Genomic DNA, 230,686 nt, shown 5'->3' on the forward strand with positions numbered 1-230,686 from the left:
CTCCCTCGCCCCTCCGGGGAGAGGGCTGGGGTGAGGGGTCACGCTGGCGACGAGGGAACTACGAAGCGTGCTTTCGTTGCGCGTCATCGCGAGCACCCGCCCCTCACCTCAATCCTCTCCGCGACGGGGAGAGGAGGCGAAGGCCTGCAAGTTCGAGAGGACGGTGCCGAAGAGGCACTCCCTCGCCCCTCCGGGGAGAGGGCTGGGGTGAGGGGACACGCTGGCGACGAGAGAGCTACGAAGCGTGCTTTCGTTGCAGGCTACCGCGAGCACCCACCCCTCACCTCAATCCTCTCCCCAAAGGGGAGAGGAGGCGAAGGCGGTGGGCGGGTTCGCCTGCCGAGCGTTACTGGGTGAAGTAGCGCCCGGCTTCGAAACCAACTTCATTTTTTTGCGCGCGCTATGCGCGCGCGGCGCGGATCTGCGCATCCACGGCGGCGATGGCGGTCATGTTGACCACGCGTCGCACGCTGGATGCCGAGGTGATGATGTGCGCGGGTTTGTCCACGCCCATCAGGATCGGCCCGATCGCCACGCCGTCGGTCATCACGCGCACCATGTTGTAGGTGATGTTGGCGGCGTCCAGGTTGGGCATCACGAACAGGTTCGCGCGACCGGTCAAGGTGGTGTTGGGGAAGATGCGCCGACGCAACACTTCGTCCCACGCGGTATCGGCCTGCATCTCGCCGCCCATGTCCAGCTTGGGTGCGCGCTGGCGCAGGATTTCCCACACCTTGCGCATCTTCGCCGCGCTGGGGTTGTCGTGGCTGCCGAAGTTGGAGTGCGACAGCAAGGCCACCTTCGGTTCGATGCCGAACAGCTTGAGGCGGTACGACGCCTGCATGGTGGCCTCGGCGATCTGCTCGGCGCTGGGATCGGCTTGCACATGGGTGTCGAGGAAGAACCAGGCGCCCTTGTCATTGATCACGCCAGTCATCGCCGAGGTGCACGACACGCCCGGGTCCAGCCCGAACACGCTGCGCACGTAGCCCAGTTTCTTGTGGTAGCGACCGACCATGCCGCAGATCATCGCGTCGGCTTCACCGCGCTTGACCATCATCGCGGCGATCAGCGTGTGCCGCGATCGCATCAGGTTCTTGGCCGCGTCCGGGGTAACGCCGCGACGTTCGGTCATGGCGTGGTACTGCTGCCAGTAGTCGTTAAAGCGGGGATCGTCGTTGATGTTGGTCAACTCGAAATCCACGCCCTGGCGCATGCGCAGGCCCAGGCGCTCGATACGCATGTCGATGATGTCGGGACGGCCGATCAGGATCGGATAGGCCAGCTTGTAGTCGATCACCGACTGCACCGCACGCAGCACGGTTTCCTCTTCGCCCTCGGCGTAGACCACGCGCTTGCGGTCACTGCGGGCGCGGTCGTACACCGGCTTCATGATCAGGCCGGTGCGGTAGATGAACTGGCCGAGTTTCTCCTTGTACGCGTCCATGTCGGTGATCGGCCGCATGGCCACACCGGAATCCATCGCCGCCTGCGCCACCGCCGGCGCCAGCATCACCAGCAGGCGCGGGTCGAATGGCCGCGGGATCAGGTATTCGGGGCCGAACGAAGGCACCTCGCCACCATAGGCGCTGCCCAGGTCGGAGGCTTCCATCCGCGCCAGCTCGGCGATGGCCCGCACGCAGGCAGTCTTCATCGCCTCGTTGATGCCGGTGGCGCCCACGTCCAGCGCGCCACGGAAGATGTACGGGAAGCACACCGCGTTGTTGACCTGGTTCGGATAGTCCGAACGGCCGGTGGCGATGATGCAGTCCGGGCGCACTTTCTTCGCGTCTTCGGGCAGGATCTCCGGGTTCGGGTTGGCCAGCGCCATGATCACCGGCTTGTCGGCCATGGTGGCGACCATTTCCGGCTTCAGGATGCCGCCGGCCGACAGGCCCAGGAACACGTCCGCGCCGTCGACGATCTCGGCCAGCGTGCGCATCTTGGTATCGCGCGCGTAACGCGCCTTGTCCGGGTCCAGGCCCGCGCGGTCCTTGTAAATCACGCCGTCGCGGTCGAACGCAATGATGTGCTCGGGCTTCACGCCCAGCGCCACCAGCATGTCCAGGCAGGCGATGCCCGCCGCGCCGGCACCGGTGGTGGCGATCTTCACGTCCTCGATCTTCTTGCCCACCACTTCCAGCGCGTTGAGCACGGCGGCACCGACGATGATCGCGGTACCGTGCTGGTCGTCGTGGAACACCGGGATCTTCATCCGCTCACGCAACTTGCGCTCGACGATGAAGCATTCCGGCGCCTTGATGTCTTCGAGGTTGATGCCGCCGAAGGTCGGCTCCATCGCGGCGATGATGTCGACCAGCTTGTCCGGGTCGCGCTCGTTGAGTTCGATGTCGAACACGTCGATGCCGGCGAACTTCTGGAACAGCACGCCCTTGCCTTCCATGACCGGTTTGCCGGCGAGCGGACCGATGTCGCCCAGGCCCAGCACCGCGGTGCCGTTGGTGATGACCGCCACCAGGTTCGAGCGCGCGGTCATTTCGCTGGCCGCGTTCGGGTCGTCCACGATGGCTTCACAGGCGTAGGCCACGCCCGGCGAATAGGCCAGCGACAGATCACGCTGGGTCAGCAGCGCGGTGGTCGGCGTGACCTTGATCTTGCCCGGGTGCGGGTGACGGTGATACTCGAGCGCGGCTTGGCGCAGGTCTTCGGAGTGAGCCATCAGAAGTGTCGGAATCTATGCGGTAATGAAGGGAGCCACCGGCACGGTGGTGCGGCTCATGGTAGCACCGGGCCACGTCGGACCGAACGCATCGCCTGGCATGGACATGTCGCCGAAACAGCCCACCGTCTGCCGTTTCAAGCCTGGAACGTTTCGCGCCTGAAACGTGCGCCGCGGCCATCCTCGCAGGCGCTGCGCGAGGCGCGATCAGACACTCGCCGACAGCGCATCCGGTTCGACCCGCCCCATGCGGATGCCGTTGATGAACACCGAGAACGCCAGCTTGCCGGCCAGCCCGTGCGCGTGGCGCATCCACGGCGGCAGCCAGCGTGGCGACGCCAGGGTTCCATCGGCGAAATGCGGCTCCAGGCTGAGCACGTCCGCCAGCGCCAGCTTGCCGGCGAACAGGTAGCGCAGCAGGTCCATGCGCTGCTCGCGGAAGGCCCAGCGGAAGAAGGTGTGCACGGCAAGCAGGCCGGACAGGTACACGTTGTCCTTGGCGAAGGCCGCGCCGCCGGTGACCGGCACGCCGCGGAACACGCGCTGGGCGGAGTGGAAACTGTCTTCCACGCCCTGCCCGCGTTCGTGGAAGAAGCGGTACACCTCGACGAAATCCGCGCCATTCAATGCCATGTCGATGGCCAGGATGCGCAGGCTGATGCGCTTGAGCCGGGCGATATCGATGGCGCCGGACATCAGCTCGGCAAACACCGCCAAGCCCTCCTGCGTGGCGGTGACGCGCGGCGAGGTGCGCGCCAGCGAGGCCAGCAACGGCTGCTCGCGGCCGTTCAGCGCGGTCAGCGAGTGCACGTAGGCCTCGTGTGCCAGCAACTGGTGGCGGTCGTATTCGCTGAAGCAGGTGCCATCACGCAGACGGATGCGGGTGGCGCCCGCGGCGGCCTTGGCGGTGAGTTCGGCATCCAGTTCCACGGCAATGACGCCGGCGCCGAAGAAACCGTCCAGCGTGCTGGCCAGTTCGTCGCGCAAGGTGGCGGACGGGATGTCCACGCGAATGTCGTCCGCCAACAGGTCGGCGCCCAATTCGTCGGACAGCTCCACGAAATAGCGTGCCGCGTCGAGGTTGCTGCGATGGCTGCCGGGGATCACGTCACCCGGCTTGCCGTAGAGTGCGATCGACGGCGCGGTGACACCGGTGCTGCCCACCGCCTCCAACATCTCCGCTGCGATGCGCCAGGACTCGGCGGTACGGCGCAGGTAATCGCCTAGCGCATCGGTTTGCGCGGCACCGCCGGCTTCGCGCTCGATCGCCGCCAGTTCGGCGCGCGCTTCGGCCAGCTCAGGCCGACGATAGCTCACGTCCGGCAAGGCGAACCGCGCATGTGCAAAGTCGTCGATCATCCGGCGCTCCAGCGACGCCGGCCACGCCACCGCACCGAGGATATGGATGCCGCGCACCGCGGCGAGCAGGCGACGATCGAGGTCGGCGTAGCGTTGCAGGGCGCAGGCCATCGAGCCGGTCATGGCCCGTTCTTGCGCGCTGATCTTCTCGCCAGAAGCGAAGCCAGAAGCGGCATCACCGCGGCCGGTGCGATCACCAGCAGGAGACCGTCATGATGCGTGATCTCTCGCCACGCGCCAAACAGAACCAGCAGCCCTAGTGCAACGGAGGCCAATCCAATCCAAAGGTCGTGGCGACCTTTGATGGTCGATTTCGCGCAAGCGTCTTTCGCATTCATCGGGGTCACTCTTGTCTTTCTTCATTCCCGCTCGCGCTTGCCGCGCGGCGAGTGTGGACGGTCGATCGGGCGGCCGCCGCGTTGTCGGCGCAGGCGTGCTTCCAGGGTGGCGGCCTGGTCCTCGCGTTCGTCGCGCAGTTTGAGGTAGTTGCGCCAGCGCTCGGGCGTCAGTTCGCCGCTGTCCAGCGCCGCCTGCACCGCGCAGCCGGGCTCGCTGCCATGGCCGCAGTCGGCGAAGCGGCACTGTTCGGCCAACGCCTCGATATCGGCGAACAGGTCGAGGTTTTCCTCGCCGGTGAGCTTCAGTTCGCGCATGCCGGGGGTGTCGATCAGGCAACCGCCGCTGGGCAACTGCAGCAGCGCGCGATGCGTGGTGGTGTGGCGGCCGCGGCTGTCGTGCAAGCGCACCGTGTTGGTGGCCATCTTGTCCACCCCGAGCAAGGTGTTGGTCAGGGTGGATTTGCCTGCGCCGGACGAGCCGACCAGCACCGCGCTGTCGCCGAGCTGCAGGTACTTCGTCAGCAATTCGGCGCTGGCCGCTTCCTTGCCGTTGATGGCATGGATCGGCGTGCCGTCGGGCAGGCGCGCGCGCAAGGCGGCCAGCAATTCCTCGGCATCATCTCGGGTGTCCAGCTTGCTCAGCAATACCACCGGCTGCGCGCCGGAATCCTCGGTCAGCGAGAGATAGCGTTCGATCCGCGCCGGATTGAAGTCGCCATCCAGGCCGGTCAGCACCAGCACGTAGTCGATGTTGGCGGCGATCAGCTGGCGCTCATAGCGCTCGCCGGCGGCGGCGCGCGACAACACCGTGCGTCGTGGCAGCACGCGCACGATGTGCGGTGGCTTGCCCGCCTCGACCTCCACGAAATCGCCCACGGCGGGGCGTTCGGAAGGGTCCAGGCCACGCTTCAGGAAATGGCCGGCCGGCTGCGCGCTGAAGGCCTGCTCGCCGTCGTGCAGCTCGTAACCGGTGCGGTGCTGGGCCACCACGCGAGCCAGTCGCAGGTCGCCGCTGGGCAGGTGTTCGCCACGCCAGCCGATACGGCGAAGGCGCTCGATGTTCTGGACGTCCGTCATGGGGGGCGATGATGCCAGTCCGGGGGTTGTCCGAGAATAGCCCGGAATCGGCCCCGTGCGCGCCACCCCGGACGCTCGCGCTGCAGTGCATCACGCTGCTAGCATCGGCCCACCGGCGGTGGCGCCGGGCCTGATATCGAGGAATGCCGGTGGTGGCTTCGATCAAACCCAGTGCGCATCTGGCGGACGTGCGCTACGAAATCCGCGGTGCACTGACCCGTCGCGCACGCGAACTGGAGGCGGCCGGACGGCCGATCATCAAGCTCAACATCGGCAATCCGGGCCGCTACGGCTTCGAGGCACCGGCCCATTTGCGCGAAGCCATCGCCGCACATCTGCGCGACAGCGAAGCCTATGGCCACGAACAAGGCCTGGACGAGGCACGCGAGGCGATTGCCGCACAGCAACGCGCTCGCGGCGCACGCCATGTGGAGGTGGAGCGCATCTTCGTCGGCAACGGCGTCAGCGAGCTGATCGATCTTTCCCTGCGCGCCTTGCTGCAACCCGGCGACGAAGTACTGCTGCCTAGTCCGGACTATCCGCTGTGGAGCGCTGCCACCATTCTCAACGGCGGCACCCCGCGCCATTACCGCTGCCTGGCGGAGAACGGCCACCTGCCCGATCCGGCCGAAGTCGAGGCACTGGTCACCCCGCGCACCCGCGCGCTGGTGCTGATCAATCCGAACAACCCCACCGGCGCGGTCTACCCGCGGGCGCTGCTGGAACAACTGGTCGCCATCGCCGCGCGCCATCACCTGCTGTTGCTGTGCGACGAGATCTACGACGACATCCTGTATGACGACACGCCGTTCCAGCCACTGGCCGAAGTGGCCGGCGAGCTGCCCTGCATCAGCTTCGGCGGTCTCAGCAAGGTGCATCGCGGCTGCGGCTACCGCATCGGCTGGCTGAGCCTGTCCGGCAACCCGGCCCGCACGGCCGAGTACCGTGACGCGCTGCAGCTGCTGGCCGCGTTGCGCTTGTGCGCCAATGTCACCGCGCAATGGGCAATTCCCGCAGCACTGCAGGGCGCGCCCACCATTCACGCGCTGACCGCGCCGGGCGGCCGGCTGCACGAGGCGCGCCGGGTGATTCTCGAAGGCGTCGCCTCCAGCAACTATCTGGACCTGGTTGCCCCGGCCGGTGCGCTGTACGCCTTCCCGCAAGTGCGTACCGACCGTATCGCCACGTTTGACGACAACGCGTTCGCGCTGCGCCTGCTGGATGAGGAATCCGTGCTCGTGGTGCCCGGCACCAGCTTCAACGCACCGGCCAGTCGCCACCTGCGCCTGACCTTGTTGCCGCAGCCGGCGGACCTGGCCGAAGTGTTCGTGCGCATGGAACGCGTGCTGGCGCGAATGGCCACCGAGCAGCCGGAGCGCACCGTCGCTGCGGCGTAATCACCCCCTCCCTGCCTCCTCCTGCACGCAGCGGGAGGAGCCAAGAGCCCGGAACCCGGCATGCCCCTGAGTTATCTCGCCCTGGGCGACTCCTACACCATCGGCGAAGGCGTCGAGGCCACCGGACGCTGGCCCGTGCAACTGGCGGCCCGACTGCGCAACGAAGGCGTGCCGCTGGCCGAACCGCAGATCCTCGCCACCACCGGCTGGACCACCGACAAATTGGCCGCGGCGATGGATGGCGAACGCTTCGACCCGCCCTACGCCCTGGTCAGCCTGCTGATCGGCGTCAACAACCAGTACCGCGAACGCAGCGCCGAGGCGTACCGCGGCGAATTCGTGGCACTGCTGGGACGCGCCATTTCGCTGGCCGGCGAACGTTCGTCACGCGTGCTGGTGCTGTCGATTCCCGATTGGGGTGTGACTTCCTTCGCCCGCGACAGTGGTCGCGACTGCGCGAAGATCGGCGCCGAGCTGGACAGCTACAACGCCATCGCCCGCGACGAAACCCTGCACCGCGGCGCCCACTGGGTCGACATCACCGGGCTCTCACGCCAGCATTCCGCGCTGCTCGCCGATGACGGCCTGCATCCGTCCGCGGCGCAGTACACGCTGTGGGCCGAAGCGACGGTGCCGGTGGCACGCCAGGCGCTGCGATAGTCCTGCGGCAACGCCTGCGCCATCGCGGCTACCCTTCGACTTCGGCCCGCAGTGCCTGCGCTCGGGGCGAACGGGGGGACGGTTCACAACCGGGCTTTCTCGCTAATCAGCGCCCGCTACACACGCCTGCCCCATGCCGTCGCCGACAGCCCGATGGTCGATGCCGACCATGCGGTCAGCTACTTCGCTTCGCTGTCCTACGTCTTCTAAAGCCATGGACAGCGGAATCATCCGATGCATCGTGACCCTGGCCGAACGCCTGGAACCGGACCGCCAGGCCGTATGGAACTGGCTGTTCAACACGAAAATCGAGTCACTGGACCACCATGCCGCGATCGAACTGGCCTTCACCGGCCAGGGCGAAAAGGTGGTAACGATGCTCGAAACGGCACTGCACGACGAGACCGCAGGCCGCGCCACCGCCTGAGATCCGGGCAAGCCGCAGGGGGCGGGCTACCTTGAACCTGTCCCCTCCAGCAACATATCAGGGGTACCATTCCCTTTTAGCCAGCTTGCCGGAAGCCTTTCCATGTCCCTCGACGCCTCTACCCGCGAACGTATCGAAACCCTGCTCAAGGACCACCGTGTGGTGCTGTTCATGAAGGGCAACCGCCAGCAGCCGATGTGCGGCTTCTCCGCCGCCGCGACCAACACGCTCAACGAACTGCTGCCGGACTATCACACCGTCAACGTGCTGGACGACCCGGAAATCCGCGAGGGCATCAAGGAATTCGGCAGTTGGCCGACCATTCCGCAGCTCTACGTGGAAGGCGAGCTGGTCGGCGGCGCCGACATCATCCGCCAGATGTACGGCAGCGGCGAACTGCACCAGCTGTTCGGCATGCCCCAGCCGGACCGCACCCCGCCCGAGATCACCATCACCGACAAGGCCGCCGAGGCGATCCGCCAGGGCACGGCCAATGCCGAGGGCCTGGCGCTGCATCTGGAGATCGGCCCCGACCACAGCGCCGGCTTCCAGTTGGCCCCGGCCGGCGACGGCGACATCGTGGCGCACGCCAACGGCCTGGAAGTGCACTTCGACCCCGCCAGCGCGCAGCGCGCCAAGGGCATCGTGATCGACTGGGTCTCCACCGTACAGGGCGAAGGCCTCAGCCTGAAGTTCCCCGGCGCACAGGAGATCAAATCGCTCAGCGTGCAGGAACTGCAGCAGCGCCTGGCCGACGGCAGCATCACCCTGGTCGACGTGCGCCCCGCCGCGGTTCGCGCCCAGCTCGCCCCGCTGCCGCAGGCGCGCATCCTGGAAGAGGAAGGCTACGACGCCCTCGCCGCCCTGCCCAAGGACACCGCACTCGCCTTTATCTGCATGCATGGCATCTCCAGCCTCGACGTCGCCAGGCGCTTCGCGGCCCACGGCTTCGCCGACGTGCACAGCGTGGAAGGCGGAATGGAAGCCTGGAACGCCGCCGGCACTGCACGGCACTGAGCGTCGGCGCCGCCGCTGCCCCGTGCACGTGAAACGCCCGCAACCGGTATCGACATGACGGTGCCCCAACTCCTCCGCGAGGCTGGCGGAGCCTTGGGTTCCGGCCAGATCGACCTTGCCGAGCAACGGTTGGAGAAAGTACTGGCGCTGGCCCCCGGCAACACGGAGGCCCGCCGCCTGCTGGGCATTGCCGCCCTGATGAAGGGCGACCACCCTCGCGCCATCTCGCACCTGCGCAGCGTTCTCGCCACCAGGCCCGATGACGCCGTCGTCACCATGACGCTGGGCAACGCACTGTTCGAGGCCGGCGAAAGCGAAGCCGGACTGACGGCACTGCGACGTGCCAGCGAGCTAGCCCCGGGGATGGCTGCGGCCTGGTACAACCTGGGCCGCGCACTGCAGGTATCCACTCGCCCGGCAGAAGCGTGCGAGGCACTGCGGCACGCTGTGGCGATCGACCCGGACCATGCCAGGGCGCGCAACGCCCTGGCCACCGTGCTGACCAACCTGGGCGAGATCCCCGCTGCCGTGACGATGCTGCGCGAAACCTTGCGCAGGCAACCCGGGGACGTCGATGCGTGGCTTGCGCTTGGCAACATCAAGACCGAGGTCCTGGGCAACGACGACGTGGCGCAATTGCGCCAATTGTTCCGTCACCCCGGCGGCTCCGACGATGCCCGTATCGCGCTGGGCTTCACCCTCGCCAAGGCACTGGAAGACCAGGCCGACTATGCCGCCGCATTTGATGTAGTGAGCCAGGCCAACACACTCAAGCGCCAGACGTTGTACTGGAGCCGGGACGAGGAGCGCGCGCGCGTCGATGCCATTGCCGCGGCGTTTTCCCATCCGCTTCCCGCGCCACAAGACCCCTCACTGGGCCACGAAGTCATTTTCGTGACGTGCCTGCCACGTTCCGGTTCCACCCTGGTCGAGCAGGTCCTCGCTTCGCACCCGGAGGTCGCCGGTGGCGACGAGATCCCGGTGCTACCAGAGCTGCTCGACGAGGAATCTGCGCGCCGCGGCCAACCCTTCCCCCAATGGGTGCCGGCCGCAAGTGCCAGCGACTGGCATCGTCTGGGCGAAGCCTACCTGGCGCGCAGCCGTGACTGGCATGCACCGGATCTGCGCTTCACCGACAAGAACGTCAGCAACTGGGCCTTCGTCGGCGCAGCCCTGGCCATGCTGCCCGGGGCCCGGGTCGTGAATGCACGCCGCGACCCGCTGGAAACCTGCTTCGCCGCCTACCGGCAGTTGTTCACTACCGGCGTCCACTTCAGCTACGACCTGGACGACATGGTGGACTACTGCGCCGGTTACGAGCGCCTGAGCCGGCTCTGGCAGCAGCGATTCCCGCGGCAATGCTTCGACCACCGCTACGAGGCGCTGCAGCGCGACCCGGAAGGGCAGATCCGTCGCCTGCTGGATTTCTGCGGGCTGCCGTTCGACCCTGCCTGCCTCGCTTTCCACCGGACACCGCGCACCGTGCTCACCTTCAGCTCGGCCCAGGTGCGCCAGCCGCTGCGCCGGGATACCGCACGCGACTCGCTCTACGGCGACAAGCTGGCACCGCTGCGCAGTCGTCTTCAGCAAGCCGGCCTGCTGTCGACGGACAGGTAGTTCGCCACTCGAACCTGCACTGGCCGCCGGTTTCCTGTCCTCCGCCTTCCGGCAAGACAAAAAAAACCACCGGCCATGCAGGCCGGTGGTTCAAGGTTGACGCGAAATATCCGCTTATCAGTAGTCGTACGTGACCGAGAACCGCATGGTGCGCGGCGGCGTGGTGAACAACGGCTGGCCGTAGTAGCTGTTCACGTAGATCGTGTCGGACTTGCTGCTGTACGAGGCCGGGAACGACGGGTCGACCTGCGTGGCGCGCTGCTGGTTCAATGCGTTGAACACGTCCAGGTTGAAGCCCAACTTGCCGTCGGCAAACGACGGCCGGTAGTGCACGCCCACGTTGAGCAGCTCGGTCCACGGCGTGTGGCCGTTCGAGCCCGGCGACACGCGCTTGCCGTTGCACCAGTGGTAATTGCCGGTGCCGCCGCCGTTGTAGCCGGTCGGGTCGCCATTACCGTCGGGTCCGAAGTAGCCCAGGCACTCCTTCGGGGCACCGGACTGTGCCAGCAGGGTGGCCGAGAGCAGCCACTCCGGGGTGATCTGGTAGTCGCCGCGGAAGCGCAACTGATGCGTGCGCACGTTGATGAGATCGCCGTACTGGCCGTCCATCAGCTGCCAGCTATCCCAGTCCTCGGTCTTGGAAACGTCGCCCTGGCCGAAGTCGGAACGCACCTGGCCCTCGGTGTTGCCGAAGCCGCGGCTGAAGGTGTAGTCGATGCGACCGTACCACTTGCCGTCGAACGGATGCTCCAGGTACAGGTTCAGCGAGCCGTACTTGCGCACCGCGCCGCGTTTGAAGCCCCAGTCCTTCGTGGTCATCGATACCGTCACGTCCGGATGGCTGCCGTCGCTGGAGGCGACCAGCATCTGGTTGGTCATGCCGGGGTTGAACAGGCGGCAGTACGAAGCGCCGTACAGCGAGTCGTAGTAGGCCCCACCCGGTGCCGTCAGTGAGGGATCCACACCCATGGCCTGCATCTTGGCGTCGATCTGGCCCGGCGAGCATTCATCGTCGATGGCTGCCTTCAGGTCGCGCCACATGGCCTTGGCACCATACACCCAGTTGTCGCCCAGCTTCTTGTCGAAACCGACGATGAACTCGTCCTCGTACTCTGGCTTCAGATTGCGCGCGGCGACCTGTCGCGGATCCTTGGGAGCACCGCTTTCGCCATCAGGCGACGCGTATGGCGTGCAGTTGTATGCGTCCGTCGGTACGCCGGTGGCGGGATCGATCGTTTTGTACTGGCAGTGCGAGACCAAGTAGGTCGAGATGTTGGCCGCGCGCTCCGCCGCATTGTTGGGCAACGCGAGGTAGTAGCGGCCGGCGTTGCCGTAGACCTTGAACGAGGAATCGCCGAACACGTCCCAGCTGGCGCCGATACGCGGTTCCCACTGGTTCTTCTCGTCGACGAAGGCCTTCCCCAGGTTGTTGTTGTTGGTGAAGTGGTCGTTGCGCACGCCGATGCTCACGAGAAGGTTGGAAGCCACCTTCCAGTTATCCTGCAGGTACCAGGCCTTCTGCGACGTCGTCATGCTGGTGGCCCAGCCGATATTGCGCTTGTCCACCCGGTGGCTGCCATCGGCGTACTTGTCCGGGTAATAGCGCCAGTAATAGTCCAACGACGGATTGAACGGGTTGAACTGGCTCGGACCCTGGTCCGTGGCCTTCAGGTACATGTTGTCCATGCCCACCATCAGGTCGTGGTCACCCAGCCGGTAGTCAAAGTCCACGCGCAAACCGCGGCTGGCATTCTTGGCGCCGGCCAGGGTCCAGGTGGTGTTGGTCTGGGCGTTGTGCGGATGGCTGCCATCAGGCAGCGTCGCATTGGAGGCCCGCGAGATGAAGGGCAGCGGGCTGTTGTTGCCGTAGATCACCGGATCCTGGAAATGGGCCTTGCCGGCCAGGATGCTCAGCGTGGCCGCGTCGGTGATGTAGCTGGTGAAATGGGCAATGTAGAACTGCGCGTTGTCCTTGGTGACGTCGCCCTTGCTGGAGTACGCGCCCTTCTTCAGCGTGTCGTAGTCGAAGTCGTAGTACGTGCCGCCGCCATTGGAGACGTTGTTGCGCAACGTGGTCAGTTCCAGCACGTTGTTGTCGGTGATGTTCCAGTCCAGTTTGGCGTAGACCTTGGTCTGCTTGTCCTCGTATTCCCATACGTTGCCGCTGTCGACGCTGCCGACGCTGGTGCCCTTGGTCTTGGTGGATTCGGCAGCCAGGAAGAGGAACAGCTTGTCCTTGATCAGCGGACCGCCCAAGTAGGCCGAATACACGGTTTCCCAGGTCTTGTTGTCGTTGCGGTACCGGTACAGCGAGCCCGGCTTGGAGGAATCGTCCGGCTGATAGGTGAGCGTGCCCAGCGGCCCCGGGATCGTCGGATGGCCGTAGTGGTAGTTGACCGGATTGCCTTCCAGCGAACGCGGCTGCCACAGCACCTGTCCACCGAAGTGCCATTCGTTGGTGCCGCGCTTGCCCACCTGGTTGATCACGCCGCCGTCGGAACGGCCGTACTTGGCGTCGTAGCCGCCGGTCAGGGTTTCCTGCTGCTCGATGGCGCCGTAAGGCAACTGGAAGCCGCCGAGGTTCTTGTACGGCTCGCCGACGTTGTAGCCGTTCACGTAGTAGGCGTTCTCGGACACGCTGGAGCCGCCGAAGGACACCAGCGAACCACCGGACGGGCCGGTGAAGTAGCTGCTGCCCCCCGTGGTGTTGGGCGCCAGCAACGCGATGGCCTCGGCGCTGTGCGCCACCGGCAGGCGTTTCAGGTCGGCCGAGGTGATGACGGTGCTGGAATTGACGCTGCTGACGTCGATGGACGGCAACGCGTTGGCTGTCACCGTCACTGCCGACAGCTGGGTGGCGTTGCTGCTGCCGCCAGCCGCGGCACCGCTGGTGAAGTCGACGCCGGCGGCACCGCCAGTGGAGACATAGGTGCCTTTATGCGTGCTGACGACCGTGCCGTTCTGCTTGAGGGTCACCGTATAGGTGCCCACCGGCAGATGATCGACGCGGAAACGGCCGGCGCTGTCCACCGGCACTTCACGCGAGATGCCCGAACTGTTGCTTACCACCACGGTCTCGCCCGATCCGGCGGGCGCCTGTCCGAAGATGCTGCCGACCGTGCTCTGCGCCAGCGCGGCGCCAGCAAAACTGAGACCCAGCGCCACCGCCAGGGCAGTGCGGCGCCAACGGAAATTACCGGCGACGGTTCCGGCCCCATTAAAAGTAGTCATGTATTTCTCCCCAATAGAGATTGTCGCGAAGGGCGACGAAAAAACGAGGCAGACACTCAAAAACCCGAGTTCGCAATTACTTACCGTAAATACTTGCGAACTCCCCCATGGCTTGATCTACCGCTTCGCAAAATACCTCCGCAAAAACGCATGAGTCAACAAAATTTTTATGTTTGGCCCGGCATGTCGCGATAACACAATGCTATTCATTGCGTAATATCGGCCAGTCTCCGCCATTTGTTGCATATTGCTGCCGGATCTTCGCTATTCGTTACGCATTCCCCCGATCGCTCATCATTCACTCGTTCATGTCCGCAGGTATTTGAGCGCACGCACCAACCGCTCTACCATCCGGCAATGACTGCTTCCACAGACTCATCCGAATATGCGCCCGCCTCCGACACCACCCGGCTCGCCGAGATCCAGGCCATGCTGGAGGCCCGGCTGGTGCGGATTCCCGATGATGTCGCAAGCCTGGTCGAGCTATCGCGCACCCGCTTTCATCGAGGTCATTTCCGCGCAGCAAGTGCCCCTCTGCTGCGCGCCGCCGGCCATTTGCCACACGACGCACCGCAGATTGTTGCGCTGGTTCAGCGATTGATCGCTCAAGGCGAGATCGCCGTTGCCCGGCGCTGCCTGCAACTGCTGGCACAGGCCCCCCAGCCACCCGCTGACATGCTGGCCACCCAAGCCCACCTGCAATTCATGCTGGGCGATCACGACTGGGCCCTGCGCACGATGGCGGCGGCCGTCGACGCCGGCGTTGACGGCCCCGGCGACCTGTTCATGCACGCCATACTGCTGCAGTTCAGCGGCCAGGCGGACGCTACCCATGCCGTGCTGGAACGCTGTCTGGCCCGCTGGCCCGGCTTCGGCGACGCGCTGACGGTCCTCGTCAACCTGCGCAAACAGCGTCCCGAGACCCAGCGTCTGGATTGGATCGCCGCCCGGCTGTGCGAACTGCCCTTGGCCGGCACGCCGGAACAGCGCTTCGTGCGCGCCGAGTTCGAATACGCCCGCTTCAAGACCCTCGACGACCTCGACCGGCGCGACGAGGCCTGGGCGGCGCTGGAGAGCTGCAACGCACTGATGCGGGCGCTCAACCCCTACGACGCAGCGGCCGAGGAACGCGTCACCACGGCGCTGATCGGCATGCCCGTGTCACCATCCGGGCCCGTGCATGCGTGCTCGCCGGGTCCGCTGCCGATCTTCATCGTGGGCATGCCGCGCACGGGCACCACGCTGCTTGATCGCATCCTCTCCAGTCACTCGCAGGTGACCTCAGCCGGCGAGATCATCGACTTCTGGCGCCAGTTGCACTGGGTGGCGGACGTGCCTCCCGCGCGCAACGCGGGCCTGCTGGAAATCGTCCGCCGCAGCGCACGGATCGACTACCGGGAGCTGGGCGAGCGCTATCTTGCCCAGACCCGCTGGCGCGCGCAGGGCAAGGCCTGGTACGTGGACAAGCTACCGGCGAACATCCAACTGGTGGGGTTCATCCGGCGCGCGCTGCCGCAGGCGCCGATCCTGCACCTGGTGCGCGACCCCATGGATGTGTGCTTCTCCAACTACAAGGCGCTGTTCGGCAACATCTCCGCCTACAGCTACGGATTGGACTCCGTCGCGCACTACCACAGCCAGTATGCGCGGCTCGCGCGGCATTGGCGCAAGGCGCTGCCGGGCACCATGCTCGACGTGCCCTATGCCGACCTGGTGCAGCGCACCGAAGACACGGTAAGCAAAGTGCTGCAGCATTGCGGACTCACGCTCGAGAACGCCTGCCTGCACCCGGAACACAATGCCGCGCCGGTCGCCACGCCCAGCAGTGCCCAGGTCCGCGAAGCCATCCACCGCCGCGGCCTGGGGCAATGGCAGCGCTACGCCCGCGAACTGGAACCTCTGCGCCAGGCGCTGGCCGAACAGGAAAACGGAGCAGACTGACCACTGCGCGACTCGCCACAGCCCGCGCCGACATGACTACGTATCCGGCAAGGTTCCGCATCGGTGATGCCAGCCGGGCCGCTGCGCACAAAGGAAAGCCGCCGGACGAATCCGGCGGCTTTCCAATACGCCACGATGCCCGGTCGGGACCGGGCATGCTGCCTGTGCTTACCAGTCGTAAGTCACGCCAAACTGCACGTAGCGAGGCAGCTCGCTGCCCGCCGTGAGCATGTACGTGGACTCCGGTGCGGACGTCAGGCCATAGCCGTAGTCGTACTGGGTCGCGTTCTGCTCGTTGAACACGTTGAAGACCTGCACCTGGAAGCCCAGTTTCTTGCCGGCCCAGAGTGGGCGGTACGCCACTTGCAGGTCGAGCTGGTGCGTCCACGGGGTCCGACCGTTCGCGGCCGGCGGCATCGGCTTGCCACCGCAATAGTGGTAGTCGGTATTGCCGTAGTTGTTGAACTTCGATATCTCGTCCACACCGTAAGCCCCCAGGCAGAACTTCGGATAACCCGAGGCGATCCGCAGCTGTGCCCCCACGCTCCACTCCGGCGCCAACTGGTAATAGCCGTAGGCGCGCAGCTGATGCTTCTGGTCGTTGGCCTGCACGCCGCCCGCGTATTCCATGAGCTGGCTGAAGTCCCACTGCTCGGTCGAGGACTGCGAGCTGCCGCCCTGGCCGATGCTCGACTGCACCGGTCCCTCGGTATTGCCGTAGCTGCGCGAGAAGGTGTAATCCACCTTGCCGTACCACTTGCCGTCGAACGGGTGCTCCAGATACATGTCCAGCGCGTAGTACTTGCGCTTGAGCTTCTGGAAACCCATCTGCTCCCGCGTAATGGTCGCCTCGTCGTAGCCGCCCGCTTCGTTCGCCACGCGAATGACGTTGGTCGCGCCCGGATTGATCAGGTAGCCCCCGTTGAGATCGGAGACCTTCAAGGTCGCCGGGTTGGCGCCCTGGGCGATCAACTGGTTGTAGATGACCTGCTGGTCGCCCCAGTCGTCGATCGCACGACCCATGCGGTTGACGATGCCGGTAACGCCATAGACCCAGGACGAATTGATCTGCTGCTGCATGCCGAGGACGAACTGGTCCTGGTACTCGGGCTTGAGATTGGTGGCAGCCACGGTCTTGGGATCGATCGGGGTGCCGTCCGAGTTGTTGCTCGGCACCGCGCCGCCCGGGGCGTTGGTGGCGAGCGGATGGATATTCAGCGGCGCACCGGTTTCCGGGTCGATACCCTGGTAGGTGTAGTACTGATTCGTGTAGAGCGGCGCACCGGCGGCGCGCAAGGCAACGCTGGAGGGCATGGCGATGTAGTAGCGGCCCACGTTGCCGAACACCTTCAGGCTCGAATCGCCCAGCACATCCCAGCTGAAACCGAGCCGCGGCGCCCACTGCGGGCTGGTTTCTCTCAGGTAGGCCACGCCGGCCGGGTTGTAGTTGGTGAACTGGTCGTTGCGCAGGCCCAGGTTCAGCAGCAGATTGGGTGTGACCTGCCAGTTGTCCTGGATGTATTGCGCGCGCTGCGCCACCTTGACGGTGGCGCTGGTGACGAAGACGTACTTGGAGACGATATATCCCTGCTCGCCACCCGGCTGGGTATTGGGCGGCGCCACGTTGTAGACGCCAGAGGTTACAGGTTTGCCAGGATCGACCTTGCCGTAATCCCAGGCGAATCCCGGACCTGTCATCGCCTTGCCATCGTTGATGTCGACGTCATTGTCGTTGTCGATGCCGAACTGCAAATCGTGGTCGCCCAGCCTCCAGTCCAGGTCCAGGCGGTAATTGGTGACGCTGGATTTGTGCCTGGGGTTGCTGATGTTGGTACTGGTATTCAGGCTGGTGATGCCGGGACCGCCGTAAAGCGGGTTTTCGTTGCCCGAGCCGAGCACATTCGCAACGTCGGGAGTCAGCCCGGCGATAGGCGGCTGCTCGACGTAGTAGCTGTTGTGCATCTTGCCGACCATCGCGCTCATGGTCAGGTTGTCGGTGATGTACGAGGTGTACTTCGCGATCCAGATCTTGGCCGTGTCCTTGCTGTACTGGCCGTAGCTCTGCAGCGCGCCCAGCTTCTTGGTGCCGTAGTCGAAACCGTAGATTTCCGGCGCACTGGTCTGGTACGAATTCTGGATACCGGTCAGCGAGAGGATGTTGTTCGCGTTGATGTTCCAGTCGAGCTTGGCGTAATACTTCGGCGCCTTGGTCGTGGAGAAATCCTCTTGGCCACCGCCGGAAGTGATCGGCTGCACGTTGCTGTTGCTGGTCTTGTTCGCCTCGGCGGACAGGAACACGTACAGCTTGTCCTTGATCAGCGGGCCACCCACGTAGGCGTCGTAGACCGTGTTCCAGGTGCTGCTGGCCTGGCGATAGCGGTAGAGATCCCCGGGCTCCTGGCCCGGCGTGGTCGAGCGCGGATTCGCATAGTGGTAATTCACATAGTTTGCTTGCGCAAACGCCGGTTGCCACAGCACCTGGCCGCCGAAATGCCACTGGTTGGTACCGCTCTTGCCGACCTGGCTGATCACGCCGCCAGCGGAACGGCCGTATTTCGCGCCATAGCCGCTGGTCAATGTCTGCTGCTGATCGATGGAGCCGTAGGGCAAGGTGATGCCGCCCGTATCCGAAAGCGGATCGGTCGTATTGAACCCGTTGATGTAGTAGGCGTTTTCGACCACCGTCGAACCGCTGAAGGAGACCAGCGGATCGCCCATCGGACCGCTGCCCAGCCGCGCCGCGCCCGGGGTTGTTCCCGGGGCCAGCAGCGCAATGGAGCCTGCCGAACGCGCCACCGGCAGCCGCGCGAGTTGCTCGGAGGTGATGGTGGTGTTCTGGGTGGTCGAGGTGACGTCGATCGCCGGCAAGGCATTGGCCTGAACCGTCACCGCCGCAAAATTCTTGGCGTTGACGCCCTCGGCGCTGGCGCCGGCGCCGGTGAAGTCGGCTTCCAGCGCGCTGCCCGCCTGCGGGCTGACGTGTTCATGCGTCTGCACGACCTGGCCGCCCTGCAGCAGGTTCACCGTATACGTGCCCACCGGGACGGTAAGGGAGTAATGGCCCGACGCCCCGACCGGCACGGTGCGGCTGAAGCCCGCGCCACCCGTGACCTGGACTTCGGCGCCGGCGGTGGCCGTGCCGAAAATGGTGCCGGTCGTGGCTTGCGCGAGTACCTGCCCCGACAAGCCGAAACCCGTGGCAATGGCCAAGGCCAGTGCCGTGCGCTGCACATGTTTCCCCCCGGACATGCGCGTGACTTTTTTGATATTCATGAAATTGATCCCACCGGTTGAAGGAACACCATCCGGAACCCGGAGGCGCGATTGCGGTGTACGTCATGACAGGCCGGACAGACCGGCCATGCGTCATGGCCGCGGTACGACCTCGTACTTCCCCCGGTCGCGTGAGCGATGGAAGGCGTACGGACAGATCGATGGATCGGGCCCGTCAGGCGCCCGATGCAAATTTCAATCGATCTAATTCGAGACTAGGCCATCCCGTAACAAAATTTCAACGATACAAGTCTCGTTTTGTCACACTTCCGCGAAAACCTGCGTCTTCGACGCATCAGACGCCATTGCGGCGTCCGGAACACGGCCGGGCTTCACCCGTCACGAAAGGCCGGCGGATACCCGGCTCATTCGCCCTCGATATCTTCCTCGAAGCGCAGATGCTTCACGCTGCGCCCGTTGCGGCGCACCAGCTTCAGCGCCTCGATGCCGATGCGGATATGCGATTCGACGAACTGCGTGGTCACGCTGCGGTCGCTGGCCTCGGTCTTCACGCCTTCGGGGATCATCGGCTGGTCGGAGACCAGCAGCAGCGCGCCGCAGGGAATGCCGTTGGCAAAGCCGGCGGCGAAGATGGTGGCGGTTTCCATGTCCACCGCCATGCAGCGGGTGCGGCGCAGGTAATCCTTGAACTGGTCGTCGTGCTCCCACACGCGGCGGTTGGTGGTGTAGACGGTGCCGGTCCAGTAGTCGTGGCCGAGGTCGCGGATCATGGTGGAAACGCCGCGCTGCAGCTGGAACGCGGGCAGCGCCGGCACTTCCGGCGGCAGGTAATCGTTACTGGTGCCTTCGCCGCGGATCGCCGCGATCGGCAGCACCAGGTCGCCGATCTGGTTCTTCTTCTTCAGGCCGCCGCACTTGCCCAGGAACAAGGCCGCCTTCGGCCGGATCGCGCCGAGCAGGTCCATCACGGTGGCCGCGTTCGGGCTGCCCATGCCGAAATTGATCAGGGTGATGCCGTCGGCGGTGGCGTTGGGCATGGGGCGATCGCGCCCCTGCACTTCCACCCCGTGCCACTCGGCGAACAGGTCCACGTAATGGCCGAAGTTGGTGAGCAGGATGTGCTCGCCGAACTGTTCCAGCGGCGTGCCGGTATAACGCGGCAGCCAGTTGGAAACGATCTCTTGCTTGTCTTTCATGCGCAGGCTCTGGAGGCGACGCAACGGTCTTCCGTTGCGCGTTACCGGCGACGCCACGCCGGCGAGATGCCAAAAGATGGTACTCATCATAGGCGGTGACCCTGCGGCCTCGCCAGCCCCGGCGACAACCGTCCGGCGCGGGCACCCTTCCATTTTTCCGAGTTCCCCGCGCGACACCCCATGCTATGTTCGGCCTGCCGATCAACGGAGACCGAATCATGCGCATGGGGTTGGCGATCGACGCATCCTGCGATTTGCCGCAGGCGTTCCTGCAGAAGCACGACATCGCGATCATGCCCATCGCGGTACGCGTGGACAACGACACGTTCAAGGACGACCGCGCGCCGGCCGAGGTCCAGCGTTTTCTCGACCTCAAGCTGGGCAGCCGCAGCCACTCCGCCGAAACCGAGCCCTGTTCGGTCGAGGACGTGCAGAAGCTGTTCCTGGAGAAGCTGGTGCTGGAGCGGGACTGCGTGTTCTGCCTCACCATCACCGCCACGCGCAGCCCGATCAACGAGCACGTGAACAAGGCCAGCTTCGGGGTGTTGAAGAACTATCGCAGCGTGCGCGAACCGGCCGGCATCAGTGGCCCCTTCCTGATGCGGATCATCGACACGCGCACCATCTTCGCCGGCTCCGCCCCGGCCGTGTACGAAGCCACCCGCCTGATCGCTGCCAATGAACAACCCGCGGCGATCCGCGAGCGACTGGCCCACGTCGCCAACAATTCCTACGGCTACATGCTGCCGCGCGACCTGTACTACCTGCGCGCCCGCGCCAAGAAGAAGGGCGACAGCAGCGTGGGCCTGTTCAGCGCCGTGCTCGGCTCCACCCTGGACATCAAGCCGATCCTGCGCGGCTATCGCGGCGAAACCGGGCCGGTCGGCAAGGTCCGCGGCTTCGAGCACGGCACCGAAGTGCTGTTCGGCTACGCCGCCAAGCGCGTGCATGCCGGCCTGATGGTGCCGATGGTCTGCGTGAGCTATGGCGGCGATCTCGCCGAACTGCCGAAACTGCCCGGTTACGAACGCCTGCGCGCGGCCTGCGCGGAATGCAACGTCGAGCTGATGGAGGCTCCGATGAGCATCACCGGCATGGTCAACGTCGGCGAAGGCGCGGTGACGCTGGGTTTCGCCGCCGAGGAACACGTGGCCGAATTCTGAGTCCGGCGCCCGATTGCCCTGCAGGTTCGCCGCCGGCTTAGAATCAGCGGCATGACACGTCGTGGCCTGCTGTTCCTGCTGCTCCTGTCCGTCGCCCCGGCTGCGGCGGGCACCACGGTCTACAAGTGCACCGGCCATGACGGCAAGGTGAGTTACCAGGGCATGCCCTGCTCCGCCATGCAGCGGCAGAAGACCCTGACGCTCCGCGACCGGCAGCCCACTCCAGCGCCTGCTCCGGCGGCACCCGTGGCCGACACGCCGGCACCGGCCATCGCCGCACCGCCACCACCACCCTCTCGCCCGGCCGCGCCACTGCCGTTGATGTACCGCTGCGTGCGCGCCACCGACGGCACCACCTACCTCAGCTCCGGCCAGCCCGCGCCCTACCTCGCCCCGCTGGGCATGCTCGGCATCGTGCCCACGTCGCTGGCGCAAACCTACAGCGGCGCCAACCACATGGGCCACGGCAAGGTCACGGCAGGCCTGGTCGCCAACAACTACACCTGGGTGCAGGACCGTTGTCGCGAGCTCAGCCCAAGCGAAACCTGCCAGGCCCTGCACGACGACTGGGATGCCAACGAAGACAAGCTGCGCCGCGCCTTCAAGAGCGATCAGCCGCCCTTGCTCAAACGCGAGGCCGAACTGCGCGCGCAACTCACCAACTGCTGAAACCGGCCGCCACTTCGGCCGCCCGGCACACGCCTGGTCAATGTTTGCGCAATGCGTGGCAAGTAACCGTTCGGCAACGCCATTGGCGAGTTGTCCACAGGCTTGCCACCAGGCTTTCCCCAGCGCCTGTGGAAAACACCGCGTCCTCGTTTCTAGAAACCGAAATTGAGAAAGCCGCCATCCACCGCCAGCACCTGGCCGGTGATGTAGCTGGCCGCGGGCAGGCACAGGAAGGCAATCGCCGACGCCACTTCCTCCGGCTCGCCGATGCGCTTGAGCGGCGTGCGCTCCAGCACTTCTTCCAGGTAATCCTCGTCGGCCAGCGCGGGGTCGGTGCGCTGGGTACGGATGTACCATGGTGCCACCGCATTGACGCGAATGCCGTCCACCGCCCATTCGGCGGCGAGATTGCGGGTGAGCTGATGCAGCGCGGCCTTGGTCATGCCATACGGTGAACCGGTACGCACATGGGTGAAGCCCGATACCGAGCCCACGTTGACGATGGCTGCATTGGCATGCTGCACCAGTTGCGGATGCGCCAACCGGCACATCTCGTAGGCGGAGAACAGGTTCTGCTCGAAGATCTCGCGATAGTCGTTCGCGGCGTAATCAAGCGTCGCCATCGACCGATTGCCACCGGCATTGTTGACCAGCAGCGACAGCGGCGCGCCCAGGTCGGCCACCCAGTCGAACACCGCCAGCCGGTCTTCCGCCTCGGCCAGGTCGGCGCCGAAAGCGAAGACGTCGATGCCGGGGAAATCATCGGCCAGGTCCAGCCGCACCTGTTCGAGATAGTCCTCGTCGCGCGCCACCAGCAACAGGTTCGCGCCCAGTGCCGCCAGTTCGCGCGCGGCGGCGTAACCGATACCCTTGCTGGCACCGGTGATCAATGCGGTGTGGCCGTGCAACTGCCACGCGTTGATGCGGCTGTTCATGCGCCGAAGCTTACACGATGACTTGCCCGGTGCATCGCATGGCGCAACACTGCCGCCATCATCCAGCGGGGAGTTCATCATGAAGGTCGTGTTGCCATTGCTGTGCCTGTGCCTGCTGGCCGCCTGCTCGGACAAACCGCCCGTGCCGCAGGCTGCCACGGCCAGTCAGGCCCATGCCGCCTCCGTCGCCACACCATGGGATGCGATGAAGCAGGACGAACAGCGCGCGAAGGATGTGCAGAAGATCGTCAACAAGCAGGCCGAACAGCAGCGCAAGCAGATCGAGGCACAATCGCAGTAACGCACCATTTGGACGTCTTGACGTCCATCGTCTTGCCAGTCGGCACGTTTGCGGGCATCGTGCCGGAATGAACGCCCACCCTTCCGCACACGCCATCACCCCCGACACGCCACTGCTGGACATCGACGCAGCCAGCGTGTTGCGCGGTGAACGCCTGATCCTCGACCACCTGAGCCTGCGCATTGCCCCTGGCCAGCACACCGCGATCCTTGGTCCCAACGGCTCGGGCAAGTCCACCCTGGTCAAGCTGATCGCACGCCAGATCTATCCGCTGGCGCGCCAGGATGGCCGCGGACAGGTCCGCGTGTTCGGCCGCGAGCGCTGGAACGTGGCCGAGCTGCGCGGTTTGCTCGGCATCGTCTCGCCGGCGGTGCAGCTCGATTACACCAGCGACACGCCAGTGGAAGTGTTCGACGCGGTGGTCTCCGGCTTCTTCGCCGCGCGCGGACTGGGTCTGGACCATCGCGTCACCGAAGCCATGCGCGAGCGCGCGCATGAAGCATTGGAGCAACTCGATGCCAGCCACCTGACCGGCCGCGAGATGGCTAGCCTGTCCACCGGCGAGGCGCGCCGCGTGCTGATCGCCCGCGCACTGGTGCATCGCCCGCGCGCACTGCTGCTGGACGAACCCTGCGCCGGCCTCGACCTGGCCAGCCGCCGCCGTTTCCTGGAAAGCCTGCGCACGCTGGCCCGCGGCGGCACCACGCTGCTGCTGGTCACCCACCACATCGAGGAAATCCTGCCGGAAATCGACCATGTGGTGCTGCTGAACGACGGCCGCGCGCTGCAGCAAGGCAACAAGGCCGCCACCCTCACCGACACCGCCCTCACCGCCACCTTCGGCATGCCGGTCCACGTGCACCGTCGTGGCGACTGGCATGCCGCCACGCTCGATTGACTGTTCAGCCACTCAACGGTCAACCCACCGCTTTTGCTCGTTACTCTTGCGCGGACCGAGACATTCTTCGAAAGAAATGTCGTCTTGATTGAAGTGCCTCGGATGCATGCCGCCACCTATGGTGACGGGGTTCCGTCCGCCTGCCGGCAGCCGGGTTCATTTTCTCGCTTGTCCGAGAAAACGGAACCAAAAGAGGGACACCCTGCGTTCGCGCCCACCGGCTCTGCGAGCCGGCGGGTCCGCGCCCGGCTACGGGGGTTCGCCGACAGGGCATCCTGCCCTGGCGTCGAACTGGCTGGCATCCATGCCAGCCACCCTGCGGGCCTTGTCCTTCGCCGCGCGCCGCTTCTCGAAGGGATGGAAAACGGTGAAGCCTTGCGACAATGACATGGCAACGTTGAATCGTACGAAGCGCATGGGATCAGCCCGGCTGACGAGCCGCTTTGCAGCCACCCCCTGCCGCCACAAGCAAGTGAGCCATCCCGCAATCCCCAACCGGCACACGCCGCTTAATGCGGCGTGCAAAAACAATACGCATACACATTCGGCTTGCCCGGCTCGGCCCGCCGCAGCAGCGCCAGGTCCGGCGCCATGGCATTCACCTGCGCCACCCATCGCGGCAGATGGATGCCATAACCCTGCAGTGTGGTCACCATCGCGTTCTGCTTCATGCTGATCAGGAAACGCTCGAACGTGCTCAGCGGCGCCTCTTCGTAACGCACCGGGTAACCCGACGCGAGCTTGGCCAGCTTGGCCGCTTCGCCAATTGCATCATCGAGACCACCGAGCTGATCGACCAGACCGCGTTGCAACGCCTGCCGACCCGTCCACACGCGGCCTTGGGCGATCGCGTCGATGGCATCGAAACTCTTGCCGCGCGCCTTGGCCACGCCGCCGACGAAATCGCGGTAGCCCTTGTTGATGATCGCCTGGATCACCGCGCCGACCTTGGGATCGAGCGGCCGGGTGATGTCGAACGCGCCGGCCATCGGACCGGTGGCGACGCCGTCGCTGGCGATGCCGAGCTTGGCCAGCGTACCGGGCACCGAGTAGTACATGCCGAAGATGCCGATCGAGCCGGTGATGGTGTTCGGCTCGGCCATGATGCGGTTGGCGTTCATCGAGATCCAGTAGCCGCCGCTGGCGGCCACGTCACCCATCGACACCACCACCGGAATGCCGGCGGCGCGGGTCAGTGCCACTTCACGGCGGATCTGCTCGGCGGCATACACCTCGCCACCGGGCGAGTCCACGCGCAGCACCAGCGCACGGGTGTGCTTGTCCTCGCGCGCGGCGCGGATCAAGGCCGCGGTGGATTCGCCGCCGATCGATCCCGGCGGACGCCGACCGGCACCGATATCGCCTTCGGCCACCACCACCGTCACGCCCGGCGCGAAGGCATTGCCCTGGTGCGGCAGGTCGGCGACGTAACGTGCCAGGCCCACCTCGCGAATGCCGAAACCCTTCTTGCCGGCGGGCACGCCCTGCTTGCGCAACATCTCGATCAGCTGAGCACGGGTGGCGGTGCCGTCGATCAGGTGTTCGTCCAGCGCAAGTTGGGCAAGGTCGCCGTTAGTGCTGGCGATCTTGGCCGGCAAGTCGTCGATGTCGGCGCGCAGCGCGGCCGGATCGATCTTGCGCAGCTTCGCCACCTCGTCGATGTACTCGTCCCACAGGCCGCCCATCCAGAAACTGTCGGCTTCCTTCGCGGCCGGTGACGCGTGGTCGAGGATGTAAGGCTCGGCCGCACTCTTGAACTGGCCGACGCGGAACAGGTGCACCTGCACGCCCAGCTTGTCGAGCAGGTCCTTGTAGAACAGCCGGTAATTCGCCAGCCCGGTGATCATCAGCTCGCCCTTCGGATCGAGCAGCACGCGGTCGGCATGCGCGGCCAGGTAATACTGGTATTGGTCGAGGCTGGGCGACCAGGCGATCACCGGCTTGCCGCTGGCACGGAAGCGATCCAGCGCCGCGCCCACTTCGCGCAAGGCGGCAAAACCGCCGCTGTGCAACTGGCTGGCGTCCAGCACGATGCGGGTGATGCGCGAGTCTTTCGCCGCCGCGTCGATCGCACCGACCAGGTCACGCAACTGCACCTGTTTCGGAGCCTCGCCGGACAGGCCGGCCAACGCCCGCTGCAACGGCTCGACGCTGTATTGCTCCACCAGTTGCCCGCGCGGTTGCAGCACCAGCACGCTGTGATCGACCACCTCCTGCCCCGCATGCCGCCCCGCATACAGGCCGAGCATCAGCAACAGCAGCAAGCCGAGCAGGCCGAAGAACACCACGTTGATGATGACCAGCCGCACCCCATTGATGCCGCGCCCGAACACGCGCAGGAAAGCCCAGAATCCATTCGGCTGGCGCGGTTGGCGCAGCGGCGGTGGTGATGTCATGCCGGTAGTCCCTGTGGTTTGCCGGCCAGCGTAGCGGTTCGTGCGGCGGCCGTCATGGGGCTGCCGGGAAACCGGCGTACCGGCGACATGCCGAGCTTCGGCTCATGCGTGGATGCGCCAGCTCAAAGGCTCGGCGCGATATACGGCAAGTCATCCAGCCGGCTCTCGCCGACGAAGTGCGGATGCCGCGAACTGCGCCAGAAGCGCACGAACAGCAACACCGCCGCCACGCTCAAGCCTGCGATCAGGCCCATCCACATGCCGCGCGCGCCCAGCCCATGGTGGAACGCCAGCCACCAGCCCGTGGGCATGCCCACCACCCAGTAGGCGAACAGGGTGATCGCCATCGGCACGCGGGTGTCTTTCAACCCGCGCAAGGCCCCGTTGGAGACCACCTGGATGCCATCGGAAAGCTGGAACAGTCCGGCCAGCACCAGCAGTTGCGCGGCCAGGCCGATCACCCTGGGGTCATGCGTGTACAGCGAGGCGATGAAATGCGGCACGCTGAGCATCACCCCGGCCGACACCAGTTGCGTAACCAGGGTCAGGCCGATGCCGCAGAAACCCGCATAGCGCACGCCGGCCGGATCGCCACGGCCCACCGCATTGCCCACCCGCACGGTGATCGCCATCGCCAGCCCCAGCGGGATCATGAAAAACAGCGAGGCCACGTTCAGCGCCACCTGATGGCTGGCCGCCACGTCTTCGCCCAGTGTGCCCATCAGCAGCGCCGCACCCACGAACAAACCGGCCTCGGCCAGCAGCGTCACCGCCATCGGCAAGCCGATGTGCAACAGGTGCCCGATGCGTTCCCACTTCGGCCATTCGAAGCCGTCCAGCAGGCCCAGCCCGTGATAGTCGGAATGTCGCAGCACATACGTGGCAAAGCCCAGCATTTCCAGCCACAGCACCGTGGCGGTGGCGATGCCGCAACCGCGCGCGCCCTGCGGCGGCAGGCCCAGCTTGCCGAACATGAACACGTAACCCAGCGGCACCAGCAGCACCAGCCCGCCGAGGCTGAAATACATCGACGGTCGCGTCAGCGACAGGCCTTCGGACAATCCCCGAAACGCGAAGTAGCAGGTCAGCGCCGGCGCGCCCCAGCTGATCGCGTGCAGGAATTCGCCCACCGAGCGATACAGGGTCGGGGTCACGCCGATCAGCTGGATCAGCGGTTCCGCATGGCGTACCGCAAACCACAGCAGCACGCCCAGGATCAACGCCAGCCACAACGACTGGCGAAACACCGCGCCGACCTCGCTGCGCCGCCCCGCACCATCAAGCTGCGACACCGACGGCGGCACCGACATCATCACGCCGATGCCGCTGACGATCGCCAGCGACCAGATGCTGGCGCCCACCGCCACCGCGGCCATCACGTGCGCGCTGTAATGCCCGGACAGCATGGTGTCGATCACGTTGCTGCCGATGGCGGCGAGCTGGGCCAGGATCAGCGGCAAGGCCAGGCGCACGGTGGCGCCGATCTCGCGCGCGATGCGGGCACGATCGGGACGGAAGGGCTTCATGGACAAGGTATACCTCGGTGGGCGGGCATTGTACCCGAGCCATCGGTCATGGCTGTCCCGCACGTCGGCTTGTGCCAAGATCCCGCGCTGAGCCGCATGGGGATGGGGAATGAAGGAACTGACGTCGTTCGAAGGCCTGCACTGCGCCAATTGCGGCGAGCCGCTGCAGGGCGAGTTCTGCCATCACTGCGGCCAGTCGGTGCACAGCGTGCTGAAGCCGATGCACCACATGGTCGAGGAAACCGTCGAGACGGTGCTGCACATCGACAGCCGCATCCTGCACACGTTGCCCGCGCTGTTCCTGAAGCCGGGCTTCCTGACACTGGAATATTTCGCCGGCCGCCGCGTGCGCTACATCGCGCCGTTCCGGCTGATGTTCGTGTTGTGCCTGCTGGTGTTCTTCGTGCTGCACCTGGCTACCACGGAATTCGTCTCGCACACGCTCGGTCAATACCAGTCCGAGGTATTGCACGACGGCAGCAAGGACTTTGCGCACGCCAACAGTGCCACCGCCGTGCGCGACAGGCTCGATGACCAGTTGAATGCCCTCAACGCCGTGCAAATCTACGGCGACAGCGACATGGCCGCCCAGGCCGTCCAAGCCAAGCAACGCCTGCGTGAGGCCGCCAACCGGCGGCTGGCCGAATTGCACGCCCCACCGTTGGCCGTGCCGTCCAGCGCGCCGAAAGCCGCGGATGAATCCGCGCGTCTCAAACCGATACAACCGATCCGGCTCGGCTGGCTGCCCGACTTCGCCAACCGGCGCCTGACGGCCATGGCGCAGCACGTCGTCGACAACTTGCATCTCTACAAGCACGTCGATGCGGTCAGCCGGGAAGCGGCCAGGCAGCGCATGCTCAATGGCATCTTCGGCAAGCTGCCGGGAGCGATGCTGGTTCTGGTGCCGATCTTCGCGTTGCTGCTGAAGCTGTTCTACGTGTTCAAGCGACGGCTCTACATGGAGCACCTGATCGTGGCCCTGCACAGCCAGGCCTTCCTGTTCCTGTGGCTGCTGCTGTGCATCTTGCTCACCGTGTTCGCCCACTGGCTGGAGCCGCACGCGCTGTGGACCACCTGGCCGCTGAACTGGCTGGGACGGATTCTGCTGCTGTGGGCGCCCGTTTACCTGTTTCTGATGCAGAAGCGCCTGTACCGGCAAGGCTGGCTGATGACATGGCTGAAATATTGGTGCATCGGGTGGTGCTACCTCTTGCTGCTGGGTCTGGTGCTGACCATGGCGGCGATACTCGGCGCGGCCCAGTGAGTGAGGCTCTTCCCAATGGCTGTCGCGCGGGGTTTTGCACAGCAGCAATGTCTTGACATCCACGCTTGTCAAGTCTTGCTGCAGCCTGAATCCATGCTCGGGCGCATTTTTCAAAGCATTGAAAATAAACACTATTTATTCGTGACTAAAACTTGTCCACGCCGTCCAAAGGTCCGTAGCCACGCGCTTCGAGGCATGCTCTCCACGTTGCATCCACAGACTTATCCACAGCAGCTGTGGATAAGCGGAAAACCTGTAAGAGGTTAGTCACTTACCCGCCTTTCCTGGAGTTTTCGGCAACAGGCCCCGGCAAGCGCCCGCCGGATCGATCTTCAGCTGCAGGATCGGGCTGCAGCCGTCAGTGGCTGTCCACGCGATACACTGGACCGCCACGAGGTTCGCATGCCAGCCGTACTCCGCGTCGCCCTGCCGGTTCCCCTGCCCAGCCTGTTCGACTACCTGCCGCCCGCCACGGGCCAGGCGGTGCCGGGCAGCCGCGTGCTGGTGCCGTTCGGGCGGGGCAAGGCGGTGGGCGTGGTGGTCGACGTGGCGGCGGACAGCGCGATCGGCAAATCGCGGCTCAAGCCTGCGATCCAGGCGCTGGACGACGCGCCACTGCTCGATGCCGAACTGATGCGCAGCCTGGCCTGGGCCGCCGACTACTGGCTCGGCGCCCCCGGCGAGGCCTACGCCAACGCGCTGCCGCTGGCCTTGCGCGAACCTCGCCCACTCCCCGATACCCGCGACGAAACCTGGGCACTGACCGTGTCCGGTCAGAGCGCACTGGACGCCGGCAGTCGCCGCGGTGGCAGTCGCGACCTGTTGCAGGCGCTGGTCGCCATGCCGCTGGCGGCCACCGAATTGAGCGAGCGCCTGCCCGGTTGGCGCACCGCCGCTCGCCGACTGGCACCGGCCGGGCTGATCGAACGCGTCGCTGCACGTTCCGTCGCCACCACCGTCACCACCGCCCCCGCCCTGAACGACGAACAGCAGGCCGCAGTCGCCGCCGTGGCCAGCATGCTCGGCCAGTTCCAGCCTTTCCTGCTCGACGGCGTCACCGGCAGCGGCAAGACCGAGGTCTATCTGGCGCTGATCGCCCAGGCATTGGCGCAAGGCCGGCAGGCGTTGCTGCTGGTGCCCGAGATCGGGCTGGCGCCGCAAACCGTGCGCCGCCTGCGCGAACGGCTGGGCGTACCGGTGGAAGTGCTGCATTCCAACCTGTCCGAGGGCGACCGCGCGCGCGCCTGGCTGCGCGCGCGCAACGGCGAAGCGCGGGTCATCCTCGGTACCCGCTCGGCGGTGTTCACGCCATTGCCGCAGGCCGGCATCCTGATCGTGGACGAGGAACACGACGGCGCCTACAAACAGCAGGACGGCTTCCGCTACCACGCGCGCGACCTCGCCGTGGTGCGCGCCCGCGCACTGGGCGTGCCGGTGCTGCTGGGCTCGGGCACGCCGTCGCTGGAATCGCTGGCCAACGTCGTCGCCGGTCGCTATCGGGGATTGCACCTGCGTGCACGCCCAGGCGCGGTCCGGCCGCCGCAGGTGCAGATCGTGGACATGCGCGCACAGCGTCTCGAACATGGCTTGTCGCCCACCCTGCTCAGCGCGGTGGCGGACACGGTGGCGCGCGGCGAACAGGTGCTGGTGTTCAAGAACCGGCGCGGTTACGCCCCGGTACTGCTGTGCTACCAGTGCAGTTGGCACGCCGACTGCCCGCGCTGCGAACGGCCGATGACTTTGCATGTCGGCCGGCGCCAGCTGATCTGCCATCACTGCGACCGCCGCGCACCGGTACCGACGGTCTGCCCGTCCTGCGGCGCGACGGAGCTGAAGCCGCAAGGCCAGGGCACCGAGCGGCTGGAAGAAGCGCTGACCACGCAATTCCCCACCGTGCCGGTGCTGCGCATCGATCGCGAAACCACCCGCCGTCGCGACACCTTCGAACAGTTGCTCGACGGCCTGCGCAACGATGCGCCCGCCATCCTGGTCGGCACCCAGATGCTGGCCAAGGGCCACGACCTGCCCAACCTCACCCTGGTCGCCATCGTCGGCGTGGACGAAGGCCTGCTCAGCGTGGATTTTCGCGCTGGCGAACGGCTGGCGCAGACCGTGGTGCAGGTGGCCGGACGCGCCGGACGCGCGGCGAAACCCGGTCGCGTGCTGTTGCAAACCCATCATCCCGATCATCCGCTGCTGCGCCAGTTGCTGGCCCAGGGCTACGCCGCCGCTGCGCAGGAACTGCTGGCCGAGCGCCGGCTGGCCCTGCTGCCGCCGTTCAGTCATCAGGCGCTGCTGCGGGCCGAGGCGCACCAGCGCGGCCACGTCGATGCGTTCCTGCATGCGGCCAACGCCGCATTGCCGGCAGGTCACCCGCTGCAGGTCGCCGGCCCGATGCCGGCGCCGATGCCGCTGCGCGCCGGTCGTCATCGCGGCCAATTGCTGCTGGAGGGCGACAGTCGCAGTGCCCTGCACGAGGTATTGCGCGCCTGGCAATCCACGTTGTTCGCGCTGCCCGCGGCGCGACGGGTCCGCTGGTCGCTGGACGTCGATCCGGTCGATCTTTACTGAGCGACGCCATCGACCCGCTTTGCACGCCAGCCCGGGCAAACTGTAACGACTGCCCTTTTTGCGAGAGGCCGATGACGATGCCTACTGACTCCACGGACCCGGCGACGTGGCCCCACGTACTCATCCTCGGCGGTGGTTTCGGTGGCATGAGTACGGCGCAAAGTCTCGCCGGCGCTCCGGTGCGGGTCACGCTGGTGGATCGGCACAACCATCATCTGTTCCAGCCGCTGCTTTACCAGGTCGCGACCGCCAGCCTCGCCGCGCCCTCGATCTCCGCCCCGTTGCGGCAGATCCTGCGACGCCAGCGCCACCTCACCGTCTTGCTGGACGAGGTGACCGGCATCGACCTGGCCGCGCGTCGGGTGACATGCGACCACGGCACGCTGGACTATGACCTGCTGGTCGTCGCCACCGGAGCCACCCATGCCTATTTCGGCCACGACGATTGGGCGCCGTTCGCGCCGGGGCTGAAGACCCTGGACGACGCCTTCCTGATTCGTCGGCGCGTGCTGATGGCATTCGAACAGGCCGAGCGCGAAGACGACCCGGCGCTGCGCCAGGCGTGGCTCAATTTCGTCGTGGTCGGTGGCGGCTCGACCGGCGTGGAACTGGCCGGCACCCTGATCGAACTGGCCCGCCACACCTTGCCGCGCGAGTTCCGCCGCAGCGACCCGCGCCAGGCCACGGTGCGCCTGATCGAATCCGGCCCACGGCTGTTGCCGGCCTTCGATCCGGTGTTGTCGGACAAGGCCCGCAAGCAACTCGAGCAACTCGGCGTGGAGGTGCGCACCGGCGATGCCGTTACCGCGATCGATGCCGAGGGGGTGAACATCGGCGAGCAACGGCTGGCCGCACGCACCGTATTGTGGGCCGCCGGCGTGGCAGCCTCGCCCATCGGCCGCCTGCTGGGCGCGCCGCTGGATCGCGCCGGACGCGTGCAGGTACAGCCCGATCTGACCCTGCCCGACCACCCGGAGGTTTTCGTCATCGGCGACCTGGCCGGTCTCAGGCAGACCCATGGCAAGCCGGTACCCGGCGTGGCCCCGGCGGCCAAGCAGATGGGCCAATACGTGGCGGCGGCGATCCGTTCCCACCTGAAAGGCAAACACGACGCCAAACCGTTTCGCTATCGTGACGACGGCTCGCTGGCGACCATCGGGCGCATGGCGGCCGTGGCGCAGTTCGGCCGGCTGAAGCTGTCCGGCCTGGCCGCCTGGACCGTGTGGCTGCTCGCCCACATGGCATTCCTGATCGGCTTCCGCAACCGGCTGGTGGTGATGCTGGACTGGGCCTGGGCTTACTGGACGCACCAGCGGCATGCGCGAATCATCGTGGGCGAGGACCAGCGCACAGACGCGGACTGATTGATTCCGGGGGCCCTCAGCGCAAGCAGCGCCACGGAATCCACACCATGAAAAGCAAACGGCCCGCACAGGCGGGCCGTTGCAGTCACTTGTGGTGATGTCGACACTCAGGCCGCGAACAAGCCACGCATCTTCTTCATCGCATTGGCCTCGACCTGACGGATGCGTTCGGCGGAAACGCCGTACTCGTCAGCCAGATCCTGCAGCGTGGCCTTGTTGTCTTCGTTCAACCAGCGTCGCTGGATGATGTCGCGCGAGCGGTCGTCCAGCTTCTGCAGCGCGTTCGACAGCGTTTCCATGCGGTTGTCGACCTGGTCGGCATCGGCCACGTTGTCGTACGGGTCGGCGCCGTCGTCGATCAGGAACGCCGCCGGCGCCGGCTTGGCGTCGTCGTCGGCATCCACCGGCGCTTCGAAGCCGATGTCACGGCCCGACAGGCGCGATTCCATCTCGCGCACGGTCGCTTCCGGCACGCCCAGATCCTTCGCCACCACGCGCACTTCCTCGGCGTTCATCCAGCCCAGGCGCTTCTTGCTCTTGCGCAGGTTGAAGAACAGCTTGCGCTGCGCCTTGGTGGTGGCCACCTTGACGATGCGCCAGTTGCGCAGGATGAATTCGTGCATCTCGGCGCGGATCCAGTGCACCGCGAAGCTGACCAGGCGCACGCCCTGATCCGGGTCGAAACGCTTCACCGCCTTCATCAGGCCAATGTTGCCTTCCTGGATCAGGTCGGCCAACTGCAGGCCGTAGCCCGAATAGCCACGTGCCACGTGGACCACGAAACGCAGGTGCGACATCACCAGCTTCTTTGCCGAAGCCAGGTCTTCGTCCTCGTTGTAGCGACGCGACAGCGACTGCTCCTCGTCCTGACTGAGCACAGGGATGCGATGGACCGCCGAAATATAGGCATCCAGACTGCCGACGACGCTGGGCACCGGCAGATTGGCGGTCACCAAGGCTTGAGACATGTTGGAACCTCCTGAATGAGGGATCAGCTTAGCACTCTGGTACTTGGAGTGCTAAAGATGCCATAGGTTCCGTGGGGAACCCGTCAAATTTAATAAACCGTATAGTACAGAAATAATCCCGGCTTGTCCATACTGGCGGGACTCCCGGCGGCCGGCATGGCCCGTTTGGCAGGGTGGCGCACCACAGGCTCGTCCTCAATCATGCAGTTCGCTGCCCCGGGCGCCGCGGTTACAGCTGACCACGGCGGAACATGCCAAGCAACGTGCCCACGTTTCCCCGTACAAGTCCGGCTGACTACAATGCCTCGACACATTTCATTCATAGCCTGAACTGCCGGGGGAATTCTCTTGATCATCTGTGTCCCCAACGTGTTGGCCGCCGACGAGCTCGGCACGATACGCAAGGAACTGGAGCACGCACCGTTCGTCGACGGCGCCACTACCGCCGGCTGGTCGGCCCGCGAGGTGAAAAGAAACCAGCAGGTCGATCCCCGCAGCGATAGCCATGGCCGGATGGCCGACATCATGCGCAACGCCTTCCTGCGCAACGGACTGCTGCAGGCAGCCCTGTTGCCGGCGGCAACCACCATGGCGATGTTCAACCGCTACGGCACGGGCATGCAGTACGGGCCGCATGTCGACACCGCCGTGATGGGTGGCATGGGCAGCGCCGTACGCAGCGACATCGCGATCACGCTGTTCCTGTCCGACCCGGAAAGCTACGACGGTGGCGAACTGGTGGTGCACACCAGCGGCATGGAATACGAGTTCAAGCTGAAAGCCGGCGAGGCCATCGCCTACCCCGCCAATACGCTGCATCACGTCAAGCCGGTGACCCGGGGCGTGCGCCAGGCCGGCATCATGTGGGTACAGAGCCTGGTGCGCGATCCGGCCCGGCGCGAACTGCTGTGGGATCTGGAAAGCGCCAAGCGCCAGATCTTCGGCAAGGAAGGCAAGACCGAGACCTTCGATGCCATCAGCCGCTCGCACGCGAACCTGCTGCGCATGTGGGCCGACGTCATCTAGTTCGCCTCGAAACGAGCTTTACCCCAACGCCGCGCGCGGCGGCAGCGACCAGTCAATGGGCGCCAGCCCGCGGCTTTCGAGGTACTGGTTGGCGGCGGAGAAATGGCCGCAGCCGATGAAGCCGCGATGGGCAGACAGCGGCGAGGGATGAACGGACGTCAGCACGCAATGGCGCTGGCGATCGATCAGCTGGCCCTTGCGCTGTGCGTAGCTGCCCCAGAGCAGGAACACGATGCCTTCGCGCTCGCGATTGAGCGCATCGATGGCGGCGTCGGTGAAACCCTCCCAGCCCTTGCCCTGGTGTGCGGCAGCGCGGCCCTGCTCCACCGTCAGCACGCTGTTGAGCAGCAGCACGCCGCGCTCGGCCCACGGCGTCAGGCAGCCATGGTCGGGCGGGGGCAGGCCGGGATCGCGGGCGATTTCCTTGAAGATGTTCTGCAGCGACGGTGGCTGCCGCACGCCCGGACGCACCGAAAAGCACAGGCCGTGGGCCTGGCCCGGGCCGTGGTACGGGTCCTGGCCCAGGATCACCACGCGCACCGCGTCGAACGGGGTGTGCGCGAAGGCCGCGAAGATTTCCGGGCCGGGTGGATAGATCACCTTGCCGGCGCGTTTCTCCGCGCGCAGGAAATCGGCCAGCGCGCGCATCTCGGGACGTTCCAGGTAAGCACCGATGCGCGCCTTCCACGACGATTCCAACTGGATGTGCTCGCCGCTCATGCCGCCGCGTCGTGACCGCGCAGGTGTTGCGCCACGCGCAACTGGAACAACAGCTTGGTGATCAGCAGTTTTTCTTCCACCGGCTTCTCCACCAGATCGTTGGCGCCCGCTCTGAGCAGAGCGGCCTGGTTGGCCGGGTTCTCGTCGCCGGTCATCACCAGCACCGGCAGCTTGCCCTTGCCATAGTGGAACTGGTTGCGTATCTGATCGAGCAGGTCGCCGCCGGTCAGCTCACCCTTCAGGCTGACATCGGTGAGCACCACGTCGGCGCCCACCTGGCCTTGCGCGCGCTCGGTTTCCAGCAGCGCCAACGCGTCTTCCACGCTGACCACGTGGCGCACGGTGAGGCCGATCTTCTCCAGCATGCGACGGGTCGCCAGCGCCACCACGCGGCTGTCCTCGACGTACAGCACGGTGCCCTCGGCGGCGCTTTCCGGACGCACGTAGCCGCGGATGAACTCGGCCAGCGCCTTGAAGCCCAGCGACTTGTCGAAATAGTCGGTGACGTCCTCACCCAGCGAACGCTGGTGCAGGCGCGCATCGACATCGCCGGATACCACCACGATCGGCACGTAGATCTGCGGCGCCGATTCGCGCACGTAATGGGCCAGCTCCAGCCCGTCCATGTCGGGCAGGCGCAGTGCAATGGTGATGAAATCGAACACCCCGCCTTCGAGCAGGCGCTGTGCCTCGGCCCCGGTGCCGCAGTCGACGACTTCGGCCTCCGGCAGCTCGGCGCGCAACACGCGTGCAATCAACTGGCGCACCACCTTGGAGCCATCGACCACCAGCACGCGCGGCGCGGCGCTGGCGAGGCGATTGCTGATACTTCCACTCATCCCCTGTCCACCTGCTTGTACGGACGTCCGTGACGGTACGTCGTGTGGCGCCCTCCCGGCGCCACGGGCCCATGGGCTGCAAACCCGGGGGCCGTGAAGATGCCGCGCGTCGATCCCACGGCGCGGCGGCTTGTGTTCATGCCGCCCGGCGCAATTGCCATGCGCTGACCAGGCGCGCACCGAGCCAACCCAGTACGGCAGCGGCCAGCGGCACGGCCAGCAGCAGCGATGGCGGCAACCCGCCAATGCGCAGTTTGCCAGCATAGGCCTGGCTCAACTGTGCCACCGGTCCGAGCAGCGACCATTCGACCAGCAACGCCAGCAGTACTGCCAGCACGCCGCTGAACAAACCGTACCAGATGCCGGCATACAGATAGGGCCGGCGCACGAAGGCGCGGCTGGCGCCGACCAGCATCAGCACGCCGATTTCCTCGGCGCGGCTGGCGATGTCCACCCGCACCGTATTGCCCACCACCAGCAGCGCGGCCAGTGCAAGCAAACCGGCCAGCAGCAGCACGATGCGATCGCCCACGCCAAGCAGGGCATCGAGCCGCTGTCGCCAGCTGCCGCTGTCCTGCACCGTGTCCACGCCATGCAGACCGCGCAGGTCGGTCGCCAGGCGGTCGATCGTGGCCGCGTCGAGGCCATCTTTCGGTTGCACCTGCAGCACGTAGGGCAGCGGATTGTCATCCAGCACATGCAGCGCGTCGGAGAAGCCCTGCATCTTGGCCAGTTCGTCCATGCCCTGCTGCGGTGTCTTCAGCGTCACCGTGGCGACGTCGTTGCGCTCGCCGACCTGTTTGGCCAGCAGCTGCGCCACGCTGCCGGGTTGCCCCGGCTGCAGGAACACACTGATCGCGGGATTGCGCCCCAACGCGTCACCAAGATGCTGCACGTTGCCCAGCAGCAGGTAGAAAGTCAGCGGCAAGGCCAGCGCCAGACCCATCACCGCCACGGTCAGCAAGGTGCCGAACGGACGCGAGCCCAATCGGCGCAGGCTGGCCACGGCGCTCCAGACATGGTGTTCGCGCCAGCTGGCGAAAGGTCGCGCACGAGTATGGTGGCTGCGCTCGACCGCCTCGGACGATTCGGCCTCGGGTTTTTCGATGGGCGCGTTCACAGCACCTCCTCGGCGGCAACGTCCGCCACCAGCCGGCCGTGATCGAGCACCACCACGCGCTTCCGGATGCGCTTGATCAGCGGCAAGTCGTGGCTGGCGACCAGCACGGTGGTGCCGACCTGCTGGAACTCGGCGAACAATTCCATGATTTCCACCGCCAGTTGCGGATCAAGGTTGCCGGTCGGCTCGTCGGCGATCAGCAATGTCGGCCGACCGACGATGGCGCGGGCAATGCCGACGCGTTGCTGTTCACCAGTGGACAGCGAATCGGGCAACTGGCGCTCGTAATCGAGCAGGCCCACCTTCTCCAGCGCGGCGCGCACGCGGCGGCGGCGCTCGACCGGCGCCACGCCGCCGATCACCAGCGGCAACTCGACATTGGCGAATACGGTGCGATCCATCAGCAGGCGATGATCCTGGAAGACCATGCCGATGCGCCGACGCAATTTCGGGATCCCGCCGCGATGGATCTTCGCCAGCGGCTGGCCATCCAGCACGATATGCCCATGCGAAGGGCGCTCGATCAACGCCAGCAGCTTGAGCAGGGTGCTCTTGCCGGCGCCGGAATGGCCGGTGACGAAGGCCATCTCGCCTTCCTTCACCTCGAAGGAAAGTTGCGACAGCGCCTCGTGGCCGTTCTCGTACCGCTTGCTTACCTGATCGAAGCGAATCACCGCGTGCCCCCGAAGCTCAGTCCACACCGGCGCCAAGGATACGGGAGCGCGCATGAAACAAGAACCGATATGCGTCGCTTCGGTCGTGTGGAGTCAGCCGGCGTGCACCTTCTTCCGGATCGGGAAGAAGGTGCCAACCGCTCAGCGGCCGGTAAACAGGCGGCTGAGGCGACGGAACAGGCTTGGCTTCTTCGGTGCTGCCGCGACGGCGGCCTGCGTGGCTACCTGCCGCGACGGACGATGGCCGGCTTCGCCATTCGTCCGCTCGCGCGGCGGCCGCTCGGTCCGGGCAGGGCGATTGCCACTGCGCTCGGTTTTGGAGGCCGACTCGCTGGTGACGGCATTCTCGGCACCATTCGCCGGTGCACCTTCGCCGTTGCGACGGCGACCGCGACCACCACGACGGCGGCGCCGCTTCGGCGCCCCTTCCGCGGCAGGCGTTTCGCCACCGGCCGGCGTCGCGGCAGCAGCGGGCGCGGCCACCGCCACTTCGGCCGCCTCGACCGATGCGACCGGGCGCGGCTTGCGTTCGGAGGACGGACGCGGACCGCGTTCGCCATTGCGGCCACCGCTGCTGCGACTGTCGCCACGACCGCCGCTGCGACGCTCGCCATGGCGCGACGGCTTCTTCTCGTCGCCACGTGCTTCCACCTTGTCGCCGAACGCGGCGCTGTCGGCCGCGGCGGCGGCGACGAACTCCGGGTCGATCGCGTGCGGCTTCGGCATCACCAGCATGTCCGGCTCGATCGTGGCGACCGGGATCTTCTGGCCGATGTATTCCTCGATCTCGGGCAGGCTCATCGCGTACAGGTCGCAGGCGAAGCTGATCGCATCACCCTCGGCGCCCAGCCGCGCGGTACGGCCGATGCGGTGCACGTAGTCTTCGGCGTCCTGCGGCAGGTCGTAGTTGAAGACATGGCTGACCGCGGGAATGTGCAGGCCGCGCGCGGCCACGTCGGTGCAGACCAGCATCTCGAGCTGGCTGTCCTGGAAGCGCTGCAGCAACTTCTGGCGCTTGAGCTGCGGCACGTCGCCGGACAGCGCGCCGGCGCGGTAGCCCTGCCGCTTGACGCGATCGGTAATGCGCTCGGCGGCGGCCTTGGTGTTGACGAAAACGATGCTGCGGCTGGGCTTTTCGCGCTCCAGCAGGTTCATCAGCAGCGGCATCTTCTCTTCCTTGGCCGGGAAGTAGACCACCTGGCGCACCTTGTCGGCGGTGACGTTGTCGGTCTCCACCACCAGCTTCTCGGCCTCGTGCATGTGCTCGTAGGCCAGTTCCAGCACGCGATGGCTCAGCGTGGCGGAGAACAGCAGCACCTGGCGCTGCTCGCGCGCCGGCAGGCGACGGAAGATGAAGCGCACGTCCTTGATGAAGCCGAGGTCGAACATGCGGTCGGCCTCGTCGACCACCATCACCTCGACGCCGTTGAAGCCGAACACGTCCTGCTTGTGGTAATCGAGCAGGCGGCCCGGGGTGGCGATGATGATGTCGCAGCCGTCCTTGAGCTGCTGGCGCTGCTTGTCGTAATCGACGCCGCCGTAGATCAGCGCGGTGCGCAGGCCGGTATGGGCGCCGATGGCACGGGCATCCTTGTCGATCTGGATGGCCAGCTCGCGGGTCGGCGCGATCACCAGCGCACGCGGATCGGAATCCCGGCGCTCGGCCACGGCCGGCGTGGTCAGCAGGCGGTTCATCAGCGCGACCAGGAAGGCGCAGGTCTTGCCGGTGCCGGTCTGGGCCTGGCCAGCGACGTCACGACCGGCCAGCGCCACCGGCAGGGTCAGTTCCTGGATGGGCGTGCAGCGGGTGAAGCCGGCTTCGTCCAGGCCTTGCTGCAGCAGCGGATGAAGGTTGAAGTTGGCGAAAAAGGTATCGGTGAGTACGGTTTGTGACATTTAAGTAGGCATGCGTAAGGCGGGGGGCCGCCAAGGCGGCCGGCCCGGTTCGCGGGTCGGATGATCCGGAACGGGTGGATGGATGCAACACGGCGCGGCGCGGGCCCCCCCGGCCCTCGAAAGGCTCTGGTGGAGGTGTCCGCTACGACCGCAGGCGGTGTCGCACGACGAAGGCAGATCCCGCGTCGGTCCCGCTGGCATTGGCGAAGGGGCTCAAGCCCAGCCGCCTCGCCAATGTCAACGGAACCTTCCGCTGCTGCCCAGGGAACTTGCCGGGTTTTGACTGGCAGGCTCCTTGAATCTCTTGAATCGCGCCCCGAGTTACGCTGGAATGGAAACCTGCCGCAAGGGCAATCCCATGTACGAGAATACGGCTCGTCCGGCGCAACTTGGGCGCCTGAGTGTAGCCGATGCCGGCCGCGCGGTCGTCATTTACCCCCTACGCCATCCACGGAGACCCCGATGAGCGACCTGATTACCCATGTGAGCGACGACGCCTTCGAGGCCGAAGTGCTGCAGTCCGACACCCCCGTGCTGCTCGATTTCTGGGCCGAATGGTGCGGCCCGTGCAAGGCCATCGCGCCGATCCTCGACGAGCTGGCCACCCAGTACCAGGGCAAGCTGCGCATCGCCAAGATCAACATCGACGACAACCAGAAGACGCCCCGCACCTACGGCGTGCGCGGCATTCCCACCCTGATGGTGTTCAAGAACGGCAAGGTCGAGGCCACCCAGATCGGTGCCGTCAGCAAGGGCCAACTGGCCCAGATGATCGACAAAACGCTCTGATCCATCCGCTGAAATAGCCGCACCTCCCCGCCGCCGCGCTTTACGGCGCCGCGCGGCGGGTGTTAGATTCGTCCAGACCGTCGGGACTGTCCTGTCCCCCGCGCGACCCGCGCGACGCTCAACACCCTCCTTCCTGTACCAACGGCGCCCCACGAGGTTTGCCCGTGTCCGATATCGAAAGCAAAGACCCGACCGACGCCAAGCGCGCCGATACCAAGCCGGCCGCCGAGCCGCGAGCCCGCGCACCACGCAAGAAAGTCGACAAGTCGGCCGACAAGCCTGTGCAGGCCAGCCTGCCGGTGGACGCACCCGCTCCCGCACCCGCCGCGCCCGCACCGACGCCGGCCCCAGCGCCGACGCCTGCACCCGCGCCAGCTCCGGCTGCCGACAGCCCGTCGCCCGCCAGTGGCGAGGCGAATGCACCGCGCCAGAGCGAAGGCAGCCCGTCCGCGCCCGCCCAGGGCAACGGCAATAACGGCAATAACGGCGGCAACGGTGGCGGCAACAACAATCGCAACGAACGTGACGGCCGCGGTCGCCGCCGCCGCCATGAGCGCGGCCAGCGCCCCGGTGGCCAAGGTGGCGGTCAGGGCAACAACCATCCGCGCAACAATCCCAACGGCTTGCCGATGGACGACGACGAGAATGCCGATGCCGGCAGCAACGATCGTCTGATCAACCTCACCGAGCTCAAGCGCATGAAGGCGCCGCAGCTGCTGGAGTTCGCCGAGTCGCTGGGTATCCGCGAAGGCGTCGCCCGCCAGCGCAAGCAGGATGTGGTGTTCAACATCCTCAAGGCGCACGCCCGCTCCGGCGGCGGCATCTGGGCCGAGGGCGTGCTGGAAATCCTGCAGGATGGCTTCGGCTTCCTGCGCTCCGCCGACGAGTCCTACCTGGCCGGCCCGGACGACATCTACGTCTCGCCCAGCCAGATTCGCCGTTTCAACCTGCGCACCGGCGACTACATCACCGGCCGCGTGCGCCATCCGAAGGAAGGCGAGCGCTACTTCGCCATGCTCCGCGTCGACGACATCAACGGCGATCCGCCGGAGGCGTCGAAGAACAAGATGCTGTTCGAGAACCTCACCCCGCTGTTCCCGCGCACGGCTTTCAAGCTGGAGCGCGGCAACGGTTCGAGCGAGGACATCACCGGCCGCATCCTCGACCTGGTCGCGCCGATCGGCCGCGGCCAGCGCGGCCTGATCGTCTCCCAGCCGAAGTCCGGCAAGACGATGATGCTGCAGAACATCGCCCAGGCGATCAGCTACAACCACCCCGACGCGCACCTGATCATGCTGTTGATCGACGAGCGCCCGGAGGAAGTGACCGAAATCGCCCGCAGCGTGCGCGCCGAGGTCATCAGTTCCACCTTCGACGAGCCGGCCGTGCGCCACGTGCAGGTCGCCGAAATGGTGATCGAGCGCGCCAAGCGCCTGGTCGAGCACAAGAAGGACGTGGTGATCCTGCTCGACTCGATCACCCGCCTGGCGCGCGCCTACAACACCGTGGTGCCCAGCTCCGGCAAGGTGCTCACCGGTGGTGTCGACGCCAACGCACTGCAGCGTCCGAAGCGCTTCTTCGGCGCCGCCCGCAACGTCGAGGAAGGCGGCAGCCTGACCATCGTCGCCACCGCGCTGACCGACACCGGCAGCAAGATGGACGAGGTGATCTACGAAGAGTTCAAGGGCACCGGCAACATGGAAGTGCACCTGAGCCGCCGCATCTCCGAGAAGCGCGTCTACCCGGCGATCGACATCAACCGCTCCGGCACCCGCCGCGAGGACCTGCTGATCGAGCCGGACATGCTGGCCAAGATCTGGATCCTGCGCAAACTGCTGCACCCGATGGACGAGCTGGCGGCGATGGAGTTCATGCTCGACAAGATGAAGAACACCAAGTCCAACGACGAGTTCTTCAATTCGATGAAGCGCTGAGCGCAAGCTCCCGTTTCGCCACACAAGGCCGGCATCCCGCCGGCCTTGTCGTTTCCGGGGCATGGAATCGTCGGCCGCAAGCCGCTGGCAGGTTGTCGGACTTTGGCTGGTTGGGCTGCTAGCATTTCCATCCCCGGCCCACGACGGTTCCCCCATGCGCATCCTGCTTGTCGAAGACGACTCACTGGTGTCCGATGCCATCACCCGCGGCCTCTCGGTCGAGGGTTACGTGGTCGACGCGGTCGCCACGGCCGAGGCGGCGCCAGCCCGACTGGCGGCGGCGCACTACGACCTGGCCATCGTCGATCTCGGTCTGCCCGGCATGGACGGTTTCGACCTGGTGCGACGCCTGCGCAGCGAGGGCAATCCGTTGCCATTGCTGATCGTCACCGCCCGCGACGGCCTGGACGATCGCGTCAGCGCGCTCGACCTCGGCGCCGACGACTACCTGACCAAACCGTTCGCCCTGCCCGAATTGGCTGCGCGTTGCCGCGCGCTGATCCGCCGCGCCGGCGTGGCCGGTTCGAACGAATTGAACGTGGGCGCGCTGCGCATCGACCTGGCCGGCAAGCGCGTGCTTGGCGCCGGCGGCAAGACCCTGGACCTGACCCGGCGCGAATGGTCGATCCTCGAATGCCTGAGCCTGCATAGCGGCCGCGTGGTGAGCAAGGATCGCCTGATGCAGGCCATCGTCGGCTGGGAAGAGGAAATCTCCGGCAACGCGATCGAGGTGCATGTCTCGCGACTGCGTTCCAAGCTCGGCGCGGATGCCACGGTGCGCAGCATCCGCGGCCTCGGCTATCGCCTTGAAGACGCCTGAGCCACGCCGCGCGCACAGCATTCGCGGCCGCCTGCTCGGCTATCTGCTGCTGCCCTTGCTGCTGCTGGTGGCGGCCGGCTTCTGGATCGACCACCACACCCTGGTGATGCCGGTCTATGCCGCGTTCGATCGTTCGCTGTCGCGCACCGCCACCGAGATCGCCGCCCACATCGAGCAACAACCGGATGGCCAGCTGAAAGTCCGTTGGCCGGAGCCGCCGGGAGCTTCACGCGGCTTCGGAAGGCACCCGCCGCCGCGACTCACTTGGCACGGTCCATCGCACCGACCACCATCTCCGGGCTTTGCCGCCCCCTCGTTCGCGCACCACGCCCCACCGCCGCACTTCCGCCCACACGAAACCTTCCTGTTCCGGGTCAGTCGTGCCGATGGCAGCACCATCGCCGGCAATGCCGACCTGGTGGCCGCCCCGATCGAACACAACAACCTCGGCTATCGCAACGCCGACTATCACGGTACGCCGGTGCGCGCAGTCAGCTTGCGCACCACGGTGGCCGGCGAGGCGCTTCTGGTCACGGCCGCCGAAACCATGCACTGGCGCGACCGCGTGGTGCATCGACTGGACACCATCATCGGCCTCGGCGACAGCCTGCAACTGCTGCTGGTGCTGGCCATTTCCATGCTCGGCATCACCGTGGCACTGCGACCGCTGCGCCGGCTGCGCGAGCAGATCGCCAGCCAGTCGCCGGAAAAACTCAAACCGCTGCCAACCGCCCCGATACCCGGCGAAGTGCGCCCGCTGGTCGACTCGCTCAACACCTTGCTGATGACGGTGCGCGACTCGGCGCAATCGCAGCAGCACTTCCTGACCAATGCCGCACACCAGCTGCGCACGCCGCTGACCGGGCTCAAGGCCCAGCTCGAAGTGCTGGCCCGCGAGAATGCCGGCGGCCCGCAACAAGCCCGCATTGCCGCACTGCAGGGCGGCATCGATCGCCTTGCGCATACCGCCAACCAGTTGCTGGCACTGGCCCGCGCCGAACCCTCCGCACACCGCGCCAGCGACTTCACACCGCTGGCGCTGCCCGAACTGGTCGGCGCCGTGGTGTCGACGTTGCTCGACCGGTCACTGGTGGCCGATGTCGATCTGGGCGCCGACTGCCAGCCGGCCGAGGTCGAGGGCATTCACTGGCTGCTGCACGAATTACTGGTGAACCTGGTCGACAATGCGATCCGGCACACGCCGCCCGGCGGCCAGGTCACGGTGCGCTGCGGCACCACCGAGGGGCTGGCCTATCTGGAAGTGGAGGACGACGGCCCCGGGATCCCGCCGGACCTGCGCCAGCGGGTGCGCGAGCGCTTCTACCACGCCGGCGGCAATGGCCAGGGCAGCGGCCTGGGACTGTCCATCGTCGAGGAGATTGCCCGCACCCATCGAGGTCGGCTGCTGATCCTGGACGGCTCGACCGGCGGCGCACGCATGCGCGTCGAATTCCCGGCCGCCGGCTGATCCCGGTCAGGGGAGACGACGGCCCGCCAGTGGTACTTTGAATCGATCCTGACCGCCCCCACAGTGTCAGCCTCCCCGACGAGGATTCCCCGTGTCCATACCCAGTGCCGTCAAGCGCACCCCGATCAGCAGCCGCCAGCAACTCGTCGACTACATCGCCGCGGGCGAGAAGCCGCGCGAGGCGTGGCGTATCGGCACCGAGCACGAAAAGTTCGGCTTCCGCACCGACGACTTGCGGCCGCCCACCTTCGAGGGCGAGCGCGGCATCAAGGTGCTGCTGGAAACACTGGCCAGCCGCTACGGCTGGGACGTGGCGCGCGAAGGCGAGAATCCGGTCGCGCTGTCGCGCAATGGCGCCTCGATCACGCTGGAACCGGCCGGCCAGTTGGAGCTGTCCGGCGCGATGCTGGAAACGATCCACCAGACCTGTTGCGAAGTGAACTCGCACCTCAGGGACGTGCGCTCGGTCGCCGATGAACTCGGCCTCGGCTTCCTCGGCATGGGCTTCCAGCCGAAATGGCGCCGCGACGAAATGCCGTGGATGCCCAAGGGCCGCTACAAGATCATGCGCGAATACATGCCCAAGGTCGGCTCGCTCGGCCTGGACATGATGACGCGCACCTGCACCGTGCAGGTGAACCTGGACTTCGAAAGCGAAGCGGACATGGTGAAGAAATTCCGCACCAGCCTCGCCTTGCAGCCGATCGCCACCGCGCTGTTCGCCGACTCGCCGTTCACCGAAGGCAAGCCCAACGGTTACCAGTCGTACCGCTCGCACATCTGGGAAGACACCGACGCCGACCGCACCGGCATGCTCGATTTCGTGTTCGACGACGGCTTCGGCTACGAGCGCTATATCGACTACATCCTCGACGTGCCGATGTACTTCAGCCTGCAGAACGGCCAGTACCTCGACCTGGCCGGACAGGATTTCAAGAAGTTCATGGCCGGCGAGTTGCCTGCCCTGCCCGGCACCCACGCCACCATGACGGATTTCGCCGATCACCTCACCACCGCGTTTCCCGAGGTGCGCCTGAAGCAGTACCTGGAAATGCGCGGTGCCGACGGCGGCCCGTGGAACCGTTTGTGCGCGTTGCCCGCGCTGTGGGTCGGCCTGCTCTACGACGACGAGGCACTGGATGCCGCCTGGAACCTGGTCAAGGACTTCACCCGCACCGAACGCCACGCCCTGCGCGACGGTGTGCCGAAACAGGCGCTGAAACTGCCGTTCCGCCACGGCAGCGTGCGCGACCTGGCCCGCGAAACATTGAAGATTGCCGCGCACGGGCTGAAGCGCCGCGCCCGCCTCAACCAGCACGGCGCCGACGAGAGCATCTTCCTCGAACCGCTGATCGAAATCGTCGAAGCCAACCAGACCCCGGCCGAACGCAAGCTGGAACTGTTCCACGGCGCCTGGGGCGGCAGCGTGGATCCGGTGTTCAAAAAGTTCGCGTACTAGCGAGCGCGCAGGAGCGCACCCTGTGCGCGATGCTCTTGGCGGCGTAACGAAGAGCATCGCGCACAGGGTGCGCTCCTACAGAAATTCCTGGCAGACCCAAGAAAAAGGCCGGCAATGCCGGCCTTCTTCTTGTCATCGGGCGGAACGCCTTATTTCTTCGGCGCAGCCTTCAAGCCACGATCGATCAGCATCGGCTGGATGCTCGGTTCCTGGCCGCGCCAGTCCTTGTACATCTTGGCCAGGTCTTCGGTGTTGCCGCGCGAGAGGACCATGTTGCGGAAGCGGTCGCCGTTGGCGCGGGTCAGGCCGCCGTTGTCCTTGAAGTCCTCGAAGGCATCGTCGGCGAGCATCTCGGTCCACAGGTAGGCGTAGTAACCGGCGGCGTAGCCGTTGCCCCAGATGTGCTGGAAATAGCTGGAGCGATAGCGCGGCGGCACGTAGCTGAGGTCCACGCCATCCTTCTTCAGCGACTCGGCCTCGAACTTGTCGGCATCCTGCTTCGGCGCGCTGGCCGGCAGCATGTGCCAGTTCATGTCCAGCAGGGCGGCCGAGACCAGCTCGGTCATGTCGTAGCCCTTGTTGAACATGCCGGCCTTCTTCATCTTCTCGACCAGTTCCTTGGGCATCGGCTTGCCGGTCTTGTAGTTCTTGGCGTAGTTGGCGAACACCTTCGGGTTGGTCGCCCAGTGCTCGTTGAACTGCGAGGGGAACTCGACGAAGTCGCGCGCCGTGTTGGTACCGGACAGGGTCGGGTATTCCTCGTCGGCGAACATGCCGTTCAGGGCGTGGCCGAACTCGTGGAACATGGTGATCACGTCATCCATCGACAGCAGCGCGGGCTGGCCCGGTGCCGGCTTGGTGAAGTTGGCGACGTTGTAGATGACCGGCTTGGTGCCGAGCAGCTTGGACTGGCCGACGAAGTTGTCCATCCAGGCGCCGCCGCCCTTGTTGTCGCGCTTGAAGTAGTCGCAATAGAACAGCGCCAGCGGCTTGCCGTCCTTGTCGTCCACCTCGAACACGCGCACGTCCGGCTGGTACACCGGGATGTCCTTGCGCTCCTTGAAGGTCAACCCGTAGAGCTGGTTGGCGGCGTAGAACACGCCGTTCTGGAGCACGTTGTTCAGCTCGAAATACGGCTTGATCTGGTTCTCGTCCAGGTCGTACTTCGCCTTGCGCACCTGCTCGGCGTAGAACTCCCAATCCCACGGCTGCAGCTTGAAGGTCGGCTGGTGCAGCTTGGCCTGGTCCTGGTCGATCTGCTTCTGGATGTCGGCCGCCTCGGTCTTGGCACGCGCCACTGCGGCGGGCGTGAGCTGGGCCATGAACTTCATCACCGTGGCGGGGTTCTTCGCCATCTGGTCGTCGAGCTTCCACGCGGCATAGTTCGGATAGCCGAGCAGTTGGGCTTCCTGCGCGCGGATCTGGGCGAGGCGCTCGATGGTGTCGCGGGTGTCGTCGGCACCGCCCTTCTCGGCACGGTTCCACGAGGCTTCGTACAACGCCTTGCGGGTGTCGCGATCGCTGAGGTCACGCAACTCCGGCTGCTGCGTGGTGTTCTGCAGCGGGATCACCCATTTGCCGTCCAGCCCGCGCGCCTTGGCGGCCTGCGCCGCGGCGTCGATCTCGGCATCGGACAGGCCGGCCAGCTTGGACTTGTCGTCCACCACCAGCGCGCCGTCCTTGGTGGCGGCCAGCAGCTTGTTGGTGAACTGGGTGCTGAGCGTGGAGGCTTCCTGGTTCATCGCCTTGAGCTTGGCCTTGTCCGCGTCGGACAGCTTGGCGCCGGCATGCACGAAGTTCTTGTAGACCACTTCGACCAGCCGCTGCGATTCCGGATCGAGCTTGAGCGAATCGCGCTCGTCGTAGACCTTCTGGATGCGCTGGAACAGCTTGTCGTTGAGGTAGATCGCGTCTTCGTGCGCGGCCAGCTTCGGCGCTTCGGTTTCCTGCACCTTCTGCAGCGCGTCGTCGGTGTTGGCGCCGGTGACGCCGTTGAACACCGCCATCACGCGAGTGAGCATCACGCCGGTCTTCTCCAGCGCCACATAGGTGTTCTCGAAGGTGGCCGGCTCGGGATTGTTGGCGATCTTGTCCACTTCGGCGAGCTGGCGCTTCATGCCTTCCTCGATCGCCGGCTGGTAGTCGCCATCCTTGATCTTGTCGAACGGCGGCGCCTGGAACGGCAGCGTGCTGGCGGTGAAGAACGGGTTGGTGGCACTCACATCGGCCACCGGCGCAGCCGCCGTGGCGGCTTTGGCCGGCGCTGTGGCGGCCGGAGCCGGCGCGGTCTTCCCGGCGTCGTTGGTCGGCTGCGAACAGGCAGCAAGGGCGATCGAAGTGGCAATTACAAGCAGGCGCATGCGCGGCATGGACATTCCCCGGAATGGATGCGGCCGCGACATGCGGCCACGTAAGTCATGGCCGCCGACTGTACCCACAGCTGCCACATCTTCCAAGGGCGATTGCGCAAAAGCACGCCGCGGCAAAGGTCAGGCGTTGCGCACGTCCCGCAGCTGCCAATTCGCTCCGATCAGCCAGTTCAGGCGTTGGCGCAACAGGCTCATCGGCAGGCTGGTGAGCACTTCCACATCCACGTGCAGATCGGCCACATTCGCGCTGACCTGGGCTTGCGCGTCGGTCGCACCCAGCGTCGGATCGACGTCGTCCGGGTCGGCCTGCAGCGCGCGCCAGTGCTCGAACAGCACCGGACTGCGCAACGCCTCCTGCAGTGCCGCGGCGAAATCGCCGGGACCGGCACCGTCATAGCTCAGCGCCGGCTCGCTGCCGCGCGCGTGCGCCAGGTCATCGATGGAAAGGTAGTAACGGTTGCGACTGGCCATGGATCCTCCTTGTGATCGCCCCAGAATGCGTATATCCCGGCATGCTCCGCGTGAAATTCACCCCGCCAACGCCGTCAGGTCCAGGCTCGATGCCGCCTGCGCCGGCGCCACGCCATGCGGCAGGATGCCCAGGCACGGCGCAGGCAGCAGTTCGCGCAAGGTGGCGATGTTTTCATCCGGCGCATCCATCGACGGATCGATACGGTTGCCGACCCAGCCCAGCAGCGGACGCCCATCGGCCACGATCGCCTCGGCCGTCAGCAACGCATGGCTGAGGCAACCCAGCCGCAAACCCACCACCAGGATCACCGGCAATTGCCATGCCCTGGCGATATCCGAGGCGAACAGCCCCGGCGCCAGCGGCACGCGCCAGCCACCGACACCTTCCACCACTACTGCATCATGCTCGGCGCACAAGGCGTCGAAGGCCGCACGCAGCGGTGGCAGCGCGATGGTCACGCCTTCGTGCGCCGCTGCCAGGTGCGGCGACAACGGATCGCGTAGCGCCATCGGATTGACCCGCGCATATGGCAGCGGCGCGCTGCCGGCCGCCAGCAACGCCAGTGCATCTTCGTTGCGCAAGCCATCGGCCGTTTCCATGCAACCACTGGCCACCGGCTTCATGCCACAGGCCACCTGGCCGGCGGCGCGCAGTGCATGCAGCAGCGTGCAGGACGCATGGGTCTTGCCGATGCCGGTGTCGGTACCGGCGATGAAAAACGCGTGGGTCATCTCAACTCATTCCATGCTTGCGCTGGAAGCGCCTGGTCAACGGACCGATCAGAAACATCAGCACATACAGCCAGCCCGGCAACGACCACCACAGCGACGGAACCGTCAATGGCAGAGCCAGCGCCAGCAGCGCCGACAGCAGGCCCAGCACCGTCGGCACCATCCAGGTCAATTGCTCGCGCTGCGCGACCAGCGGGCTCAGGCCGTCGCGTCGTTCGCAACGCGCGGCATGCCGGAACAGCAACGCCAGCGTGCCGGCCATGCAGGTGAACACCAGGCCATAGCAGACATACAGGACGCGCATCTTGGCCGACGTGTCGAGGACGAATTCGCTCGGCAGCGCACCCATGCTGAAGGCGTTGAACAAGCCCGCAAACATCATGTGCAGCGGATAGACGAAGATCAGCGCGAAGAACACCAGCAGCAGTGACAGGAACAATCCGCGTCCATCGGCTCGCAGGCAATGCTGGCGCCAGCGCACGTGACCATGCCAGAAGAACGCGATCATCGAAAAGCTCGCCGCGAACGCGGGAATGCCGCCGAGCATGTGCAGCAACTCCGCGGCACTGGCCGGAATCGAATCACGGCCGATCACCAGCAAGGTCAGGGTGAACGCGAACGCGCCATCCACGAACATGTCCAGTCGTCCCGCCTCGATGCCTTCGCGATGTTCGACCAGGCTCATGCCGCCCTCCCTCCCGTGGTGACGAGCGCATAATAAGGCCTTTGCCGCCGGACCCGAATCCATGTTCGAACTGAAACCGCACGTTCACGCCAGCAAGCGCGAGCATTACGAGGAACTCGTGCAGCAGGCGCGCGGCCTGCTGGCCGGCGAACGCAACCTGATCGCCAACGCCGCCAACTTCAGCGCGCTGGTGTTCAACAGCCTGCCCCAGCTCAACTGGTCCGGCTTCTATCTGTACGACGGCACCGAGCTGGTGGTCGGTCCGTTCCAGGGCAAACCGGCGTGCATCCGCATCGCGCTGGGCAAGGGCGTGTGCGGCACCGCCGCGCAGACGCGCCAGACGCAGATGGTGCGCGACGTCAACGCACACGCCAACCACATCGCCTGCGACGCCGCCTCGCAATCGGAGATCGTGGTGCCGCTGGTGAAAGTCGACGGTTCGCTGCTCGGCGTGTGGGATGTCGACAGCCCGGTCACCGACCGGTTCGACGACGAGGACCGCGCCGGCATGGAAGCACTGTGCGCCGTGTTCATGGATGCCGTGCGCGCCTGACCGCTTTTGCGCGTAGCAGCCCGCTCGCGGGCAATGCTCCTGCTCTGAATCTTGCCGAAGAAAAAAGCATCACCCGCAAGCGGGCTCCTGCTCACCTGCAGCCAGGCATGACTCGACTCAGCGGTCGCGTGGCGTATGCAGCAACGCCATCACCGCCGCACGCGCTTCGTCCACGCCGGTACCGGCGCTGGACGAGAACATCTGCGCCGCCTGCCCTTCGCCGAGCGTCTTGCGCACCGCCGCCCAGGCCTGTGTCGCCTGGCTGCGCGACAGTTTGTCGGCCTTGGTCAGCAGCAGGTGGCAAGGCAGGTGGGTGGCCGCGCAAAAATCCAGCATCATCCGGTCGAACTCCTTCAGCGGGTGGCGGATGTCGGCGATCAGCACCACGCCACGCAAGCTCTGGCGTCGATGCAGGTAGAGATCGATCTCTCGCTTCCAGTGCTCGCGCAGTTCCTCCGGCACCTTGGCGTAGCCGTAGCCGGGAAGGTCGATCAGGCGGGCTTCGGTGCCATCGCCCAGCGGCGGCAGCGCGAACGACACCATCTGCTGGGTCCGCCCCGGCGTCTTGGAGGTGCGTGCCAGTCCCTTATGGTTGGTCAGCGTGTTGAGCGCGCTGGACTTGCCGGCATTGGAACGGCCGGCAAATGCCACTTCGGCGCCCTGGTCGGCGGGAAGCTGGTTGATGCGATGGGCGGCCAGCGTGAACTGTGCGCCTTGGAGTGGATTGGACATGGTTTGACCGGTTGCGGTGGCACGGAGATAATCCGGGGGTTTCTGCCAGTCATGGGTGCGCGCGACATTTCGAGCGCGCCGTGCAGCCACAAGCAGTTTTCCTGGAGACAAGTGTATGAGTTTTCGGCCTGTCGGTTCTCGACCTGCTGTAGTCAGCGCAGTCGCTCTCGCCCTTGCACTGTCCGCAGGCATGGTTTCGGCACATGCTGCCACCACCCAGGCCAAGGCTCCCGCTACCGCCAGCAGCACCGCCAAACCAGCCGCTGCCAGCACCTCCACGGCGCCCGCTGCCGCCGCCAGCGCCGCCCCTGCGGCCACGCCCGTCGCCATGGCCGCGGTGAAACCCGGCGATCCCAAGGCTGGCCAGACCAAGGCGGCCGCCTGCGGCGCCTGTCACGGCATGGATGGCAATTCCACCGATCCGCAATACCCGAAGCTGGCCGGCCAGAGCGAGCAGTACATCGTCCACCAGTTGCAGAATTTCAAGAGCGGCAAGCGCCAGAACCCGATCATGCTGGGCATGGCCACCCCGCTGTCCGAGCAGGACATGCATGACATCGCCGCCTGGTTCGCCAGTCAGAAGGTCCTGCCCGGCGTGGCCGACCAGGCGCTGGTCGAAGCCGGCGAAAAGCTCTATCGCGAAGGCGATGCCAAGCGCGGCATTCCCGCCTGCATGGCGTGCCACAGCATCGACGGCAGCGGCAACCCCGGCGCGATGTATCCGCACCTCGGCGGCCAGCACGCGCAGTACATCGAGGCCCAGCTGAAGGGCTGGCACGATGGCGACAGCTGGGGTACCGATGCCCATTCGCAGATCATGCCGGCGATCGCCAAGAAGCTCGACGCGCAGGACATCAGCGCCGTGGCCAGCTACATCGAAGGCCTGCATGCGGCCGATGCCGCCGGTGCAGCCGCGCCGGCAGCCACCGCGCAATAAGGCTCCTGTTCCCGACCCCGGTGCGGGCAGCCGGGGCCGCGAGCACGCATTCCGCCCGCGACCGCCATGGCGGTCGACACTGTTGCCCCCAGAGGTCAAGTCATGCTGAAGCGTTTGCCGTTCCTTTGCGCCGCCCTGTTCGCGCTCGCTGCCTGCAGCAGTTCCAACAGTGACAACGCCGCCACGCCGGCGCCCGCCGCGCCTGCCACCACCACGACAGCCCCGGCCGCCAGCGCACCGGCGACACCGGCGCCCGCCAGTACCGCGACCGCTCCCGCAGCCAGCAGCACCGCCGCTGCCGCGTCGACGGACACCAGCACACCGCCGCCCGCTCCTGCCGCGGCACCCGCCGAACCGTTCGTGGACAACGGCAAGTGGGTCGAGGGCAAGAACTACTTCCTGATCCAGCCAGCGCAGCCGACCGACCAGCCCGGCAAGGTGGTCGTCACCGAAGTGTTCTCCTACGCCTGCCCGGCCTGCGACCACTTCCACCCGATCTGGGACCGCCTGGTGCGCAGCATGCCCGCCAACGTGGTGGTGGAATACCTGCCCGCCGCGTTCCGCCCGGACGAAAACTGGCCGCTGTTCCAGCGCGCCTACTTCGCCGCCAAGGCGCTGGGCGTGGCCGACAAGACCTACGACGCGATGTTCGATGCCGCCTGGAAGACCGGCGAACTGGCCACCTACGACCTCGCCGCCGGCCGGCCCAAGCCGAAGTCGGCCTGGCCCACCCTGGACGACGTGGCCAAGTTCTACGCCAAGTACGGCGTCGATCCGAAGCAGTTCATCGGCGTGGCCAACTCCTTCAGCGTGAACACGCAGATGAAGCGCGCCGACGATCAGCTCAAGGCCTTCGGCGTCGCCGAAACGCCGACCATCGTGGTCAACGGCAAGTACCGTCTGACCCCGATCAGCGCCGGCAAGAACTACGACGACACCATCGCGCTGACCAAGTGGCTGGTCGCCAAGGAAACCGCCGGCAAGTAAGCCGCATCCGCCACGCCCGGCCATGCCGGGCGTGGCCGTCGCTCCATTCGCAACCCAGCGGCGCGCGACTGCCGCGCCCGCGGAGAAACTCCATGTCCAAGCGATTCGTCTCGATGCGCATGCTCGCCCTGCTCGGCGGACTGGTGCTCGCCAGCGCCTGCAGCGCGGCCAGCAACAGTGCCACGGCGCCTTACACGAATGGCGACGAGTACGTGACCTTGCCCGGCCCGCACCAGCGCTACAGCAATGACGGCAAGGTGGAAGTGGTGGAGGTGTTTTCCTACGCGTGCATCCACTGCGCGGAATTCGCACCGGATGCGGAAAAGCTGCGCAAGGCGCTTCCGCCGGGTGTGAAGTTCAAGCTGTTGCCGGCACCGTTCAACCAGGCCTGGCTGCCGTACGCACGCGCCTTTTATGCCGCCAAGCAGTTGGGCGTGGTGCAGCAGACCCACCTGAAGCTGTTCGTGGAAAAGTTCGCCCAGCACTATCCGCTCAACTCGCTGGATGACCTGGCCGATTTCTACGCGCGCCAGGGCGTCAACCGCGCCAAGTTCATGCAAATCGCTACCTCGCCAGAGGCCACCACGGCACTCAAGGCCGATTTGGCGCTGATCCAGAAATGGGGCGTGGACGCCACGCCGACCATCGTGGTCGACGGCAAGTACCGCAGCAACAACATCACCAGCTACAGCCAGCTGGTCGCGCTGACCCAGTGGCTGGTCAAGCGTGAACTGGCCGAAAAGGGTGGCAAGTAAACACCCTCCGGCATGCCGGGCGTTCACGCCCGGCACCGTTTTCGCGGTGTAACGTGATCCGATGACCCGCAACGCTCCCGACACCGCCGGACGCCGCCTGCGCCTGCTGAGCTGCAACATCCTCGCCGGCGGCAGCGTGCAGCGTTACAGCGAATACGTCACCCGCAGCCTCAGCGCCGTACTGCCGGGACGCAGCAAGCTGGACAACCTCGACCGCCTCGCCGACCTGCTGCCGCAGTTCGACGTGATCGGCCTGCAGGAAGCCGACGCCGGCAGCCTGCGCTCGGGTTTCCTCAACCAGACCCGCTACCTCGCCGAAACCTCCGGCATGCCGTTCTGGAGCCACCAGCCAAACCGGCCGATGGCGCGACTGGCGCACTCGGCCAACGGGCTGATCAGCCGGCTCGAACCGCAGGCGGTGATCGACTACCCGCTGCCCAGCCGCATCCCGGGCCGTGGTGCGCTGCTGGCCCGCTTCGGCGACGGTGACGATGCATTGGCGGTGATGATTGCCCATCTCTCGCTGAGCGCACAGGCCCGCGCGCGCCAGCTCGCCTACATCGCCGAAGTGCTGCAAGACTATCGCCACGTGGTGTTGATGGGCGATCTCAACACCGATGCGCGCAGCACCGAGATGAATCACCTGTTCTCACGCAGCAACCTGCAACCACCGGTGCAACCCACGCCCACATTCCCCAGTTGGAAGCCACGCAAGGCGCTGGACCATATCCTCATTTCGCCATCGATCACGCTGGAGAAAGTCTGGACGCTGCCGCAGGCGTTCTCCGACCACCTGCCGATCGCTGCCGAAGTGCGCCTGCCCGCGCTTGCCGTCGGGAAAAAACGTTGAGCTCACGTCGACTGCTGTCGCTGGCGCTCCCTTGGCTGCTGGTCATCGTGGCGGCCCTGCTGGCAGCGTGGCTGCGTTTTGACCTGGTGCAACCGCCCGCACTGGCGCACCAGTGCAGCGCCGGCAACGGCCCGGCGTGGTGCCCGTTGCGCACGCTCGCCGTGCAGGCCTTCCTCAGCTATGCCTATGGCTACGCCGCACTGGCCGCCGCCGTGCTGGCACTGCTGTGGAAACACATCTTCCCCGCATGGCTGGCCGCTGCCTTGGGCGCATTCGCGTTGATGATGTATTGCCCCGACGCCGGTGCGCTCGCGCTGCTGGTCGGCAGCCTGCGCCTGCTACGGCTGCAGGCGACGAACACGGCGCCACTCGGCGAACACCGGCACGGCGATCGCCAGGCACAGCCCCAGCCATAGCCACGCCGCCACGTTCTGCCCGCATTCCTGCACCACGATCACCACACCGAGCAGCGGTGCCGCCACGGCGAGAAAGCGCTGTTCCAGCGACGGCATCGGCATGGCACGTTGCAGCAACGCCAATACCGCGTAGCCGATGCACGGCAGCGCAAACAGGCCCAGCGGGAAGTCGCGGTAGCGCCCGTCGAATACCTGCAGCAATCCGTACAGCGCCAGCGCAAACAGCCAGGTGAAACGCCAGCCCTGCCACGGCACCGTCGCGAACTCATCGCGATCCAGCCCGGCGGCGATCGCCCGCGCCAGGCGCAAGGCCACCCCCAACGCCAGCACGCAGGCGGCGATCGAGATCGACCAGTCCCAACCGTTCGTGCAGGCATACATCATCTGCCGCGCCTGCCACGCCAGCGCGGCACCTGCCGCCACGCCCGCCAGCGCTGCGGCGAGCCAGCCACGTGCGCCGCGGCGCCAGCCAGCCAGCAGCGCGAACAGCAAGCCGCCTGCCGCAGCTGCCAGCCAGCCCAGCCACCAGCGCGGCACTTCGGTGACCGGGCCTCGCATCGGAAACTTCGGTTTCGCGTGCGCATCGAAGATGCCCCAGTAGCCACCCACGGTGCCTTCCTGGCTCCGTTTCCACGGCTGGTCGAACGCCTCGATCACGTTGTACGGCATCTTCACCGTGGCCGCGTAGGCAAGGAATTCGCGCAGGTAGCGCGCCTCGTTCACCACGCTGGGCACGGCGGCCCGGCGCGGGCGACCTTCGCTGGGCCAGCCGGTTTCGCCGATCATCACCCGCTTGCCGGGAAATGCCCGCTGCATCTGCGCATATACCCGGGCGACATGGCGCACGGCGTGTTCAGGCGACACCGGCGCGTCTTCCCAGTACGGCAGGATATGGATGGTGAGGTAATCCACCGCCGCGGCCATGTGCGGATAACGCAGCCAGTTCTCCCAAACGTCGGCGTAACTCACCGGCACCGACGCGGGAATCGCCGCGCGCACTTGTCGTATATCGGCCGTCAGCGCCTTGGGCGAAAGCTCGCCACGCAGCAACACCTCGTTGCCCACGATCACCCCGCGCAATGCCTGCGGGTGCGCACGCGCGTTGGCGATGCCCTGCGCGATTTCGCGGGCATTCGCCCTGGCGTCGCGGTCCAGCCAGATGCCCATCAACACCTTCATGCCGTAGCGCTGCGCGATCGCCGGTACCGCCGACAGGCCCTGCCCCTGCGAATACGTGCGCACGCAATCGAAGCGCTGCGACAACGCGCGCAAGTCCTCATCGATACGGGCCGGGCTGATGAAGGCATGCGGATCGAACGGTGTCTCGCCCGACAACCGGTATGGCGCATAGGACACGCAGGCGATGCGCGTGGATGGTGCATCCGGCAGATTCACCGGTCGTCCCGCCGACCACCACCACCCCAGGCCGGCCACAGCCGCCAGCACCAACAGCAGCCAGGCCGGCCAGGTCGATCGTGATGGAAGCGCGGGCGATGATGACATGCCGTTCCTTGGTGCGATGCAGGCAGTGACGATGAAGGCGAGCCAGCTTAACAGTCCGCTTCACGCCGGCCCGATACGGCGCATGAATTACACTCGCCAAGGAATGCATGCAGGAGCTCCCATGTCCCCCCACGTCCCCGCCCCTCGCCGCTTCCGCCATCGACTGCTCACACTGCTGGGCGGCGTGTTGCTGGCCGGCTCGGCCACCGCGCAGGCGCCCGCCACCGCCACCCTGACCGCGCAACGCACCGCGTTCCGCCAGGCCTGGGCTTCCGCCACCCAGCAGGGCGGCAACGGCTGGCGCGCGCTGGCCACGAACCTGCGCGACTATCCGCTGTACCCGTACCTGCCTGCCGCCGCACTGGAACACGACATCCGGCAGGCTGACCTGCCTACCGTGCAGGCCTACCTGAAGCAGTATCCCGAGCTGATTCCGGCCCAGGACCTGCGCCGCAACTTCCTCGAAGAACTGGCGCGCCGCAAGGACTGGCAGGGTTTCCGCACGCTGTACCAGCCCGGCATCAACCTCACCCTGACCTGCGATGCCCTGCAGGCGAAACTGGCCGACGGCACGGCACTGAATTTCCAGCAGGATCTGGCCGCCCTGTGGCAGCACGCCAGCCTGCCGAACGCCTGCGATCCGGTGCTGCAGGCCGCCCACGACCAGGGATTGCTTACCGACGCACGGCTGTGGGCGCGCATCGATCGCGCTTTCGATGCCGACAAGGGCGGCACCGTCGCCGCGCTGGCGGGCTGGCTTCCCGATGACCAGAGGCAGACCGCGCTGAAACTGGCGCAAGCACTGCGCGACCCCGCCGCCGCGGCCACCGCCGCGGCCCAATGGCCCGACACCGTGCGGCTGCGCCAGGCCGCCGCCACGGCGCTGCAACGGCTGGCCCGGCGCGCACCGGACACGGCCAACACCGACTGGCAAACCCTGCAACACCATTTCCACTTCAGCAGCGCCCAGCGCAATGCCATACGCCACGCGGTGGTGCTGTTCCGCGCCACCGATTTCGAACCGGATTCGCTGAGCCAGCTGATCGCACTGCCGGCCGCGGCCCAAAGCGACGCCACCCGCGAATGGCGCGTGCGCGTGGCGCTGGCACAACAGGACTGGCGCGCAGTGCTGGCTGGCATCGAAGCGATGCCGGCCGAGCAGCAGAACGACGACGAATGGCGCTACTTCCGTGCTCGCGCCCTGACCGAACTGGGGCATGCGGATACTGCACAACCGCTGTTCCAGTCGCTGGCCGGACAAGCCACCTATTTCGGCTTCCTGGCAGCCGACCGCATCGGCGCCCCCTACGCCATCTGCCCGCTGCAGCCGACCATCGACCCGCAACGCGAGCCGGCCCTGCTGGCCATGCCCGGTCTGCAGCGTGCGTTCGAACTGTACGCGGTGGACCTGCCGCGACGGGCCCGCCGCGAATGGTCGCGCGCGCTGGCCGGTGCCGACGCGGCCACCCGTGCGCTGGCCGCCGACCTCGCCAACCGGCGCGGCTGGTACGACCGCGCGGTGTTCACCTTCAGCCACGGCGACATGCTGCACTACTACGACCTGCGCTTCCCGCTGGCGCGCCAGGACGGCCTGGTGGCGCAGGCCGACGAAGCCGGCATCGACCCGGCCTGGGCCTACGGCATCCTGCGCGCGGAAAGCGCGTGGATGACCGACGCCCACTCCGGCGCCGACGCGCGTGGCCTGATGCAATTGCTGCCCGGCACGGCCGCCAGCGTCGCCCAACGCAACGGACTGGCCTGGGGCGGCGGCGACACGCTGTACGACCCGGCCGTGAACATTGCACTGGGCACGCGCCACCTGGCCGAACTGGCCACGCGTTTCGGCGACGCGCCATGGCTGGCCAGCGCCGCCTACAACGCCGGCTCGGCCAAGGTGAAGCAGTGGCTGGACGCGCGCAGCAGCCTGCCGCCCGACGTGTTCGTTGCCACCATCCCGTACAAGGAAACCCGCGAATACGTGGCGCGGGTGATGGCCTTCAGCGTGATCTACGACTGGCGCCTGCACGGCAAGGTGCTGCCGATGAGCGCGCGCATGCCGGCCTTCGTCGATCCAGCCGCCGGACAGGCGCAGCCCGCCGCACGTCCCACTGCCCACGCCGCACGCAAGGCCGTCGACTGCCCGGCCAGCGAGACACCCGCGCCAGCTACTTCCGCGCCGGCCGGCGCGACAAGTGCGCGCCAGGAGCAGCCATGAGCGCACAAAACCTTGTCGTCCTCGGCGGTACCGGCTTCGTCGGCAGCCGCCTGCTGTCGCGACTGTCGACCGACGGCCACCGCATCGCCGTGCTGTCACGCAACCGCGAGCAGCGCCGCGCGCTGGGCGTGCTGCCCGGCGTGCACGTGCGCAGCGTCGACATCTACGACGACGAGGCCCTGCGCCGCGCACTGGATGGCGCCGACGCGGCCATCAACCTCGTCGGCATCCTCAACCCGCATGGCGCGCACACGTTCCGTCGCGCGCACGTGGAATTGACCCGTCGCCTGATCGCCGCCTGCAGCGCCGCCGGCGTACCGCGACTGCACCAGATGAGCTCGCTGAAGGCCGGCCAGGGCCTGTCGCAATACCTCAAGACGCGCGGCGACGCGGAGGCGCTGGTGAAAGCCTCGGCGCTGCACTGGACGATCTACCAGCCCAGCGTGATCTTCGGCGAAGGCGACGGCCTGGTCCGCCGCTTCGCCACCTTGCTGCGACGCCTGCCCGTGTTGCCGCTGGCCCGCGCCAACGCCCGCCTTGCGCCCACCTGGGTCGGCGACGTGGCCGAAGCCATCGCCCGCTGTGTCCACGACGACCACCCGGCCCGCGGCCGCAGCTTCGAACTGTACGGCCCCGAAGTGCTGACCCTCGGCGAGATCGTGCGCGCCATCCGCGCCACCGCCGGCCTGCGCACTCCGATCATCCCGCTACCCGACGGCCTCGGCCGCCTGCAGGCGCAACTCGCCGGCCTGCTGCCGGGCACGCCCTTCTCGCTCGACAACTTCCGCAGCCTGCGCACCGACTCCGTCGGCAAGAACGATGGCTACGCCATGCTCGGCATCGCACCGCAGCCCTTTACCCCGTGGCTGCCGACGTTGCTTCACGGCCCCGCACGACAGCGCCGGCTGGATGGGGCGCGCAAGCTGCAACGCTGAACGGCCGGACACCCGGCGACAACGCCGGGATACCGCACAAGGTGCCGCCCGTGCACGCAACACCTCGCGCGATACTCAGGCGGAAAACGTCACCGGCGTGGCGGCGGCACCGGCCGCGGCGCGGGCGGGTTGCTGGCGGGCCGCATGGTTTCATCCATCCTGGGACGCCAGTTCATGCGCGGCGGCGGCACCGGCCGAGGCCGCCACATGCGCTGACGCAATCCCGCATCGGAATCGCTGACCAGGGCCAACTGATCGCCATCCTTCCAGACCCAGTGCGCGGCCGAGCCATAGGGTGACGGCAACATCGACACATAGGCGAAATTCACGTCGTAATTGCCGTCCTTGCGCGGTTCGGCGCGCAAGGCCACGCTGACGATCACCTGGCTGCCCACGGCATGTCCCTTGGCCATCGCCGGCTTGGCAATCCACTCGTCGAGGTTTTCCGCCAGCAGCCGCTGCAACTTCGGCGAAAGCGGGGTCGAGGGCAACACCTTGGTGACATGCCCCTTGGCATTCACCGCCACCAGCACCGGCATCACCTTGGGCTTGAAGTGCGTAAGCGACATGGACGACGCCACCGCCGCGCCTCCAGACAGCGCCATGCCCACGCCAGCCAACACCATGCAAAGTCGTTTCACGGGAACCTCCTGGCTCGGGTCCGGGGAAGCCGCCTCTTCCGATGGAAACGCGCCGCCATGCGAGTGGCACGCGCCCCGGAACAGCGGGCGCCCTAAGGTCATCCTACTCCTTCTGCGATCGGCTCATGGCCAAGCCGGGCCGGGCCCGCGTGATGCCAGGCTTTCTCAGTCCAGCAACGGCACCAGGTCCGGATCGCTCCTGGCCATGGCACGGCCATAGGCAGGCCGACTGCCGATGCGTTGCAGATACGCCAGCATGCTCGGGTAGGGCGACAGGTCGACCGGCAGGAATCGACGCATCGTGGTGAGCGAAAAAACGCTCATGACGTCAGCCGCAGCGAATTCGCTGCCGGCAAGGTAGTCGCTCTGCGCCAGCCGTGCCTCGACCAGCGCCAGCAAGCTGTCCAGGCGATGCTGCACCGATTTTCGCACCGGATGATCTGCGGCCAGTTCGCAGCGCGCGATCATCATCGAGATGCCGTGCCTTCAGCGACGGTGGCGACAGACGGGTGACCGGATCACGCGTGTATTTTTCCAGCGCATAGGGAACACCAGGTTCCTCGCACAACCACACGATTCGCTCCGATTGCGAGTGGCCGAGGTGATGGATTTTCAACATGGCGATGTCCTGAAAGAGAGCGATCGACCGAACGGCACCCATCCGGCCAAAGGGCACTATCGGTGCCGGTGCCCGCGGTTCTGTCCGCGGATATCGGTAGGCAGGTAGCCGAAGCGCGCACGAAAGCGCGCGGAAAAACGCGACGCGGAGGCGTAGCCCGTGGCCAACGCGACGTGCAGCACCGGCGCATCGGTGTTCTCCAGCAGCGCCAGCGCATGCGACATGCGTACGTCGTGGACCAGCTCGCGAAAGGCCACGCCCTCCGCCGCCAGCTTCCGCCGCAAGGTCGGGACGCTGGTCGCGGTTTCGTGCGCGACCTGCGCCATCGACCACTCGGCCGACGGATCCGCCGAAAGCAGGCGGCGCACCCGCTGACCGAGCGAGCATGGCCCCGGCGGCGGAAACCGGAAACCCCGCTCGCCAAGCCACAGCAGCACTTCCTGCAGGCGGTGAATGGCGACACTCGCCGGCAGGCCCCCAGTCTCGTCCATGCCATCGAAGGCGCGATGGAACGACGCACGAAACGCCTCATCCAGCGCCGCGTGCCGCGCCACCCGCGGCTGCGACGGTTGGCGCACCACACTCATCGCCGCCAGCAGTTCGGGCTGCCAGCAAATCCACAAGGCCCGATACGCGCCACTGCGGCCCGGCGTATTGGCAAAATCCACCACCTCGCCTGCCTGCACCGACAAGGCCTCGCCGCCGCGTGCAACACACTCGCCGCCGGACCAGCGAACGCGCTTGCGCCCGTCCTCGACCAGGATCAGCGACGCCTGTTCGATCACAACGCGATGCGTGGCCAGGTCGGAACGCTGCACGACGTGCCCGGCTGCGCCCACACCGGGGCGAACCAGCATCGCGCGCGGACCGGCGTCGAGCCGGGTCGTGCGGGTATCGCTGCCTGTCATGCCGGATTCCATGTCGCCTCAAATGCCGTACGTTACCGTGAAGCTGGCCGCGCCGATCGCGTCCATGCGGGTGAAGAACCCCACCAGCGCACCACTCGCATCATCCGGTACCGGCAACGTGTCGGCCGCTACCGCGTGCAGGGTGAAGACATACCGGTGCGGTGCCCCGGGCGGCGGTGCGGCACCGGCGTAGCCATGGATGCCGAGGTCCGTGCGTGTCTGCCGTGCGCCGGCAGGAAGCGGTATCAAGCCGCTCCCTGCACCAGCCGGGAGCTCGGTGGCCTGCGGCGAGATGTCGACCACCACCCAGTGCCAGAAACCGGAGCCGGTCGGCGCATCGGGATCGTACATCGTGAGTACCAGGCTCCCAGTACCTTCGGGTACATCTTCCCAGGCCAACCGGGGCGAGCGATTCCCGCCCTGGTAGCCCGTAGCATCGGATACCTGCGCCAACGGAAGAACACCGCCCTCGTGAAGCTCGTCGCTGAACAATCGGAAAGTCATGCCTGCCTCGCACCTGTTGGAATGAGGCTTCACTGTGCCACCCGCAACACGTGCACTCGCGCCGAGAGCGCTCGATCTCCGCGCCAATTCGCTCACGCTGTTTCGACCTTCAAGGCCGGCCTCGGGAATTTGTCCACATCCTCGAAAACCATCCTGACCACCGGTGCCCGCAGCGACATCGGCGAAGCCACCTCGGCGCGCTGCACTCGCTGCAGCGCCTACCGGGGCCGCCTCACCCTCGGCGGGGAGCACATCGGATACGTCGACGACACCGGCTTCGCCGTCGACGACGATTTCGTCGACGGCGTGCTCCACCGCGACGGCATGATGTCGTACCGCGAGTGGTGACGAAAGAAAGGCGGAGATCGAGGTTTCCCCGCCTCACTCCCCCCACCCGGTTTTCCGGGACCGGACGCGCGAACCGGTTCACACCTGCGGCGTGCTCGGCTTGGGCAGGTCCACCCGCACCAGCAAGCCATGCGGCACGACGGGCAACAGGCGGATCTTGCCGCCGTGGCCATGGACCACATCGCGCGCAATCGCCAGGCCCAGGCCGGTACCGCCAGTCGTGCGGTTGCGCGATCCCTCCAGCCGCTGGAAGGGAGCAAAGGCGCGCTCGACCTGCTCGGGAGCAATGCCCGGCCCGTCGTCGCTGATGGCGATGACGACGGCGTCGACGTCGTCGCTCAACGCAACCGTGACATGCCCGGCATACTTGCAGCCATTCTCGATGAGATTGGCAAGCGCCCGGCGCATGGCCACCGGCTGGCAGGGAAGCGGCGCGTGGTCGGGCCCGTGATAGTCGACCCACCCTCCCGCATCGCAGGCGTTGTCGCACAGGCTGATCAGCAACGCGGCCATGTCCACCCGGCTGTGCGGCTCCGACTTGGCCTCGCCACTGGCGAAGGCCAGGGTGCTGTTGATCATCGCTTCCATCTCGGCGACGTCGGAAAGCAGCTGCCGCTGCTGCGCCTTGTCGCCCACGTATTCGGCAAACAGGCGCAGCCGCGTGAGCGGCGTGCGCAGGTCGTGCGCGATCGCCGCCAGCATGTGGGTGCGCTCGTCGACGAACTGCTTCAGGCGCAGCTGCATTTCGTTGAAAGTCCGCGCAATCGCGGCGTACTCGGGGATCGCGATCTCGGCGATCAGGGTGGGTTCCCGCTCGCGCCCCAGACGTTCGGCGGCCTCGCTCAACCGCGTCAGCGGTCGCACCAGCCGACGCGCCACCCACAGCGAGAGGCTGCCGATGAACAGCAGGGACACCAGGATGATCGCGATGTTGCGGAAGCGGCGGGTGGTCCCTTTCTCGTCCAGGTTCTGCGAGACCACCAGCCAGCGCGACCCGCCCAGGCCGATCGCAATGCGGAAACTTCGCAGTATCGCGATGTCCGACTGCATGCGGTTGCGCGCCACGTTGACCAGGCGCGTCGGCAGGCTGGCCGCCAGCACGACCAGGGTGCCGGTCTCGAGATCGATGTCGGTGGACGTGGTTTCCGCGCTTGCCCGGATGTCGGCCGGATCGACCCCGAGCTGCTGCGCGATGCTCCGCGCGACCGACGTCAGCAGTTGCGACGGCCTTCCGGGCATCGGCACCGAGACATGCCGGCGCGTCAACGAGAACATGGTGTCGGCACCTCCATGCACGATGGCGGGCGTTTCCGTGGCGGGACGCGACTCGATGCGAAAGCTCAACCACCTCGACGACGCCAGCGAGTCGAGTTTCTGCTGTTGTTCTTCGGCCGGCGTGGCGCGCGCCGCGCGAACGGCCTCCACCGTGCGCTCGGACAACCAGCCCTGGTCGATGAGAATGAAGCTGGGCGGCGGCACCAGCCGCGTCAGCATGCCCTGGAACAATTCGATCGACACCTGGGACAGCACGATCACGATCACGATGCGCGATGCCAGCCCGAACCTGCGACGCCAGCGGAACCTCATGCCGTCTGACGATGGTCTTCGGCGCAAACATCGGCGGCAAAGAAATAGCCGCCGTTGCGAACCGTCTTGATCAGCACCGGGTCGAGCGGACGGGCTTCGATCTTCCGGCGCAACCGGCTGATCTGCACGTCGATGCTGCGATCGAACGGGTTGCTGTTGCGTCCGCGCGCCAGGTCCAGCAGCCGGTCGCGGCTCAGTATTTCCTGCGGATGCTCGACGAAGGCCAGCAGCAGATCGAACTCGCCGCTGGTCAGGTCGGTAAGCATGCCGGTGGGCGAAGTCAGGCTGCGATGGCTGACATTGAGCATCCAGCCGGCGAACCGGTACACCGGCCGCTTGCCCTGCGCCTGGTCCGGCTTGACATAGGTCCGGCGCAACACCGCGCGGATACGGGCGATCAGCTCGCTCGGATTGAACGGCTTGACGATGTAGTCGTCGGCACCCAGCTCCAGGCCGACCACGCGGTCGGCCTCCCCGTCCATGGCCGTCAGCAGGATGACCGGAACCGGCCGCTCCGCATCCTGCAATTGCCGGCACAGGGACAAGCCGCTTTCGCCGGGCAGCATCACGTCCAGCACGATGAGGTCGACGGGCATGCGGCCCAGGGCATCGCGCATTTGCACGCCATTGCCGGCGGTGGTGACGCACAGGCCGTGGTCATTGAGGAAGCGGGCCAGCATGGCACGTATCTGCTGGTCGTCGTCGACGATCAGTACATGCGGCTGGCGCGTGGATGGCGTGCTGAATTTCATGGCCGGACGATAACCCAGTCCAGCGGCCCGCGGCACGGCTGAAACAAACTGAAACGATCTGCAAGACCCATGCAATCGCCCATGGCCGGCGACCTCCTAGAGTCCGTGGCTCCCCTACCCAGGATGCCCGCCCGTGATGAAGCTGATGACCTTGTTCCCGCGCGCAACCCCCAGGATCGGTGCCATGGCAGTGACGATGCTGATGATGACCACCCCGACGCTGGCCCAGTCGGCCGCGCAAGCCACGCAGGAAAGCGACTGGAAAGTGGCCGCCGGGCTCGGCGTCCTGCGCACGCCGATTTTCCCGGGCGCGCGCAAGAGTGAAGCCTTTGCCGCTCCGTACTTTTCCGCCAGCTATCGCGACCGTTTCTTCGTGCGCGGCCCCGCCGTCGGAGTGAACCTGCTCCGTTTCGGCGAACATGACCGCTTTCGGCTGGGCGTGGTGGCACGCTACACGCTGGAGGCCGAATGGGACGAGTCGGACGATCGCGCGTTGCGCCGCCTCGGCCGGATCGACGGCGGCCTCGACGCAGGCGTGTTCGGCAGCTACCGGGGCGAATCCTGGTTTGCCGAGCTGGCGGCAACCCGCGGCGCCGTGCTCAGGAAGGAGCACGGTGAAAAGAGCACGCGCGGCAGCGGTACGGCAATCCAGTTCGGATTCGGCTACACCACGCGCCTTGCCACCCACCTCCGCTGGACGACGCAAGCCAGCACCCAGTGGTCGGACGCCACCCGCGCGCGTACCTATTTCGGCATCTCCGATGCGCAATCGCTGGCCACGGGGTTGCGGCCCCATCAGCCCAAGGCCGGCATCACCAGCTACGGCATCACGACGACGCTGGACTATGCCTTCGCCAGGCACTGGACGCTGATTGGCCTGGTCAAGTTCGAGCGGCTGGCCGGCGACGCCAAGAGCAGCCCCATCGTCACGGCCAACGGCAAGGCGAACCAGCTTTCCACTGGCCTATTCCTCGGGTACCGCTTCTGATGCCGGGCCCGAAGCGGAGAGGCGGCGGACACCCGGGCTGGATGCAACGGCTGAAATGGCTGCATGCAAGTCGCGCCAGGCTACCCGGCAGGCAGGCCCCGGAAAGAACCATGGCCGAATGGGATGACCTGGCATCGTTCATGCTGCTGGCAAAACTCACCCTTGACAGTCGCGCCACGGAACCGACCCGCATCATGTGCGAGGAACGCATCCTGCGTGATGCGCGGCGGCTTGCCGCCATCGGATTCTTCGAGCTGTTTGCGGTACGCCCCACGCCCTTGCGCACCATGCTCGAAGGCGAAGGCGTGATCGACCGACGATGACCCGGGTCGACACGCCATCGCCGGGGAGCGGACAGACACCACCGGGCCAACCATCCCGGGCGCCGGACGCCGCCTGCATGGCAGAATCCGCCCATGCGCATCTATCTCGTCGGCGGCGCGGTCCGCGACAACTTGCTGGGTCGGCCAGTGGTCGATCGCGACCACGTAATCGTCGGCGCGCGGCCGGAGGAGTTGCTGGCACAGGGCTACAAGCCGGTCGGCAAGGATTTCCCGGTGTTCCTGCACCCTGACACCGGCGAGGAATACGCGCTGGCGCGCACCGAGCGCAAGACCGGGCACGGTTACCATGGCTTCGCCTTCCACGCCGATCCGACGGTGACGCTGGAACAGGATCTGGCCCGGCGCGACCTCACCATCAATGCGATTGCCGCCGATGAACACGGCAACCTGATCGACCCTTACGGCGGCGTGCACGACATCGAGGCGCGCGTGCTGCGCCATGTGTCACCCGCGTTCGTGGAAGACCCGGTCCGACTGTTGCGGGTGGCGCGCTTCGCCGCGCGCTTCGCGCCACTGGGTTTCACCGTGGCGGACGAAACCATGGCATTGCTGCAGCAGATGGTGCACGACGGCGAGGTGGATCATCTCGTGCCGGAGCGGGTCTGGGCAGAAACACGCAAGGCACTGGGCGAGGCACAGCCATCGGCATTCCTGCGCGTGCTGCGCGCATGCGGTGCGCTGGCCGTGCTGTTTCCTGAAGTGGATGCGTTGTACGGCGTCCCGCAACGCGCGGAATTCCATCCCGAGATCGACACCGGCATCCACGTGGAAATGGTGCTGGACGCGGCCGCGGCGATAGCGCCGGGCGACGACCTGGTCGGCTTCTGCGCGTTGGCCCACGATCTCGGCAAGGCGTTGACGCCGCCCGACATGCTGCCGCGCCACATCGGCCACGAGCAGCGCGGTGTGGCTGCAGTGCAGGCGCTGGCCACCCGATTGAAGGTGCCGACCGAACATGCCGCGCTGGCCGAACTGGTGTGCCGCGAACACCTCAACGCACACCGTGCGTTCGAGCTGAAGCCTGCCACCGTGCTGAAGCTGCTGGTCGCGCTGGATGGGTTGCGCCGGCCCGAACGGCTGGACGTTTTCCTGGCGGCCTGTGTTGCCGACAAGCGCGGCCGGCCGGGCCACGAACACGACGACTACCCGCAAGCCGACTGGCTACGCCGCGCCCGCGACGCCGCGGCGGCCGTCGTGGCCGCACCGTTCGTGACGCAAGGCCTGCAGGGTCCCGCCATTGGCGCGGCGATGGAGCGCGCGCGGATCGATGCGATTGCGGTGGCCAAGGCCGCGCTCTGAACCTTTGCTGTCGTCCGCCGATTCAATGCCACAATGACACGTTGCAATTCATCGCCCAGACCTTGCGACGGTTGAGTCGCCCCCTCTCCGGAATACGCCTCATGCAGGTTCAAGGAAGACTGACCGCATTGCGCCGCAAACACCCGTTTCTCGCCCTGTCCGTTGTCCTTGTTGCACTGTGGCTGCTGCTCTATGCGCCATTGCTGCTCGGCTCCCATGTACTGCCATGGGATGCGATCGACGAGTTCTATCCCACCGCATATTTCAACGCGCACAGTCTTCGCATGGGACTTGCCCCTTGGTGGAATCCCTATATCTATTCAGGCTTTCCGCAGATTGCGGACCCTCAGGGCATGCTGTTCTCGCCACTGTTGATGGCCTGGATGCTGCTGCGGCAAGCGCCTGGCGCTCACTGGTTCGCGTGGGCCGTACTTTTGCATCTGCTGATGGGCGGCATCGCCATGTTGGCCCTGCTGCGTCGAAGCAGCGCACGCGACTTCGGTGCTCTGATCGGGGCTCTGGTGTTCATGGCTGGCGGTGTCGCCGCATCGCGCCTCGAACACGTTCCCATCGTGCTCGCTTACGCCTACGCACCCGTGGTGCTGCTTGCGCTGCGCCACTTCCTCACCGGGCCGGGCCTGCTGCGGGGGCTGCTGCTTGGGCTGGCCGCCGGTGCATTGGCTACGAACCTGGTGCAGGTTGCCTATCTGTTCGCGTTGATGATCATCGGCTATGCGGTCATCGCAACCGGGTGGCATTGGCGTCACTACGATAGCCGGACCCGATGGCGTTACGGCTTCGGTGTGGTTGCAGCCGTGCTGCTGGCCACCTGCATTGCCCTGCCGCAATTACTGTTCAGTTGGGCCTTCATCAGCCTGTCCAACCGCACCGCCATGTCTCTGGCGGATTCAGCGACTGCATCCCTGCCCTTGCGAAGCCTCGTCAGCCTGCTTGATCCCAATGCATGGCATGCACTGAGCGGTTCTTACACGGGACCAGCTTCCAGGGTCGAGGCCTACTTCTACATTGGCATCATGCCGCTGCTGATGCTGTGTGGATTGGGCGCCGCGTGGCGATGCCCCATACAACGACGACAGGTGCTGTTTTTCGGCGTCGTGGCCGGCGTAGCGATTCTCTACATGCTCGGCCTGCATGCACCGCTATATGGCTGGCTGTACGGCTGGATGCCCGGCATCCAGCACTTCCGCAGACCATCGGATGCGGCCTATCTCCTGAACTTTGCCCTGGCGATATTCACTGGCCTGTCGGCCAGTCATTTCAGGCTGGATTCGAAGCGGCACATCAGCATCCTGCTGATCGCCACCGCCGTCGGGCTTGCATGGGCCAGCTCGCAACTGCATGGTGTCGAATCGCCGTGGCGAGTACGTTCACTGGTGGCGGCACTCTTTGCCGTACTCGCCTTATGGCGACTGCAACGCCCCGGAAGCCGCGCACGTACGGCGACATGGATGCTGCTGTTGCTGGTCGCCGACTACAGCTGTTTCAACCTCAATGGCAGTTTCGATCGCGGCCACGACATGGCCCGCTGGTTCATGCACGACAATACGGCAACCTTCCTGGCGCACCAATTGCACGATGGCCACGGCGCCCTGAAGCCCCGCATCGAGACCATCGACGCTCATGTCTCTTGGGACAATAACGTCGTATTGCGTGACATCCCTTCCACGCAAGGCTACAACCCGCTTCGCTATGCCCTGTACAACCAATGGTACGGCGCCCGCGACAACGGCAACCTGCCTCGCGTCGACACAACCTACAACCCTTCCCCCGCCAGCACGCTCAGCGATCTGTTGAGCGTGACCTATCTGGTCAGGGGCAACACAACATATCAGACTGCAGCCTGGTCGCCTCCACCCGGTTACGTGCCGGCTTTCTCGGGGAAAACCACCGACGTGTGGCGCAATACCCGTGCCTATCCGCGGCTGCTCACACCGACCCAGGCTCTGCTCGTTTCTCCGGGCAAGGTACCGCCGCCCCAGGTCTTCGCCGACACGAACTTCCACGACAGCCTGTGGCTTACACCCCGTGATCGCATGGACGCCCAAACCGCCCGCGTGGCGGCAACCATTTGCACGGGCCGTACACGAGTGATCTCCGTGCAAACCGTGCCCACCCGCACCATCATCCGAACGCAAGGCGACGCCCCCGGCTGGCTCGTGCTGAGCGACCTTGATTTTCCCGGATGGCAGGCTGATGTCGATGGCGCCACGATCCCGATCCACCGCGCCAACATCATGTTCCGGGCCTTATGCATTCCGGCGGGAAATCATGTGGTCACCGTTGCATTCCACCCTTGGAGCATGGTCGCCACAGCGATGCGCCAATCTCGCCATCGGGGCAGCCAGCCCGAATAACCAGCAGGTTCAGGGCTGTCGCTTGCCCAGTGTGCGCTCCACCCATGCCAACACATCCGCCAATGGCGTCTTCAACAGCAGCCATGCCAACGCGATGCCCACGCTGTCGGCCAGTACGTCGAGCGCATCGGCATAGCGCGGTGGGTCCAGCCACTGCGCGAACTCGATGAAGATGCCGAAGCCGAGGCACAGCAGCGCGCTGCCGATGCGGCCGCGGCGGGAGTGGTGGATGTTGCCCCACCAGCCCATCAGGCAGGTGAAGGTGAAGGCGTGCAGCAGCTTGTCGCCTTGGGGGAAGTCGAGCGCAATGTCGGGATCGGGCGTCAATGCCATCCACAGCGTCCATGCCATCACCAGCACGCCGATAACCGTCCAGGCGCGATGCCAGCGCAACCGCACCGGCGTTTCCCTCACAAGCGGCCGCCCTGGTCGGCGTCGAGCAGTTCGGCGGGCAGCGGCAGGGCGTCGAGGCCACGCGCCAGCAGCATGGCCTGGAAGCTTTCACCCATCTGCTCCGGCAGGGTCAGCCGCTTCACCTGCTGCGCCAGGCGATAGCGCGTGGCCTCGTCGGCAGCCTGCAAATAGGCATCTTCGAACACCTGCTGCAAGCCGCTGCCGATCAGGAATTGCGCCTGCGGCAGGTAGGCAGCCACGCCGAAGCCGGCCTGGTTGCAGGCCTCGGCCAGCGCGGTGAAATCGACCGAAGCGGTAAGGTCGTTCAACCCGGGCCACCACAGCGGATCGGCGTGCGCGTGGTGGCGGTAATGCGCCATCAGCGTGCCGTCACTGCGCTCGGGCAAGTAGAACTCGCGGCGCACGTAGCCGTAGTCGACGAACAGCATCACGCCGGCGTCGAGCGTGCCGGCCACGGCCTGCATCCAGTACGGCAACTGCGGCAGGACTTCCGAACGATAGCCATCCGCGAAGGCCTCGCCGAGATCGCGCTCGACATGTCGCACCGCGCCGGCCACCAGGGCATCGGCGGGACGATCGGTGCGCGCGAGGCGGCCCTCGCCATCCAGCGCCACGTGTTCCTCATACACCTCGCCTTCGCGTATCGCGAAGCGCGTGGTGGGCAGTGCATCGATCACCTCGTTGGCGAACAGCACGCCACGCCATGCCTGCTCGGGTGGGCGGTCAAGCCATTGCACGCGCGCGGCCAGCGCCGCCGGCAACGCCGCGGCGAGGCGCTCGTGCTGGCGCTCGCGCAGGTCGGCGCTGGGTTCAAGGATGAGATAATGCCGCGGCACCGTACCGCTCTCGGCAAAGGCTTTCAGCGCTACTTCAGCGAAGGCGCCACTGCCGCCGCCCAGCTCCAGGAAATCCGCCTCGTCACCCAGCTCGGCCAGCACCGGTCGCACCGTGTTCACCACGCAACGCGCAAACAATTCGCCCAGCTCGGGCGCGGTGATGAAATCGCCGGCTTCGCCGAACTTGGCCTTGCCGGCGCTGTAATAACCCAGCCCCGGTGCGTACAGGCAGCGCTCCATGTACTGCGAGAACGGCAACGGCCCCTGCGCGACAATCAATTCGCGCAGATGCTGCAGCAGTTGATCGGAATGCGCGCGCTCATCGGCGCCAGGTTCGGGGAGACGGGAAGACATGCGGGCGACTGGTTCGGCAAAGGGGTAAGGATAGCCGATGCGCCAGCCGGGGCCGTTCGTCTTCCCCCACTCCGTTCACCCTCAACGTAGGCCCGCAAGAGCCGGAGTCGAAGGGCGTTTCGACTTCCTCGCTCCTCAAAGCCGTGGCCATCCATGGCCACTCTCCGCGTGCGCTCGCTGGCGCGAGCTACGCTCAACGCGAACGGTTGAGGTTGGATCAGGTTTTCGCCAGATTGCCCCTCACCCCACCCCTCTCCCCGGCGGGGAGGGGGAGAAACGGCACGGCCTCCCCGGCGGGGAGAGGGAGCAAAGCCGCGATCAGAAGTCCTTCTGCAGGCTCAGGTACACGCCGCGGCGCGGGCCGAACTGCGGCGCGCCGACGCCGATGCCGCTGCCGTCGCGCAGCTCGTACGTGCGATCCAGCGCATTGATCAGCGCCAGTTGCGTGTGCAGCTTGCCGGTGCTCTGGAAATTGAAATCGTGTGACAGGCTCAGGTTGAGCTGGAAGTAGGACGGCATCGAAGCGCCGTTCGGTACCGCGCCATCCTTGCGCAAACCGCTGCCGAACAGGTAGTCCGCGCCGATGCGGGTGGCGTCGGCAAAGCTGTAGCTGATGCCGCCCGACGAGGAATAGGCCTGGTCGTGGTCGAGGAAGATGTAGTGATCGGCGATGTAGGCCAGGTCGTCCGGGCTGAAGTTGTACTGGCTGGTGATCACCTGGCTGCCCATGGCGCGGCTGGCAGCGAGGTTGAAGTAGGCGTTGAACGGTCCGTCGTTGTAGTTGGCGGTGAATTCCACGCCCTTGATGCGGCCCTTGGCGTAGTTGAAGGTGGAATACACCAGCGCGGCGCCGAACTGGCCTTCGTCCTGCAAACGCTGCACCTTGCGATAGTAGGTATCCAGGCCCAGCGTGAGGTGGGGACCCACGTTCTGCTGGATGCCGGCGTCGAAGTAGTCCGAGCGCTCGGACAACGGCGTGTTGTTGCCGTTGTCCGGCAGCGCATTGGTGGTGCCGTTGAACTTGGCGATGTTCGCGGCGGTAATCGCTTCGGTGGCTGGCGGCGTGAAGTAGCGCGAGTACCCTGCGTGCAGCGTGGCGCTGCTGCCGGCCTGGTAGACCAGACCCAGGCGCGGGCTGAGCTGGCTCTCGGTACGGAATGCCTTGTACACGTCGCCACGCAGGCCGTAGTTCACGGTCAGGTTCTGGCCGATGCTCCACTCGTCCTGCACGTAGGCCGACCAGGTCCTGGCGGTGACACGGTTGGCGTCGATGATGTCGATCGGCGTGGTGCTGCTCTGGTTGCCGTTGGCATCGGCCGGGAATACCCAGGCATTGTTCGTGCTCGGCGCGCTTTCATAACTGCCGTAGAGGCCGTAGCGCAGGGTGTGGTCGTCACCCAGCGGGGTGGCGAAATCGGCCTGCAACGTGCTGGCGCGGTTGCTGCGCGAAATGCCGGACGCCACGCCGTTGAACATCAGGTCGCCGATCCTGTCCGGGGTGAAATCGAGGCTGGAATAACGCTGGCCAAGCGATACCTGGTAATCGGTGCTGCCGAGCTTGCCCTGCAGCGAAAGCACGCCGAAACGGGTCTGTTCGCGCTGCTGCTCGTTGAGGTCGGCCGAGTTGAAATCGGTCTGGTCGAGATAACCGAACGCGGGCTGCTGGTTCGGGTTGTTCGGGATCTGGAAGCGGCTGTTGGCCGCGCCGAACATGAAGCTCAGGCGCGTATCGTTGTTGATCAGGTAGGAGATGTCGCCGAACGCCTTCACCTGATTGGTGTGATCGTGGATCGGCTTGCGGCTGGAGGTGGGATTCTCGACACCCACGTCGTTCTCCAGGTAGTTCGCCGTGAGGAAGTAGCTCCAGCGATCGTTGCTGCCCCAGATCGAGGCATTGGGGTTGATCGAGCCGAACGAACCGCCGGTGATTCCCACGCTGCCGCCGTTGCCCAGGTCGTGGCCGCTCTTGGTGGTGATGTCCACCACGGCCGCGGTGCGCAGGCCGTATTGCGCCGGCAACGCGCCGTCGAGCAGCTTCACGTTCTGGATGGTGCGCGAGTCCAGCGTCTGGCCGAAGCCGGAGATCGATTCGGGAATGATCACGCCATTGATGCGGTATTGCAGATTGGCATGGTCGCCGCGCACATGCAGGCCGCCGTACGAATCCTGCACCACGCCCGGCGCCTGCAGCAGCACCTGGTTCACCGGCGTGGCGGCGCCCAGCGGCAGTTGCGCGATCGCCTTCTGGTCGATCACGTACTGGCTGGAGCCGGTGTCCGGCGACAACGCGTTGCGCGCCTGATCCAGCGCGGCCGACACATGCACCGCATCGAGCTGCTTCACCGACAGCGGCGGAGAAGCCGGCGCGAGATCGTCCGTGGCGGAAGCCGCTGTCGATGACACAGCGGCCGCACTGACGGGGCCCGCAACCAGGGCAAAGGCGAGGCTCAGGGCAAGTGGGGTGAACTTCACGGGCAACTCCAGAAGGGGGATGAGCTTGAAATGTAATGTTATAACGTTACCATCACTTCATCCAAGTGCTCTGGCCCAGAAGTCATGCCCGCGGTTTCGTGCAGGCGAATCGTCAGCGCCAGCGGCGGATCCGATGCCGGAACCGGAATGTCCCGAGCCGTCGCCCAAGGCGTGTCGAACTGGCGCATGCGGCTTGCGCCCCGATCGCCGCGACCCGGGTGTGCGTGGCCGCTGGCTCGTATCAGGGTGATCCCGCTCCCCGTTCGACCGTTCTTCACGCAACAGGCCCTAGCATCGGCACCTGTCTTTCACCCGCAACGGTGATGCGCCATGAGCAAATCCAGGCCAACCGGCTCCGGCGACGCACTGCCGGCCGTGATCGATCCGGACGACGCCGGCGGCAGGGTTTCGCGCGCCATCCTCGATTTCGTCAGCCACATCCCGGCCAGCCGCGTGGACAACCACGCGCAGCCGGAAGCCGAGGCGCGTCGGCTGGCCAACCGTGCCGCGCAACGCGCCGCGCTCACCGCCGGTTCGCTGGCGTTGCCGCCGGGTCCGTTGGGCTGGCTCACGGTGCTGCCGGAGCTGTTGGCGATCTGGAAAATCCAGGCGCAGCTGGTTAGCGACATCGCCGCCGCCTACGGCCGCCATGCCGAACTCGGCCGCGAGCAGATGCTGTGGTGCCTGTTCCGCCACACCACCGCACAGGCATTCCGCGACGTGGCGATACGCATGGGCGACCGGCTGCTGTTCCGCCGCTTGTCGCACGGCATGATCGAACGCATCGCCAAGCAGGTGGGCGTCAAGCTCAGCCGCCGCGCGCTGGGCGAAGGCTTGTCGCGCTGGATGCCGGTGATCGGCGCACTCGGCGTGGGCGCCTACGCCTATTACGACACCGGCCAGGTGGCCGCCACCACCATCGCCATGATGGAGCAGGGTTTCGGCACCGCCGATGAGGGCGACGCCGCCGAACCGGCCGCCACGCCACGCAAGCCATCGACGACGAAACATGTCGTCGCCCGACTTGTGCGTCGACGCGGCAAATCCGATACCGAGTGAGTGCCACGGATGACGCCCCGGCCGCTTTGCGGCAAGCTGGCCGCATGAATCGATGCCGCGCAGGAGCCCCCGCATGAAAGCACGCCACGAGCGCCCCATCGTCCTTGTCACCGGCGGTGCGCGACGCGTCGGCGCGGTGATCGCCCGCACGCTGCACGCGGCCGGTTACGATCTGGCCCTGCACTGTCGCCATTCGGTGGCTGAAGCCGAGACGCTGGCCGCCGAACTGGAACAATTACGCGCCGACAGCACGCTGGTGCTGCAGGCCGATCTGGCTGACCCGGAGGCACCGGCGGCGCTGATCGACACCTTGCTGGCGCAGACCGGCCGCCTCGATGCACTGGTCAACAACGCCTCGGCGTTCTTTCCCACGCCGGTAGGCAGCGCCACGCTGGCGCAGTGGGATGACTTGTTCGCATCGAACGCGCGCGCGCCATTCTTCCTGGCCCAGGCCGCCACGCCCGCCCTGCGTGCGGCACGCGGTGCGATCGTGAACCTGGTGGACATCTACGCCGAGCGTCCGCTCGCCGACCACCCGCTGTACTGCATGGCCAAGGCCGCACTGGCGACGATGACGCGCTCGCTGGCACTGGACCTGGCCCCGGAAGTCCGCGTCAACGGCGTGGCGCCAGGCGCGGTGCTGTGGCCGAACAACGGCATGGCTTATACCGACCAGCAGGCGTTGCTGGCGCGCACGCCGCTGGAGCGCGCCGGCTCGCCCGAGGACGTGGCCGGCGCCGTGCGCTGGCTGTTGCATGACGCGCCGTTCGTCACCGGCCAGATCATCGCGGTGGACGGCGGCCGCACCTTGTCGGTGTAAGCGCCGGGCCCGATTCGCGGTTGCGACGCGGCTACTTGTCGTTCGCCTTGGCGACGTCGTGCACATCGTCGACCAGCGCCACGATTCCGCGATGCGCATCGCTGTCGACATCGTCATCGAACAACACGCTGTCGATGGTGCGTTTGGCCGTATGCACGCTCAACGTCACACGTCTGGCCGCGATGACTTGGCGCAACACGTCCAGCGAGGTCTGGAATCCGCGCGTGGACGTTTCGCCAGCCAGTTGCCTGGCCACGCTGTAGTCGCGGTGATCCTGGTGAGCCATTTCGCTGTAGCGCGTCGGCAGCGGCGCTTCGGTCAGCGGCACCTGGCGGCCATCGATATCCAGCACGGCATCATGGATCGCCGCGTAACCACCCCGGGTCTGCACCACCAGCACGGCATGCTCCGGCGCGTTGGAGGTCCAGCCTCCGCCCAGCGCACTGCAGATCGCGCTCTTGCCGCAATTCGTCATGCGGGGAGTGATCCACACCTGCTGCATGCCATCGGCATGGCTGGTTTGCGCACGGATCTTCGGGTGGTGATGGAAAACGGCGCAGCCGTTCAGCAACAGGGCGATTCCCAGGGCGACGACAAGCTTGCTATGCATGGTTCCTCCTTGATGATTTCGGTCGCAATGCTGGACCCATCCGGGTTCCGGCAGCCGCGGCGACCCTGTCGCCCGGCAGGTGAATCAGGTCATGTCGGCGGGGGTTTCCAGCGACACGACCTCGAGCGGCTCGCGCTCATGCGGAAACGCGGCCCACATGGCCGCCATCGTGCGGCCATCGCGTGGATGGCGCAAGTCGGGTGCGATGTCCGCCAGCGGCTTCAGCACGAAGGCGTACTTCAATTCCTTGCGCGGTATCTGCAAATGTCCGGGGCCATCGATCACGCGGTCGTCGTACAGCACGATGTCCACGTCCAATGTGCGGCTGGCATAGCGCGGTTGGTCGCGACGACGGCCATGCCGATCTTCCAGCGCATGCAGCCAGTCGTTCAGCGCTTGCGGTTCGAGATCGGTCTCCAGCGCCACCGCCAGGTTGACGAAGTCGGGACCGTCGAAACCCACCGCCTTGCTGCGGTAGGCCGGCGACACGTCCAGCGCACCGAAGCGCGCGCGCAGTTCGTCCAGCGCGACGGGAAGGTAACGGTAGGGCTCCAGGTTGGAGCCCAGGCTGAGGTAGGCGCGAGCCATCATTGCCCTGGGGAAGAGGGAGACCGTGATTCTGCCTGCCTGTCGCCCACGTGCGCCAGTCCGGCTTGCATGTCGTATCCGGTGGGCTGCTGGTACAGGCGCAGACCGAATTCCGGCAGGATAGCGAGCAGGTGGTCGAAAATATCCGACTGCACGTTCTCGTGCGGCACGAAATCGGTGACGGACGTATAGCAGTAGATTTGCAACGGAATGCCCGCAGCACCCGGCTCGAGCTGGCGCACGGCGCACAACATGTCGTGATTGATCTGCGGATGCGCGTCGATGTAGGCCTGCATGTAGGCACGCAGGCTGCCCAGGTTGCTGAGGCGGCGCTGGTTGACGGCCAGCTTGCCCTGCTCGCCCAGCGCCTCGTTCCATTCACCCACTTCCTTCTGCTTGCGCGCGAAGTAGTCGCCCAGCAGCCGGAACTGGCGCAAGTGATCGATCTCGTCGCCCGCCAGGAAACGCACGCTGGTGACATCGATGTTGATCGCGCGGCAGATGCGCCGCCCGCCACTTTCGTACATGCCGCGCCAGTTGCGGTAGGACTGCGAAATGAGGTGCCAGGTGGGAATGGTGCTGACGGTCTTGTCCCAGTTCTGCACCTTGACGGTATGCAGGGCCACGTCGATCACGAAACCGTCGGCGCCGTCATCGGGCATCGAGATCCAGTCGCCCACGCGCAGCATGTCGTTGGAGCCCAGCTGCACGCTGGCCACCACCGACAGGATAGTGTCCTTGAAGATCAGCAGCAGCACCGCCGAAATCGCCCCGAGGCCGGCCAGCAGCGACAGCGGCGAACTGCCGATCAGGCAGGCGATGATGATGATGGCGCCAACCATCCAGACGAGGATCTTGCCCAGCTGCACGTAGCCCTTGATCGAGCGTTCGCGCCCCCGCGGCGTGGCCACGTACAAGTCTTCCAGCGCTGACAGCGCGGCATTTGCCGCCATCACCGCGAACAACGCGATCAGCGACAACACGATGCCCGACACCACGCTCTCGACGCCGGCCGGCACCCCCGGCACCGCCTTGATGCCGTATTTCACGATCAGCATCGGCACCATCCGCGCCAGCCACAGGAAGGTGCGCCGCTTGAACAGGGCGTCGTCCCACTGCCACGCGGTACGCCGGGTGACGCTGCTGACCACGCGTAACAGGATGCGGCGCACCAGTTGGCCGGCCAGCCAGGCCAGCGCCAGCAGGGCCAGCACGCCCAGCAGCGTGCGCATCCAGGGCATGTCCAGCAGGTGTTGCAAGGTAGCCATCCGATTGCTCCTGTGTCGGCTCGGGACCCGCGCGACGAAACACGGCGGATCGGGGCGGCAAGGGCCGCGGAGAGGCCACGCGGGCCTCGCGTACAAATCTGGCGATGCCGGGGGCGTCAACCCAGCCCGTGCCGGCGTACTACTGCGGTCGCGTACCGCGCTCGATGCGCACGCCCACCGATTTCGCCCCGCGCACCGCGCCGGGCTTGGACAGCTTCAGCCGCACCCAGCCCACGCCGAACTCCTCGCGGATGATCGCGGCGCAGCGCTCGGCCAGGGTTTCCACCAGGCCGAAACTGGAGCCGCCCACGTAGTCGATCAGGCGCTTGGACACATCCTTGTAGTTCAGCGTCAGCGCGATGTCGTCGCTGGCGGCCGGTTTAGTGTTGTCGAACGCCATCTCGATATCGAACGACAAGGTCTGGCGCACGCGCCGTTCCCAGTCGTAGATGCCGATCACGGCCTCGATGCGCAAGTCTTCGATGAAAACGATATCCATCGCTACAGGGTCGATGATGACGGCACGGGGATCAAGCCGCCGGCGGCAAGGTTTCCAGATTCCAGCGCGGAAACACCTGCACGGTTTCGTCCTGCTGCTGCCCGGCGGCGAGGCGGATGGCCCCGGCCAGCGCGATCATCGCGCCGTTGTCGGTGCAGAACTGCAGGCGCGGGAAATAGGTGCGGAAACCGTCGCGTTCGCCAGCCGCCGCCAGTTCCGCGCGCAGGCGTCGGTTGGCGCCCACGCCGCCGGCGATCACCAGCCGCTCGGCACCGGCCGCGTCCAGCGCACGCCGGCACTTGACCACCAGCGTGTCCACGATCGCTTCCTCGAAGCCGCGGGCGATATCGGCCCGGGTCTGCTCGGACTGGTCGGATTTCTGCCAGGCCAGCAACACCTGGGTCTTCAGCCCGGAAAAGCTGAAATCCAGCCCCGGTCGGTCGGTCATCGGGCGCGAGAACCGGTAGGCCCCGGAGGTGCCCTGCTCGGCCAGCTTGGCCAGCGCCGGACCGCCGGGATAGGGCAGACCCATCAGCTTGGCGGTCTTGTCGAAGGCTTCGCCGGCGGCATCGTCCAGGGTGTCGCCAAGGATGTGGTATTGCCCGATCGCCTTCACCTCGACCAGCATCGAATGCCCGCCGGAGACCAGCAGCGCCACGAAAGGCGGCTTCGGCGGGTCGTCTTCCAGCAACGGCGCCAGCAGGTGGCCTTCCATGTGGTGCACGGCGATCGCCGGCACACCCAGCGCCCAGGCCATTGCCCGGGCCGCGGAAGCCCCGACCAGCAAGGCGCCGACCAGCCCCGGCCCGGCCGTATAGGCCACGCCGCCCAGGTCGGCCGGGGTCAGTCCGGCCTCGGTCAGCGCCTCGCGCACCAGCGGCAGCAGCTTGCGCACGTGGTCGCGGCTGGCCAGTTCGGGCACCACGCCCCCGTAGTTGGCGTGCAGCTTGACCTGGCTGTACAGCGCGTGTGCCAGCAGGCCGCGACCGGGCGCGTCGGGCTCCCAGCGCAACACCGCCACGCCGGTTTCGTCACAGGAGGATTCGATGCCCAGCACGGGCTTTGAAAAAGTCTTGGTATCCACGTTATACTTCGCGGCTCGCCCTATTCCACAGGCTCGTAATGTACGGGCCAGTCTAACACCGGAGTCTCCATGCCCAGCGTAAAAGTCCGCGAGAACGAGCCGTTCGAGCTTGCCCTGCGCCGCTTCAAGCGCACTTGCGAAAAGGCCGGCGTCCTCGCCGAAACCCGCAAGCGCGAGTTCTACGAGAAGCCGACCCAGGAGCGCAAGCGCAAGCGCGCCGCCGCGGTGAAGCGCCACATGCGCCGCCTCTCGCGTGACGTCACGCGCAAGACGCGCCTGTACTGAGCCTTGCCGTCCGCCTTGTGCGGACACCGGTTTCGCGACCGGGCTGGCCCAGGCTGATGGCGCGTCCAATCGCAGCCACTGCCACAAAGCCTCTAGCACTGGCCGGCGTTGCCCACGGGTGACGCCGGCTTTGTGCGTTTGCGGAGAAAAACCATGACGCTCAAGCAGCAACTCACCGATGACATGAAGGCTGCCATGCGCAGCGGCGACAAGCACAAGCTCGGCGTGGTCCGGCTGATGCTGGCCGCGATCAAGCAGCGCGAGGTGGACGAGCGGATCGAGCTGGATGATGCCCAGGTCCTCGCCGTGCTGGAAAAGATGCTCAAGCAGCGCAAGGATTCGATCAGCCAGTACGACGCTGCCAACCGCAAGGACCTGGCCGACGTCGAGCGCGCCGAAATGACGGTGATCGAGGTCTACCTGCCGGCCAAGCTGAACGAGGCCGAGCTGGACGCGCTGATCGCCGCCGCCATCGCCGACACCGGCGCCAGCAGCCCGCGCGACATGGGCAAGGTGGTCGCCGCGGTGAAGGAAAAGGCCGCCGGCCGCGCCGACATGGGCGTGGTTTCCGGCAAGATCAAGGCGCGCCTCGCCGGCTGAACCGCGGGCTGTGTGAAGACGGCCCTCATTGCGCAGTCTTCACGCCGCCCGCCCGACACTGCCCCGTACCGCCGCGCCCGCGGCTTTTAGGGAAACGGGAGCCGTCATGCTCAAGTGGGCCATCATCTTCGCCATCATTTCACTGGTCACCGGCCTGCTCGGTTTCCGCGGCATCTCCGGCGTCGCCGGCACCATCGCCAAGATCTTCTTCGCGATCTTCCTGATCCTGTTCCTGATCGCCATCCTGGCGGTAATCGGCGTGTTCCACATTCTGTAGACGCCCGAAGCACCACAGCCCCCAAGCTCGCCACAGCACTCACCGCGCGAACCCGCACGGCACCTTCGCCTCCTCTCCCCTCCGGGGAGAGGATTGAGGTGAGGGGTGGGTGCTCGCGACGGCCCCGCCCTGAAACAAGGCTTCCGCGAGCCTGGCCCCTCACCCCGTCCCTCTCTCCCCGGAGGGGAGAGTGAGAAAAGCTCAAATCACTACGCGCTCCATCCGTCGATGCCCCGGCACCACGCCCTGCGCGTTCGTCAGCGAAGATGCACGCTCCCGAGTCACCTCGAACCCCAGCCGCTCATACAGCGCCTGCGCCCGCGGGTTGCTGGTGGCCACGTCCAGCACCATGCGTCGGCGGCCAGCCTGTACGCCACGCCGAACCAGTTCGTCGATCAAGGCCCGCCCGATGCCTTCTCCACGCAACACCGGCGTCACGCCCAGGTGGGCGAGGTAGTGCATGCCGCGGGCCGGCGGCGGAATCACCCGCTCCACGCGCAATCCGCGCACGATCACCCCCGGCGCATGACGTGGCCCGTAGTGCGCAAGGATCTGCCGCGCTGCCGCCAACGTGAATGCCAGTGACGATTCACCGCCAAAGCCGGCGCCCACAGCCACCACCGCACCCTCCAGCTCGCCGACCAGGTGATTGCGCCAGCCGAATTCGCCGGCACCGTCGATGAAGGCCCGACGCAGGAAAGCCTGCGCGTCACTGCGCCCCGGTACCGCGAACACGTAATCGAACGCGGCCGGACCGGAACTGTGGATCAGTGAAACGACGGCCTCCACATCCCCTGCAGTGGCTTGGCGAAAGCGTGGAACGGCGGACTTCGCGTCAGGCATCAGCTCTCTCGCCGGGATCGGGATCGATGCGTGCATGCTAGCCGGCTGTGCGCGTGGATCGGCGCCAGCGCCACGAATCTGGCCGGAACGCCCACCCGGGATGGCCGGACCCACCCCGCACCCGCGCGGAACCCGCCTGACGGCGGGTGGCCTGCGCCCGAATCGTAGCCAACAGGCTCTAAACTAGGGTGCTTATGCGTGGCCTGATCCCCGACAGCTTCATCGATGAACTGCTTGCCCGCGTCGACATCGTCGACGTGATCGAGCGGCGCGTGCCGCTGAAGAAAGCCGGGCGCGAATGGACCGCCTGCTGCCCGTTCCACGACGAGCGCACGCCTTCGTTCTACGTCAGCCCGGTCAAGCAGTTCTTCCACTGCTTCGGCTGCGGCGCGCACGGCAGCGCAATCAAGTTCCTGATGGACTACGAGCGGCTGGAATTTCCCGACGCAGTGGAGGAACTGGCGCAATCGGTGGGCCTGACCGTGCCACGCGAAGGCGGCCGCGACGAGCGCCCGCGCGAGGACAAGACCGACCTTTACGCCCTGCTCGATGCCAGCGCGCGCTGGTATCAGGAGCAGTTGCCGAAAAGCGCCGAGGCGCAGGCCTATTGCGGCAAGCGCGGACTGCACGCGGAGACCGTCGCACGCTTTCGCCTCGGCTGGGCGCCTGCCGGCTTCGATGGCGTGATCAAGGCCCTGGGCAACAACGAACGACGGCTGCAATTGCTCACCGAAGCGGGCATGGTGGCCAGCAACGAGCGCGGCAACAAATACGACCGCTTCCGCGAACGGTTGATGTTCCCCATCCTCGACCGTCGCGGCCGCGTGATCGCTTTTGGCGGAAGAATCATCCAGAAACCGGCCGAGGGGACGCCGGCCGACGCCCGCAAGGGCGACGGCCCGAAATACCTCAATTCCCCCGAAACCACGCTGTTCCACAAGGGCCGCGAGCTGTTCGCGTTGTGGCAGGTGAAGCAGGCCAACGCAAACCTGCAACGCATCGTGGTGGTGGAGGGCTACATGGACGTGATCGCGCTGCACCAGGCCGGGCTGCCGATCGCGGTGGCCACGCTGGGTACCGCGACCACGCCCGAACATACCGAAGTGTTGTTCCGCGCCGCGCCCGACGTGGTGTTCTGCTTCGACGGCGACCGCGCCGGCCGCGCCGCCGCGTGGAAGGCGCTGGATGCCGCGCTGCCGCGGCTGCGCGACGGTCGGCAGGCCTATTTCCTGTTCCTGCCCGACGGCGAGGACCCGGACACGCTGGTACGCAAGGAAGGCAGGGAAGGCTTCGAGCAACGGCTGAAGAACGCCACGCCGCTATCCGAATACTTCTTTACCGAGCTGTCGCATGAAGTGGACATGGCCAGCCTCGATGGCCGCGCGCGCCTGGCCGAGCGCGCCCGCCCGCTGATCGGCCGGCTGCCCGACGGCGCGTTCCGCGACCTGATGGCCGACGAGCTCGAAAAGCGCACCGGCGCGCGCGCCATGCTGCAGCCACAGGCTTCCGCCCATCGCACCGTGCAGCGTCCGACCACCGTGCAGCGCTCGCTGGTACGCAGCGCCATCGCCCTGCTGCTGGCACAGCCGGGACTGGCCGACGAAGTGGAGAAGCCTTATCGCTTCCTGCGCCTGGACAAGCCCGGCATCGACCTGCTCGCCGAGCTGCTCGACACAGCCCGGGCACGTCCCGGCATCAACCCCGCCAGCCTGGTGGAACATTTCGCCGAACGGCCGGAATATGCCGCCCTGCAAAAGCTGATCGCCGCCGTCGTGGTCGGCGAGCCGGAACTGCAGCGCGTCGAATTCCACGACGCCTTGCTGCGCATGGAGCAGCAGGCCGTGGCACTGCGTCGCACCGCACTGCAGGCGAAGATGCGGGAAGGCACACTGGACCATGCCGAAAAAGGCGAACTGCGCGAATTGCTGGCCGCGCGCGTGCCCCCCGCGGCGGCGCCATGAAGCCGCTCGCCCTCATCATGCGAGCCGGTGCCATCGCGCCCCCGGCCGCCCATCCGACAACCTGGAGCGTCGATGGACCTGCTTGAACGACTCATCACGATCTTCGCCCAGAACGGCTATCTCGCCGTATTCACCGCGCTGATGATCTGCGGCGCCGGGCTGCCGCTGCCCGAGGACGTGACCCTGGTCGCCGGAGGCGTGATCGCCGGGCTGGGCTACGCCAACGTGCACGCGATGTTCGGCCTGTGCATGTTCGGCGTGCTGCTGGGCGACAGCGCGATCTTCCTGCTCGGCCACCATTACGGCGCACGCATGATGCGCTGGCGGCTGGTGGCCAAGGTGCTGACCCCGAAGCGCTACGCCATGGTGCAGGAAAAGTTCGACCGTTACGGCAACCGCATGCTGTTCTTCGCGCGCTTCCTGCCCGGCATGCGCACCACCGTCTATGTCACCGCCGGCGCCACCCATCGCGTATCCACCGTGCGCTTCCTGCTGATCGACACGCTGGCCGCATTGATCAGCGTGCCCTTCTGGGTCTACCTGGGCTATCTGGGCGCGAACAACCACCAGTGGCTGATGAAGTGGATGCATCGCGGCCAGAACAGCCTGTGGCTGCTGGTGGCCCTGGTGTTGCTGGTCCTGCTGGTGCTGTGGTGGCGGCAGCGACGCCAACGTACCAACGACTGCTGAACTTCCCGCAAGCAAGACTCAACCATCGTCGCCCGGCGACCAGTTGAAGCCCAGCGTCACCCAGTGGCCATGGCGATCGCCCCCGCCCAGCAGATCCATGCTGACGGCATTGGGCAGGCGCAAACGAAGACCGCCCTGCGCTGCGCGATAGCCATCGCCCTCGACGTACGCCTCGGCCAGCCATGACCAGTGCGCTGCCGCCCGGTATTCCAGACCCACGCCGCCGGTCAGCCATCCATGCGCGAGATGTGGCGCGTGCCAGCCCAGGTCGACCTGCAGCGTCAAACGGGGCTCAAGCGGCACACTGGCGGCCAGGTTCGCCGTAGCGGCGTCGAAACCACCGGCGCCGTGATGCCAGTCACCACCCAGCGCCAGGGCCAGGCCCGGCGTGTGCTCGCCCATGTCGACCAGCGTGTGCTTGATTCCGGCATACAGCGTCGGCCCAGGGGAGGCTGCCAGGTTCTCGCTGGCACCCACGCTGTACTCCAGCCCGCCCACTGCGCAGGCTGGCATGGCCGTGATTCCAGACGCACCCGGGCGCGCGCTCAGCCATGACTCGAGCTGGCAGTGCCCATCCGCCGTGGTGCCGGCATCGTCTACCAGCAGGCTGGCGCCAGCCCGCACCCCACACGGAGCCAGCACCAGCGCCGCCAGCAAGGCAGCACTGAACTTGTGCATGACACGCCCTCCATGGCTACAGCCAGCGCCCGCTGTAGCGACGCATGTACAGCACCTTCACCACCTGGGTAAGCGCGCAATACGCAAGCACCGTCAACACCAGCCAGCCGAAATAGGCCAGCGGCAATTCCACCATGCCCAGCTTGGTGCCGATCACGGTGTAGGGGATCACCATGCCGATCGCGATGATCGCCGTGGTCAACCCGAGCACGGGAGCTGCGGCGATGCTTTGCAGGAACGGAATCTTGCGGGTGCGGATCATGTGCACCACCAGCGTCTGCGTGAGCAGGCTTTCGACGAACCAGCCGGACTGGAAGAATGCCTGGTGTTCCGGGCTGTTGGCGCCGAACACGAACCACAGCAACGCGAACGTGGTGATGTCGAACACCGAGCTGGACGGCCCGATGCAAAGCATGAAGCGCCCGATATCGCTGGCATTCCATTTGCGCGGCTTGCGCAGGTAATCGTCATCCATGCGATCGAACGGAATCGACAGCTGCGAGATGTCGTACAGGAGGTTCAACACCAGGATCTGCAACGGCAGCAACGGCACGAATGGCAGGAACAGGCTGGCGATCAGCATGCTGAGCACGTTGCCGAAGTTGGAGCTGGCCGTCATCTTGATGTACTTGATGATGTTGCCGAAGGTGATGCGCCCCTCGATGACGCCCTCCTCCAGCACCATCAGGTTCTTTTCCAGCAGGATGATGTCGGCCGACTCCTTGGCGATATCGGTGGCGGTATCCACCGAGATGCCCACGTCGGCCTCGCGCAACGCCGGCGCGTCATTGATGCCGTCGCCGAGGAAGCCGACGGTATGGCCCTGGCGTTGCAGCGACTTCACCACGCGCGCCTTCTGCAACGGCGACATCTTGGCGAACACCGTGGTGCGTGCCACCAGCGCATCCAGTTCGGCATCATCCAGCGACTCGACGTCACGCCCCTGCGCGGAGTGCTCGACATCCAGACCCACCTCGCGGCAGATCTTGCGGGTCACGGCCTCGTTGTCGCCGGTGATGACCTTCACCGCAACCCCGTGATGATGCAGCGCCGCGATGGCGGTGCCGGCGCTGTCCTTCGGCGGATCGAGGAAGGCCAGGCAGCCCACCGCGACCAATTCGGACTCGTCGGCAATACCGTAGGCACGATCCGACGGCGCTTGCCGCTTCACCGCCACCACCAGCACGCGCAGGCCATCCTCGTTGAGCCGGTGCGTCATCGTGCGGATCTGGGCGCGCAACTCGTCGGTCATCGACAAGGTCTGCTCGCCGATGCGCACGGACGCGCAGATCGCCAGCATTTCCTCGACCGCGCCCTTGCACACCAGCAGATGCTGACCTTCGTGGTCGCCCAGCACCACCGACATGCGCCGGCGCTGGAAGTCGAACGGAATCTCGTCCACCACGCGGTAGCTCGCGGCCATGGGTTCGAGATCGCGATGGGCCAGCACGGCCTTGTCCATCAGGTTTTTCAGGCCGGTCTGGAAGTGGCTGTTGAGATAGCCGTACTCCAGCGCGTCATCGGACTCTTCGCCGGCCAGGTCGAGATGACGCTCCAGCACGATCTTGTCCAGTGTCAGCGTGCCGGTCTTGTCGGTGCACAGCACGTCCATCGCACCGAAGTTCTGGATCGCGTTGAGCCGCTTCACCACCACCTTGCGCTTGGACATCGCCATCGCGCCCTTGCCCAGGTTGGCGGTGACGATCAGCGGCAGCATCTCCGGCGTCAGGCCGACGGCCACCGATAGCGCGAACAGCAACGCCTCCCAGAAGCCCTGCTTGTACCACTGGATGCCCAGCACGATCGGCACCATCACCAGCATGAAGCGGATCAGCAGCCAGCTCACGCTCTTCACGCCACGATCGAAGCTGGTCTGCACGCGTTCGCCGGCCAGGCTGCGTGCCAGCGAACCCAGGTAGGTCCGCGCACCCGTCGCCACCACCACGGCAGTGGCGGTACCGCTGACCACGTTGGTCCCCATGTAACAAACGGAACCCAGGTCGAGCGGATTGGAAGGCAACGATGCCTCGTCGTCGTGCAGGACTGGCGCGGCCTTCTCCACCGGCAGCGATTCGCCGGTGAGAATCGCCTGGCTGATGAACAGGTCCTTGGCATGCAGCAGGCGCAGGTCGGCGGGCACCATGTCACCCGCAGCCAGGTGCACGATGTCACCGACCACCAGTTCGCCCACCGGCACTTCGATGCGTTCGCTGTGGCCATCGGAGGCACGCCGCGTGGCGGTGGCGGTGTTGCGCACCATCGCCTTCAACTGCTCCGCTGCGCGCGTGGAGCGGTACTCCTGGGTAAAGCTCAGCACGGCGCTGATACCCACCATCACCATGATGATCAGCGGTCCGGCCAGGTCTTCCGGATCGGTGGCCAGCTGCACCCCGACCAGCACCAGCAACACGATGATGAAAGGGTTCTTGAACGCATGCAGCAGCTGCGCCGACCAATGCGGCGGCTTCTCGTGCGATACCTCGTTGACGCCGTCGCGGTCCAGCCGCTCGCCAATCTCCGTCTCGTCAAGGCCGCTCAGGCGGGTATCCAGCGCCTCAAGCAATTCATCGTTGTGGCGATAGGCCGCCTGTGCCGCCAGCACCTGTGCCGCCGCACTCTTGCTGACCGCCTTGGCAGCCGCATTCTGGAGGGTTTTCCTGATCATGCCCGCTTCCGTCTGTCACTCGTTTCCGTCACCGGCGCGGGCGGCGGAATCAGTCCGCCAGCCACCCGCCCATGGGTGTGTTCGGCCGTCTGGACGGCCGTTTGAGGGGCGCGGATGGCGGAGGCCATCCCTTGCGTGGAGCGGCAAACATCACTGATTCGCCGCCATCGCGTATCGCGGAGGCTCGTCGCTGGCACGCGCCAGCGGCTGCATTTCCGTCTCGACACGGCGCAGTTCGACCACATTGCCGGCATGCGCCAGCGGGGCGGGGACAGTGACCGTGCGACGCACGGTCTCGCGACGACCGGACAGGGACAGACGCCCTGCGGCACGCAGATGAAAAAGTTCGCGAAGGAGCTTCATGGCCCATCTCCTCGTAACGGTGTCACGGCACCGTCAGGAGGTAGGCCGGACTTCCCTAGTCGAGGAAAGCGCCGGCCGACCGCAGGCGGTCGCCGCAGACGATCAGCTTGTTATGCAATGCCGGCATCCGATGCTCGCGGATGTCGACGTTGCGACTAGGGTAAACGTCCATATGCCTTGTTCAGTAAGGACTGGAAAGCCGCTGGCAAACGCGCCAGCGGGCGCGCGCATTGTCGTGCTGCAGTGCGAAAGTGTCAAGCCTTGGAAGCCCGCATACGGAAGTTCGCTCAGCGAGATGCTGCAAGGCGTCATCTGATTCCCCTTGCGCATCCGAAGGTTGAAAGCAGCAGCAAAGTGTCGGGGTTCAAGGGCGATGAGAATCAGGCGCGGGACAAGCGCGTCCAGATCGAAGCGGCGATTGAAGCGATTGGATAAAAGCGTTGCAGGTACTTCGGACCAAGGGCGGAATATGTACCGTGGAGGGCGCTCTTGACGCTTTCCAGCAAGGCATTGACCCACCAGAAGATGAGATACCCCTCACTGGGAGGGGGCCCTCGCCGATGACAAGGGGAGTGTAGGCACTTTCGACGAGCACGCCCGGGAAGCCGTTTAAGCCGTCGGGTACCACCGCCATGACGTTCGCCCCAATAGACGTCATCCACCTGCACAATGGTCCCAGCACCAGTCGCTGCGGTACTCGGCCATGGCATGCACCAACCCGCGCTTGAGCAGCCAGGCCACGACACCTGCGCCGCTCTACCGTTTCGGGTGGCGCTCTTCAGAATTGAATTCCCCTTCACCACCGCCAAGTCTGCGAAGCGCCTTTGTAAAGGCCAGCTTATTTATTTGAAACCTCTCCCCACCATGTCGAACCACGCCATTGTAATCAACGTAATATATGTCTTTCACCGATAGACATACCTTGGCTCGCACGTTACCTCCCATATAGAACGTTGCAGGGGGCATGGGTGTAAGCAAAGAAAAAAACTTTTTCCGATCTATCGTATATTTGCAATATTTTCCATTTCCTATATCGGCCTCGCTTTTCCCTACTACCAACCCTATTCGGAAATCAACGAAGCATACGATAGCTTCCTTGGCAAGAAGATTTCTTCCTTTGACTACATGAGTCGCTCTCACTTGACCAAAAGCGACAACAGAGAACATTACAACAGCCATGCAAGTCATTTTTTTCACGGCACCCCCCCGCTGCTAGTAGCGCGTTCGCAGTGGCAACCCCAGTTCCTTGCGAATTGGGTTTTCGACCATCCTCACGTTATCGCCCAAGGGGTCAGTCGCGGTGACGTTGTCCTCGTAACCCCATGCATGCCCGAGTTCATGGCCAATTAAAACTGGCAAAGTGATTGGCTGTGAACCATCCGTTGTAGGTATCGGCGGAAAGTCGCAAGTATCGACAAATACCGTATGGTCATGCCCCTCACAGCCAAGATAGTCGGACGAGGGACAGTACTCATCATCCCCCATATCATTCGTCGGTTCTATTTTGTAAACCGTCGATGAGTTTTCCAAATCAGCATCGATACCACGCGCGGTTTGGGAATGGGTATTCAAATATGCGTAAGCATTCATCAGCTTTCGAGCAACCGCCGGGTCGCTTGCCACAACCACCACTTTTAACCCATCCAAATCGATGTTATCAACTGGGTCGTTGCCACCATAGCCATAGAGATTCTCACCTCCAAGCTCCCCCAGTGGATCTCGGCTAAGCCAGCGTCCGACCATCGGATCGTAGGCGCGGAACAGCGTCAGCGACAGCGGCGAACCCGGGTCCTGCAGCATCCCCGCGTAGCCGAAAGCCGGCTGCAAACCACGTGATGCCTCCACCGCGCCATAGGCGCCGTAGCGGATGGCACCAAGCACCTTGCCGGCGGCGTCTGTCACGCCGATCACACTGCCCAACTGGTCACGTACGTAATACAGGGCGGTGGTTCCACGCATCTCACCTTGGTTGAAGTAGTCAACCGTTACCGTATCACTGCCATCATGCGCCTGGCAGACCGTCGACCCGCACCAAAGGTATCGCGTGTCCATCGAGGCGCCGCTCGTACCCTGACGCGTAATCTCCAGACGTCGGCCAAGACCGTCGTATCGGTAGGCTGTGACTTGCCCCGTGGCGATATCGGTGCGGCTGATCAAGCGGCCCGCAGCATCCCAGGCGTACTGATGTGTACCATCGTCGAGCAACTGACCGTTGGCATCGTAGGACCAGGCCTTTCCATTGACCGTGGCGAGCTGGTTCAGGGCGTTGGCCGTGGCACTGAAGGACGCACGCGTACCGGACGTCTTCACCAAGTTATCGGCCGCATCGTAGTCGAAACGAGTCGTGCCCTTGCCGTTGCCGAGTACCGCTATGAGACGATCGGCCGAGTCGTAGCGATACCATTGGTAGTCGCCGCGACCCCAGTCATTGGGGTCGTGACCGCGATCGCCACGGTCGCCCCGATCACCGTCAGGCGCATCCCGTTCCTCAGTCCACCATCCATGGCCGGTATAGGGCCCACCGCCCCGGTAATCGCTATCGTGCCGCCGCTCTGCCGGCATCCAGGGTGCCACTGTCACTGCTGATGACAGCTGGTGCTCGGGCGAATGAGTGTAGGCCAGCAGGCCCGCCAGGCGTCGTCCACCAACGAAATAGGTCAGCCACTGCAGCTGTCGATCGCCACGGTTACCGTCGTACTCCGCGCGAAGTGTAAGGCCCGGGCGACCGGTCGATGTGACCGCCCATCGTGTCGTGAGTTGTGCCGTGTCCCCGAGATAGCCGAAGTGGAAAGTTCCGAGCGGGTTGCTTTCCTGGCTCAGACGACCGAGGGAGTCATATGCGTAGTCCGTTGTCGCGTCGGTCGTGCGCTGGATGATCCGGCCCAACGCGTCGTAAGCGTAGTGTACGTTGTCGTTCGCACTGAAGGGCCCGGTATCGGACGCCGGTTTGAGTGCACCGGATTGACCTACCGACACATAGCTGAAACCGGTGGTCCCAAGCCCGTCGGTCATGCTGACCCGACGCGGATAGTACGGATCGTACGCGTAGGCGACGGTGGCGGTGGGGTGGATGGCGTGTTCGTACTGAATGCCGGTGAGCAAGTCAGATTTGTCGTAGCTATACGCCGTGGTCTGCCCCAAGGCATCCGTCACGCTGGCCAGACGACTGCTGTCGTCATACGTCGACGTCGTTCCCTTGTCGTCGGCATAGGTCTTGGCAATCACCCGGCCCTCGAGGTCACGCGTCCACGTGGTGACGTTCCCGGCCGGATCGGTCATCGTGTGACGTTTCCCATTCGGGTAATACCCGTAGCTTGTGGTGTGGCCGAGCGAATCGGTAACAGCGATAAGGCTGCGCTCGGCATTGTAGTCGTAACGAGTCGTATGGCCTTGGCGATCGGTGACCGAAGCCAGATCGAGGCGATTCCACGCATAGTGGGTGGATGTGCGGTCCGGATACCTGATCGACACCACGCGGTCGAGCGCATCGTAGCGGAATCGTCGCGTGTAACCGGCCTCATCCGTGCTGGTGGCGACACGACCGTAGGCATCGTAGGTGAAGCTGCGCGCGGCGTGCCCCAACGGATTTATCACTGCCAGCAGGTAACCATTGTCATCATATTGGTAGTGGGTCGTTTCACCCAGCGCGTCGGTAACCGCAGTACGCTGGCCGCGCGCGTTGTAGGTATAGCTGGTGGTGGCCCCTGCCGCATCGGTAGTGGTCAGCGGTTCGTGCTGGCTGTTGTAGGTGGCGCCGGCAAGGGTGTCGAAACCAGTGGCAGTTTTCTGCTGCACCTGGACTAGGTCGATGCCGTTGGATGCGTAGGTGTAGACGGTTTCGCGACCGTCGGGATCCGTTCTGGACGTCACCCGGCCATAGGTGTTGTAGGTGTAGTGCGTGACCTGGCTGCTGCCGTCATCCAGAACCCTACCAACATCACTGGGCAGGTTGAGCGTGCCCGGATAATACGGCGAGGGCTGTCCCGCATAGTCGTACCAAATCATGCCCTCCAGCGGGTACTTGACGTTCTCCAGGATGCGCGAGGTGTAGTAACAGCACGGGTAGGCGTGCAGGAAGTGCTTCATCCGTGCCTTGCTGTAATCACAACTCGTGGCGCTGTTGGCCACCGTGCAGGCTGCCGCAAAGGCGTTCTTGTCCCAGTAGTACGAGTCGCGGTAGTTCAGGTACGAGTTGAAGGTATTCATGCCGCCGGGAGCCTGCGCGACACTGAAAGGCATGCCCGGTGCTGCCGGCAGGTATTCGGTGCGCTCGGTATGGCCGTCCGGATCCGTGGCCTGGATCGACAGCTCTGTGGTGTTCCCGTTGGCGCCTTCGGTATGCGCGAAGGTCGTGGTGCCATAGGGTGTGGTCATCGCCTTGACGAACGTAGCACTGTCGTAGGTGAAAGTTGATGTCATACCCATCACGTCGGTGATCGAGTTCAGGCGCCCCTGCTCGTCGTAGGCCAGCGTCGCGTGCCGGCCGAATGGGTCCGTGATACCTGTGACCCGCAGCGGAGCGGTGCTGTTGCCATACTGGAAGCTGGTCTGCTGACCGATCGCATCGGCCACGGCAATAAGGCGATACTGGTTGTCATAGCTCAGCGTGAGGGCGTTGCCTTGCGCATCGACAATCCGGGTGAGCAGCACCTTGCGCGGATACCCGGCCGCTCCGTCCGGGGTGGCAAAGACATCCTTGCGCCCGTCGGCGTAGCGCAGCTCATAAGCAACGGGGCTTCGTGAGGTCATGACCAGCACCGCGCCATTGTCCGGCTCTGGCGAAAAAGCTCCCGTCGCCGCGTTGTACCCGCTGTAGGTCCATCCGCCGCCACCGGCAACGTAGCGCAACACCTGATTGCCCGGAGCGGAAGGATCGTCCTGGATCCAGGAGATCCAGTTGAGCGTCCATTTCTGCCCGACATTGAAGCTATCGAACATCGCGGGCTGGTCGGCCTCGCGCTCGTTGTACGTGACTGTGGTGTTCACCGCCGGCCCCGCCGGCGGGGTGTAACCGATCGGCGTATCGCGGATATTCAGGCCCGCGAGCAGCGACTTGAATGAATAGACCGGCATCCCCCTGGACGTCCCACACCCGCATCCGTCGCTGCTGTCATGTGGGGCATTCGCATGGGGATCGTTCGCCTGCGTGCTACCGGCCCAGGCGAACATCGTGGCGAACGTCAGGAGTACGGCCAGTAGAAGTTTGCCCAGTGTTTTCATAAGGTTCTCTCTATCCATGTGAGCGACGTGCGGTGGGCCGCAGCCGGTGAATCAGTGAAGGGGGAGGAGCGAAATCGGATCAATGCGAGGCCCGCCAGCGGTTGGCTGCCCCGTGGCGAGACTGACCTGCCTGCCTTGCGCAGTGGTGAACGCGCCTTGCCGATATCGCGCGAAACAAGCGCCGTCACCCTTCTGGCACAAGATCGCCACGCAGCCGGTCAGGCCGTGAAAGAGGGCAAGATCGTCCGCGGTACCGGTGGCGGCTTCATCATGCGCGGCATCGTGGGGGGCGTAACGCACAAGATCACCGACGTGATAAGGCGCGGCGGTGTATTCGGTGCGCAACATGAACAGCGTCACCGGCTGGCTGGTCATACCCTTGGGCACCTCGATGGTCACCAACTGCACGTCGCGCAGATAGGGAGCCATCGAGTCGGGCAGTGCTTTCCAGTCCCCGTGTGCCTTGGCCCAGTGGAAGACCTGACGCATGTCGGCCGGCGAGCCGGCATGCTCGAGCCGTCCAATGACCAGATTCGGATAGGCGCCATCCACGAGCAACCCACAGTGGTCGGCGCTGCAAGGAAGATGTGACGCTTCACCGCCGGCTGTGCTGGCGGAGGGGTTGAACAAGAGGAAGGTGAGCGCCAGTAATGCGACAGCCCATCGTCCACCGACCAAGCGCGACATGAATCCCATCACGACGACCGGGGTGTGCGGCCACTTCGTTACTCCTGTCTTCCCTGACATTAGCGCCCCTCAGTCCCGATCCTGGTAGCGTTGTCGCAAACCGCAAGGCAACGGTGCGCGATACCGTCCTGCTCGCGCTCCGATGCCAACCAGCAAAATATCGCGATGGCATCAGTTGAGCCCGCGTGTTTGAAATGCCCCTTTCCTTTGGATGATCCTGGCAAAGGAGCGTAATGGCTGTGATGCCAGTCTCATCTCCATCAATGCTGCCGCGTGTGCCGTTGGATCAACCCCGGTCGCATGACAGCCGCAAAATGCTATCCGGCAGATTCCTTAAGCGGAGGCGCGCACGGCGCTCGCCCATGATGCACCGGCGCAGGCTGCCGGGATGTCACAAACTGGCTCCTAGCCCGCAGGCCGCAACGCCAATCCCGTCTGCAACGCCGGCGCCATCAGCCAATGGTCGGCCAGCAGGAAGGCGAACAGCGCCATCAGGTAGATCACCGAGTACTTGAACACGCGCATCGCGAAATATTCGTCCGGCGGATTCATCAGGCGGATCGCGTAGTACAGGAAGCCCGCGCCCAGCACCAGCGCGCCGCCCAGGTACAGCAGGCCACTGCAGCGGGTGATCGCCGGCAGCATCGTCACCAGCACCAGCAGCACGGTGTAGAACAGTACCTGCCAGCGCGTGTAGGCCACGCCATGCGTGACCGGCAGCATCGGCACGCCGGCACGGGCGTAGTCGTCACGGCGGAAGATCGCCAGCGCCCAGAAATGCGGCGGCGTCCACACGAAGATGATCAGGCACAGCTGCATCGCGAACGGGTGCAACGCACCGGTGGCGGCAGTCCAGCCCAGCACCGGCGGGATCGCCCCAGCGAGGCCGCCGATCACGATGTTCTGCGGCGTGGCGCGCTTGAGGTAGGCGGTGTAGACCAGCGCGTAGCCGATCAAGCCGCCGAAAGTGAGCACGGCGGTCAGCACGTTCACCAGCAAGGCCAGCACCAGCATCGAGATGATGCCCAGCACGATGGCGAACACCAGCACCTGGCGTGGCTTGAGATGGCCGGTGGCCAGCGGACGCCGCGCGGTACGCGCCATCAGCTTGTCGATGCGCTCGTCGATCAGATGATTGAACGCCGCCGCCGAACCGGAGGCCATCCAGATGCCCAGCGTGCCGAACACCAGCGCGCGCCACGGCGGGATGCCCGGCACGGCAAGGAACATGCCGATCACCGCGCAGAACACCAGCAGCGCCACCACGCGTGGCTTGGTCAGCTGGAAGTATTCGCCCATCACGTTCATGCGCGTGCCTCCAGCTTGCCGAACATCCGGTCGCCGCGGCGTGGCTGCGTGCGCGCCAGGTTCGCCACCAGGGTGAACAGCAACAGCGCGGCACAGCCGTTATGCATGGTGGCCACCGCCAGCGGCAGTCCGAAGTACACATTGCTGATGCCCAGCGACACCTGCGCCACCAGCACCACCGCCACCGCGATGCCGCCGAATCGCAGGCCACGCTTCACCAGCCGGTACGCCAAGCCAAGCAGGTAGCAGAACACCACCAGCGCGCCGAGCCGGTGCACCATCTGGATCGCGGTGCGCGCCGATTGATCGAGGATGCCACCTTCGAAATTCACGCCGATGCCGCGCCACAGGATGAAACCCTGGTGGTAATCGGCCGGCGGCATCCACTGCCCCAGGCATTCGGGGAAGGAACCGGGACCATAGCCGCAAGCCAGCGCCGCATAGTTGGAAGACGTCCAGCCGCCCAGCGCAATCTGGCAACCCAGCAGCACCAACCCCACGATTACGCCCTTGCGCAGGCCGGCCATGCGATCGTCTTCCGCGCCCACGCCGGCATAGCGCAAGGCCGCCCAGGCCAACAACGCAAAGGTGGTCATGCCGCCGAGCAGATGACCGAGCACCACGATCGGCTTCAGCAGCAGCGTGACCGTCCACATGCCGAGCATCGCCTGGAAGATGATCACCGCCAGCGCCAGCACGCTGATGCGCCAGGCGCCGGGGCGTCTCAACCCGATCGCCGCGAGCAGGGGCAAGGCGATTGCCAGCACCGCCAGGCCCGACGACCACACATGCTCGCCGCGCATGTACATCGTCACCCCGGCAGCCGCGAATACCGCGCTGACGATCACCAGCACGCGCGTCCAGCGCTGTCGCCACGCGGCCAGCAAGGCCATCACCAGCACCGCCACGCCCAGCGTGCCGGCCAGCATGCGGTGTACTTGCTCGCGCCACGCCTTGTGCGCCTCGTACGGGCGCCCGGGGAATTCGGCATCGGCCTTCGCCACGGCATGGGCGTGTTCGGGCCAGGTCACCTGGCCGTAACAGGTCGGCCAGTCCGGGCACGACAAACCGGCGTTGGACAGCCGCACGAACGCGCCGAACATCACCAGCCCGAACGCGAACACCGCGGCGAACAGCGACAAGCCGCGCAAAATCCTGGTTGAACGGTCGGACATCAGCGGATCACCTTGCGCATGTCTTGGAGCAGGCCGGACACATCGAATCCGACAGGATAACGCGACAGCACCGTGCCGTCGGATTCCACCAGCAAGGCGCTGACGCTGTCAGGCGTGGCCGGACGGTAGGCATCGAGCTTGTGATCGACATCGGTCCCGAGCCGCCAGTAGTTCTTCATGGCAGCCAGTGCCGTGGCATCCGCCGGCGGTGCGCCCACGTAGAGCAGGCGCAGGCGCGACTCGTTCTTGTTGAGCATCACCCGCGCCTTGGCCATCCCGGTCAGCGCCGCGAAGCAATGGCTGGCGCAATCGGGGCCAGGCAATGCGATCAGGGTGAGGCGCGGCGTGCTGGCACGCCATGGCCACGCGCTGCCATCGTCGAGCTTCACCTGCAAATGCTCCTGCTGGAAATTGCGCTGCGGCAACACCGGCTCGCCGTGACTCTTCACGCCCGGCTGCCAGCCGCTCTTCGTCAACACCAGCGCCACCAGGAACGGTGCCGCAAAAATCGAGGCCACCAGCAACAGCTTCAGGCGACTCGCGCGCACGCGTTTCGGATCGACGTGGCCGGGGACGGATGGGCTCATGGCTTGGGGCTCTTTGACTTGGGGCGACGCTTCTTGCGATGCAGGACCAGGAAAATCACCACCGCGGCCAGCGCGAAGGTGAACCACTGGAAGGCATAGGCCCGATGTCGGGCCGGCGGCATGGAACCGAAATCGAGGGTGTGCTCGCGCACGTAGATCGCCGCGGGATCGGCGTCCAGCGTCAGAATGCGCGGGTAGAGCGTGCGGCCCAGATCGCCGGCCACCTGCTTCATGTCCAGATAAATCGTGGTTTTGGGCCAGTGCGCCTGTCGGCCCAGCGCATCGCCGCCCATCTCGAAACCGTGACCCGGCGGAGGCTGATACAAGCCCTGCAGCGTCACCAGCCCGGTCGGCAACGGCGGCACTTGCGGCTGCTGGTCGGTGCCGTTGCCAGGCAGGAAACCCAGGTCGACCAGCAGCAGGCGGTCATGTCCCTGCGGCCGGAAGGGCACGTACACCTCGATCCCGCCACGGCCGTCGTGCTTCGGGTTGTCCAGCAGGTAGACGCGATCGACCAGGTAATGGCCCTGCGCGCGCACGCGCGGATAGGCAGTGGCCGGCGGTTCGGCGGACACGCTGTCGAAGTCCTGCAGTGGCGCGCTGGCGGCCGCGGCATACAGTCGCAGAAGACCGTCCTTGTAGTCCGCGCGATGCAGTTGCCAGACGCCCAAGCGCACGAACAGCAAGGCGCCAGCCACGGTCAGCAGCACCCACCACCACTTCGGACGCCGCAGCCAGCTCACGCGGACACCCTGTTCGCGCGGGCTATACTGCGGCTGTCGAAGGCGTTCGGGCGATACACGTGGAAACCATCTCAAAGATTGCGCTGGTGATCATGTTCCTGGTGGTGGTGTTCAACCTCGGCCAGGCGCTGTATTTCATGATGACCGACAAGGACGACGACCGCCGCACGGTATGGGCGCTGACCCGGCGCATCGGTCTCTCGCTGGTGCTGATCGCCATGATCGTCATCGGTCACAAGCTCGGCTGGATCCACCTGCACGGCGTGGGCCAGTAAACCCCGATTGGTCATTCTAGCCGGCCCCTCGCGCGGGCCGAAGTGCCTGCGTCACCACGTCCGGCGCCTTTCCCGTCCCTGCAAACGAATCGCCCGCCTTGCGGCGGGCTTTTCGTGATGCAACCTCGCAGATACCAATTGCGTCTCGTCAGAGCACGTAGACGAACATGAACAGGCCCAGCCACACCACGTCGACGAAGTGCCAGTACCACGCGACGGCCTCGAAGCCGAAGTGGTGCTCCTTGTTGAAATGCCCCGCCAGCACACGCAGCCAGATGATCGCCAGCATGATCGTGCCCAGCGTCACGTGCAGGCCGTGGAAACCGGTGAGCATGAAGAAGGTCGCGCCGTAGACGCCGGAATGCAGCGTCAGGTTCAGTTCGCGATAGGCCTCCATGTACTCGTTGGCCTGGCTGAAGATGAAGCAGGCGCCCAGCAACACGGTAACCCCGAGGAAGATCAGCACCTTGCCCCGGTGACCGGCACGCAGCGCGTGATGCGCGATCGTCACCGTCACGCTGGAAGTCAGCAGGATCAGCGTATTCAGCAGCGGCAGGCCCCAGGGCTCGACGGTGCCGAAAGTGCCACCCACGTGTTCCGGCCCGTTGCCGCCGCCGGCACCCCACGATGCCGCGTAGTGGTTCCACAGGAACTGGTGGGTCAACACGCCATGGCCGTCACCGCCGAGCCACGGCACCGAGTAGTTGCGCAGGTAGAACAGCGCGCCGAAGAACGCGCCGAAGAACATCACCTCGGAGAAGATGAACCACATCATGCCCATGCGGAACGAGGTGTCGACCTGGTGGTTGTAGCGGCCGGCCAGCGACTCGCGGATCACCGAGCGGAACCAGCCGAAGAACATGCACAGGATGCCGATCGCACCGATCGTGATCACCGTCTTGCCGAAACCGCTGTCGCCCGGCTCGGCGTTGAGCCAGTGGGCGGCGCCGAACACGGTGAGGAACAGCACCACTGCGGCCACGATCGGCCAGTGGCTCCTGCTCGGTACGTAATAGATGTCTTGCTGCTGACCCATGGTGATTTCCCGTGGATTTTCCTGATGACTTCCGATCCGGCGAGGGCGGCGGTTCAGGCCCGCCCGGCACGGCGATCCGATGCGACTAGCGCAGCCCCATGTGCTGGACCCACAGCAACTGCGCTATCGAGAACACGAAGAATGACACGGCCACCGCCCCGGCGATCATGGCGGTGCGGCGGGCGCGTCGCAGCCGACGGCTCTGCTCCGGGTCCAGCGCCTGCTGGTCCAGCACCATCCGGTTGCCGGAAATGTTCGCTTGGGAAGAACCATCCATCATTCAGTCCTCCACATGGCCGTGCGCCAGCTCTTCGTCACGAACGATCGGCGCAATGGCGAAGGTGTGGTGCGGCGCCGGCGAAGGCACCGTCCATTCCAGCCCCTTGGCGCCTTCCCAGACGCGATCGGTGGCTTTCTTCTTCGAGAAGAACACGCAATGGATCAGCACGCCGATGAAGATCAACTGCGAGGCGCCGAACAGGAAGCCGCCGATCGAGCTGATCATGTTGAAGTTGGCGAACGCCACGTTGTAGTCGGGAATGCGTCGCGGCATGCCGGCCAGGCCGAGGAAATGCTGCGGGAAGAACAGCACGTTCACCCACACCACGCTGTTCCAGAAGTGGATCTTGCCCCACGTCTCGCTGTACATGTGGCCGGTCCACTTCGGCAACCAGTAGTACGCCGCCGCGATGATCGCGAACAGCGCACCGGTCACCAGCACGTAGTGGAAGTGCGCCACGATGAAGTAGGTGTCGTGATACTGGAAGTCGGCCGGCACCAGCGCCATCATCAGGCCGGAGAAGCCGCCGAGCGTGAACAGGATGATGAACGCGATGGCGAACAGCATCGGTGTCTCGAACGTCATCGAACCGCCCCACATCGTCGCCACCCAGTTGAACACCTTGATGCCGGTCGGCACCGCGATGAGCATGGTGGCGTACATGAAGAAGATCTCGGCGCCCATCGGCAGGCCGACCGCGAACATGTGGTGCGCCCACACGATGAACGACAGGAAGGCGATCGCCGCGATCGCGAGCACCATTGCCTTGTAGCCGAAGATCGGCTTGCGCGCGAAGGTCGGCACGATCTCCGAGATGATCCCGAACGCCGGCAGGATCATGATGTACACCTCGGGATGCCCGAAGAACCAGAAGATGTGCTGGTACAGCACCGGGTCGCCGCCGCCAGCGGCATTGAAGAAGTTGGTGCCGAAATACTTGTCGGTGAGCAGCATGGTCACTGCCCCCGCCAGCACCGGCATCACCGCGATCAGCAGGAACGCGGTGATCAGCCAGCTCCACACGAAGATCGGCATCTTCAGCAGATCCATGCCCGGCGCGCGCATGTTGAGGATGGTGGCGATGATGTTGATCGCACCCATGATCGAGCTGATGCCCATCAGGTGGATGGCGAACACCACGTAGGCCAGCGAACTGCTCTGCAGCGACAGCGGCGGATACATCGTCCAGCCGCCCGACGGGCCACCGCCCGGCAGGAACAGGGTGGACAGCATCAGCAGGAAGGCGAACGGCAGGATCCAGAACGACAGGTTGTTCATGCGCGGCAGCGCCATGTCCGGCGCGCCGATCATCAGCGGGATCATCCAGTTGCCCAGGCCCACGAAGGCCGGCATGATCGCGCCGAAGATCATCACCAGCGCATGCATGGTGGTCATCTGGTTGAAGAAGTACGGCTGCACCAGCTGCAGGCCCGGCTTGAACAGCTCGGCGCGAATCACCATCGCGAAGCTGCCGCCGATGAAGAACATGGTCAGCGCGAACACCAGGTACAGCGTGCCGATGTCCTTGTGGTTGGTGGACATCACCCAGCGCCGGAAGAAACCCTTCGGCGCGCTGTGGTGATCGTCGTGGTGATCCTGGGTGGCTGCGTGGGCCATGACCTTGCACCTCTACCTTTTGAACAGTGCAACCTCGTGAGGCTGCTTCATGATCTGCGCGATCGGGATGATCGCTACACGTTCGACGCGGGCCGCGCGGGCAGCCCGAACATCAACCCTTGGCGCTGCCGACTGCCGGTGCCACCACCTGTGCGGTCTGCGGCGCCGCTGCACTGGCGGCGGGCGCCGGCGCGGACGCCTTCTCCTGCGCGGCCAGCCACTTGGCAAAATCGGCCTTGGACACCGCCTTCACCACGATCGGCATGTAGCCGTGGTCCTGGCCGCACAACTCGGCGCACTGGCCGCGGTACACGCCCGGCTTCTCGATGTTGGTCCAGGCCGCGTTGATCACGCCCGGGATCGCATCCATCTTCCAGCCGAACGCCGGCACGAACCACGAGTGGATCACGTCGCCAGCGGTAATCACGAAGCGGATCTTGGTGTGGATCGGCAGCACCAGCGGCTTGTCCACATTCAGCAGATAGGTGTTGTAGCCGTCGGTCTTGACCGCGTACGGGTCAAGGCCCGAATGGAGCTGGCGCGTCTCGTTGCTGAGGTCGTCGAGCTTGGACATGAAACCGACCTTGCTGATCGGCTTGCCTTCGTAGTCGACGTAGTCGTAACGCCACTTCCACTGGTAGCCCGTGATCTTCACGGTCATCTGCGAACCGGTGGTGTCGTAGAATTTGCGCATGCCGTTGGTGGCCATCCAGGCAAGGCTGGCCAGGATGATCACCGGGATCGTGGTCCAGATGATCTCCACCACGGTGTTGTGCGACCACTTCTCCGCCACCGCGCCGCGCGACTTGCGGAAGCGGAACATGGCGATGAACATCGCGCCGTACACCAGGATGCCGATGACCACGCATACCAGCAGGGAGACCATGTTGAGGTCATAAGGCACATGCGAATAGGTGGTGGCACCCTTCGTCATGTCCATCTGCCAGGGAACCGGATTCGCCCGGGCCACGCCGCAGAGCAATGCGAAAGCCCCCGTGGCCACTACCGTGGCCATTCGCCGGATGCCGTGATGCCTGATGCCGCCAGATGTCATGTCTTGCACCTTTGTTGAACCTACCTGCGCGGCTGATCATTCAGACGATCCAGCAGCACCTTGAGTTTCCGGGACAGCTCGACACGTTCCTCATCGGTGAGGAAAGCACCGATTTCCAGCTCGCGTCCGTGCGATGACAACAACAGGTGGTGATGCCCCCCACCCGGTTTCAGCAACACGCGGACCCAGTATGTCTGGAATCGCGCGCTGCGTTTCGCCGGTAGCGATTGCACCTCCAGTGACGTGGCATCGAGCACGATTCGCTCGCTGCGGTCACCTGCCCGCCAGGCCACGCTCAAGGCGAGAGCCACAGCGGAGGCCTCGACGAGGGCAAACAGCGGAGCAAACACGTTCCCCTGCCAGGCCCCCAAACCCGCCGTTGTCAGCACCAGCGCTGCCAGCACCACGATCAAGCGACGCAAGCCGCGTCGGCTCAGTGCGCGATTGGGCCTAAGCCACAACGTCACGCAGGGCAAGCCGGTTACGGCTGGTCGAAGCACGATCATGAGAGTCCGGCGTGCCTGGAACGGATCGATAATAGGGTGCCGCGACGCAACGGGCAAGAATGTCGCAGGGGCTTGATCCAGATCAGACCGACGCCATGGCACAGATCGTCGATCGGCGCAGCACTCCATGCGGATGCGTCCGGGCATTTCCGGGGCGTACAATCTCGCGTTTCACCCCCACCCATCCCTGCTTTTTGGCACGCCCGTGACCCATCCCATCCTCAGCCCTGAACTTCCCTCCAGCATCGCACCGGCCCGTGCGCGCATCACCGCCGCCTGGCTGCGCGACGAAACCGAGGCGGTCAACGACCTGCTGGCCCAGGCCGACCTGCCCGAGGCGGAGCGCGAGCTCGTCGTGGAGCGTGCCGCCGCGCTGGTTTCGCGGGTACGCGCGCGCGCGAAGGACCAGAGCGTGGTCGAATCCTTCATGCGCCAGTACGACCTGTCCAGCGAGGAAGGCGTGCTGTTGATGTGCGTGGCCGAGGCGCTGCTGCGCATCCCCGACACCACCACCGCCGACAAGCTGATCCACGACAAGCTGGGCGATGCCGACTGGCGCAAGCACCTGGGCCGCAGCGAATCGCTGCTGGTCAACGCCTCCACCTGGGGTCTGCTGCTGACCGGTCGACTGATCAACATCGCCGACGGCACACGCGGCGACTTCAATGGCGCGTTGCGCCGGCTGGTTACCCGCGTCGGCGGCCCGACCATTCGCGTGGCGGTGCGCCAGGCCATGCGCATCATGGGCTACCAGTTCGTGATGGGGCGCAGCATCGAGGAGGCGCTGGAACGCGCGGCGAAGAAGGAAAACAAGGCCTACCGCTACTCCTTCGACATGCTGGGCGAATCCGCGCTTACCGCGCATGATGCCGAGCGCTACCAGCAGGCCTACCGCGACGCGATCGCCGCGCTCGGTGCCCATGGCCCCTACGCCAACCACACCGACGCCCCGTCGATCTCGGTGAAGCTGTCGGCGCTGTTCCCGCGCTACGAACTGGCCCAGCGCGAACGCGCCCGCACCACGCTCACCGAACGCCTGCTGGAGCTGTCGCAGCTTTCCATGAAGCATGGCATCGCGCTGTCGGTCGACGCCGAGGAAGCGGACCGCCTCGAACTTTCGCTGGACATCATCGGCGACGTGTTCGCCCATCCCTCGCTGGAAGGCTGGAACGGCCTGGGCATCGTGGTGCAGGCCTATGCCAAGCGCACCCCGTTCGTGATCGACTGGCTGGTCGAGACCGCCATGCACGCCAAGCGTCGCTGGTATGTCCGCCTGGTCAAGGGCGCGTACTGGGACGCGGAGATCAAGAAAGCGCAGGAACAGGGCCTCGGCGGCTACCCGGTCTACACCCGCAAGCCGAATACCGACGTGTCCTACCTGGCTTGCGCGCGGCGCCTGTTCAATGCGGGCAGCGATCTCATCTATCCGCAGTTCGCCACCCACAACGCGCACACCATCGCCGCCGTGCACCACATCGCGCAGGGTCGCCCGTTCGAATTCCAGCGTCTGCACGGCATGGGCGTCGAACTGTATGCCGACGTGATCAGCGAGAAGACCTACCACGTGCCGTGCCGCGTCTACGCACCGGTCGGCTCGCACCAGGACCTGCTGCCGTACCTGGTGCGCCGCCTGCTCGAGAACGGGGCCAATACCAGCTTCGTCAACCGCATCGTCGACGAAAGCCTGTCGCCGCGCGAGCTGGTTGCCGACCCGTGCCAGACGGTCCGCGCGTTCGACTCCATCCCGCATCCGCGCATCCCGCTGCCGGCCACTCTTTACGGTGAACTTCGGAAGAATTCCATGGGCGTCAATTTTGCCAACGACAATGAACTGAACGACCTGGCCGAGGCGATCAATGCCCAGACCGGTCCGTGGACCGCCGGCCCGCTGGTGCCTGGCGCAAAAAGCACCGGCGCCTCGGTCGACGTCACCAACCCCGCCGATCGGCGCAACAAGATCGGCAGCTACGTCACCGCCGACGAAGCCACGGTGGAAAAGGCCATGGCCAATGCCGCCGCCGCCAAGGACGGCTGGAACAACTTCCCGGTCACCAACCGCGCCGCCATCCTCGATCACGCCGCCGACCAGCTCGAAGCGCGTCGCGCCGAGTTCATCGCGCTGTGCGTGCGCGAGGCCGGCAAGAGCCTGCCCGACGCGATCGCCGAGATCCGCGAGGCCGCCGACTTCCTGCGCTACTACGCCACCATGGCGCGGCGCCTGTTCACCGAGCCCGAACTGCTGCCCGGCCCCACCGGCGAAACCAACCAGCTGTTCCTCGAAGGCCGCGGCGTGTTCGTCGGCATCAGCCCGTGGAACTTCCCGCTGGCGATCTTCATCGGCCAGGTTGCCGCCGCGCTCGCCGCCGGCAACACGGTCATCGCCAAGCCGGCCGAGCAGACCAGCCTGATCGGTCATCTGGCCACCCAGTTGCTGCACGAGGCCGGGATTCCCAAGGACGTGCTGCAATTCGTGCCGGGCGACGGCGCCACCGTCGGCGCCGCGCTGACCCGCGACCCGCGCGTGGCCGGTGTGGTGTTCACCGGTTCCACCGACACTGCCTGGGCGATCAACCGTGCGCTGGCCGCACGCAATTCGCAGATCGCCGTGCTGATCGCCGAGACCGGTGGCCAGAACGCGATGATCGCCGACTCCTCTGCCTTGCCCGAGCAGATCGTCAAGGACGTGATCGCCTCGGCGTTCCAGTCTGCCGGCCAGCGTTGCTCGGCCGCGCGCGTGCTGTACATCCAGGACGACATTGCCGACAAGGTGATCGAGATGCTGGCCGGCGCGATGGCCGAACTGAAAATCGGCGACCCGGGCCTGCTTTCCACCGATGTCGGCCCGGTCATCGACGAGGACGCCAAGGCCATCCTGGTCGAGCACGCCGCGCGCATGGACAAGGTGGCGAAGAAAATCGGCGAAGCACCGATGGATCCGGAGCACACCGCGCACGGCACCTTCTTCGCCCCGCGCGCGTATGAAATCCCCTCGCTCGATACGCTGACCCGCGAGATCTTCGGCCCGGTGCTGCACGTGATCCGCTGGAACGCCAAGGATCTCAACCAGGTCATCGACGCCATCAACGCCACCGGCTACGGCCTGACCCTGGGCATCCACAGCCGTATCGACGCCACCGTCGACTACATCAGCCGGCACGCCCGCGTCGGCAACTGCTACGTCAACCGCAACCAGATCGGCGCGGTGGTCGGCGTGCAGCCGTTCGGCGGCGAAGGCCTGTCCGGCACCGGCCCGAAGGCCGGCGGCCCGCACTACCTGCTGCGTTTCGCCGGCGAGCGCACGCTGACCATCAACACCACCGCCTCCGGCGGCAACGCCTCGCTGCTGACCATCGGCGAGTAGGCGGCATCGAGGGCTTTCTTCGGCGCACGAGGAAAGCCCGTTCGCTTTCGTGGGCGTCGGCAGCGACCACCTGCCGACGGCACGTTCAACGTTTCCCGGCCTTCTTCGCCGCGACCTTGCGTCGTGGCGTGCCCGGTGGCGGCGTGTCGCCAGCCTGCACCTGATGTGCACGGAGGATGGCGGGAATCAGGCCGGGAAAGCGCTGCTCGATCTCCTCGCAGCGCGTGGTATTGCGCATTTCCACCCCGCAACGTTCGCTACGGACCAGGCCGGCCTCGCGCAACGCACGGAAGTGCTGCGACAGCGTTGATTTCGGAATCGTGCGGTCGCTGACCTGCTGGAATGCCGTGCAGGTCGCCCCGCCGCGACAGGCCAGCCCGGCATAAATGGACGCACGCACGGGGTCCGACAAGGCATGGAGAATGCCTTCCACGGTGATGTCGTCAATCGAAGGGTGGATCAAGGGGCGCATGCGTGCAGTTTACCCCTTGACGGCAGGTTCTATAGTTCATATATCCTGAACTACGGTAATTAAGAACTAACCCTCCCCCACCCCGCAAGGATCCACCCCCATGAGCAAGCTTGAAGGCAAGACCGCCCTCGTTACCGGCGCTTCCAAAGGCATTGGTGCCGCCATCGCCAAGGCGCTCGCCGCCGAAGGTGCCGCCGTCGTCGTGAACTACGCCTCCAGCAAGGCTGGCGCCGATGCCGTGGTAGCCGAAATCACCCAGGCCGGCGGCAAGGCAATCGCCGTGCAAGGCAACATCGCCGATGCCGCCGATGCGCAGTCCGTCGTCACGCAGACGGTCGAGAAATTCGGTCGCCTGGACATCCTCGTCAACAACTCCGGCGTCTACGAGTTCGCCCCGATCGAGGACATCAGCGAGCCGCACTACCGCAAGCAATTCGACGTCAACGTGCTGGGCCTGCTGCTGGTTACCCAGGCGGCAGCGAAGCATCTGCGCACGGGTGCCAGCATCATCAATATCGGCTCGGTGGTCTCCCGCGTCACCCCACCCGGTTCGGCGGTGTATACGGCCACCAAGGCCGCCGTGGAAGGCATTACCGGCGCGCTCGCGCGCGAGCTGGGTCCGCGTGGCATCCGCGTCAATGCATTGAACCCCGGCATGGTGGAGACGGAAGGCGCTCGCGCCGCCGGCTTCATCGGTTCCGACTTCCAGGCCCAGATCGTCGCCCAGACGCCGCTGGGCCGCATTGGCCAGCCGCAGGACATCGCCGCCATCGCCGTGTTCCTGGCCTCCGATGATGCCGGTTGGCTGAGCGGCGAAAAGCTTTACGCCAGTGGCGGCATGCGCTGAGCGTTGGTGAACCATTGAAACGCCCGGCGCGACCATGGAGGGCCGAACGCGAAGCAGCCCCACCAGTGACTGTTTCGCGCCGGCGCGTACGGACATGCCCCGGGCGCGCCGATGGAGATGCCACGAGAGGTGGGATTGCCACAGGCCCGGGTAACTGTCAGAGCTGCCGCCATGGGCTGCCGCACGACACTTCGCGGCCCGCTTGTGCAATGCGCAAGCGGTTCGCGGCGCATGCGTGGTAGAAAAGGGGGGAACGCCGGCCACGCCCGGCCCGCCTGTGTCGGAGCAATCGCACCATGGCACGTCCCGCCGCTCTGCTCGATCCGTCCCGTGCCAGTGCCGCCGCGCTGGTGGCGGATGATCCGCGCTTCACCGCCGCCGAGTTTCCCTCGAACAAGCTGCTCTACCTGAGCCAGCTGGCAGACGAACGTGGCATCGACTGTCGCGCGTGGTTCGCCGGGTTGTCGCTGAATCGCGCGCAATTGGCCGATCCGGCACTGCGCGTGTCCTATCGCCAGGCCAGCAGTTTCGTGCGGCGCGCACTGGCAGCGCTGGCCAATGCCGGCGTGCCGGATGCCGGCCTGCGCATCGGCCGCCAGGGTACGGTGGGCGGTTTCGGCCTGCTCGGGCTGGCGATGATGACCTCGCGCACCTTCGGCGAGGCGATGCAGTCGGGCATCCAGTACCACAAGATCTGCGGCTGCCTGCTCGACCTCGCCTTCGAAGTGGTCGACGAAGGTACGGTGGCGCTGGTCGCCACGCCGCAGTTCGGTGACGTCGAGTTGCTGCCGTTCTTCTGCGAGGAGCTGTTTGCCAGTTCCACCATGATCGCGCGCGAGCTGGTCGGTTCCGAGCTGGCGCCGCTACGCGTGGAGCTGGGCTATCCGCGTCCCGCCTATGCCGACGCCTATGCCGAACTGTTCCGCTGCGAACTGCGCTTCGGCGCGCCGCAATGCCGCTTGCTGATCGAGACAAGCTGGCTGGCCCGACCGTTGCCCGGCTACAACCCGCTCACCGCGAAACAGGCGCTGGCGCTGTGTGCACAGCAACGCACGCCGGACGGTGGCGAACCGCACCAGGAAATCGTCGCAGCGGTGGAACGCCTGTTGCGCAACCAGTTGCGCGAGCAACCGAAGCTCAACGACGTGGCGCACACGCTCAACCTCAGCGAACGCTCGTTGCGCCGCAAGCTGGCCGAGAGCGGCCGCATCTTCCGCGAGATCCACGACCGCGTGCGCGCCGAGCGCGCGCTGCAACTGCTGCAGGCCGGCAGCCTGAGCGTCGCCGCCATCGGCAGCGAAGTCGGCTTCAGCGACCCGCGCGAATTCCGCCGCGCGTTCAAGCGCTGGACCGGCATGGCGCCGCGGGAAGCACGCCGCACTACCGCTTGAGATGCTGTAGGAGCGCACCCTGTGCGCGATGCCCTTTAATCGAGGTGAAAAGCATCGCGCACAGGGTGCGCTCCTGCAGAAACTCTTCCACACTGGCCGCTTTACCCCCCTCCCATCGACCGCTTTGCCCTCCCATCACGCATCAGATTGCGTGACAGTGGCAGCATCTGACGATGCCGTTCGAATGGGGAGTTCAACGATCATGCGCAAGACACTCATCACGATTGCCCTGGCCACCGCGCTGGCCGGTTGCGGCAGCGACCACGCGCCGGCTCCGCAAAACCAGACCGATGCCAGCTTCGAGGCGAAGCTGCAGGAGCAGCTGCTGGATGCCAAGCCCGGCAGCGTGATCGACATTCCCGCCGGCCATTATTCGCTCAAGCGCGGTCTCAGCCTGCGCACCGACGGCGTCACCATCAAGGGTGCCGGCATGGACAAGACGGTGCTGTCGTTCAAGGGCCAGGTGGTGGGGCCGGAAGGCCTGCTGGTGAACGCCAACGACTTCACCATCGAGAACCTGGCGATCGAAGACACCAAGGGCGACGGGCTGAAGATCAACCACGGCAAGAACATCACCATCCACGGCGTGCGCGTGGAGTGGACCGGCCACACCAAGACCAGCAATGGCCCGTACGGCATCTACCCGGTGAAGACGCAGAACGTGCTGATCGAGGACTCGGTGGCGATCGGCGCATCCGATTCGGGCATCTACGTGGGCCAGTCCAACAACATCATCGTGCGCAACAACCGCGTCGAGCGGAACCCGGCCGGCATCGAGATCGAGAACTCGGTGGACGCCGACGTCTACGGCAACACCGCCACCAACAACTCCGGCGGCATCCTGGTGTTCAACATGCCGGACCTGCTGATGGAAGGCCATTCCACCCGCGTGTTCAAGAACAAGGTGATCGGCAACAACCACGACAATTTCGCGGCGAACGGTTCGGCCGTCGCCAGCGTGCCGCCCGGTTCCGGCGTGGTGGTGAACTCCAACGACAAGGTGGAGATCTTCGACAACGACATTGCCGACAACAAGACGGCCAACATCATCATCTCCAGCTTCTACTCCACCAATTACTCCAGCCGCCTAGGCGTGGCGGCCGACTACAACCCGTATCCGAAGGGCATCTTCGTCTACGGCAACCGCCTGAAGGGTGGCGGCGATTCGCCCAGCGGGCTGGAATTCAAGACGCTGAAGACCATGGTCTACGGCATCACCGGCCACTTCCCCGACGTATTGTGGGATGGCTATGCCGACCCGAAGGGCAAGGTAAACGGCCAGGTGCCGGCGGACGATCGCATCTGCATCCAGGACGTCAGCGGCGTGCTCGATGCCGACGGGCCGGACGGCTACAAGCACCCCAGCACCGACATGAAGCCGTTCCAGTGCACGCTGCCGAAGCTGCCGGCGGTGGTCCTCAATCCCGAACCGAAAATCTGAGCGCATGCTGGTGAAATTCGCAAAATACTCTGCATTGTTGGCGCTGGCACTGCTGGCCGGCTGCCATCGCGGCATGCCGGCGGTGGCGTTCCATGCCGACGGCCAGCCGGCGAAACTGAGCGACTGGCATATCGTCGAAGCTCGTGACGGCAAGCTCGAACTCAACACCGGCGTGGTGCCGTACGGACTCAACACGCACCTGTTCACCGACTACGTGCACAAGCTGCGCACGATCTGGATGCCCAAGGGCACCACGGCGAAGTACACCAAGGACGGTCCGTTCGACTTTCCGGTCGGCACCGTGGTCAGCAAGACCTTCTATTACCCGCGCGCCGGGGACGGCAAGTTCACCGACGTGGCGCGCACCTTGCGCTATGACGGCGACTCCGCCGGGCTGGGCCTGAACTTGGCCACCGTACACCTGATCGAGACCCGCCTGCTGGTACGTCGCAAGGACGGCTGGGCGCCACTCACCTACGTGTGGAACGACGCGCAGACCGAAGCCACCCTCGCCCGCACCGGCGCAGTGGAACCACTGACCCTGGTCGATGCCCAGGGCGGCCGCGAGGATTTCAACTACGTGGTGCCCGACGAGGGGCAATGCGTGACCTGCCACGAGGCCAACATGATCAGCCGCAAGATCCAGCTGATCGGCCCGCAGGCGCGCCACATGAACCGGGATTACGACTACGGCAAGGGTCCGCAGAACCAGCTGACCTACCTGGCTTCCATCGGCTACCTCAGCGATCTGCCGAAGATGGCCGACATTCCGCACGATGCCAACTGGCGCGACCCGAGTGCCTCGCTCGACGCGCGCGCCCGGGCCTACCTCGATATCAACTGTGCGATGTGCCACAACCCGAATGGCGTGGCCAACGTCACTGGCCTGTCGCTCGGCTACAACACGCCGGAAACCCATCACATGGGCATCTGCAAGTCGCCCGAGGCGGCGGGCCCGGGTACCGGTGGGCGCTTGTTCGACATCGTACCGGGCAAGCCTGACGACTCGATCCTGATGCACCGCATGGCCTCGACCCGGCCGGGCGTGATGATGCCGGAAATCGGCCGCAGTACGGTGGATCGCGAGGGCACGGCATTGATCCGCTCGTGGATCCTGTCGCTGAAAGGGGATTGCACCATCGTGCACTGAGCCGCGCCACGCCAAGGCCTGTCGCAGCAAAGCCACGAAATGATCCGTCGCGTGTCGGCATGGCCACCACGCGACACGATGCCAAGGGGAGAACTTCGGATGATGATGCGCCAACGACCACTGTCCGCCAGCCTGCGCCACCTGCTTTCCGGCGGCGCCGCCCTGTTGCTGTGTGCACCACTGCCGGCCCTCGCCGACCAGGCGGCCACGACGACGCCACCCAAACAGGCCAGCAAGCCCGATACGCACGAGATCAAGCAACTCGGCGCGATCACCGTCACCGCGCAAAGCCGCGCGCAGGAAATGCAGGACGTGCCGATCGCGCTGCAGATCGTCACCGCCAAGCAGGTCGACACGCTGGCTGCCACCGACATCAGCAAGATGGACATCTTCGTGCCCGGGCTGGTGGTCAGCGCCGGCCAGCCGACCCAGCCATCCTATGCACTGCGCGGCATCGGCGGCAGCGGCTTCGGCATCGGCACGGAACCGGCCGTGGGTGTCTATGTCGACGGCGTCTATGCCGCGCGTTCCGGCGGTGCCCTGCTCGCGTTCAACGACATCAAGCGGATCGAAGTGCTGAAGGGCCCGCAAGGCACCTTGTTCGGCCGCAATTCCGCTGCCGGCGCGATATCGATCATCACCAACGAACCGGGCGACACCTTCGAGGCCAAGGGAACCTTCCGCTACGGCGCGTACGGCGAGCGCTACGGCGATGTACTCCTGAATGTCCCGTTGAACCAGGACATGGCACTGCGTTTCAGCGTGCTGGACAACCAGAGCGATGGCTGGGCCAGGGACAGTGCCAACGGCAAGCACTACGGTGGCAACCACGACTGGGGCACGCGCGCCCAGTACCGCTGGAACATCACGCCGAATACGCGCGTGCTGCTGGCGTGGGACCACGAGCAGCTCAAGCAGGCGCCCCAGGCGGCCTACAGCGTGGTGCCGCTGTCCAGCTATGTGCCGCGGCCGTCACCTCTCACCGGCACGGTGCCGCCCTTCCCGGCCGATCCGAAGACTTGGATGAACCCGCTGCACGCTCCGCTGTACGGTGACGCCGTGGGCGCGGCCGAAACACGCCGCTTCAATGGCGTCACCCTGACGGTGGACCACTCCTTCGGCTGGGGCAGTTTCACCTCCACCACGGCGTGGCGCAATTTCGACACTTACAACCTCGGCGACTACGACGGCACCAACCAGCGCGACACCTATCTCGATACCGCCAATATCGAGCACAACAACAGCTGGTACCAGGAATTCAAACTGACCGGCAATACCGATCTGATCGACTGGGTCGCCGGCACCAGTTTCTACCACGAGCAGGCGCGCCAGATCAGCCGGGTCGACACCTATACCGACAGTCTCGACACGCTCGGCTTGAACAGCGGCTCACTGGGGCCGACGGATACCTTCGCGTTCTACAACTCGCTGCTGCCGCTGGTGGGCTATGGCCAGTACACCTTGCTTGGCGATCCGTGGCGCGAGGAAGTCCGCAACGACGAAAACATCAATTCCTACGCCGTCTATGGCGACGTGATCTGGCACCTCACCGACAGGCTCAACCTCACCACCGGTGCGCGTTACACCCTCGACCAGAAGCAATTCAGCTGGTTCAACCCGCCGCGCTACGCACCGCAGCTGGATACCACCCTGACCGGGCTGGCGCCGTTGCTGCAACTCGTCGGCATCGATCCCAGCGTGTTCCAGCAGAACCAGGTCTTCAACACCGCCACTGGCGCCCCGGTCAACGTGCTGGCGCAAGCGCGCAACAACTGGCGCGACTTCAGTCCGCGCGTGGTGCTGGACTACCACTTCACGCCGAACATCATGGCCTACGGCTCCGTCACCCGGGGTTACAAGGCCGGCGGCTACAACATGCTTGAGTTCAACTCCCACTACTCGCCCGAGCACGTGGTCAACTACGAAGGCGGCATCAAGACCGTGTTCCCCGAGCAGAATCTGCTGCTCAACGTGACCGCTTACTACTACACCTACAAGAACCTGCAGGCGCTGGTGCTGAAGCCGGCCACGGCAGGCACCAACGGCATTCCGGAATACGTGACCAGCACCAGCGACCAGCATGCCCGCGGCCTGGAAGTCGAGCTGCAATGGGCGCCGACGGACGGCCTGCGACTGGGCCTGAATGGCGCCTTCATCAATTCGACCTACACCCGTTACATCGCACCCGACGGCAACAACCTGGCGGGCCAGCCGACCGGCACACCGATCTTCTCGGGTGCCGCCAGCCTCAGCTATACCTTGCCGCACGTGTTCAACGGCAGCCTGGTCTACGACGCGTCGTACGGGTATCGCGGCAAATCCCGTTGCAACAGCGATTCGCAACTGCAAGGCAACTGTCAGGTCAGCCCCAACTTCACCGTCGGCTCGGCGCGGCAGAGCGTCGACATGCGACTGGACTGGAATGCACCCGGCTCGCGTTGGGGCGTCGGCGTCTTCGTCACCAACCTGCTCAACAAGCGTTACGTCACCGGCGTGGACAATACGGCGGCGCCGTTCGGCCTGGCGGTGGCGCACATCACCCCGCCCCGCATGTGGGGCGTCGAGTTGCGCGCGAAGCTCTGAGGCAAAACGCTCACGCCATCACACGGTCGAGGCGTGCACGATATGGACACCTGCCGCATGGAGCGCATGCGGCATCCTTCACGGCACATGGAACACATGAACGACTCCACCTCCAACCTAGCGACAAGCCTGCAGCGGTTGCGCGCCGCCCAGCAGCACCAGCCGATGCCTGACTGGGCCACCCGGGCAACCCGGCTGCGCACCCTGGAGAAGATGCTGCTCGACCATCGCGACAGCATCGTCGAAGCCATCCATGCGGATTTCGGCTGCCGTCCCGCCGAGGAAACCGACTTGCTGGAGATCTTCCCCAGCCTGTCCGCGATCCGCCACGCGCTGAGCCACGGCAAGCGCTGGATGAAGCCGCGCCGGCATCTCGCCGACTGGCTGTTCCTGCCCGCGCGCACCGAGCTGCGCCCGCAACCACGCGGGGTGATCGGCATCATCGTGCCGTGGAACTATCCGCTGTACCTGGCCGTGGGTCCGCTGGTGGACGCGCTCGCCGCCGGCAATCGCGCGATGGTGAAGATGAGCGAATTCACCCCGCGCTTCTCCGCGCTGTTCGCGGAACTGGTGGCGGATCATTTCAAGCCCGACGAGGTACTGGCGATCACCGGCAATGCCGAGGTGGCCCAGGCCTTCTCCGCGCTGCCGTTCGACCACCTGCTGTTCACCGGTTCCACCTCGGTCGGCCACCACGTGATGCGCGCCGCCGCGGCCAATCTCACGCCGGTGACGCTGGAGCTGGGCGGCAAGTCGCCGGCCATCATCGGTCCCGGCGCACGTTTCGAGCATGCGGTGGAACGCATCGTGTTCGGCAAGCTGGTCAATGCGGGACAAACCTGCATCGCGCCGGACTACGTGCTGCTGCCGCGCACGCAAGTCGATGCATTCATCGCCGCCGCACGCAAGGTCGCCGCGAAGCTGTACCCGGACCTGTCGCACAACACGCAATACGCCAGCATCGCCACCGACCACCACTACGAACGCCTGCTGGCCTTGCGTGATGCCGCCGTGGCCGCTGGCGCCCGTGCCGAATCGCTGGCCGATGTCGCGCCGGAAGCCAGCCGTCGCCTGTTGCCGCCCACCCTGCTTACCGGCGTGCGCGACGACATGCGCGTGATGCGCGAGGAAATCTTCGGCCCGTTGCTGCCGCTGGTGCCCTACGACACGCTGGACGAGGCGATCGCTTACATCACCGCCCGTGCCCATCCGCTGGCGCTGTACCTGTTCGAAACGGACAAGGCGACGACCGATCGCGTACTGGCACAAACCCATGCCGGCGGCGTCAGCGTCAACGACACGCTCTATCACATCGCCCAGCACCACCTGCCGTTCGGCGGCGTCGGCGCCTCGGGCATGGGTGGCTACCACGGCGAGGCCGGCTTCCGCACGTTCTCGCACCTGAAACCGGTGTTCCGCCAGGCCCGCTTCAACGGTGCCGGCCTGCTCAACCCGCCCTATGGCGAACGTTTCCGCCGAATGCTGGGACTGCTGCGACGACGCGGCTGAAACCGCGGCCGTCACAACGTCACCCACAAAAAAACCTCCCCGCGAACGGGGAGGTTTTTTCATGCATCCACGGCGCGTCAGGCGCTTAGAAGTGGTACTGCGCCGACAGGCTCAGCAGGTTGCCGTAGTCGTCGAACTGACCGGTGACGACGTCGCCGGTGGGGCTGACCGAGCCGTCGAGATGTGCCTGGTTGACGAAGATGTGCGCGTACGAGGCGTTGATCTCGAAACGGTCGGTCGGCTTGTAGCCGATGCCGAAGGAAACCATCTTGCGGGTCGAATCCGGCACGCGCACGTCGCGGGTCCGCGCAGAGGTCGGCGTGGTGTCCACGGCGATACCGGCGCGCAGGGTCACCTGCTCGTTGAGGTAGTAGTCGCCACCGATCGACGCATACCAGGTATTGCGCCAGTTGAATGCTTCCACCGTGGGCGGCTGGTACGGGTTGCCGTAGTTCACCGTGAGGTTCTTGAACACATCCCACTTGGTCCAGGCCAGGTCGATGCCGACGCCGAACTTCTCGGCCTGGTGCCAGTAGCTGGCATTGGCCACCGCCGGCGTGGTGAAGTCGGCCGTGCCCGTGGTGTGCTGGAACGGCAGGCTGTTCGCGTTCAGACCCAGCAACGGCGCCAGGCTGGTGACCAGCGAGGTCACGTTGTCCGGCACGTTGAAGTTGGCCGTGCCGTGCAGCTTGTGGCTGATCTTGGAGCGATAGTTGAGCGAGAAGCGATCGTTCGGGCTCAGCTTCCAGTAACCACCCAGCTGCCAGCCCCAACCCCAGTCGTCGCCCTTGATGCTGGCCATGCCGTCGGTGCCCGGCGGGATCAGGCCATCCACCAGCGCAGGCGGCAGACCGGCCTGGCCGGCCAGCTCATAGCCCACGCCATTGAAATTGACCGCACTGGTCAGCGTCGCGCTGGTTTTCTGCGCAATGGCGCTGGCGCCCACGCTGAAAGTGTCGGTGACCGCATACGAGGCCGACAGCGTGGCGTCCAGCGACTGGAACTTGGACTTGATGCCGTTGTAACGGCCAACCCAGTTCTTGTCGTACTCGGTCTGGAAACCGAACGGCACGGTGAAGCTGGCGCCCACGTGCCAGCGATCGCTGAGCTGGGTTTCGAAGAACAACGCCGGCACTGGCAACGTGGTGCCGCCGTCGCCGCCATTGCCGCCGCTGATCGGCCGGCCTTCGCCATCGACTGCGCTGCCGCTGAACTTCGCGCTGAAGTTGATCGCGGTGACGTCGGCCTGGAAATAGGTGCCCTTCAAGTCGCTCATCGCGGCAGGGCTGTTGGCCACGACCGACACGTCGCCACCCGCCGTCGCCGAACCGGCGTAGGCGCGGCCCATCGCCTTGGCGCTGTCTTCCTTGAGCTGGAACGCACTGGCGTGCGCATTCATCGGCAACGCCAGACCCGCCGCGACGGCCAGGCTCAACGCGGCAAGCGCAAGCGGGGTGGCCGCGCCGGGAATATGACGGAAGGACTTGAACATCGCTTGCTCCTGCTTGTTGTTGGCAACTCGGGTGGTAGCGGGGCAAGTGCGCGGCGACTGATTCATACGTGCGTTTGATACCCCTGCACGGCACTCTGCCCACTCCGGCAAAGGCATGCAAGTGCAGATGCAGCAAACAACGGCGATGCGGACTGTTACCCTTTCCCTTCCTTTGCCGATTTGCGGACGTCGCCATGCACAGTTACGTCTACGCCAGCCTGCGCAAGCCCGACGCCTACCTGTGGCTGGCCAGCCGCGACCAGTTCGACGTACTTCCGCCTTCGCTGGCACTGATGCTGGGCGAATTGCGCTTTGCACTGGAAGTGGAACTGAGCGGCGAACGCCGCCTGCCGCAGGAAGACGCACAGCTGGTGGTCGAGCATCTGCGCACGCAGGGATGGCACCCGCAGCTGCCGCCGAAGTCCACCATGGCCACCTGCAACCATCTGCCCTACCAGAGTGATCCAGCCGATCGCAGGGGCGAGTGATGTCGCCTCGTTAACAAAGGATTACCGCCAGCACTTGCCACGCTTTCTATACTCGCCGCCATGGCTTATTCCAAATCGCACCGGCGCCCGGCGCCCCTGTTGTCGTCCATCGCGTGGTTCGTACCCGGCCTCCTCGCCGTCGCGATCGCCACCATCGGCGCCCATCCGCTCACCCTGATCCCGTTGTTGCTGGCCAACACGCTGACCATGGCGGCGGTCTGCCACGCCATCGGCTTCGACCCCGAACCCAGCTTCAGCCGCACCGTGTTGCGCCGGGGCGCGGCCCATCTGGTGATGTTCACCACCTACGCCGCACTGGTGTTCCTGCTGGTCGCCGGGCCGATGCTGTGGCTGAGCCAGCAGCATGGACTGGGCGCCACCGTGCTGCTCGCGGCGGTGCTGGTGGTGGCGCTGGCCGTGTTGTGGCGGCTGTGGCCGGCCTTTGGCCTGGTCTTCGTGTGGGACGATGCCTACCCCGCCCAGGGCCAGCATGAAGGCTCGTGGATCTTCACCGCCACCGCGCGCAGCATCGCGTTCGGTCGGCACCTGTCGCGTGAGGAACGCTTCTTCACCCACTTCCTGCCGGCCGCGCTCGCACTGCTGGTGCTGGCCTTCGCCGCCATTGCGCTCAGCGGGCTGTACGGCGTGCTGCCTACGGAAATGCGCACGGCCGCGCTGGCGATTTATGCCGTGGTGCTGATGCCGCTGGGCTGCCTGGTGATCGCCAACCGCACCTTGCGCGCATTGCTCTGCGAAGGTCGCCACGTCCCTCGCAGCCAGGTTCTTCCTGGTGACGATCTGATCGCGGTCACGCCACCTGCCCCCGTCGCGTTGAGCGAAGAGGAGCGGACCGCCGGCACGCCCGAACAAGCCACCGCCCTGCTCGACGCCACCCGTGACGGCGACATCGAGCGTGCGCTGGCGCTGATCGATGCCGGCGCCGACCCGGATACCGCGCCGACCGCCGACGACCGCGACCAGCGCCCGGTGCTGATGCTCGCCGCGCTGCTGCCGGACACGCGCCTGCTGCGCGCACTGATCGCCAAGGGCGCCGACGTCAATCGCGCCAGTGGTGGCCTCACCCCGTTGCTGGCCGCCACCCGTGACAGCCGCGCCGGCCGCGCCGATGCCGTGATGACCCTGCTCGCCAACGGCGCCAGCCCGCTGGCCACCGACGCCGAAGGCAACACGCCGTTGCACGGCGCGGTGCTCAGCGAGGAACCGATCGTCGCCGCCATGCTGCTGGACGCCGCCGCCCCGGTGAATGCACTCAACAAGGCCGGCCTCGGGCCACTCGCCGTTGCCTGCCGCGCGGCCAACTGGACGCTGGCGAAATTCCTGCTGGAACGCGGCGCCAAGTCGGCCCCCGCCGATGGCGAGCCGGCCCTGGTCGCCGCCGCCGGCGTCCGCGACGACGATGCCGAAGGCGTGAAACTGCTGCTCAAGCACCGCGCCGCGGTCAACGTGGTCGACGCCAACCGGCGCAGCGCCCTGATGGTCGCCGCCGCCGAAGGCCATGAGCAGATCGCCCGTGCGCTGCGTGCCGCCAATGCCGACGTGGCACTGGCCGACCGCCACGGCAGCACCGCGCTGATGGAAGCCGCGCGAGCCGGTGCCGTCGGCATCGTGCAACTGCTGGCCGAGGCGCAGCCCGATGCCCGCGTACGCGACAGCCACGGCCGCGATGCACTCACCCTCGCCTGCCAGTCGGCGCACGCCCACGCCGACACCGTGCGTGCGCTGCTCACGCTGGGCGCCGAGGCGAAGACACCCGGCAGCGACGGCCGCAGCGCGCTCGATCATGCAGCCGCCGCGGGCCGCTGGGACCTGGTCGCCCTGCTCGATCCGGACACCCCGTTACCGGCCAGCCTCGAACCCGATGCCGTGCTCGCCGAGGGCGCCGACACGCCGGCCCACCTGCTTGATGCATTGCGCTTTGGTCACTGGGCGATCGTTTCCGGCTTTGCCGCGCGCGTACGCGAATGGCCGCAAGCGCAGCTTGCCCAGCTTTACCTGGACCTTGCCGCTCCCGGCCTCGGTACCGCGCGGCGCTGGTTGCTCGACCACGGCCTGGATCCCGAAGCCCGCTTCGAAACCACCGCCCCGACGCCCGCCGACGATGCCACGGCGGCCGCACTGCCGCCCCCTGGCCGGCGCCTGTTCGACGCCTTGCTGTTGCAGTTGCCCACGGCCGTCGAAGCGGTCGACGACCTGCTCGTCGCCGGTGCCACGCCGGCCGGCGCCGGCCTGCTCGCCCAGGCGCTGGACCGGTTGCAGGGCTCGGTCCAGGGCACGGCATTGCCACTGGTGATGCTCGAACGCGGCGCCGATCCCTTCGGTTCCGACACCCAAGGGCGCACGCCACTGCACCTGGCTACCGAACTCAACCATGTCGCGCTGTTGCACGCCCTGCTGGCACGCGGCTGCGATCCCAACGCGCGCGATGCCAGCGGCCGCACGCCGCTGTTTGCCGCGCTGGAGCACGGCGCGCAAGCGCTGCCGCTGGTCCGCGAACTGGTCGCCCATGGCGCCGACGCGGAAGCCGCCGACGCGAACGGCGAAACCCCGCTGGGCCTGGCCCTGGAGCACGCGGAGATCGAGCGCTGGCTGGACTGGGGCGGATGGGTGCGCCCGCGTCGCCCGCTGCGTGCAGACGATCTTCCCGGCGCCGCCAAGGCCGGCGCCGCCGTCGCCGTGGAGCGCCTGCTCGAACTCGGTTTCGCCGTGGATACCCGCGACGCGCACGGCGCCAGCGCGGTGTTGCATGCCTGCGGCGCGGGCCATCGCGATATCGCCGCCCACCTGCTCGATGCCGGTGCCGACGCCACGCTGGCCGCGAACAACGGCGTGACCCCGCTGGCCGCCGCCGTCGGCGCGCACCGCGAGGCACTGGTTTCGCTGCTGATCGAACGCGACGTGCCGGTCGACCAGCGTCTTCCCGACGACGCCACCGCGTTGATGATCGCCGCCGCCATGGGCCATGCCGATACCGTCGAGCGGCTGCTCGACGCCGGCGCCGACATCGCCGCGGTGGACGCGCGCGGCCATGGCGCGCTGCACGCCGCCGCGCAGTTCGGCTTCGAACACAACGACAGCCTGCGCGCGCGCCGCCTGTTCGACGTGTTGCTCAAACGCAACGCCGACACGAATCTCGCCGACAAGGAAGGCAAGACCCCGCTGCTGCTGTTGCTGGGTGCCCAGTTGCGCCCCGGCAGCGATTGCGACGCCACCCACTTGGGTGCGTTGTTGCCGGTATTGCTCGACGCTGGCGCGAAGCTGGAACACGCCGACCAGCGCGGCGTCACCGCGCTGCACGCCTGCGCCATGCACGCCCTGCTGCCACCCGCGCGCGTGCTGCTGTCGCGCGGCGCCGACCGCAACGCCGCCGATGCCTTCGGTCGCACCGCCGCCGACGTCGCCCGCCAGCTCGGCTACGTCGACATCGCCCACGAACTGGCCGCGCGCGGTGCTGGCGCGATCCCCAGCGTGCGGCAAACCTTGCGCCAACCAGCGCAACCGACCGACTGACGGCCGCGCACCGCATGCAACTGGCTCACGCGTCCGACGCGGAAATCATGGCGGTGGTCGAGCCCATCATGGACAACCTGATGGATGCGTCCACCGCCATCGATTACCCGCGGCACATCCGCGACTTCACCGCACGCCTCAAGGGCATGCTTTCCGAGGACGCCTTGCGCTCGATCTGCGTGGACTACCAGGCCCGCCGCGGCTTCTTCGCCGGGCGTGAATTCGTCGCGCTGTTCCGGCGCCCGGACTCCATCGCCGTGGTCTGGCGACAGCGCTTCACCAAGGCAGCGGGCGATTTCGTGGCCGAACTGGTACTGGTGGAACAGGACGGTGCGTACCGGGTCGATCACGTGATGGTGTTCTAGAAGCACCACCCCCGATGCAGGGACGGCTCAACCCTCGTCGGTCAACGGTGTCCCCGCGTCGCGCTCGCGCGCCTTCTCCGCCTGCGGCGAGGCATCGGCTTCGAACAATCGCTCCAGGTCGGCCAGCGCCTCGCGGGTGGTCTGCACCAGCTTGGTCTCGTCGTCGTAGACCAGGTATTGCGCCTTGATCAGCTCGGCATCCTGGCGGCGGAAGCGCTCCACCCGGTCCATGGCGCGCTCCGGTGTCAGGCCCAGCGCCACCAGCGCCTGCTTGGTCATCTTCAGGCTGGAATACAGCGTCTCGCGCACCGGCTCGTCGATGCCCATGTCCATCAGCCGCCACACGTGCTGGCGGTTGCGCGCACGCGCCACGATCTTCAGGTGCGGGTACTGTCGGCGCACCACGCGCGCCACGCGCAGGCTGGATTCCGGATCGTCGCTGGCCAGCACGAACACCTCGGCCTTGTCGGCCTGTGCCGCGCGCAGCAATTCCGGCCGCGCCGGGTCGCCGTAGAAGATGTCGTTCCAGTTGCCGAAGCGGCGCACCATGTCCATCTGTTCGATGGAATGGTCCAGCGCCACGAACGGGATGCCTTCGGCACGCAGGATGCGTCCCACCACCTGGCCCATGCGGCCGAAGCCGGCGATGATCACGCGCGGCGTGCCGGCCTCGATGGTGTCGTAGGCGCGCGCCGGCTTCTTCGCCTTGTCGTTGCCCAGCAGTTTGGCCAGCAGCGCCACCAGCAAGGGGGTCAGCGCCATCGACAAGGTGATCGCCAGCACCAGCGCGCCGCCCTGGCGGGCGCCGATCAACCCCTGCTCCTGCGACTGCTTCAACACCACGAAGGCGAACTCGCCACCGCTGGCCAGCAGCACCGCCAGCCGCAAGGCATCGCGCCGCTCCAGTCCGCCCAGCATGCGCCCCAGCGGCCACAGCAGCACACCTTTCACCAGCAACAGCGCGGCGGTCAGACCCAGCACCAGCAGCGGCACCTGCAACAGCAGGCCCACCTGCATCGACATGCCCACGCTGACGAAGAACAAGCCCAGCAGCAGGCCCTTGAACGGCTCGATATGCGATTCCAGGTCGTGCCGGTATTCCGAATCGGCCAGCAGCACGCCGGCGAGGAAGGCTCCCAGCGTCACCGACACGCCGGTCAACTCCATCAGCAATGCCACGCCGGTCACCACCAGCAGCGCGGTGGCGGTGGAGACTTCCAGTGAGTCGGCTTTCGCCACGAAACGGAACACCGGGCGCAGCAGATAGCGGCCTCCCACCATCACCGCCACGATCACACCGATGGTGCGCAGCGCCCCCACCAGATCAAAACCGTGATGCGTCGACGGGCCACCGGCCAGCAGCGGCACCGCGGCAATCAGCGGGATTGCCGCCAGATCCTGGAACAGCAGGATCGCGAACGCCTGCCGCCCATAGGCCGAGCCGGTCTCCTTGCGTTCGCCGAGGATCTGCAAGCCGAACGCAGTGGACGACAACGCCAGGCTGCCGCCGACGATCGCCGCCGTGCGCACAGGCAACCCGAACAGCGCCCAGGCGATCACGCCGATCACCACGCTGCTGGCCAGCACCTGCAGCAGGCCGGTACCGAACACCGAGCGCCGCATCACCCACAGTCGTTGCGGCGACAGCTCCAGGCCGATCACGAACAGCATCAGCACGATGCCGAACTCGGAAATCGTGGCGATGCCATCCACGTTGCCGACCAATCGCAGCACCGACGGCCCGATCACCACGCCCGCCAGCAGATAGCCCAGCACCGAGCCCAACCGGAAACGCTTGGTCAACGGCACCGCGATCACGGCTGCCAGCAGCAGCACGACGGCCGTCTCAAGGAAATGATGACTGTCCATGGGCACACGCCTTGTCGGGGATGGCCCGATTATTCCACGCGCGGCCGGCATAAAGGGCCCTCACATCCGAGCCCGGGACGTGGGATCATCCGAACCATGAAACGTCTCATCTTCTGCGTTGCCGCACTCGCCCTGTCCTGCCTCGCCCTTCCGGCCTGCGCCGCCGGTGACGGCATCCCGGTCTACGGCTACTCCGTGGTGCATGCCTATCCGCACGACACGGGTGCCTATACCGAAGGCCTGTTCTATCTGGACGGCTATCTGTACGAGAGCACCGGCCAGGTCGGCCAGTCCTCGGTGCGCAAGGTCGACCTGCACAGCGGCAAGGTGCTGCAGCAGACCAGCACGCCCTGGCCCGACTACGGCGAAGGCATCGTGGCGTGGAAGGACAAGCTGATCCAGCTCACCTGGCGCAGCCACCAGGGCTTCATCTACGACCTGGCCACGCTCAAGCCGCAGGCGCGCTTCCCCTATCCCGGCGAAGGCTGGGCGCTGACCACCGACGGCAAACAGTTGTACATGAGCGACGGCACGCCAACGATCCGCATACTCGATCCGGACACGCTGAAGCAGGTCGGCAAGATCGACGTCACCGCCGATGGCAAGCCGCTGGAATACATCAACGAACTGGAATGGGTGAAGGGCCAGATCTTCGCCAACGTGTGGCTGACCCACCGCATCGCGCGGATCGATCCGACCAGCGGCAAGGTGGTGGGCTGGATCGACCTCGGCGGCCTGGTGCCCAAGCCCGAGACCCTCGCCGACCCGGTCAACGACGTGCTCAACGGCATCGCCTACGACGCCAGGCATGATCGCCTCTACGTCACCGGCAAATGCTGGCCGAAGCTTTACCAGATCCGCCTGACCGGGCCGAAGCGGAAACACTGATCTCGCCCACGCTCGCCGGCCGAAAAGCGGGCAGCCTGGTGCAGCAGCAAGCGTTTACTCCCGCATGACGGGAAAACTCGCCGCCCTGCGACCTGAAGACGCCTCCGTCCGCTTGCCGGAAAGGCGAGTCGCTGGGTAACGGCACGGCTCCATGCGCACGGTCTCGATTGCCGCGCTCAATCCACCACTTGGTTTTCCAGTCGCGCCATCACCGCGTCGGTGACGCGCGCGCAGCGCTCGCCCATGAACGGGAAGGCTTCGCTCATGCTGGCGGCAAGCGAGCCCTGCAACGAGCTGCGCAGCAGGCGCCGTGCCCGATACAGGCGCGTCTTCACCGTTTCCGGCTTGATCTCCAGCGCGACCGCGGTTTCCTCCACGGTGCACTCTTCGACTTCGCGCATCATGTAGACCGTGCGAAATGCGTCGGGCAAGGTGTCGATCGCGTCTTCAAGCAAATGGCGAACCTGCGCACGGGCGGCGGACACAGCGGGGTCCTCGCTGCCAAAACGGGAAGGAAACCGGATGACCTGATGGGTATCGTCCGGCGCGGCATCGACCTGCTCCAGATCGACCATGGTGTGTCGTTTGCGCAGGCGACCGCGCGCCTCGTTCAGCACGATGCTGGTCAGCCAGGTCAGCAGGGTCGAATCGCCACGAAACATGTCGAGTTTGCTGTAAGCGCGCATATACGATTCCTGCAACACGTCTTCCGCTTCCGAGTCTTCGCCGATCACGCTGCGCGCGATGCGGAACAAGCGCTGGTTGCAGCGTTGCATGATGTGGCGGAAGGCTTCGCGCTGGCCACCACGAACCAGTTCGACCAGGGCGTTGTCGTCCAACGCCGCGTAATCGACAGACGCTGCATGGGCATGTGCTGACATGATTTCTCCTTGTACACCCCATCTGATGCGCTGACACGGGCCAAGGTTCCCGTTTGCCCGATTCACCTGCTAGCCACGACAGGTGCGCGCGACACAGGCCGGCGCTCTCCGCCGGCAGCAGCCAGCGGCGCTGGCCATCCCACCTACGGGAACCTGTGCGGCATGTGCTGCATCCCATGCACGCGCGGCAAGAGGCCCTGGCAGAGCGAACGCCTCGACGGCTTCCTGGCGACAGCGGTCTGGTGTCTTGCAGACGACTGGCGTCGAACCAGGGCCTCCCGCACACATGTACGCATCCGGTGGTGCGATCTGCCACCAAGGATACGTCGCACTTTCGCCCAAAGGAGATTCGACATGATGAACATGCGGAAAAACGTACTGGTAGCCGCACTGACGGTGGCCGGCCTGGCGTTTGTCGGCGTCACCGCGGCCGCCGAAGCACCGGCCGCCGCGCCGATGACGCAGATGAATGCGTCGGCCATGAACTGGTTCGGCGGCGTGACCTACAGCGGCGCGCCTGCACTGACTGTCACGGCGGCGCTGGTCAAGGCCGGCGGTGGGGCGCATGACTTCAGCTTCTCCAAGGCGCTGGTGTCGATGCTGGGCGAAAAAACCGTCAATGCCGAGGTCGCCAAGCTCACCAAGCAGTACGGCGAAAAAGATGCCACCAACTTCATCAACGGCATGACCTTCGCCGTCAACGACGGCCTGAAGCGCGCCACCGAAGCCGGCGTCAAGCTGCCGGCCGCACCGGCCCACCTGAAGGGCGTCAAGCTGGCGCAGACCCTGGTGACGGCAGGAACCACGCCCGATGGCACCTGGTGGTCCGGCTACCTGTTCGACAAGGCCTTGTCGCATGACCTCCACGTCAAGGTGATGCAGGACATCGACGCCAAATTCGGTCACGGCGCCGACGAAAATACCCACAAGATCCTCAACCAGGCGATGTACGACGTGGCCCAGGCACTGAAGGTGAAGGGTGTGAAGCTGGCCTCGCTGCACTGAGGCCCGCGACGCGTCGAATCGGCCGAAGGTGACCGGAGCGCCGGCGGCCACACTGCACATGCAGTGCGACATGACATGACCGTGCAGGGACTCCGAATCCGTTTCGGAGATTGCGGCGCCGCGCCCCATGCGGCGCCGCAATGCTGTCGGGGGAAGTGAAAACGCGGAACGACGCGACAAGCGCAAAGTTCAGGCCCGGCCGCCAGCCGCCTTCACCAAGAACCACGCGTTTCCGTGCGAGCGCAGGCCTTGCCCGATCAAACCCGCGCGATCACGCCTCGACCAGCGACCACGCGACCGACTCGCCCGCGCGCAGTGGCTTGCAAGTGGCACCAGCCAGCGGATAATCCTCCGGCACCGTCCACGGCGTGCGTTCGAGCACGATGCGCTCCGCGTTGCGCGGCAGGCGATAGAAGTCCGGGCCGTGGAAGCTGGCGAACGCTTCGAGTTGGTCCAGCCGGCCCGCCTGCTCGAACGCCTCGGCGTACAGCTCGATCGCCGCATGCGCGGTGTAGACCCCGGCGCAACCGCAATCGGATTCCTTGGCGGCGCGAATATGCGGCGCGCTGTCCGTGCCGAGGAAGAAATGCGTGTCGCCGCTGGTCGCTGCCTGCAACAGGGCCGCACGATGCGTCTCGCGCTTGAGGATGGGCGCGCAATAATTGTGCGGGCGGATGCCGCCCACGAACAGCGCATTGCGATTCAGCAACAGGTGATGCGCGGTGATCGTGGCGCCCACGTTGGCCGGCGCATTGCGGACGAAGTCCACCGCGTCACTGGTGGTGATGTGCTCCAGCACCATGCGCAAGGCCGGGAAGCGCTCGCGCAGCGGCATCAGATGGCGTTCGATGAAAACCCGCTCGCGATCGAAGATATCGATCTCCGCGTCGGTGACCTCGCCATGCAGCAGCAATGGCAACCCGTGTTTCTCCATGGCCTCCAGCACATGATGCACCCGCGACAATTCACGCACCCCGGAGTCGGAGTTGGTGGTGGCGCCGGCCGGGTAGTACTTCACCGCGAAGACGCTGTCGCTCGCCTTGGCGCGGGCGATTTCCTCGGGCGACGTATTCTCGGTGAGATACAGTGTCATCAGCGGCTGGAAGTTCGAACCCGCCGGCAGGCAGGCCAGGATGCGGCGACGATAATCCTCCGCCTGCGCCACCGTGGTCACCGGCGGCTTCAGGTTGGGCATCACGATGGCGCGCGCGAACTGCCTCGCACTGTGGCCAACCACCGAAGCCAATGCCTCGCCATCACGAAGATGCAGGTGCCAGTCGTCGGGGCGGGTGATTTCAAGGCGCGTGGGGGTCATGGTTGGCAGGCTCGTTGCGATCAGATGCGCCAATGATATCGCGCGAGCGCATTTCGATCGTTCAGCGTGATGGGGTGCCATCACCCGCAGGGTTTTCGCTCTCCGCAACAAAACGAAAGCCCTTGCCTGTGCCAGGCGCGAGATGCCTGCCCATGCCCGCCATTACTGCAGAAAGCGGACCTGTCCCCGATAGCTGACAGCTCACGATGTAACCCATCCGCACGTGCGACGAAGAACAACCAGCGGCCGTGCGATGACCATCGGCCGCTGTCGACGGCCACCACTTCGCACCCACACGAGGATTCCGACATGTTTGACATGAAGCATCTGAGCCGCCTGAAAAAACTCGACGAAAATGCCCCTGCCTCTATGAAGGCCTTCTGGGCCTTCGACAAGGCTGCCTTCGCAGAGGGCGCCCTCGACGTCCGCCAGAAACAGCTGATCGCCGTGGCCGTGGCGCTGACCACGCAGTGCCCGTATTGCATTGAAATCCACACCAAGGCGGCGCGTGATGCGGGAGCCGACGATGCGCAACTGAGCGAGACCGCCGTGGTTGCCGCTGCGATTCGCGCCGGTGGCGCCATCACCCATGCCACCCATCTGTTGCACGACTGACCTCCGCAGCGGCGGCGAGCCCGGTCCGCCGTCGCAACCTGCGCCATCGAACATCCCACACGAACGCGGATGCACGCCATGACTGTTCCGTCACCCGAACCCTCGATGCCTCATCGTTTTGCCCGCTGGGCACCGATTCCAATACGCCTGATCGTGGGCTACGGATTCATGGAACACGGCTTTGCCAAACTCGGCCGCGGCGCTGGCGCTTTCGCCGCCATCCTGCATTCCATCGGCGTGCCGTTGCCCCATTTGATGGCATGGATGACCATCCTGACGGAAGTGTTCGGCGGCCTGGCCATCCTGTTGGGCGCCTTCGTGACTCTCGCAACAGTACCGATGGCCATCGTGCTGCTGGTCGCCATCTTCACCGTACATCTGCCCTACGGCTTCAGCTCGATCAAGTTGATGAGCGTCACGGCCGCGGGTGCCCATTTCGGGCAACCAGGATATGAATGCGACCTGCTCTATCTGGCCGGCCTGGCCGCGCTTGTATTGGGTGGCGCGGGACCATGGGCACTGGATAATCTGCTGCTCCGACGCAAGGGAAAGCACTCATTGACCGCAAACGACCGCTGAAGCCTGCCCGGGACAACGGCACTATGACCCGCGCAACCACCGCGCCGCGTCCACCGCGTAGTAGGTCAAAATCGCATCCGCTCCCGCGCGCTTGAACGCGGTAAGCGCTTCCAGCACCACCGCCTTCTCGTCCAGCCAGCCATTCTGTGACGCGGCCTTGAGCATCGCGTATTCGCCGCTGACCTGGTAGACGAAGGTGGGCATGCCAAAAGCGTCCTTCACCCGGCGCAGCACGTCGAGGTAGGGCAGGCCCGGCTTCACCATCACGGCGTCGGCGCCTTCGGCGATGTCCAGCTCGATTTCGCGCAAGGCCTCGTCGGAGTTGCCCACGTCCATCTGGTAGGTGTGCTTGTTGCCCTTGCCGAGATTGGCCGAGGAACCCACCGCATCGCGGAACGGGCCGTAAAACGCGGAGGCGTATTTCGCCGAGTAGGCAAGAATGCGGGTGTGGATGTGGCCGGCGGCTTCCAGCGCCTCGCGGATGGTGCCGATGCGGCCGTCCATCATGTCCGACGGCGCCACGAAATCCATGCCGGCCTCGGCCTGCGCCAGCGACATCTTCACCAGCGCCTCGACGGTGGGCTCGTTCATCACGTAGCCGGTCTCGTCGATCAGCCCGTCCTGGCCATGCGTGGTGTATGGATCCAGCGCCACATCGCCGATCAGGCCCAGCTCGGGATATTTCGCCTTCAACGCCCGCGTGGCGCGCTGCATCAGGCCATCGGGATTCCACGCCTCGCGCGCATCCTCGCTCTTCACGTTCGCGCCGGGCGAGGGAAACAGCGCCAGCGCCGGAATGCCGAGTTCCACGCATTCGCCGGCCAGCTTCAGCAACTCGTCGACGGACAGACGATCCACGCCCGGCATCGACGGCACGCTCTCGCGCTGGCCTTCGCCCTCGATCACGAACGCGACCATGATCAGGTCGCTCGACAGCAAGGTGTGCTCGCGCATCAGGGCGCGGGAGAAGGCGTCGCGACGCATGCGACGCATGCGGATGGCGGGAAAATTCATGGCGGGATCTCGTGGCGCGATATCCGCCCATTCTAGCGCCACGCCTCGTGCATGCCGCCGGCAGTGGACACTTTGCCGCGCGCGACGAATGTCCAACACCGCGCATACGTCATCGATACACCGGCAGGCGCATCGTCCCGCCACGGACTCCGCACAAAGACGGAAACACGCCATGACCACCCACGCTCCCCACCCGTCCCATCCACGCTGGCACGCTCCGGCGAAGGCCCGTTACCTCGGCGCCCACGACGACAACACGCCGCTGGAGATCACCCTGGTCATGCGCCGCCGCGGCGAGACACCGCCCACCGCCACATGGCCGCATACGGCGCCCCTGCAACACGCAGACTTCGACAAACACGGCGGGGCCGACCCTGCCGACGTGACGCGCCTGCGCGATTTCGCGCACACGCACGGGCTGGAAGAAACCGGCTGCCAGCCGCATCGCCGCGTGCTGCATTTGCGCGGTTCCGCGGCAAGCATGCAGCGCGCCTTCGGCGTGACGCTGGGACGTTACCAGCCGGAGGATGGCGGCGAGGCCTTTGTCGGTTGCGCCGAGGCACCGGCACTGCCCGAGGGCGTGATCGCCGTACTCGGACTGGATCGCCGCCCGGTCGCACGCCCACACTTCCGCAAGCCACTGGCCCAACCCAGCCAGACCTATACGCCGATTCAGCTCGGCCAGCTCTACGCCTTTCCCGATGGCGACGGCAGCGGCCAGAGCGTGGCCATCATCGAGCTCGGCGGCGGTTACGTGGCCAGCGACCTCAGCACCTACTTCAAGTCGCTAGGCCTTGCGAAAACGCCCTCGGTCACGGCCGTGTCCGTTGCCGGCGGCAAGAACCAGCCGGGCAGTGATGCCGATGCGGAAGTGATGCTGGATATCGAAGTTGTCGGCGCACTGGCGCCCGCCGCAGCGCTCGTCGTGTATTTCGCGCCGAACACCGACCAGGGTTTCTACGAAGCGATCTCGCAGGCCGCACACGACACTACCCACAAGCCGTCGATCATCTCGATCAGTTGGGGCGGCCCGGAGGACAGCTGGAGCAGCGCCTCGCGCGAAGCGATGCAGACCGCGCTGCTGGACGCCGCCGCACTTGGCGTCACGGTGACCGTGGCCGCCGGCGACAGCGGCTCCTCGGACGGCGAAAGCGACGGACTTTCCCACGTCGACTTCCCGGCCTCCAGCCCGTACGCGCTGGCCTGCGGCGGCACGAAGCTGGTCGCCAGCGCCAGCCAGATCAGCAGTGAAACGGTGTGGAACGAGACGGCCGCCAGCGAAGGCGCTACCGGCGGCGGCGTCAGCACGGCATTCGCCCTGCCCGCATGGCAGAAAACCGCCAAGGTGCCCGCGGCCACGGGCGGTTTCGCCGGCCGCGGCGTACCCGATGTCGCCGGCGATGCCGACCCGCTGACCGGCTATCAGGTACGCGTGGACGGGACCGATCAGGTGATCGGCGGCACCAGCGCGGTGGCACCGCTATGGGCCGCACTGGTGGCGCGGTTCAACCAGGCGCTTGGCGCACCGCTGGGCGACATGCACGCCGCCGTGTACCAGATCGGCAGCGCCGCATTCCGCGACATCACCCAAGGCAACAATGGCGCCTACCAGGCCGGCAAGGGCTGGGACGCGTGCACCGGCTGGGGCAGCCCCGACGGAAAGACCCTGCTCGATGCGCTGACGGCGCTGCGGAAAAGCACGAAAAAGCACGCGCAGTAATCTCCTGGCGCGTTGATCGATGCCGGCCGCAAACCTCGTTGATCACGGCCATTCATCGCAGCAACCTGCCGCGCATCCTTACGGCGGCGGGCGCGCTTGCGTAGCCGCGGGTTGCGCAAGGCGGTCCAGCCGCCGTGGGCGGGATGCAAACCCTTGCAGGAGAGCCTTCAGGCAATGAGTGACTGATCCGGGCGGTATCCATCGCCTCATCCGATCCGATCTCGGGAAGCCTTCAAATGGACGTCTATCCGGCTCTCCGGAAGGCTTCCGCGGCACTGGCAGCACTTCGACAACCTCTCCCATGCGCCCGCGCATGTTCGCCGGACTGGACGAACGCGCCGCCAAGCGGCAGGCTGTAGAGCTTTCCCCGTCAGGATCGTCGATGAGTTCCCCGAACGCCGCCCCCACCCTGCTTGCCGACCTGGGCGGCACCAACGTCCGCTTCGCACTGGCCGATACCGGCCGGGTGGATCCCCTGCTGATGGACAGCGTGCGACGTTACCGCGTGCGGGATTTCGACACGCTCGCCGACGCGATCCAGCAATATTTCGCCGACACCGGCCACACCGCGCGCCGCGCCACCATTGCCGCCGCCGGCCGCATCGCCGATGGCGAGACGGTGCAGATCACCAACAACCCCTGGGCAGTGGTCGCGCATGCGCTGCAAGCCAAGCTGGGGCTGGACTCGGTATCGCTGGTCAACGACTTCGCCGCGCAGGGCATGGCGGTGCCGCTGTTGAGTGCGCCGTACCTGGCATCGGTCGGCTCGCAGTCGTTGCCGCAACTGAATGGCAACCCCACGCAGACCTACGTGGTGATGGGCCCGGGTACCGGCCTTGGCGTGGCCGGCCTGTTGCTGCGCGACGGCCGCTGGACCGTGCTGGAAACCGAAGGCGGCCACGCCGGCTTCGCCGCGCACACCAGCGAAGACGTGGAGATCCTGCATCGCCTCAACGCGCGCTTCGGCCGCGTGTCCAACGAACGCATGATCTGCGGCAACGGCCTGGTGAACCTCTACTTGGCACTGGCCGACATCGCAGGACAGCCGCCCGAGGAATATTCGCCCGAAGACATCACCTCGCACGCAGTGGACGGCAGCGACCCGTTGTGCGTGCGCACGGTGGAAACGCTGGCCGGCATCTTCGGCAGCGTGGCCGGCGACCTGGTGCTGAGCCTGGGTGGCTGGAACGGCGTCTACCTCACCGGCGGCGTACTGCCAATCCTGTTGCCGTGGTTGCGCCATGGCGGCTTCCGCCAACGCTTCGAGGCCAAGGGCCGCTTCCGCGAGACGATGGAACAGGTGCCCACGGTCGCGGTCATCCATCCGGAACCCGGCCTGCTCGGCGCCGCCGCCCTGGCCCGCGTACAAGCCGGCCAGCCCTTGCTGCCCCCGCGCGGCTGAGCGTTCAGAACCCGAAGCGATCGAGTCGAGCCCGCTCGCGGGCGATGCTCCTGCCCTGGCGCTCATCGGGCGGAAAATCAGGAGCATCGCCCGCGAGCGGGCTCCTGCAGCGGGCCATGGCAACACGTGAGGGTGGATTTTCACAGGCACTGAGCGCTCGCGCGTCGCTCACGGGTGCACGCGCATACTCACGTCCGCCCCATCCCAGGAGATCCGCATGTCCCGCACCGCCCTGCTGTTCGACCTCGACGGTACCCTGATCGACAGCGTCTACCAGCACGTGCTGGCGTGGAAGGAAGCGCTGGACGCGGAAGGCGTGGAACTGTCGGTGTGGCGCATCCATCGCAAGGTGGGCATGAGCGGTGGCCTGTTCACCCACATCCTGTTGCGCGAGACCGGGCTGGAGATCACCGAGGAGCGGCTGGAGCGCCTTCGCATCCGCCACGCCGAGGCGTTCAACCGCTACCACGCGCAGCATGCGGTGCGCGCGTTGCCCGGCGCGCGCGAATTGCTGGCGCACCTCACCGCCCAGCGCATGCCGTGGGCCATCGCCACCAGCGGCCGCATGGAAACCGCTGCACACAATCTCGCGGCGCTCGGTGTGGACCCCGAAAAGGTGCCGGTGGTGACACGCGACATGGTCCGCCACGCCAAACCCGATCCCGACCTGTTCATTGCCGCCGCCGACCGGCTCGGCGTGGACATCCAGCACTCGCTGGTGATCGGCGACAGCGTCTGGGACATGCTGGCCGCGCAGCGAGCCCGCACACTCGGCGTCGGCCTGCTTTCCGGCGGCTATGGCCAGGACGAACTGGAACGCGCCGGTGCGTTCCGCGTGTATGAAGATCCGGCGGATTTGCTGCGGCATATCGACGAGATCGTGGCGCGCGAGTGAGATGGTGCATCACCAGCGCCCTCTCCACATCACATGATCCCGATCAGCCTGGCGCCAGCAACGCTTCCAGATCACCCTCGTCGAAACTCAGCCGTTCGCGGCTGCCGCCGCCGTCGAGTACGGCTTCGGCCAGCTCGGCCTTGCGCGCCTTCATTTCCTCGATGCGCTCCTCCACCGTGCCGGCGGTGATCAGGCGGAACACGAACACCGGCTTGTCCTGGCCGATGCGGTGGGCGCGGTCCGAGGCCTGCGCTTCGGCGGCGGGGTTCCACCACGGGTCGTAGTGGATCACGGTGTCGGCGGCGGTGAGGTTGAGGCCGACACCACCGGCTTTCAGCGAGAGCAGGAACAGCGGCACGTCGCCGTCCTGGAAGCGCTGCACGGGTTCGGCGCGATCGCGCGTTTCGCCGGTGAGGGTGACGTAGCGGATGCGGCGTCGGTCCAGTTCGCCGGCGATCAGCCGCAGCATCTCGGTGAACTGCGAGAACAGCAGCACCTTGCGCCCTTCGGCCAGCAGCGCGGGCAGCATGTCCATCAGCAATTCGAACTTGGCCGAGTCGTGCACGCCGCGCGCGGCTTCGAGTTTCACCAGCCGCGGATCGCAACAGACCTGGCGCAGCTTGAGCAGGGCATCGAGCACGACGATGCCGGAATGCGCGATGCCACGTTGGGAAATCACCTCGCGCAGTTCGTCGGCCAGGGTCAGGCGTAGGCTTTCGTACAGCTCGCGCTGACGGCCGTCGAGTACCACGCGGCGCGTGATCTCGGTCTTCGGCGGCAATTCGGACGCCACCTGCGATTTGGTACGACGCAGGATGAACGGCGCGAGCCGGCGATTGAGCCGCGCCTGGCATTCCTCGTCGCGCTGCTTCTCGATCGGCACGCGGTAATGCCGGCGGAACGCCCCCTCGTCGCCCAGCAAACCGGGCACCGCCAGATCCACCTGCGACCACAATTCGCCCAGGTGATTTTCCAGCGGCGTGCCGGTGAGGCAGATGCAACGCGGCGCGCGCAGGCTGAGCGCGGCGCGGCGCGCCTGGGTGCGCGGATTCTTCACCTGCTGGGCTTCGTCCAGCACGATCAACGCAAACGGTTGCTTGCGCAGCGTGACCACGTCGCGCGGCAGCAATGCGTAGCTGGTGAGCACGATGTCGTGCGCATCGAGCTGGCCGAAATCCTCGCTGCGCTGCGGGCCGTGCAAGGCCAGCACTTTCAGCATCGGCGCAAAGCGGGCAACCTCGGATTGCCAGTTCGGAATCAGGCTGGTCGGCACCACGATCAGCGCGGGTTGTTCCAGCGCACCGCGCTGTTTCAGCGCGAGCAGATGGGTGATCAGTTGCAGCGTCTTGCCCAGGCCCATGTCGTCGGCCAGCACACCGCCCACGCCGGCCTCGGCCAGCGCATTGAGCCAGCGCAGGCCTTCGCGCTGGTAAGGGCGCAATTCGACGGTGAGTCCATCGGGCACGACATCGCTGGCGCGTTCGGCGGCATCGCGCAGGCGCGTGGTGAATCCGCGCAAGGCCTCCGGCGCCTGCAGTTCGCCATCGCCGGGCAACGCCTCGGCCAGCTCTTCCAGCCGGCCGGCCTGCACGCGCGGCAGGTGCAGTTTCCTTTTCGGTTTTTCCAGGTATTCGGCCAGCGGCGCGAGCAGGCCGCGCAGCTCGCGCAGGCTGACCGGCACGCGGCGGCGATCATCCACCGGGGCATACCAGACGGCATCCTCGGGTTCGTTGGCGACCGGCCGCAGGTTGAGCTGATGATCGGCCAGCGCCTGCGCTACCGCAGGCAGCAGGTTGTGGCGCTTGCCTTCGACCTCGATGCCGATTTCCAGGTCGAAGGCATGGTCGTCGGCATCTTCCACCGCGTTGCCGTACCAATGCACCGGGCCATCGAGCACTTCGAACGGGAAGCTGGGCGCGTAGTCGAGCTGGAAGTTCTCGCCCTCGAGCTTCGGCCGCAAGGCCAACCAACGCGCGGGCGTATTCACTTCCAGCGCGCCGGTATGGCCCTTGCCCGGAAACAGCCAGGCATCATCCGGCAAGGTGTCGGCCAGGTCCCACGGCAGGCCTTCGGTATCCACGGCGGGAGTCAGCCCGGCGCGTTCGAGTTGCTCCATCGCGGTCAATTCTTCGGCGCGACGCCGGGTGATCTCGACCAGCTGACCGTTGCGCACGCGTCGCACCAGCGGCTCGCCGCCGCGGCTGGGCAGGCGCTCGCCGGCATAGTCGAAGGCCAGCCGGGCGTAGGCCAGCGGCGGCGTGCCCGCAGCCAGGCGGGCGTGGCGGGTCAATGCGTGCAGGGTGAGCACGGGTTTCGGCGCCAGTTCCTCGCGCTGCAGTTCACCCAGCACTTGCGGCGCGGGTACGCGATGGGCGAGCCGGCTGTGCGGCAACGTGGCGCACAGCCCCGGCGCCTCGTCGTATTTCAGCGGCGGCAGGTCGAGCCAGTGGCTTTCTTCGGCCGGGGCCTCGAGGTGGCCCAGCTCGGCGCGCTCGGCGTCGAGATACCACAGCGTGTCCAGGCGCAGCGGGCGCTGGCTGTGTCCCAGCGCCGGCAGCAGGCGCTGGCTGCCATCCTGTTCCAGTTGCCAGTGCCAGTTGAGCTGATGCGAACGCCCGCGCGACAGGCGCAGGCCACCCAGGCCGCCAAGGAAGCACGGCGCGGTATCCAGCATCTCGGCCAACAGTGCATCGCCGACATGGCCGGCCAGATGGGCGTAGCTGCGACCCTTGCGCAAGGCCTGCGGCAGTCCCAGCACGGTGGTCGCCAGGCGTTGCTCGTGGGACGGCAAGGTGGTGCGTGCCAGCAGCTTGCTGTCCAGCGGCACCGGCCGCACGAAGCGGCCGTGCTCGGCCACGCTGAGCGTCACCGGCGCCACGTCCAGCCGCCCGTACGGCGCGCCTTCGTCCGACAGCACCTCGAAGAAGAAACCGAGCACGCCCGGCTCGCGCGAAGCGGCGGCGACGGCCGGCGCGGCCAGCAGCTTGCGCCACGCCACGGGCAGCCTGTCGCTGCCGGCGCGGGGCGAGGCGGGCTCGCCGAGGTGTTTCTCGTCCGGTGGCTGCATGCGGATGCGATCCGTGGGCGATGAAACTTCCGAGCTTAGCAGGCCTGCGGGGTTTGCCCGCAAGCCCATCGTCAGGATCTCGAATCGGCGCTCAACGCGGCTCGAACAAACCCTTCGGGTACTCGGGCTTCTGCTCGCGCCCCATCAGCGCCTTCAACCCTTCGACGGGTGTCACTTCGCCATGCAGCACGGCACGCACGCCGGCGGAAATCGGCAGGTCCAGGCCATGCTTGGTGGCCAGCCGCACCACTTCGTCGGCGGTCAGCACGCTTTCGACCACCTGGCCGATCTGGCGCACTGCCTCGTCGATGGCCACGCCCTTGCCCAAGGCCAGGCCAAGCCGGCGATTGCGCGAGAGATCGCCAGTGCAGGTGAGCACCAGGTCGCCCAGGCCCGACAGGCCCATCAGGGTTTCCGGTCGCGCACCCAATGCCACGCCCAGGCGCAGCATCTCGTTCATGCCGCGGGTGATCAGGCCGGCGCGGGCATTGAGCCCGAGCTCCATGCCATCGGCCACGCCAGTGGCCACCGCCAGCACGTTCTTCATTGCGCCGCCCAGCTCGGCGCCAAGCACGTCGTTGCCCGAATAGGCGCGGAAGTCGGGCGCGTGCAGCATCGAGGCAAGATGCTGGGCAAAGCTCGCATCTTCCGAATGCACGGTGACTGCACTGGGCATCCCGGCCGCCACTTCCTTGGCGAACGACGGCCCGGTGATGACCGCGGCGGGCCGCCCCGGCAGCTTCTCGGCCACCAGTTCATGCAGGAAGCGCCCGGTACCCGGCTCGAAGCCCTTGGTCGCCCAGGCGATCGCGGTATCGGCGTCGAGCAGTGGCGCGAGCTCGTCCAGGATGGACGCGAACGCGTGGCTGGGCACCACGATCAGCACCACGCCGGCACCGCGCACGGCGGCAGCGAGGTCGCTCTCGTAGACCAGCGATTCCGGCAACGCCAGACCAGGCAGGTAACGCTGGTTGCGCCGGCTGCTGGCCATTTCGGCCAGCGCCCGCGCATCGCGGCCCCACAACCGTGTCGGCGTGCCATTGCGTGCGGCCAGCGCAGCCAGCGCCGTGCCCCACGAGCCGGCGCCGAGGACGGCCAGGGTCGATGCTTCAGCCATGGTCCGGACTCAGCTGTTGAGCGTCGGCGCCTCGCCGCCGCCCGCCGCCCGGCGCTGCTGCTCGGCGAACAGGGCGTCGAAATTGATCGGCTGCAGCAGGAACGGCGGGAAACCGCCTTCCAGCACCAGCGAGGAGATCACCTGGCGCGCGTACGGGAACAGCAGGTTCGGGCAGTAGCTGCCGATGACGCCGTCACGATCGGCCGCATCGAAGCCGGCAATGCCGAACACGCCGGCCTGCTGCACTTCGGCCAGGTAAGCGGTGCGCTCGCCCAGCGTGCAGGTCAGGGTGAGGCTGAGCACCACTTCGTACAGGTCGCCGCCGAGATCGGTGGCGCTCTGGCCCAGGTTCAGCTGTACCTGCGGCTGGGCCTGCTCGTTCTCGCCGATCTCCTGGAAGATCTGCGGCGCATTCGGCGCCTCGAAGGACACGTCCTTCACGTAGATCTTCTGCAGCACCAGCTGCGGCTGGCCGGCCTGGCCGTTGGCCTGGTCCAGGGTGGTGACTTCTGCCATCGGAAAAACCCCTCGTCTTGTACGTTGCGGATACGCGAAAGAGGTCGATTGTTCCATACATCCCCCGCCACCGCCACGCTGCGGAACGGCAAAGATTGCGCAGCGCCCTGTTTTTGCGGGACAATAGGCGGCTCGACCTCTGCCAGCCCGGCCTTCCGGGTGTGTCCGCGACGCGATGCGGCTTCAGGTGATGGCGAATGCAACACCCACCAGCATCGCGTGGCGCAAGGCGCCGCTGGGCCGATGTCGCCCTGGCCAACGGGCGTTACACCACTCAATACGGAGGTCATCATGGCCCGTGTATGCCAAGTCACCGGAAAGGGTGTGCAGACCGGCAACAACGTCTCGCATGCCAACAACAAGACCCGTCGCCGCTGGTTGCCCAACCTGCACGAGCGTCGCTTCTGGGTCGCCAGCGAGAACCGCTGGATCAAGCTGCGCGTTTCCAACCACGCGCTGCGCACCATCGACAAGAAGGGCATCGAGGCCGTGATCGCCGACCTGCGTGCCCGCGGCGAAAAGGTCTGAGGAGCTAAGTCATGGCCAACAGCAAGCAAGACAAGATCCGCCTGATCTCCTCGGCCGGTACCGGTCACTTCTACACCACGCAGAAGAACAAGAAGAACACGCCGGAAAAGTTCGAATTCAAGAAGTACGATCCCGTCGTGCGCAAGCACGTGATCTACAAGGAAGGCAAGATCAAGTGACGTGACGGCGCGTTCGCGCATCGCGCGAACGCCTTTGCCGGAACGTCATCCCAGCGAAAGCTGGGATCCAGTAAAATATGCAAAACCCGTCTTTATGGCGGGTTTTTCTTTACCCACGTTCTGACCCGCTCGCGCTACGCGCGGGCGGCTTTGCCGGAACGTCATCCCAGCGAAAGCCGGGATCCAGTAAAACATGCAAAACCCGTCTTTATGGCGGGTTTTTCTTTAGCCCGATCAACACGCCACCGATTCTGGTGCGCGCAAGCCCCGGAACAACCTTCATCTCAGTGGGTGAAGTAGTACAGCGCCTTTCCCAGGCTCTCTCCAGCATCCATGGCCAGCATCGCCGTGACCGCCGTCGCGAGCACCACCAGGCAGACGCGCACAACAAGCGGGCTCTTCGCCAATGCAGTTTCGATACCGTTTTGAATCGATTCCATTGCCATTCCTTTTGTCCCAGGAGACTCTCGGGCATCCGCACGAGCGGGCATGCATTGAGTCAATTGCCCGCCCGCTTATTCAAACCAGCAAGTACTTTTACCAAATTCCGGTAACGCTTGCCGGACTATCTTGCGCCGGAATGACAGCCTGACCTGGATCACCCGCCGGCACTGCCACGGCGCAAACTCGCGCCACGTTAGCATTCCATCCTGTAACGTGGCACCCATACCCGGCATCCGGAAGCGCGCCATGTCCATTCCCCGTATTCGCCCAGTCATTGCCCTGGCCCTGGTCGTATTCGCCGCCGCCGCCACCGCCGCCACCCACGGCACGGCCAGCGTGCGCTATGACCACCCGGAAAACTTCACCGAGACCAAGGAGGTGCAGGCCTTCGCGCCCATGCGGGCCGACCCCGGCTACCTGGCCACCCTCAAGGCCTATATCGAAAAGCAGGCGGCGGCCATGTTGCCGGCAGGCGAGCGACTGGACATCGTCATCACCGACGTCGACCGCGCCGGCTCCTACCTGCCTTCGGTCGGGCGGGCGAATCCGGTACGCATCGTCAAGGACACCTACCCGCCACGCATCAACCTGCATTTCCGGCTGATCGACAGCCAGGGACGGACGATCCGCGAAGGCGATCGCCGCCTGGTCGGCCTGGGCTTCATGTACGACAGCGCGGGCGGGCTCACCGACAGTGACCCGCTGCGCCATGAAAAGCGCCTGATCGATCGCTGGCTGAGAAAGGGACCGGCGAAACTCTGAGAGGCTGCCCACGGCCTCCGATGTTCCTGCTTGACCAGCCCTTTGGCTGTTGAAAAGCGCCTCGCAGGAATGACGGGAAAGAGGTACCGGGCCAACGAGAGGATCGTGAACAGGCTCCGAGAGGCCTTGGTCGCCGCCAACAAAAAGGCCCGCCATGAAGGCGGGCCTCGTCGTTCCTGCCGCGACAGGATCAGGCCGTGGCGACGCTGTAGCCCTTCAAGCGCTGCGCGAATTCCTGCAGCACCCGTATGCCGCTTTCCTCGGCTTCGTGGATCCACTGCTGCAGGCCCTTCAGCGCCTGCTCGGCGCCACGCTGCTCCATCAGGGCGGCGAGGCGGTTGCGGAAGTCGCAGACGGTCTTCAGCGTGGGGCGCTTGGCCAGCACGGCCTGCAGCCGCGCACTGCCTTCGTTGTCCAGCCAGCGGCCGCCGTCGGCCAGTGCCAGGCGCATGCGTCGCGGCATCGACTTGATGCTTTCGCCGGCGTGCTGTGCCTCGTCGCCGATGGTCGGCAGGATCACGCCGCGATAGAAATCGGTCATCGCCTGGAAGCGATGGGTGAGCACCGCCTTCAAGGTGTCGGCGTCGGGCAGGCGCACATTCGGACGCACGTCCAGCGACGGCGCCACGCGCAGCACCTTGGCCAGGCCCACCGCGCGCAGACCGCAGATCACCGCCCAGCCGATGTCGAACTCCCACTTGCGCAGCGCGAACTTGGCCGAGCTGGGGAAGGCGTGGTGATTGTTGTGCAGCTCTTCACCTCCGATCCAGAAGCCCCACGGGATCAGGTTGCGCGCGGTGTCGGCGCTTTCGAAATTGCGGTAGCCGGCCCAGTGGCCGATGCCGTTGACGAAACCGGCGGCCCAGAACGGGATCCAGATCATCTGCACCGCCCACAGCGCCGCGCCGATCACGCCGAACAGCGCCAGATTGATCAGCAGCATCAGGGTCGGGCCCCAATACGGATGGCCGCCATAGACCTTGTGCTCGACCCAGTCGTCCGGGGTGCCGCGGCCGTACTGCTCCATGTCCTGCTTCGATTCGCAGGCGTCGCGGTACAGCGAAACGCCGTCCCAGAACACTTTCTTGATGCCGTAGATCATCGGGCTGTGCGGATCGTCCGCGGTCTCGACCTTGGCGTGGTGCTTGCGATGCACCGCCACCCACTCGCGCGTGACCATGCCGGTGGTGAGCCAGCCCCAGAAGCGGAAGAAATGCGCCAGCACCGGGTGGAAATCCACGCCGCGGTGGGTCTGGCTGCGATGCAGGTACAGCGTCACCGTGAAGATGGTGAGCTGGGTCATCACCAACAGGTAGACCAGCATGCTGATCCAACTCGCGTGGGTCACGCCGTTGGACAGGAAATTGAGTACGGCATCAAGCATTTGGAAATCACTCGGGTGCGGTGAGAAGGCAGTCTAAAGCGAGGGTTTCCGTACCCGCCAGCATGGATTGACATTCCATGGTAAGGCACACGCACTTGCTCTTTCGTTAAATGCGTGCCCTGTGACCGTTGACTGTTGTTAAACCATGGGGTCGCCATGACAATCAGGCAATGATCGCGCCAACCCCTGATTCATCTCCCGTATTGCAGCTTGAACACGTCTCGCGCCGGCGTGGCGGGCGGCCCGCCGTGCGTGAACTCGACCTTTCGCTGGCAGGCGGCCAGGTGCTTGGTCTGCTGGGCGTCAACGGTGCCGGCAAGTCCACCACGCTGTCGATGATTGCCGGTGCATTGCGGCCTGACGGCGGCACGATCCGCCTGGACAGCCGGGATTTCGCCGAATATCCCGAACTGGCCCGGCAACGCCTGGGTTGGCTGCCCGAACGTGCCCCGTTGTGGCCGGAACTGACCTCGAGCGAACACCTGGATGCCCATGGCCGCCTGCGTGGCCTGCGTGGCACGGCCCTGCGGCAGGCGCGCGAGCGCATCATCGAACGGCTGGAGCTGCAACCGCTGCTGCGCCGGCTGGCCGGCGCCCTGTCGCAGGGCCAGCGCCAGCGTTTGGGCCTGGCCTGCGCGCTGCTGCACGAACCGGCCCTGCTGGTGCTCGATGAACCCGGCAATGCGCTCGATCCGGTGCAGACAGCGACACTGCGGACCTTGATCCGTGAACAGGCCGCCGCCGGGACCGCGGTGATCCTGTCCACCCATCTGCTGGCCGAAGTAATCGCGGTATGCAGCCGCGTGGCGATCCTGCATGAAGGCGTGCTGCACCACGACGGTCCGGTGGCCGCGGATGACCACGCCACACTGGAGCGCCGTTTCTTCGACATCGCGATGGCCGGCGGAGCGCAAGCCGCATGAGTACATTTGCCGTGATGCGGCTGGAATTGCGCCGCCTGTTCGTGCGCCCGTTGGGCTGGGTGCTGGGCGCGCTGACACTGGCCGAGCTGGCCTGGCGCTTCATATTGCTGCTGGGCAATTTCCTGGCCATGCAGGTGCGGCTGGCCGCGTTGCCCAGCGCGCCCGGCTTCACCGACATGGCCGGGGTACCGCTGCTCAGCAGCCTGCTCACCGGCGGCTTCATCCCGTTCGGCTTCACCGAGTTGGCGTTGATCGTGGTGCCGCTGCTGGCGATGTCCACGCTGGCCGGCGAGCGCGGCAACGGCACCTTGCCGCTGCTGTTCGGTACCGGGCAATCGGCCACGGCCATCGTGCTCGGCAAATACCTTGCGTTGATGGCCTGGCTGCTGCTGTGGCTGGCATTGACCCTGGCCATGCCGTTGTCGCTGGCGCATGCCACCCATATCGACTGGGGCAAACTGGCCGCCGCCACCTTGGGCATGGTGCTGTTGCTGGCCGCGCTGGCCGCCATCGGCGTGGCCTGCTCGGCCTTCGCCTCGCATCCGGCCATTGCCGCCACCGCCGGCATCCTGCTGGTGCTGGCGCTGTGCTCGATCCAGCTTGGCGCGCAGAGCGCGGGCGTGAACAACGGCCTGATCAACTGGCTGGCCCTGCCGACCCACCTTGAGCCGCTGTTGCGCGGACTGGTATCGACCGCCGACATCGTCTGGTTCGTGTTGCTCACCGCGCTGGCACTGGCGTTGGCCGTGCGCCGCGTGGCGGCCGAAAAGGAGCGCGGCTGATGCGCAACGACTTGTTTCGACGGCTCGACGGCTGGCTGTTCGCGTTGCTGCTGCTGATCGGCGTGGGCGCACTGGGCTTCCTGGGCACACATTACCAGCACACCGCGGATTGGACCGCCGGTGGCCGCGCCAGCCTGTCGGCGGAAAGCCGCGCGGTACTGGGCAAGCTCAAGGGCCCGGTGGAAATCGTCAGCTACGCCAACCCGCAAGGCGACCTGCGCCAGACCATCGCCGCCTTCGTCCAGCGCTATCAGTTGGCGAAGCCCGATCTCACGCTGCGCTTCGTCGATCCGGAGCAGGACCCGGCGAAGATGCGCCAGCTCGGCATCACCGTGAACGGCGCACTGATCGTGCACTACCACGGCCGCGAGGAACGCCTGGACGAGCTGTCCGAAGACAGTCTCACCAACGCGCTGGAACGACTCACGCGCAGCGGCGAGCACCTGGTCGCCTTCGTCACCGGTGATGGCGAACGGCTCGCCGACGGCAAGGGCAACACCGACCTCGGCACATTCATGGGGCAGTTGGAGCAGCGCGGCATGCGCGCGGTGCCGCTGAACTTCTCGCAGGTCACCGCGGTGCCGCAGGGCACCAGCCTGGTGGTGCTGGCCAGCCCGGCGCTGCCATTGCCCGGCGGCGCGGTGAAGGCCCTCACCGACTACCTCGCCAACGGCGGCAACCTGCTCTGGCTGACCGAGCCCAACTCCGCGGATCCGACGCTGAAACCGCTGGCCGACGCGCTTGGCATTCACGTGCTGCCCGGCGTGCTGGTCGACGGCGCGGGCGCCGCACTGGGCCTCAAGGACCCGCGCATGATCGCGGTAGGCCTCTATCCGCCGCAGGCGATCACCCGTGGCTTCGCGCTGACCACGCTGTTCCCGCAGGTGGCCGCGCTGGCCGAAACCAGCGACAGCCAGTGGAAGATCCAGCCGCTGCTGCGCTCGGGCCCACAGAGCTGGACCGAGCTCAAGCCGATCGACGACGCCCATCCCTCCACCATCCGTTACGACGCGGCAAGCGGCGACCTGAAGGGCCCGCTGGACTTCGGTTTCAGCATGAGCCGGCTGTCGCCCAACCCGGACAAGACGCAGCAACGCGCGGTGGTGATCGGCGATGGCGACTTCCTGTCCAACACCTTCCTCGGCAACGGCGGCAATCGCGCGCTGGGCGAACGCATCTTCGACTGGCTGCTGGGCGATGACGTGCTGGTCGACCTGCCACCACGCGGCGCACCCGATCGCGTATTGAACGTGTCGCAGACCGGCCTGGATGCCCTGAGCATCGGCTGCATCGTCGGCGTGCCGCTGTTGTTGCTGGTGATCGGCGGTCTCGTCGCCTGGCGCCGACGCCGGCGATGACGCGCGCCGCCCGCCAACGTCTGTGGCTGCTGCTTGGCGTGGCCGCCCTGCTGGCACTGGCGCTTTGGCAGTGGCGCAGCGATCGCGCCCACGCACCGGGTACTTTGCTCGGCCTCGACCCGGCCAGCATCACGCAGATCCAACTGCAATTCGGCCACGCAGCCGCGATGAACTACCGGCGCAACCATGGCCACTGGCAAGCCGCCGATGGCACACCGGCCCAGATCGACGATGCCCGCCTGGACGCACTGGCCGCGATTGCCGCCGCGCCGGTCGAGCACTGGCGCCCGTTGACGGATTTCGATCCGGCGAAGATCGGCCTGGCCGCGCCGCGCGCCGTGCTGCAACTGGACGGTCACACGCTGCGCTTCGGCGCCGTCGCCGCGATCGGTCATCGCTGCTACGTGCAACGCGGCACGCAGGTGGCGCTGGTCTCGCTGCGCTACATGCCGCAGGCGCCGACAAGCCAGACCGTCGAGCTGCCCTGATGCCCGAGCTGCCCGAAGTCGAAACCACCCGGCGCGGCATCGCCCCGCACGTGATCGGTCGCCGCGTGACAGCCGTGACGCTGCGCCGCGCCGACCTGCGCTGGCCGATCCCGCCCGAAATCAGCGAGCTGTTGCCCGGCCAGCGCATCGACGCGGTGGAACGTCGCGCGAAATACCTGCTGCTGCACACCGCCGTCGGCAGCGCGCTACTGCATCTGGGCATGAGCGGCATGCTGCGCGTGCTGCCGCCCGATGCGCCGCTGGGCAAGCACGATCATGTCGACATCGCACTGGAACGCCGTGCCGGCGAAGGCCCGCGCGTGCTGCGCTTCACCGACCCGCGTCGCTTCGGCTGCCTGCTGTGGCAACCGCCCGGCGAAACCCACGAACTGCTCGCCCGCCTCGGCCCCGAGCCACTCACGGACGCCTTCGACGGCGACCGCCTGTGGCAGCTCTCGCGTGGCCGCAGTGCCGCGGTGAAGTTGTTCCTGATGGACAACGCCATCGTCGTCGGCGTGGGCAACATCTACGCCAGCGAAGCACTGTTCGCCGCCGGCATCGATCCACGCCGCCCCGCCGGCAGCGTGTCGCGCGCCCGCTACGCGCGCCTGGCCAGCGAGGTGAAACGCATCCTCGCCTGGGCCATCGAACGCGGCGGCACCACGCTGCGCGACTTCCTCAACCCGGATGGCGCACCGGGCTATTTCTTCCGTGAGCTGATGGTCTACGGACGCGTCGGCGAGCCGTGCAAGACCTGCGGTACGGCCATCCGCCAGGTCGTGCTGGGACAACGCTCGACGTTCTGGTGCCCGCGCTGCCAGCGCTGAAAATCGCGAAAGGTCCAGAGTGGCGCTGCAGGAGCGCACCCTGTGCGCGAGGCTCTTTGTCACGTGACGGAAAACCTCGCGCACAGGGTGCGCTCCTACAGTGGACGTCATGCGGCCATGGCAGCGGGAGAGTGGATTTTCCACGGCCCCGAAGCTTCACGCCAATCGTTTCCAAAACGAAACGGTGTAACCACGGATCAGCGGCTACCCAAGCCCGTTTTCGCGCCTAACATATTCCCGTGAATCGCCATGGCACGGGATTTGACGACAGGTCATCAGACTCTGTCCGTACCACCGGACAGGAACCAGCCTGATAAAGACTGTTTCCCGGATGGGTTTATTTCCGTGCCGAGGCTCCCATGCACTGATCTTTCACCATGCCCGAGGAATCTCCATGAACAGCAGCCTGATCGAATCGCTCAAGAAGCGCCGTACCCAGTACGCGCTGGGCAAGAACGTGTCGCTGGGCAAGGATGCCCTCACCACCCTGATAAAGGACGCGATCAAGCACACCCCGTCGTCATTCAACTCGCAGAGCTCGCGCGCCGTGATCCTGTTTGGCGCGCAGAGCGAGAAGTTCTGGTCGCTGACCAAACAGGAGTTGAGCAAGATCGTGCCGGCGGAAGCCTTCGCCCCGACCGCCGCCAAGCTGGACAGCTTCGCCGCCGGCATCGGTACCGTGCTGTTCTACGAGGACCAGTCGGTGGTGGCGGGCCTGCAGGAGAAGTTCGCGCTGTATGCGGACAACTTCCCGGTGTGGTCCGAGCAGGCCGGGGGCATGGCCCAGTTTGCTGTGTGGCTGACCCTGACCGAAGCCGGCCTCGGCGCCAGCCTGCAGCATTACAACCCGGTGGCCGACGAGGCGACCCGGCAGGAATGGAACGTGCCGGCCTCGTGGAAACTGCGCGCACAGATGCCGTTCGGTTCGCACGAAGGCGGCTTCGGCGAAAAGGCTTTCATGGACGACGAGCAGCGCTTTATCGCCGTAGGCTGATCAGCAGCCTGGGCCAAACGCATCACGCGTTCCGGTCACGCATGAGGGCGACACCGCGGTGTCGCCCTTTTTTGCGTCGTCAGGCAGGCCAGTTGAACTCGACCCAGCTGTTGTTGAACTGCGGATCGCCGATACCGCCACCCAGTTTGGCGACGAGCCCCGGCGGAATGCCATCACCCTCGAGCGGCTGGCCATCGGTGAAGTGCGCGCCCAGGGCCTCCAGCTCGGCCAGTCGCTGGCACAACGCGCCGGCGCGGTCGACATCGCGCTCGGGTACGTGACGCAGGCTGATGTCTGGCCGACCGAACTTGCGCAGGCCGCGGGTATGCACCCAATGCCGGCCCTGCGCTTCTTCGTCGTCGCGCAGGATCAACAGATGATTGCGGATCGGCGCGCCGTCCTTCACCAGGTAACGCTGGCGCCAGTCGTCGGCATCGAACAGGCCGAGGATCTGCGGATCGAGCACCGCGACGCCACCGATGTTGAGCAGACCCGCGATCACACCCAGCGTGTCACGCAGATAGCCGGTGTCGGCGCTGTCCTTCAGCGTGCCGCGCAACACCAGCACTTCGGGCGCATCGACCGCACGCTTGTAGGCCTCCGGCGCATCCTCGCGAAACATCCGGCCCAGCGCGCCCTTCAGCGGATAGCCTTCCCACTGGCGCAACGCGGCGTGGTGGTGACTGGTCAGTTCGATGCCCTGCGGCAAGCCCGGGCTGCCGTAGCCATCGGACGGCACGCGCACCGTGTCGAACTTGCCGAACACGTAAAACTGCAGAACGATCTCCTCGTCACTGGCATGCCAGTGCGGGCGTTGCCAGGCAGGAATGGCGATGGGAGTGGTCATGGGGATTCGTTCCTTGGTGATGGGGAGGCGTCGTTGCAGGCAACCGCGAATCGTTCGGCCCAGGCGCCACGCCGCATATGCATCGTCGACGCCGGCACAGGCATGGCCTCAACTATGCCGCGGCACGGCTGGGCTCAGGATGAACGGGCCGTGGAATCGCCTTCACCCAGTGGCAGCACCGACTGCTGCAACTCGATGCGGCCACGTCCCTCGGTGATGTTCTTGAACTCGGCGCGACTCACCGAGACATAACGGTCGTTGCCGCCAATCTCAACCTGCGGCCCCTCGGTGACGGCACGCCCCTGTTCATCCACGCGCACCACCATGGTGGCCTTGCGCCCGGTATGGCAGATCGTCTTGATCTCCTCCAGGTTGTCGGCCCAGGCCAGCAGGTGGCGGCTGCCCTCGAACAGCTCGCCGCGAAAATCGGTGCGCAGGCCGTAGGCCAGCACCGGGATGTTCAACCGGTCGACCACATCGCTGATCTGCCACACCTGCGCCTTGCTCAGGAATTGCGCCTCGTCGACGAATACGCAGTGCAGCGCACCGCGTGCGGCGATATCGGCCTCGACCAGGGCGAACAGGTTCTCGTCGCCACGGAAGCGGCGCGCGTTCGCCTTCAGACCGATGCGCGAGGCCACCACGCCTTCGCCATAGCGGTTGTCCAGCGCCGGCGTGAGGATCAGCGTGCGCATGCCGCGCTCGTGATAGTTGTACGCGCTCTGCAGCAGCGTGGTGGTCTTGCCGGCGTTCATCGCCGAATAATAGAAATAGAGCTTGGCCATCGTGTGTTCCCGTCGAGGCCGACGATAGTACCGCGCCGGCCTTCATCCACTGCCATGCCCCCGAAGCGATGCCCGACCGCGCCACCCGCTCGCGCACCCGAGGCGGTGGTCGAAAGCGGCATGGCCGCGCTACTGCCATCGCCGATCGCCGCATGCCGCTGTCCCCGGCCGGGCATACCCGGGCGCTCTGCTACCATCGAGCGCCGCCTCATCCATCGCATCGATCCATGCTCAACCCGCAACAATTGGCCGCCGTCGAACACTGCGACACCCCCTTGCTGGTGCTCGCTGGCGCCGGCTCCGGCAAGACCAGCGTCATCACGCAGAAAATCGCCTACCTGATCCAGCGCAAGAAGCTGGCGGCCTCGAAGATCGCCGCGATCACCTTCACCAACAAGGCGGCGCGCGAAATGCGCGAGCGCGTGGGCAAGCTCATCAGCGCCGAGGACGCCGCCGCGCTCACCGTGAGCACCTTCCATGCGCTGGGCCTGAAGTTCCTGCAGATCGAACACGAGCGCGCCGGCCTGCGTCGCGGCTTCTCGGTACTGGATGCGGACGACAGCGGCGGCATCGTCAAGGAACTGGCGCCGAAGGGCGTCAAGAACGACGTGCTTTTCAATTTGCGCAACCTGCTCAGCCGCGCCAAGAACTCGGGGCTGTCGCCCGAGGAAGCCATGGCTGCCGCGCGCAGCCCGCGCGAGATCGAGGCAGCCACCATTTATGACCTTTACCAGCAGCGCCTGGCCGCCTTCAATGCGGTGGACTTCGACGATCTGATCCGCCTGCCGCTGCGCATCCTGGAGTCCGACGCCGAATGCCGCGACGCCTGGCGCGAACGCCTGCGCTACCTGCTGGTGGACGAATACCAGGACACCAACGACGCGCAGTACCGTCTGCTTCGCGCGCTGTCCGGCGAGCGCGGCCGCATCACCTGCGTGGGCGACGACGACCAGTCGATCTACGCCTGGCGCGGTGCCAATCCGGAGAACATCGACCAGCTCGGCCGCGACTGGCCGAATCTGCGCGTGATCAAGCTGGAACAGAACTACCGCTGCGGCAAGCGCATCCTGCGTGCGGCGAACAAGCTGATCGCGAACAACCCGCACCTGCACGAAAAGAAGCTGTGGAGCGAACACCCCGAAGGGATGCCAATCCGCGTTCTGGAATGCAAGGAAGCCGAGCACGAGGCCGAAAAAGTCGCCTCCATCGCCACCACGCTGGCCGAGAAACACAAGGCGCGCTGGGACGAGATGGCGATCCTCTACCGCGGCAACTTCCAGGCCCGCCCGCTGGAAAAGGCGCTGCGGCTGGCGCGCGTGCCCTACCACCTCACCGGCGCGCTGAGCTTCCTTGACCGCGAGGAAGTGAAGGACGTGCTGTGTTATCTGCGCCTGCTGACCAACCCCAGCGATGACGCCGCCTTCCTGCGCGTGGTGAACAAGCCCAAACGCGAGATCGGCGCCACCACGCTGGAAAAGCTCGGCCAGTTCGCCCAATCACACCACACCTCACTGCTCGACGTCACCCGCAGTGACAGCGCGCTGCGCCAGCTCAGCCCGCGCCCGGCCGCCGCGCTGGCCGGCTTCTCCAGCCTGATCGACGAACTGCGCAGCGCCTCGCTGCACGAAAGCGCGGCCGACCTGGTCGAACGCATCCTGAAGCGCACCGGCTACGCCGCACAAATCGCCGCCAGCACGCCCGACGCCAGCGTTCGCGAACGCAAGCTGGGCAACCTGAAGGAACTGGCCGACTGGTTCCGCGCCATGCAGAAAGGCAACAACAGCGCCGGCGACCTCGCATCGCAACTCGCCCTGCTCAGCCACGCCGACCGCGACGAACCCGGCAACGCCGTGCGCATGATGACCCTGCACGCCGCCAAGGGCCTGGAATTCCGCTTCGTCTTCATCGTCGGCTGCGAGGATGGCACCCTGCCCCACGAGGGCGCCATCGACGAGGGCCGCATCGACGAGGAACGCCGCCTGATGTACGTCGGCATCACCCGCGCAAAGGAGCTGCTCACCCTGTCGTGGTCGGCTCGCACCAAGCGCTACGGCGAAGTCCACACCAACCAACCCAGCCGCTTCCTGCACGAACTGCCGCAAGACGACCTGCACTGGCAAGGCAAGGACCCGGAAGCTGACAAGGAAGTGGTGCGGGAGACAGCGGAGTCGCACATGGCGAAGATTGCGGCGATGCTGGCGGGAGGGTGAAGCCACGCCAGTCGCGCTCGTCCGGGGGCACATGTGCATCACTCTGGGCGCATCCCGCAAAATGCTATGGTCGGGCTTCACCGGAACACTGCTGACCGCCGCTGCGACTGCGGAATCGCATTCATGACCGACTTCGCCCAACTCCACGCACAGGCTATCGGTGCGTTCAATCGCCACGATTGGCCGCACGTGCTGGCATTGGCGCCCTATGTGCTCTCGATGGCACCGAGCCACGCCGCCACCCATTACATGACGGGCGTCGCGTATTTGGAACAATGCAACCTGTCGCGCGCATTGCCACACCTCCAACGCGCCACGGAATTGGAACCCGCAAATATCGAATTTGCAGCGCGCCTGGCGCGAGCGCTCGCCAATGCCAGGCTCGGAAACGCGGCAAAGGCCGTAGCCGAACGCGTCATGGCGCTCGAACCACAGGATGCGGCCACGCTGGACCTTGTCGGCACCGTCTACGCTGAAACCGGCGCTCCCGATCAAGCCGTTCTGGCATTCCGCCGCGCAGCGACACTCGCGCCGAACCAACCCGTGTTTCGCTACAACCTGGCAACGGCTCTGATAACTATCGGGCAATTCGACGTAGCAGAACGCGAGATCGAAACCTGCCTCACGCAGAATCCGTTGTTCTGGCGCGCGCACCTGGCCATGGCACACCTGCACCGACAATCGCCAACCCGTCAGCATCTGGCACGGCTGCAAACGCTGCTGGAGCAGCATGATGATGACCGCGACGCACGCCTGTGCCTGAACCTTGCGCTGGCCAAGGGACATGAGGACCTCGGGGATTACCCGCAGGCCTTCAGGCACCTTGCGCAGGGCAAGCAAGCCGCCAAGGAAATGATCGATTACTCGAGCGCGCAAGACGAGGCAATCTTCGCCGCGCTGTTACGCACCTTTCCGGATGTGCAGGCACCCGGCAGTGGCTCTCCCAGTACAGAGCCGATCTTCGTGTTCGGCATGCCTCGCAGTGGCACCACTCTGGTGGAGCGCATCCTCACCAGTCATCCGGACGTGCATGGAGCGGGAGAGCTGCAGAACTTTGGCATGACGGTTGGACGTGCCTGGAACAGCCCAACACCATTCTGGCTTGACCCTGCCCCCTCCGCCCGAGTGCGCAACATTGACTGGCCACGTCTCGGCACAAACTACCTCGCCAGTACGCGACCCGACACCGGCCATACGCCACACTTCGTCGACAAGTTTCCGTTCAACTTCCTCTACGCCGGATTCATCGCCCGCGCGTTGCCGAACGCAAAAATGATCTGCTTGCGGCGTCACCCAATGGATACCTGCCTGGGTAATTTCCGTCAGATGTTCGGAGAGAAGCTGCCTTACTACCATTTTTCCTTCGACCTGCTTGATATCGGTCGTTATTACATCTTGTTCGACCGCCTGATGGCGCATTGGCGCAAGGTGCTTCCTGGGCGCATTCTGGAAGTGGACTACGAATCATTGGTCGCCACCCCGGAGTCCACCATTCGCCAGTTGCTTGCGCACTGCAATCTCCCATGGCACGACGACTGTCTGCACTTCGAGCACAACCCGGCACCGGTGATAACCGCCAGCGCGCTGCAGGTGCGCAAGCCAATGTTCCACTCCTCGGTCGGCCGCTGGAAGCGCTATGCCTCCGAGCTGGAAGGGCTGCGCAGCCTGCTGCATGACGCGGGCATCGACACCATCGATTGAACAACCCGCTGTATTGAGTTGAAACGCGGTACCGTTATCCGTCATCCACTCACATCACACAACCATGACCGACTCCTCTGCGCTATTCCTCGAACTCACTCGCGCCTTCAATCAGCGAGCATGGTCAAAGGCGCAGGCTCTGGCTGAGCGGTTGTTGCCGCTGGCGCCGCAACATGCCACCACGCACTACATCGCGGGCGTGGCCGCGCTCGAATTGCAGCAGATGCCACAAGCGCTCACCCACCTGCATGTCGCCGCCGAACTCGCCCCTGCGCGAGGTGACTTTGTCACCCAGTTTGCCAAGGCGCTGTCCCTGGTCAAGATGACGCGCGAGGCACGCGAGGCGGCCGACAAGGCCATGGCACTGAATCCGGGTGACCCCATCACACTGGACACACTGGGCGTGGTCTACACGCAAACGCACGATCATGACAAGGCGGCCGAAGCATTTCGCCGCGCAGCTGCGCTGAAGCCAGCGCACGCACCGTACCGCTTCAATCTCGCCACTGCACTGATCGCCACAGGTGCGATCAACGATGCCGAAACCGAATTGGAAGCCTGCATCCATATCGATCCATGCTGGTGGAAGGCCCATCTCACCCTGGCCCAGCTGCGCCGACAGACACCAACCCTCAATCACCTCGCACGACTGCAGTCCCTGCTTTCCGGACAAGACGACAATCTCGATGCGCAGACCTGGCTGCACATGGCGCTGGCCAAGGAGTGCGAGGACTGCGCCGATTACCCCGCTGCATTCGAGCATTACACCCGCGGCAAGACCGCAGCTGGCGCGGGCCGCGGCTACGACATCGCGCAGGATGAGGCGCTGTTCGCCGCCATCGCAGCGACATTTCCGGTGCCACAAGCTGCCACGACAGGCTGCCTGTCAGACGAGCCGATCTTCGTGATCGGCATGCCGCGCAGTGGCACCACACTGGTGGAACGTATCATCAGCAGCCATCCGGACGTCCATTCCGCTGGTGAGCTGATGCACTTCGGCCTGGCACTGAAGCGTTCCTCCGGCAGCAGTACGCCGCTGGTGATCGACCCGGATACCATCGCCCGCGCGCAAACGCCGGACTGGGGCCGCCTTGGCGCCGACTATCTGGCCAGTACCCGCCCCGCTACTGGCCATACGCCACGCTTCATCGACAAGCTGCCGCACAATTTTCTCTACGTTGGCTGGATTGCTCACGCTCTGCCAAACGCAAAGATCATCTGCCTGCGCCGCGACCCGCTGGATACCTGCCTCAGTAATTTCCGCCAACTGTTCGCGGCACAATCACCGTATTACAGCTACTCCTTCGACCTGCTCGATACCGGACGCTACTATGCGCTGTTCGATCGACTGATGGCACACTGGCAGCGCGCATTCCCCGACCGGATACTTGAAGTGCAGTATGAAAAGCTGGTCGACTCACAGGAGGCCCGCACGCGCGATTTGCTCGCGTTCTGCGGGCTGTCCTGGCATGACGACTGTCTGCATTTCGAGCACAACGCCGCGCCGGTGAACACCGCCAGCGCCGTGCAGGTACGCGCTCCCGTGTATCGCAGTGCATTGCAGCGCTGGCGGAAGTACGAGCCACAGCTGGCCGGCCTCAAGCAGGTGCTGACCGATGCAGGCATTGCGATCGACGCCTGACATTCCGTCGTCGCACAAACGAAAGCGGCCCCGCACGCGGGGCCGCTTTTTTTGATTTACGCAAAGAACGCGACGATCAGCCGCCCTTTCCGAACTTGTAGTTCGCCTCCAGATAAATCGCACGACCGAACACGTCGTAATTGTCGGTGTTGTACGGCGTCCCTGTGGTTCCGGGATAGCTGTGATCCACTGGCGGCATCTTGTCGAACAAGTTGTTCACCAGCAGCGACAGACCAAGGTTCTCCATCGGGTTGTAGGTCACGCTGGCATTCCACTTGACCCACGGAGCCAGCTTGCCGGTACCCGGCTTGGTGTAACTATCCAGTTGCGAGGCCAGATAGTTTGGCGTGCTGCCATAACGGTTCACGTACAGCGTGGTGCTCCACTTGTCCTTCATCCAGGTAAGTGACGCATTGCCCTTGGTCTTGAAGTCCGTGCTGTAGCCCGGATGACGCAACTCATCGACCGGCTTGTCCTGCGGATAATCCTGATAGGTATGCTTCAATTCGTCCGAGTACGAAGCATTCAGCGTCAAGTTGCCAAAACGACCAATGTCGAAGATGTAGGCGAAATGCGCCGTGATGGCATTGACCTGCTCCTTGCTCACGTTCACCTTCGGCGTGGTGATGTTCGTGATCTGGCCAAGCAAGCCGCCACTGCCCGGACCACGCGTGATCAGGCTAAACGCCGTCGTGCACTTCGTCGACGTGGCGTCATAAGTGCCGATATCGCACAGGTACTCGTCATTCGACAGACCATCCGAGCTCAACTGGTTGACCTCGTTGCTGATATCCCAATGCAGATAATCCACGCTGACCGACATGCGCTCGAGTGGCGCCCATACCACGCCATAACTCCACACCTTGGCTGTGATCGGCTTCAACGCCGGATTGCCATAAGTGGTACCGCTGAATTGCTCACCGTTGAACGGTGCCGGACACTTCGATGCATTGGCGCCACTGAAGCCCAACCTGCCGCAATTCAGATAGTCAAACACTGAGTTGTAGTATCCGCTGGGGCGCTGGTACTCATCGGACAGCGTAGGCACCTTGAACGCGGTGCCGTAGCGACCACGCAGCAGCAACGAATCAAACGGGCGGTATTCGATGCCCAGATTGTAGGTGCCGTGGCTGACATCCTTGCCGGATACCTTGTAGCTGTCGTAGCGACCGGAAACATCCATCGTGACCTGCTTGAGCAGCGGCAGCCTGACTTCGGTAGTCGCGGCGTAGCGTGAACGATGACCCGCGCCCGGAGTAGCACTGGTGCCCCACACGTACGGGGTCTGGTTACCATTGATGGTCACGGTCTGCAGCAGCCGTGAGTCGGGCGTGGAATCCCAGCCCTCGTTGCCGCCTTCCAGCACCACAGCGATGCCCGCATCGCCGCCAGGAAGGCTGAACAACGACGTATTGGTCAACTGGCCGCGGATCAGGTTATCCCAAGTCTTGGAGTATGAATCGGTATAACCCGTGAAGCTGCGGAAATCAGAGTTTGAAACCGGCTCGTAAAGTCCTGCGTAATTGGGCTCGAATACTGGATAGCCGGAATAGGTGCCCTGTTGCGGGCCCAGCACATGAGTTGAGAAGTATTTTTCCATTGGCAACGCAAATCGCTGGAAAGTGTGATCCAGCAGCTTGTCATCCGAATGGGTGAAACCGAGATCGTAATCCCAATTCGACTGGCCAAACGTACCCTTGGCACCAAAGGTCAGCATGTAGGAGTTTTCAACCTCCTTGTTCATGATGTGCTGGTAGCCACCCACCTCTTCAGGCGAAAAGGCGTGCTGGGCGAGCATGAGCCGTTGCAAGCCCGGGTCATAGTAATAACCACCGCCGGCGGCAGCGGCGACAACATTGCTGCCCCAGAACATGGTGCTGCTGCCGTTGGTGAAACGCTTGTCCGAATAGCTGTAAAGCAGATCCCCGTAAAGCTCCACGTTGTCACTGATATCAACCGTGTTGTGCGTATAGAAGCTGGCGCTGTGCTTGCCAGACTGGACCGTCCCGGCACCCGGCGTGTATTGCGAGCCACAGTAGTAGCCGCTGCCTTGGCGGTACTGCTTGCCTTCCGTGCCGCCCCACTGACTGGAGACATTGGCGCAATTGTCCGGATCCAGGAACTGATAGCCCGTACTTCCGGGAATCAGGTTATGCGGATCCGCAAAATTGTAGGCACTGGTAAACAGATAGTCGCGCGATGCCGTCGCCGGCGTAGTGCCTTGGGTGTAGAACTGCTTGGTCAGGTCGCGGTCCCGGGTCCAGATCGGTGAGGTGTTCTCAACCTGCACGCCCACCAGCGAGTTCCATGCGCCTACGCTGAAGCTGTCGGCAAAGCTGATGCGCCGATCGGCACCACCACCCCCCGTGTGCCAGCCGTAGCGAGCATCCACAACCGGTGCGTCGATATGCTTCTTGAGGACGATATTGATGACACCGGCAATGGCATCGGAGCCATACAGCGAAGATTGGCCACCCGGCAGAATGTCGATGTGATCGACCATGTCCATCGGGATGCCGCTGATGCTGTTGAAGGTGTCGCTGCCGTTATACAGGCCAGGGAAGTTGCCCATCGGGCGACCATCGATGAGATACTTTGTGAAGCCCACTGGCAATCCGAACATGCTCAATGTTTCGGCACCAGTCGTGAAAGAATTGGTGTCTTGCATGCCCTGCACGCTGCCCGTGGCGAACGAAGCCTGTTGCAGCGCTTGCGCCACCGTAGTGAAACCGCGAGCCTTCATGTCCGCCGCAGTGATCGTGATGATCGGTGTGGCCGTCTCGACCTGTGTCTGCGGGATCAGCGAGCCCGTCACCGTGATCGTTTGCAGCTTCTTGGCCTTGTTGGCGTCGACCTGCTGCGCAGACGCCGCATCCTGTTGCGAGCCGGTCGCCGCTTGAGCAGAAAGATCTCCTGCGTATGCCGACGAGTAACCGAACGCCAAGGCCGCCACGACGGCAACCGCAAGTTTGGATTTCAACATATTGTTCCCCTACCCTGAATTTACTGTATCCAAATTGGCGCGCCCCCCGGCGACCCACTCCCGCCAACATCTATTCGAGTCGAGCACCCACCTCTGCGGATATGACGTTGACCCGATCCCTGGCAGGAGATCTGTTACTTCCTGCCCCTCGGCGATTTAACACGTTCGTCACCAAATCCGCAATCTAAAGCATGTCGATATTACAAGCTTGGAATCAAATCGAATTAATTTACGATTTCCGTAAATTAATTCGATTTGAAGTTAATTCACGCCTCCCTCGCGGCTAGCAGCCATACGCGACAACCTGAAACTATCGTGCCAGTCTGCGAGAGAAACCAAGTCATGGCCGTCTGTGCTCGGCCACTTACCGGAACGGCCTCACGCAACAGATGCCAGCATGACCCAGTCCTCGAGATCGACCAGCACGCGGTGGCCCCTGATTGATGGTGGCGCATCCGTCTGTACGCCATGGCTGCACAGACATGCTCGCGTTCGACATGCAGAGGCCGTCTGCCAGGTAGCCAGCCAATACCTTCAGCAGTACGCGGATGTATTGCCCATCCAGCCATGCTCGCGTCTGGCCGAACGTCGCCCGGCAATCACGATATCCCTTGCATCCGCTGATCGTCGCGCGCCATTCACGTCCCGACCCAATCGACACCATAGGCCTGCACGTTGGTCGAGCACCCGAAATGCGTAGCCAAGATCATTGGGTCCCATCCACAACAAAAAAGGAGGCGACATATGTCGCCTCCTTTTCATGGTCATCGTTTCCCCGGATCAGAACTTGTAGTTCAGACGACCGAAGAACGTACGGCCATACCAGTCATACTGTGAGGCATACAGCGGCGTGTTGCCGATGGTGCTGCCTGAGGATGGCGAGATCAGGTCCGGTGCCTTGTCGAACAAGTTGCGGACACCGAACATCAGGCCCCAGTTGCCTCTTTCCCAGGTTGCCGACACGTTGTGCAGGAACTGCCAACCCGCCTTGATATCGCGCGTGGCATCGTCGTAACCCGAGTAGGTGAAGTTGCGGGTGTAGTCGTTCTGGGTGCTGCTGACGTAACGACCCTGCCAGGCATAGGTCCAGTCACCGCGCTTCAAACTGAGATCGGCAACGCCCACCGTCTTGGGACGACCGATATAGCCCACCTGATTCTCCTTGGTGAAACCACTGGCCTCTGCGCTGCTGAACAGCAGCGTGGTGTCTTCGATGGTGTACGTCACCTGCGCATCGGCCGACAACTTGCCAAACGAAAAATCATTGTCGTAGTTGATCTGCAGGTCGTAACCACGGGTACGCTCGCGGTTGATGTTGATGTACGAACCGTAGACATCCGTGATCATGTAGGGGTTGCCCGGGTCATTACCCGGTTTGCGCTTGATCTGATCGCAGAAGGCATTCGGGTACGTCGCGCTTCCATAGCAACCGGCAATCACGTCACCTGCACTGAGGTTGGTGATCTCGCCATGCACGTTATAGTCGAAGTAATCCACCGCCACGTTGAGGTTGGCGAAGCTCGGCGTCCAGACAAAACCCAAACTCTTGGCCCTGGAAGTTTCAGGCATCAAGTGACCCTTGCCGCCACCGGAATGAATCAGGGCCGAGGACCCGGCACCATTGTAATCGGCGGGAATGCCTGCTGCCGCGCAATTGGTGCGAATGCGATCATTCGTGCTGTCTCCCCACAGGATGCATGGGTCGATCGTCGTCTGCGCCTGGAACCCGGTCTGGTCGCCAAGGTATAGCTCATACAGGCCGGGTGCACGATACGAGGTGCCGATCGTGCCGCGAATACGGAACGTGGGCGTGATCTGCCAATTGAGCCCGGCCTTCCAGACTTGGTCGTGGCCATCCACGGTGCCGTATTTGAACACGCGACCGGACACATCTGCCGTCAGCGATTCAATGGCCGGGATTCCCTTGAGCAACGGCACGCTGATCTCGGCGAAGGCTTCCTTGACGTTGTCGGTACCGTAGGTCCGGTTCGCCGACGTATAGCCCCATTGCATCTTGTCCAGCGCGAGCTGACTGGGCTGGTCATCGATCTTGTAATGGCGGTATTCGACACCGAACGCAGAAGCGACGTCGCCCGCTGGCAGGGTGAACAGGTTGCCGGTAGCGATGGCGTTGACGGTAGCCTGCGTGTACACCGTGTTGCCGGTGTCCAACACGCCGATGGTGTTGACCAGCTCCTTCATGCGCGCCCCGCTCAGGAAACCCGGGTCGAAGTAGTTGACCAGGGCGTCACCGGAACCGTCGAGACTGAGGTCACCGGTCTTCGAGGTATCGATATCCAGGTGACGGTAATCACCGTCGGAACGGCTATAACCGGCGTTGACTTCCCAACCCCAGCTGTCGGTAGAGGTGAACAGACCTTCGAGCTTGGTCGTGCCGTAAATGTAGTTCACCGACTCCGTGCCGTTGTCAGGGAACGGCATGATGGGCTCATACACATTCGACAGATCGGGCGCCATCGGACCATCGGAAACGAGCGGGAAGAACTGGCGATAGGAATGGGTCTTGCTGGTGCGGTGATTGACCAACCACTGCGTCTTCCAGTTCACGCTGCCGAAGCTGAAATCGGTAGCCAGGTAGGCGCTGACGCGTTGACGCGCGCTGATGGCATCACTGTCGCCGTAAAACGGATAGTTCAGCACATCCTCGTAATAAGCCTTGCCGCCATTCGCATAGGACGGCGTGGGATACGGACGCGGGTGGTAACCCGGGAACGGCCCGATCGTGCTGCCATCCTTGGAGGGTACGTAACGGACTCGGGAATTGACGTACTTGATGATCGTGTTTGCGTACAGATTGTTGCACCCGGCCAGGCCAGACCCTTCCAGAATGGAGTGGTCTGCGCGGTCGATGCGCTGTCCGTCCTTGCCCCAGACGCGGTCCTGGTTGCAGTTGAGGAAGTCGCGGTCGCCCACTTGCAGTGCCTTGAGCTTGTCAAACTGCACGGCGGCGACGATGCTGCCGTTGCTGAAGTTCCAGCCATCGCCAAACGAGAACGTGTACTGCTCGCCGCCGCCATGTTCCGGCACGCTGGCGGCAAGGGAAAGTTCCGGGCGGTCCATGCTCTTCTTGGTAATCAGGTTGACTGCGCCGGCCAGCGCATCCGAGCCGTAGATTGAAGAGGAGCCATCCTTGACGATTTCGATACGCGAAAGGATGACCTGTGGAATCACGTTGAGGTCGAATGCTCCCACCTGGCCACGAGTTCCGGCAGGGCCGGGACGCTGACCATCAAGCAGTACCAGCGTGCGATTGGCGCCCAGGCCGCGCAGGTTGACCGTCTGCACGCCGGTGCCGCCTTCCACGACGTAGCCACCGAACTGGCCATTGATCTGCGTGGAGCCAGCCGCCGCTGTGGTGGTCTGCAGGATGCTTGCGGTGTCGAATTGACCGGCAGCAAGACTGGTCTTGATTTCGATCACCTGCACCGGCGAGGTCGTCTCGTATTCCGGGCGCTTCAGCAGCGAACCGGTGACGGTAACCGTCTCCAGGCTCTTGGCCTTGGCATTTTCCTTGGTGTTGTCGCTATTGCTGCTCGACTGACTGGTCGCCGCCGTGGACGACTGCTCCTGCGCGAAAGCAGGCATGACCTGAAGCGCCGCCACGACAGCGATGGCCAGCGGCAGGCGGCGAAGCCCGCGTTGCACGTACTTGTTCATGGATCTCTCCCTCCCCAAATGATGCGCAAGAAATTACGCATTCGTTACACAAACGTTCAGCGAATGTAGCCACATTGTGACTTGAAACGCAATATCACACGATTTACGCAGAAATATTCTTACAAGCCACCGGGGCCGCAATCATTTGCGAGATAGTCGGCGATCAGCTTCAGCGTTTCGCGCTGTTGTCGTGGGTACCACGGCATGCTGTGGGGCATGTCGGCTATCACGTGGTACTGCGCAGGGACCGTACCCTTGACGGCCTTGTAGAAATCGCGCGGATGGAATGGCGGCACGCGCACGTCGCGATCGCCGCCGAACAGCATGATCGGCAGGTGCGCCTTGGCCGTGTTCTGCATGGGATCCATGCCCTTGACCGTTCGCCCCTGCAGAATGCGTTGCAGGCGGTTGTCGCTCCAGGATGTGCCGAGCCGGCCGAGGTTGGCCACCGGCGCGCCGGCAATTGCGCACTGGAATGGCGAAGGCGCGCGCACATCGGCAGCAATCGCGGCAAAGCCTCCGTAGGAGTAGCCGAAGATGGCGATCCGGTCCTTTGCAGCAAAGTGTTGCGACACCAACCAGGCAGCACCGTCGTCCAGGTCATCGGACATCTTCAGGCCCCATTGCTTGTCGCCGGCCAGCCACAGACTGCGCCCCAGCCCCTCGGAGCCACGGTACTGCGGGCGAAGCACGGCATAGCCGCGTGAAACCAGCAGCGGCACCCAGCCCGAGACGTCCCAACCGGTATAGTCACGGGCCCATGGGCCGCCGTGGGGCAACACGATGGCCGGTGCCGGCGCATCGCCCTGCTTCCAGCCGATCGGCAAGTCCAGGATCGCGGGAATCTCGCGCCCGTCACGCGCCGTGTAGGTCACCCAGCGCTCGTCCACGTCCAGGCCCTTGCCCAGCCACGGGCGCTGACTCCCCAGGTTCGCGACTTCCTTGTTCCGTATCAGGTGATAGGCAATGGGCGTACCCGGGCCTTGCGTGCTGAACAGCACCGTGGAAAAGTCGTCCGTGTAGTCGGATATCGCGACCTGCTGGTTCGGGAATGCCTTGCGGATGCTTGCCTGGATCGCCTTCAGCGTGGGATCGACGTACACCGTCTGCCGATACGGTCCATCCACCACGAAACCGACGATCTGATTGAAATTGGCGCGCCGGGCGCTGAACAACAACCCGCCGATGGAATAGTCCTTGTCGGCAACCACCGGTTCCGTGTCGTAAGCATGCAGCGCGGGGTCGTACAGGCGCGCCTGGATCTTGTCCGAGAACTGGTCGGTCAGGATGTAGTACTTGCCGGTCGTGTCGTCGATGCCTGCAACGTTCACTGAATGCCGATCCGAAAGCTTCGTTGTCAGTGGCGCCTGCAGCTCGAATTGTCCGGTCTTGGCATTCAGCAAGAGCACGTGCTGCTCATAATCGCCACTGATCGGGACGATCTCGGTCTTGGCCAGCACCTTGCCCGTGCGCGAATCGAACAGCGATGGCGTAGCACGCGTGCCACCCCGGAACAGCAACTCCATCTCCCGCGTTTTCAGGTTGTAGAGGTAGTAACTGGACGTCAGGCTGATTTCGCTGAGCTGGCGGATGATTACCCGATCAGGATCCAGCGGCAGCATGTTGACCAGCGACGCGGTACCACCCAATTCCAGACAGCGTTGGGTTCTCTGGCTGATGCCAAGCTTGTGCGTATCGCTGGCGAAAGCCTCGTCGAATGTCTTTTGATCGTTCCCGGTGAGGTAAGGCTTGGTCATGAAAGTGCGAGTCGCGCCGGTGACCTTGCCCTCGCCGCAGCCACCCAGCTCGCCGGTCCATTCCTGACGACCCACCGCAAGAATCTTGCCTGCCTTCAATGCGACCGCGGCAATGAATTTCATGTGGTCACCGGAAGGCGTTACCACCTTGGGTCCGGAGGACAGCGAGTCCGTGTCCCAAGTGGCCAGCGCCGTCTCGTCAGGGTTCTTCGGCGAGGGAATGAGACCTACCAGGCGCTTGCCGTCGGGACTGAGTGTTACCGACTGCAGCGCCGGCAAGCGTGCCAAGTCCTCGATTGCCACGGGCTTGGACGGCAATGCCTGGACTTGCGTCGTGGCAGCCGTCAGGACACCCGCGAGCAGGGCTCGCAAGAACGTGTGTTGCATATCGATTTTCTCCCCTTGAATTCGTGGCCCCCGCCACAGTGCTGGAACTTGCTATCGCAAATCGCAATTAATTGCGACGATAACAGAATCGAGGGCGCCAGGAAGAGTTGGCAGCAGACGGGCCCATTGCCTCGAACTACCGCAGGACAGGTGGGGACGGGATCGCATGTTTGTACGGGGTAACCGCGCAGATGCGCCCGTGAAGTCGAGGCGAGGCTTGCTCCAGCCCGGCGAACCGAGCGGTGGAGTAATGCCGCCTCAGATCAAGCGCGCTGCCTCCAACTCCCGCTTCAAATACGCGTAGTAGATCGGTGCGGCGACTACGCCGGCCAGGCCGAAGGCGGCTTCCATCACCAGCATCGCCACCAGCAATTCCCAGGCGCGGGCGTGGATGCGGCTGCCGACGATGCGGGCGTTGAGGAAGTATTCCAGCTTGTGGATCACCACCAGGAAGACCAGCGCTGCCACGCCCACCCACAGCGACACCGACAGCGCGGCGATGGTCACCGCGGTATTGGAGATGAGGTTGCCGATCACCGGCAGCAGGCCGACCACGAAGGTCAGCGCCACCAGGGTCTTGGACAGCGGCACGTGGATGCCCAGCAGCGGCAGCACGCCGAGCAGGAACACGGCGGTGAACACGGCATTGATCAGGGCAATCTTGATCTGCGCGAACACGATGTCGTGGAACGCCTCGGCCAATCGCCGGCAACGTTCCGCCAGCGCGTTGGCCAGCGGACCGGAACGATGCGCCGGGCGCGCATGACTCAGCGCCACGATCGCGCCCAGCACCAGCCCGATGATGATGTGCACCAGCGCCCGCGCGGTTTCCTTGCCGGCCAGTTGCAGCCGGCCGGCATGCTTGTGGGTCAGTTCCATCGCCATCAGGCGCAGCTCGTCCACGCTGTCGGGCAGGCGCGCGGTGATCGCTGCGGGCAACTGCTGGCGCGCCTTTTCCACCAGCGGCATCAACTGTTCGCGCCAGAGCAGTTCGGGGTCGCCGATCTCGTTGCGGAAAAAGCTGACCAACCCCAGCACCAGCAGCACCAGCAAGCCCACCAGCACCACACCCAGCACCGCCACCACCAGCATCCGTGCGCGCTCGCCCGAGATGCGTCGCCCCAGCAACGGTGTGGCTGCCTGCACCAGCTCGTACACCAGGAGGCCCGCCAGCAAGGCGGGCAGCAGGCGCAACCACAGCACCAGCAGCAACGCGATACCGGCCAGCACCATGCTGGCGATGCGGGTACCGGAAAAAATGGACGAAGTGGGCTCCATGCGCACCGCCGATCATGAGGGACCATCGCAGTCTGTCAGCCCGACGCGGTGGCCGCCAGCCCGCCGGGACCCATGCCGGGCCCCTCGTTCATGCGGGGGCCGGCGGCACGTTTGCATCCGGCTGTCACGTTAAACTTTGATGATGTGCGCTTTCCGCCCTACGTCACCAAGGTCGACCATGTCCCGTTTCCTGCCGGCGCTGCTGTGCGCCTCGCTGCTGGCCGGCTGCGCCAGCGCGCCCGCCCTCCAACCCGCTGCGCCGACCACGCCTTCCGTGCCAGCACCGGCAACTGCCGCCACGCCGCCCAACGACAATCTCGACGCCGTGGCCTGGACGCAAACCGCGATCGAGCACGACCTGATCTACCTGCAAACGTATCGCGACGCCGAATCACGCCTGCTCGCCGCCTTGCACGACCCACACTGGGACGCACTGCCCAAGGACGACCGCGTCGCCCCGCTGAAAGGCCTCAAGCCCGCCGTGGTGCTGGATATCGACGAGACCGCGCTGGACAACTCGCCCTACCAGGCTCGCCTGGTCAAGAACGGCGGCGAATACAACGAAGCCAGCTGGGCCGCCTGGTGCAAGGAAGAGCGCGCCCGCGCGCTACCCGGCGCCGTGGCATTCACCCGGTTTGCCGCGAAACACGGCATCGCGGTGATCTTCATCTCCAATCGCGACAAGAGCCTGGACAACGTCACCGTGGCCAACCTGCGCAAGGTGGGCTTTCCGGTGCAGGGGCCGGACGCGTTCCTCGGCCTGGGTACCTTCGTGCCCGGCTGCGAGCAGATCGGCACCCAGAAGAGCTGCCGGCGCCAGCTCATCAGTCGCAAATACCGCGTGCTGATGCAATTCGGCGACCAGCTCGGCGACTTCGTCACCGTGATCGCCAACAGCGACGCCGGGCGTGCCAAGGCCGTGGCGCCTTACATGCAGTGGATCGGCCGGCGCTGGTTCGTGTTGCCCAACCCCACCTATGGCGACTGGCAGCCGGCCCTGTTCGGCAACAATTGGAGCGCGCCACCACAGGAACGCCGGCGCGACATGATTCACGCACTTCGCGAACAATGATTTCCTTTCAAATCAATACATTTCTGCATGATATGCAAAGTATTGCCTTAAGTTTCACAACTGGGTAACATTTGCCTTGCCCGACCCTGTTGGTCGCCATCCGGCGTCGCAGGCAAGGCCATTTCCCTTCCGGCTCTGCCGGCACGAGCCCCGCGAGACCTCAACGTCCGTGGGGTTTTTCTTGGCCGATCACTTCGTTCGCCGACCTCGTGCCGGGCGCTCCCCATGGAATGGTCGCGCGGAGTGCGACGGGCATCCGGAGACCGTGGGCGGGCTCTCGGCTATCATCCCTCCCCTTGCATTTGTCACGGCATCCGACCGGATGCCCCATCCCGCCGGCGCCTCAGGCGCCCTCAGCCGCGAGATATTCCATGCGCTTTCCTGCCTTGCACCGCCTTTTCCTGCCGCTTGTCGCCACCGTGGCGCTGGCTGCCTGCCATCACCAGAACGCTGCCGACGTCTCCGGTGGCAGCACCCCTGAAGCGGCCGTGCAGGAATCGGTACAGCTGATCAAGGACGGCGACTTCGGCGGCTTCTGGAAGCACGCACTGCCGCCGGCCGACTACACCCAGATGCGCGCCGACTGGAGCCAGCTGCATCTTGACCAGCGACCGATCACGGCCGCCCAGCGCGCCCGCTTCACCGAAGCCATGCAGAAGCTCACCGCGCCCAACGCCGAAACCGAGCTGTATACGGAGCTGCAGCCCAAGCTGACGCAGATGCAGAAGCAGTACCAGGACCAGATCCCGGTGCTGATCGGCGTGGGCCAGGCCATTGCCAGCACCGGCATTGCCCAGTCCAAGACCCTCACCGAGGCGCAGAAGAAGCAGGCCAATGACGTGCTCGCCGCGATGCTGCCGTGGGCCCAGAAGGCACCCTGGTTCGACCAGGCCAAGGCCAAGCAGGCCGTGGGTGTGGTCGTGGCCACCGCCCGCCAGCTCGACCTGAAGAGTCCGGACGAACTGCGCACGCTGGATTTCGACACCGCCATGAAGAAGTACGCCGAGGTGTTCGGCGGCTTCAAGCAGTTGCTGGCGATCTACGGGCTGTCCATCGACGACACCCTGAACTCGGTCAAGGCCACCACCGTGAACATCACCCACGGCCACGCCCACGTGCAGGTCAGCTACACCCTGCTGGGCAAGCCGTTGAGCACCGATACCCAGATGATGCTGGTCAACGGCCGCTGGTACAACGAAGCCCTGGTGGACAGCGTGCGCAAGGCCCACCAGCAAGTGGTGGAGCGCAAGGCCGCCGCTGCAGCCAGCGCTGCCGCCCCGGCAAAGGCCGCCAGCGTGCCCCCGGCGCCAGCAGCCACCGCGGCGCGCGCCCCCAGCGCGCCAACAAAGCCTTAACCCCGGCCAGTACGGTCCACCCGGTACAATTCACCGATGCCGATGCCGAACATGATGACCGCGGACAGCCCCGCGCGTAGCCGCACGCCCTGGTGGTTCCGGGTCGGCGGCCAACTGCTCGAACCCTGGGTGCGCATTCGCCGCGAACCAGCCGAACCGACCAGCTTGCTGCAGGCCGGCACGCCGGTCTGCTACGTGATCGAGCGCGACGGTTTCTCCGACATGCAAATCCTGGAGCGGGCCTGCCGCGAGGCCGGCTTGCCCAGCCCGATGCAGCCGCTGGCCGGCACGCGTCGGCGGCGCTCGGTATTCGCGCTGGCCCATCGCGACGGGCGTCTGCTCGGCCGCAATCGCCACCGTTCGCCGAACGAACCGCTGGGCCAGCTCACCCGTGCGCTGGAGGCCGATCCCGAACGCGACATCCAGATCGTGCCGGTGTCGATCTACGTGGGTCGCGCACCAACCCGCGAATCGGGCTGGTTCAGCGTGCTGTTCTCGGAGAACTGGGTGGTGGTGGGCCGCTTCCGCCGCCTGCTTGCCCTGCTGCTCAACGGTCGCGACACGGTGGTGCAATTCTCCGCGCCGGTGTCGATGCGGGCGGTACTGAACGAAGGCGGCGACGTCCGCCCGGAACGCTTCGCGCGCAAGATCGCCCGTGTGCTGCGCACGCACTTCCGACGCATCCGTGCGGCGGTGATCGGGCCGGATCTCTCGCACAAGCGCACCGTGGTCGACGCGGTGCTCAATGCCGAACCGGTACGCGCGGCGATCGCCGCCACCGCGGCCAAGGAAAAGATCAGCCAGGCCAAGGCGTGGCGGCGTGCCCAGAAGATCATGCTGGAGATCGCCGCCGACTATTCGCACCCGGTGGTGCGCTCGGCCTCGCTGCTGCTCAGCAACTTCTGGAACAAGCTGTACGACGGCATCACCATGCACCACTTCGACAAGGCCCGCGCCGCCGCGCCCGGCCACGAAGTGATCTACGTGCCCAGCCATCGCAGCCACGCCGACTACCTGCTGATGAGCTACCAACTGCACATGTCCGGCGTGGTGGTGCCGCACATCGCCGCGGGCGTGAACCTGAACCTGCCGGTGATCGGGCCGATCCTGCGCCGCGGCGGCGCGTTCTTCCTGCGCCGCACGTTCAAGGGCAACGCGCTGTACTCGGTGATCTTCAACGAATACGTGGCGCAGCTGATCGACCGCGGCGTGCCGATGGAATACTTCATCGAAGGCGGCCGCTCGCGCACCGGGCGCCTGCTGGCCCCGCGCGCCGGCATGCTGGTGATGACGGTGCGCGCCTTCCTGCGTGCGCCGCGCCGACCGGTGCTGTTCCAGCCGGTCTACATCGGCTACGAGAAGCTGATGGAGGGCAAGTCCTACGCTGGCGAACTGTCGGGCAAGCCGAAGGAAAAGGAATCCCTGCTCGGCCTGCTCAAGGGCCTGAAGGTGCTGCGCCAGCGCTACGGTCATGTGGCACTGAATTTCGGCGAGCCGATCGAACTGAACCCGCTGCTGGATGCGATCAGTCCCGACTGGCGCAAAAGCGTCGACGATCCGGAGACCAAGCCGGAGTGGATCAACGGCGTGGTGGACAAGCTCGCCGAGCAGATCCACATCAACATCAACCGCGCCGCCGACGTCAATCCGATCAACCTGCTGGCCCTGGCGCTGCTGTCCACGCCCAAGCACGCGATGGCCGAGAACGACCTGCTCGCCCAGCTGGAGCTGATGAAGGCGTTGCTGGAAGAGCTGCCCTACTCCGACCGCATCACGCTGACCTCGCTGGCGCCAGCCGCGATCATCGCCTACGGCGAGCAGATGGGCTGGATCCGTCGCATCGCGCATCCGCTCGGCGACGTGCTCACCGCCGACGACGAGCAGGCGGTGCTGCTGAGCTATTTCCGCAACAACGTGCTGCATCTGGTGGCCACAGCCGCGTGGGTGTCGTGCTGCTTCCTCAACAACCGCCGCATGACGCGCAATTCGATCCTGCGCCTGGGCAAGATCATCTACCCGTTCATCCAGGGCGAACTGTTCCTGCCCTGGGACGAGGACGGCTTCGCCGCGCAATTGCAGGCCACCATCGACTTCTTCGTGCGCCGAGGTCTGCTCGAAACCACCAGCGACGGCCGCGTGCTCGAGCGCGGCCCGGGCCAGGACGATGCCGCGTTCCAGCTCAAGACCATCGCGCGCAGCCTGATCCAGGCGTTCGAACGCTACTACATCGCCATCGCCGCGCTGGCCAAGCACGGCCCGCACGCGATTTCCGCGGCGGAGCTGGAAAAAGCCTGCACGCTGGCCGCGCAGCGCCTCAGCCTGCTCAACGAATTGTCCGCGCCGGAGTTCTTCGACAAGGCGTTGTTCCGCGGCTTCATCCAGAAGCTGCGCGAACGCCGCGTGGTGTGGACCGACGACGACGGCAAGCTGGATTACAACAGCGCGCTGGAAGACATGGTGCGCGACGCACGCGTGATCCTGGCGCGCGAGATGCGCCACTCGATCCTGAAGATCACCGGCGGCGACGACAAGGAAAGTCCGCGCGCCGCCGCCGTGCCGAATGATCCCGTCGCCCCCCCCGCTGCACCGGATATTTCGCCCACAGACATCGGCGCCGAGTTGCACGAACGCCACGTGGAAAGCGAGCAACAGGAACACGCGGCCGACGCCACCGACAAGCGTTGATGCCGATCAGGCTAGCCCCTCTCCCCGCGGGAGAGGGGTTGGGGTGAGGGTTCGTGAAGCCTCACGCCTCGCTCCGCCCGTACCCTCTCCCGACTGCCGCCACCCTCTCCCGAAGGGAGAGGGATTCACTCGACCATGTTTGCGCGACATGAGAGCGCCAGCTTCAGTGCGCCGTGCCCCGCCCCAGTAGCTTGCCGTTGACCACGGTGCCGTACAGCGACTGCGGCGTGTCGTGGTACTTGGCCCGCGTGGCCTGGATCGAACCGGCATAACGCGGGTCCTGCGGGCGTTCGTGGGCGTCCATGAAATAGGCCACGTCCCACGCATCCTGATCGCTCAGAGTGTTGCCGCGACCCAACGGCATGTTCGCCTTGATGAAACCCGAGGCGTTGTTCAACTGATGCATGCCCGCGCCCCAGTTGAACGATTGCGGCCCCCACAGCGGCGGGAACACCACGTGTCCGGCCACTTGCTGGCCCTGGCCGTCGTCGCCGTGACAGAACGCGCAATCGCGCTTGAACACCGTCTCGCCGCGTGCGTAGTCAGGCGCCTGCGCGGGCTTGGGCAGTTTCGGATAGCCCCGCCCCGGCAAGGCCTTGCCCACCGGCGCGCCTTCCGACAACCAGTAGGCATAGCTTTCCAGCGCCACCAGCACCGGATCGCCGCCCGGCGGCGCCTTGCCATTCATGCTGAAGCGGAAGCAGCCTTGCAGCCGCTCGGCGAAGGTGTTCACGTGGTGGTTCTTGCTGCGATAGGCCGGATACATCGGCCACGCGCCCCACAGCGGCGCGGCATTCGCCAGCCTGCCCGCGTCGAGATGACAGTTGGCGCAGCTGAGGTGGTTGCCCACATACGCGGCGGCGTATTTGTCCGGCTGCAGGAAAATCTGCCGCCCCAGCGCCACTTCCTTGCCAAAGTCGTTGTCGGGGATCGCGTTGTCCGCGGGCGGCACGAAGGCAGCGGGTGAAGCCTTGGCCACCGTCGTCATGGCATGTGCCGGTGGCGTGGCCGTAGCGGCCGTGGAAACGGCAGCGTGCTCGTGCTGCCCGTTGCCATGGCCGCAGCCCGCCAGCAACAAGGCCAGCCCCAGAACCGGATATCGAAGCGTGCTCATGGCTGCTGTGCTCCTGCTGGCGTCGCGGCCGGTTGCGCGGCATACCATGCGCTGACCGCCGCGATGTCCGACTCGCTCAATTTGCCGGCGACCGTCTGCATCAACTGCAGGGGATCGTTGTGCCGCGTACCCTTCTGCCACGCGTGCAACTGGTTGCTGATGTAGACGGACGATTGCCCGATCAGCGGTGGAAAGTGATCGCCCACACCCACGCCGTCCGGACCATGGCACTGCGCGCAGCCCGGCAGCCCCTTCGACCAGCGGCCGCGCGTGGCCAGCGTTTCGCCAAGCGCTTTCTGCTGCGCGTCCAGCGGCGCGGCCGGTGCCGCTGCCGGCGGTATCGGCAACCGGCTGTAGTACGCGGCCAGTGCCACGCGCTCGGCTTCGCTCAGACCTGCCGCCACCGGTTGCATGGTGGCATTGCTGCGTGCACCACTGGCGAAGTCGTCGAGCTGCTTGTGCAGGTAGGCGGCCGGCAAGCCGGCCAGACGCGGAAAACCCGCCGCCGGCTGACCGCCACCATTGGCGTTGTGGCAGGCCGCACACGGCGCGACGCCACGGCCGTTGCCCTGTTGCGCGATGGCGGCCGCATCCGGCTTGGTGGCCGGCGGTGTGGCCGCCAGCGCGGCACCAGCCAGCAACAGGCCAACGGCCGTGGCGAGAACCGGCACCGCTCTCATGGCTGCGGCGGCTGGAAGCCGTACTTGTGATACACCGCCTGCGCCGCCGGCGACTGCATGAAGGCGAAGAAGTCCTTCGCCGCCTGCGGATGCGGTGCCGCCTTCATGCGCGCAGCGGTATAGGTGGCGGTGGCGTTCTGTGCCGCCGGAATCGCGATGGTCTCCACCGGGTGATGCAGGATCTGCTGCTGGAAATACGCCTCGGTCGACCACACCGGCGCCGCATCGGACTCGCCCTGCAGCACGCGCAGCGGCGACTGCCGATGGTGGATGTGGGTGAGGAAGGTGCTGCCATCCTTCACCTTGGTCACCATCACGGCGTGGTCCAGCGCCTCACCACCGGCCTTGCGGTAACTCACCTCGATCTGTTTGGCGATGCCTTCCCACGCCGGGTTCGGCATGCTGACACGCACGTCCGGACGCGCCAGATCCTTCAAGCCTTCGATGTGCTTGGGATTGCCCTTGGCCACCAGGATCGCCAGCGGATTGCGCGCGTAGTCGGCAGTGGCGGCAAACCAGTGATGCTCTTTCTGCCGTGCCTCGATGGCGCCCTTGCCGGCGGTGTAGATGTCCGGCTTCAGCGCGATACGCAGGTTGCCCATCACCAGCGAACCGGTCTCGATCTGCTTGGCCAGGATGCCCGGCGGCAGCGTTTCCACGTAGATGCGCTGGTATTTCGGATAGGCCTTCTTGAAGGCCGCCATCAGGTCATGCACCACCATGAACTGGTTGCCGGCGAAGAACACCGTGAGCTGCGGGTCGACCACGTCGCCATGCAAGTCGGCGATGGCGTCCACCGGCGGCACGCTGAAGTGCTCGCCACCGGCCGGCGGCGGATTCCACGGCGGCAGGAAATCGGTCTGGCTGGCGAACGCGCCGGTGCAGGCCAGCGCCAGTGCGCCGGCCAGCAGTGCGCGAGTCCAGCGGGCAGGATGCAAGCTCATCGCGGCCTCCTTACAGCGGCATCAGGGCATAGCCCTGCTGCTGCAGTTCGGTGATCGTGGTCAGTGCCGACAGCGCCACTTCGGCATCCTTCGCCACCCAGGCGTTCTGGTAGTGGTGCTCGGCCACCGCCTGCCCGCACACCGCCACCGTGATGCCGGCCTTGTGCAGCTGCGCGATCACCGGCAGGTTGGGATTGTCCACGCCGAACTGTGCGTGATAGTGCGCGTTGTCCAGCACCAGCGCGGTGGCCGGGCCATAAGCAATGGCCACGAACTTCAGATGATCGAGCGGCACACCCGCCGAGACGTACAGGTTGACCGTGCGCGCCACGCGCTCCAGCGCGGGATTCACCTGGTCGGGCTTGGCGCTGGCCTTGGTCATGCCGAACACCACCTTGTAGGTGGCCGTCTTGCTGGGCTGGAACGCGGCGTGCGGCAGCGGATGGAAGTTGCCGGAGGCGGTGATCGCCTGGGACGGTGCAGCAGCAGCGCCAACGCTCAACAGCAGGCCGAGCGTGCCGGCGAGGATCAGATGGGAACGATTCATGGCAACTTCCTCCGGTGAAGATTCGGGATGTAGCCGCAACGCTACGCCCGATCGGTCGATCAGGCCATTTCATGTTCCCTATGGAGCACATAAGCCACTCTTATGCCCTTTGTGAATCCTGTAGCATTTGCCCCATGAGCGAACAGCAAACCACCCATTTCGGCTTCCGTGACGTCCCGGTTGGCGAGAAGCAGAAGCTGGTCGGCCAGGTCTTCACCTCGGTCGCCCGCAGCTACGACCTGATGAACGACCTGATGTCGTTCGGCACCCATCGACTGTGGAAGCGCCACTTCGTTGCCACCAGCGGCGTGCGTCGCGGCGACCGCGTGCTCGACCTGGCCGGCGGCACCGGCGACATCGCCGCGCTGCTCAAACCCGTCGTGGGCACGGACGGCGAAGTGGTGGTGGGCGACATCAACGCCGCCATGCTCGGCGTGGGGCGTGACCGCATGACCGACCGCGGCCTGGTCAGCGGCCTGCGCTGGGCCCAGCTCAACGCCGAATGCCTGCCCTTCCCCGACGCCAGTTTCGACGCCGTGACCATGGCCTTCGGCCTGCGCAACGTCACCGACAAGGACAAGGCGCTGGCCGATATCTGCCGCGTGCTCAAGCCCGGCGGCCGCCTGCTGGTGCTGGAGTTTTCCAAGGTGCAGAGCGAGCTGTTCGGCAAGCTCTACGACTTCCACTCGTTCAAGGTGCTGCCCAAGCTCGGCCAGCTGTTCGCCGGCGACGCCGACAGCTACCAGTACCTGGCCGAATCCATCCGCAAGCACCCGGACCAGCAAACGCTGAAAGGCATGATGGAACGCGCCGGCTTTGGCCGGGTGGAAGTGCGCAACCTGACCAACGGCGTCGTGGCGATCCATAGGGCCTACAAGCTCTAAGCCATCAGGCACCGGCCTGCGCCCATCCGGGGATGGACGTGGCCGACACGCCCGTGCGGCGTGGAACAACCCCGATCCCAAGATACACAGCAGGAAACAAAAACCGCATGTTCGAGAACGCGTTCAACAACATGGACCGCGTCATGCGGAACGACGAAGGCCTGGCTTCCGAGCTGGACTATGCCGAACAGACCTCGTGGCTGCTGTTCCTGAAGTACCTCGACGACATGGAGAAGGAGTGGGAAGACGAGGCCGGACTGGAAGGCCGCGGCTACACCCCCATCCTGGACGAGCCCTATCGCTGGCAAGCCTGGGCCGCACCAAAGGCGACCGACGGCACGCCCGACCTCAACGCCCGCACCGGCAAGGACCTGATCGACTTCGTCAACGGCGAGCTGTTCCCCTACCTGCAGACCTTCCGCGACACCGCGGATGATCCGGACACGCTGGAATACAAGATCGGCGAGATCTTCGCCGAGATCGCCAACCGCTTCCGCTCCGGCTACTCGCTGCGCGACGCACTGGAGATCGTCGACGGCCTCAACTTCGGCAGCCAGCAGGCCAAGTACGAGCTGTCCGACCTGTACGAGACGCGCATCAAGCGCATGGGCAACGCCGGCCGCAACGGCGGCGAGTACTACACGCCGCGGCCGCTGATCCGCGCCATGATCAAAGTGGTGAAGCCCGAGATCGGCGAAACCATCTACGACGGCGCCTGCGGCTCGGCAGGCTTCCTGTGCGAGGCCTGGAGCAGCCTGCGGCGTGACGACCTGTCCGCCGCCGACTGGGACACCTTGCAGCGCAAGACGTTTTACGGCCAGGAGAAGAAATCGCTGGCCTACGTGCTCGGCGTGATGAACCTGATCCTGCACGGCATCGACGCGCCCAATATCCGCCACGCCAACACGCTCAGCGAAAACGTGATGGACATCCAGCAGAAGGATCGTCACGACATCGTGCTGGCCAACCCGCCGTTCGGCGGCGGCGAGCGCAAGGAAGTGCAGCAGAACTTCCCGATCAAGTCCGGCGAAACCGCCTACCTGTTCCTGCAGCACTTCATCCGCAAGCTCAAGGCCGGCGGGCGCGGCGCCGTGGTGATCAAGAACACCTTCCTCAGCAACACCGACAACGCCAGCGTCGCCCTGCGCAAGGAGCTGCTGGAAAGCTGCAACCTGCACACCGTGCTCGACTGCCCCAGCGGCACCTTCCAGGGCGCGGGCGTGAAGACCGTGGTGCTGTTCTTCGACAAGGGCGCGCCGACAAGAAAGGTCTGGTACTACCAGCTCGATCCGGGCCGCAGCCTGGGTAAGACCAATCCGATCAACGACGACGATCTGGCCGAGTTCGTGGCCTTGCAGGCGAGTAAGGCCGACAGCGACAAGAGCTGGTCGGTAGCGGTCGCCGATGTAGACAAGGCGACGTGGGATTTGTCGGTGAAAAATCCGAACGCGCCGCAAGCGGAGGCGTTGCGCAGTCCTGAGCAGATCATTGCGGACATGCTGGCTCGGGATGAAGGGACGGCGCAGATTCTGGAAGAGATTCGGGGGATGTTGTGAGCGTTGACTGGGATCGTGTATCCATTTCCTCCATAGCGGAAGTTGCCAGAGGCGGATCGCCACGCCCAATCAAGAATTTCATCACCGATAGCCCCGATGGAGTGAGCTGGATCAAGATCGGTGATACGGAAAAGGGTGGACGATACATAGATTCCACCAGCGAGAAAATTCGGCGCGAAGGCATAAAAGGGTCACGATGGGTGGAAGAAGGCGACTTTCTTCTTTCAAACTCAATGAGCTTTGGACGTCCGTATATTCTCAGAATATCCGGGTGCATTCACGATGGTTGGTTGGTCCTGAAGCCAGATTATTCTCGCCTTGACCAGGCTTTCCTGTACTACGTCCTAAGCTCCCCGAATACGTTTCGGCAGTTCGATAGTCTTGCGGCGGGATCGACCGTTCGGAATCTTAATATCGATCTCGTGTCCGGCGTGATGATCCCACTTCCGCCGCTGGACGAGCAGAAGCGGATCGTTGCGGTGCTCGATCAGGCCTTCGCCGCCCTCGACCGCGCCCGCGCCCATGTCGAGGCCAATCTGGCGGATGCGGAGGGGCTGCTGGAGAATGCGTTGGACGAAGTTTTTCGAGACCTTGCGTCAAGCAGCCCCGTGGTTAGGCTCGAAGATGCGGTCCACCCCGAGTGCAAACTTTCTTACGGCATCGTTCAACCTGGCGATCTTGTTCAAGGCGGCCTGCCGATTGTTCGACCCGTTGACCTGAAACAACGGGTCATAACCTTGGCCGGTTTGAAGTCAATCGCGCCGGAGTTGGCGGACGGCTACGCGCGAACAAAACTCTTCGGCGGCGAGCTTCTGCTGTGTGTTCGTGGAAGCACCGGCGAGATATCCATAGCCGCACCGGAACTGGCCGGAGGAAACGTCACTCGCGGCATCGTTCCGATTCGGTTTGAGATGGACAAGGTGCTTCCCGAGTTCGCGTATTTCCAGTTTCTGTCTCGGTACGCGCGTGATCAGATTGCTGCGAAGACATACGGCGCCGCGCTCATGCAGATCAACATCAAAGATCTCCGGCAACTCAACTTTGTTTTGCCGCATATTTCCCTGCAAAGCGATATCGTCGTTCGAGCAGAGGAGCTGTATGAGCGCGCAAAGAAATTGAAGGCTGCGTATGTCCAAAAGCTCGCCGACCTCGCCAACCTCCGCCAATCCCTCCTGCAAAAAGCCTTCTCCGGAGAGCTGACATGAAGCAAACTGGAAAAATCTCGACGGCGTCATCGGTAGGAGCGCACCCTGTGCGCGAAATTCCTTTGCGACGTCATAGGCCATTCGCGCACAGGGTGCGCTCCTACAGAAAGCCGGGTTATTCGAACTTCCCATGAGCGAGCAAACTCCCGTCAAGCTGGGTGACCTCGAAGACGCGCTGATGTTCGTGGATGCGGGGAGCGGCTTTGACACTGCCGCCTGGGTATGTCGGGAAACGGGCGCCGTGCTGTGGCACAGCGACGACTCCGACGAGCTCGAACCGTTGCCGGAGGATATCGACGACACAGAGCGCTATGTGCCGGTGCCGGACAAGCGCGAATTCGGGCTGGGCAAGCCGCTGGCGCTGGAGTTTGCCCGCACGCAGCTGCCGGCATGCTACGAGCAGGTTTGCGGGATCTTCGCGCACCGCGGCGCCTATGCCCGCTTCAAGGATCTGCTGGAGCGCCACCAGAGCCTCGACGCCTGGCATCAGTGGGAGTCGGAGCAGACCCGCCAGGCGCTGCGCGCATGGTGCGCGGACAACGGCCTCACCCCGGCCGACTGATTTGGCTCGCGCAGACGAAGCCGCATCGCTGCCGGGTCCGGGCTTGATCAGTCGTTCGGCGGTTGAACGCCATCAGGTTGACGAGCACGAAGCGCGATGATTCAGCTGGTTTCGAGGGGCCGGCGTCACATGGGTGCCCGAGGTGGGCTGATCGACTCGCGACCACGGTCCCATTCGTCCTGAAGTCGCCGGAAGAAAGTGTCATCCACCCGGTCCCGGTTGGCCGAGAGCGAATCCGTCATGGCCTCGCAGACGCGATCAATCACTTTTTCAGGCGAGCGCACAAGACAAAACGTTTTCCCGAATTCGACCAGCTGCTCTCGGTTGGGGTAGCGCGTGCTCTTGTTGAGTTTCAATGCCAGCGTGCGGTCCGTCTGCATTTGTCCCGTCCTGACGTTGATGTCGTCGTAGGCTGCCGTGGTCACCACGTCATAGAGGGGTGACAGGCGCGGCGCGGCGGCGGCCGGGTGTTCGTACAAGAGTCCGAAGTTTTTCAGGTGTGCGTCGCCGTTTCGAACAGCGACACAGAGCACGAAGCACGCATAGAATCGCTGCAGGCTTTCAAGGGCATTCTCGCGGCAGAAGGCTCGAATGAAGCGCGTAACCGCCTCATAACTCTGGGTGTACTTGTAGTGGCCGGTCGGCTCGCGAGGCAGGTTCATGAGCACGGTCATGTCTTCGAAACCCATGGGCTTGTCGCCATCGAGATCGAAGCGCTTCATGACGAAGAGCGAGCTGTCGTCGGACAGCCAGAATTCCGGGACACTGATGCCGGCGCGCCGCGCGGCATCCATGCACAGGAATTCGTTGGCCGACAGGTGGGGGTAGTCCTCGCCACCGGACTTCACGATCAGATCGGAATGCAGCATGGTGGCCCGATCGCTCATCGGCTTGTCGGCGTCCGGCAGCATGACTTTGGGCTGCGCGCCCGAGATGCCCGAGTCGAAATACATGTCCACCAGGTGCTCGAACATCTCGTTGCTCGCCCGTTCGGACAGGAGGCGCCTGAGTCCGATTTCCGCCGGTTTTCCGGTGCTGGTCTGCCCCGGGATGGTGTACGTCAGCCGACCAATGGTTTGCTGCCCGGTGATGCCCAGCAGGCGCATGTCGTCGATCTTCTCGAACTTGGCCAGGCGCCGAATGATCCGCTCATGCAGGAACCCTTCGGGGAGCGACATCGAAAACACGGGGGGCAGCTGGTTGCCGCTGTAGCTCGCGGCCCGCAGCGGCATCAGCAAGGAGACCGCGGCCGAAGGATCCTTGGTGCTGTAATTGAAGGCGTACTGCGACTGGCGATAGATGTCGCCGGCCTCGCCTTGGGGGGTGGCGACGCTGAGCTGCTTAATCTTCATCGGCTGGATCCAGCAGAGAGCTGATCTGATCGATATCCGGACGGGCGTCGATGATGGCAAGACCCTTTCCAAGCGCGGCCAGGGTGGCCATCAGGGTGTTGAGCGAAACGTTTTTGCCCGCCTCCAGGTCCAGGATGGTCTGACGACGGCAGTCCGCGCCGAGAGCCAGATCATGCTGACTCCGACCCAACGCCTTGCGCTCTGCCCGAAGGGCCTGACCAAGCTCGCGTGCATTCAAAATGATGGCAGTCATGTTCGTTCAATCGCACATATATGAATTTATGTTATAAAATGTACGCTTTAACGAACTTCAAATCAATAGAGCTGATCATGCCTCGTTGACCAACGAGTGCGGCGAAACTGTCGCCGCCGTGAGCTTCGGCCCCGGAAATATCAAGGCGGTTGCGACCAGTGGCGTTGCCGGCATCCTGTGACACAGACGTGCTACATTTGCGCAAGATACCTCCGCCTGAGCGTTTCCATGAGCACCACGACCATCCGCCTGCCCGATGAGCTGAAGGCCCGCGTTGCCGAGGCGGCAGCGCAGGCGGGCACGACGTCGCACAATTTCATCCTGGAGGCGATCGCGGAAAAGGCGGACGCGGCTGAGCGCCGAGCCGACTTCCACACCGAAGCGGACCGACGCTATGCGGAATTCCTGAAAACCGGCGAAAGCATCCCGTGGGACGACATGCGCCGGTATCTGGAGGATCGCCTTGCCGGCAAGCCGGCCACGCGCCCTTCGGCACGCAAGCTGGATCGACACGGGTGACACGCATCGAGCTGCTGCCCGGCGTGTTCGACGACCTGAAGCGCATCGTCGACCAACTGCTGCAGCACGACGTCGAGCAGGCGCTAGCACGGGGCCACGAAATCGTCAGCGCGATTCAGGTGTTGGCGAACAATCCACTGATCGGTCGCCCGATGGGCAGCGACAAATGCGAATTGGTGGTGGGCCGGGGTTTGAACGGTTACGTGGCGCTGTACCGCTACGTGCCGCCGATCGATACTGTATTTGTACTGGCCATACGTGCGCAACGCGAAGGGGGCTACGCACGGCATGAATGAAACCGAAGCCGATACCCGCGCCAACCGCATCGACCCGGTGCTGCGTGACGCCGGCTGGGGCGTGGTCGAGGGATCGAAGGTCAATCGCGAGATGATCTGCCCAGGCCGGATTACCGGTGGCGGCGGGCGCGCCAACCCGCTCTCGGCCGACTACGTGCTGAGTTACCGCGACCGCAAGCTGGCGGTGATCGAGGCGAAGCGTGCCGGCCTTGGCCATACCGCGGGCGTGGGTCAGGCCAAGGATTACGCCACGCGGCTGCAGGCGCGCTTTGCCTACGCCAGCAACGGCGTCGGCTGGTACGGCATCGACATGCAGACCGGCAAGGAAGGCGATATCGCCTTGCCGTTTCCCACGCCGCAGGAGCTGTGGGCGCGCTGTTTCCCCGAAGGCAACGACTGGCGCGACCGCTTCGGCGCGGTGCCGTTCGAGACCGGCGGCGGCAAGTGGCAGCCGCGCTACTACCAGCACAACGCGATCACCGCGGTGCTGGAGGCGATCGCCAAGGGCGAGCAGCGCATCCTGCTGACGCTGGCGACGGGCACCGGCAAGACTTCCATCGCGTTCCAGATCGCGTGGAAGCTGTTCGAATCCAGCTGGAACCTGAGTCGCGATCCGGTACGGCGTCCGCGCATCCTGTTCCTGGCCGACCGCAACATCCTGGCCGACCAGGCCTATAACGCGTTCAGCGCGTTTGCGCCCGATGCGCTGTGCCGCATCAGCCCGGACGAGATCCGCAAGCAGGGCCGGATTCCGAAGAACGCCAGCGTGTTCTTCACCATCTTCCAGACCTTCATGACCGGCACGGACCAGGACGGCGAACCGCAGTTCACCTTCGAAGGCTATCCGCCGGACTTCTTCGACTTCATCGTCATCGACGAATGCCATCGCGGCGGCGCCCGGGACGAAAGCAGCTGGCGCGGCATCCTCGAATACTTCGCGCCCGCCGTGCAACTGGGCATGACCGCCACGCCCAAGCGCGACGCCAATACCGACACGTACCGCTATTTCGGCGACCCGGTCTACAGCTACGCGCTGAAGGAAGGTATCGGCGACGGCTTCCTCACCCCGTTCAAGGTGCGCCAGACGGCCAGCACGCTGGACAGCTACACGTACTCCGATGAGGACGAGGTGATCGGCGGCGAAATCGACCCGGACAAGGAATACACCGAGGCCGACTTCAACACGAAGATCATCATCGACGCACGCGAGGAAAGCCGCGTGCACGAGTTCATGGACCAGATCGACCAGCGCCAGAAGACCCTGGTGTTCTGCGCCACGCAGGACCACGCCGCGCGCGTGCGCAATGCCATCAACCAGATCAAGGACAACCCCGACCCGCACTACTGCGAACGGGTGACCGCCGACGACGGCAAGCTGGGCGAACTGCACCTGCGCGAGTTCCAGGACAACGAGAAGACGCTGCCGACGATCCTCACCACGTCGAAGAAGCTCTCCACCGGCGTCGATGCGCGCAACGTGCGCAACATCGTGCTGCTGCGCCCGATCAAGTCGATGATCGAGTTCAAGCAGATCATCGGCCGTGGCACGCGCACCTTCGACGGCAAGGACTTCTTCACCATCTACGATTTCGTGAAGGGCTACGAGCACTTCAACGATCCGGAGTGGGATGGCGAGCCGTTGCCGCCGGACGAACCGCGCCGTCCGAAGGATTCCGGGAGTACCGGTGAAGTCCCGCCGCAGCCCGGCGAGGTAAAGGAAACGCCAGAGCCCGTGGCGAAGATCGTGGTGAAGCTGGCCGACGGCAAGGAACGCTCGATCCGCTACCTCGCCGCCACCACCTACTGGCACGAGGGCCGGCAGATCACCGCGCAGGAATTCATGCAGCAACTGTTCGGCGACCTTGGCAACCTGGTCGCCTCGGAAGATGAGCTGCGCGCCGTATGGAGCGACCCCGACCGGCGCGAGGCCTTCCGGCAGCGCCTGGCGGAACTCGGCTACGACGCCGACCGGCTGGACGACATGCGGCGACTGATCGACGCGCCCGACAGCGACATCTTCGACGTGCTGGCCTATGTCCGCTTCACGCTGGCGCCGCTGTCGCGCACCGAGCGTGCCGGTGCCGCACGCGCGACCGGGCTGGGCGGCTACCAACGCGAGATGCGGGCGTTCCTCGACTACGTGCTCGACGCCTACGAAAGGCATGGTGCGGACGAACTGGCCTCACGCAAGATCGCCGACTTCCTGCGCATCCGCTATGGCGGCACCAATGACGCAAAACGCGCGCTGGGCCCGGTACCCGCGATACGCGAGGCCTTCGTCGCGATCCAGGCACATCTTTATCGATAAGGGGCCGAAGATCCCGGGTGTACGCGGCGGTTCCGCCAGAACAAGTGGGCGCGGTGCACTGGCGCGCGCCTGCCCTGTCCACGGCGGCCACCACGGCGACGCTGGCCGCCATCGGGCGTCGTCGCCGCGCGCTGCGGCGCCTCAGGCCGTGCGCAGGTCCTGCAGCCAGGTACCGACTCGGCGCGCCTCGTCCTCGTGGTCCGGATCGCGCCAGGTTTCGGCCAGTGCCGCGGCGTACCAGTCGCGCATCGCGGGCCGTTCGAGCAGGCGTTGCGCGTAAGCCATCGAGTCCGCATCCAGCGACAAGCCGTAGCTCTGGATGCGAAACGCCACGGGTGCGTAGAACGCATCGACCGCACCGAACGTGGCGCCAGCAAGGAACGGACCGCCGAAACGCGTCAGCCCCTCGTTCCACAACTCGCCAAGCCGCGCGATGTCCTTGCGCAGCGCTTCGTCCGGTGCATCGATGCGCACGCGGATGCCGCAATTCATCGTGCACACAGTGCGCAACGCGGGAAACCCGGAGTGCATCTCGGCCGTGGTCGAGCGCGCCCACGCCCGCGCCACCGGATCGGCCGGCCACACGTCCGGATGCCGCTCGGCCAGGTATTCGGCGATGGCCAGCGAATCCCATACCGTGGTGTCGGCGTCACGCAGGCACGGCACCTTGCCGGTGGGCGAAAATGCCCGGAACGCACTCCAGCTCGACGAGGTGCCGGGCGCGAACGGCACCAATTCCTCCTCGAACGGAATGTCCAGCTCGCGCATCAGCACCCACGGCCGCAGCGACCACGAGGAGTAATTCTTGTTGGCGATGTAAAGCGTGTACATGGCATGCTCCAGTGCAGGAAACGATGTCAGGCTTGTTCGCAGACCTCGACGGCAGGTGCCGGCACGACTCGCCGCCGCGCATTCGCCAGCACCACACCGGCGATGACGATGACGCCGCCGACCAGCACCATCGGCCCCGGAATCTCATGCAGCCACAGCCAGCCGATGACGATGGCAATCGGTGGCGACAGGTAGATGAAGCTGGACACGCGCGAGGCACTGGCGCGGTGTATCGCGAAACTCCACGCCAGGTAACCAAGGAAGCTGGGCGCGATGCCCAGCCACAGCAGCGAAGCCATGTGCGGCCACGGTGCCGCGGCCAGCGCCCACGGCAGGTGCCAGCCAAATGGCAGCGCGCCCAGCGTGCCGGCGAAGAAAGTGGACGCGGTGACGCTGAGCGTGCCGTGGCGCGCGAACAGCGGCTTTTGCCCCACGAAGAAGATCGCCGACACCAGCACGCAGACCAGCACCAGCAACGCCTTCGGATCGGCCTCCACGCGCTGCCCGCTGGCCAGCACCACCAGCACCGTCCCCACCAGCGCCACGGCCAGACCCAGCCAGGTGCGCAAGCTCAAACGCTCGCGTAGCCAGAAGGCCGAGACCACGGCCGTCGCCGCCGGCACCAGCGAAATGATGATCGACGCGGTACCGCTGGCAATGCGTGTTTCCGCGTAGTTGAGGCAGACGTGGTAGGTGGTCAGGCCGATCACGCCCAGCAGCGCCAGTTGCGGCCAGTCGCGCACGGGCGGCAGCGGCTGGCGCCGGATCACCAGCAATGCTGCAAAGCACAGCGAGGCGATCAGCAACCGCGCCAGCGCCACCTCGCCAGGTGTGAACGAAGGCAAGGCATAGGCGATCGCGGCATACGCCGACGACCAGGTGAACAAGGCAACGGCAATCGCGAACAGCGCGCCGCCACCGAGACGTTCGGAGGTACTCATGAATCCGGTTTCCACAGGGGTGGGGAAGTGCGCATCCTAGTCCTGCCGCGGCCACTGCGGAATAATGGATCGATACGTCGACGCCTTGTTTCACCGTCGATCGAAACATCATCGAGGATTCCGACCTTGGCTTCGAAACCCGAACTCGACCACAAGGACTGGCAACTGCTGGAAGCGCTGCAACGCGATGCCCGGCAGGGCTATGCCGAACTGGGCCGCGCGGTGCGACTGTCCGCGCCGGCGGTGGCCGAGCGCGTGAAACGGCTGGAGGAAGCCGGCGTGATCAGCGGCTATCGCGCGGTGGTCGTGCCGAAGCGATTGGGCTACAGCATCGACGCGATGATCCGGCTGCGCTGCGACGGCGGCATCTGCGCGCGCATCGGCCAGCACGTGGCGGACATCCACGAAGTGCTCGACTGCCGCCGCCTTGCCGGCGAGGACTCGGCCCTGCTGCACGTGGTGGCGATGTCCGTGGCGCATCTGGAAACCGTGCTTGATCGCTTGCTGAAGATCCATCCCAGCGTCAGCACCACCACGCTGGTGGTGTTGCAGACGCCACATGCCGACCGCCCCATCACGCGCGCGATGTGGGATGCGGCGTGTGCGTTGTCGCATGACTGAATGCATGCCGAAACGACATGCGTGACCTTTGCCGGGCACGCCATTCGCCCTTGCGGCGCATACTCGTTCACTGACTGTCTCCTACCGCCATCGCCAACGGTTCGCCATGACTCACAAGAACACACCTGACAAGAGCAGGCCCGACAAAAGCAGGCCTGACAAGAGCACGATCGACAAGCAACCGTCCGTTCCCACCGTCGAATCCGCCGACGCCCCCGCCGATCCCGGCCGCCGACGCCTGCTGGGTGGCATGGCGCTGGCTGGTGCGGCGCTGGCCGCCACCGGCTGCCAGCCACAAAGCAGCACGAAGCCCGCTGCCGGCAAGCCAGCCGCGGTGGCAGGCTCCGGCCCGCGCGATGCCGCCGCCCTTGACGCCGCGCTGCGCGAACACATCCGGCACGTGGTGGTGATCTACGCCGAGAATCGCGCCTTCAACAATCTGTTTGCTGACTTCCCCGGATTACAGAATCCACTCGCCGCACTGAAGCCCGAGCAGTACCGCCAGCGCGACCGCGACGGCAGTGAGCTGGCCACGCTGCCGCCGATCTGGCACGGTCTGGTCAAGCACGAGCAGGTGGTGAACCACCGCACGTGGAAGATCGACGAGGACGCCATCACCGGCTTGCCCAACGCGCCGTTCGCACTGGCTGCGCCCGATGGCACGCCGCTGCCGCATGGCGTGGTCACGCGTGATCTGATCCACGCCTTTTACCAGAACCAGCAGCAGATCAACGGCGGCAAGAACGACGGCTTCGTGGCCTGGGGCGACAGCGGCGCACTGGTAATGGGCCACTACGCCGACAGCGCCAGCAACCTGCGCCTGTGGCGGCTGGCCGAGCAGTACACCTTGTGCGACAACTTCTTCATGGGCGCCTTTGGCGGCTCCTTCCTCAACCACCAGTACCTGGTCGCCGCCCAACCGCCCTACTACCCGCACGCCGACACCAGCCCGGCGAAGCTGCAGATCGCGCGCATCGAAGGCGACGACCCCACGGGCCTGGTGCTGAAGCTCACGCCCGATTCTCCCGCCAGCGCCATGCAGGGCCGCGCCAAGCCGCTGGGACCCAACGCGCTCACGCCTGACTTCTGGGCGGTGAACACCATGGGCCCACCCTACCAGCCGGCATGGACGAAAGACCCGGCCCATCCGCTGCTGGCCGATCCGAATGACTACGGCACCCTGCCACCGCAAGTACACGCGAACATCGGCGACCGGCTCAGCGCCGGCGGCGTGGACTGGGCCTGGTATGCCGGCGCATGGCAGATGGCGCTGGACGGCAACGGCGACCACGGCATCCGCGCCAGCTTCCCGGAAAGTCCCAACTTCCAGAACCACCACCAGCCGCTGAACTACTTCAAGAACCTCGCCCCCGGCACCGCCGCGCGTGGCGAACACCTGCGCGACGGCGGCACCGGCGAAACACCGAAAACCAACCGCCTGCTCGCTGCCATCGAAGCCGGCGAACTGCCCACGGTCACCTTCTACAAGCCGCAGGGCAACCTCAACATGCACGCCGGCTATTCCGACGTGGAAGCCGGCGATCGCCACATCACGCAGGTCGTCGCCGCGCTGCAGAAAAGCCCGCTATGGCAGCACGCCATGGTGATCATCACCGTCGACGAAAACGGCGGCTGGTGGGATCACGTGGCCCCGCCCAAGGGCGACCGCTGGGGACCGGGCACGCGCATCCCCGCCCTGGTCGTCTCGCCACACGCGAAGAAGGGCCACGTCGAGCACACCATTTACGACACCGGTTCGATCCAGCGCTTCCTCAACCGCCGCTTCAACCTGGAACCGCTGCCCGGCATCGTGATGCGCGACAAGGCGATGATCGCCGCCGGCGGCAAGGCCCCCGGCGACCTGACCGAAACATTGCAGTTCGGCTGACCACCCGTCCATCAAAACCCGTAGGAGCGCACCCTGTGCGCGATGGCATCACGCCCAGAGCGTTCGCGCACAGGGTGCGCTCCTACAAGAATCCGTGGAGTTCCCATGCGCGAGCTGTACCCCGAGATCGAACCCTTTCGCACCCACCGCCTCGCCGTGAGCGACCGCCACACGCTCTACATCGAGGAATGCGGCAACCCGGCCGGCGTGCCGGTGGTGTTCCTGCATGGCGGGCCGGGCGCGGGCATATCGCCGAATTACCGGCGCTACTTCGATCCGGCGCGCTACCACATCGTGCTGTTCGACCAGCGTGGCGCGGGCCAGTCCACGCCCTTCGCCGACCTCACCGACAACACCACCGCGCACCTGGTCGCCGATATCGAGGCCATTCGCGAATTGGTGCAGGTCGAACGCTGGGTGGTGTTCGGTGGTTCGTGGGGATCGACGCTGGCGCTGGCCTACGCCGAGGCCCATCCCGAGCGCACACTCGGCCTGGTGTTGCGCGGCATCTTCCTCGCCCGCGACGAAGAACTGCGCTGGTTCAACGAGATGGACGGCGGCGCGCAGTACATCTTCCCCGAACGCTGGGCACGCTTTCGCGATTTCATCCCCGCAGCCGAACGCGACAACATGACCGAGGCGTACTGGCGCCGGCTCGATGGCGATGACGAGGCCACGCGGCTCGCCGCCGCACAGGCCTGGAGCGCCTACGAAGGCGGCAGCACCACGCTGGTCCACGATCCCGATGCCCCCGGCGACTTCGACGAGCCGCACCGGGCGGTGAGCCTGGCCCGGCTGGAAGCGCACTACTTCCGCCACGGCATGTTCCTGCAGCCGGACCAGCTGCTGCGCGATGCGGGCAAGCTGCGCCACATTCCCACCACCATCGTGCACGGTCGCTACGACATCATCTGCCCGGTGAAAACCGCGCTCGACCTGCACCGAGCCCTGCCCGAAGCGGAACTGCACATCGTGCTGGCCGGCCACAGCTCCGCCGATCCGGCGATCGTCGACGCACTGGTGCAGGCCACCGACAAGCTGGCCGATCGGTACACCTGAACGCCCACCGCAGCTCGTAGGAACCCGCTCGCGGGCGATGCTTCTGTTCTGGCGCTCCCGCAAGCGGGAAGCAAAAACATCGCCCGCCAGCGGGCTCCTGCCTGTGCCGCGCAAAAAGCGGATGGCGCCCCGGTGAACGCACATCGACACTGCCCGCACCTAGCCGCGGAGTCCGCCATGCTCACCCTGTTCGATTACCTGCCCTCGCAGAACGCATGGAAAGTGCGCCTGCTGCTCAACCATCTCGACCGCCCGTACCGCACGGAATACGTAAGCATCTTCGAAGGCGAGGGACAGCACGCGGATTACCTGCGCATCAGCCCCACCGGCACGGTGCCGGCGATCTGTCTCGACGACGGCCGCACGCTGGCCGAATCGAACGCGATCCTCGCCTATCTCGCCGATGGCACGCCCTACCTGCCCGCCGATCCGTTCGGCCGCGCCAAGGTGCAGCAATGGCTGCACTTCGAGCAGGAGCGCGTGGAGTCGGTGATCGGTACGCTGCGCCACTGGACGCTTACCGGCAAACTGGCGCGCCGCGCGCCCGCATTGGTCGAGATGAAACGCGCCGCCGCCGGGCGCACGCTGGCCATCCTCGAACGCGAGCTGGCTACCCGATCGTTCCTCGCCGGCGACCGCTACAGCATCGCCGACATGGCGGTGTTCGCCTACGGCAGTCGCGTCGAAGAGGCCGGACTTTCATTGACATCCTCTCCGCATGTCCGCGCATGGATCGCCCGGGTGCAAGCGCAGCCCGGCTTCCTCGCCGAGATGCATCCGTACAGCGAAGATCCGTTCAGCGGCAACGAGCTGCCCTGAGGGAAACTCCGATTTTGCTCGTCATCCCGGCGAAAGCTCACTGCTGTCCGGAATAATTTCGAATACCCGCAGTCGTGCGGTGGCATATGCCGAAATCGGTTTTTGCCCGTCATTCCGGCGAAGGCCGGAATCCAGTGACTGTGTGGCTTGAGCAAGCGTGGTCGTCACTGGATCCCGGCCTTCGCCGGGATGACGAGCACGATAGGTCATCGCCAGCCGATGTGGAGTCACCTCTTTGCCGCATCCCGGGCAAACATCGCCACGCCTTCGTTTCTCGGAGCCATGCCCGGGTTATTCCGGACAGCAGTGGGCGAAAGCTGGGATCCAGTGCCTGTATCTCCTCGAAAGCAAAGGCACTGGATTCCGGCTTTCGCCGGAATGACGAGCAGAAAGCCGGTTATTCAGACCTTCCTGAGCGTGGATGGCGCCGCAGCGCGCGATCAAGGCGTGGCCGTGGCCTGCGGCGGAATCAGGTCGGGCTGCGATTGATACCACTCGCGTGCATGCAGCAGGTGGAAATGGCGCTTGCCGTCGGCCAGTGCCACGCCCAGGCCGAAGATGCCCCAGCGCGCGTAGAGGTCGCCGGCCGGCTGGCCGTCACGAATACGCAGATGCGCGAACAGGTCGATGCGCTTGTTGTGGGCCACCAGGTGGTCGAGCACAAAGTCGCCCTTCTGCACTTCCACCTGCGCCGTGGCGGTGGCCTGGCCGGAGTCGATCACGCTGGCGATCCATTTCGGGAACGCGCTGCGATCGGCGTACAGCGACAGCAGCAGGCTGGCATCCTTCATGGTCATGCCCACGCTGCCGCGCAGGCGCATCGGTCGCTTCCAGTCCAGTTGCCCCTGCTTGACGGTGAAGCGCCCCCACCACGGCGGGTCGCTTCGGCCCTCGACGCGCACGCCGTTCAGGCCCAGCGTGAACTCGTCCAGGTCGTAACTATGCCCATCGCCCCGCTGCGCCAGCGCCAGGTCGGTGTTCATGTCGATCTGGCCGCTCAGGCGCGACACGCCCAGCGCCAACCGCGCGTCCTGGCTGCGCATCCTGAGCTTGCCGTTGCTGATGTCGCCATGGCCATTCACGTGCAGATCCGCATCCAGCGTGCCGCTGCCGCCGAGGAATTCCAGACTCTTGCCGGGCAGGTAATGGTTGTAGGCGCGCAGGTCGGGCACCTTCGCATCGGCAAAGCGCAGGTGCGCATCCAGCGTGTCGCGCTGCCGGGTCAGGTCGATCGCGGACTGCGTGGTCACCTTCAGCTTGCGGCCGCGCAGATAGACCTGGGCCGCCGACGTCGCCGGCATTACCGTGAAGCGGTCGACGTCCAGCACCGTCTCGATGTGCGCGGCTTGGCCGTTGCCGGCAACCTCGGCATGCGCATGGGCATCGCCGGCGAACACGTTGTCGAGCACATGGGCGCGCAAGGCCACGTGTGGTATGTCGAGCGTGCTGCCAGGGGCGACGCGGCCCGCGTCGAGTTTCAGCGCGGCGTCGATATCGCCGGCGCCATCCAGGTGCAGCCACGGCTTCGAGGCGAGCAACGGGGCCAGCCATTGCAGCGAGGCGAAGTGCCAGCGCGCCTCGACATTCCCGGAAAACCGGCGCAACTGCGCAGCATAGGGAGGGCCGGGAATCACTTCACGGCCGGCTACGCGCAAATTCGCCTGGAGCTGGTTCTTCGTCCCGCGGGCATCCGCGCCGACAGGCGGCGGTACCCGCACGTGCACGTTCATCCGCTGTGGCTGCACGTCCAGGTCGAACTGCCCGCGTCGGCGCTGCTGGGTGCCGTCGGCGTCGGTGATCGCCACCGGCGCGTTCCATTGCAAGGTTCCGCCGGGCAGCAGGCTGCCACCGTCGAAACCGAGGTCGGCACTCACATGGCCCGCCAGCGTCGACGTGTCCAGGGCCTTCGTGCCCTTGGGGCTCGCCCCCAGTGCCAGTGCCATCGTGGCCGACTCGATCGTCAGGTGGCCATGCGCTCGCGCGGCCTTGCGCCAGCCCGGCGGATGTTCATGGGTAAACGCATCGAAGGCGAAGCGTATCGAGAATTTCGCGTCATGCAGCAACGGCCAGTGGCCATAGTCCAGCCGCGCCGCGGGCATCTCGATGTGCGAAGGAAAGACTTGTGTCGCGCCCCCGCGCAACTGGTGGGTGAAGCCGGCTTCGCCCGAGCCATCGCCATCGAGCACCAGCCGCCCCCAGCGGATTTGCCGCAAGGACGAGGTATGCACGCCTTCCGCCGTGATGCGCCAGGCATCGCTGCGAAACGGCGGCGGCTGGTGATCGACCGGGGTCGGTTGCACATCGATGCTGATGTCGGCCACGCGTACCGAGACAAAGCGCAGCTCGCGCTGCAACAGTGGCCAGACCGCGATGCGCCCGCCGGCCGATGTGCCGTGCGCACTCCACAACAGGCGATGCACGTGGCCGCTGAGGGTAAGGTCGTGCACATGCAGTTGACCCGGCCATGCCGTCCAGGCCCACGCCCACTGCGCCTTGAATGCTTCCGGCTTGCGATTGACCTGCCCCAGCGCCGCCGTGTTGAGAAACACGTTGCCGGCGACCAGATACAGCACGTAGAGCACGCCGAACAGCCACAGCAGGCGCCGCAGGCTGGGGGGGAGGTTACGCATGCGGGGCCGGTTCACGAGGGTCACGGCCCAGCATGGCGGCATCCGCGTGATAACTCGGTGCAGCCGCCTCCACGGCTTTCGCCACAGGCCGGCGTGGTGGCGGCGATGGCATACTCGGCGTTTTCCGGTCCGAGAGTGTCTTCATGCGACTCCTTCCTGCCCTCGCCTTCGGTACGCTGATGCTGCCGCTGGCGGCCCAAGCCAACGAACCGCATTCCTACGCGCAGCCCGATCAGGTGGTGGTGACCCATCTCGACCTGAACCTGAAGGTCGATTTCCCGCACCGCCAGCTCGATGGCCAAGCCACGCTGACGCTGGACTGGAAGAACCCGAAAGCCACCACGCTGGTGCTGGATACGCGCGACCTGAAGATCGCCAGCATCGAGGCCGTGGATGCGAAGGGCAAGACCCGCGCACTGACCTACGTATTGGCGCCCGCCGACAAGCAGCTCGGCAGCAAGCTCACCATCCAGACGCCGAAGCGACCGCACGAAGTGCGCATCGCCTACGTCACCTCGCCCGACGCCTCGGGCCTGCAGTGGCTACCGCCCGCGCAGACGGCGGACAAGAAGCAGCCCTTCATGTTCTCGCAGTCCGAGTCGATCCACGCGCGCTCGTGGGTGCCGCTGCAGGATTCGCCGGCGATCCGCTTCACCTGGGACGCCCACGTCACCGCACCGAAAAACCTGCGCGTGCTGATGAGCGCGCCGAACAACCCGCAGCATCCGCTCGACGGCACGTTCGACTTCAAGCAGACGCATCCGGTGCCGTCCTATCTGCTAGCGATCGCCGCCGGCGACATCGACGTGAAGGAAACCGGCCCGCGTTCGGCGGTGTACGCCGAACCGTCGGTGGTCGGCAAGGCCGCGCACGAGTTCGAAGACACCGAGAAGATGATCGCCACCGCCGAGAAGCTGTACGGCCCGTACCGCTGGGGCCGCTACGACATCCTCGTGCTGCCGCCATCGTTCCCCTACGGCGGCATGGAAAACCCGAACATGACCTTCGCCACGCCGACCGTGCTGGTGGGCGACAAGAGCCTGGTCTCGCTGGTGGCGCACGAGCTGGCGCACTCGTGGTCGGGCAACCTGGTGACCGCCGCCAGCTGGCGCGACATCTGGCTCAACGAAGGCATCACCACCTACGTGCAGGGCCGCATTACCGAAGCGCTGTACGGCAAGCGCCAGGCCGACGAGGAAACCCTGCTGTCGATCCACGCACTGCAGAAATCCATCGGCTCGATGTCCGCCAACTCGCAGCGGCTGGCGCCCCAGCCGCGTGACATCAGCGCCGACGATTCGCTGTCCGACGTGGCCTATGACAAGGGTTCGTGGTTCATGCGCACGCTGGAGCAGAAGTTCGGCCGCAAGGACTTCGACACTTACCTGAAGAGCTACTTCAACCACTTCGCGTGGCACAGCATCACCACCGAACAGATGCTGGCCTTCCTCAAGCCCAACCTGATCGACAAGTACCCGGGCAAGATGCGCTGGGCCGAAGTGAAGGACTGGGTCTACGGCACCGGCATTCCGAAGGACGCGCCGATTCCGGACTCGCCGCGCTTCGACGCGATCGACAAGGAACGCACGGCCTTTCTCGCCGGTACCCTGCCCGCCACCAAACTCGACGCGAAGAGCTGGAACACCCAGGAATGGATGTACTTCCTGGACCGCCTGCCCGACGCGCCGCCGCTGGCGAAGATGCAGCAGCTTGATGCTGCCTGGCACCTCACCGGCACGCCGAACGCCGAGATCGGCATGCGCTGGTACAGCCATGCCATCGCCGCGGGCGACAAGGCCGCGTGGCCGGCCGCCGCCGAACACATGACCCGTATCGGCCGGCTCTATCTGACCATGCCGCTGTACGCCGCCTTCGCCAAGACCCCGGACGGCCTGGCCTACGCCGAGCAGGTCTACGCCAAGGCCAAGGCCGGTTATCACCCGCTGACCCAGCAGGCGGTGGAAGCACTGTTTGCCAAAGCAAAGGCCAAGCAGTCCGGCGCAAAATAACGGTCTTCTCCTCCCCCTGCTGGCAGGGGGAGGAGTTTTTGCCACGCCACTGATCTGGAACACGTTTATGCCCGCCACCAACCCATCCGCCCCTCCGCTCTGGAAACGCCTGCTGTTCCGGCGCCTGAAATTCCTCGCCGTGGTGGCGGTGCTGCTGGCAGTGGTGCTGGGCGGCAGCTACCTGTTCGCGCCGCAGTGGCTGATGCGCGCAGACGTGGCGCGCAAGGCGATGGCCGCGCACCTGGAGAAGAAATCGATCCAGGCCGGCGACACGCGCTGGGTGTATTACGAGGGCGGCGAAGGGCCGACCATCGTGCTGCTGCACGGCTTCGATTCGCGCAAGGAAGTGTGGCTGCCGGTGGCGAAACTGCTGACGCCGCATTTCCACGTGGTGATTCCCGACCTGCCCGGCTGGGGCGAGTCCTCGCAGGTGGCCGGCGGCAATTACGACATCGATGCGCAGGCCGCGCGGCTGCAGGATTTCATGCAGGCGCTGGGGCTGGGCAAGGTGCTGCTGGTCGGCCATTCGATGGGCGGCGCGATTGCCGGGGTGTACGCCGCCGAGCACCCCGAGCACGTGGGCGAACTGGCCCTGCTCGACAGCTTCGGCCTGAAGTTCAAGGAAAATGCCTTCGCCAAGGCCGCGCTGGCCGGCAAGGATCCCTTCCTCTACAACGACCGCGCCGGTTTCGAGCGCGTGCTGGCGCTGGCGTTCGACAAGCCGCCGCATCTGCCCGGCCGCTTCGTCGACGTGCTGGTGAAGTGGAACGTGGAGCACCGGGCCTTCATCGAACGCACCTTCGATGCGCTGCGCCAGCCGTCGCAGGTGCTGTCGGTGCAGAACCGGCTGGGGCAGCTGGACATGCCGGTGCTGGGCCTGTGGTGCCATGACGACCGCATCATCGACATCTCCGCGATGGATTCCCTGCGCAACGGCCTCACCCATGCCGCGGCAATCAGCGCCACCACGCTGAACGGCTGCGGCCACATGCCGATGCTGGAGAAGCCGGAGGCGACCGCGCAGGTGCTTACCGCGTTCGCGCTTTCGCATTGAGTCGACGGAAGCCGTGATATTCTGACCACCGCAGACGCGGGCGGTGGAAGCCCGGTCATGCGGGAGTCAGCCACCCGCAGTGCATCATGGCGGTTTCAGGGACGACGGCACCGAGGGCATCCACGCACGATCCCGACGGTTGGCGCGCTTCAGAGGCGATAAAGACGGGACTATGCAGCAATCGCAATCGACCAAGCCCCATTTTCTGCGCAGTGGCGTGGACGCCATTGTCCGGATGTCCTCGACCCGCACGAACTACTGGTTCGAGGTCGTCCTGGATGTCGCGTTGGGCATCGTCCTGCTGGCCGCTGGCTGGCAACACCGCACCAGTGCGGCAAGCACCGTGCTGGCCGTTGCGATAGGCCTGTTCGCCTTCAGCTTCATCGAATACTTCTTCCACCGCTGGATGTTCCATACCCGCATCCCGCTGTTCACCCAGGGTCACGACAAGCACCACCGGGAACCGCTGGGTTACGACTCGCTGCCGTTCTTCCTGCCCGCCGCGACGCTGCTGATGCTGACCGGCCTGTGCATGCTGGTGCTGCCCGACGGCTTTGCCCTGTTGATGGCCGGTACCGCCACCTTCGGCTACGTGGCCTACGGGCTCAGCCACTTCGTGATCCACCACGTGCGCTTCAAGCGGCCGCTGCTGCGCCGCTGGGCCGGCGCCCACCACGTGCACCATTACCACCCGGGCACCAACTTCGGCGTCACCACGCCGCTGTGGGACTACATCCTGGGCACCCGCTACGTGCGCCAGCCGCGCAAGCCCGCCGCCTGATTTCCGAGCTTTTGTATTTCTGAGCTTTTGTAGGAGCGCACCCTGTGCGCGAATGCTTTTGGCAGGGTATCGCGAAAAGCCTTTCGCGCACAGGGTGCGCTCCTACAGCGAAGTCGCGACCGGTTTCACAGCACGCCGGGCACCAGCGCCTTCACCCGCCGCATGTAATCGACGTAGGCCGTGCCGAACTGTTCGCGCATCCAGCGTTCCTCGTGGCGCAGCTTGTACCAGAAGCCGCCGCCGACCAGCGCCAGCGCGAGCAACCCCAGCCAGCTGCCCGCGGCCAGAATGGTGCCGAGCATGGCCAGCAGCATGCCGGTGTAGATGGGATGACGCACCCAGCGGTACGGGCCCGCCATGATCAATTCATGGTCCTGCTTGAGCTGCACGGCACCACTCCAGTTACGTCCCAGCGTGCGCCGCGCCCAGCAGGCGAAGCCCAGACCCGGCAACACCAGCAGCCAGCCCAACGGGGGCGCCCACGCTGCGGCCGACGGCACGTGCCGGTACAGCCACGGATGCCCCACGCCCTGCCCCAGCGCGATCAGCAGCGCGAAACCCAGCATCACCGGGATCCGGTAGGCCAGCAATCGAGTCCAGTCATCCTCGCGTGCGGCGGCCTTGACGCCACGTGCGCCCCACGCCCAGTACAGCGCCCAGAGCAGCCAGGTGGCTTCGATCAGCAGGCCGAAAGACAGATGCATGGCATGGTCACCGCAGCGAAAAGGTGCGCCGAGGATGCGGCAACGCCCCTGGCTCCGCCCAGTTACAACTGTCAGCCGTCGCACATGCACCCGCGCCGAGGCGACATCAATCCGCCACGTCGGCGACCAGCCGGTCCAGCTCGGCTTTCAGCGTGGCGCCGTTGACGCGCAGCCAGTCGCGTTGCTCGTGCCAGTCCGGGTAGAGGCTTTCGACCAGCGCCCAGAAACGCGGGGCATGACTGCGTACCTTGAGGTGACACAACTCGTGCACCAGCACGTAGCGCAGCGCGGCCGGCGGGGCCAGCGCCAGCGCCAGATCGAGGTTGATGCGGTCGCGCGTATCCAGGCTGCCCCACAGGCTTTTCAGCGGGCGGATCTTCAGCGCGGTAGGCGCCAGACCCAGCTTCGGCACGTAGCCGGCCAGCCAGCGCGAGACGTCGCGGCGCATCTGCGCCTCGAAGTGCGAGGCAAGCAGGCCGCGCGCCACCGGCACGGCGCGCGAATGCGGGCGCGGGATCACCAGGGTCAGGCCGCCGTCGAATGGTTCGATGCGCGGGTACGGCCCTTCGGCCCAGTCCAGCGTGGCGGTTTCACCACGCAACGGGAATTCGGCGGTATAGCCCACGCGCAGCGGCGGCAGCGGCTTGACGATCAGGTTCAGCTCGTCGAGCTTCTGCTCCAGCCACTCCGCGTGACTGCGCAGGAAGGCGCTGATCTGCGCCGGATGGGTGCCATGCGGGTAGGACACGCGCGCGCCCTTGGGCGTCACCGTGAGGCGCAGGCGCCGTGCGCGCGGGTGCGCGGCCTTCAACACCCGGATGGTGTTGCCGCCTGCCGTCGCCAGTTCCAGCCAGTCGCCTTCGAGATGCTGCGCCATGATCCTGCTCTACCCGTCTTTCCGGTGCGCAGCGATGCCGGCGGCGCATCCGGACAGACAGTATGTGGGGAAGCGACTACCCCTGCGCAAGGGTCGCCGCAGACGGCCCTTGCCAAGCCTTGTCCAGCAACGATCTCAGCCGTCGCTGGGACGCGGCAGGCCGAACCATTCCTCCAGCTTGGCCAGCAGCCGCTCCAGTTCGCCGGTAAGCAGGGCGAAGCTGGCGTCGGCCTCGGCGCTGGCGTCTTCGTGGCTGTCGCCCAGCTCGTCCATCACCACGTCGAGGAATTTCAGCTTGCGCACCACCAGGTCCTCGCCCAGCACGAAGCTGAGGCGATCATCGAAGACCAGGCCAAGCTGGAACACCTGCTTGCCGTTGCGCAAATGCTCCTTCACCTCGTCAGCGTCCAGGTCCTGCCGGCGGCAGCGCGCGATGGCACCGGTGGCGGTGGCCGGATCGCGCAGTTCGCATTCGTCGCCCAGCGCCAGGCCGCCCGGCAGGTTGCCGTTGGCCAGCCAGTCGGTCATCAGCACGCGCGGACCTTCTTCCGGCGCCAACGGCACCGCAGGGAAACTGCCCAGCGCTTCGCGCACCTGGCTCAGGGCGTTCTCGGCCGACTTGCGGCTGGAGGTATCCAGCACCAGCCAGCCATGCCTGGCGTCGACGTAGGCAGACATGCGCGAGCTGCGCACGAACGCACGCGGCAGCAGCTCGGTGAGCAGGTCTTCCTTCATCCGCTTGCGCTCGCGACCACCGACCTTGCGGCCTTCCTCGTCGGCGATCTTGCGCACCTTGCGCTGCAACTCGTCGTTGATCACCGCCGCCGGCAGGATCTTGTCCTCGCCGCCCACGGTGAGCCAGGTGCAGTGCTTCACGGCGTGGGTGAGCGGCGCGTCGTCGCCCCGCCCGACCGGCGGCACGAAGCCCTTGGTGAACATTTCCAGCGGCCCGCACGAGCGCAGGCGATGCTCGCCCAGCGCCTCATCGAGGCGCTTCAGGTCATCGGCAACGGCGGGAGAAAAACGGAACAGCGTGAGATTGCGAAAGAACATGCGTAGCCCGATGCAATAAACGAAAAGTCAGGCCAGCACGCTGACCGCGAAGCCATGCCCGGCGTGGCCCGGAATCCCGCGCGGCACACGAACGCCCCGAAAGCCGGCATGGCCCCGCGGTACGGGGCCATGCCGGGTCAGGGGCATCCAGACCAAAGGCGCTGGATTCCGGCCTGCGCCGGAATGACGAACGTGAAGCGTAACGCCGCCGGGGCGGAAATGACGAGGGGCACGCCGCTTTAGCGACAAACCTCGGCGACAGCGCGTGCCACGTAGTCCAGGTTGCCCGTGGTCAGCGCGGCCACGCAGATGCGCCCGCTGGACAGCGCGTAGATGGCATGTTCCTCGCGCAGCCGGTCCACCTGTTCCTTGCTCAGGCCCGAATACGAGAACATGCCGGCCTGCTGGTTGATGAAGCCGAAATCCGGCGCACCCAGCGCGGCCAGCTTGTCCACGAAACCCGCGCGCATCGCGTGGATGCGTTCGCGCATCTCGCGCAGCTCCTGTTCCCACAGCGTGCGCAACTCCGGGCTGCCGAGCACGCCGGCGACCAGCTTGGCGCCATGCGCGGCCGGGCTGGAATAATTGGCGCGGATGGTCTGCTTGATCTTCGAGCGCAGCCGCGCGGCTTCGTCGCGATCGGCGCCCACGAAGGACAGCGCGCCCACGCGCTCGCCATACAGCGAGAACGACTTGGAGTACGAGTTAGCCACCACGAAGTTCTCGATGCCCGAGTCCGCCAGCAGGCGCACCGCAGTGGCATCGGCGTCGATGCCCTTGTCGAAACCCTGGTAGGCCATGTCGACGAACGGCAGCAGGTTGCGCTCCTTCAGCAACGCCACGACCTGCGCCCACTGCGTGGCATCCAGGTCCACGCCGGTGGGGTTGTGACAGCACGCATGCAGCAGCACCACGGTCCCCGGCTCCAGCTTGCCGAGGTCTTCCAGCATGCCGGCGAAGTCGAGGCCGCGCGTCGGCGCGTCGTAGTAGCGATAGTCGATCAGCTTGAAACCGGCGGTGCGGAACACCGCATGATGGTTGCCCCAGCTCGGGTTGCTGATCGCCAGCGTGGCCTTGTCGCCCAGCACCTGCTTGAGCATGTCGGCGCCGACGCGCAGCGCACCGCTGCCGCCGATGGTCTGCACGGTAGCCGCGCGACCGGCTTCCAGCACGGCCGAGCCGGCACCGAACAGCAGCTTCTGGGTAGCTGCGGTGTAGGCCGGCAGGCCATCGATCGGCAAATAGCCACGCGGCGACTGATCGCGCACCAGCGCCTGTTCCACCTGCTGCACGGCCTTGAGCACCGGCAGCCGGCCCTGGTCGTCGCTGTAGACGCCAACGCCAAGGTTGACCTTGTTCGAACGCGGGTCGGCCAGGTACTTCTCGGTCAGGCCAAGGATCGGGTCACCAGGGGCCATTTCAACGGATGCAAAAAGGGACACGGCTTCTACTCACTTTCGAATGAATGGATGGATGGACGTATGGACGTCCGATTATCGCCGGGTTCGGCATGCTTGGGCCACTCCTTTTCCACGTCTTCCCTGCTGAGCCCGGCAAAGTCGAACAACTTGCGATCCGCCAGGTGCGATGGCGATACATTGCCGAGCGCGCGGAAAATGTTCTCGCAACGCCCGGGATGCTGATCGTCCCACTCGGCCAGCATGCGCGACACGGCCTTGCGCTGCAGGTTGTCCTGCGAGCCGCACAGGTTGCACGGGATGATCGGGAAACCGCGCTGCGCGGCGTATTCGGCGATATCGGCCTCGCGGCAATAGGCCAGCGGGCGGATCACGATGTGCCGACCGTCATCCGAACGCAGTTTCGGCGGCATCGCCTTCAGATTGGCCTGGTGGAACAGGTTGAGGAAGAAGGTGGCGAGGATGTCGTCGCGGTGGTGGCCCAGCGCAATCTTCGTCACGCCGTTGTCGGCGGCCCATTCGTACAGCGCGCCACGACGCAGGCGCGAACACAGGCTGCACATCGTGCGTCCTTGCGGAATCACCCGCGTCACCGTGCTGTAGGTGTCCTGCTCGATCACGTGGAACGGCACGCCGCGCTCGCGCAGGTACTGCGGCAACACGTGCGCCGGGAAACCCGGCTGTTTCTGGTCCAGGTTCACCGCCACCAGCTCGAAACGCACCGGCGCGCGAGCCTGCAGCGCCAGCAACATGTCCAGCAAGGTGTAGGAATCCTTGCCGCCGGACAGGCATACCATCACCTTGTCGCCCTCCGCGATCATGCGGAAATCGCCCACCGCCTGCCCCACCTGCCGACGCAGGCGCGCGGCCAGCCGGTCATCGACGGCGCGAATCGGCGCGGAAGGGGCGAAGGAAGGGGCGGACATGGTTCACGGCAGCGCTGGGAGGGCCCATTGTAGCCCGCTCGCCCGCCGCGTTCCGGCAGCGCTACACTTGACCGTCTTCACTGCCGCAGCGATTCGCCATGCAGGTTCAGGATTCCGCCCAACTCGCCCACCTGCTGGCCGACCTGCGCGTGGAACACCGGGACCTGGACCTGGCCATCGACCAGCTGGCCACCGCCATCGGCCGCGACGAGCTGGCACTCACCCGGCTGAAGAAACGCCGCCTGCTGCTGAAGGACGCCATCGCGCGGATCGAGAGCAAGTTGATTCCCGATCTGGATGCCTAAGCGGCGACCGGCGTTCTCGCGCTCCTTTCAAGGGACGGAGTCTTGTGACCCGTAACCCGCCCGCGCACCCGAAGGGCGATCGGGGCGGCCTCTCTTTGGGCCACCTTTCTCTGTCCACACAGAGAAAGGTGGCTTGGCTGCCGGCAGGCGGGCGAAACGGCTCTGTCAATTGCGACAAAAGCAAGTACAAAGCCGAATCCATGAAGTCTATGGCGAGCACCCGCCCCTCACCCCAACCCTCTCTCCGAAGGGGAGAGGGCGCCAAACAGCACTCTCGCTCGAATAGACGGGCGAAATCGCTCTGCTCATTACGATCGGAGGGGGAAACTCTGATGCTCCTCGTCAGAGCAAACGATTCACCAGCCGGTCCAGTCGCACCCGGCTCAGCCGGCGCAGCAGCTTGCGCACTTCCGGCGGATAGCTGCGCGGGCTTTCCAGCGCGTGGAAATCGTCCACCTTCTGCGCATGCCGGCACAGCTCCGCCCATTCGGCATGGCGTTGAGCCAACAATTTCCGGTCGGGGTCGCGCAGCAGCAGGCCGTTTTCCAGGTCCAGTGCCCACGCCCGCGGGTTGAGGTTGTGCCCGGTGAGCAAGGTCACCTCGTCGTCGACGAACAGGCCCTTCAGGTGATAGCTGTTGCCGTCGTCGCGCCACAACCGCAGGGTGAGCTGGCCACTGGCCAGTTGCCGGCGATGTGCACGCGCGTAGCGACGCAGGTTGTTTTCGTACAGATACGGCAGCAGGCCGATGGTACGGAACGGCTGCGATGGCGGAATGTAGAAATCGTTGGCGGTCTTGTCGCCCACCATGATCTCGATGGTGCAACCACGCCGCAGTAACTGGCCCAGCACCACGCGCACCGGCCGCGGCAGGTTGAAGTATGGCGTCAGCAGCACGACCTTGCGCTTCGCGCCGCGCAGCAACGTCAGCACCGCTTCGTTGAGCTGGTTGTCGGTGCGGCCGAAGCCGAGCAGCGGCGTGATGGCCACCTCGCCCTTCGCCAGCGTCACCGCCGGCACCGCATAGCGGGCCTGCTGCAATTGCTGCCGAAAGCCGCGGATCGCCGGCAGCAGGCTGCGCGTGCTCGGCACTTCGGCCGCGTCCAGGCGTTGCACCGCGTCGCTACCCTGGAAATACTGCTGCACGAAGCCAGCCATGCTGTCAGCCAGCGCGCGATCACGAACCAGGTGATAGCGATCGAGCCGGTAGCGGCCGCCTGTTCCGAGATACACCTCGTTGAGGCTGGCGCCGCTGTACAACACGGTGTCGTCGAATACGAAACCCTTCAGGTGCAACACGCCGAACAACTCGCGGTTTTGCACCGGCACACCCCACACGCGCACGCCATCGCCGAAACGTTCGGCGTATTCGCGGTACATCGCCGCGTTGCCCGGGCTCTTGTGCTTGCCGATCAGGCCGCGCTGGGCGCGATGCCAATCCACGTAGACATCGATTTCCAGCTGCGGGCGCTGCGCCTGCGCTGCGTACAGCGCATCCATCACCGCGCGACCGGCCTCATCGTCCTGCAGATACAGCGCCACGATCACGATGCGCCGCGTGGCCTGCGCAATGCCGTCCAGCAACGCCTGCCGGAACGCCGGCGCGCCGTGCAGTGCCTCGATCGCGTCGGCCGGCACGGCAAACCCGGGCTGCGACTCCAGCCAGACTTCGGCCTGCGGGCGGCGCAATGGCGAAACGAGACGACGCGCGAGGCGGCGCGGGGCTTGGATCAACTTGTTCATGGTTTACAGGATACGCAAAGACGGCCTGGCAAGCCGTCAAGCATGCGGGTTTGACTCCACATCGGCAATCCGTGCCGGTTCATCTTCACCGGATCAATCCGCATACTCCCGCAGCAAGGCCTCCACCTCGCGCAAACGCCGTCGCTGCCGCCGGATATAGGCAACAAAAAAGACCAGCAAGGCACCGATCACCACGCCATTGATCACCAACTGGAAGAGCAACACGCGCTGGAGCACGGGATCGTGCCGCCAGCGCGACGGCGCCAGCCAGGGCGCGGCAATCGGCAACGAGATGGCCAGCAGTACCGGCACGCTGAGGATGTTCATCCACGCCAGCCGGATGCCGGCGCGCGCACGTTCCGCCGTCAGTCGCAGCAGGCCGGGGATGTCCTCGGTGGCCGAACGCCAGGTACCCCGGCGCGCGCGCAGCGCGAGGTACACCGTGGCCGCCATCAGCAGAAACGCCAGCCCCGCCCAGATCTTCCAGCGTTCGGTCACACCGGGCATCAGCAGCAGGCGCACGAGCTGGCCCACGGCAAACAGCGCGAGCGCCATCTCGATGCCGACCATCACCCGCATCTGCCGCCGTTTGCGTTGCACCCGGCGACGCAGGCGCTCCACATCCACCGTCGGCTGTTGCTGCCAGTCATCGCCCCATCGACCCCAGTCGTCCTGCGGATTCATGCGGGTTCTCCCAATACCGTCTTGAGTGCCTTGCGTGCCCGATTCAGGCGCACCGCCACGTTGTTGGCGCTGATGCCCAGCGCCGCGGCGATGTCCTGCTGACTGAAGCCTTCCAGCGCCAGCGTCACCGTCTGGCGCAGATTCAGCGGCAAGGCGCGCACCGCATCCTGCAGGCGCAGGCGTTTCTGTTCGAGTTGCGCATGCGATTCCGGACCACGCGTCGGATCCGCCAGCGCCTCGTCCAGCGCCTGTGCCCGCGGATGCCGCGTGCGGCCAATCACGTGACTGGCGCCACGGTTGTGCGCCACGCGTGCCACGAAGGTCTTCAACGAGGCGTCGCCTCGCCACGCTGGCAGTGCCTTCCACAAGGCCAGTGCCACATCCTGCAGCAAGTCGTCGCGCAGTGACGGATCGGCCTCGTAACTGGCCGCGATACGCGACAACAAGCCGGCATGCTCGTGCAGCAACGCGGCGAATTCCCCCTCGCGCACGGCCTCGTCAGTCCATCGCCATCGGTGCGGGCACCATGGCTCGCACCTCACGCCACACCGCGTACGTGCACGCCACCGACCACGGCCCGATCAACAGCACCAGCGCGAACGCCCAGTGCACGGACAGCATCAACGCGAATACCGCCAGATTCACCAGCAGGAACACCCCGAATGGCGCAGCGAAGCGCAACACCGTGCGCACGCTGGCGCAAACCGACTGCCATGGCGACAAACCATCCAGCACGAACAGGCACGGCGCCAACCACAGCAGCACCGACGGCAGGATGCCCGACATCAGCAGCACGCGTTCGAATGTCATCGTCATCAGCCCGCGATGGGCCATGACATGCCCCAGCCCTACTGCATCCAGCGCCGGCCAGCCGTACACGGCCCACGCCACGCCCTGCTGCACCGCGAACACGCCCATGCCCCACATCGCCGCCAGTACCAGCAGCGGCAGGAAGCGCCGCCGATGCAACGCATCCAGCAGGCACGACCAGCGCAACCGTCCGCCCCGGGCCAGCTCATCCAGCCCGAGCAGAATGCCCATCAGCACGATCGGCACCACCAGCTTGGACAAGGTCACACCCATCCACGGGATCAGCTGCAACACGCTCTCCACCAGCAATGGCACGAAGCACAGCAGCAACAGCGTGATCGGCGCGCGCCACCACAAGTGCAGCCCATCGACACACCAGCGCAAGCCGCGACTGGCAGGCAATGACATGGCAACAGGCAGACTTTGGGGTACGGCGGACATGATGGCGACCTCGCGTTTCGATGACGAGCTTCCTCTGGGAGCCCGTCGGGCGTGGCTGATCGAGACAACAACCCGGCATGTGGGAGGCATCTTCGTCGGTTCGGCGTCCCACGGCGGTTCCACGGGGCAGGAAACAGCGGAAAGATGGATCACACACCGGCATTGCAGCCCGGCCGACCACAGTTCGACTGACTAGTCCACCCGCTTCGCCAAAACCTTACAGTCGTCCCACCTCGCGCCACAGCATCAGCAGCGCCACCGTGGCGATCACCACGGCAAGCAAGCGATTGAGCACGCCGCGCCGTCGCGCCAGTCGATGCGCCCCCATCGCGCCCAGCCACCCGCCGACAAGGCCTCCGCCGATGAACTCGACGGCAATGCGCCAATCGATCAGGCCGGAAGCGGCGTAGTTGATCGCGGTGGTGGCGCCGAACGCGCCCACCGCCAACAGCGCCGAACCAATCGCCTCGACGATATCCAGGCCGCCGGCGAACATCAGTCCCGGCACGACCAGGAAGCCGCCACCGATGCCGAAGAAACCGGCCAGCCCGCCAGTGAGTGCCCCCACGCTGCCGAGGCGCGAGAAGCGACGTGCCGGCGGCGGCAAGGCGACGACGGGGCGCCGACGCCACATCAGCGCCGCCACCACCAGCATCAACGCCGCAAACAGCACCAGCAGGCGCTGGCCATCCAGCCATTTGCCGAGGCTGGAACCGGCCAGCGCGCCGAGCACGCCGGCCAGCGCGAATGCCGCCGCCTCGCGCCAACGCACATGCCCCGCCCGCGCATGCGGAATCAGGTTGGCGAACGCATTGATCGATACCACCAGCGCGCTGGTGCCAATGGCCAGGTGCGGATCACGCAAGCCGACGACATAAAGCAGCAGGGGCAACGCCAGAATGGAACCGCCGCCACCGATCAGCGCCAGCGAGGCGCCCACCAGCGAGCCACAGAGGATGGCGAGCAGTTGGTGCGTGGCGTCGAGGGCAAGCATGCCGCGTAGCCTACAGGGCGACGCGGAAAGTCTGGAGCGGGGAGCACCACCGGCCGTTGCCTCTCCCCCGGTGCACGGGAAGGGCTCCGCCCTCAGTGCGCCGCGTGCGGCTTCACCTGGATGGTTGCGGTCATGCCGGCGGCGAGCACCATGCCCTTGGGCAGCGAGGAGGCGTCGATGGCGATGCGCACCGGCACGCGCTGCGCCAAGCGCACCCAGTTGAAGGTGGGATTGACGTTGGCCAGCAGGTTGCTGCCGGCGGGATTGTCGCTGTCGGTGATGCCGCGCGCGATGCCGGTAATGGTGCCTTTCAGACGCACGCCACCGGCCATCAGACGGATGTCCACCGGATCGCCCACGCGCAACTGCGGCAGCTTGGTTTCCTCGAAGTAGCCGTAGATGTAATAGCTGTGGCTGTCGATCAGCGCCATGCTTGCGGTGCCGGTGTTGGCATAGTCGCCCACGCGCACGTCGAGGTTGGTGATGTAGCCGTCTGCCGGCGCACGCACCGCGGTGCGCTTGAGGTTGAGCTTGGCCACGTCCACCGAGACCTGCGCCTGCTGCACCGCCGCCAGCGCCTGTTGCGCGGCGGCACTGGCCTGCTTGCTGGAGGCCTGCGCCGCGCGCAGGTCGGCTTGCGCGTTGCGCGCGGTGGCCACGGCGTTCTGTCGCGCCTCTTCGGAAATCACGCTCTTCTCGGGCATCTGCAGGCGGCGGCGCGCCTGCGCCTGGTACATCTCGTACTCGGTCTTGCGGCCGGCGATCGCCGCGTTCGCCGCCGCCGTGCCGGCACCTGCCGCGCGGGCGCTGGCCTCGGCGGCAGCAAGGTTGGCCTCGGCCTGCTGCAACGCGAGGATGTAGCGATCCTGGTCGATCACCATCAGCACGTCGCCCTTGTGCACGAACTGGTTGTCCTTGACCGGCACTTCGGTCACCAGGCCGGCCACGTCGGGCGCCACCTGCACCACGTCGGCGCGCACGCGGCCATCGCGCGTCCACGGCGAATACAGGTAGTGCTTCCACAACGCGTGGCCAAGCACGATGGCGATCACCACCACGATGGCGGTGAGCAGGAAACGCAGCAATGAGGTCTTGTTCATGATGGGCATTCGGTGAAGCGAAAGGGGATGTTCAGTGGAGCAGCAACAGCCCGGCGAGGCCGAACAGACAAGCAAACAGGGCGAGGCGGAATAGCGGCGGGTGCCACACGAAGCGGTACAGGCCGTAACGGCCGATCAGGCTGTCAAGCAACCACAGCAACAGCAGGCAGCCGACGAAAATCGGCAGCAGCCCGGGCAACAGCACATCGGAAAGGGCGATTTCACGTGGCACGATGTCAAGCAACATGCGCAGGCTCCAGCGGATCGGGCGGCAGGTAGGCGGCCATCGGGGATTCGTCGTCGTGCAATGCACCGCGCAACTGGTGCAGGTACGGCCTGATCGACACGGCGCCGACACCGGCCTGCGCGCACGCATCGAGCGCCTGCTGCACGGCGTGGTCCGCGCTTTGCCAGCGCGCCATGTCGGGATGGCGGAAGAGCCGCGCCGTGCGATGCACTGCCGCTTCCACCGCCTGCTGCAGCGCCGGAGAGGCTGCGCTGTCCAGCAACTCGCGACGCAGTTCGATCAGGGCGCGCCCGCATTCATGCACCGCCAGGGCCCAAGCCAGCAGGCTGCGCGACTCGGCGCTGTCCGGGCCGGCATGCGCCGCCACCTGCTGGAACAGATCGCGGCTGACGCTTTCGAAGCGCCATGCCAGCCCACGCAACGGGGCGGTGGCGGCCAATACCACCTGTTCGCGCAGTCGGCGCATCTGCCGCGCGCGCTGCCAGCCGCTGCCGGCCACTGCCGGCACGAAGATGAAGGCCACGCCGGTCAGACCCACGCCAATCATCTGCGCGATGCTGTCGTTGAGCGCATGCACCGGGTCGTACACCATCGGATTCTTCAGCGCGAGCAGATAGACGAAACCGATCGCAAAGCCCGGCCCCATCCCGGCCAGGCGCGGACGCGTGCCGAGCCACGGACCAATCATCAGGAACGGGGCGATCACCGCCACCAGCATCACGAATCCATCGCTGCCCGGCAGCAACCAGAACTCCACCACCAAGGCCATGGCCATGCCTGCGGCGTAACCGATCAGCATGTCGAAAACGATCGCGAACGGTCGCGGCGCGGCCGCGAACAGGCCACTGAAAATGGTGGCCAGCAGCATCGCACTGGCGCCGAACGGCCAGCCGCTGACCACCCAGAACGCACTCAGCGTGATCATGGTGAGGAAAGTGCGCAGCACCGCGACTGCCGCACCGGCATGGTCGTTGCCGCGGCGGAAATGCACGCGTTCCACGCTGCCGTGCAAGGTGCCGGCGCGCAACGCATGCTCCACCGTGGTGAAGTCGCGCAGCTCGGTGGCAAAGCGCCGCAGCAGCGTGGCACCGGTGTCGAATTCCAGCCGGGACTGCTCATCCACCAGACCGGCGCGCAGCGCTTCGGCCTGCGTGGGCAACGCGTCGACGCAGGTGCGCAGGCGCGGCATCAATACCACCGGATCATGCTGTTGCGCGGGCGGCGGCGTCAGCGCCACGCCCAGCGGGCGATACAGTGCGATCAAGGCATCCGCCACCGCGTCGCGCCCACGTCGCTGCAGCCGGTTGATCAGGTGATGCAGCGACTGGAAGCTGGTGGATGCCGCCATGTAGTGCTGGTTGAGCAGGCGCATGCGGGTACTGCGGGCGCGCGCTTCCGGATCCTCGAAGATCACCGAGGCACGCAGGTCCTCCAGTTGCACCGCGGCACGCACGAATTCCAGATGCGCCTGCTCCATCGCCGCGCGCGGGATCGCGCCGCCGGTGCTGCCGCGTGCGAAGTCGATGAAGCGTGCGAACTGCGCCCGCGCATTCTTGCGCAGCACCATGCGCAGACGCTCGGGCAGCACCACGTCGCTGACCACGCCGGCCACCACGATGCCCAGCAGCACTTCGCTGACGCGCATCAGGGCCGAATCGAACACATCCAGTGGATTCCCCACCACCGGCAGTGCCACGATCGCCGCGGTATAGCCGGCCAGCACGAAACCGTAGGACATGAAATTGCGGTACAGCATGGCGCCGCCGGCACACAGCGCCACCCACAGCGACAGGCTGAGCAGGAACAGTTCGCGTTGCTGCGGGAAGCTGCACATCAGCGCCAGCCCGCACACGCTGCCGGCCAGCGTGCCGATGCCACGGTAGAAACTCTTGGCCAGCACCATGCCGCTGTGCGGATGCATCACGATGGCTACCGTGATCATGGTGGTCGACGGCTGCTCCAGTCGCAGCCACATCGCCAGCCACGCGGCCACGCAGGAGGCCAGCACCGACTTGCCGATGAAGATCCACGCGCGGCCCTCGCCGGCAAAGACCTCGGCCAGCCGCGGCCAGCGCGGCAACACCTGCGTGTTCTGGTTGAGCGAAGCGGACATCTCAGGATTGCTCGAGCTGGTCCAGGAACTTCTTCAACAATTTTTCCATCTGCGCCATCTCGGCGACCTTCAACGTCGCGGTCTGCCGTTCCAGCAGCGCGCAGATCGCCGGCAGGAATTCACCGATCATCGCCAGCCCGGCCTTGCTCAGGGTCAGGGTGACCTTGCGCCGGTCCTCGTCGCTGGCGGTGCGTTCGATCAGGCCCTTGTCGCACAGCTGATTGCTAAGCCGCGTGATGTTGGCCGACTTCTCGCCCGCCGCGTCGGCCAGCTGCGAGGGGTTCAGCGTGTAACCCTCGGTGCCGTACATCATCATCAGGATGTTGTACTCGGGATGGCTGATGCCCCACGGCTTGAGCACGGCATTGGCATCGTCATGCACGCGCTTGTAGATGTGCTTGACCAGCCGCACCAGGATCGCCGGCTCGCGCGGAAACGCGGGATAGTGCCGCAGGGTGACGGCAAGGCGCTGTTCGGTAGGCTGGAAGCTGTTCATGGGCGGATGACCGGGCTTGATTGTCGTGTATTTATTTCATAAATGTAATATCAACATGTGAATTGTATGCCTGTGTGCTGCGGTGCGCAAGAGGATGCCGGATCACATCCTCGGCCACGCCGCGCCACGTCCACGAAAAAGGGCGCCACAAGGGCGCCCTGTCGATGACTTGCGTGACGGCGATCAGCCGCCGATCGGATACGTTTTCGTTCCGCCGGTTTCCGACGAGGCATCGGGCGGATTGCCAGCCGGCGCGTGACCGGCCGCCGGCGCCAGTGCGCGCGTTCCGCACTGATAGGCGCCCCAGGCCTGCTCGCCATTGCTGGGCTCGCCGAGCGGCTTGATGGTGTCGGCGTGCATGGTGGCGGCCTGGTTGCGCGCCATCACCTGCAATTCGTCGCGCACCTTGATGTCGTTGCGATCCACCGGGCCCACATGGTTCAACACCGACACGGTGACCTTGCCCAAGTCGCGGCAGGCGGAAACATCGCTGTTCCATGCGGTGCGCACGTTCTGCGACGCCGGGGTCGGGGTAATGCCCCAGGTGCAGCCACTCAGCAGCACGGCGGGGACGAGCAGCAACAAGGTCTTGCGCATGGAAAAGCTCCGCGATGGAGGGACATGGAAAAGGCCGGACCGTCACCGGCCCGGCCTCTATCGTAGCTTGCGAACGCAAACACGTCCTGTACGCGGGCTTACTTTTCGTTCGTGGCGCCGCCATCCTTTGCCGCCACCGGCTTGCCGTCCGTGTCGAGCACCTGCACCGAGCCCAGCTGCAGTGCGCGCACCGACGGTCCGATCTTCTTCAGGTCGCCAACGATCACCCAGGTCAGCTCATCCGGCTTGATCACCTCATCGGCCGCCGCCTGCACCGCCTTGTCGCTCTGCGATTCGATGCGCGACTTCAGCGTCTGCACGTAGTCATCCGGACGGTGGTAAAGCGCGATGCCCTGCATTGCGCCGAGTACCGCGCTGACGGTCTGGTATTCGCCGGGCATGGCGCGCACGTCGTTGTCCTTGATCTTCTGGATCTCGGCATCGGTGAGCGGCTTCGGCCCGACGATGGCTTTCGCCTCTTTCAACGCCTCGCTGATCGACGGCGCGGTCTTGTCGGTCTGCACCGGCGCGTAAATCATGAATGGACGTTGTCCCACCGCGTTCTGCAGGAAACTGAAGGCGCCGTAGGCCCAGTGCTTGCCCTCGCGCAGGTTCATGTTGAGGCGTGAGGTGAAGCTGCCGCCGAAGGCGCCGTTCATGGTGCCGATTTCGAGATTGTTCGGTGCCTCGGTGGACGGCGCCACTTCACCGGCCAGGATCACCGACTGCAACGAACCGGGCCGATCCATCAGGAACACGCGCACGTGGCCGGGGTAGTTCACCTTGGCGACGTTCTTCTTCGGCACGGCGTTAGCAGGCGCCTTCCAGTTGCCGAATACGGCGTTGAGCTCCGGCACCAGCTTGGCCAGCGTGGTGTCACCGGCGACCAGGATCTTCACGTTGTCCGGCCGGATGTAATCGCCCATGAACGTGCGCATGTCGGCGGCGGTCAGCGACTTGATCGAGGCGGTGGTGCCCGAACCGGTGAACGGGATCGCGTAGGCGTGGCCCTTGCCATATAGCAGCGGCGGCAGCACGCGCAGGGCCATCGTGATCGGCCGTGCTTTCTCCTGCTCGATGCCGGCCAGCCACTGGCCGCGCAGGCGCGCAATATCGCTGGCGCGGAAGGCGGGATTGCGCGCGACGTCGGCCACCAGCTTCAACGACGGCACCACCTTGTCGGTCAGCGCGTTCATGGAGATGTTGCAGTAGTCCAGCCCGCAACCGGTGTTGATGTAGCTGCCCAGGCGCTGCTTGCGCTTGGCGATCTGGACCGAATCCAGGTCTTCGGTGCCCTCGTTGAGCATGTACATGGTGAAGCTGGAAGTGCCCAGCTTGCGGCCCTGGTCGGCGGCGTAGCCGGCGTCGAACAGCAGCTCCATCTGCACCAGCGGCACATCGTGGCGCTCGGCCAGGGTCACTTCGATGCCGTTGTCCAGCTTGGCATGCTCGAGGGTCGGGAACTTCAGGTCGGGGAACGTGGTGACGCTGGGCACGCCCTTGCTGCGGTCCACATCGCTCTTGACCGTATGCCAGTCGTGCTTCGCCGCCGGCACCGGCTTGGGCGCGCCCGGCGCCGTGCCAAGGCCACCGGTTTCGGCCACGTCGGCGGTGGAGGCCTGCTGGCCCTTGGCCAGCGGCAACACGGTGAGCGTGTAATCGCCCTTGCTGATCCACTTGCGCGCCGCCTCGCGCACCTGCGCGGGCGTAGCCGCCATCATTGCGGCCAGATCCTTGCGCCAGGCGCCGGGATCATCGTGATAAACCTGTCCGGCCGCCAGCAAGGTGGCCTTGCCGGAGAAGCCGCCGACCTTTTCCAGCCGACGCACGTAGCCGGCACGGAAGCCGGTCTTGGCACGCGCCAGTTCGTCGGCAGTGGGGCCGTCCTTGAGGAAGGTCTTCCACACGTCGGCGACCGCCGCCTCGACCTTGGCCGGGTCGACGCCATTCTTCACGTCCACTTCCAGCTCGAACTGCGAAGCCAGCTCGCCGCTGTTCTGGCTCACCGACACGTCGTCGGCCAGCTTGTCCTGGTAGACCAGCCGCTGGTACAGGCGCGAGGTCTTGCCATCACCCAGCACGGTGGCCGCCAGGCTGAGCAGGTTGTCGGCCTCGGTGCCGCCGTGCGGGGTGTTCCATTCGCGATAGACGTGCACCTGCGGTACGTCCATGTGCATGGTGCCGCGGGTGGAGGTGCTGCGCGGGAAAGTCCACGGCTGCAGCTTCGCCACCGGCGGGCCGGAGGGAATCTCGCCGAAGTACTTCAGCGCCTTGGCCTTCGCTTCGGCCGGGGTGATGTCGCCCACCATCACCAGCGTGGCATTGGCGGCGCCGTAATAGGTGCGGAACCAGGTCTTGAAGTCGTCGATCGAGGCGGCGTTCAAGTCCTTCATCGAGCCGATCGTGTCGTGGTGATACGGATGGTTCAGCGGATAGGCGTTGGCCTCGATGTTCTCCTGCACGCGCAGGCCGTAGGGCTGGTTCTCGTCCTGGCGCTTCTCGTTCTGCACCACGCCGCGCTGCTGGTTCACCTCGTCCTGGCCCAGGCCGTCGAGCAGCCAGCCCATGCGGTCCGATTCCATCCACAGCGCCATGTCCAGCGCGGTGGTGGGCACGGTCTCGAAATAATTGGTGCGGTCGTTGGCGGTGGTGCCGTTCATGCCGGTGGCACCCACCTTCTCGAACGGCTGGAAGTAGTTGCCATCGTGATGGCCGGAGCGCTCGAACATCAGGTGCTCGAACAGGTGCGCGTAACCGCTCTTGCCGTTGGGCTCGCGCGCCGAGCCGACGTGGTACCACATCGCCACCGCCACCACGGGCGCCTTGTGGTCTTCGCTGACCACCACGGTCAGGCCATTGGGCAGCACGAAGCGGGTGTACGGAATATCGGGGAGCGCCGCCTGGGCAGCATCGCCAGCGGCGGCGGCCGGTGCGGCCATCACGGGCAGCGCGCCGGCGCCCAGGGTCAGCATGCCTGCAATAAGCAGGGCGAGCGGTTTTCTAGCCATGGTCAACCTCCTGTTCACGAATGGTCCAGCGAGACTAGTGGCGCACCGCATTCGTGACAATCTGCCCGCAACGGACACGCCAGGATGTCCGCCGCACTGTCCGATGCCGGGCGGGCACTGTCCGCGGACAAGCCAGTACCGGGCGAACGCATTTTTGAAATCACGTACAATCAATGACTTGACTGCCAATTCGCGGTTGGCACGCCCCTTGCCATATCTCTCGTGCAGGCCCTTTCGGCCCCCTACCGGAGATACGGACATGAAATTCGAAAACATGATGCTTCGCGGACTGTTCTTCGCCACCGTGCTGGCCAGCGGCCTGGCCTTGCTGGCCATGATCCACCCGATGCCGCAGGGCGTGCAGTTGGCCGGGACCACGCCGGTCGGCACCTTGCTGTCGGCAGCCCCGGCGGTCTGCCCGCTGCCGGCCGATGGCGTGCTGTGCCCGCTGCAGCCGGCAGGTTGAGCGCTTTGCCGCAGCATCAGGCGATAATGGCCGGATGCTGCATGTCATCCTGTTCAATCCCGAAATCCCGCCGAACACCGGCAACGCGATCCGCCTGTGTGCCAACACCGGCGCGGCGCTGCACCTGATTCGCCCGCTCGGCTTCGAGCTCGACGATGCACGCCTGCGCCGTGCCGGCCTGGACTATCACGAGTACGCCCGCGTAGCGGTGCACGACAGCCTCGACGAGTGTCTTGCCGCGATCGGCCAGCCACGCGTGTTCGCGTTTTCCACCCGCGGCCGCGTGGCGCACGTGGACGTGAGCTACGCCGACGGCGACGCGCTGCTGTTCGGCTGCGAAACCGCCGGCCTGCCCGCGGCGGTATTCGATGCGATTCCTCCCGCACAGCGGCTGCGCCTGCCGATGCAGCCGGACAGTCGCAGCCTGAACCTGTCGAACACCGTCGCCGTGGCGGTGTACGAGGCGTGGCGGCAGCTGGGTTTCGCTGGCGCTGCCTCGTAGGAGCGCACCCTGTGCGCGAGGCTCCTCGTCACGTGGCGGAAAGGCATCGCGCACAGGGTGCGCTCCTACAGGCAAGTGCGGCACCGCTACAATCGACGAATGAACGCTCCCGCCCCCAACGCCTGGCTCCCGCAGCCGCTGCGCAAACTTGCCGGCCACGCGCTCGAAACCGCGCTGAACCACACGCTGTCGCTGGACCCCGATACGCAACGCGCGCTCGGCGCACTCGACGGCCGCCACATCCAGTTGCATCTGCGCGGACCGGAGATCGCACTGGCGGTCACGGTGGACGGCGAGCGTCTGCGCGTCGGGCCGCCCGAAGGCGCCGACGCGACGACCGGTCACACCCTGCGCGTGGCGGCCACGCCTGGCAGCCTGCTGGCGATGGCGTTGCGCCGCGACGATGACGGCGTGGCCCCGGGCAAGGTGGAGATCGCCGGCGATGCCGATCTCGCACGCCGGCTGCAGAAACTGGCCAGCCGCTTCGCCCCGGATTTCGAGGAAGCCTTCGCACGCACCTTCGGCGACGTGCTCGGCGTGCCGCTGGCCAAGGCCATGCGCAAGGCGCTGGTCCACGCCAAGGACAGCGCCGGGCACCTGGTCGACGACGGCGCCGCCTGGCTGCGCGATGAAACCCGCGTGGCGCTGGCGCCCGGTGAAGTGGAAGGATTCCTCGACGGCGTGGATCATCTGCGCGAACGCAGTGAGCGGCTGGAAGCGCGGCTGGCCCGCCTGGAACGCCGGCTGAAAGGATCCGCCGCATGACACCGCTTTCCATCGTGCCGCGCCTGCTGCGGGTTGCCGCCGTGCTGTTGCGGTACCGGCTCGACGAGCTGGTCGACGCCACCCACCTGTTCCGCCCGCTGAAACTGTTGCGTCCGTTGCTGGGGCGTTCATCGGTGGATGTACGTCCGTTGTCGCGCGGCGCGCGGCTGCGGCTGGCGCTGGTCGAGCTCGGGCCGATCTTCGTCAAGGCCGGCCAGGTGCTGTCCACCCGCCGCGACCTGGTACCGCAAGACATCGCCGACGAACTGGCCCTGTTGCAGGATCAGGTTCCACCGTTTCCCGGCGCCGCCGCCAAGGCCATCATCGAAGCCGAACTGAAGGCACCGATCGATCGTCTGTACGCCCAATTCGACGAGACACCGCTGGCCTCCGCCTCGATCGCGCAAGTCCACGCCGCGACCCTGCACGATGGCCGCGAGGTGGTGGTGAAGGTGCTGCGTCCGCGCATCGACATGCAGATCGCGCGCGACGTGAAGCTGCTGCACTCGCTGGGCGAACTGGCCCAGCGCTGGCATCCGAGCGCCGACAAGATCCGCCCGCTCGACGTGGTCGGCGAAGTCGAGAAGATGCTGGAAAACGAGCTGGACCTGCAGCGCGAAGGCGCCAGCGCCAGCCTGCTCAAGCGCAATTTCGCCAGCGGCGTCGACCTGTACGTGCCCGAAGTGCACTGGGAACTGACCGGCGCCCGCGTACTCACGCTGGAACGCGTGCACGGCGTGAGCAGCGACGACATCGCCGCCATCGACGCCGCCGGCATCGACCGCAAGCGGCTCGCGGCGAAGGGCGTGCGGATCTTCTACGAGCAGGTGTTCCGCGACAATTTCTTCCACGCCGACGCGCACCCCGGCAACATCTGGGTCGACCCGCTGGAGCTGGCCGAACCGCGCTTCATCGCACTGGATTTCGGCATCATGGGCTCGCTGCCCGAAGCCGACCAGTACTGGCTGGCGCAGAACTTCATCGCCCTGTTCGAACGCGACTACGCGCGCATCGCCAAGCTGCACGTGGATGCCGGCTGGATGCCGTCAACGGTGCGCCTGGACGAACTGGAAGCGGCGGTGCGCACGGTGTGCGAGCCCTACTTCACCCGCCCGTTGTCGCAAATCTCGCTGGCCGAACTGGTGGTGAAACTGTTCCAGACCGCGCGCCGTTTCGAATTGACCCTGCAGCCGCAACTGATCCTGCTGCAGAAGACCCTGCTCAACATCGAAGGCGTCGGTCGCCTGCTCGATCCGGACATCGACATCTGGGCGGTGGCGCATCCGGTACTCAAACGCATCCTGCGCGAACGCTACAGCCCGCTGCGCACGCTGGGCGAAGTGCGCAAGCGGCTGCCGGAGTGGTTCCACATGGCGCCGAAGTTGCCCGGCCTGGTGCACGACGCCCTGCAAAGTGCCGCACGCGGCGAACAGCGCCTGCTGGCCGATGCCGACTCATTGAGCCACCAAACCAAACTCGTACATCGCATGCTGCACATGATGGGCAGCGGCCTGCTCGGCGCAGCCCTGATCATCAGCGCCACGCTGTTGTGGGCGCTGGCCCCGCAGCACGGCCTGTGGCCACCGCTGTGCATGGGCGTGGCTGGCCTGCTGGCGTTCGGCTGGGGCTGGTCGCGAGGACGGACATGATAGGAGTGAGTTGAGAGGAGTGAGAAGTGAGAGAAAGCGGGCTGCGATGGCTTGCCCTCTCTCACTTCTCACTCCTCTTCACTCACTTCTCGCCCCCCCATGCCCATCGATATTCTCTACCAGGACGACGCCCTGATCGCGGTGAACAAGCCCGCGGACCTGCCCGTGCACCGCTCGAAAATGGTCAACGACGCCGAGCACTACCTGGTCGACGTCTTGCGCGAACAGGTCGGCGGCAACGTCTACCTGGCGCATCGGCTGGATCGCGCCACCAGCGGCGTGCTGCTGGTCGCCCGGTCCAGTGAAGTGGCCGCGGCGCTGGGCGAGCAATTCATGGGTCGCGACGTGCACAAGCAGTACCTCGTCGTGGTGCGTGGTTGGCCCGAGCCGACCGAGGACGTCATCGACTACCCGCTGCCCGGCTCGCGCGAAACCGGCCCGCGGCGCGAGGCGCGCACGCGCTACCGCCGACTCGCCACGGTCGAGGTGCCAATCGAACTCGGCCGCTATCCGCAACAGCGTTACGCCCTGCTGCTGGCCGAGCCGGAAAGCGGCCGCTTCCGCCAGATCCGCAAACATCTGGCACACATCCACCACCCGGTCATCGGCGACTGCCAGCACGGCCGCGGCGACCACAACCGCCTGTACAAGCAGCACTTCGGCTGCCACCGCATGCTGCTGCACGCGTGGCGGATCGATTTCAGGCATCCGGTGAGCGGTGAGCCGATGACGCTGGAAGCGCCGTTGGACGAAGCGTACGCAAACCTGCTGGAACGCTTCGGCTGGACCGTGTCAGGAGTGAGTGGAGAGAAGTGAGGAGTGAGAGAAAGCGAGGGGCAGGCTTGGTTCTCTCTCACTCCTCACTCATCTTCACTCACTTCTCGCTTACCATTCCCGCATGCTGACGATCAGCCGCACCCTGTCCCTGCCCGAATCCGAGCTGGTCGAGCGCTTCCTGCGCGCCGATGGCCCGGGCGGGCAGCATGTGAATCGTACCGAGAGTGCGGTGGAACTGCGCTTCGACGTGGCGCATTCGCCGACGTTGCCGGAGGCGGTGCGCGAACGACTGCTGGCGCGCCGCGACCGCCGCCTCACCGACGACGGCGTGCTGGTGATCCAGGGCCGCCGCTTCCGCGACCAGGCGCGCAATCGCGATGACGTGCGCGAGCGCTTGGCGGAAATCATCCGCGGCGTGCTGGTACCGCCGAAGAAGCGCGTGGCGACCAAGCCCACGCGCGCCTCGAAGGAACGCCGTCTTGCCGGCAAGCAGCAACGTGGCAAGATCAAGCAGACCCGCTCACGCAAACCGGATTTCGAATGAACGGACGCCTGCCGTCGCCCGACACGCTGCCACCCCACATGCCGCATCTGCGTGACGGACTGCGTCGCCGCCTGTGCCGCAGCGTGCTGCATTTGTGCGGCTGGAGCCTGGTGGGTGAATTTCCCGACACCTCGAAACTGGTGTTGATCGTGGCACCCCACTCCTCGTGGTGGGATGGCATCTGGGGGCTGCTGATGAAGACTGCCATCGGCGCCGACGTGCATTTCATGGGCAAGCGCGAGCTGTTCCGCGGCCCGCTTGGGGCACTGCTGCGCAAGCTTGGCGGCATCCCCATCGACCGCAGCGCGGCCATGGGCGTGGTGGAACAGATGACCGCTCGTTTCGATCAGCCGCAAGCCTTGTGGCTTGGCATCGCGCCGGAAGGCACGCGCCGCCACGTGCCGCAATGGAAAAGCGGCTTCTGGCGTATCGCCCATGATGCCGGTGTGCCGATCTTCCCGGCAGCCTTCAACTACCCCGACAAGACCATTCGCCTAGGCCCACTGCTGCACACTACCAACGACATGGCCGCTGATACGGCGCGGCTGCGCGCCTTCTATGCGCCATTTCAGGGCAAGTACCACGGGGTGTGACCTCACGGCGATGTGGCACACCTCCACATTCAGCGCACGATGGCTCCATGGTTGGCAGATGGGTCAAAAACCTCATCACCGAGCAAACGGGCAAAACCTGATGTAACCATTACCGCCCCGAGTGCCCCGGTTCGTCGTAATCCCGGCTCAGCAGCCCGGGCCGGATCAGGTCGATGAAAGCACGCGCCTCGGCGCTGAGAAACTTGCCCTTGCGCATCACCACGCCGTAGCTGCGCTGCGGGAAGTACTGCTTCATGTTGTGCACGGCCAGCCGCGCGCGATCGACTTCGGTGATGCAGATGCCGGTGACGATGGAAATGCCCATGCCCATCGCCACGTATTCCTTGATCACGTCCCAGCCGCCCACCTCGATCGCCACGTGGTACGGCACCTGTTGCTGCTGGAACACCAGGTCCACCAGCCGGTAGGTGGACAGGCGCTGCGGCGGCAGGATCAGGCCGTACGGCGACAGGTCCTGCAAGGTGATCGATGATTTCTGCGCCAGCGGATGGTCCAGCGGTGCGATCAACATCGGGTCGTAGTGCCGCACCGGCGCCCAGGCGATGTCGTTGGGCACGTCCAGCATCGAGCCGACGGCGAAGTCGGCCTTGTCTTCGCGCAGCATGGCCAGGCCGTCCTTGCCGGTGACGTTGGCCAGTTGCAACTGCACCGCGGGATAGCGCTGGCGATAACGGCGCACCAGCTCGGGCAGCAGGTACTGGATGGTGGAGGTGCCGGCGGCCACCACCAGCCGGCCGGCCTGCAAGCCCTTGGCCTTGGCCTGGAAGTCGCGATCCAGGTTCTCCCAGCCTTCCACCAGCGGGCGCGCCAGTTCGTACAGCGCCTCGCCCGCGTCGGTGAGGTTGATGCGGCGACGCCGGCGTTCGAGCAGGGTGGCGCCCAGCTCCCGTTCCAGCGCCTGCAACTGCAGGCTAATGGTGGGCTGGGACAGGTACAGCGACTCGGCGGCGCGGCTCAGCGTGCCCAGTTTCACCGTGGCGACGAAGGCGCGCAGCTGCTTGTGACGGTTGCCCTTGTAGTAGTAACGGGCCGATTCCGCCGTTGCCGGCTCCTGCCCCGCACGCTTTTTCGACGCTTTTCGGGGTGCCTTTTTGGGCTTGCGTGGCGTCATATTCAGGTTTTTCCGGGCTATTTTTTCAATATGTTGGAGTATGTATTTATATTTTCAATATAAAAGATTGAAACATTCACTTTGTCAAATAGTCGATTCATGGCCTAGCTTCGTTCCCACACCGAATCACGGAGAAGCTCATGGCCGTCCCCCAGGAACACCTCGCTGCCGCCACCGCCCGGGTCGAAACCGGCGCGACCGGCTACGAGGCCATCCTCACCCCGGAAGCACTGGCCTTTCTGGGCCGGCTGCATCGCCTGGCCGAGCCGCGCCGGCAGCAGTTGCTGGCCGCACGCCGGCAGCGCCAGGCCCGTTATGACGCCGGCGAGCTGCCGGACTTCCGCGCTGATACCGCGGCGATCCGCGAGGGCGACTGGACGGTGGCGCCGATTCCGGCCGCACTGCAGGACCGCCGCGTCGAGATCACCGGCCCGGTCGAGCGCAAGATGATCATCAACGCGCTCAATTCCGGCGCCAAGGTGTTCATGGCCGACTTCGAGGATTCCTCGACGCCGAGCTTCGCCAACCAGCTCGACGGCCAGATCAACCTGCGCGACGCCGTGAATGGCCGCATCGAATTCACTTCGCCGGAGGGCAAGCGTTACCAGGTCGGCCCGAACCCGGCGGTGCTGGTGGTGCGCCCGCGCGGCTGGCATCTGCCGGAGCGCCATTTCAGCGTGGACGGCGAGCCGATGGCCGGCGCCCTGGTGGACTTCGGCCTGTACGTGTTCCACAACGCCCGGACGCTGCAGCAGCGCGACCTCGGCCCCTACTTCTACCTGCCCAAGCTGGAGGCGATGGAAGAGGCCGCGCTGTGGGACGAGGTGATGGCATTCGCCGAGGATGAGCTGGACCTGCCCAACGGCTGCATGAAGGCCACCGTGCTGATCGAGACGCTGCCTGCGGCGTTCCAGATGCACGAGATCCTGCATGCGTTGCGCGGCCGCGCCGCCGGCCTCAACTGCGGCCGCTGGGACTACATCTTCTCGTACCTGAAGACCTTGCGCGGCCACCGTGACCGCCTGCTGCCCGAACGCGGCCAGGTGCAGATGACGGTGCCGTTCCTGAAGGCCTATTCGGAACTGCTGATCCAGACCTGCCATCGCCGCAACGCCTTCGCCATGGGCGGCATGGCGGCGCAGATCCCGATCAAGGGCGACCAGGCCGCCAACGACGCCGCGCTGGCCAAGGTCCGCGCCGACAAACTGCGCGAAGTGAAGGCCGGCCACGACGGCACCTGGGTGGCGCATCCGGCGCTGGTCGCCGTGGCGCAGGCGGTATTCGACGAACACATGCCCACGCCGAACCAGCTCGACGTGAAGCGCGAGGATGTGCGTGTCAGTCGTGAGCAACTGCTTGCGCCCTGCCCCGGCACCATCACCCGCGCCGGCTTCGACAACAACGTGGAGGTGGGCCTGCGCTACACCGCCGCATGGCTGGACGGGCTGGGCTGCGTGCCGATCCATCACCTGATGGAAGACGCCGCCACCGCCGAGATCGCCCGCTCGCAGATCTGGCAGTGGCTGCATCACGGTGGCGTGGAATTTCCCGATCACGCGCCGATCGACTTCGCGCTGTTCGACCACGCCCTGGCCGCCCATGCCCACCGCCTGCGCGACAGCGACGTACCCGGCGCCTCGCGCGTGGACGATGCCGCCGCGCTGCTCGCCACGATGACCCACGCCGACACGCTGGGGGATTTCCTCACTTTGCCGGCTTACGAACAACTTTGACGACACCGATCCTTCTCCCTCCGGGAGAAGGTGCCCGAAGGGCGGATGAGGGTCCGGACGAAGCAACACGCCACGCGACCACCGAACCCTCACCCCAACCCCTCTCCCGACGGGAGAGGGGCTCATACCACGGAGCCATGCCATGAAGACCGCAATGCCCACCGCCGAACAGATCAGCCTGGACTGGAGCAACAACCCGCGCTGGACCGGCATCCGCCGCAACTACACCGCCGAGGACGTGGTGCGCCTGCGCGGCACCGTGCCGGTCGAGCATTCGCTGGCCAAACGCGGCGCCGAGCGCCTGTGGAAGTCGCTGCACAAGGAAGATTTCGTCAACGCGCTGGGCGCACTCACCGGCAACCAGGCGATGCAGCAGGTCAAGGCCGGGCTGCAGGCGATCTACCTGAGCGGCTGGCAGGTCGCCGCCGACGCCAATGTCGCCGGCGAGATGTACCCCGACCAGTCGCTGTATCCGGCCAACTCGGTGCCGCTGGTGGTCAAGCGCATCAACAACACGCTGCTGCGCGCCGATCAATTGCACCACGCCGAAGGCAAGGACGAGATCGACTGGCTGGCACCGATCGTGGCCGACGCCGAGGCCGGCTTCGGTGGCGTGCTGAACGCGTTCGAGCTGATGAAGGCGATGATCGAGGCTGGTGCCGCCGGCGTGCACTTCGAGGACCAGCTGGCCTCGGTGAAGAAGTGCGGCCACATGGGCGGCAAGGTGCTGGTGCCGACCCGTGAAGCAGTCGACAAGTTGAACGCCGCGCGCCTGGCCGCCGACGTGGCCGGCGTGCCGACCCTGATCGTGGCGCGCACCGACGCCGACGCGGCCGACCTGCTCACCTCGGACATCGACGACAACGACAAGCCGTTCATCACCGGTGAGCGCACCGTCGAAGGCTTCTTCCGGGTCAAGCCCGGCCTGGACCAGGCGATCAGCCGCGGCCTGGCCTACGCGCCCTACGCCGACCTGATCTGGTGCGAGACCAGCAAGCCGAACCTGGAAGATGCGCGCCGTTTCGCCGAGGCGATCCACGCCAAGTTCCCGTGCAAGATGCTGGCCTACAACTGCTCGCCCAGCTTCAACTGGAAGAAGAACCTGGACGACACCACCATCGCCAACTTCCAGAAGGAACTGGGCGCGATGGGCTACAAGTTCCAGTTCATCACCCTGGCCGGTTTCCACAGCCTGAACTACGGCATGTTCGACCTGGCGCACAACTACGCGCGTCGCCAGATGAGTGCCTTCGTCGACCTGCAGGAAAAGGAATTCGGCGCCGCCGATCGTGGCTTCACCGCAGTGAAGCATCAGCGCGAAGTGGGCACCGGCTACTTCGACGCGGTGACCCAGGCGATCCAGCAGGGCCAGTCGTCCACGACCGCACTGACCGGCTCGACCGAAGAAGCGCAGTTCAAGCAGGCCTCGGCGGCGTAGGCAAATAGCCGTCCATTCCCGCTGGCCTGGATTGCGATCAATCGATCCCGCCCTTGTACGGCGTTTCACGAAAGAAGCGTCGTGCAAGGGCGGGATTTCACGAAGGCTGAAACCCGGTGTCGTTACCGCCACCAAGGCGGACACACCGTACCCGAGCTTCATCGTGGTGCTGGCCCCTGCGGGCACGCCATCAGCCCACCCCGTGCTCGACATGCATCACGCATTACACGTGAGCTGCGCATCCTCCGGATCTTCCGGCAGCAAGTCAGCCCGCGTATCCACGGCCACCTGGTTGCGCCCCCCGTCCTTGGCGCGATAAAGCGCGGCATCGGCATCGATCAGCAAATCCCGCAAGCTGCGGCCAGAGTCCGCACTCCAGGCAACACCGAAACTGGCGGACACCGTGATGGTGATGCCGGCCTTCACCACCATCGGCTCCGCCGCCAATGCGCAGCGGATGCGCGAGGCGATCTCGACACCCTGTTCGCGCGAAGCCACCGGCATCAGGATGCCAAACTCCTCGCCACCCAAGCGCCCGAACATGTCCGACTTGCGCAACTCCCGCAGGCATACCGCCACGGTCTGTCGCAGGACCACGTCACCGGCCACGTGTCCGTAGCTGTCATTGACCCGCTTGAAGTGGTCGAGATCCAGTATCACCAGACAGGCTCCCGCCTTCGCCCGGTGCAACCGTCGCAACGCGTGTCCCGCCTCTTCGAAAAAGTGTTCCCGGTTGAACACACCGGTCAGCCCGTCATACCGGGCCATCTTGCGGAAACGCAACTGGGAACGCCGCAGCCAGAACATCGCCATCGCGATGAAAGCAATCACCACCAACAACAACGCGATATACAGTCGACTGGCCTTTTGCGACTGAACCGCCAGCGCATGGCGCAATTGAAGAATCCGGTTCTGCTTGTCCAGCGCATCCAGCTTCAGCTTCTTGGACTGCACTTGCTGCTTGACCATCTGGTAGGCCAGTGCGCGCGCCTTGGCATGATCCACGGCAGCCTTGTCCAGCGCCACATACTTCTCGTAATAGGCCAGCGCGGCGGCAGCATGACCACTCATCTTTTCCGCCTTGTAGAGAACTTCATAGGCAGCCTGCAGTATCCACAACGTGCTGTTCGCACCGCTCATGGCAGTGGTGGTCAACGCGAATTTCCGCGCATTGGCGGCATCGCCGAGGCTCAGATACGCCTGCGCCAGCGTGACCTGCAACGAGGCAAGATACGGCGGATAGCGGTTCTTCCGGATCGCCGGGGCAATGCGATGCAAGAAGGCAATCGCCCGCTTCGCACGGCCCTCGTCGATCATGGCGCTGGCCTGGTTCAGGCGCAGCGCGTCGGCGCTCAACGGATGCTTGGCGGCAAGGCACGTATCGATCGCCTGCCGAAACCTCGGATTGGTCGAAAGAAGTTTGCCCTCATACAGCAGCGAGTTCGTCTCCCCCATCTCGGCGATGCACTGTGCTGCCGCCGAAGGAAGCGTGGCCTTCATCTCCCGGGCATATTGCAGCGCCAGCTCATATTGCCCCACCGCCGCGCCGTTCAACATGATGATGACCCGATCCATGCCCTCCAGCCGTGCCGTCGGATCGGCAACCTTGGGCAGCTCGGCCATCAAGGTGTTGGCCAGCGTATAAGCGTCCACATAGTGATGACTGTTGAATTTGTTCTGGACCAGTCTCGCCATGGCACGAATCGACAGCGCCTGGTCGCCGGAATGAGCGACGATGTCGTACAGCAAGGGATCCGCCTTGCCGTAGTTGCCATCAAACGAAAGCTGCTGCGCGTCCAGCAGTCGCAGGTGCCACCGTTGCGCGACGCTCAGGCTGGCGCTGCGCTCGTGAAGCTGCACCAGGATGCTTCGATAGCGGTCCTGATCGTTCGACTTGGCACCTTCGGCCCGAGCCAGCAACACCGCAACCGATGGCGCTGCAATCGCCGGAGCAGCCGAGTGCGCACGCACATTCGGCGCAACAGTGGCCAGGATCATTCCGGCCAGGCAAATCAGCGTGCCGTGCTCCATTGCATGACTGTCCGGTTGGACTAACGCGCCGGGTTATCCGGAGTATCCATTTCGTCGCCGTCCTGATCCGGCACGTTTTCCGCATCGTCATCGCCGGGGTCACAACCACCGTCGTGGCCGTTGTGATTGACCACGTTGTTCTTGTTGCCGAGCTCCTGCGCCAGGTAACTCCTGTCGCCCGTGGCCGCCGCCAACTTGAGGTTATCGACGGCACCCATCTCGTCCAATGCCCGGGACAGGCTTTCCGGGGAAGCTCGGCGCAGCGAAGCATTCCGCCCGATGCTTTCCAGCAGTTCGATCGTGTTGGACATGTTTTCCCCTGTTTCCTTGCGGATGAGTTGCTCACCCAGCCGGGGAGGACGGTGCCTTGCCCGGATGAATGACACCACTTGCCAGCGGGCGCATCCTCCGTGCCTTCATCACATCGGCGCCCCCAACGCCAATCCGCAGCCTAGCACTCCTCGCGAACGGGTGCGCGTCATGCACGGAGGCCATGGACCGGGATTCAAGGCATCATCAGCGCCCGGTCCAATGCCGCCAATCGCCGCCTTGCCGAGGCATTGACGCGTAATGGCGACGCCGGCGACAAGACCACGGTTTCATCGGCACCGACGTCCGTGGCTGGCAGATCTCGCAAGAGCACACGGCGAATGCGCGGCTGCTCGATCGGCAAAGTCGCGCCGCGATAAATGATCAGCTCGTGGTCCAGCGGATAATCCTGACTCAGTACATCCACCAGCACCTGGCGATATTCGGGACCGGTGGCAAAGCGTTTCATCGAACGGTCGCCGACCAGGCCGACCTGCCACAGCACCAGACAGGCGCCGGTATTGATCGGAGTTTCGTAGAACAACAGTTGGCTGGCTTCGTAGTGCTGGCAACCGTAGCGGCCGGGATCGATACCCAAGTCGGCATACAGGCAATCCTCGGCAGAGATGCCAGGCTCCATATGCGCATGGAAACCTTCCGCACGCGCCACCTTGATCACTTCGTGCGGCGACCACGCGAAGATACCGGGATGGCCATAGAACACCGCGCAGACTTTCTTGCCGGCGCGCACCTCGGCCATCATCACCTCGACCCACTCGCGGTAGGTGATCGCCCGGGATTTGTCGCCCTTGCCGTAATAAGGCTGCAGGCTGCGCACGTCCGGATGCATCTGTTCCAGCCACAGCTCGACGATGGCGTCGGAAAGCGCGGCGAAAACCACATCGGACTGCTCGATGTGGCTGCGCGCCAATGGCGAGAGATGCGAGCCCAGGGTCATGCCCAAGCCCACGCAGGCGATGCAGCCGCGCTGTTCGGAAATGGCAGGGGGCGGCATCGACAAGGCGCTCATGAGAAATATCCGATGACCAGGGTGGTGTGATCTGCCGCCACGTGCTGTTGCGATCAGCCGCCGCAAGCCGACATCCATCCAATATACCCGGCAAGCCGGTCGGCCGATGGCTTCGCCCCACCACGCCCCAACGGGTTACTTGCCCGCCGGCGGCACCAGCACGATCACCGTCCAACCGGGGCGCGGTTCCAGTTCGCGCTTGGCCGAGGCGACGCGCAACGTGCCTTTCTCCTCCACGCCAAACAGCAACACGCTGTCCGAGCCGTACTGCTCGATGAAGTTCGGCCAGTCGAAGGTGCTGCTCAGCGTGGTGGACTTGATCCGCCAGCCGCGCGCCAGCAGCTCGGCGAAACGTGCATGGGTCATCTGCTCGTCGAACAACGGCGGCGCCAGCAGGTTGTCGGCCAGCGCGACGCGCTCGGTATTCTCGTCCGGCGACAGGTTGCGCAGGCGGTAGACCTTCTCGCGGCCGAACTCCTGCCGGTAGTGCACGCACGCCAGGGTATTGCGTTCGCGATGGGTGGACATCGCCAGCAGACGTCCCAGGCCAGTGAGATCGAGATGACGCTCGGCATGCGGTGAGGCCGGATTGCCGTAGAAGGTGGGCAGTCCCTCCATGCGCGCACGCCGGATTCCGTCCCAGTCGTCGTCGGCCAGCATCACGCGCACGTCCTCCTCTTTCAGCGCCTGGCCCACCGCACGCGCCACCGCGTCGGAGCCGAACACCAGCACGCCACGCGGCTCGGGTTCGGCCACCTTCAGCCAGATCGCCAATGGTCGCGCGGTGGCGCTCTGCAGCACCACGGTGCCGATGATCAGGATGAAGACCAGCGGCACCAGCGCCTCGGCACCTTCCAGGCCCAATTCACCCAGACGCAGCGCAAACAAGGCCGACACCGAGGCCGCCACGATGCCGCGCGGCGCCACCCAGGCGATCAGCGCCCGTTCGCGCCAGGTCAAGCCGCTGCCCATCGTGGCCAGCATCGCCGTGAATGGCCGAATCGCAAACTGCGCCACCAGGAACACGACGATGCCCGCCCACAACATGCCGTGCGGCAACGGCCATGGCAGCCGTGCCGCCAGCAGGATGAACAAACCCGACACCAGCAGCGTGGTGAGGTTTTCCTTGAAATCGAGAATGTCGTCCATGTGCACGTTGCGCATGTTGCCCAGCGCGATGCCCATGATGGTTACCGCCAGCAGGCCCGACTCGTGCGTCAGCGTGTTGGACAGGCTGAAGGCGAACAGCACCATCGCCAGGGTGGCGTAATTCTGCAGGTATTCCGGCACCAGTTGGCGACGCAGCAGGAAGCCCAGCAGCAGCGCCGCCAGCGTGCCGATCAGCGCGCCGCACAGCACCGTGACCACGAAGACCCCGATGGTGTGCCCCTCCTGGCGCGACACGATCGCCTCGAAGATCAGCACCGCGAACAGCGCGCCCAGCGGGTCGATGATGATGCCTTCCCAGCGCAACGTGTTGGCGATGCGCTCGGTGGGCCGAAGCGTGCGCAGCATCGGCGCGATCACCGTGGGCCCGGTCACGCAGGTCAACGCGCCGAACAGCCACGCAATCTCCCAGCGCACGCCGGCGATCCAGTGCACGCAAAGCGCCAGCAGCAGCAGCGCGACCACCGCGCCATAGCTGACCAAGCCGCGTACGGCACCGCCGATGCCGCGCAATTCGTGGAAACGCAGGGTAAGGCTGCCCTCGAACAGGATCACCGCCACCGCCAGCGACACCAGCGGGAACAGCAGCTCGCCCAGCATCTTGTCCGGCTGCAGCAATCCGGTCACCGGACCCAGCACGATGCCGGCCAGCAGCAGGAACAGGATCGCGGGCAACTTCACCCGCCACGCCAGCCATTGCGAGAGGAAACCGACCACCAGCATGCCGGTGAGCATCAGGCCCAGTTCGATGGTCATCCGCAATCCTTGTCGAGGTGCCGGGGGAGCGCTTATCGGAGCATGCATGCCCCGGCACGTCCAGCCACGCGTACGCAGCCGATGCCACCCGGCGGACCTGGATGGCGCCGTACACGGAACTCCCGCCCACCCCGGACGACCCGACGCCCGGCGGCAGCAACATCTGCATCAAGGGGAAAAGGCCAGGCCCCGGTATCGGTGCGGGGGGGAGGGGAACCGATACCGGGGCGGCAGGGCGGGTTCAATTAAATGAACTGGCCGGTGCAAATAATACCCTCGCCCACGGCGAAGTCAATACTCTTCGGTTCAATAATTATCAGACCATGGTCGAAGGCTTCCGCAGGTGCGCGTTCGGCGTGCGCCACGCCCCACATCGCCGATCGCGTACCCACGCGTGGGCTACGGCGCGAGACATTTGGGCGGTGACCCCCGCAGCTCAGAAGCGACGGTATTGCAGCGCTTCGGCCAGGTGCGAGCGCTCCAGCGCGGCGGCGCCACCATCAAGGTCGGCGATCGTGCGTGCAACCCGCAGGACGCGGTGATAAGCGCGCGCGGACAACCCCAGCCGCTCAAGCGCGGCTTCGAACCACTGCCGCTCGGCGGCCCCGAGCGCGCAATCGCGCTCCAGTTCGCGGGTGCTGATCTCCCCGTTCGGCCGCCCGGCCCGCATCAAGGCATGGGTGCGCGCCTTGATCACCCGCGCCCGCACCGTGGCCGAGTCCTCGTCATAGATGCTGCGCGGCGCGCCCAGGTCGGCCAGCGGCACGCGCGGCACCTCCACGCACAGGTCGATGCGGTCCAGCAACGGGCCGGAAATGCGGCTGCGGTAGCGCGCGATCTGGTCCGGCGTGCAATGGCAACGCGGGCGCGGGTCGCCGGCATAGCCGCAGGGGCACGGATTCATCGCCGCCACCAGCTGGAACTGCGCCGGGAACGTGCACTGCCGCGCCGCGCGCGAGATCACGATGCTGCCGGACTCCAGCGGTTCGCGCAGCACGTCGAGCACGTGGCGGCTGAACTCGGGCAGTTCGTCGAGGAACAGCACGCCGTTGTGGGCCAGCGAAATTTCGCCGGGGCGCGGCTGCGAGCCACCACCGACCAGCGCCACCGCCGAGGCAGTGTGGTGCGGCGCGCGAAACGGACGCCGCCGCCACAGGGCCGGATCGACCGCATGCCCCGCCACCGAACGTACCGCGCAGGTTTCCAGCGCTTCCGATTCGGTCAGGGGCGGCAGGATACCCGGCAGGCGCTCGGCCAGCATGGTCTTGCCGGTACCGGGCGGCCCGGACATCAACAGGTGATGACCGCCAGTGGCGGCGATCTCCAGTGCCCGTCGCGCCTGCAACTGGCCACGCACGTCGATCAGGTCGGGACCGAAGGTGCTGTCGCCACCGGCACTGGCCGTTTCCGGAGTGTCCAGGTCCTGGCCGCCGCGCAACCAGCCGCAGACTTCGGCCAGGGTATCGGCCACGCGCACGTCGGCATCGGAGACCAGCGCCGCCTCGGCCGCATTGGCACGCGGGACCACCACGCGCCGACGGCGAGCTCGCGCGCGAAGCAGCGCCGGCAGCACGCCGGAGACGCCACGCAGATCGCCCGATAGCGCCAGCTCGCCGAGGAACTCGCATTCGTCCAGCCGCTCGCGCGGTACCTGGTTGCCGGCGGCGAGGATGCCCAGCGCAATGGCCAGGTCAAAGCGGCCGCCGTCCTTCGGCAGTTCGGCCGGCGCCAGGTTCACGGTGACCTTGCGGTTGGGGTATTCGAAGGCGGTGTTCTGGATCGCCACGCGCACGCGATCGCGTGCTTCGCGCACGGCCGCTTCGGGCAGGCCAACGATGCTGGTGCCCGGCAGGCCGCCGGAAAGATGCACCTCCACCATCACCTGCGGCGCGGCCACGCCCTCCTGGGCGCGGCTGAGGGTAACAGCGAGACTCATGCCCGGTGGTGACGGGGTCCAAGGGCGTCGCTGATCAATGTATCCATCATGCGACTCCATCGGACTGCTGAGGAAAAATGACCGCCCCCGATCGTTCTCGGGGTGAGGGTGACGGATCGGGGGCGGCTGCTACGACTCGCGGGAATGCGCGACAGCCTCAAGTTCGGCGACACGCTTTTCGAGTTCGTCGACCTTGGCGCGGGTGCGCGCCAGCAGCTGGCTCTGAACGTCGAATTCCTCACGGGTAACCAGCTCAAGGCGGCGCAATCCCTGTGCCAGGACATCACGAAAATTGGCGCTCAGATCCTTCTGGGCGTCTGCCAATCCTGGCGGTACCAACGAAGCAAGTCGCAGGGCAATTTGGTCGATGTCCAGCCGTTCCATCATGGAAGGCACCTCGAACTCGTCAGGGCAAAGTGTAGGGAGGGGGTACGGGCGGTCGCCATCGGCATGCTCCACTGAAGTGTGTAGGTATTTTCCTACATCATGCCCCGCCCATGGCGACAGCCCGGCGCGCGAAGGGCACAATGGGCCTTACGGCGTCGCCGGGCGCGCGACCTGACGAGGAAGATGCATGAAACTGGTGGTGGCGATCAT

At 65.5% G+C, this 230,686-nt stretch carries 200 protein-coding genes (1 of these 200 running past the window's edge); 98 read left to right on the top strand and 102 right to left on the bottom strand.

Annotated features, from left to right (window positions below; genetic code table 11):
• Positions 1-400 precede the first annotated feature (400 nt).
• The 4 genes from BMY90_RS05690 to rsgA form a co-directional block, all read right to left on the bottom strand.
• Complete coding sequence (locus tag BMY90_RS05690) at positions 401-2,680, bottom strand: NADP-dependent malic enzyme (RefSeq protein ID WP_092702397.1); 2,280 nt, start codon at positions 2,678-2,680, stop codon at positions 401-403.
• 207 nt (positions 2,681-2,887) lie between these two features.
• Positions 2,888-4,162 carry a peptidase MATCAP family protein gene (locus BMY90_RS05695; RefSeq protein WP_092702399.1) on the bottom strand — a complete coding sequence of 425 codons (1,275 nt, stop codon included), beginning with the start codon at positions 4,160-4,162 and terminating at the stop codon, positions 2,888-2,890.
• Positions 4,159-4,377, bottom strand: a complete 219-nt coding sequence (locus BMY90_RS17015; protein WP_139201698.1) for a hypothetical protein — start codon at positions 4,375-4,377, stop codon at positions 4,159-4,161. Before BMY90_RS17015 ends, BMY90_RS05695 begins: the two co-directional genes overlap by 4 nt.
• Before the next feature lie 21 nt (positions 4,378-4,398).
• Positions 4,399-5,454, bottom strand: coding sequence for a ribosome small subunit-dependent GTPase A (gene rsgA, locus BMY90_RS05700; protein ID WP_092702401.1), 1,056 nt, complete (start codon positions 5,452-5,454; stop codon positions 4,399-4,401).
• Positions 5,455-5,606: 152 nt separating this feature from the next.
• Between rsgA and BMY90_RS05705 the strand changes: the two genes are divergently transcribed.
• The 6 genes from BMY90_RS05705 (at position 5,607) to BMY90_RS05730 (ending at position 10,572) form a co-directional block, all read left to right on the top strand.
• Complete coding sequence (locus BMY90_RS05705; RefSeq protein WP_092702728.1) at positions 5,607-6,851, top strand: aminotransferase class I/II-fold pyridoxal phosphate-dependent enzyme; 1,245 nt, start codon at positions 5,607-5,609, stop codon at positions 6,849-6,851.
• A gap of 60 nt (positions 6,852-6,911) precedes the next feature.
• Complete coding sequence (locus BMY90_RS05710) at positions 6,912-7,511, top strand: SGNH/GDSL hydrolase family protein (protein ID WP_092702403.1); 600 nt, start codon at positions 6,912-6,914, stop codon at positions 7,509-7,511.
• Between the two features lie 51 nt (positions 7,512-7,562).
• Entirely contained in the window at positions 7,563-7,721 is a 159-nt protein-coding gene (locus BMY90_RS17560) for a MipA/OmpV family protein (RefSeq protein ID WP_175481503.1), read from the top strand.
• A 31-nt stretch (positions 7,722-7,752) separates the two neighbouring features.
• Positions 7,753-7,938: a helix-turn-helix domain-containing protein gene (locus tag BMY90_RS05720; RefSeq protein ID WP_139201699.1), complete on the top strand. Its 186-nt coding sequence runs from the start codon at positions 7,753-7,755 to the stop codon at positions 7,936-7,938.
• Positions 7,939-8,040: 102 nt separating this feature from the next.
• Complete coding sequence (grxD, locus tag BMY90_RS05725; RefSeq protein WP_092702409.1) at positions 8,041-8,955, top strand: Grx4 family monothiol glutaredoxin; 915 nt, start codon at positions 8,041-8,043, stop codon at positions 8,953-8,955.
• Between the two features lie 60 nt (positions 8,956-9,015).
• Complete coding sequence (locus BMY90_RS05730; RefSeq protein WP_175481504.1) at positions 9,016-10,572, top strand: tetratricopeptide repeat-containing sulfotransferase family protein; 1,557 nt, start codon at positions 9,016-9,018, stop codon at positions 10,570-10,572.
• 117 nt (positions 10,573-10,689) lie between these two features.
• Here the strand turns inward: BMY90_RS05730 and BMY90_RS05735 are convergent, their stop codons facing one another.
• Positions 10,690-13,803: a TonB-dependent receptor gene (locus BMY90_RS05735; RefSeq protein ID WP_092702413.1), complete on the bottom strand. Its 3,114-nt coding sequence runs from the start codon at positions 13,801-13,803 to the stop codon at positions 10,690-10,692.
• Between the two features lie 240 nt (positions 13,804-14,043).
• Here BMY90_RS05735 and BMY90_RS05740 point away from each other — a divergent pair, with 240 nt between their 5' ends.
• The gene (locus BMY90_RS05740) at positions 14,044-15,744 is read left to right on the top strand and encodes a tetratricopeptide repeat-containing sulfotransferase family protein (RefSeq protein ID WP_245734938.1); all 1,701 of its coding nucleotides are present in this window, start codon (positions 14,044-14,046) and stop codon (positions 15,742-15,744) included.
• 168 nt (positions 15,745-15,912) lie between these two features.
• Here the strand turns inward: BMY90_RS05740 and BMY90_RS05745 are convergent, their stop codons facing one another.
• Positions 15,913-19,017 (bottom strand): TonB-dependent receptor, encoded by a 3,105-nt coding sequence (locus BMY90_RS05745; protein WP_092702417.1) that lies wholly within the window; start codon positions 19,015-19,017, stop codon positions 15,913-15,915.
• A 365-nt stretch (positions 19,018-19,382) separates the two neighbouring features.
• Positions 19,383-20,174, bottom strand: coding sequence for an AMP nucleosidase (locus BMY90_RS05750; RefSeq protein ID WP_037102435.1), 792 nt, complete (start codon positions 20,172-20,174; stop codon positions 19,383-19,385).
• 218 nt (positions 20,175-20,392) lie between these two features.
• Between BMY90_RS05750 and BMY90_RS05755 the strand changes: the two genes are divergently transcribed.
• Positions 20,393-21,337, top strand: coding sequence for a DegV family protein (locus BMY90_RS05755; protein WP_172623993.1), 945 nt, complete (start codon positions 20,393-20,395; stop codon positions 21,335-21,337).
• 51 nt (positions 21,338-21,388) lie between these two features.
• A complete protein-coding gene (locus tag BMY90_RS05760; RefSeq protein WP_092702419.1) occupies positions 21,389-22,006 on the top strand; it encodes a DUF4124 domain-containing protein in 618 nt (205 codons plus the stop codon).
• 152 nt (positions 22,007-22,158) lie between these two features.
• Here BMY90_RS05760 and BMY90_RS05765 read toward each other — a convergent pair whose 3' ends face one another.
• A complete protein-coding gene (locus BMY90_RS05765) occupies positions 22,159-22,941 on the bottom strand; it encodes an SDR family oxidoreductase (RefSeq protein ID WP_092702421.1) in 783 nt (260 codons plus the stop codon).
• Between the two features lie 79 nt (positions 22,942-23,020).
• Here BMY90_RS05765 and BMY90_RS05770 point away from each other — a divergent pair, with 79 nt between their 5' ends.
• Together BMY90_RS05770 and BMY90_RS05775 are read left to right on the top strand one after the other, a co-directional pair.
• Complete coding sequence (locus BMY90_RS05770; RefSeq protein WP_092702423.1) at positions 23,021-23,242, top strand: hypothetical protein; 222 nt, start codon at positions 23,021-23,023, stop codon at positions 23,240-23,242.
• A 67-nt stretch (positions 23,243-23,309) separates the two neighbouring features.
• Complete coding sequence (locus BMY90_RS05775) at positions 23,310-24,140, top strand: ABC transporter ATP-binding protein (RefSeq protein WP_092702425.1); 831 nt, start codon at positions 23,310-23,312, stop codon at positions 24,138-24,140.
• Positions 24,141-24,649: 509 nt separating this feature from the next.
• Here BMY90_RS05775 and sppA read toward each other — a convergent pair.
• Both sppA and BMY90_RS05790 read right to left on the bottom strand, forming a co-directional pair.
• The gene (sppA, locus tag BMY90_RS05785) at positions 24,650-26,536 is read right to left on the bottom strand and encodes a signal peptide peptidase SppA (protein WP_092702429.1); all 1,887 of its coding nucleotides are present in this window, start codon (positions 26,534-26,536) and stop codon (positions 24,650-24,652) included.
• Between the two features lie 122 nt (positions 26,537-26,658).
• The gene (locus tag BMY90_RS05790) at positions 26,659-28,062 is read right to left on the bottom strand and encodes an MATE family efflux transporter (RefSeq protein WP_092702431.1); all 1,404 of its coding nucleotides are present in this window, start codon (positions 28,060-28,062) and stop codon (positions 26,659-26,661) included.
• Positions 28,063-28,171: 109 nt separating this feature from the next.
• On the opposite strand from BMY90_RS05790, the gene BMY90_RS05795 reads away from it, so the two are divergent.
• The 3 genes from BMY90_RS05795 (at position 28,172) to BMY90_RS05805 (ending at position 33,261) form a co-directional block, all read left to right on the top strand.
• Positions 28,172-29,326 (top strand): DUF3667 domain-containing protein, encoded by a 1,155-nt coding sequence (locus BMY90_RS05795; protein WP_092702433.1) that lies wholly within the window; start codon positions 28,172-28,174, stop codon positions 29,324-29,326.
• Between the two features lie 402 nt (positions 29,327-29,728).
• Positions 29,729-31,897 (top strand): primosomal protein N', encoded by a 2,169-nt coding sequence (locus tag BMY90_RS05800; RefSeq protein WP_092702435.1) that lies wholly within the window; start codon positions 29,729-29,731, stop codon positions 31,895-31,897.
• Positions 31,898-31,968: 71 nt separating this feature from the next.
• The gene (locus tag BMY90_RS05805; protein WP_245734940.1) at positions 31,969-33,261 is read left to right on the top strand and encodes an NAD(P)/FAD-dependent oxidoreductase; all 1,293 of its coding nucleotides are present in this window, start codon (positions 31,969-31,971) and stop codon (positions 33,259-33,261) included.
• 107 nt (positions 33,262-33,368) lie between these two features.
• Here BMY90_RS05805 and rpoH read toward each other — a convergent pair whose 3' ends face one another.
• Positions 33,369-34,229, bottom strand: coding sequence for an RNA polymerase sigma factor RpoH (rpoH, locus tag BMY90_RS05810; protein WP_092702437.1), 861 nt, complete (start codon positions 34,227-34,229; stop codon positions 33,369-33,371).
• Between the two features lie 348 nt (positions 34,230-34,577).
• On the opposite strand from rpoH, the gene BMY90_RS05815 reads away from it, so the two are divergent.
• A complete protein-coding gene (locus BMY90_RS05815; RefSeq protein WP_008208493.1) occupies positions 34,578-35,255 on the top strand; it encodes a Fe2+-dependent dioxygenase in 678 nt (225 codons plus the stop codon).
• Positions 35,256-35,273: 18 nt separating this feature from the next.
• On the opposite strand, the gene ung is transcribed toward BMY90_RS05815, so the two are convergent.
• From ung to BMY90_RS05840, 5 genes are all read right to left on the bottom strand, one after another.
• The gene (gene ung / locus BMY90_RS05820) at positions 35,274-35,975 is read right to left on the bottom strand and encodes a uracil-DNA glycosylase (RefSeq protein ID WP_092702439.1); all 702 of its coding nucleotides are present in this window, start codon (positions 35,973-35,975) and stop codon (positions 35,274-35,276) included.
• Positions 35,972-36,814: a response regulator gene (locus tag BMY90_RS05825; RefSeq protein WP_092702440.1), complete on the bottom strand. Its 843-nt coding sequence runs from the start codon at positions 36,812-36,814 to the stop codon at positions 35,972-35,974. The genes ung and BMY90_RS05825 overlap by 4 nt, the downstream gene beginning before the upstream one ends.
• Positions 36,815-36,950: 136 nt before the next feature.
• Positions 36,951-37,934 (bottom strand): permease-like cell division protein FtsX, encoded by a 984-nt coding sequence (gene ftsX, locus BMY90_RS05830; RefSeq protein WP_092702442.1) that lies wholly within the window; start codon positions 37,932-37,934, stop codon positions 36,951-36,953.
• On the bottom strand, positions 37,931-38,662 hold the full coding sequence (gene ftsE / locus BMY90_RS05835) for a cell division ATP-binding protein FtsE (protein ID WP_217638554.1): 732 nt from the start codon (positions 38,660-38,662) through the stop codon (positions 37,931-37,933). Before ftsE ends, ftsX begins: the two co-directional genes overlap by 4 nt.
• A gap of 87 nt (positions 38,663-38,749) precedes the next feature.
• Positions 38,750-40,504 (bottom strand): DEAD/DEAH box helicase, encoded by a 1,755-nt coding sequence (locus tag BMY90_RS05840; RefSeq protein ID WP_092702446.1) that lies wholly within the window; start codon positions 40,502-40,504, stop codon positions 38,750-38,752.
• A gap of 462 nt (positions 40,505-40,966) precedes the next feature.
• Between BMY90_RS05840 and trxA the strand changes: the two genes are divergently transcribed.
• From trxA to BMY90_RS05865, 5 genes are all read left to right on the top strand, one after another.
• Positions 40,967-41,293, top strand: a complete 327-nt coding sequence (gene trxA / locus BMY90_RS05845) for a thioredoxin TrxA (RefSeq protein ID WP_008217218.1) — start codon at positions 40,967-40,969, stop codon at positions 41,291-41,293.
• 164 nt (positions 41,294-41,457) lie between these two features.
• A complete protein-coding gene (gene rho / locus BMY90_RS05850; RefSeq protein WP_092702448.1) occupies positions 41,458-43,227 on the top strand; it encodes a transcription termination factor Rho in 1,770 nt (589 codons plus the stop codon).
• Positions 43,228-43,381: 154 nt separating this feature from the next.
• Positions 43,382-44,047 (top strand): response regulator, encoded by a 666-nt coding sequence (locus BMY90_RS05855; protein WP_092702450.1) that lies wholly within the window; start codon positions 43,382-43,384, stop codon positions 44,045-44,047.
• The gene (locus BMY90_RS05860; protein WP_175481505.1) at positions 44,034-45,515 is read left to right on the top strand and encodes a sensor histidine kinase; all 1,482 of its coding nucleotides are present in this window, start codon (positions 44,034-44,036) and stop codon (positions 45,513-45,515) included. The genes BMY90_RS05855 and BMY90_RS05860 overlap by 14 nt, the downstream gene beginning before the upstream one ends.
• A gap of 91 nt (positions 45,516-45,606) precedes the next feature.
• Positions 45,607-46,974, top strand: coding sequence for a glutamate--cysteine ligase (locus BMY90_RS05865; RefSeq protein WP_092702454.1), 1,368 nt, complete (start codon positions 45,607-45,609; stop codon positions 46,972-46,974).
• 149 nt (positions 46,975-47,123) lie between these two features.
• On the opposite strand, the gene dcp is transcribed toward BMY90_RS05865, so the two are convergent.
• The 4 genes from dcp to BMY90_RS05885 form a co-directional block, all read right to left on the bottom strand.
• Positions 47,124-49,343 carry a peptidyl-dipeptidase Dcp gene (gene dcp / locus BMY90_RS05870; protein WP_217638555.1) on the bottom strand — a complete coding sequence of 740 codons (2,220 nt, stop codon included), beginning with the start codon at positions 49,341-49,343 and terminating at the stop codon, positions 47,124-47,126.
• Between the two features lie 120 nt (positions 49,344-49,463).
• A complete protein-coding gene (locus tag BMY90_RS05875; RefSeq protein WP_008215929.1) occupies positions 49,464-49,814 on the bottom strand; it encodes a hypothetical protein in 351 nt (116 codons plus the stop codon).
• A 57-nt stretch (positions 49,815-49,871) separates the two neighbouring features.
• Positions 49,872-50,546 (bottom strand): dethiobiotin synthase, encoded by a 675-nt coding sequence (gene bioD / locus BMY90_RS05880; protein ID WP_092702457.1) that lies wholly within the window; start codon positions 50,544-50,546, stop codon positions 49,872-49,874.
• A gap of 1 nt (position 50,547) precedes the next feature.
• A complete protein-coding gene (locus BMY90_RS05885) occupies positions 50,548-51,231 on the bottom strand; it encodes a TMEM175 family protein (RefSeq protein WP_092702459.1) in 684 nt (227 codons plus the stop codon).
• Between the two features lie 61 nt (positions 51,232-51,292).
• Here BMY90_RS05885 and BMY90_RS05890 point away from each other — a divergent pair, with 61 nt between their 5' ends.
• Complete coding sequence (locus BMY90_RS05890) at positions 51,293-51,784, top strand: GAF domain-containing protein (RefSeq protein ID WP_008215934.1); 492 nt, start codon at positions 51,293-51,295, stop codon at positions 51,782-51,784.
• A gap of 117 nt (positions 51,785-51,901) precedes the next feature.
• On the opposite strand, the gene yihA is transcribed toward BMY90_RS05890, so the two are convergent.
• Positions 51,902-52,516, bottom strand: a complete 615-nt coding sequence (yihA, locus tag BMY90_RS05895) for a ribosome biogenesis GTP-binding protein YihA/YsxC (RefSeq protein WP_008215935.1) — start codon at positions 52,514-52,516, stop codon at positions 51,902-51,904.
• A 190-nt stretch (positions 52,517-52,706) separates the two neighbouring features.
• Here yihA and BMY90_RS05900 point away from each other — a divergent pair, with 190 nt between their 5' ends.
• The 5 genes from BMY90_RS05900 (at position 52,707) to BMY90_RS05920 (ending at position 56,461) form a co-directional block, all read left to right on the top strand.
• Positions 52,707-53,453 (top strand): c-type cytochrome, encoded by a 747-nt coding sequence (locus tag BMY90_RS05900; protein ID WP_245734942.1) that lies wholly within the window; start codon positions 52,707-52,709, stop codon positions 53,451-53,453.
• A gap of 102 nt (positions 53,454-53,555) precedes the next feature.
• Positions 53,556-54,440 (top strand): thiol:disulfide interchange protein DsbA/DsbL, encoded by an 885-nt coding sequence (locus BMY90_RS05905; RefSeq protein WP_092702463.1) that lies wholly within the window; start codon positions 53,556-53,558, stop codon positions 54,438-54,440.
• A gap of 92 nt (positions 54,441-54,532) precedes the next feature.
• Positions 54,533-55,195 carry a thiol:disulfide interchange protein DsbA/DsbL gene (locus tag BMY90_RS05910; protein WP_092702465.1) on the top strand — a complete coding sequence of 221 codons (663 nt, stop codon included), beginning with the start codon at positions 54,533-54,535 and terminating at the stop codon, positions 55,193-55,195.
• 61 nt (positions 55,196-55,256) lie between these two features.
• The gene (locus BMY90_RS05915; protein ID WP_092702467.1) at positions 55,257-56,045 is read left to right on the top strand and encodes an endonuclease/exonuclease/phosphatase family protein; all 789 of its coding nucleotides are present in this window, start codon (positions 55,257-55,259) and stop codon (positions 56,043-56,045) included.
• Positions 56,042-56,461, top strand: coding sequence for a hypothetical protein (locus BMY90_RS05920; RefSeq protein ID WP_092702469.1), 420 nt, complete (start codon positions 56,042-56,044; stop codon positions 56,459-56,461). The genes BMY90_RS05915 and BMY90_RS05920 overlap by 4 nt, the downstream gene beginning before the upstream one ends.
• Here BMY90_RS05920 and BMY90_RS05925 read toward each other — a convergent pair.
• Positions 56,384-57,964 (bottom strand): glycoside hydrolase family 17 protein, encoded by a 1,581-nt coding sequence (locus tag BMY90_RS05925; RefSeq protein ID WP_092702471.1) that lies wholly within the window; start codon positions 57,962-57,964, stop codon positions 56,384-56,386. The two genes, BMY90_RS05920 and BMY90_RS05925, sit on opposite strands and share 78 nt — an antisense overlap.
• A 121-nt stretch (positions 57,965-58,085) precedes the next feature.
• Between BMY90_RS05925 and BMY90_RS05930 the strand changes: the two genes are divergently transcribed.
• On the top strand, positions 58,086-60,179 hold the full coding sequence (locus BMY90_RS05930; protein ID WP_092702473.1) for a transglycosylase SLT domain-containing protein: 2,094 nt from the start codon (positions 58,086-58,088) through the stop codon (positions 60,177-60,179).
• A complete protein-coding gene (locus BMY90_RS05935; protein ID WP_092702475.1) occupies positions 60,176-61,114 on the top strand; it encodes a complex I NDUFA9 subunit family protein in 939 nt (312 codons plus the stop codon). Before BMY90_RS05930 ends, BMY90_RS05935 begins: the two co-directional genes overlap by 4 nt.
• A gap of 89 nt (positions 61,115-61,203) precedes the next feature.
• On the opposite strand, the gene BMY90_RS05940 is transcribed toward BMY90_RS05935, so the two are convergent.
• The 4 genes from BMY90_RS05940 to BMY90_RS05955 form a co-directional block, all read right to left on the bottom strand.
• Positions 61,204-61,755: a hypothetical protein gene (locus BMY90_RS05940; protein ID WP_139201700.1), complete on the bottom strand. Its 552-nt coding sequence runs from the start codon at positions 61,753-61,755 to the stop codon at positions 61,204-61,206.
• A 165-nt stretch (positions 61,756-61,920) separates the two neighbouring features.
• Positions 61,921-62,226: a glutathione binding-like protein gene (locus BMY90_RS05945; protein WP_217638556.1), complete on the bottom strand. Its 306-nt coding sequence runs from the start codon at positions 62,224-62,226 to the stop codon at positions 61,921-61,923.
• Positions 62,227-62,430: 204 nt separating this feature from the next.
• Complete coding sequence (locus BMY90_RS05950) at positions 62,431-63,294, bottom strand: helix-turn-helix transcriptional regulator (protein WP_092702479.1); 864 nt, start codon at positions 63,292-63,294, stop codon at positions 62,431-62,433.
• Between the two features lie 6 nt (positions 63,295-63,300).
• Positions 63,301-63,786, bottom strand: coding sequence for a YbhB/YbcL family Raf kinase inhibitor-like protein (locus BMY90_RS05955; protein ID WP_092702481.1), 486 nt, complete (start codon positions 63,784-63,786; stop codon positions 63,301-63,303).
• Positions 63,787-63,915: 129 nt separating this feature from the next.
• On the opposite strand from BMY90_RS05955, the gene BMY90_RS05960 reads away from it, so the two are divergent.
• A complete protein-coding gene (locus BMY90_RS05960) occupies positions 63,916-64,134 on the top strand; it encodes an Atu4866 domain-containing protein (RefSeq protein ID WP_217638557.1) in 219 nt (72 codons plus the stop codon).
• A 78-nt stretch (positions 64,135-64,212) separates the two neighbouring features.
• Here the strand turns inward: BMY90_RS05960 and BMY90_RS05965 are convergent, their stop codons facing one another.
• Entirely contained in the window at positions 64,213-65,721 is a 1,509-nt protein-coding gene (locus tag BMY90_RS05965) for an ATP-binding protein (RefSeq protein ID WP_092702485.1), read from the bottom strand.
• Positions 65,718-66,473, bottom strand: a complete 756-nt coding sequence (locus BMY90_RS05970) for a response regulator (protein WP_092702734.1) — start codon at positions 66,471-66,473, stop codon at positions 65,718-65,720. The genes BMY90_RS05965 and BMY90_RS05970 overlap by 4 nt, the downstream gene beginning before the upstream one ends.
• A gap of 184 nt (positions 66,474-66,657) precedes the next feature.
• Between BMY90_RS05970 and BMY90_RS05975 the strand changes: the two genes are divergently transcribed.
• From BMY90_RS05975 to BMY90_RS05990, 4 genes are all read left to right on the top strand, one after another.
• The gene (locus tag BMY90_RS05975; protein ID WP_175481506.1) at positions 66,658-67,461 is read left to right on the top strand and encodes a MipA/OmpV family protein; all 804 of its coding nucleotides are present in this window, start codon (positions 66,658-66,660) and stop codon (positions 67,459-67,461) included.
• Positions 67,462-67,571: 110 nt separating this feature from the next.
• Complete coding sequence (locus BMY90_RS05980; RefSeq protein ID WP_092702489.1) at positions 67,572-67,784, top strand: hypothetical protein; 213 nt, start codon at positions 67,572-67,574, stop codon at positions 67,782-67,784.
• 93 nt (positions 67,785-67,877) lie between these two features.
• Positions 67,878-69,104, top strand: a complete 1,227-nt coding sequence (locus BMY90_RS05985; protein WP_092702491.1) for a multifunctional CCA addition/repair protein — start codon at positions 67,878-67,880, stop codon at positions 69,102-69,104.
• Positions 69,105-69,205: 101 nt separating this feature from the next.
• A complete protein-coding gene (locus BMY90_RS05990) occupies positions 69,206-71,479 on the top strand; it encodes a YfhO family protein (protein WP_139201702.1) in 2,274 nt (757 codons plus the stop codon).
• A gap of 9 nt (positions 71,480-71,488) precedes the next feature.
• Here the strand turns inward: BMY90_RS05990 and BMY90_RS05995 are convergent, their stop codons facing one another.
• The 4 genes from BMY90_RS05995 to BMY90_RS17200 all read right to left on the bottom strand — a co-directional run bounded on the left by BMY90_RS05995 (position 71,489) and on the right by BMY90_RS17200 (position 75,743).
• Positions 71,489-71,830, bottom strand: a complete 342-nt coding sequence (locus tag BMY90_RS05995; protein WP_425438648.1) for a VanZ family protein — start codon at positions 71,828-71,830, stop codon at positions 71,489-71,491.
• A gap of 59 nt (positions 71,831-71,889) precedes the next feature.
• Positions 71,890-73,083, bottom strand: a complete 1,194-nt coding sequence (locus BMY90_RS06000) for a class I SAM-dependent methyltransferase (protein ID WP_092702497.1) — start codon at positions 73,081-73,083, stop codon at positions 71,890-71,892.
• A 318-nt stretch (positions 73,084-73,401) separates the two neighbouring features.
• Positions 73,402-75,555, bottom strand: a complete 2,154-nt coding sequence (locus tag BMY90_RS06005) for a TonB-dependent receptor (RefSeq protein ID WP_092702499.1) — start codon at positions 75,553-75,555, stop codon at positions 73,402-73,404.
• 38 nt (positions 75,556-75,593) lie between these two features.
• Positions 75,594-75,743, bottom strand: a complete 150-nt coding sequence (locus BMY90_RS17200) for a hypothetical protein (protein ID WP_175481507.1) — start codon at positions 75,741-75,743, stop codon at positions 75,594-75,596.
• A gap of 142 nt (positions 75,744-75,885) precedes the next feature.
• Here BMY90_RS17200 and BMY90_RS06010 point away from each other — a divergent pair, with 142 nt between their 5' ends.
• Together BMY90_RS06010 and BMY90_RS06015 are read left to right on the top strand one after the other, a co-directional pair.
• A complete protein-coding gene (locus tag BMY90_RS06010) occupies positions 75,886-76,614 on the top strand; it encodes a hypothetical protein (RefSeq protein WP_008211170.1) in 729 nt (242 codons plus the stop codon).
• Between the two features lie 73 nt (positions 76,615-76,687).
• Positions 76,688-77,434 (top strand): pteridine reductase, encoded by a 747-nt coding sequence (locus BMY90_RS06015; protein ID WP_092702501.1) that lies wholly within the window; start codon positions 76,688-76,690, stop codon positions 77,432-77,434.
• Positions 77,435-77,465: 31 nt separating this feature from the next.
• Here the strand turns inward: BMY90_RS06015 and BMY90_RS06020 are convergent, their stop codons facing one another.
• The 5 genes from BMY90_RS06020 to tsaD all read right to left on the bottom strand — a co-directional run bounded on the left by BMY90_RS06020 (position 77,466) and on the right by tsaD (position 81,483).
• Positions 77,466-78,044 carry a hypothetical protein gene (locus tag BMY90_RS06020; protein ID WP_092702503.1) on the bottom strand — a complete coding sequence of 193 codons (579 nt, stop codon included), beginning with the start codon at positions 78,042-78,044 and terminating at the stop codon, positions 77,466-77,468.
• A gap of 84 nt (positions 78,045-78,128) precedes the next feature.
• Positions 78,129-78,632, bottom strand: coding sequence for a 2-amino-4-hydroxy-6-hydroxymethyldihydropteridine diphosphokinase (folK, locus tag BMY90_RS06025; protein WP_008211164.1), 504 nt, complete (start codon positions 78,630-78,632; stop codon positions 78,129-78,131).
• Positions 78,632-79,900, bottom strand: coding sequence for a mechanosensitive ion channel family protein (locus BMY90_RS06030; RefSeq protein WP_008211162.1), 1,269 nt, complete (start codon positions 79,898-79,900; stop codon positions 78,632-78,634). Before BMY90_RS06030 ends, folK begins: the two co-directional genes overlap by 1 nt.
• Positions 79,901-80,039: 139 nt before the next feature.
• The gene (gene folB, locus BMY90_RS06035; protein ID WP_008211160.1) at positions 80,040-80,399 is read right to left on the bottom strand and encodes a dihydroneopterin aldolase; all 360 of its coding nucleotides are present in this window, start codon (positions 80,397-80,399) and stop codon (positions 80,040-80,042) included.
• A 31-nt stretch (positions 80,400-80,430) separates the two neighbouring features.
• Complete coding sequence (tsaD, locus tag BMY90_RS06040) at positions 80,431-81,483, bottom strand: tRNA (adenosine(37)-N6)-threonylcarbamoyltransferase complex transferase subunit TsaD (RefSeq protein ID WP_245734944.1); 1,053 nt, start codon at positions 81,481-81,483, stop codon at positions 80,431-80,433.
• Between the two features lie 69 nt (positions 81,484-81,552).
• Between tsaD and rpsU the strand changes: the two genes are divergently transcribed.
• The 3 genes from rpsU (at position 81,553) to BMY90_RS06055 (ending at position 82,645) form a co-directional block, all read left to right on the top strand.
• Complete coding sequence (gene rpsU, locus BMY90_RS06045) at positions 81,553-81,768, top strand: 30S ribosomal protein S21 (protein ID WP_008208668.1); 216 nt, start codon at positions 81,553-81,555, stop codon at positions 81,766-81,768.
• A gap of 153 nt (positions 81,769-81,921) precedes the next feature.
• Entirely contained in the window at positions 81,922-82,368 is a 447-nt protein-coding gene (locus tag BMY90_RS06050) for a GatB/YqeY domain-containing protein (protein ID WP_008208666.1), read from the top strand.
• Positions 82,369-82,474: 106 nt separating this feature from the next.
• Positions 82,475-82,645, top strand: coding sequence for a DUF1328 domain-containing protein (locus tag BMY90_RS06055; RefSeq protein WP_008208664.1), 171 nt, complete (start codon positions 82,475-82,477; stop codon positions 82,643-82,645).
• A gap of 201 nt (positions 82,646-82,846) precedes the next feature.
• Here the strand turns inward: BMY90_RS06055 and BMY90_RS06060 are convergent, their stop codons facing one another.
• Positions 82,847-83,488 (bottom strand): GNAT family N-acetyltransferase, encoded by a 642-nt coding sequence (locus BMY90_RS06060; RefSeq protein WP_175481508.1) that lies wholly within the window; start codon positions 83,486-83,488, stop codon positions 82,847-82,849.
• Positions 83,489-83,682: 194 nt separating this feature from the next.
• Between BMY90_RS06060 and dnaG the strand changes: the two genes are divergently transcribed.
• Positions 83,683-85,449, top strand: a complete 1,767-nt coding sequence (gene dnaG / locus BMY90_RS06065) for a DNA primase (protein ID WP_092702509.1) — start codon at positions 83,683-83,685, stop codon at positions 85,447-85,449.
• Positions 85,450-85,521: 72 nt separating this feature from the next.
• Positions 85,522-86,139, top strand: coding sequence for a DedA family protein (locus BMY90_RS06070; protein WP_008213408.1), 618 nt, complete (start codon positions 85,522-85,524; stop codon positions 86,137-86,139).
• 18 nt (positions 86,140-86,157) lie between these two features.
• Here the strand turns inward: BMY90_RS06070 and BMY90_RS06075 are convergent, their stop codons facing one another.
• The 10 genes from BMY90_RS06075 to BMY90_RS06120 all read right to left on the bottom strand — a co-directional run bounded on the left by BMY90_RS06075 (position 86,158) and on the right by BMY90_RS06120 (position 99,565).
• Positions 86,158-86,817, bottom strand: a complete 660-nt coding sequence (locus tag BMY90_RS06075; protein ID WP_092702511.1) for a hypothetical protein — start codon at positions 86,815-86,817, stop codon at positions 86,158-86,160.
• Positions 86,818-86,833: 16 nt separating this feature from the next.
• Positions 86,834-89,482 (bottom strand): magnesium-translocating P-type ATPase, encoded by a 2,649-nt coding sequence (mgtA, locus tag BMY90_RS06080; RefSeq protein ID WP_092702513.1) that lies wholly within the window; start codon positions 89,480-89,482, stop codon positions 86,834-86,836.
• 150 nt (positions 89,483-89,632) lie between these two features.
• Complete coding sequence (locus tag BMY90_RS06085; RefSeq protein ID WP_008213404.1) at positions 89,633-89,845, bottom strand: hypothetical protein; 213 nt, start codon at positions 89,843-89,845, stop codon at positions 89,633-89,635.
• A 756-nt stretch (positions 89,846-90,601) separates the two neighbouring features.
• Positions 90,602-91,042: a hypothetical protein gene (locus BMY90_RS17020; RefSeq protein WP_139201703.1), complete on the bottom strand. Its 441-nt coding sequence runs from the start codon at positions 91,040-91,042 to the stop codon at positions 90,602-90,604.
• A 15-nt stretch (positions 91,043-91,057) separates the two neighbouring features.
• Positions 91,058-95,065, bottom strand: a complete 4,008-nt coding sequence (locus BMY90_RS06095; RefSeq protein ID WP_175481509.1) for an RHS repeat-associated core domain-containing protein — start codon at positions 95,063-95,065, stop codon at positions 91,058-91,060.
• A 51-nt stretch (positions 95,066-95,116) separates the two neighbouring features.
• Positions 95,117-95,752 (bottom strand): hypothetical protein, encoded by a 636-nt coding sequence (locus tag BMY90_RS06100; protein ID WP_139201704.1) that lies wholly within the window; start codon positions 95,750-95,752, stop codon positions 95,117-95,119.
• 405 nt (positions 95,753-96,157) lie between these two features.
• The gene (cyoE, locus tag BMY90_RS06105; RefSeq protein WP_092702521.1) at positions 96,158-97,060 is read right to left on the bottom strand and encodes a heme o synthase; all 903 of its coding nucleotides are present in this window, start codon (positions 97,058-97,060) and stop codon (positions 96,158-96,160) included.
• Positions 97,057-98,235 carry a COX15/CtaA family protein gene (locus BMY90_RS06110; RefSeq protein WP_092702523.1) on the bottom strand — a complete coding sequence of 393 codons (1,179 nt, stop codon included), beginning with the start codon at positions 98,233-98,235 and terminating at the stop codon, positions 97,057-97,059. The genes cyoE and BMY90_RS06110 overlap by 4 nt, the downstream gene beginning before the upstream one ends.
• Positions 98,235-98,822, bottom strand: a complete 588-nt coding sequence (locus tag BMY90_RS06115) for a hypothetical protein (RefSeq protein WP_092702525.1) — start codon at positions 98,820-98,822, stop codon at positions 98,235-98,237. Before BMY90_RS06115 ends, BMY90_RS06110 begins: the two co-directional genes overlap by 1 nt.
• Positions 98,819-99,565 carry an SURF1 family protein gene (locus BMY90_RS06120; RefSeq protein ID WP_092702527.1) on the bottom strand — a complete coding sequence of 249 codons (747 nt, stop codon included), beginning with the start codon at positions 99,563-99,565 and terminating at the stop codon, positions 98,819-98,821. Before BMY90_RS06120 ends, BMY90_RS06115 begins: the two co-directional genes overlap by 4 nt.
• 59 nt (positions 99,566-99,624) lie before the next feature.
• On the opposite strand from BMY90_RS06120, the gene BMY90_RS06125 reads away from it, so the two are divergent.
• Entirely contained in the window at positions 99,625-99,840 is a 216-nt protein-coding gene (locus BMY90_RS06125; RefSeq protein WP_008213400.1) for a twin transmembrane helix small protein, read from the top strand.
• Positions 99,841-99,988: 148 nt separating this feature from the next.
• Here the strand turns inward: BMY90_RS06125 and BMY90_RS06130 are convergent, their stop codons facing one another.
• The 5 genes from BMY90_RS06130 to BMY90_RS06150 form a co-directional block, all read right to left on the bottom strand.
• Entirely contained in the window at positions 99,989-100,876 is an 888-nt protein-coding gene (locus tag BMY90_RS06130) for a cytochrome c oxidase subunit 3 (protein ID WP_008213399.1), read from the bottom strand.
• A gap of 85 nt (positions 100,877-100,961) precedes the next feature.
• Positions 100,962-101,153, bottom strand: coding sequence for a hypothetical protein (locus tag BMY90_RS06135; protein WP_008213398.1), 192 nt, complete (start codon positions 101,151-101,153; stop codon positions 100,962-100,964).
• A 3-nt stretch (positions 101,154-101,156) separates the two neighbouring features.
• On the bottom strand, positions 101,157-102,773 hold the full coding sequence (gene ctaD, locus BMY90_RS06140; RefSeq protein ID WP_092702531.1) for a cytochrome c oxidase subunit I: 1,617 nt from the start codon (positions 102,771-102,773) through the stop codon (positions 101,157-101,159).
• Positions 102,774-102,885: 112 nt separating this feature from the next.
• Entirely contained in the window at positions 102,886-103,827 is a 942-nt protein-coding gene (gene coxB / locus BMY90_RS06145) for a cytochrome c oxidase subunit II (protein WP_092702533.1), read from the bottom strand.
• 20 nt (positions 103,828-103,847) lie between these two features.
• The gene (locus BMY90_RS06150; protein WP_037100806.1) at positions 103,848-104,288 is read right to left on the bottom strand and encodes a DUF2244 domain-containing protein; all 441 of its coding nucleotides are present in this window, start codon (positions 104,286-104,288) and stop codon (positions 103,848-103,850) included.
• Positions 104,289-104,466: 178 nt separating this feature from the next.
• Between BMY90_RS06150 and putA the strand changes: the two genes are divergently transcribed.
• Complete coding sequence (gene putA, locus BMY90_RS06155) at positions 104,467-107,694, top strand: bifunctional proline dehydrogenase/L-glutamate gamma-semialdehyde dehydrogenase PutA (protein WP_425438649.1); 3,228 nt, start codon at positions 104,467-104,469, stop codon at positions 107,692-107,694.
• An 85-nt stretch (positions 107,695-107,779) separates the two neighbouring features.
• Here putA and BMY90_RS06160 read toward each other — a convergent pair whose 3' ends face one another.
• Positions 107,780-108,166, bottom strand: coding sequence for an ArsR/SmtB family transcription factor (locus BMY90_RS06160; RefSeq protein WP_037100797.1), 387 nt, complete (start codon positions 108,164-108,166; stop codon positions 107,780-107,782).
• A 100-nt stretch (positions 108,167-108,266) separates the two neighbouring features.
• On the opposite strand from BMY90_RS06160, the gene BMY90_RS06165 reads away from it, so the two are divergent.
• From BMY90_RS06165 to BMY90_RS06190, 6 genes are all read left to right on the top strand, one after another.
• Entirely contained in the window at positions 108,267-109,013 is a 747-nt protein-coding gene (locus tag BMY90_RS06165; protein WP_092702537.1) for an SDR family NAD(P)-dependent oxidoreductase, read from the top strand.
• Between the two features lie 296 nt (positions 109,014-109,309).
• Entirely contained in the window at positions 109,310-110,404 is a 1,095-nt protein-coding gene (locus BMY90_RS06170) for an AraC family transcriptional regulator (protein ID WP_092702539.1), read from the top strand.
• Between the two features lie 202 nt (positions 110,405-110,606).
• A complete protein-coding gene (locus tag BMY90_RS06175; RefSeq protein ID WP_008213380.1) occupies positions 110,607-111,845 on the top strand; it encodes a parallel beta-helix domain-containing protein in 1,239 nt (412 codons plus the stop codon).
• A gap of 4 nt (positions 111,846-111,849) precedes the next feature.
• The gene (locus tag BMY90_RS06180; protein WP_008213378.1) at positions 111,850-112,995 is read left to right on the top strand and encodes an SO2930 family diheme c-type cytochrome; all 1,146 of its coding nucleotides are present in this window, start codon (positions 111,850-111,852) and stop codon (positions 112,993-112,995) included.
• A gap of 99 nt (positions 112,996-113,094) precedes the next feature.
• Positions 113,095-115,578: a TonB-dependent receptor gene (locus tag BMY90_RS06185; protein ID WP_092702541.1), complete on the top strand. Its 2,484-nt coding sequence runs from the start codon at positions 113,095-113,097 to the stop codon at positions 115,576-115,578.
• Positions 115,579-115,674: 96 nt separating this feature from the next.
• On the top strand, positions 115,675-117,087 hold the full coding sequence (locus BMY90_RS06190) for a coniferyl aldehyde dehydrogenase (RefSeq protein WP_092702736.1): 1,413 nt from the start codon (positions 115,675-115,677) through the stop codon (positions 117,085-117,087).
• An 85-nt stretch (positions 117,088-117,172) separates the two neighbouring features.
• On the opposite strand, the gene BMY90_RS06195 is transcribed toward BMY90_RS06190, so the two are convergent.
• On the bottom strand, positions 117,173-118,579 hold the full coding sequence (locus BMY90_RS06195; RefSeq protein WP_092702543.1) for an OmpP1/FadL family transporter: 1,407 nt from the start codon (positions 118,577-118,579) through the stop codon (positions 117,173-117,175).
• A 194-nt stretch (positions 118,580-118,773) separates the two neighbouring features.
• Between BMY90_RS06195 and BMY90_RS06200 the strand changes: the two genes are divergently transcribed.
• The 3 genes from BMY90_RS06200 to BMY90_RS06210 are packed head-to-tail and all read left to right on the top strand — an operon-like array spanning position 118,774 to position 122,960.
• Positions 118,774-119,067, top strand: a complete 294-nt coding sequence (locus BMY90_RS06200; protein ID WP_092702545.1) for a YcgL domain-containing protein — start codon at positions 118,774-118,776, stop codon at positions 119,065-119,067.
• Between the two features lie 60 nt (positions 119,068-119,127).
• Positions 119,128-122,595, top strand: a complete 3,468-nt coding sequence (locus BMY90_RS06205) for an ankyrin repeat domain-containing protein (RefSeq protein WP_092702547.1) — start codon at positions 119,128-119,130, stop codon at positions 122,593-122,595.
• Between the two features lie 14 nt (positions 122,596-122,609).
• A complete protein-coding gene (locus tag BMY90_RS06210) occupies positions 122,610-122,960 on the top strand; it encodes a hypothetical protein (protein ID WP_037097885.1) in 351 nt (116 codons plus the stop codon).
• 27 nt (positions 122,961-122,987) lie between these two features.
• Here the strand turns inward: BMY90_RS06210 and BMY90_RS06215 are convergent, their stop codons facing one another.
• Positions 122,988-124,829, bottom strand: a complete 1,842-nt coding sequence (locus tag BMY90_RS06215; RefSeq protein WP_008207561.1) for a monovalent cation:proton antiporter-2 (CPA2) family protein — start codon at positions 124,827-124,829, stop codon at positions 122,988-122,990.
• Between the two features lie 96 nt (positions 124,830-124,925).
• Here BMY90_RS06215 and BMY90_RS06220 point away from each other — a divergent pair, with 96 nt between their 5' ends.
• Positions 124,926-125,717 carry a glutaminyl-peptide cyclotransferase gene (locus BMY90_RS06220; RefSeq protein ID WP_092702549.1) on the top strand — a complete coding sequence of 264 codons (792 nt, stop codon included), beginning with the start codon at positions 124,926-124,928 and terminating at the stop codon, positions 125,715-125,717.
• A gap of 176 nt (positions 125,718-125,893) precedes the next feature.
• Here BMY90_RS06220 and BMY90_RS06225 read toward each other — a convergent pair whose 3' ends face one another.
• Positions 125,894-126,598: an RNA polymerase sigma factor gene (locus BMY90_RS06225; protein WP_008207565.1), complete on the bottom strand. Its 705-nt coding sequence runs from the start codon at positions 126,596-126,598 to the stop codon at positions 125,894-125,896.
• Between the two features lie 357 nt (positions 126,599-126,955).
• Between BMY90_RS06225 and BMY90_RS06230 the strand changes: the two genes are divergently transcribed.
• Entirely contained in the window at positions 126,956-127,603 is a 648-nt protein-coding gene (locus BMY90_RS06230; protein ID WP_245734947.1) for a hypothetical protein, read from the top strand.
• 271 nt (positions 127,604-127,874) lie between these two features.
• Here the strand turns inward: BMY90_RS06230 and pyrC are convergent, their stop codons facing one another.
• On the bottom strand, positions 127,875-128,918 hold the full coding sequence (pyrC, locus tag BMY90_RS06235) for a dihydroorotase (protein ID WP_092702553.1): 1,044 nt from the start codon (positions 128,916-128,918) through the stop codon (positions 127,875-127,877).
• Between the two features lie 309 nt (positions 128,919-129,227).
• Between pyrC and BMY90_RS06240 the strand changes: the two genes are divergently transcribed.
• Both BMY90_RS06240 and BMY90_RS06245 read left to right on the top strand, forming a co-directional pair.
• Positions 129,228-129,533 carry a carboxymuconolactone decarboxylase family protein gene (locus tag BMY90_RS06240; protein WP_008207571.1) on the top strand — a complete coding sequence of 102 codons (306 nt, stop codon included), beginning with the start codon at positions 129,228-129,230 and terminating at the stop codon, positions 129,531-129,533.
• A gap of 78 nt (positions 129,534-129,611) precedes the next feature.
• On the top strand, positions 129,612-130,112 hold the full coding sequence (locus BMY90_RS06245) for a DoxX family protein (RefSeq protein WP_092702738.1): 501 nt from the start codon (positions 129,612-129,614) through the stop codon (positions 130,110-130,112).
• 21 nt (positions 130,113-130,133) lie between these two features.
• Here BMY90_RS06245 and hemB read toward each other — a convergent pair whose 3' ends face one another.
• Positions 130,134-131,126 (bottom strand): porphobilinogen synthase, encoded by a 993-nt coding sequence (gene hemB / locus BMY90_RS06250; protein ID WP_092702555.1) that lies wholly within the window; start codon positions 131,124-131,126, stop codon positions 130,134-130,136.
• 172 nt (positions 131,127-131,298) lie between these two features.
• Between hemB and BMY90_RS06255 the strand changes: the two genes are divergently transcribed.
• The 3 genes from BMY90_RS06255 to BMY90_RS06265 all read left to right on the top strand — a co-directional run bounded on the left by BMY90_RS06255 (position 131,299) and on the right by BMY90_RS06265 (position 135,143).
• On the top strand, positions 131,299-132,846 hold the full coding sequence (locus BMY90_RS06255) for a S53 family peptidase (protein WP_092702557.1): 1,548 nt from the start codon (positions 131,299-131,301) through the stop codon (positions 132,844-132,846).
• Between the two features lie 382 nt (positions 132,847-133,228).
• On the top strand, positions 133,229-134,248 hold the full coding sequence (gene glk / locus BMY90_RS06260; protein ID WP_092702559.1) for a glucokinase: 1,020 nt from the start codon (positions 133,229-133,231) through the stop codon (positions 134,246-134,248).
• Between the two features lie 217 nt (positions 134,249-134,465).
• Positions 134,466-135,143: an HAD family hydrolase gene (locus BMY90_RS06265; protein WP_092702561.1), complete on the top strand. Its 678-nt coding sequence runs from the start codon at positions 134,466-134,468 to the stop codon at positions 135,141-135,143.
• A gap of 43 nt (positions 135,144-135,186) precedes the next feature.
• Here BMY90_RS06265 and BMY90_RS06270 read toward each other — a convergent pair whose 3' ends face one another.
• The 3 genes from BMY90_RS06270 to secB all read right to left on the bottom strand — a co-directional run bounded on the left by BMY90_RS06270 (position 135,187) and on the right by secB (position 139,843).
• Positions 135,187-138,210, bottom strand: coding sequence for a DEAD/DEAH box helicase (locus BMY90_RS06270; RefSeq protein WP_092702563.1), 3,024 nt, complete (start codon positions 138,208-138,210; stop codon positions 135,187-135,189).
• A gap of 91 nt (positions 138,211-138,301) precedes the next feature.
• On the bottom strand, positions 138,302-139,327 hold the full coding sequence (locus BMY90_RS06275) for an NAD(P)H-dependent glycerol-3-phosphate dehydrogenase (protein WP_092702564.1): 1,026 nt from the start codon (positions 139,325-139,327) through the stop codon (positions 138,302-138,304).
• A 9-nt stretch (positions 139,328-139,336) separates the two neighbouring features.
• On the bottom strand, positions 139,337-139,843 hold the full coding sequence (gene secB, locus BMY90_RS06280; protein WP_008211953.1) for a protein-export chaperone SecB: 507 nt from the start codon (positions 139,841-139,843) through the stop codon (positions 139,337-139,339).
• Between the two features lie 291 nt (positions 139,844-140,134).
• Here secB and rpmB point away from each other — a divergent pair, with 291 nt between their 5' ends.
• Both rpmB and rpmG read left to right on the top strand, forming a co-directional pair.
• The gene (gene rpmB, locus BMY90_RS06285) at positions 140,135-140,371 is read left to right on the top strand and encodes a 50S ribosomal protein L28 (protein ID WP_008211960.1); all 237 of its coding nucleotides are present in this window, start codon (positions 140,135-140,137) and stop codon (positions 140,369-140,371) included.
• An 11-nt stretch (positions 140,372-140,382) separates the two neighbouring features.
• The gene (gene rpmG / locus BMY90_RS06290; protein ID WP_008211962.1) at positions 140,383-140,550 is read left to right on the top strand and encodes a 50S ribosomal protein L33; all 168 of its coding nucleotides are present in this window, start codon (positions 140,383-140,385) and stop codon (positions 140,548-140,550) included.
• Positions 140,551-140,834: 284 nt separating this feature from the next.
• Here the strand turns inward: rpmG and BMY90_RS17205 are convergent, their stop codons facing one another.
• Entirely contained in the window at positions 140,835-140,990 is a 156-nt protein-coding gene (locus tag BMY90_RS17205; RefSeq protein WP_175481510.1) for a hypothetical protein, read from the bottom strand.
• A gap of 250 nt (positions 140,991-141,240) precedes the next feature.
• Here BMY90_RS17205 and BMY90_RS06295 point away from each other — a divergent pair, with 250 nt between their 5' ends.
• Positions 141,241-141,756, top strand: coding sequence for a DUF3016 domain-containing protein (locus BMY90_RS06295; protein WP_092702566.1), 516 nt, complete (start codon positions 141,241-141,243; stop codon positions 141,754-141,756).
• Between the two features lie 190 nt (positions 141,757-141,946).
• Here the strand turns inward: BMY90_RS06295 and BMY90_RS06300 are convergent, their stop codons facing one another.
• Positions 141,947-143,140: a DesA family fatty acid desaturase gene (locus BMY90_RS06300; RefSeq protein ID WP_092702568.1), complete on the bottom strand. Its 1,194-nt coding sequence runs from the start codon at positions 143,138-143,140 to the stop codon at positions 141,947-141,949.
• Between the two features lie 170 nt (positions 143,141-143,310).
• Here BMY90_RS06300 and BMY90_RS06305 point away from each other — a divergent pair, with 170 nt between their 5' ends.
• The 6 genes from BMY90_RS06305 to BMY90_RS06330 all read left to right on the top strand — a co-directional run bounded on the left by BMY90_RS06305 (position 143,311) and on the right by BMY90_RS06330 (position 148,512).
• Positions 143,311-144,063, top strand: coding sequence for an ABC transporter ATP-binding protein (locus BMY90_RS06305; protein WP_092702570.1), 753 nt, complete (start codon positions 143,311-143,313; stop codon positions 144,061-144,063).
• Positions 144,060-144,845 (top strand): ABC transporter permease, encoded by a 786-nt coding sequence (locus BMY90_RS06310; RefSeq protein ID WP_092702572.1) that lies wholly within the window; start codon positions 144,060-144,062, stop codon positions 144,843-144,845. Before BMY90_RS06305 ends, BMY90_RS06310 begins: the two co-directional genes overlap by 4 nt.
• On the top strand, positions 144,845-146,203 hold the full coding sequence (locus BMY90_RS06315) for a GldG family protein (protein WP_092702574.1): 1,359 nt from the start codon (positions 144,845-144,847) through the stop codon (positions 146,201-146,203). Before BMY90_RS06310 ends, BMY90_RS06315 begins: the two co-directional genes overlap by 1 nt.
• Positions 146,200-146,691: a hypothetical protein gene (locus BMY90_RS06320; RefSeq protein WP_092702576.1), complete on the top strand. Its 492-nt coding sequence runs from the start codon at positions 146,200-146,202 to the stop codon at positions 146,689-146,691. Before BMY90_RS06315 ends, BMY90_RS06320 begins: the two co-directional genes overlap by 4 nt.
• A complete protein-coding gene (gene mutM / locus BMY90_RS06325; RefSeq protein WP_092702578.1) occupies positions 146,691-147,518 on the top strand; it encodes a bifunctional DNA-formamidopyrimidine glycosylase/DNA-(apurinic or apyrimidinic site) lyase in 828 nt (275 codons plus the stop codon). Before BMY90_RS06320 ends, mutM begins: the two co-directional genes overlap by 1 nt.
• Positions 147,519-147,912: 394 nt before the next feature.
• Positions 147,913-148,512 (top strand): nitroreductase family protein, encoded by a 600-nt coding sequence (locus BMY90_RS06330; RefSeq protein ID WP_092702580.1) that lies wholly within the window; start codon positions 147,913-147,915, stop codon positions 148,510-148,512.
• Positions 148,513-148,591: 79 nt separating this feature from the next.
• Here the strand turns inward: BMY90_RS06330 and BMY90_RS06335 are convergent, their stop codons facing one another.
• The gene (locus tag BMY90_RS06335; RefSeq protein ID WP_175481511.1) at positions 148,592-149,359 is read right to left on the bottom strand and encodes a hypothetical protein; all 768 of its coding nucleotides are present in this window, start codon (positions 149,357-149,359) and stop codon (positions 148,592-148,594) included.
• 134 nt (positions 149,360-149,493) lie between these two features.
• On the bottom strand, positions 149,494-150,144 hold the full coding sequence (locus tag BMY90_RS06340) for a thymidine kinase (RefSeq protein ID WP_092702584.1): 651 nt from the start codon (positions 150,142-150,144) through the stop codon (positions 149,494-149,496).
• 227 nt (positions 150,145-150,371) lie between these two features.
• On the opposite strand from BMY90_RS06340, the gene BMY90_RS06345 reads away from it, so the two are divergent.
• The 3 genes from BMY90_RS06345 to BMY90_RS06355 all read left to right on the top strand — a co-directional run bounded on the left by BMY90_RS06345 (position 150,372) and on the right by BMY90_RS06355 (position 155,697).
• Complete coding sequence (locus BMY90_RS06345; protein WP_092702586.1) at positions 150,372-152,354, top strand: UvrD-helicase domain-containing protein; 1,983 nt, start codon at positions 150,372-150,374, stop codon at positions 152,352-152,354.
• A 123-nt stretch (positions 152,355-152,477) separates the two neighbouring features.
• Positions 152,478-154,055 (top strand): tetratricopeptide repeat-containing sulfotransferase family protein, encoded by a 1,578-nt coding sequence (locus tag BMY90_RS06350; RefSeq protein ID WP_092702588.1) that lies wholly within the window; start codon positions 152,478-152,480, stop codon positions 154,053-154,055.
• 64 nt (positions 154,056-154,119) lie between these two features.
• A complete protein-coding gene (locus tag BMY90_RS06355; protein WP_092702590.1) occupies positions 154,120-155,697 on the top strand; it encodes a tetratricopeptide repeat-containing sulfotransferase family protein in 1,578 nt (525 codons plus the stop codon).
• 76 nt (positions 155,698-155,773) lie between these two features.
• Here BMY90_RS06355 and BMY90_RS06360 read toward each other — a convergent pair whose 3' ends face one another.
• The 4 genes from BMY90_RS06360 to BMY90_RS06375 form a co-directional block, all read right to left on the bottom strand.
• Entirely contained in the window at positions 155,774-158,680 is a 2,907-nt protein-coding gene (locus BMY90_RS06360; protein WP_092702592.1) for a TonB-dependent receptor domain-containing protein, read from the bottom strand.
• A gap of 780 nt (positions 158,681-159,460) precedes the next feature.
• On the bottom strand, positions 159,461-162,358 hold the full coding sequence (locus tag BMY90_RS06365; protein ID WP_092702594.1) for a TonB-dependent receptor domain-containing protein: 2,898 nt from the start codon (positions 162,356-162,358) through the stop codon (positions 159,461-159,463).
• 119 nt (positions 162,359-162,477) lie between these two features.
• Positions 162,478-164,502 (bottom strand): alpha/beta hydrolase family protein, encoded by a 2,025-nt coding sequence (locus BMY90_RS06370; RefSeq protein WP_092702596.1) that lies wholly within the window; start codon positions 164,500-164,502, stop codon positions 162,478-162,480.
• Positions 164,503-164,760: 258 nt separating this feature from the next.
• Entirely contained in the window at positions 164,761-165,780 is a 1,020-nt protein-coding gene (locus tag BMY90_RS06375) for an AI-2E family transporter (protein ID WP_092702598.1), read from the bottom strand.
• Between the two features lie 178 nt (positions 165,781-165,958).
• Between BMY90_RS06375 and BMY90_RS06380 the strand changes: the two genes are divergently transcribed.
• The 3 genes from BMY90_RS06380 to plsB all read left to right on the top strand — a co-directional run bounded on the left by BMY90_RS06380 (position 165,959) and on the right by plsB (position 170,892).
• Positions 165,959-166,852 carry a 5'-nucleotidase, lipoprotein e(P4) family gene (locus BMY90_RS06380; protein WP_092702600.1) on the top strand — a complete coding sequence of 298 codons (894 nt, stop codon included), beginning with the start codon at positions 165,959-165,961 and terminating at the stop codon, positions 166,850-166,852.
• Between the two features lie 371 nt (positions 166,853-167,223).
• Positions 167,224-168,207 carry a hypothetical protein gene (locus BMY90_RS06385; RefSeq protein WP_092702602.1) on the top strand — a complete coding sequence of 328 codons (984 nt, stop codon included), beginning with the start codon at positions 167,224-167,226 and terminating at the stop codon, positions 168,205-168,207.
• Positions 168,208-168,249: 42 nt separating this feature from the next.
• Positions 168,250-170,892, top strand: a complete 2,643-nt coding sequence (plsB, locus tag BMY90_RS06390; RefSeq protein ID WP_092702604.1) for a glycerol-3-phosphate 1-O-acyltransferase PlsB — start codon at positions 168,250-168,252, stop codon at positions 170,890-170,892.
• Positions 170,893-171,055: 163 nt separating this feature from the next.
• Here the strand turns inward: plsB and BMY90_RS06395 are convergent, their stop codons facing one another.
• Genes BMY90_RS06395 through BMY90_RS06410 form a run of 4 tightly spaced genes read right to left on the bottom strand, consistent with a single transcriptional unit; the run spans position 171,056 to position 174,177 of the window.
• Positions 171,056-172,006, bottom strand: a complete 951-nt coding sequence (locus tag BMY90_RS06395) for a c-type cytochrome (protein WP_092702606.1) — start codon at positions 172,004-172,006, stop codon at positions 171,056-171,058.
• Positions 172,003-172,686: a c-type cytochrome gene (locus tag BMY90_RS06400; RefSeq protein ID WP_092702607.1), complete on the bottom strand. Its 684-nt coding sequence runs from the start codon at positions 172,684-172,686 to the stop codon at positions 172,003-172,005. Before BMY90_RS06400 ends, BMY90_RS06395 begins: the two co-directional genes overlap by 4 nt.
• Positions 172,683-173,630: a molybdate ABC transporter substrate-binding protein gene (locus BMY90_RS06405; RefSeq protein WP_092702609.1), complete on the bottom strand. Its 948-nt coding sequence runs from the start codon at positions 173,628-173,630 to the stop codon at positions 172,683-172,685. The genes BMY90_RS06400 and BMY90_RS06405 overlap by 4 nt, the downstream gene beginning before the upstream one ends.
• 10 nt (positions 173,631-173,640) lie before the next feature.
• On the bottom strand, positions 173,641-174,177 hold the full coding sequence (locus tag BMY90_RS06410; RefSeq protein WP_008208792.1) for a DsrE family protein: 537 nt from the start codon (positions 174,175-174,177) through the stop codon (positions 173,641-173,643).
• Positions 174,178-174,311: 134 nt separating this feature from the next.
• Here BMY90_RS06410 and ubiE point away from each other — a divergent pair, with 134 nt between their 5' ends.
• The 4 genes from ubiE (at position 174,312) to BMY90_RS06430 (ending at position 178,384) form a co-directional block, all read left to right on the top strand.
• The gene (gene ubiE / locus BMY90_RS06415) at positions 174,312-175,061 is read left to right on the top strand and encodes a bifunctional demethylmenaquinone methyltransferase/2-methoxy-6-polyprenyl-1,4-benzoquinol methylase UbiE (RefSeq protein ID WP_008208790.1); all 750 of its coding nucleotides are present in this window, start codon (positions 174,312-174,314) and stop codon (positions 175,059-175,061) included.
• Positions 175,062-175,168: 107 nt separating this feature from the next.
• Positions 175,169-176,617 carry a class I SAM-dependent DNA methyltransferase gene (locus BMY90_RS06420; RefSeq protein WP_092702611.1) on the top strand — a complete coding sequence of 483 codons (1,449 nt, stop codon included), beginning with the start codon at positions 175,169-175,171 and terminating at the stop codon, positions 176,615-176,617.
• Positions 176,614-177,822 (top strand): restriction endonuclease subunit S, encoded by a 1,209-nt coding sequence (locus BMY90_RS06425; protein ID WP_092702613.1) that lies wholly within the window; start codon positions 176,614-176,616, stop codon positions 177,820-177,822. The genes BMY90_RS06420 and BMY90_RS06425 overlap by 4 nt, the downstream gene beginning before the upstream one ends.
• A gap of 130 nt (positions 177,823-177,952) precedes the next feature.
• Complete coding sequence (locus BMY90_RS06430; RefSeq protein WP_092702615.1) at positions 177,953-178,384, top strand: UPF0158 family protein; 432 nt, start codon at positions 177,953-177,955, stop codon at positions 178,382-178,384.
• Between the two features lie 125 nt (positions 178,385-178,509).
• Here the strand turns inward: BMY90_RS06430 and BMY90_RS06435 are convergent, their stop codons facing one another.
• Complete coding sequence (locus tag BMY90_RS06435) at positions 178,510-179,736, bottom strand: type II toxin-antitoxin system HipA family toxin (protein ID WP_092702617.1); 1,227 nt, start codon at positions 179,734-179,736, stop codon at positions 178,510-178,512.
• Positions 179,726-179,989: a helix-turn-helix domain-containing protein gene (locus BMY90_RS06440; protein WP_008213686.1), complete on the bottom strand. Its 264-nt coding sequence runs from the start codon at positions 179,987-179,989 to the stop codon at positions 179,726-179,728. Before BMY90_RS06440 ends, BMY90_RS06435 begins: the two co-directional genes overlap by 11 nt.
• Positions 179,990-180,217: 228 nt before the next feature.
• Here BMY90_RS06440 and BMY90_RS06445 point away from each other — a divergent pair, with 228 nt between their 5' ends.
• Genes BMY90_RS06445 through hsdR form a run of 3 tightly spaced genes read left to right on the top strand, consistent with a single transcriptional unit; the run spans position 180,218 to position 183,112 of the window.
• Positions 180,218-180,508: a ribbon-helix-helix protein, CopG family gene (locus tag BMY90_RS06445; RefSeq protein WP_008213687.1), complete on the top strand. Its 291-nt coding sequence runs from the start codon at positions 180,218-180,220 to the stop codon at positions 180,506-180,508.
• Positions 180,505-180,804, top strand: a complete 300-nt coding sequence (locus BMY90_RS06450; protein WP_008213688.1) for a type II toxin-antitoxin system RelE/ParE family toxin — start codon at positions 180,505-180,507, stop codon at positions 180,802-180,804. Before BMY90_RS06445 ends, BMY90_RS06450 begins: the two co-directional genes overlap by 4 nt.
• Positions 180,797-183,112: an EcoAI/FtnUII family type I restriction enzme subunit R gene (hsdR, locus tag BMY90_RS06455; RefSeq protein WP_092702619.1), complete on the top strand. Its 2,316-nt coding sequence runs from the start codon at positions 180,797-180,799 to the stop codon at positions 183,110-183,112. Before BMY90_RS06450 ends, hsdR begins: the two co-directional genes overlap by 8 nt.
• Positions 183,113-183,253: 141 nt before the next feature.
• Here the strand turns inward: hsdR and BMY90_RS06460 are convergent, their stop codons facing one another.
• Together BMY90_RS06460 and BMY90_RS06465 are read right to left on the bottom strand one after the other, a co-directional pair.
• Positions 183,254-183,943, bottom strand: coding sequence for a glutathione S-transferase family protein (locus tag BMY90_RS06460; RefSeq protein ID WP_092702621.1), 690 nt, complete (start codon positions 183,941-183,943; stop codon positions 183,254-183,256).
• 26 nt (positions 183,944-183,969) lie between these two features.
• Positions 183,970-184,884 (bottom strand): DMT family transporter, encoded by a 915-nt coding sequence (locus BMY90_RS06465; protein ID WP_092702623.1) that lies wholly within the window; start codon positions 184,882-184,884, stop codon positions 183,970-183,972.
• A gap of 126 nt (positions 184,885-185,010) precedes the next feature.
• Here BMY90_RS06465 and BMY90_RS06470 point away from each other — a divergent pair, with 126 nt between their 5' ends.
• The 4 genes from BMY90_RS06470 (at position 185,011) to BMY90_RS06485 (ending at position 189,271) form a co-directional block, all read left to right on the top strand.
• Entirely contained in the window at positions 185,011-185,505 is a 495-nt protein-coding gene (locus BMY90_RS06470; RefSeq protein WP_092702625.1) for an Lrp/AsnC family transcriptional regulator, read from the top strand.
• A gap of 106 nt (positions 185,506-185,611) precedes the next feature.
• Positions 185,612-187,393: an acid phosphatase gene (acpA, locus tag BMY90_RS06475; protein WP_092702627.1), complete on the top strand. Its 1,782-nt coding sequence runs from the start codon at positions 185,612-185,614 to the stop codon at positions 187,391-187,393.
• 105 nt (positions 187,394-187,498) lie between these two features.
• Positions 187,499-188,452, top strand: coding sequence for a prolyl aminopeptidase (pip, locus tag BMY90_RS06480; RefSeq protein ID WP_092702629.1), 954 nt, complete (start codon positions 187,499-187,501; stop codon positions 188,450-188,452).
• Positions 188,453-188,629: 177 nt separating this feature from the next.
• On the top strand, positions 188,630-189,271 hold the full coding sequence (locus BMY90_RS06485) for a glutathione S-transferase family protein (RefSeq protein ID WP_092702631.1): 642 nt from the start codon (positions 188,630-188,632) through the stop codon (positions 189,269-189,271).
• 440 nt (positions 189,272-189,711) lie between these two features.
• Here BMY90_RS06485 and BMY90_RS06490 read toward each other — a convergent pair whose 3' ends face one another.
• Complete coding sequence (locus tag BMY90_RS06490; protein ID WP_092702633.1) at positions 189,712-191,901, bottom strand: translocation/assembly module TamB domain-containing protein; 2,190 nt, start codon at positions 191,899-191,901, stop codon at positions 189,712-189,714.
• Positions 191,902-192,044: 143 nt separating this feature from the next.
• Here BMY90_RS06490 and BMY90_RS06495 point away from each other — a divergent pair, with 143 nt between their 5' ends.
• From BMY90_RS06495 to BMY90_RS06505, 3 genes are all read left to right on the top strand, one after another.
• Positions 192,045-193,910 (top strand): M1 family metallopeptidase, encoded by a 1,866-nt coding sequence (locus BMY90_RS06495; RefSeq protein WP_092702635.1) that lies wholly within the window; start codon positions 192,045-192,047, stop codon positions 193,908-193,910.
• A gap of 67 nt (positions 193,911-193,977) precedes the next feature.
• On the top strand, positions 193,978-194,964 hold the full coding sequence (locus BMY90_RS06500; protein WP_008215185.1) for an alpha/beta fold hydrolase: 987 nt from the start codon (positions 193,978-193,980) through the stop codon (positions 194,962-194,964).
• A gap of 235 nt (positions 194,965-195,199) precedes the next feature.
• Positions 195,200-195,745, top strand: coding sequence for a sterol desaturase family protein (locus tag BMY90_RS06505; RefSeq protein WP_245734950.1), 546 nt, complete (start codon positions 195,200-195,202; stop codon positions 195,743-195,745).
• A 125-nt stretch (positions 195,746-195,870) separates the two neighbouring features.
• On the opposite strand, the gene BMY90_RS06510 is transcribed toward BMY90_RS06505, so the two are convergent.
• The 5 genes from BMY90_RS06510 to ttcA form a co-directional block, all read right to left on the bottom strand.
• Positions 195,871-196,449 carry a methyltransferase family protein gene (locus BMY90_RS06510; protein WP_092702638.1) on the bottom strand — a complete coding sequence of 193 codons (579 nt, stop codon included), beginning with the start codon at positions 196,447-196,449 and terminating at the stop codon, positions 195,871-195,873.
• 106 nt (positions 196,450-196,555) lie between these two features.
• The gene (locus BMY90_RS06515; RefSeq protein ID WP_092702640.1) at positions 196,556-197,326 is read right to left on the bottom strand and encodes a M48 family metallopeptidase; all 771 of its coding nucleotides are present in this window, start codon (positions 197,324-197,326) and stop codon (positions 196,556-196,558) included.
• A gap of 135 nt (positions 197,327-197,461) precedes the next feature.
• Positions 197,462-198,379, bottom strand: a complete 918-nt coding sequence (locus tag BMY90_RS06520) for a recombination-associated protein RdgC (RefSeq protein ID WP_008211489.1) — start codon at positions 198,377-198,379, stop codon at positions 197,462-197,464.
• A 239-nt stretch (positions 198,380-198,618) separates the two neighbouring features.
• A complete protein-coding gene (locus BMY90_RS06525) occupies positions 198,619-199,821 on the bottom strand; it encodes an amino acid aminotransferase (protein ID WP_092702642.1) in 1,203 nt (400 codons plus the stop codon).
• 5 nt (positions 199,822-199,826) lie between these two features.
• Positions 199,827-200,723, bottom strand: coding sequence for a tRNA 2-thiocytidine(32) synthetase TtcA (ttcA, locus tag BMY90_RS06530; protein ID WP_092702644.1), 897 nt, complete (start codon positions 200,721-200,723; stop codon positions 199,827-199,829).
• 98 nt (positions 200,724-200,821) lie between these two features.
• Between ttcA and BMY90_RS06535 the strand changes: the two genes are divergently transcribed.
• Positions 200,822-201,028: a YdcH family protein gene (locus BMY90_RS06535; RefSeq protein ID WP_008211484.1), complete on the top strand. Its 207-nt coding sequence runs from the start codon at positions 200,822-200,824 to the stop codon at positions 201,026-201,028.
• Between the two features lie 342 nt (positions 201,029-201,370).
• On the opposite strand, the gene pssA is transcribed toward BMY90_RS06535, so the two are convergent.
• The 11 genes from pssA to BMY90_RS06590 all read right to left on the bottom strand — a co-directional run bounded on the left by pssA (position 201,371) and on the right by BMY90_RS06590 (position 213,261).
• Positions 201,371-202,771, bottom strand: a complete 1,401-nt coding sequence (gene pssA, locus BMY90_RS06540; protein ID WP_092702646.1) for a CDP-diacylglycerol--serine O-phosphatidyltransferase — start codon at positions 202,769-202,771, stop codon at positions 201,371-201,373.
• A 93-nt stretch (positions 202,772-202,864) separates the two neighbouring features.
• On the bottom strand, positions 202,865-203,455 hold the full coding sequence (locus tag BMY90_RS06545) for a hypothetical protein (RefSeq protein ID WP_092702648.1): 591 nt from the start codon (positions 203,453-203,455) through the stop codon (positions 202,865-202,867).
• Positions 203,452-203,946: an RNA polymerase sigma factor gene (locus tag BMY90_RS06550; protein WP_092702650.1), complete on the bottom strand. Its 495-nt coding sequence runs from the start codon at positions 203,944-203,946 to the stop codon at positions 203,452-203,454. Before BMY90_RS06550 ends, BMY90_RS06545 begins: the two co-directional genes overlap by 4 nt.
• 7 nt (positions 203,947-203,953) lie before the next feature.
• Positions 203,954-204,706 carry a hypothetical protein gene (locus tag BMY90_RS06555; protein WP_139201705.1) on the bottom strand — a complete coding sequence of 251 codons (753 nt, stop codon included), beginning with the start codon at positions 204,704-204,706 and terminating at the stop codon, positions 203,954-203,956.
• Positions 204,707-204,923: 217 nt separating this feature from the next.
• Positions 204,924-205,700, bottom strand: coding sequence for a sulfite exporter TauE/SafE family protein (locus BMY90_RS06560; RefSeq protein ID WP_092702654.1), 777 nt, complete (start codon positions 205,698-205,700; stop codon positions 204,924-204,926).
• A gap of 92 nt (positions 205,701-205,792) precedes the next feature.
• A complete protein-coding gene (locus BMY90_RS06565) occupies positions 205,793-206,800 on the bottom strand; it encodes an HlyD family secretion protein (RefSeq protein WP_092702740.1) in 1,008 nt (335 codons plus the stop codon).
• 31 nt (positions 206,801-206,831) lie between these two features.
• Entirely contained in the window at positions 206,832-207,047 is a 216-nt protein-coding gene (locus BMY90_RS06570; protein ID WP_008214748.1) for a DUF1656 domain-containing protein, read from the bottom strand.
• A complete protein-coding gene (locus BMY90_RS06575) occupies positions 207,037-209,160 on the bottom strand; it encodes an FUSC family protein (RefSeq protein WP_092702656.1) in 2,124 nt (707 codons plus the stop codon). The genes BMY90_RS06570 and BMY90_RS06575 overlap by 11 nt, the downstream gene beginning before the upstream one ends.
• Position 209,161: 1 nt before the next feature.
• The gene (locus BMY90_RS06580) at positions 209,162-209,656 is read right to left on the bottom strand and encodes a MarR family winged helix-turn-helix transcriptional regulator (RefSeq protein WP_008214741.1); all 495 of its coding nucleotides are present in this window, start codon (positions 209,654-209,656) and stop codon (positions 209,162-209,164) included.
• Between the two features lie 183 nt (positions 209,657-209,839).
• The gene (locus BMY90_RS06585) at positions 209,840-210,253 is read right to left on the bottom strand and encodes a DUF4156 domain-containing protein (RefSeq protein ID WP_092702658.1); all 414 of its coding nucleotides are present in this window, start codon (positions 210,251-210,253) and stop codon (positions 209,840-209,842) included.
• A 98-nt stretch (positions 210,254-210,351) separates the two neighbouring features.
• Positions 210,352-213,261 carry a M16 family metallopeptidase gene (locus BMY90_RS06590; RefSeq protein ID WP_092702660.1) on the bottom strand — a complete coding sequence of 970 codons (2,910 nt, stop codon included), beginning with the start codon at positions 213,259-213,261 and terminating at the stop codon, positions 210,352-210,354.
• Between the two features lie 259 nt (positions 213,262-213,520).
• On the opposite strand from BMY90_RS06590, the gene BMY90_RS06595 reads away from it, so the two are divergent.
• From BMY90_RS06595 to BMY90_RS06625, 7 genes are all read left to right on the top strand, one after another.
• Complete coding sequence (locus tag BMY90_RS06595; protein WP_008214735.1) at positions 213,521-213,727, top strand: hypothetical protein; 207 nt, start codon at positions 213,521-213,523, stop codon at positions 213,725-213,727.
• Between the two features lie 34 nt (positions 213,728-213,761).
• Entirely contained in the window at positions 213,762-214,229 is a 468-nt protein-coding gene (gene trmL, locus BMY90_RS06600) for a tRNA (uridine(34)/cytosine(34)/5-carboxymethylaminomethyluridine(34)-2'-O)-methyltransferase TrmL (protein WP_008214731.1), read from the top strand.
• Between the two features lie 99 nt (positions 214,230-214,328).
• Positions 214,329-214,994 carry a ubiquinone biosynthesis accessory factor UbiJ gene (locus BMY90_RS06605; RefSeq protein WP_092702662.1) on the top strand — a complete coding sequence of 222 codons (666 nt, stop codon included), beginning with the start codon at positions 214,329-214,331 and terminating at the stop codon, positions 214,992-214,994.
• Positions 214,991-216,643: a ubiquinone biosynthesis regulatory protein kinase UbiB gene (gene ubiB / locus BMY90_RS06610; RefSeq protein WP_092702664.1), complete on the top strand. Its 1,653-nt coding sequence runs from the start codon at positions 214,991-214,993 to the stop codon at positions 216,641-216,643. The genes BMY90_RS06605 and ubiB overlap by 4 nt, the downstream gene beginning before the upstream one ends.
• A gap of 99 nt (positions 216,644-216,742) precedes the next feature.
• Positions 216,743-217,459 carry a pseudouridine synthase gene (locus tag BMY90_RS06615; protein WP_092702666.1) on the top strand — a complete coding sequence of 239 codons (717 nt, stop codon included), beginning with the start codon at positions 216,743-216,745 and terminating at the stop codon, positions 217,457-217,459.
• Between the two features lie 82 nt (positions 217,460-217,541).
• Positions 217,542-217,964, top strand: coding sequence for an alternative ribosome rescue aminoacyl-tRNA hydrolase ArfB (gene arfB, locus BMY90_RS06620; protein ID WP_092702668.1), 423 nt, complete (start codon positions 217,542-217,544; stop codon positions 217,962-217,964).
• The gene (locus tag BMY90_RS06625; protein WP_092702670.1) at positions 217,961-218,557 is read left to right on the top strand and encodes a lysophospholipid acyltransferase family protein; all 597 of its coding nucleotides are present in this window, start codon (positions 217,961-217,963) and stop codon (positions 218,555-218,557) included. The genes arfB and BMY90_RS06625 overlap by 4 nt, the downstream gene beginning before the upstream one ends.
• Before the next feature lie 109 nt (positions 218,558-218,666).
• Here the strand turns inward: BMY90_RS06625 and BMY90_RS06630 are convergent, their stop codons facing one another.
• The gene (locus tag BMY90_RS06630; RefSeq protein WP_175481512.1) at positions 218,667-219,689 is read right to left on the bottom strand and encodes a LysR family transcriptional regulator; all 1,023 of its coding nucleotides are present in this window, start codon (positions 219,687-219,689) and stop codon (positions 218,667-218,669) included.
• A gap of 140 nt (positions 219,690-219,829) precedes the next feature.
• Between BMY90_RS06630 and aceB the strand changes: the two genes are divergently transcribed.
• Together aceB and aceA are read left to right on the top strand one after the other, a co-directional pair.
• Positions 219,830-221,422 (top strand): malate synthase A, encoded by a 1,593-nt coding sequence (aceB, locus tag BMY90_RS06635; protein ID WP_092702672.1) that lies wholly within the window; start codon positions 219,830-219,832, stop codon positions 221,420-221,422.
• 142 nt (positions 221,423-221,564) lie between these two features.
• Positions 221,565-222,860, top strand: coding sequence for an isocitrate lyase (gene aceA, locus BMY90_RS06640; protein WP_008208050.1), 1,296 nt, complete (start codon positions 221,565-221,567; stop codon positions 222,858-222,860).
• A 216-nt stretch (positions 222,861-223,076) separates the two neighbouring features.
• Here aceA and BMY90_RS06645 read toward each other — a convergent pair whose 3' ends face one another.
• From BMY90_RS06645 to BMY90_RS06670, 6 genes are all read right to left on the bottom strand, one after another.
• Positions 223,077-224,891 (bottom strand): tetratricopeptide repeat-containing diguanylate cyclase, encoded by a 1,815-nt coding sequence (locus tag BMY90_RS06645; protein WP_092702674.1) that lies wholly within the window; start codon positions 224,889-224,891, stop codon positions 223,077-223,079.
• Between the two features lie 20 nt (positions 224,892-224,911).
• A complete protein-coding gene (locus BMY90_RS06650; protein ID WP_008212741.1) occupies positions 224,912-225,202 on the bottom strand; it encodes a hypothetical protein in 291 nt (96 codons plus the stop codon).
• Positions 225,203-225,396: 194 nt separating this feature from the next.
• Positions 225,397-226,230, bottom strand: a complete 834-nt coding sequence (locus BMY90_RS06655) for an SAM-dependent methyltransferase (protein WP_175481513.1) — start codon at positions 226,228-226,230, stop codon at positions 225,397-225,399.
• Positions 226,231-226,365: 135 nt separating this feature from the next.
• Positions 226,366-228,153 carry a cation:proton antiporter gene (locus BMY90_RS06660; RefSeq protein WP_092702676.1) on the bottom strand — a complete coding sequence of 596 codons (1,788 nt, stop codon included), beginning with the start codon at positions 228,151-228,153 and terminating at the stop codon, positions 226,366-226,368.
• Positions 228,154-228,589: 436 nt separating this feature from the next.
• A complete protein-coding gene (locus tag BMY90_RS06665) occupies positions 228,590-230,089 on the bottom strand; it encodes a YifB family Mg chelatase-like AAA ATPase (RefSeq protein WP_081491789.1) in 1,500 nt (499 codons plus the stop codon).
• Between the two features lie 129 nt (positions 230,090-230,218).
• Positions 230,219-230,476, bottom strand: coding sequence for an accessory factor UbiK family protein (locus BMY90_RS06670; protein ID WP_008212732.1), 258 nt, complete (start codon positions 230,474-230,476; stop codon positions 230,219-230,221).
• A gap of 187 nt (positions 230,477-230,663) precedes the next feature.
• On the opposite strand from BMY90_RS06670, the gene glnK reads away from it, so the two are divergent.
• Positions 230,664-230,686, top strand: the beginning of a protein-coding gene (gene glnK, locus BMY90_RS06675; RefSeq protein ID WP_008212730.1) for a P-II family nitrogen regulator. 316 nt of this gene lie beyond the right edge of the window; 23 of the gene's 339 nt are visible here — the first part of the coding sequence; it begins with the start codon at positions 230,664-230,666; its stop codon lies beyond the right edge, outside the window.

It is taken from the genome of Rhodanobacter glycinis (assembly GCF_900114325.1).
Taxonomy (GTDB): domain Bacteria; phylum Pseudomonadota; class Gammaproteobacteria; order Xanthomonadales; family Rhodanobacteraceae; genus Rhodanobacter_A; species Rhodanobacter_A glycinis.

What these genes read in the sequence shown, in the direction of transcription:
- BMY90_RS05690 (WP_092702397.1), bottom strand. Translation starts at nt 2,680, where the DNA reads ATGGCTCACTCCGAAGACCTGCGCCAAGCCGCGCTCGAGTATCACCGT.
- BMY90_RS05695 (WP_092702399.1), bottom strand. Translation starts at nt 4,162, where the DNA reads ATGACCGGCTCGATGGCCTGCGCCCTGCAACGCTACGCCGACCTCGAT.
- BMY90_RS17015 (WP_139201698.1), bottom strand. Translation starts at nt 4,377, where the DNA reads ATGAATGCGAAAGACGCTTGCGCGAAATCGACCATCAAAGGTCGCCAC.
- rsgA (WP_092702401.1), bottom strand. Translation starts at nt 5,454, where the DNA reads ATGACGGACGTCCAGAACATCGAGCGCCTTCGCCGTATCGGCTGGCGT.
- BMY90_RS05710 (WP_092702403.1), top strand. Translation starts at nt 6,912, where the DNA reads ATGCCCCTGAGTTATCTCGCCCTGGGCGACTCCTACACCATCGGCGAA.
- grxD (WP_092702409.1), top strand. Translation starts at nt 8,041, where the DNA reads ATGTCCCTCGACGCCTCTACCCGCGAACGTATCGAAACCCTGCTCAAG.
- BMY90_RS05735 (WP_092702413.1), bottom strand. Translation starts at nt 13,803, where the DNA reads ATGACTACTTTTAATGGGGCCGGAACCGTCGCCGGTAATTTCCGTTGG.
- BMY90_RS05745 (WP_092702417.1), bottom strand. Translation starts at nt 19,017, where the DNA reads ATGAATATCAAAAAAGTCACGCGCATGTCCGGGGGGAAACATGTGCAG.
- BMY90_RS05750 (WP_037102435.1), bottom strand. Translation starts at nt 20,174, where the DNA reads ATGAAAGACAAGCAAGAGATCGTTTCCAACTGGCTGCCGCGTTATACC.
- BMY90_RS05755 (WP_172623993.1), top strand. Translation starts at nt 20,393, where the DNA reads ATGCGCATGGGGTTGGCGATCGACGCATCCTGCGATTTGCCGCAGGCG.
- BMY90_RS05760 (WP_092702419.1), top strand. Translation starts at nt 21,389, where the DNA reads ATGACACGTCGTGGCCTGCTGTTCCTGCTGCTCCTGTCCGTCGCCCCG.
- BMY90_RS05765 (WP_092702421.1), bottom strand. Translation starts at nt 22,941, where the DNA reads ATGAACAGCCGCATCAACGCGTGGCAGTTGCACGGCCACACCGCATTG.
- BMY90_RS05770 (WP_092702423.1), top strand. Translation starts at nt 23,021, where the DNA reads ATGAAGGTCGTGTTGCCATTGCTGTGCCTGTGCCTGCTGGCCGCCTGC.
- BMY90_RS05775 (WP_092702425.1), top strand. Translation starts at nt 23,310, where the DNA reads ATGAACGCCCACCCTTCCGCACACGCCATCACCCCCGACACGCCACTG.
- sppA (WP_092702429.1), bottom strand. Translation starts at nt 26,536, where the DNA reads ATGACATCACCACCGCCGCTGCGCCAACCGCGCCAGCCGAATGGATTC.
- BMY90_RS05790 (WP_092702431.1), bottom strand. Translation starts at nt 28,062, where the DNA reads ATGAAGCCCTTCCGTCCCGATCGTGCCCGCATCGCGCGCGAGATCGGC.
- BMY90_RS05795 (WP_092702433.1), top strand. Translation starts at nt 28,172, where the DNA reads ATGAAGGAACTGACGTCGTTCGAAGGCCTGCACTGCGCCAATTGCGGC.
- BMY90_RS05800 (WP_092702435.1), top strand. Translation starts at nt 29,729, where the DNA reads ATGCCAGCCGTACTCCGCGTCGCCCTGCCGGTTCCCCTGCCCAGCCTG.
- BMY90_RS05805 (WP_245734940.1), top strand. Translation starts at nt 31,969, where the DNA reads ATGACGATGCCTACTGACTCCACGGACCCGGCGACGTGGCCCCACGTA.
- rpoH (WP_092702437.1), bottom strand. Translation starts at nt 34,229, where the DNA reads ATGTCTCAAGCCTTGGTGACCGCCAATCTGCCGGTGCCCAGCGTCGTC.
- ung (WP_092702439.1), bottom strand. Translation starts at nt 35,975, where the DNA reads ATGAGCGGCGAGCACATCCAGTTGGAATCGTCGTGGAAGGCGCGCATC.
- BMY90_RS05825 (WP_092702440.1), bottom strand. Translation starts at nt 36,814, where the DNA reads ATGAGTGGAAGTATCAGCAATCGCCTCGCCAGCGCCGCGCCGCGCGTG.
- ftsE (WP_217638554.1), bottom strand. Translation starts at nt 38,662, where the DNA reads ATGCGCGCTCCCGTATCCTTGGCGCCGGTGTGGACTGAGCTTCGGGGG.
- BMY90_RS05840 (WP_092702446.1), bottom strand. Translation starts at nt 40,504, where the DNA reads ATGTCACAAACCGTACTCACCGATACCTTTTTCGCCAACTTCAACCTT.
- trxA (WP_008217218.1), top strand. Translation starts at nt 40,967, where the DNA reads ATGAGCGACCTGATTACCCATGTGAGCGACGACGCCTTCGAGGCCGAA.
- BMY90_RS05855 (WP_092702450.1), top strand. Translation starts at nt 43,382, where the DNA reads ATGCGCATCCTGCTTGTCGAAGACGACTCACTGGTGTCCGATGCCATC.
- dcp (WP_217638555.1), bottom strand. Translation starts at nt 49,343, where the DNA reads ATGCCGCGCATGCGCCTGCTTGTAATTGCCACTTCGATCGCCCTTGCT.
- BMY90_RS05875 (WP_008215929.1), bottom strand. Translation starts at nt 49,814, where the DNA reads ATGGCCAGTCGCAACCGTTACTACCTTTCCATCGATGACCTGGCGCAC.
- bioD (WP_092702457.1), bottom strand. Translation starts at nt 50,546, where the DNA reads ATGACCCACGCGTTTTTCATCGCCGGTACCGACACCGGCATCGGCAAG.
- BMY90_RS05885 (WP_092702459.1), bottom strand. Translation starts at nt 51,231, where the DNA reads ATGAGCCTGGTCGAACATCGCGAAGGCATCGAGGCGGGACGACTGGAC.
- BMY90_RS05890 (WP_008215934.1), top strand. Translation starts at nt 51,293, where the DNA reads ATGTTCGAACTGAAACCGCACGTTCACGCCAGCAAGCGCGAGCATTAC.
- yihA (WP_008215935.1), bottom strand. Translation starts at nt 52,516, where the DNA reads ATGTCCAATCCACTCCAAGGCGCACAGTTCACGCTGGCCGCCCATCGC.
- BMY90_RS05900 (WP_245734942.1), top strand. Translation starts at nt 52,707, where the DNA reads ATGGTTTCGGCACATGCTGCCACCACCCAGGCCAAGGCTCCCGCTACC.
- BMY90_RS05905 (WP_092702463.1), top strand. Translation starts at nt 53,556, where the DNA reads ATGCTGAAGCGTTTGCCGTTCCTTTGCGCCGCCCTGTTCGCGCTCGCT.
- BMY90_RS05910 (WP_092702465.1), top strand. Translation starts at nt 54,533, where the DNA reads ATGTCCAAGCGATTCGTCTCGATGCGCATGCTCGCCCTGCTCGGCGGA.
- BMY90_RS05915 (WP_092702467.1), top strand. Translation starts at nt 55,257, where the DNA reads ATGACCCGCAACGCTCCCGACACCGCCGGACGCCGCCTGCGCCTGCTG.
- BMY90_RS05925 (WP_092702471.1), bottom strand. Translation starts at nt 57,964, where the DNA reads ATGTCATCATCGCCCGCGCTTCCATCACGATCGACCTGGCCGGCCTGG.
- BMY90_RS05930 (WP_092702473.1), top strand. Translation starts at nt 58,086, where the DNA reads ATGTCCCCCCACGTCCCCGCCCCTCGCCGCTTCCGCCATCGACTGCTC.
- BMY90_RS05935 (WP_092702475.1), top strand. Translation starts at nt 60,176, where the DNA reads ATGAGCGCACAAAACCTTGTCGTCCTCGGCGGTACCGGCTTCGTCGGC.
- BMY90_RS05945 (WP_217638556.1), bottom strand. Translation starts at nt 62,226, where the DNA reads ATGATGATCGCGCGCTGCGAACTGGCCGCAGATCATCCGGTGCGAAAA.
- BMY90_RS05950 (WP_092702479.1), bottom strand. Translation starts at nt 63,294, where the DNA reads ATGGAATCCGGCATGACAGGCAGCGATACCCGCACGACCCGGCTCGAC.
- BMY90_RS05955 (WP_092702481.1), bottom strand. Translation starts at nt 63,786, where the DNA reads ATGACTTTCCGATTGTTCAGCGACGAGCTTCACGAGGGCGGTGTTCTT.
- BMY90_RS05965 (WP_092702485.1), bottom strand. Translation starts at nt 65,721, where the DNA reads ATGAGGTTCCGCTGGCGTCGCAGGTTCGGGCTGGCATCGCGCATCGTG.
- BMY90_RS05970 (WP_092702734.1), bottom strand. Translation starts at nt 66,473, where the DNA reads ATGAAATTCAGCACGCCATCCACGCGCCAGCCGCATGTACTGATCGTC.
- BMY90_RS05975 (WP_175481506.1), top strand. Translation starts at nt 66,658, where the DNA reads ATGGCAGTGACGATGCTGATGATGACCACCCCGACGCTGGCCCAGTCG.
- BMY90_RS05980 (WP_092702489.1), top strand. Translation starts at nt 67,572, where the DNA reads ATGGCCGAATGGGATGACCTGGCATCGTTCATGCTGCTGGCAAAACTC.
- BMY90_RS05985 (WP_092702491.1), top strand. Translation starts at nt 67,878, where the DNA reads ATGCGCATCTATCTCGTCGGCGGCGCGGTCCGCGACAACTTGCTGGGT.
- BMY90_RS05990 (WP_139201702.1), top strand. Translation starts at nt 69,206, where the DNA reads ATGCAGGTTCAAGGAAGACTGACCGCATTGCGCCGCAAACACCCGTTT.
- BMY90_RS05995 (WP_425438648.1), bottom strand. Translation starts at nt 71,830, where the DNA reads ATGGCATGGACGCTGTGGATGGCATTGACGCCCGATCCCGACATTGCG.
- BMY90_RS06000 (WP_092702497.1), bottom strand. Translation starts at nt 73,083, where the DNA reads ATGTCTTCCCGTCTCCCCGAACCTGGCGCCGATGAGCGCGCGCATTCC.
- BMY90_RS17200 (WP_175481507.1), bottom strand. Translation starts at nt 75,743, where the DNA reads ATGCGCCAGTTCGACACGCCTTGGGCGACGGCTCGGGACATTCCGGTT.
- BMY90_RS06010 (WP_008211170.1), top strand. Translation starts at nt 75,886, where the DNA reads ATGAGCAAATCCAGGCCAACCGGCTCCGGCGACGCACTGCCGGCCGTG.
- BMY90_RS06015 (WP_092702501.1), top strand. Translation starts at nt 76,688, where the DNA reads ATGAAAGCACGCCACGAGCGCCCCATCGTCCTTGTCACCGGCGGTGCG.
- BMY90_RS06020 (WP_092702503.1), bottom strand. Translation starts at nt 78,044, where the DNA reads ATGCATAGCAAGCTTGTCGTCGCCCTGGGAATCGCCCTGTTGCTGAAC.
- folK (WP_008211164.1), bottom strand. Translation starts at nt 78,632, where the DNA reads ATGGCTCGCGCCTACCTCAGCCTGGGCTCCAACCTGGAGCCCTACCGT.
- BMY90_RS06030 (WP_008211162.1), bottom strand. Translation starts at nt 79,900, where the DNA reads ATGGCTACCTTGCAACACCTGCTGGACATGCCCTGGATGCGCACGCTG.
- folB (WP_008211160.1), bottom strand. Translation starts at nt 80,399, where the DNA reads ATGGATATCGTTTTCATCGAAGACTTGCGCATCGAGGCCGTGATCGGC.
- rpsU (WP_008208668.1), top strand. Translation starts at nt 81,553, where the DNA reads ATGCCCAGCGTAAAAGTCCGCGAGAACGAGCCGTTCGAGCTTGCCCTG.
- BMY90_RS06050 (WP_008208666.1), top strand. Translation starts at nt 81,922, where the DNA reads ATGACGCTCAAGCAGCAACTCACCGATGACATGAAGGCTGCCATGCGC.
- BMY90_RS06055 (WP_008208664.1), top strand. Translation starts at nt 82,475, where the DNA reads ATGCTCAAGTGGGCCATCATCTTCGCCATCATTTCACTGGTCACCGGC.
- BMY90_RS06060 (WP_175481508.1), bottom strand. Translation starts at nt 83,488, where the DNA reads ATGCCTGACGCGAAGTCCGCCGTTCCACGCTTTCGCCAAGCCACTGCA.
- dnaG (WP_092702509.1), top strand. Translation starts at nt 83,683, where the DNA reads ATGCGTGGCCTGATCCCCGACAGCTTCATCGATGAACTGCTTGCCCGC.
- BMY90_RS06070 (WP_008213408.1), top strand. Translation starts at nt 85,522, where the DNA reads ATGGACCTGCTTGAACGACTCATCACGATCTTCGCCCAGAACGGCTAT.
- BMY90_RS06075 (WP_092702511.1), bottom strand. Translation starts at nt 86,817, where the DNA reads ATGCACAAGTTCAGTGCTGCCTTGCTGGCGGCGCTGGTGCTGGCTCCG.
- mgtA (WP_092702513.1), bottom strand. Translation starts at nt 89,482, where the DNA reads ATGATCAGGAAAACCCTCCAGAATGCGGCTGCCAAGGCGGTCAGCAAG.
- BMY90_RS06085 (WP_008213404.1), bottom strand. Translation starts at nt 89,845, where the DNA reads ATGAAGCTCCTTCGCGAACTTTTTCATCTGCGTGCCGCAGGGCGTCTG.
- BMY90_RS06095 (WP_175481509.1), bottom strand. Translation starts at nt 95,065, where the DNA reads ATGAAAACACTGGGCAAACTTCTACTGGCCGTACTCCTGACGTTCGCC.
- BMY90_RS06100 (WP_139201704.1), bottom strand. Translation starts at nt 95,752, where the DNA reads ATGTCGCGCTTGGTCGGTGGACGATGGGCTGTCGCATTACTGGCGCTC.
- cyoE (WP_092702521.1), bottom strand. Translation starts at nt 97,060, where the DNA reads ATGAACGTGATGGGCGAATACTTCCAGCTGACCAAGCCACGCGTGGTG.
- BMY90_RS06110 (WP_092702523.1), bottom strand. Translation starts at nt 98,235, where the DNA reads ATGTCCGACCGTTCAACCAGGATTTTGCGCGGCTTGTCGCTGTTCGCC.
- BMY90_RS06115 (WP_092702525.1), bottom strand. Translation starts at nt 98,822, where the DNA reads ATGAGCCCATCCGTCCCCGGCCACGTCGATCCGAAACGCGTGCGCGCG.
- BMY90_RS06130 (WP_008213399.1), bottom strand. Translation starts at nt 100,876, where the DNA reads ATGGGTCAGCAGCAAGACATCTATTACGTACCGAGCAGGAGCCACTGG.
- BMY90_RS06135 (WP_008213398.1), bottom strand. Translation starts at nt 101,153, where the DNA reads ATGGATGGTTCTTCCCAAGCGAACATTTCCGGCAACCGGATGGTGCTG.
- ctaD (WP_092702531.1), bottom strand. Translation starts at nt 102,773, where the DNA reads ATGGCCCACGCAGCCACCCAGGATCACCACGACGATCACCACAGCGCG.
- coxB (WP_092702533.1), bottom strand. Translation starts at nt 103,827, where the DNA reads ATGACATCTGGCGGCATCAGGCATCACGGCATCCGGCGAATGGCCACG.
- putA (WP_425438649.1), top strand. Translation starts at nt 104,467, where the DNA reads ATGCGTCCGGGCATTTCCGGGGCGTACAATCTCGCGTTTCACCCCCAC.
- BMY90_RS06160 (WP_037100797.1), bottom strand. Translation starts at nt 108,166, where the DNA reads ATGCGCCCCTTGATCCACCCTTCGATTGACGACATCACCGTGGAAGGC.
- BMY90_RS06165 (WP_092702537.1), top strand. Translation starts at nt 108,267, where the DNA reads ATGAGCAAGCTTGAAGGCAAGACCGCCCTCGTTACCGGCGCTTCCAAA.
- BMY90_RS06170 (WP_092702539.1), top strand. Translation starts at nt 109,310, where the DNA reads ATGGCACGTCCCGCCGCTCTGCTCGATCCGTCCCGTGCCAGTGCCGCC.
- BMY90_RS06175 (WP_008213380.1), top strand. Translation starts at nt 110,607, where the DNA reads ATGCGCAAGACACTCATCACGATTGCCCTGGCCACCGCGCTGGCCGGT.
- BMY90_RS06180 (WP_008213378.1), top strand. Translation starts at nt 111,850, where the DNA reads ATGCTGGTGAAATTCGCAAAATACTCTGCATTGTTGGCGCTGGCACTG.
- BMY90_RS06185 (WP_092702541.1), top strand. Translation starts at nt 113,095, where the DNA reads ATGATGATGCGCCAACGACCACTGTCCGCCAGCCTGCGCCACCTGCTT.
- BMY90_RS06190 (WP_092702736.1), top strand. Translation starts at nt 115,675, where the DNA reads ATGAACGACTCCACCTCCAACCTAGCGACAAGCCTGCAGCGGTTGCGC.
- BMY90_RS06195 (WP_092702543.1), bottom strand. Translation starts at nt 118,579, where the DNA reads ATGTTCAAGTCCTTCCGTCATATTCCCGGCGCGGCCACCCCGCTTGCG.
- BMY90_RS06200 (WP_092702545.1), top strand. Translation starts at nt 118,774, where the DNA reads ATGCACAGTTACGTCTACGCCAGCCTGCGCAAGCCCGACGCCTACCTG.
- BMY90_RS06205 (WP_092702547.1), top strand. Translation starts at nt 119,128, where the DNA reads ATGGCTTATTCCAAATCGCACCGGCGCCCGGCGCCCCTGTTGTCGTCC.
- BMY90_RS06210 (WP_037097885.1), top strand. Translation starts at nt 122,610, where the DNA reads ATGCAACTGGCTCACGCGTCCGACGCGGAAATCATGGCGGTGGTCGAG.
- BMY90_RS06215 (WP_008207561.1), bottom strand. Translation starts at nt 124,829, where the DNA reads ATGGACAGTCATCATTTCCTTGAGACGGCCGTCGTGCTGCTGCTGGCA.
- BMY90_RS06220 (WP_092702549.1), top strand. Translation starts at nt 124,926, where the DNA reads ATGAAACGTCTCATCTTCTGCGTTGCCGCACTCGCCCTGTCCTGCCTC.
- BMY90_RS06225 (WP_008207565.1), bottom strand. Translation starts at nt 126,598, where the DNA reads ATGTCAGCACATGCCCATGCAGCGTCTGTCGATTACGCGGCGTTGGAC.
- BMY90_RS06230 (WP_245734947.1), top strand. Translation starts at nt 126,956, where the DNA reads ATGAACATGCGGAAAAACGTACTGGTAGCCGCACTGACGGTGGCCGGC.
- pyrC (WP_092702553.1), bottom strand. Translation starts at nt 128,918, where the DNA reads ATGACCCCCACGCGCCTTGAAATCACCCGCCCCGACGACTGGCACCTG.
- BMY90_RS06240 (WP_008207571.1), top strand. Translation starts at nt 129,228, where the DNA reads ATGTTTGACATGAAGCATCTGAGCCGCCTGAAAAAACTCGACGAAAAT.
- BMY90_RS06245 (WP_092702738.1), top strand. Translation starts at nt 129,612, where the DNA reads ATGACTGTTCCGTCACCCGAACCCTCGATGCCTCATCGTTTTGCCCGC.
- hemB (WP_092702555.1), bottom strand. Translation starts at nt 131,126, where the DNA reads ATGAATTTTCCCGCCATCCGCATGCGTCGCATGCGTCGCGACGCCTTC.
- BMY90_RS06255 (WP_092702557.1), top strand. Translation starts at nt 131,299, where the DNA reads ATGACCACCCACGCTCCCCACCCGTCCCATCCACGCTGGCACGCTCCG.
- glk (WP_092702559.1), top strand. Translation starts at nt 133,229, where the DNA reads ATGAGTTCCCCGAACGCCGCCCCCACCCTGCTTGCCGACCTGGGCGGC.
- BMY90_RS06265 (WP_092702561.1), top strand. Translation starts at nt 134,466, where the DNA reads ATGTCCCGCACCGCCCTGCTGTTCGACCTCGACGGTACCCTGATCGAC.
- BMY90_RS06270 (WP_092702563.1), bottom strand. Translation starts at nt 138,210, where the DNA reads ATGCAGCCACCGGACGAGAAACACCTCGGCGAGCCCGCCTCGCCCCGC.
- BMY90_RS06275 (WP_092702564.1), bottom strand. Translation starts at nt 139,327, where the DNA reads ATGGCTGAAGCATCGACCCTGGCCGTCCTCGGCGCCGGCTCGTGGGGC.
- secB (WP_008211953.1), bottom strand. Translation starts at nt 139,843, where the DNA reads ATGGCAGAAGTCACCACCCTGGACCAGGCCAACGGCCAGGCCGGCCAG.
- rpmB (WP_008211960.1), top strand. Translation starts at nt 140,135, where the DNA reads ATGGCCCGTGTATGCCAAGTCACCGGAAAGGGTGTGCAGACCGGCAAC.
- rpmG (WP_008211962.1), top strand. Translation starts at nt 140,383, where the DNA reads ATGGCCAACAGCAAGCAAGACAAGATCCGCCTGATCTCCTCGGCCGGT.
- BMY90_RS17205 (WP_175481510.1), bottom strand. Translation starts at nt 140,990, where the DNA reads ATGGAATCGATTCAAAACGGTATCGAAACTGCATTGGCGAAGAGCCCG.
- BMY90_RS06295 (WP_092702566.1), top strand. Translation starts at nt 141,241, where the DNA reads ATGTCCATTCCCCGTATTCGCCCAGTCATTGCCCTGGCCCTGGTCGTA.
- BMY90_RS06300 (WP_092702568.1), bottom strand. Translation starts at nt 143,140, where the DNA reads ATGCTTGATGCCGTACTCAATTTCCTGTCCAACGGCGTGACCCACGCG.
- BMY90_RS06305 (WP_092702570.1), top strand. Translation starts at nt 143,311, where the DNA reads ATGATCGCGCCAACCCCTGATTCATCTCCCGTATTGCAGCTTGAACAC.
- BMY90_RS06310 (WP_092702572.1), top strand. Translation starts at nt 144,060, where the DNA reads ATGAGTACATTTGCCGTGATGCGGCTGGAATTGCGCCGCCTGTTCGTG.
- BMY90_RS06315 (WP_092702574.1), top strand. Translation starts at nt 144,845, where the DNA reads ATGCGCAACGACTTGTTTCGACGGCTCGACGGCTGGCTGTTCGCGTTG.
- BMY90_RS06320 (WP_092702576.1), top strand. Translation starts at nt 146,200, where the DNA reads ATGACGCGCGCCGCCCGCCAACGTCTGTGGCTGCTGCTTGGCGTGGCC.
- mutM (WP_092702578.1), top strand. Translation starts at nt 146,691, where the DNA reads ATGCCCGAGCTGCCCGAAGTCGAAACCACCCGGCGCGGCATCGCCCCG.
- BMY90_RS06330 (WP_092702580.1), top strand. Translation starts at nt 147,913, where the DNA reads ATGAACAGCAGCCTGATCGAATCGCTCAAGAAGCGCCGTACCCAGTAC.
- BMY90_RS06335 (WP_175481511.1), bottom strand. Translation starts at nt 149,359, where the DNA reads ATGACCACTCCCATCGCCATTCCTGCCTGGCAACGCCCGCACTGGCAT.
- BMY90_RS06340 (WP_092702584.1), bottom strand. Translation starts at nt 150,144, where the DNA reads ATGGCCAAGCTCTATTTCTATTATTCGGCGATGAACGCCGGCAAGACC.
- BMY90_RS06345 (WP_092702586.1), top strand. Translation starts at nt 150,372, where the DNA reads ATGCTCAACCCGCAACAATTGGCCGCCGTCGAACACTGCGACACCCCC.
- BMY90_RS06350 (WP_092702588.1), top strand. Translation starts at nt 152,478, where the DNA reads ATGACCGACTTCGCCCAACTCCACGCACAGGCTATCGGTGCGTTCAAT.
- BMY90_RS06355 (WP_092702590.1), top strand. Translation starts at nt 154,120, where the DNA reads ATGACCGACTCCTCTGCGCTATTCCTCGAACTCACTCGCGCCTTCAAT.
- BMY90_RS06360 (WP_092702592.1), bottom strand. Translation starts at nt 158,680, where the DNA reads ATGTTGAAATCCAAACTTGCGGTTGCCGTCGTGGCGGCCTTGGCGTTC.
- BMY90_RS06365 (WP_092702594.1), bottom strand. Translation starts at nt 162,358, where the DNA reads ATGAACAAGTACGTGCAACGCGGGCTTCGCCGCCTGCCGCTGGCCATC.
- BMY90_RS06370 (WP_092702596.1), bottom strand. Translation starts at nt 164,502, where the DNA reads ATGCAACACACGTTCTTGCGAGCCCTGCTCGCGGGTGTCCTGACGGCT.
- BMY90_RS06375 (WP_092702598.1), bottom strand. Translation starts at nt 165,780, where the DNA reads ATGGAGCCCACTTCGTCCATTTTTTCCGGTACCCGCATCGCCAGCATG.
- BMY90_RS06380 (WP_092702600.1), top strand. Translation starts at nt 165,959, where the DNA reads ATGTCCCGTTTCCTGCCGGCGCTGCTGTGCGCCTCGCTGCTGGCCGGC.
- BMY90_RS06385 (WP_092702602.1), top strand. Translation starts at nt 167,224, where the DNA reads ATGCGCTTTCCTGCCTTGCACCGCCTTTTCCTGCCGCTTGTCGCCACC.
- plsB (WP_092702604.1), top strand. Translation starts at nt 168,250, where the DNA reads ATGCCGAACATGATGACCGCGGACAGCCCCGCGCGTAGCCGCACGCCC.
- BMY90_RS06395 (WP_092702606.1), bottom strand. Translation starts at nt 172,006, where the DNA reads ATGAGCACGCTTCGATATCCGGTTCTGGGGCTGGCCTTGTTGCTGGCG.
- BMY90_RS06400 (WP_092702607.1), bottom strand. Translation starts at nt 172,686, where the DNA reads ATGAGAGCGGTGCCGGTTCTCGCCACGGCCGTTGGCCTGTTGCTGGCT.
- BMY90_RS06405 (WP_092702609.1), bottom strand. Translation starts at nt 173,630, where the DNA reads ATGAGCTTGCATCCTGCCCGCTGGACTCGCGCACTGCTGGCCGGCGCA.
- BMY90_RS06410 (WP_008208792.1), bottom strand. Translation starts at nt 174,177, where the DNA reads ATGAATCGTTCCCATCTGATCCTCGCCGGCACGCTCGGCCTGCTGTTG.
- ubiE (WP_008208790.1), top strand. Translation starts at nt 174,312, where the DNA reads ATGAGCGAACAGCAAACCACCCATTTCGGCTTCCGTGACGTCCCGGTT.
- BMY90_RS06420 (WP_092702611.1), top strand. Translation starts at nt 175,169, where the DNA reads ATGTTCGAGAACGCGTTCAACAACATGGACCGCGTCATGCGGAACGAC.
- BMY90_RS06430 (WP_092702615.1), top strand. Translation starts at nt 177,953, where the DNA reads ATGAGCGAGCAAACTCCCGTCAAGCTGGGTGACCTCGAAGACGCGCTG.
- BMY90_RS06435 (WP_092702617.1), bottom strand. Translation starts at nt 179,736, where the DNA reads ATGAAGATTAAGCAGCTCAGCGTCGCCACCCCCCAAGGCGAGGCCGGC.
- BMY90_RS06440 (WP_008213686.1), bottom strand. Translation starts at nt 179,989, where the DNA reads ATGACTGCCATCATTTTGAATGCACGCGAGCTTGGTCAGGCCCTTCGG.
- BMY90_RS06445 (WP_008213687.1), top strand. Translation starts at nt 180,218, where the DNA reads ATGAGCACCACGACCATCCGCCTGCCCGATGAGCTGAAGGCCCGCGTT.
- hsdR (WP_092702619.1), top strand. Translation starts at nt 180,797, where the DNA reads ATGAATGAAACCGAAGCCGATACCCGCGCCAACCGCATCGACCCGGTG.
- BMY90_RS06460 (WP_092702621.1), bottom strand. Translation starts at nt 183,943, where the DNA reads ATGTACACGCTTTACATCGCCAACAAGAATTACTCCTCGTGGTCGCTG.
- BMY90_RS06465 (WP_092702623.1), bottom strand. Translation starts at nt 184,884, where the DNA reads ATGAGTACCTCCGAACGTCTCGGTGGCGGCGCGCTGTTCGCGATTGCC.
- acpA (WP_092702627.1), top strand. Translation starts at nt 185,612, where the DNA reads ATGACTCACAAGAACACACCTGACAAGAGCAGGCCCGACAAAAGCAGG.
- pip (WP_092702629.1), top strand. Translation starts at nt 187,499, where the DNA reads ATGCGCGAGCTGTACCCCGAGATCGAACCCTTTCGCACCCACCGCCTC.
- BMY90_RS06485 (WP_092702631.1), top strand. Translation starts at nt 188,630, where the DNA reads ATGCTCACCCTGTTCGATTACCTGCCCTCGCAGAACGCATGGAAAGTG.
- BMY90_RS06490 (WP_092702633.1), bottom strand. Translation starts at nt 191,901, where the DNA reads ATGCGTAACCTCCCCCCCAGCCTGCGGCGCCTGCTGTGGCTGTTCGGC.
- BMY90_RS06495 (WP_092702635.1), top strand. Translation starts at nt 192,045, where the DNA reads ATGCGACTCCTTCCTGCCCTCGCCTTCGGTACGCTGATGCTGCCGCTG.
- BMY90_RS06500 (WP_008215185.1), top strand. Translation starts at nt 193,978, where the DNA reads ATGCCCGCCACCAACCCATCCGCCCCTCCGCTCTGGAAACGCCTGCTG.
- BMY90_RS06505 (WP_245734950.1), top strand. Translation starts at nt 195,200, where the DNA reads ATGTCCTCGACCCGCACGAACTACTGGTTCGAGGTCGTCCTGGATGTC.
- BMY90_RS06510 (WP_092702638.1), bottom strand. Translation starts at nt 196,449, where the DNA reads ATGCATCTGTCTTTCGGCCTGCTGATCGAAGCCACCTGGCTGCTCTGG.
- BMY90_RS06515 (WP_092702640.1), bottom strand. Translation starts at nt 197,326, where the DNA reads ATGGCGCAGCATCTCGAAGGCGACTGGCTGGAACTGGCGACGGCAGGC.
- BMY90_RS06520 (WP_008211489.1), bottom strand. Translation starts at nt 198,379, where the DNA reads ATGTTCTTTCGCAATCTCACGCTGTTCCGTTTTTCTCCCGCCGTTGCC.
- ttcA (WP_092702644.1), bottom strand. Translation starts at nt 200,723, where the DNA reads ATGTCCGCCCCTTCCTTCGCCCCTTCCGCGCCGATTCGCGCCGTCGAT.
- BMY90_RS06535 (WP_008211484.1), top strand. Translation starts at nt 200,822, where the DNA reads ATGCAGGTTCAGGATTCCGCCCAACTCGCCCACCTGCTGGCCGACCTG.
- pssA (WP_092702646.1), bottom strand. Translation starts at nt 202,771, where the DNA reads ATGAACAAGTTGATCCAAGCCCCGCGCCGCCTCGCGCGTCGTCTCGTT.
- BMY90_RS06545 (WP_092702648.1), bottom strand. Translation starts at nt 203,455, where the DNA reads ATGAATCCGCAGGACGACTGGGGTCGATGGGGCGATGACTGGCAGCAA.
- BMY90_RS06555 (WP_139201705.1), bottom strand. Translation starts at nt 204,706, where the DNA reads ATGTCCGCCGTACCCCAAAGTCTGCCTGTTGCCATGTCATTGCCTGCC.
- BMY90_RS06560 (WP_092702654.1), bottom strand. Translation starts at nt 205,700, where the DNA reads ATGCTTGCCCTCGACGCCACGCACCAACTGCTCGCCATCCTCTGTGGC.
- BMY90_RS06565 (WP_092702740.1), bottom strand. Translation starts at nt 206,800, where the DNA reads ATGAACAAGACCTCATTGCTGCGTTTCCTGCTCACCGCCATCGTGGTG.
- BMY90_RS06570 (WP_008214748.1), bottom strand. Translation starts at nt 207,047, where the DNA reads ATGTTGCTTGACATCGTGCCACGTGAAATCGCCCTTTCCGATGTGCTG.
- BMY90_RS06575 (WP_092702656.1), bottom strand. Translation starts at nt 209,160, where the DNA reads ATGTCCGCTTCGCTCAACCAGAACACGCAGGTGTTGCCGCGCTGGCCG.
- BMY90_RS06580 (WP_008214741.1), bottom strand. Translation starts at nt 209,656, where the DNA reads ATGAACAGCTTCCAGCCTACCGAACAGCGCCTTGCCGTCACCCTGCGG.
- BMY90_RS06585 (WP_092702658.1), bottom strand. Translation starts at nt 210,253, where the DNA reads ATGCGCAAGACCTTGTTGCTGCTCGTCCCCGCCGTGCTGCTGAGTGGC.
- BMY90_RS06590 (WP_092702660.1), bottom strand. Translation starts at nt 213,261, where the DNA reads ATGGCTAGAAAACCGCTCGCCCTGCTTATTGCAGGCATGCTGACCCTG.
- BMY90_RS06595 (WP_008214735.1), top strand. Translation starts at nt 213,521, where the DNA reads ATGAAATTCGAAAACATGATGCTTCGCGGACTGTTCTTCGCCACCGTG.
- trmL (WP_008214731.1), top strand. Translation starts at nt 213,762, where the DNA reads ATGCTGCATGTCATCCTGTTCAATCCCGAAATCCCGCCGAACACCGGC.
- BMY90_RS06605 (WP_092702662.1), top strand. Translation starts at nt 214,329, where the DNA reads ATGAACGCTCCCGCCCCCAACGCCTGGCTCCCGCAGCCGCTGCGCAAA.
- ubiB (WP_092702664.1), top strand. Translation starts at nt 214,991, where the DNA reads ATGACACCGCTTTCCATCGTGCCGCGCCTGCTGCGGGTTGCCGCCGTG.
- BMY90_RS06615 (WP_092702666.1), top strand. Translation starts at nt 216,743, where the DNA reads ATGCCCATCGATATTCTCTACCAGGACGACGCCCTGATCGCGGTGAAC.
- arfB (WP_092702668.1), top strand. Translation starts at nt 217,542, where the DNA reads ATGCTGACGATCAGCCGCACCCTGTCCCTGCCCGAATCCGAGCTGGTC.
- BMY90_RS06625 (WP_092702670.1), top strand. Translation starts at nt 217,961, where the DNA reads ATGAACGGACGCCTGCCGTCGCCCGACACGCTGCCACCCCACATGCCG.
- BMY90_RS06630 (WP_175481512.1), bottom strand. Translation starts at nt 219,689, where the DNA reads ATGACGCCACGCAAGCCCAAAAAGGCACCCCGAAAAGCGTCGAAAAAG.
- aceB (WP_092702672.1), top strand. Translation starts at nt 219,830, where the DNA reads ATGGCCGTCCCCCAGGAACACCTCGCTGCCGCCACCGCCCGGGTCGAA.
- aceA (WP_008208050.1), top strand. Translation starts at nt 221,565, where the DNA reads ATGAAGACCGCAATGCCCACCGCCGAACAGATCAGCCTGGACTGGAGC.
- BMY90_RS06645 (WP_092702674.1), bottom strand. Translation starts at nt 224,891, where the DNA reads ATGGAGCACGGCACGCTGATTTGCCTGGCCGGAATGATCCTGGCCACT.
- BMY90_RS06650 (WP_008212741.1), bottom strand. Translation starts at nt 225,202, where the DNA reads ATGTCCAACACGATCGAACTGCTGGAAAGCATCGGGCGGAATGCTTCG.
- BMY90_RS06655 (WP_175481513.1), bottom strand. Translation starts at nt 226,230, where the DNA reads ATGAGCGCCTTGTCGATGCCGCCCCCTGCCATTTCCGAACAGCGCGGC.
- BMY90_RS06660 (WP_092702676.1), bottom strand. Translation starts at nt 228,153, where the DNA reads ATGACCATCGAACTGGGCCTGATGCTCACCGGCATGCTGGTGGTCGGT.
- BMY90_RS06665 (WP_081491789.1), bottom strand. Translation starts at nt 230,089, where the DNA reads ATGAGTCTCGCTGTTACCCTCAGCCGCGCCCAGGAGGGCGTGGCCGCG.
- BMY90_RS06670 (WP_008212732.1), bottom strand. Translation starts at nt 230,476, where the DNA reads ATGATGGAACGGCTGGACATCGACCAAATTGCCCTGCGACTTGCTTCG.